At 69.0% G+C, this 224,423-nt stretch carries 216 protein-coding genes, 5 tRNA genes, 1 other RNA gene and 1 pseudogene (1 of these 223 running past the window's edge); 94 read left to right on the forward strand and 129 right to left on the reverse strand.

The genetic code is table 11. The annotated features are described in order from the left end of the window. From ACGFNP_RS09410 to ACGFNP_RS09425, 4 genes are all read right to left on the reverse strand, one after another. The coding region (locus ACGFNP_RS09410; RefSeq protein WP_393316669.1) for a condensation domain-containing protein at positions 1-1,967 on the reverse strand (1,967 nt) is incomplete at its 3' end. Further along, positions 1,964-4,930, reverse strand: a complete 2,967-nt coding sequence (locus tag ACGFNP_RS09415; RefSeq protein ID WP_393316672.1) for an amino acid adenylation domain-containing protein — start codon at positions 4,928-4,930, stop codon at positions 1,964-1,966. The genes ACGFNP_RS09415 and ACGFNP_RS09410, both read right to left, overlap by 4 nt. Further along, positions 4,902-6,029 (reverse strand): hypothetical protein, encoded by a 1,128-nt coding sequence (locus ACGFNP_RS09420; RefSeq protein WP_393316675.1) that lies wholly within the window; start codon positions 6,027-6,029, stop codon positions 4,902-4,904. Before ACGFNP_RS09420 ends, ACGFNP_RS09415 begins: the two co-directional genes overlap by 29 nt. A 47-nt stretch (positions 6,030-6,076) precedes the next feature. Further along, positions 6,077-7,990: an ABC transporter ATP-binding protein gene (locus ACGFNP_RS09425; protein WP_393316678.1), complete on the reverse strand. Its 1,914-nt coding sequence runs from the start codon at positions 7,988-7,990 to the stop codon at positions 6,077-6,079. 531 nt (positions 7,991-8,521) lie between these two features. On the opposite strand from ACGFNP_RS09425, the gene ACGFNP_RS09430 reads away from it, so the two are divergent. Then, a complete protein-coding gene (locus tag ACGFNP_RS09430; protein WP_358338323.1) occupies positions 8,522-9,097 on the forward strand; it encodes a flavin reductase family protein in 576 nt (191 codons plus the stop codon). A 7-nt stretch (positions 9,098-9,104) separates the two neighbouring features. On the opposite strand, the gene ACGFNP_RS09435 is transcribed toward ACGFNP_RS09430, so the two are convergent. The 9 genes from ACGFNP_RS09435 to dpgA are packed head-to-tail and all read right to left on the reverse strand — an operon-like array spanning position 9,105 to position 18,022. Continuing rightward, positions 9,105-10,418, reverse strand: coding sequence for a cation:proton antiporter (locus tag ACGFNP_RS09435; RefSeq protein ID WP_358338320.1), 1,314 nt, complete (start codon positions 10,416-10,418; stop codon positions 9,105-9,107). A 10-nt stretch (positions 10,419-10,428) separates the two neighbouring features. Then, the gene (gene vioD, locus ACGFNP_RS09440) at positions 10,429-11,547 is read right to left on the reverse strand and encodes a capreomycidine synthase (protein WP_358338317.1); all 1,119 of its coding nucleotides are present in this window, start codon (positions 11,545-11,547) and stop codon (positions 10,429-10,431) included. A gap of 3 nt (positions 11,548-11,550) precedes the next feature. Then, entirely contained in the window at positions 11,551-12,354 is an 804-nt protein-coding gene (locus ACGFNP_RS09445) for an alpha/beta fold hydrolase (protein ID WP_393316683.1), read from the reverse strand. A 1-nt stretch (position 12,355) separates the two neighbouring features. Next, the gene (locus ACGFNP_RS09450) at positions 12,356-12,577 is read right to left on the reverse strand and encodes an MbtH family NRPS accessory protein (protein WP_358338311.1); all 222 of its coding nucleotides are present in this window, start codon (positions 12,575-12,577) and stop codon (positions 12,356-12,358) included. A 28-nt stretch (positions 12,578-12,605) separates the two neighbouring features. After that, positions 12,606-14,189, reverse strand: a complete 1,584-nt coding sequence (locus ACGFNP_RS09455; protein ID WP_358338308.1) for an MBL fold metallo-hydrolase — start codon at positions 14,187-14,189, stop codon at positions 12,606-12,608. Positions 14,190-14,224: 35 nt separating this feature from the next. Beyond that, positions 14,225-15,019, reverse strand: coding sequence for an enoyl-CoA-hydratase DpgD (gene dpgD / locus ACGFNP_RS09460; protein ID WP_393316687.1), 795 nt, complete (start codon positions 15,017-15,019; stop codon positions 14,225-14,227). Then, positions 15,016-16,308 carry a (3,5-dihydroxyphenyl)acetyl-CoA 1,2-dioxygenase DpgC gene (dpgC, locus tag ACGFNP_RS09465; protein WP_393316690.1) on the reverse strand — a complete coding sequence of 431 codons (1,293 nt, stop codon included), beginning with the start codon at positions 16,306-16,308 and terminating at the stop codon, positions 15,016-15,018. Before dpgC ends, dpgD begins: the two co-directional genes overlap by 4 nt. After that, entirely contained in the window at positions 16,305-16,970 is a 666-nt protein-coding gene (gene dpgB / locus ACGFNP_RS09470; RefSeq protein ID WP_358338300.1) for an enoyl-CoA-hydratase DpgB, read from the reverse strand. The genes dpgC and dpgB overlap by 4 nt, the downstream gene beginning before the upstream one ends. After that, complete coding sequence (gene dpgA, locus ACGFNP_RS09475) at positions 16,967-18,022, reverse strand: 3,5-dihydroxyphenylacetyl-CoA synthase DpgA (RefSeq protein ID WP_393316693.1); 1,056 nt, start codon at positions 18,020-18,022, stop codon at positions 16,967-16,969. The genes dpgB and dpgA overlap by 4 nt, the downstream gene beginning before the upstream one ends. Positions 18,023-18,340: 318 nt before the next feature. On the opposite strand from dpgA, the gene ACGFNP_RS09480 reads away from it, so the two are divergent. Next, complete coding sequence (locus ACGFNP_RS09480) at positions 18,341-19,111, forward strand: AfsR/SARP family transcriptional regulator (RefSeq protein ID WP_358338294.1); 771 nt, start codon at positions 18,341-18,343, stop codon at positions 19,109-19,111. A 59-nt stretch (positions 19,112-19,170) separates the two neighbouring features. Here the strand turns inward: ACGFNP_RS09480 and ACGFNP_RS09485 are convergent, their stop codons facing one another. Together ACGFNP_RS09485 and ACGFNP_RS09490 are read right to left on the reverse strand one after the other, a co-directional pair. Continuing rightward, a complete protein-coding gene (locus tag ACGFNP_RS09485) occupies positions 19,171-20,256 on the reverse strand; it encodes a prephenate dehydrogenase (RefSeq protein ID WP_358338291.1) in 1,086 nt (361 codons plus the stop codon). Next, on the reverse strand, positions 20,253-21,629 hold the full coding sequence (locus ACGFNP_RS09490; RefSeq protein WP_393316698.1) for a PLP-dependent aminotransferase family protein: 1,377 nt from the start codon (positions 21,627-21,629) through the stop codon (positions 20,253-20,255). Before ACGFNP_RS09490 ends, ACGFNP_RS09485 begins: the two co-directional genes overlap by 4 nt. Positions 21,630-22,100: 471 nt before the next feature. On the opposite strand from ACGFNP_RS09490, the gene ACGFNP_RS09495 reads away from it, so the two are divergent. Next, entirely contained in the window at positions 22,101-23,666 is a 1,566-nt protein-coding gene (locus tag ACGFNP_RS09495) for a tryptophan halogenase family protein (protein WP_393316701.1), read from the forward strand. A 1-nt stretch (position 23,667) separates the two neighbouring features. Next, positions 23,668-24,612: a TauD/TfdA family dioxygenase gene (locus ACGFNP_RS09500; RefSeq protein ID WP_393316704.1), complete on the forward strand. Its 945-nt coding sequence runs from the start codon at positions 23,668-23,670 to the stop codon at positions 24,610-24,612. A 266-nt stretch (positions 24,613-24,878) separates the two neighbouring features. Here ACGFNP_RS09500 and ACGFNP_RS09505 read toward each other — a convergent pair. Further along, positions 24,879-24,964, reverse strand: a tRNA-OTHER gene (locus ACGFNP_RS09505). Between the two features lie 441 nt (positions 24,965-25,405). On the opposite strand from ACGFNP_RS09505, the gene proS reads away from it, so the two are divergent. The 3 genes from proS to ACGFNP_RS09520 all read left to right on the forward strand — a co-directional run bounded on the left by proS (position 25,406) and on the right by ACGFNP_RS09520 (position 28,897). Next, positions 25,406-26,848 (forward strand): proline--tRNA ligase, encoded by a 1,443-nt coding sequence (proS, locus tag ACGFNP_RS09510; protein ID WP_393316707.1) that lies wholly within the window; start codon positions 25,406-25,408, stop codon positions 26,846-26,848. A gap of 327 nt (positions 26,849-27,175) precedes the next feature. Beyond that, a complete protein-coding gene (locus tag ACGFNP_RS09515; protein WP_393316710.1) occupies positions 27,176-28,051 on the forward strand; it encodes a helix-turn-helix transcriptional regulator in 876 nt (291 codons plus the stop codon). 30 nt (positions 28,052-28,081) lie between these two features. Then, the gene (locus ACGFNP_RS09520; protein ID WP_393316713.1) at positions 28,082-28,897 is read left to right on the forward strand and encodes a protein phosphatase 2C domain-containing protein; all 816 of its coding nucleotides are present in this window, start codon (positions 28,082-28,084) and stop codon (positions 28,895-28,897) included. Positions 28,898-29,259: 362 nt separating this feature from the next. Here ACGFNP_RS09520 and ACGFNP_RS09525 read toward each other — a convergent pair whose 3' ends face one another. Next, positions 29,260-29,598 carry a hypothetical protein gene (locus tag ACGFNP_RS09525; protein WP_358338270.1) on the reverse strand — a complete coding sequence of 113 codons (339 nt, stop codon included), beginning with the start codon at positions 29,596-29,598 and terminating at the stop codon, positions 29,260-29,262. An 84-nt stretch (positions 29,599-29,682) separates the two neighbouring features. On the opposite strand from ACGFNP_RS09525, the gene ACGFNP_RS09530 reads away from it, so the two are divergent. Further along, a complete protein-coding gene (locus ACGFNP_RS09530; protein WP_358338267.1) occupies positions 29,683-30,273 on the forward strand; it encodes a TetR family transcriptional regulator in 591 nt (196 codons plus the stop codon). Between the two features lie 1,074 nt (positions 30,274-31,347). Continuing rightward, positions 31,348-31,503 (forward strand): hypothetical protein, encoded by a 156-nt coding sequence (locus tag ACGFNP_RS09535; protein ID WP_393316717.1) that lies wholly within the window; start codon positions 31,348-31,350, stop codon positions 31,501-31,503. Position 31,504: 1 nt separating this feature from the next. Here the strand turns inward: ACGFNP_RS09535 and ACGFNP_RS09540 are convergent, their stop codons facing one another. Further along, positions 31,505-31,804: a DUF6247 family protein gene (locus ACGFNP_RS09540; protein ID WP_393316720.1), complete on the reverse strand. Its 300-nt coding sequence runs from the start codon at positions 31,802-31,804 to the stop codon at positions 31,505-31,507. A 1,552-nt stretch (positions 31,805-33,356) separates the two neighbouring features. On the opposite strand from ACGFNP_RS09540, the gene ACGFNP_RS09545 reads away from it, so the two are divergent. Then, a complete protein-coding gene (locus tag ACGFNP_RS09545) occupies positions 33,357-34,202 on the forward strand; it encodes an aminoglycoside adenylyltransferase domain-containing protein (protein ID WP_393316723.1) in 846 nt (281 codons plus the stop codon). A gap of 271 nt (positions 34,203-34,473) precedes the next feature. Beyond that, entirely contained in the window at positions 34,474-34,734 is a 261-nt protein-coding gene (locus ACGFNP_RS09550) for a tyrosine-type recombinase/integrase (protein WP_358338256.1), read from the forward strand. Positions 34,735-34,790: 56 nt separating this feature from the next. On the opposite strand, the gene ACGFNP_RS09555 is transcribed toward ACGFNP_RS09550, so the two are convergent. The 5 genes from ACGFNP_RS09555 to ACGFNP_RS09575 form a co-directional block, all read right to left on the reverse strand. Continuing rightward, positions 34,791-34,866: transfer RNA gene (locus ACGFNP_RS09555), tRNA-Ala, on the reverse strand. Between the two features lie 14 nt (positions 34,867-34,880). Further along, complete coding sequence (locus ACGFNP_RS09560; RefSeq protein WP_358338253.1) at positions 34,881-35,609, reverse strand: HAD-IA family hydrolase; 729 nt, start codon at positions 35,607-35,609, stop codon at positions 34,881-34,883. A 16-nt stretch (positions 35,610-35,625) separates the two neighbouring features. After that, positions 35,626-35,745, reverse strand: coding sequence for a DLW-39 family protein (locus tag ACGFNP_RS09565; RefSeq protein WP_214635294.1), 120 nt, complete (start codon positions 35,743-35,745; stop codon positions 35,626-35,628). 192 nt (positions 35,746-35,937) lie between these two features. Then, positions 35,938-37,137: an MFS transporter gene (locus tag ACGFNP_RS09570; RefSeq protein ID WP_358338250.1), complete on the reverse strand. Its 1,200-nt coding sequence runs from the start codon at positions 37,135-37,137 to the stop codon at positions 35,938-35,940. Then, positions 37,137-37,586 carry a carboxymuconolactone decarboxylase family protein gene (locus tag ACGFNP_RS09575; protein WP_358338248.1) on the reverse strand — a complete coding sequence of 150 codons (450 nt, stop codon included), beginning with the start codon at positions 37,584-37,586 and terminating at the stop codon, positions 37,137-37,139. The genes ACGFNP_RS09570 and ACGFNP_RS09575 overlap by 1 nt, the downstream gene beginning before the upstream one ends. Positions 37,587-37,654: 68 nt before the next feature. On the opposite strand from ACGFNP_RS09575, the gene ACGFNP_RS09580 reads away from it, so the two are divergent. Then, positions 37,655-39,013, forward strand: coding sequence for a PLP-dependent aminotransferase family protein (locus tag ACGFNP_RS09580; protein ID WP_393316730.1), 1,359 nt, complete (start codon positions 37,655-37,657; stop codon positions 39,011-39,013). Here the strand turns inward: ACGFNP_RS09580 and ACGFNP_RS09585 are convergent. Next, positions 39,010-39,534 (reverse strand): universal stress protein, encoded by a 525-nt coding sequence (locus ACGFNP_RS09585; RefSeq protein WP_358338242.1) that lies wholly within the window; start codon positions 39,532-39,534, stop codon positions 39,010-39,012. The genes ACGFNP_RS09580 and ACGFNP_RS09585 overlap by 4 nt on opposite strands. A gap of 113 nt (positions 39,535-39,647) precedes the next feature. Between ACGFNP_RS09585 and ACGFNP_RS09590 the strand changes: the two genes are divergently transcribed. From ACGFNP_RS09590 to ACGFNP_RS09600, 3 genes are read left to right on the forward strand one after another with little or no spacing between them, the layout of a single operon-like run. Then, positions 39,648-42,914, forward strand: coding sequence for a BTAD domain-containing putative transcriptional regulator (locus ACGFNP_RS09590; RefSeq protein WP_393316733.1), 3,267 nt, complete (start codon positions 39,648-39,650; stop codon positions 42,912-42,914). A gap of 35 nt (positions 42,915-42,949) precedes the next feature. After that, positions 42,950-43,111 (forward strand): hypothetical protein, encoded by a 162-nt coding sequence (locus tag ACGFNP_RS09595; protein WP_214635288.1) that lies wholly within the window; start codon positions 42,950-42,952, stop codon positions 43,109-43,111. Between the two features lie 48 nt (positions 43,112-43,159). Further along, positions 43,160-45,751, forward strand: coding sequence for a LuxR C-terminal-related transcriptional regulator (locus ACGFNP_RS09600; RefSeq protein ID WP_393316736.1), 2,592 nt, complete (start codon positions 43,160-43,162; stop codon positions 45,749-45,751). Between the two features lie 38 nt (positions 45,752-45,789). On the opposite strand, the gene ACGFNP_RS09605 is transcribed toward ACGFNP_RS09600, so the two are convergent. Genes ACGFNP_RS09605 through ACGFNP_RS09615 form a run of 3 tightly spaced genes read right to left on the reverse strand, consistent with a single transcriptional unit; the run spans position 45,790 to position 47,565 of the window. Continuing rightward, positions 45,790-46,551 carry a hypothetical protein gene (locus ACGFNP_RS09605; protein WP_393316739.1) on the reverse strand — a complete coding sequence of 254 codons (762 nt, stop codon included), beginning with the start codon at positions 46,549-46,551 and terminating at the stop codon, positions 45,790-45,792. 43 nt (positions 46,552-46,594) lie between these two features. Continuing rightward, entirely contained in the window at positions 46,595-46,969 is a 375-nt protein-coding gene (locus ACGFNP_RS09610) for a VOC family protein (RefSeq protein WP_393316741.1), read from the reverse strand. Continuing rightward, on the reverse strand, positions 46,966-47,565 hold the full coding sequence (locus ACGFNP_RS09615) for a TetR/AcrR family transcriptional regulator (RefSeq protein WP_393316744.1): 600 nt from the start codon (positions 47,563-47,565) through the stop codon (positions 46,966-46,968). Before ACGFNP_RS09615 ends, ACGFNP_RS09610 begins: the two co-directional genes overlap by 4 nt. A 107-nt stretch (positions 47,566-47,672) precedes the next feature. Here ACGFNP_RS09615 and ACGFNP_RS09620 point away from each other — a divergent pair, with 107 nt between their 5' ends. From ACGFNP_RS09620 to ACGFNP_RS09630, 3 genes are all read left to right on the forward strand, one after another. Continuing rightward, on the forward strand, positions 47,673-48,215 hold the full coding sequence (locus tag ACGFNP_RS09620) for an MFS transporter (RefSeq protein WP_393316747.1): 543 nt from the start codon (positions 47,673-47,675) through the stop codon (positions 48,213-48,215). Positions 48,216-48,289: 74 nt separating this feature from the next. Beyond that, a complete protein-coding gene (locus tag ACGFNP_RS09625) occupies positions 48,290-48,814 on the forward strand; it encodes a copper chaperone PCu(A)C (protein ID WP_393316750.1) in 525 nt (174 codons plus the stop codon). Beyond that, positions 48,811-49,905 carry a Dyp-type peroxidase gene (locus tag ACGFNP_RS09630; RefSeq protein WP_393316753.1) on the forward strand — a complete coding sequence of 365 codons (1,095 nt, stop codon included), beginning with the start codon at positions 48,811-48,813 and terminating at the stop codon, positions 49,903-49,905. The genes ACGFNP_RS09625 and ACGFNP_RS09630 overlap by 4 nt, the downstream gene beginning before the upstream one ends. Here ACGFNP_RS09630 and ACGFNP_RS09635 read toward each other — a convergent pair. Continuing rightward, positions 49,898-50,392 carry an MSMEG_6728 family protein gene (locus tag ACGFNP_RS09635; RefSeq protein ID WP_393316756.1) on the reverse strand — a complete coding sequence of 165 codons (495 nt, stop codon included), beginning with the start codon at positions 50,390-50,392 and terminating at the stop codon, positions 49,898-49,900. The genes ACGFNP_RS09630 and ACGFNP_RS09635 overlap by 8 nt on opposite strands. 57 nt (positions 50,393-50,449) lie before the next feature. Between ACGFNP_RS09635 and ACGFNP_RS09640 the strand changes: the two genes are divergently transcribed. After that, positions 50,450-50,737 (forward strand): hypothetical protein, encoded by a 288-nt coding sequence (locus ACGFNP_RS09640; protein WP_393316759.1) that lies wholly within the window; start codon positions 50,450-50,452, stop codon positions 50,735-50,737. A 2-nt stretch (positions 50,738-50,739) separates the two neighbouring features. On the opposite strand, the gene ACGFNP_RS09645 is transcribed toward ACGFNP_RS09640, so the two are convergent. After that, positions 50,740-53,019, reverse strand: a complete 2,280-nt coding sequence (locus ACGFNP_RS09645; protein ID WP_393316762.1) for a hypothetical protein — start codon at positions 53,017-53,019, stop codon at positions 50,740-50,742. 182 nt (positions 53,020-53,201) lie between these two features. On the opposite strand from ACGFNP_RS09645, the gene ACGFNP_RS09650 reads away from it, so the two are divergent. Then, on the forward strand, positions 53,202-55,496 hold the full coding sequence (locus ACGFNP_RS09650; RefSeq protein WP_393316765.1) for a xanthine dehydrogenase family protein molybdopterin-binding subunit: 2,295 nt from the start codon (positions 53,202-53,204) through the stop codon (positions 55,494-55,496). Positions 55,497-55,544: 48 nt separating this feature from the next. Here the strand turns inward: ACGFNP_RS09650 and ACGFNP_RS09655 are convergent, their stop codons facing one another. Continuing rightward, positions 55,545-55,724 (reverse strand): hypothetical protein, encoded by a 180-nt coding sequence (locus ACGFNP_RS09655; protein ID WP_358338204.1) that lies wholly within the window; start codon positions 55,722-55,724, stop codon positions 55,545-55,547. Positions 55,725-55,727: 3 nt separating this feature from the next. Here ACGFNP_RS09655 and ACGFNP_RS09660 point away from each other — a divergent pair, with 3 nt between their 5' ends. Next, positions 55,728-56,504 carry an SGNH/GDSL hydrolase family protein gene (locus ACGFNP_RS09660; protein ID WP_393316768.1) on the forward strand — a complete coding sequence of 259 codons (777 nt, stop codon included), beginning with the start codon at positions 55,728-55,730 and terminating at the stop codon, positions 56,502-56,504. A gap of 107 nt (positions 56,505-56,611) precedes the next feature. Here the strand turns inward: ACGFNP_RS09660 and ACGFNP_RS09665 are convergent, their stop codons facing one another. From ACGFNP_RS09665 to ACGFNP_RS09690, 6 genes are all read right to left on the reverse strand, one after another. Further along, on the reverse strand, positions 56,612-59,371 hold the full coding sequence (locus tag ACGFNP_RS09665; RefSeq protein WP_393316771.1) for a DUF5682 family protein: 2,760 nt from the start codon (positions 59,369-59,371) through the stop codon (positions 56,612-56,614). Beyond that, on the reverse strand, positions 59,368-60,480 hold the full coding sequence (locus ACGFNP_RS09670) for an AAA family ATPase (protein ID WP_358338196.1): 1,113 nt from the start codon (positions 60,478-60,480) through the stop codon (positions 59,368-59,370). The genes ACGFNP_RS09665 and ACGFNP_RS09670 overlap by 4 nt, the downstream gene beginning before the upstream one ends. A gap of 11 nt (positions 60,481-60,491) precedes the next feature. Beyond that, the gene (locus tag ACGFNP_RS09675; protein WP_393316774.1) at positions 60,492-61,838 is read right to left on the reverse strand and encodes a VWA domain-containing protein; all 1,347 of its coding nucleotides are present in this window, start codon (positions 61,836-61,838) and stop codon (positions 60,492-60,494) included. Continuing rightward, positions 61,835-63,229 (reverse strand): hypothetical protein, encoded by a 1,395-nt coding sequence (locus ACGFNP_RS09680; protein ID WP_393316777.1) that lies wholly within the window; start codon positions 63,227-63,229, stop codon positions 61,835-61,837. Before ACGFNP_RS09680 ends, ACGFNP_RS09675 begins: the two co-directional genes overlap by 4 nt. Then, a complete protein-coding gene (locus tag ACGFNP_RS09685; RefSeq protein WP_393316780.1) occupies positions 63,229-63,720 on the reverse strand; it encodes a hypothetical protein in 492 nt (163 codons plus the stop codon). The genes ACGFNP_RS09680 and ACGFNP_RS09685 overlap by 1 nt, the downstream gene beginning before the upstream one ends. Positions 63,721-63,871: 151 nt before the next feature. Next, complete coding sequence (locus tag ACGFNP_RS09690) at positions 63,872-64,087, reverse strand: multicopper oxidase domain-containing protein (RefSeq protein WP_358338184.1); 216 nt, start codon at positions 64,085-64,087, stop codon at positions 63,872-63,874. 12 nt (positions 64,088-64,099) lie between these two features. Between ACGFNP_RS09690 and ACGFNP_RS09695 the strand changes: the two are divergent. Then, positions 64,100-64,465: pseudogene (locus tag ACGFNP_RS09695) on the forward strand (response regulator transcription factor); the annotation flags it as partial. After that, positions 64,459-64,734 (forward strand): DUF3303 domain-containing protein, encoded by a 276-nt coding sequence (locus ACGFNP_RS09700; protein ID WP_393316783.1) that lies wholly within the window; start codon positions 64,459-64,461, stop codon positions 64,732-64,734. The pseudogene ACGFNP_RS09695 and the gene ACGFNP_RS09700, both read left to right, overlap by 7 nt. Here the strand turns inward: ACGFNP_RS09700 and ACGFNP_RS09705 are convergent. From ACGFNP_RS09705 to ACGFNP_RS09745, 9 genes are all read right to left on the reverse strand, one after another. Continuing rightward, complete coding sequence (locus ACGFNP_RS09705; RefSeq protein WP_358338179.1) at positions 64,731-64,985, reverse strand: hypothetical protein; 255 nt, start codon at positions 64,983-64,985, stop codon at positions 64,731-64,733. The genes ACGFNP_RS09700 and ACGFNP_RS09705 overlap by 4 nt on opposite strands. A gap of 36 nt (positions 64,986-65,021) precedes the next feature. After that, positions 65,022-67,349: a penicillin acylase family protein gene (locus tag ACGFNP_RS09710; protein ID WP_393316786.1), complete on the reverse strand. Its 2,328-nt coding sequence runs from the start codon at positions 67,347-67,349 to the stop codon at positions 65,022-65,024. Between the two features lie 7 nt (positions 67,350-67,356). Continuing rightward, positions 67,357-69,579: an FtsX-like permease family protein gene (locus ACGFNP_RS09715; RefSeq protein WP_393316789.1), complete on the reverse strand. Its 2,223-nt coding sequence runs from the start codon at positions 69,577-69,579 to the stop codon at positions 67,357-67,359. Beyond that, complete coding sequence (locus tag ACGFNP_RS09720; protein ID WP_393316792.1) at positions 69,576-70,268, reverse strand: ABC transporter ATP-binding protein; 693 nt, start codon at positions 70,266-70,268, stop codon at positions 69,576-69,578. The genes ACGFNP_RS09715 and ACGFNP_RS09720 overlap by 4 nt, the downstream gene beginning before the upstream one ends. After that, the gene (locus ACGFNP_RS09725) at positions 70,265-70,792 is read right to left on the reverse strand and encodes a PadR family transcriptional regulator (protein ID WP_358338167.1); all 528 of its coding nucleotides are present in this window, start codon (positions 70,790-70,792) and stop codon (positions 70,265-70,267) included. Before ACGFNP_RS09725 ends, ACGFNP_RS09720 begins: the two co-directional genes overlap by 4 nt. A gap of 231 nt (positions 70,793-71,023) precedes the next feature. Then, complete coding sequence (locus ACGFNP_RS09730; protein WP_393316796.1) at positions 71,024-71,581, reverse strand: CGNR zinc finger domain-containing protein; 558 nt, start codon at positions 71,579-71,581, stop codon at positions 71,024-71,026. Between the two features lie 73 nt (positions 71,582-71,654). Continuing rightward, on the reverse strand, positions 71,655-72,845 hold the full coding sequence (locus ACGFNP_RS09735; protein ID WP_393316799.1) for a globin domain-containing protein: 1,191 nt from the start codon (positions 72,843-72,845) through the stop codon (positions 71,655-71,657). A 100-nt stretch (positions 72,846-72,945) separates the two neighbouring features. Next, complete coding sequence (locus ACGFNP_RS09740) at positions 72,946-73,383, reverse strand: RrF2 family transcriptional regulator (RefSeq protein ID WP_393316802.1); 438 nt, start codon at positions 73,381-73,383, stop codon at positions 72,946-72,948. Further along, complete coding sequence (locus tag ACGFNP_RS09745; protein ID WP_393316805.1) at positions 73,374-74,042, reverse strand: class I SAM-dependent methyltransferase; 669 nt, start codon at positions 74,040-74,042, stop codon at positions 73,374-73,376. The genes ACGFNP_RS09740 and ACGFNP_RS09745 overlap by 10 nt, the downstream gene beginning before the upstream one ends. Positions 74,043-74,146: 104 nt before the next feature. Here ACGFNP_RS09745 and ACGFNP_RS09750 point away from each other — a divergent pair, with 104 nt between their 5' ends. Then, a complete protein-coding gene (locus tag ACGFNP_RS09750; RefSeq protein WP_393316808.1) occupies positions 74,147-74,779 on the forward strand; it encodes a hypothetical protein in 633 nt (210 codons plus the stop codon). A 180-nt stretch (positions 74,780-74,959) separates the two neighbouring features. Here ACGFNP_RS09750 and ACGFNP_RS09755 read toward each other — a convergent pair whose 3' ends face one another. Continuing rightward, entirely contained in the window at positions 74,960-76,006 is a 1,047-nt protein-coding gene (locus ACGFNP_RS09755) for a ketoacyl-ACP synthase III family protein (RefSeq protein ID WP_358338155.1), read from the reverse strand. 315 nt (positions 76,007-76,321) lie between these two features. Here ACGFNP_RS09755 and ACGFNP_RS09760 point away from each other — a divergent pair, with 315 nt between their 5' ends. Together ACGFNP_RS09760 and ACGFNP_RS09765 are read left to right on the forward strand one after the other, a co-directional pair. Further along, positions 76,322-77,560 carry a multidrug effflux MFS transporter gene (locus ACGFNP_RS09760; protein ID WP_393316811.1) on the forward strand — a complete coding sequence of 413 codons (1,239 nt, stop codon included), beginning with the start codon at positions 76,322-76,324 and terminating at the stop codon, positions 77,558-77,560. Positions 77,561-77,877: 317 nt separating this feature from the next. Beyond that, positions 77,878-78,033, forward strand: coding sequence for a hypothetical protein (locus ACGFNP_RS09765; protein ID WP_393316814.1), 156 nt, complete (start codon positions 77,878-77,880; stop codon positions 78,031-78,033). Positions 78,034-78,213: 180 nt separating this feature from the next. On the opposite strand, the gene ACGFNP_RS09770 is transcribed toward ACGFNP_RS09765, so the two are convergent. Beyond that, positions 78,214-78,720 carry a hypothetical protein gene (locus ACGFNP_RS09770; RefSeq protein ID WP_393316817.1) on the reverse strand — a complete coding sequence of 169 codons (507 nt, stop codon included), beginning with the start codon at positions 78,718-78,720 and terminating at the stop codon, positions 78,214-78,216. Positions 78,721-79,139: 419 nt separating this feature from the next. Here ACGFNP_RS09770 and ACGFNP_RS09775 point away from each other — a divergent pair, with 419 nt between their 5' ends. Then, positions 79,140-79,298 carry a hypothetical protein gene (locus ACGFNP_RS09775; RefSeq protein WP_358338143.1) on the forward strand — a complete coding sequence of 53 codons (159 nt, stop codon included), beginning with the start codon at positions 79,140-79,142 and terminating at the stop codon, positions 79,296-79,298. Positions 79,299-79,349: 51 nt separating this feature from the next. Here the strand turns inward: ACGFNP_RS09775 and ACGFNP_RS09780 are convergent. The 9 genes from ACGFNP_RS09780 to dnaA form a co-directional block, all read right to left on the reverse strand. Further along, positions 79,350-79,426, reverse strand: a tRNA-Ile gene (locus ACGFNP_RS09780). 146 nt (positions 79,427-79,572) lie between these two features. Beyond that, positions 79,573-80,286, reverse strand: a complete 714-nt coding sequence (locus ACGFNP_RS09785; protein WP_358338140.1) for a DUF3566 domain-containing protein — start codon at positions 80,284-80,286, stop codon at positions 79,573-79,575. Positions 80,287-80,289: 3 nt separating this feature from the next. Further along, the gene (gene gyrA, locus ACGFNP_RS09790; protein WP_358338137.1) at positions 80,290-82,797 is read right to left on the reverse strand and encodes a DNA gyrase subunit A; all 2,508 of its coding nucleotides are present in this window, start codon (positions 82,795-82,797) and stop codon (positions 80,290-80,292) included. Between the two features lie 34 nt (positions 82,798-82,831). Continuing rightward, positions 82,832-84,775, reverse strand: a complete 1,944-nt coding sequence (gene gyrB, locus ACGFNP_RS09795) for a DNA topoisomerase (ATP-hydrolyzing) subunit B (protein ID WP_358338134.1) — start codon at positions 84,773-84,775, stop codon at positions 82,832-82,834. 321 nt (positions 84,776-85,096) lie between these two features. Then, complete coding sequence (locus tag ACGFNP_RS09800) at positions 85,097-85,594, reverse strand: DciA family protein (protein ID WP_358338131.1); 498 nt, start codon at positions 85,592-85,594, stop codon at positions 85,097-85,099. Next, positions 85,584-86,816, reverse strand: coding sequence for a DNA replication/repair protein RecF (recF, locus tag ACGFNP_RS09805; RefSeq protein ID WP_393316822.1), 1,233 nt, complete (start codon positions 86,814-86,816; stop codon positions 85,584-85,586). Before recF ends, ACGFNP_RS09800 begins: the two co-directional genes overlap by 11 nt. Positions 86,817-86,887: 71 nt before the next feature. Then, entirely contained in the window at positions 86,888-87,826 is a 939-nt protein-coding gene (gene gnd, locus ACGFNP_RS09810; protein ID WP_358338126.1) for a phosphogluconate dehydrogenase (NAD(+)-dependent, decarboxylating), read from the reverse strand. Between the two features lie 48 nt (positions 87,827-87,874). Further along, positions 87,875-89,014, reverse strand: coding sequence for a DNA polymerase III subunit beta (dnaN, locus tag ACGFNP_RS09815; protein ID WP_358338353.1), 1,140 nt, complete (start codon positions 89,012-89,014; stop codon positions 87,875-87,877). A gap of 522 nt (positions 89,015-89,536) precedes the next feature. After that, positions 89,537-91,108 carry a chromosomal replication initiator protein DnaA gene (gene dnaA / locus ACGFNP_RS09820; RefSeq protein WP_358338124.1) on the reverse strand — a complete coding sequence of 524 codons (1,572 nt, stop codon included), beginning with the start codon at positions 91,106-91,108 and terminating at the stop codon, positions 89,537-89,539. Positions 91,109-91,692: 584 nt separating this feature from the next. Here dnaA and rpmH point away from each other — a divergent pair. The 8 genes from rpmH to ACGFNP_RS09860 all read left to right on the forward strand — a co-directional run bounded on the left by rpmH (position 91,693) and on the right by ACGFNP_RS09860 (position 98,374). Continuing rightward, positions 91,693-91,830 (forward strand): 50S ribosomal protein L34, encoded by a 138-nt coding sequence (gene rpmH, locus ACGFNP_RS09825; protein ID WP_093172456.1) that lies wholly within the window; start codon positions 91,693-91,695, stop codon positions 91,828-91,830. 59 nt (positions 91,831-91,889) lie between these two features. Next, positions 91,890-92,255 carry a ribonuclease P protein component gene (rnpA, locus tag ACGFNP_RS09830; protein WP_358338121.1) on the forward strand — a complete coding sequence of 122 codons (366 nt, stop codon included), beginning with the start codon at positions 91,890-91,892 and terminating at the stop codon, positions 92,253-92,255. 17 nt (positions 92,256-92,272) lie between these two features. Next, complete coding sequence (yidD, locus tag ACGFNP_RS09835; protein WP_250905286.1) at positions 92,273-92,530, forward strand: membrane protein insertion efficiency factor YidD; 258 nt, start codon at positions 92,273-92,275, stop codon at positions 92,528-92,530. 4 nt (positions 92,531-92,534) lie between these two features. Continuing rightward, positions 92,535-93,491, forward strand: a complete 957-nt coding sequence (gene yidC, locus ACGFNP_RS09840) for a membrane protein insertase YidC (RefSeq protein ID WP_358338119.1) — start codon at positions 92,535-92,537, stop codon at positions 93,489-93,491. 20 nt (positions 93,492-93,511) lie between these two features. Further along, positions 93,512-94,000, forward strand: coding sequence for a R3H domain-containing nucleic acid-binding protein (locus tag ACGFNP_RS09845; protein ID WP_358338350.1), 489 nt, complete (start codon positions 93,512-93,514; stop codon positions 93,998-94,000). A 299-nt stretch (positions 94,001-94,299) separates the two neighbouring features. Then, positions 94,300-95,001: a 16S rRNA (guanine(527)-N(7))-methyltransferase RsmG gene (rsmG, locus tag ACGFNP_RS09850; protein ID WP_393316828.1), complete on the forward strand. Its 702-nt coding sequence runs from the start codon at positions 94,300-94,302 to the stop codon at positions 94,999-95,001. A gap of 137 nt (positions 95,002-95,138) precedes the next feature. After that, positions 95,139-96,074 (forward strand): ParA family protein, encoded by a 936-nt coding sequence (locus ACGFNP_RS09855; protein ID WP_358338116.1) that lies wholly within the window; start codon positions 95,139-95,141, stop codon positions 96,072-96,074. Positions 96,075-97,414: 1,340 nt separating this feature from the next. Beyond that, the gene (locus ACGFNP_RS09860; RefSeq protein ID WP_358338113.1) at positions 97,415-98,374 is read left to right on the forward strand and encodes a ParB/RepB/Spo0J family partition protein; all 960 of its coding nucleotides are present in this window, start codon (positions 97,415-97,417) and stop codon (positions 98,372-98,374) included. Positions 98,375-100,727: 2,353 nt separating this feature from the next. Here the strand turns inward: ACGFNP_RS09860 and ACGFNP_RS09865 are convergent. The 3 genes from ACGFNP_RS09865 to ACGFNP_RS09875 form a co-directional block, all read right to left on the reverse strand. Beyond that, on the reverse strand, positions 100,728-101,777 hold the full coding sequence (locus tag ACGFNP_RS09865; RefSeq protein WP_393316832.1) for a threonine aldolase family protein: 1,050 nt from the start codon (positions 101,775-101,777) through the stop codon (positions 100,728-100,730). Positions 101,778-102,227: 450 nt separating this feature from the next. Further along, complete coding sequence (locus ACGFNP_RS09870) at positions 102,228-103,184, reverse strand: D-alanine--D-alanine ligase (RefSeq protein WP_358338106.1); 957 nt, start codon at positions 103,182-103,184, stop codon at positions 102,228-102,230. A 157-nt stretch (positions 103,185-103,341) separates the two neighbouring features. Beyond that, positions 103,342-104,667, reverse strand: a complete 1,326-nt coding sequence (locus tag ACGFNP_RS09875; protein WP_393316836.1) for a PLP-dependent aminotransferase family protein — start codon at positions 104,665-104,667, stop codon at positions 103,342-103,344. A gap of 176 nt (positions 104,668-104,843) precedes the next feature. On the opposite strand from ACGFNP_RS09875, the gene ACGFNP_RS09880 reads away from it, so the two are divergent. After that, the gene (locus ACGFNP_RS09880) at positions 104,844-105,461 is read left to right on the forward strand and encodes a GNAT family N-acetyltransferase (protein ID WP_219535088.1); all 618 of its coding nucleotides are present in this window, start codon (positions 104,844-104,846) and stop codon (positions 105,459-105,461) included. An 82-nt stretch (positions 105,462-105,543) separates the two neighbouring features. Here ACGFNP_RS09880 and trxA read toward each other — a convergent pair whose 3' ends face one another. From trxA to ACGFNP_RS09920, 8 genes are all read right to left on the reverse strand, one after another. Next, the gene (trxA, locus tag ACGFNP_RS09885; protein WP_214635245.1) at positions 105,544-105,858 is read right to left on the reverse strand and encodes a thioredoxin; all 315 of its coding nucleotides are present in this window, start codon (positions 105,856-105,858) and stop codon (positions 105,544-105,546) included. 10 nt (positions 105,859-105,868) lie between these two features. After that, entirely contained in the window at positions 105,869-106,801 is a 933-nt protein-coding gene (gene trxB / locus ACGFNP_RS09890) for a thioredoxin-disulfide reductase (RefSeq protein WP_358338342.1), read from the reverse strand. Positions 106,802-106,955: 154 nt separating this feature from the next. Then, a complete protein-coding gene (locus ACGFNP_RS09895) occupies positions 106,956-107,831 on the reverse strand; it encodes a zf-HC2 domain-containing protein (protein ID WP_358338103.1) in 876 nt (291 codons plus the stop codon). Next, entirely contained in the window at positions 107,821-108,456 is a 636-nt protein-coding gene (gene sigM / locus ACGFNP_RS09900; protein ID WP_219535086.1) for an RNA polymerase sigma factor SigM, read from the reverse strand. The genes ACGFNP_RS09895 and sigM overlap by 11 nt, the downstream gene beginning before the upstream one ends. Positions 108,457-108,472: 16 nt before the next feature. Further along, entirely contained in the window at positions 108,473-109,978 is a 1,506-nt protein-coding gene (locus ACGFNP_RS09905; protein ID WP_393316841.1) for a protein kinase family protein, read from the reverse strand. A 165-nt stretch (positions 109,979-110,143) separates the two neighbouring features. Next, positions 110,144-111,757 carry a murein biosynthesis integral membrane protein MurJ gene (gene murJ / locus ACGFNP_RS09910; RefSeq protein ID WP_358338097.1) on the reverse strand — a complete coding sequence of 538 codons (1,614 nt, stop codon included), beginning with the start codon at positions 111,755-111,757 and terminating at the stop codon, positions 110,144-110,146. Further along, entirely contained in the window at positions 111,754-113,868 is a 2,115-nt protein-coding gene (locus ACGFNP_RS09915; protein WP_393316844.1) for a DUF6049 family protein, read from the reverse strand. Before ACGFNP_RS09915 ends, murJ begins: the two co-directional genes overlap by 4 nt. A 47-nt stretch (positions 113,869-113,915) precedes the next feature. Continuing rightward, positions 113,916-114,362 (reverse strand): YbaK/EbsC family protein, encoded by a 447-nt coding sequence (locus tag ACGFNP_RS09920; protein WP_393319638.1) that lies wholly within the window; start codon positions 114,360-114,362, stop codon positions 113,916-113,918. Positions 114,363-114,589: 227 nt separating this feature from the next. Between ACGFNP_RS09920 and ACGFNP_RS09925 the strand changes: the two genes are divergently transcribed. After that, positions 114,590-115,993: a CCA tRNA nucleotidyltransferase gene (locus ACGFNP_RS09925; RefSeq protein WP_358338091.1), complete on the forward strand. Its 1,404-nt coding sequence runs from the start codon at positions 114,590-114,592 to the stop codon at positions 115,991-115,993. A gap of 32 nt (positions 115,994-116,025) precedes the next feature. Here the strand turns inward: ACGFNP_RS09925 and ACGFNP_RS09930 are convergent, their stop codons facing one another. Continuing rightward, positions 116,026-117,315: an MFS transporter gene (locus ACGFNP_RS09930; protein ID WP_358338088.1), complete on the reverse strand. Its 1,290-nt coding sequence runs from the start codon at positions 117,313-117,315 to the stop codon at positions 116,026-116,028. Between the two features lie 91 nt (positions 117,316-117,406). Here ACGFNP_RS09930 and idi point away from each other — a divergent pair, with 91 nt between their 5' ends. Continuing rightward, on the forward strand, positions 117,407-118,015 hold the full coding sequence (idi, locus tag ACGFNP_RS09935; protein WP_393316848.1) for an isopentenyl-diphosphate Delta-isomerase: 609 nt from the start codon (positions 117,407-117,409) through the stop codon (positions 118,013-118,015). A gap of 27 nt (positions 118,016-118,042) precedes the next feature. Here the strand turns inward: idi and ACGFNP_RS09940 are convergent, their stop codons facing one another. Beyond that, positions 118,043-119,122, reverse strand: coding sequence for an inositol-3-phosphate synthase (locus tag ACGFNP_RS09940; protein ID WP_358338082.1), 1,080 nt, complete (start codon positions 119,120-119,122; stop codon positions 118,043-118,045). A 13-nt stretch (positions 119,123-119,135) separates the two neighbouring features. Next, positions 119,136-119,717 (reverse strand): PadR family transcriptional regulator, encoded by a 582-nt coding sequence (locus tag ACGFNP_RS09945; protein ID WP_358039755.1) that lies wholly within the window; start codon positions 119,715-119,717, stop codon positions 119,136-119,138. 133 nt (positions 119,718-119,850) lie between these two features. Between ACGFNP_RS09945 and ACGFNP_RS09950 the strand changes: the two genes are divergently transcribed. From ACGFNP_RS09950 to ACGFNP_RS09965, 4 genes are all read left to right on the forward strand, one after another. Further along, positions 119,851-120,216, forward strand: a complete 366-nt coding sequence (locus ACGFNP_RS09950) for a DUF5318 family protein (protein ID WP_393316853.1) — start codon at positions 119,851-119,853, stop codon at positions 120,214-120,216. 135 nt (positions 120,217-120,351) lie between these two features. Next, the gene (locus ACGFNP_RS09955; protein WP_393316856.1) at positions 120,352-122,994 is read left to right on the forward strand and encodes a transglycosylase domain-containing protein; all 2,643 of its coding nucleotides are present in this window, start codon (positions 120,352-120,354) and stop codon (positions 122,992-122,994) included. Beyond that, positions 122,991-124,310: a glycosyltransferase 87 family protein gene (locus ACGFNP_RS09960; protein WP_358338070.1), complete on the forward strand. Its 1,320-nt coding sequence runs from the start codon at positions 122,991-122,993 to the stop codon at positions 124,308-124,310. The genes ACGFNP_RS09955 and ACGFNP_RS09960 overlap by 4 nt, the downstream gene beginning before the upstream one ends. Positions 124,311-124,312: 2 nt before the next feature. Beyond that, the gene (locus ACGFNP_RS09965; protein WP_393316860.1) at positions 124,313-125,377 is read left to right on the forward strand and encodes a mannosyltransferase family protein; all 1,065 of its coding nucleotides are present in this window, start codon (positions 124,313-124,315) and stop codon (positions 125,375-125,377) included. 63 nt (positions 125,378-125,440) lie between these two features. Here the strand turns inward: ACGFNP_RS09965 and ACGFNP_RS09970 are convergent, their stop codons facing one another. Continuing rightward, positions 125,441-126,184: a deoxyribonuclease IV gene (locus ACGFNP_RS09970; RefSeq protein ID WP_393316863.1), complete on the reverse strand. Its 744-nt coding sequence runs from the start codon at positions 126,182-126,184 to the stop codon at positions 125,441-125,443. Between the two features lie 72 nt (positions 126,185-126,256). Here ACGFNP_RS09970 and ACGFNP_RS09975 point away from each other — a divergent pair, with 72 nt between their 5' ends. Further along, on the forward strand, positions 126,257-126,436 hold the full coding sequence (locus ACGFNP_RS09975) for a hypothetical protein (RefSeq protein WP_219535073.1): 180 nt from the start codon (positions 126,257-126,259) through the stop codon (positions 126,434-126,436). A 70-nt stretch (positions 126,437-126,506) separates the two neighbouring features. Here ACGFNP_RS09975 and ACGFNP_RS09980 read toward each other — a convergent pair whose 3' ends face one another. Then, positions 126,507-126,833, reverse strand: coding sequence for a hypothetical protein (locus ACGFNP_RS09980; protein ID WP_246653078.1), 327 nt, complete (start codon positions 126,831-126,833; stop codon positions 126,507-126,509). A gap of 177 nt (positions 126,834-127,010) precedes the next feature. Here ACGFNP_RS09980 and rpsF point away from each other — a divergent pair, with 177 nt between their 5' ends. The 7 genes from rpsF to ACGFNP_RS10015 all read left to right on the forward strand — a co-directional run bounded on the left by rpsF (position 127,011) and on the right by ACGFNP_RS10015 (position 131,341). Continuing rightward, the gene (gene rpsF / locus ACGFNP_RS09985) at positions 127,011-127,301 is read left to right on the forward strand and encodes a 30S ribosomal protein S6 (protein ID WP_026214314.1); all 291 of its coding nucleotides are present in this window, start codon (positions 127,011-127,013) and stop codon (positions 127,299-127,301) included. 88 nt (positions 127,302-127,389) lie between these two features. After that, positions 127,390-127,971, forward strand: coding sequence for a single-stranded DNA-binding protein (locus tag ACGFNP_RS09990; protein ID WP_393316867.1), 582 nt, complete (start codon positions 127,390-127,392; stop codon positions 127,969-127,971). 84 nt (positions 127,972-128,055) lie between these two features. After that, on the forward strand, positions 128,056-128,292 hold the full coding sequence (gene rpsR / locus ACGFNP_RS09995; RefSeq protein WP_020543048.1) for a 30S ribosomal protein S18: 237 nt from the start codon (positions 128,056-128,058) through the stop codon (positions 128,290-128,292). A gap of 14 nt (positions 128,293-128,306) precedes the next feature. Further along, positions 128,307-128,753 (forward strand): 50S ribosomal protein L9, encoded by a 447-nt coding sequence (gene rplI, locus ACGFNP_RS10000; protein WP_219535071.1) that lies wholly within the window; start codon positions 128,307-128,309, stop codon positions 128,751-128,753. 127 nt (positions 128,754-128,880) lie between these two features. After that, positions 128,881-129,756: an ABC transporter substrate-binding protein gene (locus tag ACGFNP_RS10005; RefSeq protein WP_358338057.1), complete on the forward strand. Its 876-nt coding sequence runs from the start codon at positions 128,881-128,883 to the stop codon at positions 129,754-129,756. Next, entirely contained in the window at positions 129,753-130,601 is an 849-nt protein-coding gene (locus tag ACGFNP_RS10010) for an amino acid ABC transporter permease (protein WP_393316871.1), read from the forward strand. The genes ACGFNP_RS10005 and ACGFNP_RS10010 overlap by 4 nt, the downstream gene beginning before the upstream one ends. Then, complete coding sequence (locus ACGFNP_RS10015; protein WP_358338051.1) at positions 130,598-131,341, forward strand: amino acid ABC transporter ATP-binding protein; 744 nt, start codon at positions 130,598-130,600, stop codon at positions 131,339-131,341. The genes ACGFNP_RS10010 and ACGFNP_RS10015 overlap by 4 nt, the downstream gene beginning before the upstream one ends. Positions 131,342-131,344: 3 nt before the next feature. Here ACGFNP_RS10015 and ACGFNP_RS10020 read toward each other — a convergent pair whose 3' ends face one another. Both ACGFNP_RS10020 and ACGFNP_RS10025 read right to left on the reverse strand, forming a co-directional pair. After that, the gene (locus tag ACGFNP_RS10020) at positions 131,345-132,817 is read right to left on the reverse strand and encodes an amino acid permease (protein WP_393316874.1); all 1,473 of its coding nucleotides are present in this window, start codon (positions 132,815-132,817) and stop codon (positions 131,345-131,347) included. 68 nt (positions 132,818-132,885) lie between these two features. Beyond that, positions 132,886-134,187 carry an MATE family efflux transporter gene (locus ACGFNP_RS10025; RefSeq protein WP_393316877.1) on the reverse strand — a complete coding sequence of 434 codons (1,302 nt, stop codon included), beginning with the start codon at positions 134,185-134,187 and terminating at the stop codon, positions 132,886-132,888. A 282-nt stretch (positions 134,188-134,469) separates the two neighbouring features. Between ACGFNP_RS10025 and ACGFNP_RS10030 the strand changes: the two genes are divergently transcribed. Beyond that, positions 134,470-137,847: a replicative DNA helicase gene (locus ACGFNP_RS10030; RefSeq protein ID WP_393316880.1), complete on the forward strand. Its 3,378-nt coding sequence runs from the start codon at positions 134,470-134,472 to the stop codon at positions 137,845-137,847. Here the strand turns inward: ACGFNP_RS10030 and ACGFNP_RS10035 are convergent. Then, entirely contained in the window at positions 137,844-139,028 is a 1,185-nt protein-coding gene (locus ACGFNP_RS10035; protein WP_393316883.1) for a sensor histidine kinase, read from the reverse strand. The genes ACGFNP_RS10030 and ACGFNP_RS10035 overlap by 4 nt on opposite strands. Continuing rightward, the gene (locus ACGFNP_RS10040) at positions 139,025-139,681 is read right to left on the reverse strand and encodes a response regulator transcription factor (RefSeq protein ID WP_358338032.1); all 657 of its coding nucleotides are present in this window, start codon (positions 139,679-139,681) and stop codon (positions 139,025-139,027) included. Before ACGFNP_RS10040 ends, ACGFNP_RS10035 begins: the two co-directional genes overlap by 4 nt. Positions 139,682-139,800: 119 nt before the next feature. On the opposite strand from ACGFNP_RS10040, the gene ACGFNP_RS10045 reads away from it, so the two are divergent. Both ACGFNP_RS10045 and ACGFNP_RS10050 read left to right on the forward strand, forming a co-directional pair. Further along, entirely contained in the window at positions 139,801-140,880 is a 1,080-nt protein-coding gene (locus ACGFNP_RS10045; RefSeq protein WP_393316886.1) for a serine hydrolase domain-containing protein, read from the forward strand. Positions 140,881-140,937: 57 nt separating this feature from the next. Further along, a complete protein-coding gene (locus tag ACGFNP_RS10050; RefSeq protein ID WP_393316889.1) occupies positions 140,938-142,380 on the forward strand; it encodes a S41 family peptidase in 1,443 nt (480 codons plus the stop codon). A gap of 27 nt (positions 142,381-142,407) precedes the next feature. Here the strand turns inward: ACGFNP_RS10050 and ACGFNP_RS10055 are convergent, their stop codons facing one another. The 3 genes from ACGFNP_RS10055 to ACGFNP_RS10065 all read right to left on the reverse strand — a co-directional run bounded on the left by ACGFNP_RS10055 (position 142,408) and on the right by ACGFNP_RS10065 (position 144,442). Further along, a complete protein-coding gene (locus tag ACGFNP_RS10055; protein ID WP_393316892.1) occupies positions 142,408-143,043 on the reverse strand; it encodes a hypothetical protein in 636 nt (211 codons plus the stop codon). Continuing rightward, on the reverse strand, positions 143,040-143,585 hold the full coding sequence (locus ACGFNP_RS10060; RefSeq protein WP_358338019.1) for an RNA polymerase sigma factor: 546 nt from the start codon (positions 143,583-143,585) through the stop codon (positions 143,040-143,042). The genes ACGFNP_RS10055 and ACGFNP_RS10060 overlap by 4 nt, the downstream gene beginning before the upstream one ends. A gap of 68 nt (positions 143,586-143,653) precedes the next feature. After that, positions 143,654-144,442 carry a phosphotransferase gene (locus ACGFNP_RS10065; RefSeq protein ID WP_358338016.1) on the reverse strand — a complete coding sequence of 263 codons (789 nt, stop codon included), beginning with the start codon at positions 144,440-144,442 and terminating at the stop codon, positions 143,654-143,656. A 134-nt stretch (positions 144,443-144,576) separates the two neighbouring features. Here ACGFNP_RS10065 and ACGFNP_RS10070 point away from each other — a divergent pair, with 134 nt between their 5' ends. Beyond that, positions 144,577-145,023: a universal stress protein gene (locus ACGFNP_RS10070; protein WP_358338013.1), complete on the forward strand. Its 447-nt coding sequence runs from the start codon at positions 144,577-144,579 to the stop codon at positions 145,021-145,023. A gap of 1 nt (position 145,024) precedes the next feature. Here ACGFNP_RS10070 and soxR read toward each other — a convergent pair whose 3' ends face one another. Genes soxR through ACGFNP_RS10085 form a run of 3 tightly spaced genes read right to left on the reverse strand, consistent with a single transcriptional unit; the run spans position 145,025 to position 146,717 of the window. Continuing rightward, complete coding sequence (soxR, locus tag ACGFNP_RS10075; RefSeq protein WP_358338010.1) at positions 145,025-145,540, reverse strand: redox-sensitive transcriptional activator SoxR; 516 nt, start codon at positions 145,538-145,540, stop codon at positions 145,025-145,027. Between the two features lie 4 nt (positions 145,541-145,544). Beyond that, positions 145,545-146,270, reverse strand: coding sequence for a metallophosphoesterase (locus ACGFNP_RS10080; protein ID WP_358338007.1), 726 nt, complete (start codon positions 146,268-146,270; stop codon positions 145,545-145,547). 9 nt (positions 146,271-146,279) lie between these two features. After that, complete coding sequence (locus tag ACGFNP_RS10085) at positions 146,280-146,717, reverse strand: Lrp/AsnC family transcriptional regulator (protein ID WP_358338004.1); 438 nt, start codon at positions 146,715-146,717, stop codon at positions 146,280-146,282. A 19-nt stretch (positions 146,718-146,736) separates the two neighbouring features. On the opposite strand from ACGFNP_RS10085, the gene ACGFNP_RS10090 reads away from it, so the two are divergent. Next, positions 146,737-147,666, forward strand: a complete 930-nt coding sequence (locus tag ACGFNP_RS10090) for an SMP-30/gluconolactonase/LRE family protein (protein ID WP_393316899.1) — start codon at positions 146,737-146,739, stop codon at positions 147,664-147,666. 2 nt (positions 147,667-147,668) lie between these two features. Here the strand turns inward: ACGFNP_RS10090 and ACGFNP_RS10095 are convergent, their stop codons facing one another. Together ACGFNP_RS10095 and ACGFNP_RS10100 are read right to left on the reverse strand one after the other, a co-directional pair. After that, positions 147,669-148,403 (reverse strand): ABC transporter permease, encoded by a 735-nt coding sequence (locus ACGFNP_RS10095; protein ID WP_358337999.1) that lies wholly within the window; start codon positions 148,401-148,403, stop codon positions 147,669-147,671. Beyond that, positions 148,400-149,305: an ABC transporter ATP-binding protein gene (locus tag ACGFNP_RS10100; protein ID WP_358337996.1), complete on the reverse strand. Its 906-nt coding sequence runs from the start codon at positions 149,303-149,305 to the stop codon at positions 148,400-148,402. The genes ACGFNP_RS10095 and ACGFNP_RS10100 overlap by 4 nt, the downstream gene beginning before the upstream one ends. Positions 149,306-149,414: 109 nt before the next feature. Here ACGFNP_RS10100 and ACGFNP_RS10105 point away from each other — a divergent pair, with 109 nt between their 5' ends. The 3 genes from ACGFNP_RS10105 to dnaN (ACGFNP_RS10115) all read left to right on the forward strand — a co-directional run bounded on the left by ACGFNP_RS10105 (position 149,415) and on the right by dnaN (ACGFNP_RS10115) (position 152,656). Then, on the forward strand, positions 149,415-150,848 hold the full coding sequence (locus ACGFNP_RS10105) for a histidine kinase (protein ID WP_393316903.1): 1,434 nt from the start codon (positions 149,415-149,417) through the stop codon (positions 150,846-150,848). Beyond that, complete coding sequence (locus ACGFNP_RS10110) at positions 150,845-151,495, forward strand: response regulator transcription factor (RefSeq protein WP_219535042.1); 651 nt, start codon at positions 150,845-150,847, stop codon at positions 151,493-151,495. The genes ACGFNP_RS10105 and ACGFNP_RS10110 overlap by 4 nt, the downstream gene beginning before the upstream one ends. Positions 151,496-151,558: 63 nt before the next feature. Continuing rightward, entirely contained in the window at positions 151,559-152,656 is a 1,098-nt protein-coding gene (gene dnaN, locus ACGFNP_RS10115) for a DNA polymerase III subunit beta (protein ID WP_358337990.1), read from the forward strand. A gap of 9 nt (positions 152,657-152,665) precedes the next feature. Here dnaN (ACGFNP_RS10115) and ACGFNP_RS10120 read toward each other — a convergent pair whose 3' ends face one another. From ACGFNP_RS10120 to upp, 5 genes are all read right to left on the reverse strand, one after another. Next, a complete protein-coding gene (locus ACGFNP_RS10120) occupies positions 152,666-153,343 on the reverse strand; it encodes a FadR/GntR family transcriptional regulator (RefSeq protein ID WP_219535040.1) in 678 nt (225 codons plus the stop codon). 97 nt (positions 153,344-153,440) lie between these two features. Then, positions 153,441-154,727 carry a helix-turn-helix domain-containing protein gene (locus tag ACGFNP_RS10125; protein ID WP_393316908.1) on the reverse strand — a complete coding sequence of 429 codons (1,287 nt, stop codon included), beginning with the start codon at positions 154,725-154,727 and terminating at the stop codon, positions 153,441-153,443. Positions 154,728-154,881: 154 nt separating this feature from the next. Continuing rightward, positions 154,882-155,412: a PH domain-containing protein gene (locus ACGFNP_RS10130; RefSeq protein WP_214635196.1), complete on the reverse strand. Its 531-nt coding sequence runs from the start codon at positions 155,410-155,412 to the stop codon at positions 154,882-154,884. Between the two features lie 251 nt (positions 155,413-155,663). Further along, positions 155,664-155,888, reverse strand: a complete 225-nt coding sequence (locus ACGFNP_RS10135) for a hypothetical protein (protein ID WP_358337984.1) — start codon at positions 155,886-155,888, stop codon at positions 155,664-155,666. Between the two features lie 127 nt (positions 155,889-156,015). Continuing rightward, positions 156,016-156,654 carry a uracil phosphoribosyltransferase gene (gene upp, locus ACGFNP_RS10140; protein WP_219535038.1) on the reverse strand — a complete coding sequence of 213 codons (639 nt, stop codon included), beginning with the start codon at positions 156,652-156,654 and terminating at the stop codon, positions 156,016-156,018. 140 nt (positions 156,655-156,794) lie between these two features. On the opposite strand from upp, the gene ACGFNP_RS10145 reads away from it, so the two are divergent. From ACGFNP_RS10145 to ACGFNP_RS10160, 4 genes are all read left to right on the forward strand, one after another. Further along, positions 156,795-157,304, forward strand: coding sequence for a tRNA adenosine deaminase-associated protein (locus ACGFNP_RS10145; protein ID WP_358337981.1), 510 nt, complete (start codon positions 156,795-156,797; stop codon positions 157,302-157,304). Between the two features lie 16 nt (positions 157,305-157,320). Beyond that, positions 157,321-157,797, forward strand: coding sequence for a tRNA adenosine deaminase-associated protein (locus tag ACGFNP_RS10150; RefSeq protein WP_214635192.1), 477 nt, complete (start codon positions 157,321-157,323; stop codon positions 157,795-157,797). Beyond that, on the forward strand, positions 157,794-158,249 hold the full coding sequence (gene tadA / locus ACGFNP_RS10155; protein ID WP_358337978.1) for a tRNA adenosine(34) deaminase TadA: 456 nt from the start codon (positions 157,794-157,796) through the stop codon (positions 158,247-158,249). The genes ACGFNP_RS10150 and tadA overlap by 4 nt, the downstream gene beginning before the upstream one ends. Before the next feature lie 10 nt (positions 158,250-158,259). Next, positions 158,260-158,349, forward strand: a tRNA-Ser gene (locus ACGFNP_RS10160). Positions 158,350-158,380: 31 nt separating this feature from the next. On the opposite strand, the gene ACGFNP_RS10165 is transcribed toward ACGFNP_RS10160, so the two are convergent. Genes ACGFNP_RS10165 through ACGFNP_RS10185 form a run of 5 tightly spaced genes read right to left on the reverse strand, consistent with a single transcriptional unit; the run spans position 158,381 to position 161,518 of the window. Then, on the reverse strand, positions 158,381-159,406 hold the full coding sequence (locus tag ACGFNP_RS10165) for an ABC transporter substrate-binding protein (protein WP_358337975.1): 1,026 nt from the start codon (positions 159,404-159,406) through the stop codon (positions 158,381-158,383). 13 nt (positions 159,407-159,419) lie between these two features. Next, complete coding sequence (locus ACGFNP_RS10170; RefSeq protein ID WP_393316915.1) at positions 159,420-159,833, reverse strand: TIGR03668 family PPOX class F420-dependent oxidoreductase; 414 nt, start codon at positions 159,831-159,833, stop codon at positions 159,420-159,422. A gap of 11 nt (positions 159,834-159,844) precedes the next feature. Next, positions 159,845-160,294 carry a VOC family protein gene (locus ACGFNP_RS10175; RefSeq protein WP_358337969.1) on the reverse strand — a complete coding sequence of 150 codons (450 nt, stop codon included), beginning with the start codon at positions 160,292-160,294 and terminating at the stop codon, positions 159,845-159,847. Between the two features lie 36 nt (positions 160,295-160,330). After that, positions 160,331-160,627, reverse strand: coding sequence for a type II toxin-antitoxin system VapB family antitoxin (locus ACGFNP_RS10180; RefSeq protein WP_219535026.1), 297 nt, complete (start codon positions 160,625-160,627; stop codon positions 160,331-160,333). Positions 160,628-160,675: 48 nt separating this feature from the next. Beyond that, positions 160,676-161,518 (reverse strand): neutral zinc metallopeptidase, encoded by an 843-nt coding sequence (locus tag ACGFNP_RS10185; RefSeq protein ID WP_358337965.1) that lies wholly within the window; start codon positions 161,516-161,518, stop codon positions 160,676-160,678. A gap of 142 nt (positions 161,519-161,660) precedes the next feature. Here ACGFNP_RS10185 and ACGFNP_RS10190 point away from each other — a divergent pair, with 142 nt between their 5' ends. The 3 genes from ACGFNP_RS10190 (at position 161,661) to ACGFNP_RS10200 (ending at position 163,914) form a co-directional block, all read left to right on the forward strand. Continuing rightward, on the forward strand, positions 161,661-162,290 hold the full coding sequence (locus ACGFNP_RS10190) for a LysE family translocator (RefSeq protein ID WP_358337962.1): 630 nt from the start codon (positions 161,661-161,663) through the stop codon (positions 162,288-162,290). Between the two features lie 98 nt (positions 162,291-162,388). Then, positions 162,389-163,012, forward strand: a complete 624-nt coding sequence (locus ACGFNP_RS10195) for an RNA polymerase sigma factor (RefSeq protein WP_393316920.1) — start codon at positions 162,389-162,391, stop codon at positions 163,010-163,012. Continuing rightward, positions 163,009-163,914 carry a CU044_5270 family protein gene (locus ACGFNP_RS10200; RefSeq protein ID WP_393316923.1) on the forward strand — a complete coding sequence of 302 codons (906 nt, stop codon included), beginning with the start codon at positions 163,009-163,011 and terminating at the stop codon, positions 163,912-163,914. Before ACGFNP_RS10195 ends, ACGFNP_RS10200 begins: the two co-directional genes overlap by 4 nt. Here ACGFNP_RS10200 and ACGFNP_RS10205 read toward each other — a convergent pair whose 3' ends face one another. The 5 genes from ACGFNP_RS10205 to ACGFNP_RS10225 form a co-directional block, all read right to left on the reverse strand. Beyond that, positions 163,915-164,673, reverse strand: coding sequence for a MauE/DoxX family redox-associated membrane protein (locus ACGFNP_RS10205; protein ID WP_358337953.1), 759 nt, complete (start codon positions 164,671-164,673; stop codon positions 163,915-163,917). Between the two features lie 9 nt (positions 164,674-164,682). Then, complete coding sequence (locus ACGFNP_RS10210; RefSeq protein ID WP_358337950.1) at positions 164,683-165,282, reverse strand: cell wall protein; 600 nt, start codon at positions 165,280-165,282, stop codon at positions 164,683-164,685. 10 nt (positions 165,283-165,292) lie between these two features. Continuing rightward, positions 165,293-165,745: a hypothetical protein gene (locus ACGFNP_RS10215; protein WP_358337947.1), complete on the reverse strand. Its 453-nt coding sequence runs from the start codon at positions 165,743-165,745 to the stop codon at positions 165,293-165,295. Positions 165,746-165,910: 165 nt separating this feature from the next. Next, entirely contained in the window at positions 165,911-166,576 is a 666-nt protein-coding gene (locus ACGFNP_RS10220; RefSeq protein WP_358337944.1) for a hypothetical protein, read from the reverse strand. A gap of 7 nt (positions 166,577-166,583) precedes the next feature. Beyond that, positions 166,584-167,165: a hypothetical protein gene (locus tag ACGFNP_RS10225; RefSeq protein WP_393316928.1), complete on the reverse strand. Its 582-nt coding sequence runs from the start codon at positions 167,163-167,165 to the stop codon at positions 166,584-166,586. Positions 167,166-167,440: 275 nt separating this feature from the next. Here ACGFNP_RS10225 and ACGFNP_RS10230 point away from each other — a divergent pair, with 275 nt between their 5' ends. Beyond that, positions 167,441-167,836, forward strand: a complete 396-nt coding sequence (locus ACGFNP_RS10230; RefSeq protein WP_393316931.1) for a YbaB/EbfC family nucleoid-associated protein — start codon at positions 167,441-167,443, stop codon at positions 167,834-167,836. 45 nt (positions 167,837-167,881) lie between these two features. Here ACGFNP_RS10230 and ACGFNP_RS10235 read toward each other — a convergent pair whose 3' ends face one another. From ACGFNP_RS10235 to ACGFNP_RS10245, 3 genes are all read right to left on the reverse strand, one after another. Continuing rightward, complete coding sequence (locus tag ACGFNP_RS10235) at positions 167,882-168,127, reverse strand: DUF6289 family protein (RefSeq protein WP_358337932.1); 246 nt, start codon at positions 168,125-168,127, stop codon at positions 167,882-167,884. A 74-nt stretch (positions 168,128-168,201) separates the two neighbouring features. Beyond that, entirely contained in the window at positions 168,202-168,435 is a 234-nt protein-coding gene (locus ACGFNP_RS10240; protein ID WP_358337929.1) for a DUF6289 family protein, read from the reverse strand. A gap of 610 nt (positions 168,436-169,045) precedes the next feature. Continuing rightward, positions 169,046-169,133, reverse strand: a tRNA-Ser gene (locus ACGFNP_RS10245). A 105-nt stretch (positions 169,134-169,238) separates the two neighbouring features. Between ACGFNP_RS10245 and ffs the strand changes: the two genes are divergently transcribed. Next, an RNA gene (ffs, locus tag ACGFNP_RS10250) (signal recognition particle sRNA small type) lies at positions 169,239-169,334 on the forward strand. Between the two features lie 31 nt (positions 169,335-169,365). Continuing rightward, a complete protein-coding gene (locus ACGFNP_RS10255) occupies positions 169,366-172,086 on the forward strand; it encodes a DNA polymerase III subunit gamma and tau (protein ID WP_393316935.1) in 2,721 nt (906 codons plus the stop codon). A 300-nt stretch (positions 172,087-172,386) separates the two neighbouring features. On the opposite strand, the gene ACGFNP_RS10260 is transcribed toward ACGFNP_RS10255, so the two are convergent. Continuing rightward, on the reverse strand, positions 172,387-173,526 hold the full coding sequence (locus ACGFNP_RS10260; RefSeq protein WP_393316938.1) for a GAF domain-containing protein: 1,140 nt from the start codon (positions 173,524-173,526) through the stop codon (positions 172,387-172,389). A 573-nt stretch (positions 173,527-174,099) separates the two neighbouring features. On the opposite strand from ACGFNP_RS10260, the gene ACGFNP_RS10265 reads away from it, so the two are divergent. From ACGFNP_RS10265 to ACGFNP_RS10285, 5 genes are all read left to right on the forward strand, one after another. Continuing rightward, the gene (locus ACGFNP_RS10265) at positions 174,100-174,450 is read left to right on the forward strand and encodes a YbaB/EbfC family nucleoid-associated protein (RefSeq protein ID WP_214635096.1); all 351 of its coding nucleotides are present in this window, start codon (positions 174,100-174,102) and stop codon (positions 174,448-174,450) included. Positions 174,451-174,453: 3 nt separating this feature from the next. Next, the gene (recR, locus tag ACGFNP_RS10270) at positions 174,454-175,053 is read left to right on the forward strand and encodes a recombination mediator RecR (RefSeq protein ID WP_358337920.1); all 600 of its coding nucleotides are present in this window, start codon (positions 174,454-174,456) and stop codon (positions 175,051-175,053) included. Next, positions 175,046-175,576, forward strand: coding sequence for a DUF5063 domain-containing protein (locus tag ACGFNP_RS10275; RefSeq protein ID WP_219535007.1), 531 nt, complete (start codon positions 175,046-175,048; stop codon positions 175,574-175,576). The genes recR and ACGFNP_RS10275 overlap by 8 nt, the downstream gene beginning before the upstream one ends. 84 nt (positions 175,577-175,660) lie before the next feature. Continuing rightward, the gene (locus ACGFNP_RS10280) at positions 175,661-176,935 is read left to right on the forward strand and encodes an aspartate kinase (RefSeq protein ID WP_358337917.1); all 1,275 of its coding nucleotides are present in this window, start codon (positions 175,661-175,663) and stop codon (positions 176,933-176,935) included. After that, positions 176,932-177,990, forward strand: a complete 1,059-nt coding sequence (locus tag ACGFNP_RS10285) for an aspartate-semialdehyde dehydrogenase (protein WP_393316943.1) — start codon at positions 176,932-176,934, stop codon at positions 177,988-177,990. Before ACGFNP_RS10280 ends, ACGFNP_RS10285 begins: the two co-directional genes overlap by 4 nt. A 284-nt stretch (positions 177,991-178,274) precedes the next feature. Here the strand turns inward: ACGFNP_RS10285 and ACGFNP_RS10290 are convergent, their stop codons facing one another. Beyond that, positions 178,275-179,138, reverse strand: a complete 864-nt coding sequence (locus ACGFNP_RS10290; protein WP_393316946.1) for a hypothetical protein — start codon at positions 179,136-179,138, stop codon at positions 178,275-178,277. Between the two features lie 500 nt (positions 179,139-179,638). On the opposite strand from ACGFNP_RS10290, the gene ACGFNP_RS10295 reads away from it, so the two are divergent. The 4 genes from ACGFNP_RS10295 (at position 179,639) to ACGFNP_RS10310 (ending at position 183,219) form a co-directional block, all read left to right on the forward strand. Continuing rightward, positions 179,639-180,307, forward strand: coding sequence for a TetR family transcriptional regulator (locus ACGFNP_RS10295; protein ID WP_358337908.1), 669 nt, complete (start codon positions 179,639-179,641; stop codon positions 180,305-180,307). 100 nt (positions 180,308-180,407) lie between these two features. Continuing rightward, positions 180,408-181,364: an LLM class F420-dependent oxidoreductase gene (locus ACGFNP_RS10300; protein WP_358338337.1), complete on the forward strand. Its 957-nt coding sequence runs from the start codon at positions 180,408-180,410 to the stop codon at positions 181,362-181,364. 14 nt (positions 181,365-181,378) lie between these two features. Then, complete coding sequence (locus ACGFNP_RS10305; RefSeq protein WP_393316950.1) at positions 181,379-182,797, forward strand: amidase; 1,419 nt, start codon at positions 181,379-181,381, stop codon at positions 182,795-182,797. 65 nt (positions 182,798-182,862) lie between these two features. After that, on the forward strand, positions 182,863-183,219 hold the full coding sequence (locus tag ACGFNP_RS10310) for a YkvA family protein (RefSeq protein ID WP_393316953.1): 357 nt from the start codon (positions 182,863-182,865) through the stop codon (positions 183,217-183,219). On the opposite strand, the gene ACGFNP_RS10315 is transcribed toward ACGFNP_RS10310, so the two are convergent. The 3 genes from ACGFNP_RS10315 to ACGFNP_RS10325 all read right to left on the reverse strand — a co-directional run bounded on the left by ACGFNP_RS10315 (position 183,216) and on the right by ACGFNP_RS10325 (position 186,120). Continuing rightward, complete coding sequence (locus ACGFNP_RS10315; RefSeq protein WP_358337901.1) at positions 183,216-184,412, reverse strand: amidohydrolase family protein; 1,197 nt, start codon at positions 184,410-184,412, stop codon at positions 183,216-183,218. The genes ACGFNP_RS10310 and ACGFNP_RS10315 overlap by 4 nt on opposite strands. A 162-nt stretch (positions 184,413-184,574) precedes the next feature. Continuing rightward, positions 184,575-185,324, reverse strand: coding sequence for a tyrosine-protein phosphatase (locus ACGFNP_RS10320; protein ID WP_393316957.1), 750 nt, complete (start codon positions 185,322-185,324; stop codon positions 184,575-184,577). 10 nt (positions 185,325-185,334) lie between these two features. After that, complete coding sequence (locus ACGFNP_RS10325) at positions 185,335-186,120, reverse strand: SURF1 family protein (RefSeq protein ID WP_393316960.1); 786 nt, start codon at positions 186,118-186,120, stop codon at positions 185,335-185,337. 165 nt (positions 186,121-186,285) lie between these two features. On the opposite strand from ACGFNP_RS10325, the gene ACGFNP_RS10330 reads away from it, so the two are divergent. Continuing rightward, complete coding sequence (locus ACGFNP_RS10330) at positions 186,286-186,933, forward strand: VC0807 family protein (RefSeq protein ID WP_393316963.1); 648 nt, start codon at positions 186,286-186,288, stop codon at positions 186,931-186,933. 4 nt (positions 186,934-186,937) lie between these two features. Here the strand turns inward: ACGFNP_RS10330 and ACGFNP_RS10335 are convergent, their stop codons facing one another. Then, positions 186,938-187,402: a helix-turn-helix domain-containing protein gene (locus ACGFNP_RS10335; protein WP_358337890.1), complete on the reverse strand. Its 465-nt coding sequence runs from the start codon at positions 187,400-187,402 to the stop codon at positions 186,938-186,940. A gap of 60 nt (positions 187,403-187,462) precedes the next feature. On the opposite strand from ACGFNP_RS10335, the gene ACGFNP_RS10340 reads away from it, so the two are divergent. Continuing rightward, positions 187,463-187,975: a GNAT family N-acetyltransferase gene (locus tag ACGFNP_RS10340; RefSeq protein ID WP_358337888.1), complete on the forward strand. Its 513-nt coding sequence runs from the start codon at positions 187,463-187,465 to the stop codon at positions 187,973-187,975. Next, positions 187,972-188,562, forward strand: coding sequence for a TetR/AcrR family transcriptional regulator (locus ACGFNP_RS10345; protein ID WP_358337885.1), 591 nt, complete (start codon positions 187,972-187,974; stop codon positions 188,560-188,562). Before ACGFNP_RS10340 ends, ACGFNP_RS10345 begins: the two co-directional genes overlap by 4 nt. Here ACGFNP_RS10345 and ACGFNP_RS10350 read toward each other — a convergent pair. Continuing rightward, positions 188,516-188,860, reverse strand: a complete 345-nt coding sequence (locus tag ACGFNP_RS10350) for a hypothetical protein (RefSeq protein ID WP_358337882.1) — start codon at positions 188,858-188,860, stop codon at positions 188,516-188,518. The two genes, ACGFNP_RS10345 and ACGFNP_RS10350, sit on opposite strands and share 47 nt — an antisense overlap. A 137-nt stretch (positions 188,861-188,997) precedes the next feature. On the opposite strand from ACGFNP_RS10350, the gene ACGFNP_RS10355 reads away from it, so the two are divergent. Further along, positions 188,998-190,407: a methyltransferase gene (locus ACGFNP_RS10355; protein WP_393316967.1), complete on the forward strand. Its 1,410-nt coding sequence runs from the start codon at positions 188,998-189,000 to the stop codon at positions 190,405-190,407. 283 nt (positions 190,408-190,690) lie between these two features. On the opposite strand, the gene ACGFNP_RS10360 is transcribed toward ACGFNP_RS10355, so the two are convergent. The 3 genes from ACGFNP_RS10360 to ACGFNP_RS10370 all read right to left on the reverse strand — a co-directional run bounded on the left by ACGFNP_RS10360 (position 190,691) and on the right by ACGFNP_RS10370 (position 196,027). Continuing rightward, entirely contained in the window at positions 190,691-193,708 is a 3,018-nt protein-coding gene (locus ACGFNP_RS10360) for a BTAD domain-containing putative transcriptional regulator (protein WP_393316970.1), read from the reverse strand. A gap of 246 nt (positions 193,709-193,954) precedes the next feature. Continuing rightward, a complete protein-coding gene (locus ACGFNP_RS10365) occupies positions 193,955-194,599 on the reverse strand; it encodes a GNAT family N-acetyltransferase (RefSeq protein WP_393316973.1) in 645 nt (214 codons plus the stop codon). A gap of 141 nt (positions 194,600-194,740) precedes the next feature. Next, positions 194,741-196,027 carry a pyridoxal phosphate-dependent aminotransferase gene (locus ACGFNP_RS10370; protein WP_358337870.1) on the reverse strand — a complete coding sequence of 429 codons (1,287 nt, stop codon included), beginning with the start codon at positions 196,025-196,027 and terminating at the stop codon, positions 194,741-194,743. 79 nt (positions 196,028-196,106) lie between these two features. On the opposite strand from ACGFNP_RS10370, the gene ACGFNP_RS10375 reads away from it, so the two are divergent. Together ACGFNP_RS10375 and ACGFNP_RS10380 are read left to right on the forward strand one after the other, a co-directional pair. Further along, the gene (locus ACGFNP_RS10375; protein WP_358337867.1) at positions 196,107-197,042 is read left to right on the forward strand and encodes a LysR family transcriptional regulator; all 936 of its coding nucleotides are present in this window, start codon (positions 196,107-196,109) and stop codon (positions 197,040-197,042) included. A 12-nt stretch (positions 197,043-197,054) separates the two neighbouring features. Continuing rightward, positions 197,055-197,726 carry a ribonuclease HII gene (locus tag ACGFNP_RS10380; RefSeq protein WP_358337864.1) on the forward strand — a complete coding sequence of 224 codons (672 nt, stop codon included), beginning with the start codon at positions 197,055-197,057 and terminating at the stop codon, positions 197,724-197,726. Positions 197,727-197,746: 20 nt separating this feature from the next. On the opposite strand, the gene ACGFNP_RS10385 is transcribed toward ACGFNP_RS10380, so the two are convergent. Further along, positions 197,747-198,052 (reverse strand): hypothetical protein, encoded by a 306-nt coding sequence (locus tag ACGFNP_RS10385; RefSeq protein WP_358337861.1) that lies wholly within the window; start codon positions 198,050-198,052, stop codon positions 197,747-197,749. Positions 198,053-198,131: 79 nt separating this feature from the next. On the opposite strand from ACGFNP_RS10385, the gene ACGFNP_RS10390 reads away from it, so the two are divergent. From ACGFNP_RS10390 to ACGFNP_RS10405, 4 genes are all read left to right on the forward strand, one after another. Then, complete coding sequence (locus ACGFNP_RS10390) at positions 198,132-198,518, forward strand: YbaB/EbfC family nucleoid-associated protein (RefSeq protein WP_358337858.1); 387 nt, start codon at positions 198,132-198,134, stop codon at positions 198,516-198,518. Positions 198,519-198,537: 19 nt separating this feature from the next. Beyond that, the gene (locus ACGFNP_RS10395) at positions 198,538-203,577 is read left to right on the forward strand and encodes a hypothetical protein (RefSeq protein ID WP_393316979.1); all 5,040 of its coding nucleotides are present in this window, start codon (positions 198,538-198,540) and stop codon (positions 203,575-203,577) included. After that, entirely contained in the window at positions 203,574-204,110 is a 537-nt protein-coding gene (locus ACGFNP_RS10400; RefSeq protein ID WP_393316982.1) for a hypothetical protein, read from the forward strand. Before ACGFNP_RS10395 ends, ACGFNP_RS10400 begins: the two co-directional genes overlap by 4 nt. 144 nt (positions 204,111-204,254) lie before the next feature. Beyond that, positions 204,255-205,235 (forward strand): LLM class flavin-dependent oxidoreductase, encoded by a 981-nt coding sequence (locus tag ACGFNP_RS10405; RefSeq protein WP_393316985.1) that lies wholly within the window; start codon positions 204,255-204,257, stop codon positions 205,233-205,235. Positions 205,236-205,329: 94 nt separating this feature from the next. On the opposite strand, the gene ACGFNP_RS10410 is transcribed toward ACGFNP_RS10405, so the two are convergent. Next, a complete protein-coding gene (locus tag ACGFNP_RS10410) occupies positions 205,330-206,301 on the reverse strand; it encodes a GNAT family N-acetyltransferase (protein WP_393316988.1) in 972 nt (323 codons plus the stop codon). A 48-nt stretch (positions 206,302-206,349) separates the two neighbouring features. On the opposite strand from ACGFNP_RS10410, the gene ACGFNP_RS10415 reads away from it, so the two are divergent. Beyond that, complete coding sequence (locus tag ACGFNP_RS10415; protein ID WP_358337843.1) at positions 206,350-206,949, forward strand: TetR family transcriptional regulator C-terminal domain-containing protein; 600 nt, start codon at positions 206,350-206,352, stop codon at positions 206,947-206,949. A gap of 290 nt (positions 206,950-207,239) precedes the next feature. Here the strand turns inward: ACGFNP_RS10415 and ACGFNP_RS10420 are convergent, their stop codons facing one another. Together ACGFNP_RS10420 and ACGFNP_RS10425 are read right to left on the reverse strand one after the other, a co-directional pair. After that, positions 207,240-207,470: a DUF397 domain-containing protein gene (locus ACGFNP_RS10420; protein ID WP_393316991.1), complete on the reverse strand. Its 231-nt coding sequence runs from the start codon at positions 207,468-207,470 to the stop codon at positions 207,240-207,242. Next, positions 207,452-208,168, reverse strand: coding sequence for a DUF5753 domain-containing protein (locus ACGFNP_RS10425; protein ID WP_393316994.1), 717 nt, complete (start codon positions 208,166-208,168; stop codon positions 207,452-207,454). Before ACGFNP_RS10425 ends, ACGFNP_RS10420 begins: the two co-directional genes overlap by 19 nt. A 26-nt stretch (positions 208,169-208,194) precedes the next feature. Between ACGFNP_RS10425 and ACGFNP_RS10430 the strand changes: the two genes are divergently transcribed. Further along, entirely contained in the window at positions 208,195-208,548 is a 354-nt protein-coding gene (locus ACGFNP_RS10430; RefSeq protein ID WP_393316997.1) for a hypothetical protein, read from the forward strand. Between the two features lie 244 nt (positions 208,549-208,792). Continuing rightward, the gene (gene folP, locus ACGFNP_RS10435) at positions 208,793-209,674 is read left to right on the forward strand and encodes a dihydropteroate synthase (protein ID WP_393317000.1); all 882 of its coding nucleotides are present in this window, start codon (positions 208,793-208,795) and stop codon (positions 209,672-209,674) included. Positions 209,675-209,750: 76 nt separating this feature from the next. Here folP and ACGFNP_RS10440 read toward each other — a convergent pair whose 3' ends face one another. Continuing rightward, entirely contained in the window at positions 209,751-210,137 is a 387-nt protein-coding gene (locus ACGFNP_RS10440) for an SCO5389 family protein (protein ID WP_358340904.1), read from the reverse strand. Positions 210,138-210,214: 77 nt separating this feature from the next. Then, complete coding sequence (locus ACGFNP_RS10445; RefSeq protein WP_393319642.1) at positions 210,215-211,156, reverse strand: ATP-binding protein; 942 nt, start codon at positions 211,154-211,156, stop codon at positions 210,215-210,217. 69 nt (positions 211,157-211,225) lie between these two features. Between ACGFNP_RS10445 and ACGFNP_RS10450 the strand changes: the two genes are divergently transcribed. Then, a complete protein-coding gene (locus ACGFNP_RS10450) occupies positions 211,226-211,765 on the forward strand; it encodes a tetratricopeptide repeat protein (RefSeq protein ID WP_393317004.1) in 540 nt (179 codons plus the stop codon). Here ACGFNP_RS10450 and ACGFNP_RS10455 read toward each other — a convergent pair. From ACGFNP_RS10455 to ACGFNP_RS10470, 4 genes are read right to left on the reverse strand one after another with little or no spacing between them, the layout of a single operon-like run. Beyond that, a complete protein-coding gene (locus tag ACGFNP_RS10455) occupies positions 211,735-212,130 on the reverse strand; it encodes an Rrf2 family transcriptional regulator (protein WP_358340908.1) in 396 nt (131 codons plus the stop codon). The genes ACGFNP_RS10450 and ACGFNP_RS10455 overlap by 31 nt on opposite strands. Beyond that, complete coding sequence (locus ACGFNP_RS10460; RefSeq protein ID WP_358340910.1) at positions 212,130-212,984, reverse strand: ABC transporter permease; 855 nt, start codon at positions 212,982-212,984, stop codon at positions 212,130-212,132. Before ACGFNP_RS10460 ends, ACGFNP_RS10455 begins: the two co-directional genes overlap by 1 nt. Positions 212,985-213,016: 32 nt before the next feature. Beyond that, positions 213,017-213,811 (reverse strand): ABC transporter ATP-binding protein, encoded by a 795-nt coding sequence (locus ACGFNP_RS10465; protein ID WP_358340912.1) that lies wholly within the window; start codon positions 213,809-213,811, stop codon positions 213,017-213,019. A gap of 5 nt (positions 213,812-213,816) precedes the next feature. Next, positions 213,817-214,848: an ABC transporter substrate-binding protein gene (locus ACGFNP_RS10470; protein ID WP_393317008.1), complete on the reverse strand. Its 1,032-nt coding sequence runs from the start codon at positions 214,846-214,848 to the stop codon at positions 213,817-213,819. A gap of 105 nt (positions 214,849-214,953) precedes the next feature. Here ACGFNP_RS10470 and ACGFNP_RS10475 point away from each other — a divergent pair, with 105 nt between their 5' ends. Further along, on the forward strand, positions 214,954-215,682 hold the full coding sequence (locus ACGFNP_RS10475) for a class I SAM-dependent methyltransferase (protein ID WP_358340916.1): 729 nt from the start codon (positions 214,954-214,956) through the stop codon (positions 215,680-215,682). Here ACGFNP_RS10475 and ACGFNP_RS10480 read toward each other — a convergent pair. Further along, on the reverse strand, positions 215,679-217,046 hold the full coding sequence (locus ACGFNP_RS10480; protein ID WP_393317011.1) for an LCP family protein: 1,368 nt from the start codon (positions 217,044-217,046) through the stop codon (positions 215,679-215,681). The genes ACGFNP_RS10475 and ACGFNP_RS10480 overlap by 4 nt on opposite strands. A 128-nt stretch (positions 217,047-217,174) precedes the next feature. Between ACGFNP_RS10480 and ACGFNP_RS10485 the strand changes: the two genes are divergently transcribed. Continuing rightward, on the forward strand, positions 217,175-218,044 hold the full coding sequence (locus ACGFNP_RS10485; protein ID WP_358340920.1) for a class I SAM-dependent methyltransferase: 870 nt from the start codon (positions 217,175-217,177) through the stop codon (positions 218,042-218,044). Here ACGFNP_RS10485 and ACGFNP_RS10490 read toward each other — a convergent pair. From ACGFNP_RS10490 to ACGFNP_RS10515, 6 genes are all read right to left on the reverse strand, one after another. Then, positions 217,999-218,883, reverse strand: coding sequence for an NAD-dependent epimerase/dehydratase family protein (locus ACGFNP_RS10490; RefSeq protein WP_393317014.1), 885 nt, complete (start codon positions 218,881-218,883; stop codon positions 217,999-218,001). The two genes, ACGFNP_RS10485 and ACGFNP_RS10490, sit on opposite strands and share 46 nt — an antisense overlap. Next, positions 218,880-219,998, reverse strand: a complete 1,119-nt coding sequence (locus tag ACGFNP_RS10495) for a cytochrome P450 (protein ID WP_393317017.1) — start codon at positions 219,996-219,998, stop codon at positions 218,880-218,882. Before ACGFNP_RS10495 ends, ACGFNP_RS10490 begins: the two co-directional genes overlap by 4 nt. Continuing rightward, the gene (locus ACGFNP_RS10500; RefSeq protein WP_393317020.1) at positions 219,995-220,945 is read right to left on the reverse strand and encodes a 3-oxoacyl-ACP synthase III family protein; all 951 of its coding nucleotides are present in this window, start codon (positions 220,943-220,945) and stop codon (positions 219,995-219,997) included. The genes ACGFNP_RS10495 and ACGFNP_RS10500 overlap by 4 nt, the downstream gene beginning before the upstream one ends. Before the next feature lie 58 nt (positions 220,946-221,003). Then, entirely contained in the window at positions 221,004-221,567 is a 564-nt protein-coding gene (locus tag ACGFNP_RS10505) for a hypothetical protein (RefSeq protein WP_393317023.1), read from the reverse strand. A gap of 51 nt (positions 221,568-221,618) precedes the next feature. Beyond that, the gene (locus ACGFNP_RS10510) at positions 221,619-222,290 is read right to left on the reverse strand and encodes a hypothetical protein (RefSeq protein WP_358340927.1); all 672 of its coding nucleotides are present in this window, start codon (positions 222,288-222,290) and stop codon (positions 221,619-221,621) included. 124 nt (positions 222,291-222,414) lie between these two features. Next, positions 222,415-223,563, reverse strand: a complete 1,149-nt coding sequence (locus ACGFNP_RS10515; RefSeq protein WP_393317026.1) for a hypothetical protein — start codon at positions 223,561-223,563, stop codon at positions 222,415-222,417. Positions 223,564-223,861: 298 nt separating this feature from the next. Between ACGFNP_RS10515 and ACGFNP_RS10520 the strand changes: the two genes are divergently transcribed. After that, positions 223,862-224,423 carry the 5' portion of a TetR/AcrR family transcriptional regulator gene (locus tag ACGFNP_RS10520; RefSeq protein ID WP_393317029.1) on the forward strand. 8 nt of this gene lie beyond the right edge of the window, so 562 of the gene's 570 nt are visible here — the first part of the coding sequence; the start codon lies at positions 223,862-223,864; its stop codon lies off the right edge, out of view.

Below are 224,423 nucleotides of genomic sequence, written 5' to 3' on the forward strand. Positions count from 1 at the left end.
TCCGACACCGCCGCATCGAACCCCGGCGAAGCGAACTGCAACACCCGCGACAACGCCGACACCCCGAACGCCTCACCCTGCGCCACCACCAGGTTGACCAGCCCCCGATGCGCCACCCGCACCCCCTTGGGACGACCAGTGGAGCCGGAGGTGTAGATCAGGTAAGCAGCCTGGTCCGGGGCAACCACCACCGAGGGGGCCGTGACCGGCAGAGCCTGCACGCTCGGCTCGTCTACCAGCAGTGTGCGGAGGCGGCCGGCAGGCAGGTCCTCCAGCAGCGCTTCCGTGGTCAGGAGGAGACCCGCCCCACTGTCGGACAGCAGATAAGCGATCCGGTCGGTGGGATAGCTGGGATCCAACGGCAGATAAGCGGCACCCGCCTTCCACACCGCCAAAACGGCCACAACAAGATCGACGCCACGCTCCAGACACAACGCCACCGTCGTCTCCGGCCCCACACCCAACTGGATCAGTCTGTGAGCCAACTGATTGGCCCGGACATCCAGCTCCCCATAACTGAGCTGCCCCTCCAGCTCGGCCACCGCGACCGCCCCAGGATCAGCGACCACCCGAGCCGCGACCAACTCATGCACACCCCCCACCTCAGGCAGCACCACCCCGGTCGCGTTGACCTCCCGCAGCAGCCGCAACTCAGCCGAGGTCAGAGCAGGCAGCTCCGACAACAACCGATCGGGCCCGGCCACCACGGCGTCCAGCACCATCCACAGGTGCCCGACCAGCCGCTCGATCGTCGCCTGGCCGAACCTGCCCAGGTCATAAGCCATGCTGACGCCGAGCTCCGCCCCCGGGAACACGGCCACGGTAAGCGGGAAGTTGTTCCGCTCCAGCGCGAAGTTCTCCGACATCAGCAACGAGCCGACCGCGCCATCGACCCCGGGATAGTTCTCGAACACGAACATGCTGGTGAACAGCGGCTGCCCCTTGGGCACCTCCGTCCACTCCTGGATGGCGGTCAGCGGCGTGTGCTCGAACCGGCGCGCCGCCACCATGTCCCGCTGCAGGTCACGCAGCCACGAAGTCACCGTCTCGTCTCGTGAGACCCGTACGCGGGCCGGGATCGAGTTCAGCAGCAGCCCGACCATCGACTCGACCCCGTCGAGGTGGTCGCCGCGGCCGGAGGTGGCCAGGCCGTAGACGATGTCGTCACTGCCGGAGTAGGCCGACATCACCAGTGACCAGGCGCCCTGCACCAGGGTGTTGAGGGTCAGGCGGTGGTGGCGGGCGAACGCGGTCAGCGCCGAGGTGGCCTCGCGCGAGAGGTACGCGCGGTGGGTGTGGTAGCCGTGGTCGCCGGTCGGCCTCTCCACGTGCAGGTTGGTCGCGGACTCCAGCCCAGCCAGGCGGTCCCGCCAGTACGTCTCGGTCTCCGCGAGGGCGAGGGCGTGGTCCTGTCCCGTCACCCAGGAGACGTGATCGCGGAACGGCCGCCGTACGGGCAGTTCGGGCTCCGCCCCCATGGCGAAGGCGTGGTAGGCGTCGAGGAACTCGTTGAGCACCAGCGGGATGCTCCAGCCGTCCAGCACGGCGTGATGGTGGCTCCACACCAGTTGGTGCCGGTCCTCCCCCAGGCGGATCAGCATGAGCCGTACCAGGGTGGGCTGCTCCAGGTCGACGCCGCAGGCCAGGTCGGCGGCCAGGAGATCGGCCAGCTCCGCCTCCTGGTCCAGGTCGGACCAGTCCAGCACGTCGAGCGGCAACGACACCGCGCGCGACACCACCCAGACGGGGTTGGGCAGCCCCTCCCACATCGCGGTCGCGCGGAGCAGCTGGTGCCGTTCGAACATCAACTCCCAGGCCCGCACGAACGCACCCATGTCGAGGTCGCCATCGAGCAGCAGCCCGTTCTGCAGCCAGTAGATCCCGGGATCCAGCTGCGAGTGGAACAGCATGCCCTGCTGCATGGCGGTCAGCGGGAAGATGTCCTCGATGGGACCGGGTGACGTCATGACCGACCTCCGAATGGGGAACCAATACGCTGCTGGATCAGGTCGAGCGCCGACTGGTCGAGCCCAGCCAGGGGGAAGTCCGAGGGGGTGTATCCGGTGCCGGGCCGCAGGAGGCAGCCGTCGACGAGCGTGGCGAGCAGCTCGGCGTGGCGGAACGCCAGGCGGTCGGCGCTCACGCGGTCGTCGTGGGACCAGGTCATTTCGAGCCGCCCGCCGGTCAGCCGGCAGTCGATCTCGATCGGATACGCGGGCGCCGGCCCCTGACTCTGGACCGGCTGGAACAGTCCGTCGGCCCGGTGGTCCTCGCCGAGGTAGCCGAGCGACACCTCGGCCGGCCGCGTGGTCGGGGCGGCCGCCCGTACGCGCTGCTTCACCTGCTTGAGCGCGTCACCGGGAGCGGCGGGAAGGTCGTCGATGCGCACCTGCCGCAGCGTGGACAGGCAGCCCACGGTGCGCGCCAGGTCGGCGTCGCGGTCGTGGCCGGCCACGTCGACGGTGACGGGACCGCCCGCCCACTCGCGCAGGACGGGGACCAGCGGCGCCAGCAGCACCTCGGCCATCCGGACGCCGTGGGTGGCCAGCACCTCCGGCAGCAGCCCGGTCCGCTCGGCGGACAGTTCCGTCCGTACGATGCGTACCCGATGGTGTGGTCTCCCGGGTACGAGCGTGGGGGTGGGCGCCGTCCGCTCGGCCCAAGCCAGGACTGACGTGGCCGTCGGCGCGAGCCGGACGGCTTCGCCGCGCTCCAGCTGGGTGCAGGCGGTTTCCAGGTCGTCGAGCAAGAGCTGCCAGGACACCGGGTCCACCGCGATCCGGTGCACGGCCAGCAGGAGCGATCCCCCGTCGATCAGCACGCCGCGCAGCAGCGGCCCGTGGACCGGGTCGATGGCCGCGCACGCCTTCGCCTCCGAGGCGGACCCGGGCCCGGCCGCCGTCAGCAGCTCAGGATCGTCGCCGGCCGGTACGCAAGTCATCGCCGTCGCGTCCGGGCCGGTGAGCCGCAGGCGAAGCCCCTCGTGGTGATCGACCAGGGCGGTGAGCGCCGCCCGCAGCGTCTCCTCCGCGACCGGCCGGCGCAGGCGCAGGAGCCGCGTCTGCACGTGCCGCCCCGGCTCGGCCAGCCCGTACGGCGACAGCGTGCGCAGGAACGCGGGCAGCGGCGCCTCTCGCGGACCGGCGGCGGCGCGAGCCGGCTCGGCGGCGGCGCGGGCCAGCTCGGCGACGGTCTGGTGCTCGAAGACCTGGGCCGAGGTCAGCGTCAGCCCGGCGAGGCGGGCCCTGGCCACCATCTGGATGCCGGTGATCGAATCGCCGCCCAGCTCGAAGAAGTTGTCGTGGACGCCGACGTCGTCCCGCCCGAGCAGCTCGCCCCAGATAACGGCGAGCAGCCCTTCCTCGCGCGTGCGGGGCCCGGTCTCGGGGGCGGGTGCGGGAAGCCCGGGGAGCGAGGCGCGACCGGGAGCGGGCAGCGCGGCGCGGTCGATCTTCCCGTTGGGGGTGAGCGGCAGCGCGGTCAGCAGCACGACGGCGGCCGGGACCAGGTAGTCCGGCAGCCGCGCGGCGGCGAACGCGCGCAGCTCCGCTTCCGTCAGTGGGAGTCCGGCCCTGGGCACGACGTAGGCGACCAGCCGCCGGACGCCCGGCTGGTCCTCCCTGGCCACCACGGTGACGCCGGCGACCGAGGGGTTGCGGGACAGGACGGCCTCGACCTCCCCCGGTTCGATGCGGAACCCGCGGATCTTGACCTGTTGGTCGGCACGGCCCAGGTAGCCGAGCGTGCCGTCGTCGTGTCGGCGGGCCAGATCGCCGCTGCGGTACATCCGGGCCCCGGCGGGACCGTGCGGGTCGGCGATGAAGCGTTCGGCGGTCAGCGCCGGCCGGTTCAGGTAGCCGCGGGCGAGGCCGGGGCCGGCCACGTACAGCTCGCCGTGCCCGGCGGGCCGCAACGCTTCGTCCAGGACGCGGACGCGCAGGTCGGGAAGGGCGGAGCCGATGGCGCCCGCGCCGGCCTCGGCCGCGCTCGTCCGGTCCAGGGCCAGGTGGGTGACGTGCACGGTGGTCTCGGTGATCCCGTACATGTTGACCAGGACGGTGTCGCGGCGCTCCAGCCCGGGATGGCCGGCGAACCACGCGTCCAGGCGCCCCAGGTCCAGCGCCTCCCCGCCGAAGATCACGTATCGCAGGGCGAGGGGGGCGGGGTCGTTCCGGTCGGCGTCCATCAGCGCGTAGAAGGCGGAAGGCGTCTGGTTGAGCACTGTGACGCGCTCGCGGGCCAGCAGGCGCAGGAAGTCGTCGGGCGAGCGCGAGGTCAGGTAGGGCACCACGACGAGCCGCCCGCCGTACAGCAGCGCTCCCCACAACTCCCAGACGGAGAAGTCGAAGGCGAACGAGTGGAACAGCGTCCAGACGTCGTCGGGTCCGAAGCCGAACAGCGGCTCGGTGGTGCTCATCAGCCGGATGACGTTGGCGTGCGACACCACCACGCCCTTCGGCCTGCCGGTGGAGCCGGAGGTGTAGATCACATACGCCGGGTGCGCCGCCGCCAGCGGAATCGCCCGGTCGGCGTCGGTCAGGTCGTGGCCGGGATAGCCGGCCAGGCCCGCGAACGTCTCGGCCGTGACCGTGCAGGCCGGGCGCGCGTCCCGCATCAGGTGCGCGATCCGGTCGGCCGGGTGGCCGGGTTCGATCGGCACGTACGCGGCCCCGGCCTTCAGCACCGCCAGGATCGCGACGACCAGGTCCGCACCGCGCGGGAGGGTGAGGGCGACGAACTCCTCCGGGCCGACGCCCTGGACGACCAGGTGCCGGGCCAGCCGGTTCGCCGCGCTGTTCAGCTCCGCGTACGTGAGATCCGTGCCCTCGGCACTGACGGCGACCGCGTCCGGGTACCGTGCCGCCACCGCCTCGAACGCGGCGGGAAGAGTGCGCGGGCCGTCATCGCCGGCCACCTGCTGTGCTGTCATCGGGGCCCCCGCCCTTCCACGGTTCGGTCCACTGCCGGGGGAGCTGGCGGGCCAGCCGGTGGAACCCGCCCGTCGTCACGACCGGGATCCGCGAGAACGGCCGCCCGGTGTCCGCCGCCACGGCGTCGAGTACGGTGATCAGATAGTTCGCGAGCCGGTCGGCCGCGGCTTCGTGGAACGCGTCGGTCCGGTAGCGGAACCGGCCGCCGAGCCGGTGGTCGCCGGCGTGGAGGACGAAGGCCAGGTCCACGTCGTCCGGGGTCGTGTCGGCGTAGGCCAAGGCGGCGCGCAGCCCGCGCGTCCACCGCCCGGCGCCGTGCCGCGACTCACCGGCGGTCGTGCTCTCGAACGCGAGATGGCAGGTGTCGGCCGCCGGGCTCGCGGTCAGGCCCGGCCGCACGCGGACCAGCACGTCCTCGAGCGAGGGTGTGCCGGTGAGGTCGAGTCGCAGGATCTGCCCACGCGCCGGGAGGCCCAGCGTCACGTGGTCCCACTCGCCGCACACCCCGATCAGCGCCGCGAACGTCGCCAGCACGAGCTCCGGCACGGTGGTTCGCAGCCGGTCGCCCGTCTCGCGCAGCGCCCGCCCGGTCTCGGCGGGGATGGCGAAGGCGTAGTTGGCCGCCGCCGAGCCGCCGGCGGTCGCACGTTCCGTCAGGGCACCGGGCACGACGGCCGCACGCTCCGCCGCCGCGTCGGGGACGCCGTCCCCCCGGTACAGCAGCGGCAGGCTCGGCAGCAGCGCGGCCAGCCCCCGGTCCAGGACCATGCTGAGCAGGTGGTCGTCCGCGCCGATGCGGACCAGCCAGCAGCGTGGCGCCGGTGGGGCGGCCGCGTCGAGGCCGGTCAGCGACTCCTCGGCGAGGATGGTGGCGACCACCTCGCCGGCCGCACGCGGGCCACGCGGCTCACCGCTCAGGTCGAGCACCGCGAAAGCAGGCTCACGCGGCGCGGCGAGCCGGGTCAGCGCCCCCTGCAGGGCCGCCACGTCCAGCCGCCCGGTGAGGCGCAGCGCGACGTGCGCCGCGACCGGCAGCGGTTGCGGGGTGAGCGGGGCCGGCGTATCCGGCCGGACCCGCTCGGATTGACCTAGTTTCACGGCAGACTCCAATCCGGGCGGGCCGCGTAGCCAGGAGATGAGGGGCCTCAGCCCGATTCGGAGGTGGAACCGGCCGTCATGATCTCCCCCAGCTTGTCGGTGGAGCGCTGTTCGGCGTCGTCCAGGAAGCCGCTCGCCTGCATCGTGAACAGCTCGGCGTAGAGGCCGTCGGCGGCCATGAGGGCGTTGTGCGTACCCTGCTCGATGATCTTTCCCTCGTTGAGCACGATGATCCGGTCGGCCGTGCGCACGGTGGAGAAGCGGTGGGAGATGAGCAGCACCGTCCGGTTCGCGTACAGGTCGCGGACGCTGTCGAACAGGGCCCGCTCGGCCCTGGCGTCCAGGGACGCGCTGGGCTCGTCGAGGATGACCAGCGGCGCGTTCCTGAAGAACGCCCTGGCCAGCGCGACCCGCTGCCACTGCCCGAGCGAGAGGTCCTGCCCCGCCCCGAACTGCGGCGAGAGGATCGTCTCGTAGCCGTCCGGGAGCGTGGCCAGGAAGGCGTCGGCCCCGGCGGCGCGGGCGGCCTCGCGGATGTCGTCCAGGTCCGCCTGCTTGTCGATCGATCCGAGGCGGATGTTCTCCTCGGCGGGCAGCGCGTACCTGACGAAGTCCTGGAAGAGCACGGCGACCGTCTCCCGCCAGGCGCGGGAGTCGATGTCGCGCAGCTCGGTGCCGTCGACCTGGATCGAGCCGCCCTGCGGGAAGTACAGGCCGGCCAGCAGCTTGGCCAGGGTGGTCTTGCCGGAGCCGTTCTCCCCGACCAGGGCGATGACCTCGCCGGCCCGGATGGAGAACGAGATGTCGTCGAGCGCGGCCCGCTCCGAGCCGCGATAGGTGAACCCGACGTTCGCCAGCTCGATCCGGTCGAACGGCCCGGCCATGGGCAGGCCGGCCCGCTCTCTGGCGAGACTGGTCTCCTCGGCGAGGAAGGCGTTCAGATCGCGGACCAGCGGAGCCGACTCGAAGAACTCGTTGGTGCCGGCGATCATGTCCTGCATGCGCTGGCTGAACAGCACGAGCACGCCGGCGACGGTGGCGGTCTGGGCGAGGGTCAGGACGCTCGACAGGTTCAGCAGGATGAGGACGCCTGCCGCGACCGCGACCACCGCGTTGCTGCCGATGGAGGCGATCAACGAGGAGCGGAAGCGCCGCTGCAGCGTCACGGCCAGGGCTTCCAGCCGCCGCTGGGTGATCGTCCGCCAGCGCTGGGCCAGGTGCTGCGCGGTGTTGAACGCGCGGATCTCCTTGGCGGGCTCGCGGGTGGTCAGCAGGCTGAACAGGTAGTTGCGGTTGCGGTCGGCGGGCGTGGTCTCCGTGACGAACTCGAAGAACTGCTCGCCACCGCGGATGCCGCCGATCCAGATCGGGATGATGACCGCCAGGACCACCAGGGCGATCCAGAGGTTCACGGTGAGCAGCGCGGCCCAGATGGACACCAGCGCGAACAGCGCCTGAGTAATCATGATCAGGCTGTCCACCATGCGGGCAGGACGCGTGATCGCGCTGGAGGCGGCGCGCTGCAGCCGGTCGTGGAAGCCGGAGTCGTCGAAGTCCCTGAGCTCGGCCAGGCACGAGACCTTGAGGATCTCGCCGCAGACGTAGATGCTCGTCTGCTCGGTCAGCAGCAGGCGCCGGTTGGTGATGAACGCCTGGGCCACCAGGATCACCACGTTCGCGACGAGGAAGAGGATGATGTCGCGGGCCAGGCCCGAGGCGTCGAGGCCGGAGTTGGCCTGGATGAGCTCGGTCAGCACCTGCTGGATCTGCACGATCACCACGAAGATGCCGACGCTCTGCACCAGATCGGCGATCATCACCACGAGGAACTGCCGCGGGCTGGACCTCCACACCAGCCGGACGGCGCCGGCCATCAGGCCGAGGACCTCGCTGACCGGCGGCCGCCTGGAGCGGCCGCGCTTCGTCGGAGGACCTTCATGACCGCCCTCACGCGAGTGCACAGGGCCGTCCCCGCGCCCTTTCATCGGTTCCTCGCGATTGTCGCGCAATGCATGGGGGAACCTCCGCATTGTCGATTTCTTCGACTGGCCGCACTCGCGCACCAGGGAGCCGCATAATCAGCTCTAAGCCACTACCTGAGGGATAGTACCCACAACGACCGCGGAAACAATAGGTCTCAGCCAATTTAAATTGCCGGTCGGCAGCATTACTGAACAGGCCCCTGATAAGCCCTGTAAAAGCGCTGGAGTATCGCTGGTGGAATCGTCCATTGAGACCAGTTGAGCTGGGCTTACAGTAAACGATAGCGGCGTTCTGGCGGAATGCTGGTGATCCGCTGTCAGGTCTTCCTGAAGCGGGTCGCGGTCTCTATGGTGGAAGTCTAGACAGCCGGACCACGCGCCGAGGTCATCCTTGTTTCGCATTACAGCGGAGCGGTCTCCGGCCATTATTGCAAGGCTCGCCCGGCTATCCGTTGATTGGCTGCGGCGACTGCCGGATGAGCCCGCGCCGGAAAGTCCGGAGAGAAGGTCATGGACTCTGTCGACGGTTTCCGACTCGGAATGCAGAGGCTGGTCAGCGGGGTGAGCGTCATCACCGGGCGCTCGGCAGAGGGCCGGCCCTACGGCATCACCGCCACCTCGGTCTTCTCCCTCACCGTGGATCCGCCCAGCCTGGCGGTCGGCGTCAACCGGCAGACCCGGTTGGGCGGCATCGTCCCGGAGCTGAAAACGTTCTCGGTCAGCATTCTCGGCGACGGGCAGCGCGACGTCGCCGAGGCGTTCGCCGGGCGGATTCCCGGCATCAAAGGCGTCGACCGCTTCACCTATGGCAGGTGGTCCGAGGACTCCTCCGGTGTGCCGATCCTGCTCGACGCCGCCGCCTGCTTCGCGTGCGAGGTGGACGGGATCATGGAGCGTTCGACCCACTTCCTGCTGATCGGGGTCGTCACCGCTGTCCACGTCTCACCTGGCGACATCGCCCCGCTGGTCTACTTTTCCCGCGAGTTCGTCGATGTCAGGCACGGTGCCGCCGCCCAGCCGCCGTTGGCCAGGGAGCTGCACCGGGCCAACGGCGCGAACGGACTACCACCGGTCGCGGAACGATGAGACCGCTTCACCTGGTGGCCATCGCCACCTCCCGCGCGTTCTCCTCCTCGGTGACGGGGATGCGGCGCACGGTGAAGCGCAGGAGCAGCGGCGCCATGAGCGAGGTCGCCACCGCTACCAGGATCACGATCGTGTACATCGCCGGGCTGAGGACGCCCAGCCGCAGGCCGGTCATCGCGATGACCACCTCGATCACGCCACGCGCGTTGAGCCCGGCCCCGAGGGCGAGCGACTCCCAGTGACCGAGCCGGGCCAACCGGGCGGCGCCGTACACTCCGGCGAACTTGCCGATCACGGCGACCGCCAGAACGGCGAGCGCGGCGAGCAGCACGCCGGGGTCGGCCAGCGCGGTGAGGTCCATCCGCAGGCCCGCGGTGGCGAAGAAGATCGGGGCCAGCACCGCGACGACGAACGTACGCAGCGGCGCCAGTCTCTTCCGATCCACCCAGCCCGACGAGCCGATCAGGACGCCGCCGAACATCGCGCCGACGATCGGCTCCAGACCGGCCGCCTGGGCCGCCGCACTGAACAGGACGATGACGGCCACCGCGGCCGCCAGCATCACCCCGGGCTCGGCCACGCGGGCTGACAGCCGCAGCACGCCGTTCACCAGCAGCCGCCCCACGGTGGCCGCGGTCAGCGCGGCCAGCAGCAACATCGCGGTCGACCGCGCGACCGTGGCCGGGTCCACGCCGCCGGTGGCCATCGCGGCCACCACTGACAGCAGGAGCCACCCGACGAAGTCGTCCACGGCGGCCGCGCTGATGATCAGCTGGCCGACATTGCGATGCAGTAGCCGCAGCTCCAGCAGCGTCTTGGCGATGACGGGGATGGCGCTGACGCACATCGCGACCCCGAGGAACCAGGCGAAGACCGTACGTCCGCCGGGAGCGCCGTCGGCCAGCAGTACGGCCGGCAGCAGGAACCCGGTCGCCACGCCGAGACCGAGCGGCACCAGCAGGCCACCGGCGCTCACCCAGGCCGCGGCGACGCCCTTGCGCCGGATCAGGCCCACGTCCATGCTCATTCCCGCCAGACCGACCAGCAGCAGCACGCCGATCTGACCCACGCCGTCTACCAGGTGCAGTTGCTCGGGCGAGGCGGGGAACACCCAGGCCGCCATCCCCGGCGCCACCTGCGCCAGGATCGACGGGCCGAGCAGCACGCCGGCGCACAGCTCGCCGGCCACGGCGGGCATGGACAGGCGGGTGGCCAGCCGCCCCAGCAGCAGGGCCGTGCCGAGCAGCAGGCCGATCTGCAGCAGGAACAGCAGCGACTGGTGGGCGGTGATCGGCGGGACGGGCCCGAGGGCGAGGATCATCCGACGGCCCTCAAGCTCTCGGCCAGGCCGTCAGCGCCGTGGTCAGTCTTTCCAGCCCGGTCACGAGCTCATCGGTGGAGCCGCCGAACCCCAGCCGGATGTGCCCGGGACCGCCGAAGCACGAGCCGGGGATCACCAGGACGCCGTGCCGCTGGAACAGCTCCTCGCAGAAGTCCCCGGTGTCCGCCATCCCCAGCAACCGGGGGAAAACCGACACACCGCCGTCCGGCAGCGTGAGCGAGACCAGCTCCGGTACGGAGGCGGCCCAGTCCCGGACGATCTCCCGGTTGACGCTCGCCTGCTTCAGCCGCGGCTCCACGAACGCGTCGGCGTGGCGCAGGACGCCCAGCGCCAGCAGCTCGACCAGCGGCGAGACGTGCAGGGTGGTGTAGTCCTTGATCCGCATGCAGTCCCTGAGCACCTCCGCCGGTCCCAAGGCCCAGCCGAACCGGAGCCCGGGCAGGCCGAACGCCTTGGAGAAGGTGCCGAATCCGATGCCCCGCTCGTACCGGGTGGAGATGTCGGGGAGGGGGGCCCGGTCGTAGGTGAGCTCGGCGAAGGCCGCGTCCCACAGCACGTACGCGCCCACCTCCCGGGCGCGTTCGACGAGGACGCGCATGTCGTCGTCGGTGACCGTGACGCCCGTGGGGTTCTGCGGGAAGTTCACCACGATCGCCCTGGTGCGCTCGTTGACCAGCCCGGCGAGGTCGTCCAGCGGCGGCCGGAAGCCCTGCGAGGCCTCCAGCCGCCACTCGCGCGCCGTACAGCCGAGCGCGGCGACGTAGTCGACGAGCAGGTGATAGCCGGGAGCGACCACGATCACCTCGTCGCCGGGCCGCAGTAGCGACATCATGACCAGCGAGATGGCCTCGCCCGACCCGCAGCTGGTCATCACCTTGTCCGGGTCGCCGTCGCCCCAGCGGCGGGCTATCTCGGCCCGGACCGCGGGCGTGCCGAGCGAGTAGCCGTCGTCGAGGACCAGCGCGTCGATCTCGTCGTGCCCCGTCCCGGTGATGGCGCGCACCTCGCCCATCGAGTACGAGTGCACGCCGCTGGAGCTGATGTCGATCTCGGCGGTGAAGTAGTAGTCACGCAGCCAGTCTTCGAGCGGCGCGGAGGGCAGTCTCATGGCTCAGTCCGTTCGTTTCAGGAATCCGAGGATCGCCTCGTTGACCTCGTCCGGCTGCTCCAGGCAGCCGAAGTGACCCGCGTCCTGGATCTCGACGTAGTCGCAGTCAGGGATCGCGGACGCCACCTCCGCGCACAGGTGCGGCGGGGTGACCACGTCGTCGGAGAACGCGATGACCCGGCAGGGCGCGGCCACGGTGCGCAGCGCCGCGCGCCGGTCGTCGGAGTTCTCGGCCCACAGCTGCCCCTGCGCCGCTTGCTTGCCGGAGGAGTGCTGGAAGGCGTCCAGCCAGAGCGAGACGACGGCGTCATCGTTCAGGCTGGCGGGCGAGAGCATCTGGGCGGCCGTCATGGCCGCCTCGTACTCGCCGGGCAGCTCCACGCCGCTGCCGGCCAGCGCCCGGTAGGCCCGCCGGTACGCGGCGCGCATGGTGTCCGAGCGTGCCGTGGTCGCGATGAACACCGCGCACCTGACCAGCTCGGGGTGGTGGATCGCCAGCTCCTGGGCGATCTGGCCGCCCAGCGAGAAACCGACGATGCGGCACGGGGCCGCACCAAGGGCCTCGATGAGGCCCTTGGTGTCGGCCACCATGTCAGCCATCGAATACTTCCCCGGCGGCACGTCGGATGGCGGGACGCCGCGGTTGTCGAAGGTGACGGCCTGGTATCCGGCTCGGGTGAGGGCCGGGGTCTGGTGCATCGTCCAGACCCGGCCCGCGGCGGCGGAACCCATGATCAGCAGTACGCGTTCCCCTTGGCCCCACCTGTCATAGGTGAGCCGGATGCCATTGGTGAAGACGTAGGGCACGCTATTTCCCGTCGAGCAATATACGCAGGCTCTTCGGGCGCATGTCGGTCCAGTTCTCCTCGATGTAGGCGTCGCACTCCTCCTTGGGAGCGAGCACGCCGGTCTCGTTCCAGCCGCCGGGGACCGGCAGGTCACCGGGCCACAGCGAGTACTGCTCCTCGTGGTTGATCAACACCTTGAAGCGGGCCTCGGGGTTCTCGAAGTCGAAGGTGGTGGTACGCATGGTCGTCTCCTTCACGGGGTTGACGGGTTTACCAACGCCACTCGTGCTGGTTGAGCAGGTGGCCGGCTCGGATGTCGCGCTCCTTGCACCACGACATGAACTGTTCGATCTGCTGGAGCTGGTAGGAGTCGTCGTTGTAGCTGGTGGCCATGACGTGGCCGAGCCAGCTCTCCTCCCCCATCGCGTAGATGTAGACCTCTTTCGCGCCCAGCTCGTTGACGATCGCGCCGGCCTGGGCCGCGTCGGAGCCCGACAGCTTGCGCGAGTCACTCATCCGCTTCGTCACCGGCTTGGTGAGCAGCGCCTGGTAGAGCCAGGTCAGCGGGGCGCCGTCGCACTCCATGCCGAGGAAGGCCAGGTCCGCGGTGCCGAGGTGGCTGGAGATGTAGCGGTAGAGGGTGGGGTCGACGCCCGAGGAGTCGGCGCCGACGAAGACGGACTTGCCGCCCAGCTCGATCCAGTACGTGGACTTGCTGCGGATGTCGAGGTCGGCGTGCTCGCCCAGGAACGGGGTCGAGACGACCCTGCCGCCGGGGAATGGGATCTCGTCGAACTCGTCCACCTCCAGCACCGGCAGGCCCAGATGCTCCAGGTAGAGGCCGAGCGAGGGGTCGCAGAGGTTGCCGCGCGAGGATCGTGGCACCACGACCGTGCCGACCCGACCCCGCAGCTGCATGAGCGTCTCCAGGACGATGTGGTCCTGGTGGCCATGCGTGATCAGCACGAGATCGATGTGGTCGGGCAGGTCACGGTAGGTGTAGCGGTCCGTCGCGTTGGTGTCGGCGCTGATGAACGGATCGGTGAGCACCGTGGCCTCGGACGTCTGGAGCGCCAGGCAGGCGTGCCCGAAGTAGCGGATCCGGCCGCCTTCCTCGATGTGCCGGTCAGGAGCCTGGCTGTAGTCGCTGGTCAGCAACGTGGCGAGCTGGGCGGCCTGGGCGTCGTCGAGTTCCAGGGCCTCCCGCAGGCTGCTCAGGCTGCGGGGCCGCAGCCGGGTGGAGAAGAGCTCCTCCAGCCCCTGATGGCGGAAGGGGATGCGCAGGTCGAGCACGTCCGGGCCGGGCAGCCGCGGCGTGCTCAGGATGAACGGCCGCTCGACGCCCGGCTCGATCGACAGCTGGACGGACTGCCGGTCCTCGATGTACGCCTTGCTCTTGTAGACCAGCGGCTCCAGGAAGTGCAGGGACGCCTGGTTGCTGGTGTCATAGGCGATCTCCACCAGGCCGGCCAGCTCCGCGGGCAACTTGGCGTAGAGGGGGGTCAGGTCGAACCCGGTCGCCCCTTGCCGCACGATGTCCTCGCCCTTCGCGATCGCCTCGGCGAAGGCGAACATGTCTGCGCTGTCCTTCTTGATGGTGTTGAGCAGGTCGCGGACCTCGTCCGCGCGCTCCTCGGGGATCCCGACGAAGTAGCCACCGCGTAACTCCGGGTTGGCGGTGGCCGCCACGTGCACGGGCGGCGACTGCAGGTAGGACTCCAGCAACGGGGCCTGCAGAAAGGCCAGATTCATCGACGCCTGAACCGGGGCCACCGTGTGCAGCCACGCGTAGAAGCGGTCCACCAGCGGCTCGATGATGACGTTGGGGCGGAGATACTGTGGCTCGTCGGCCATGAATGCTCCCTTTGAGGTTGCGCGTACTTTCGGTGTCATGAGCCGCGCCAGACTGGCTCACGTTTTTCGTTGAACGCTCGGGGGCCCTCCTGCGCGTCGTCGCTGTGCATGCGGCGGGTCTCCCACGTGTAGGGGGTGGTGAAGGCCTGCTCGATCGGCATGTCGAGCGAGCGGTGCACGGCCTCCTTGATCGCGCGTACGGAGAGCGGCGCGGCCCGGACCAGGTCGTCGGTCCACCCGGCGACGCACACGTCCAGCTCGGCCGCGGGGACGACGTCGTTGACCAGCCCGAGGTGCAGCGCCCGGTCGGCGGTGAGGCGGCGGCCGGTGAGCAGGTGGCCCATGGCGGTCTTGAGCGGCAGTTGCCTGGCGAGCCGGAACGCGCCGCCCGCGCCGGGCACCAGCCCCAGCCGCGCCTCCGGCAGCGCGAAGACCGCCTGGGTGGAGGCGACGACGATGTCGCAGGCCAGCGCCAGCTCGAACCCGCCGCCCAGCGCGTAGCCGTGCACGCGGGCGATGACCGGCTTGGACATGCCGAACCGCTCGGTCAGCCGGGGCCAGCCCGGCTGCCCCCGGCTGCCGAATGTGGTCGGCGGCGCGCCGGCCGCGCTCAGCCGGGCGCGCTCACGCAGGTCCTGCCCGACGGAGAAGGCCCGGTCCCCGGCGCCGGTCAGCACCGCGACCCGCACGTCGTCGTCGGCCTCGACGTCGTCCCAGACCTCGGCCAGCTCCTCGTGCATGCGCAGGTCCATCGCGTTCAGCACGGCGGGCCGGTCCAGCGTGACCCTGGCCACGTGGTCCTTCTTCTCATACGCCACCCGGGTGCTCACGGCACCCGCGCCCGGGTCTTCCGCTCGGCCTGGAACCGGCCGATCTTGCTGATCACGTCGTCGCTGTACAGGCGCTCGGCCTGGTACAGCGCGAACTCGGCCAGGTAGTGGCGGAAGGCGTCCGGCGGCTCCTCCGCCAGGTTCAGCATGTGCCGGTTCGGCACGACGGCCGGCCCGCTGAGCCGGTCCACCGCGCCGGCGATCACGGCGTCGAGGTCGCCGGGCTCGGCCACCTCGTCGATGAGGAACGCCGCGGCGGGTTCGGTCGCCCACACCCGCCGTCCGTGCAGGATGACCTGGCGAGCCAGTCGCGGCCCCATCGCCCGCGACAGGCGCAGGTTGGCCGCGCCCGGGATGATGCCCTCCTGCGCGGCGGGCAGGCTCACGTAGGCGTCGGACGCGGCGATGACCTGGTCGAACACGAGCAGCAGCTGGGCTCCGCCGCCGATGGCGAACCCGTCCACCACGGCCACCCAGGGCTTTTCGTGGCCGGCCGTGCCCCGCACCAGCTTGTTGATGTAGCCGAGCTCCCTGCGCAGCAGGAAGTCCACCAGCGAGATGTCGCCCGCGTGCAGCTTCTTGAGGTTGATGCCGGCGCTGAACACCCGCCGGCCTCGGTAGCGGGGGTGGTTCATCTCGCCGCCCCGCAGCACCCCGACGCGTACGGCGGGGTCCAGCAGCGCCAGGTCGACGGCGGTCTCCATGTCGTCGACCTGGCCGTCGTCCTCGGCGTTCAGGCAGTCCGCGCCGGTCATGGTCAGGTACGCGGCGCCGTCACGGCGTTCCACCCGCACCGAGCCGAGCTCCACCAGGCCGGTGCCGGTGAACTCGGGGAGGAGCCGCAGCGCGCGCTCCGTCGGCCGGAGCATCGCCTCCATCAGGTGTGCCCCGGCGACAGGCGAGCGCAGGACGGCACGCAGGAAGAGGCCCTGGTCGATCTCGTGCCCCTCCTTCTCCGCCTGCGGGCGGGCCCGCTCCGCGATCAGCTGCTCCGGCGTGGGCACCAGCCCAGGGAAGGCGGCCGCCGCGGCCTCGACCAGCTCGGCCAGGCGCGGCCACGCGGTGCGATCCGCGGTGAGCTCGGCGTATACCGCCTCCACGTGCGTCTCCAGGAACGCGGCACGCTCCCGCCGGGCGGCCGCCTTGGCCTCCGCCGCCGCGCCGCGCTGCTCGCCGGAGCGCTCGCCCGGGTCGGGAAGCGCTGCCAGCGCGGCCGCGGCCCGGGCCGCCGCCGCGGCCAGCGCCGTCCGGCCGACCGGCAACGGCGTCCGCACGGTGCCCGCCGTCATGGCGCCACCTCGGCGGCGGCCCGGCGCAGCACGCGGTCGCAGGCCGCCAGGTGGGTGCCGAGCGCGTCCTCGAAGCTCATCGTCTCCGCGTTGAGCAGGAGCTGGCGGCGGATGGCCAGCTCCTGGCCGGACACCACGTCCGCCAGCTCGGCCGTACGAGCCCGCGCCGCGTCCGGGTCGGCCACGATCTCGTCGATGAGGTGCAGCGACAGTGCCTCGGCCGTGGTGATGGGCATCCCGAACAGCACGCTCCGGCGCGCTCCGGCCGCTCCCGCCTGCTGCGCCATCCGGAAGGTCCCCATGCCCGGCCAGGCCGCCCCCGCCTGGAGCGGCATCAGAAAGCGGGTGTGCGGGGTGGCGATGCGGTAGTCGGTGGCCAGCAGCGCCTCGAAGGCCCGGCCGCCGCAGTCGCCCGAAGCGAGTGCGACGGTGGGCGCCGCCAGGCGTTCCAGCCGGCGCAGCGCCTGCTCCCACTTGTTCACCAGCGCGACCGTCAGTCCTTCCGCGCGGGGGTGCGCGGGGGTCCCGGAGACGTGGACGACGACGGGCCGCCCGCCCTCGTGGTCGTCGGCCCTGTCACAGAGCTCTCTCAGCTTGCCGATCGACTCCGGGGACACCGGCAGGGCACCGTCGATCCTGATGGAGAGCGCGTCGCCGGTCACCACTGGACCAGCGCCGTCTCGATGGTGGAGCCGGGGCCCATGGTCATCAGGACGCCGTAGTCGCCTGTTTCCGCCACTCTCTCCTCCTGCAGCCTTTCGTAAGAGAACAGGAAGGACGCGCTGGACACGTTTCCGTAGTCACGCAGCACTCCCGTGGTGTGCCGTACGTCGTACCGCGTCAGTCCGAGATTGACGGTCACCGCGTCGATGACCTTCTTGCCGCCGGAGTGCACGAGCCAGTGCCGGACGTCGCTGCGTCGCAGGCCGGCGGCGCGGAGCAGCCGGTCGACGACTTCCTCCGCGTTCATGCCGACCACGTAGGGGATGTCCGGGTCCAGGAAGAAGCTGAACTTGCCCGCGTCCTCGTCCCACTCGTAACGCATGGCGTCCAGCGCTTCGGTGATGATGCGGCTGGCGAAGCCGAGGATCCGCGGGCCGGGCACGGTGTTCTCCGAGGGCTCGGAGCGCAGCGCGACCGCCGCGGCGCCGTCGCCGAACAGGCTGTTGACCACCGCCGTGCGCATGGTCGAGTCGAAGACGTACGCCGCCGAGCACGCCTCCGCGCAGAGCACGATGGCCAGCTCGTCCGGGTGGGCCATCGACCAGCCGGTCGCCACGTTGAGCGCGTTGAGCCCGGCGTTGCACCCCATGCCCACGATGTCGGAGCGGCTGCAGTGCTGGTCCAGGCCGAGCTCGTTGATGAGCAGCGCGCTCAGGCCGGGCGTCAGGAAACCGGTCGAGGTCACGCAGCACAGATGCCGTACGTCGGAGATGTCGGCGCCGATGTTCTTCAGGCACGCCTGCAGGGCGCGGGCCCCCATGGCGACGGCCATGGTCTTGTGCTTGCTCAGCAGTTCGCCCTGCGACTCCTGCACCCGGCGGCCGTCGGCGCCGAGCGGAGGCAGGGTGAGGTGACGCCGCTGGATCGCGCTGTTGAGGAAGAGCGAGCGGATCCGGGGATCCGTGATCGCGAAGGCGTCGAGCACCTCTTCCTGCGAGTAGGCATCGGGGGACACCGCGGTGCCGACGCCGGCGATACGGACCTGAGGCATGGTGAGGACGGTGGTCATCGGTAGGTCCACCCCCACATGCGGGTCTTACTCCGCGGGGTGCTCTGCCATTCTGCTAATTCAAGTACCAATGGGGCTCACCTTTTCCCGAATCGCTTTCGGTGGCATCGGACTTTCAGGCACGAGAGGGTATTTATTTCCGTGCGGTTAATACGTTCCACGACCGGCTTCCCCAGGCCGAGGACGGGCTCTCATCAGGAGGTTTGACTTATCGTCAAACTGTTCTGTCCGTTGACGTGAATTGTCGGACAGAACTAGGATCGGCAATTGCGTCAGCATTGATCATGATGGGGGACAGGCATGAGCTTCTCTATTCTGGGATCTCTCGACGTCAAGCACCCTGGGGGCAGGATTCACATCACAGCGCCAAAACAGAAGATTGTTCTTTCCGCGTTACTCCTTGAAGCCGACAACGAAGTGTCAAGCGAGAGTTTGATCGATCACGTGTGGGACGGCCGGCCGCCGACAGCGGCGCAGACCACACTGCAGTCGTACGTGTATCGCCTCCGGCAGCTCCTCAGTCCGCTGCCCCAGGTCAACCTGCGGAACAGCACCTCGGGTTATACGATCGAGCTCGGCTCCTGCGTTCTCGACCTCCGCTTGTTCCACGACCGGATGGCCGAGGCGGGCGAGCACGCCAGGCAGGGCGACAAGACCGGCTCGGTGACGGCTCTCCGTAACGGCCTGTCCATCTGGCGGGGCAGCGCCCTGGCCGGGGTGCCGGGTGAGTTGCTGCGGCGGGAGGCCGCCCTGCTGGAGAACGAACGCATCGCGGCCTATGAGGAGCTCGCCAGCCTCGAACTCGAGCTCGGCAACCACCGGCGGATGATCCCCGACCTCCACAAGATCGTGACCGAGTACCCGTTCCACGAGGTCTTCACCGCGCAGCTCATGCTCGCCCTGTACCGCTCCGGCCGCCAGGCCGAGGCCCTGCAGGACTACGAGATCATCCGGCGAAAGCTCCGCGACGACCTCGGCATCGAGCCGGGGGCCGAGCTCAGGCACCTCCAGATGGCGATCCTCGAACGAGCTCCCGCCATGGAGGTCACCCTGATCCCGTGCACCCAGTGAGTGCCGGGGGAGCGCAGCGTTGATGTCCGTACCTCGTGAGTTCCGGGCGAGCGCAGCGTTCATGTCCGTACCTCCCAACCGTCCGCGTTGAGCCGCTGGGCGAGCAGGTTCGCCGACGCCTGAGTGACCAGCAGTCGGACCCTCCCGCTCGGCTCGTCCAGCGTGTGCTCGATGCGTACGTCCTCGATGTTGACCTCGACGTCTCCCGCCGAGGCCAGCACCCTGGCCAGCGCGCCGGGCTCGTCGGAGATGACGACGTCGACCTCCGCGTAGCTGGGCTCCGGGCCGTGGTGCTTGTGGGGAATCCGGGCGTGACCCCGCGTACCGCGCCGCAGGACCGACTCCAGCTCGACCGCCCCCCGGCGCCGATCCACCGGATCGGCGCCGGACAACCCGCGCAGCGCGGTGATGGTTCGCGCCAGATCACCCGCGTACAGTTGCAGCACGTCCGCCACCGCGTCCGCGTTGGCGTCGAGGATGTCGGCCCAGAGCTCCGGGTCGCCGCCGGCGATCCGAGTGACGTCCCTGAGCCCCTGGCCACAGATCCGCACCGCGTCCTCGGTGACGTCCTCCAGCAGACCGGCCATCAGCGCCGCCACGACATGGGGCGCGTGCGAGGCCAGCGCCACCGCCCGGTCGTGGTCGGCCATCCCCATCACTACGGGCACTCCCCCGCAGAGCGAGACCAGCTCCAGCGCCGTGTTGAGCACGTCCTGCTCGGTGTCCGCGGACGGCGTGAGGATCCAGTACCGCCGTTCGAACAGATCGACCCGGCCGGCCAGCGGCCCGGACCGTTCCCCGCCCGCCATCGGATGCCCGCCCACGTATCTGGCCAGGTCGCCGCCGGCGCCGGTGATCTCGCGCTGCGGGCGCGCCTTGACGCTCGCCACGTCGGTGTACGCGCGGGCGAGCCCTTGCCGCTGCCATCTGGCCAGCTCCCGCCCCATGTGCGCCGGGGGCATGGCCAGCACCGCCAGGTCCACGGGCCCGGCCGGCGGGCTCAGCGTGCCGGCACCGAGCGAGGCGGCCGTTCTTGCCGCCTGCTCGTCGGCGTCGCTCAGATGCACGGCCACCCCGCGACGACTCAGGGCCAGCGCCACCGAGGTCCCGATCAGCCCGGTGCCCACCACCGCCGCCGTCCTCACGAGGCCTCACTCGCCGAGGCGATGAACGCGGCCAGCCGCTCGATGCCCGACTCGATCTCGTCGTGGGTCAGGTAGCTGGTCGACAGCCGGATGCCCCGCTCGCCGCCGCCCTGGGGATAGAAGTAGCTCATCGGCGTCCAGATGACCCCGAAGTCCTGCGCGGACCTGGCCAGCGCCGCGTTGTCGACGCGGAAGGGCACCTTCACCGTCAGGAAGAATCCCCCGCTCGGCCGGTTCCAGCCGACCCCGAGCCTGGCCCGGCGAGCGGGCGGCAGGATCCGGTCCAGGCAGCGCAGCGTGGTCCGCAACGTGTCGTCGTAGTACTTCGCCGTCTCGTTGTTGAGGTCGGAGATCCGGCCCGCCGACTCCAGCAGCGCACCCGCGACGGCGGCCTGGCCCAGCGGCGAGGTGTTCACCGTCACCATGCTCTTGACCTTGGCCAGCTCGTCCGCCAGGAACCCGGAGCGGCCCGCGGCGTCCACGACCGTCTGGTCCGCCACGGCGAACCCGACCCTGGCCCCGGGAAAGACGGTCTTGGAGTACGACCCCAGGTGCACCACCCGGCGCCCCCGGTCGAGCGACTTCAGGGTCGGCAGCCGGATTGCCTGGCTCACCAGCCGGTACGGGCTGTCCTCCAGGATCAGCAGATCATGGCGGGCGGCCAGGTCGAGCAGCTCGTGCCGGGTCCGCAGCGGCATGGTCACGCCTGACGGGTTCGAGTGGTCCGGCGTCACGTAGATCGCCCGCGGCCGGTGCCCGGCGGCCAGCTCCACCGCGACCGCCGCCTCGACGTCGGCACACGACAGGCCGCCCTCGTGCTCGTTCACGCCGACCGGCTCAATGCACTCGTTCACGCCGACCGGCTCGATGCCGAGCAGCCGGGCCGCGCCGGTGATCCCCACGTAGGACGGGCTGGAGACCAGCAGGACGTCCTCGGGCCGGGAGAACAGCACGCGCAACGTCAGGAACATGGCCTCCTGGCAGCCGACCGTCACCACGATCGACTCGGCCAGCACGTCGATGCCCTCATCCGCGCGCAGGGAACCGGCGATCAGCTCGCGGATCCGTCCGGCGGTCGGGCCGTACTGGAACAGCGCTTCGCGGATGCGGGCCGGCGACTCGCCCTGCTGGGCCAGGTGATCGAGGTAGCGGCGGACGTAGGAGAAGATCTGCTCGACGTCGAAGAGCCCGTCGTACGGCCGGCCCGGCGCGAACGAGATGGCCTCCGGATAGCGGAGGGTGATCTCGTTGAGGAAGTTCATCGTGTCCATGACCGGGTCCGACACGCTGGGGTGCAGGTCCTCCCTCCGGAGGTCCGTCCCACCTCCGGACAAGGCGAGCGAGGACGCCCCGGCGGGCGTCCCCGAATTCATTGTCTCGTCCCGCATAACGTCCGTCCGTTCAGCGCGGAATATCGGTCACGAATTTTTCGCTGGATGCCTTTTTTCTGGCGGTCGTGTTTCAGCATGGTCACACGCGCCGACGGCTCCGGACAAGAGCCGGAGCCCGGGCGTCAGCGGGCCTCCACTGAAACACCATTGGCGCTTCGGAGGCGGGTCATTAACCCGCTACCGGCCACCGTTTCAGCTCCCAGCACCTGTTCAGAGCCCTGGCTCGATCCGCCGCCATCGCCGGCATTCCGCATCTTGCGCCCCGACGGCGCATTATCTATCGTCGCTATCGAACCGGTCGAAGTCCGCTCCCTGAATTGTCTGATATCCATTGTTGACGGCCGGGTGAGAGCTGGATTAGGTTCCCGTTCCGGGATTTTGAACGCCCTGAACGGTCATGCCCGTCCCGCAATGAAAGGGCCTGTCACGATGGATAATCGGATCAGGAATGTCGTGATCCTCGGAGGAGGCACGGCGGGCTGGATGACCGCGTCCTACCTGGGCAAGGCGCTGGGTGGCGACGTGACCGTCACGGTGCTGGAGGCGCCGTCCATCCCCCGCATCGGCGTGGGTGAGGCGACCGTGCCGAACCTGCAGCGCGTGCTCTTCGACTTCCTCGGCGTGCCCGAGGAGGAGTGGATGCGCGAGTGCAACGCCAGTTACAAGATGGGCATCAAGTTCGTCAACTGGCGCACCGGCGGCCGGGGCTCGGCTCAGCCGCGCGCCTTCGACGGCGGCAGCGACCACTTCTACCACCTGTTCGGGCTGCTGCCCAACCATCAGCAGCTGCCGCTGTCGCAGTACTGGGCGGCCAAGAAGCTGGCCGGCCAGACCGACGAGCCGTTCGCGTACGCGTGTTACCGCGAGCCCCCGGTCCTCGACGCCATGCTGGCCCCGCGCACCCTCGACGGCGAGCAGTGGACGAACTACGCCTGGCACTTCGACGCCAACCTGGTGGCCGCCTATCTGCGCGGCTTCGCGGTGAAGAAGCAGGGCGTGCAGCACGTCGAGGACGAGATGACCGACGTGCTCCTCGACGAGCGCGGTTACATCACCGGCCTCCGGACCAAGGGAGGGCTCACCCTCGAAGGGGACCTGTTCGTCGACTGCTCGGGATTCCGCGGCCTGCTGATCAACCAGGCGATGCGCGAGCCGTTCCTCGACATGAGCGATTTCCTGCTCAACGACCGCGCCGTGGCCACCCAGGTGCCCAACGACGACGAAGAGCTGGGCGTGGAGCCCTTCACCTCGTCGATCGCGATGTCGTCCGGGTGGACGTGGAAGATCCCGATGCTCGGCAGGTTCGGCAGCGGCTACGTCTACTCCAGCCGCTTCGCCGGCCAGGACGAGGCGACCCAGGAGTTCTGCGACCTCTGGAACCTCGACCCCGAGAAGGTGCCGCTCAACCACGTACGCTTCCGCGTCGGCCGCAACCGCCGCGCCTGGGTGCGCAACTGCGTGAGCATCGGTCTGTCGTCGTGCTTCCTGGAGCCGCTGGAGTCGACCGGCATCTACTTCATCACGGCCGCCATCTACCAGCTCGCCAAGCACTTCCCCGACAAGAACTTCGACCCGGTGCTGCTCGACCGGTTCAACCGCGAGATCGAGATCATGTTCGACGACTCGCGGGACTTCATCCAGGCCCACTTCTCCTTCTCGCCGCGCGACGACACGCCGTTCTGGAAGGCGAACAAGCAGCTCGCGCTGTCGCCGGACATCACCGAGAAGATCGCGATGTACCGGGCGGGACTCGCGGTCAACATGCCGGTGACCGACGAGAACACCTACTACAGCAACTTCGAGGCGGAGTTCCGGAACTTCTGGAACAACAGCAACTACTACTGCATCTTCGCCGGCCTCGGCTTCGACCCCGACCGCGCGCCATCGGTGCTCGCCCACCGTCCCGACATGCTGGCCAGCGCGGAGCCGATCTTCGCCGGGATCAAGGAACGGCAGCGGGAGCTGCTGGAGTCCCTGCCCACCACGTACGACTACCTGCGCCGGTTGCACGGGAAGTGACATGAAGACGACGTTGCTCGACGCCGACCGCGGGTTCCCGCTCCGTGTCGAACCCGACACCCCCACCGACCTGGCCGAGTTCGTGGCCGGGCATCGGGCCTGGCTCGGTGACCGGCTCGCCGAGCACGGTGCCGTGCTTCTGCGCGGCTTCGACGCCGCCTCTCCGGAGGTGTTCGCCGCGGCGGTGGCGGCGACGGAGAGCCGTCTCCTGAACTACGTGCACGGGAACTCCCCGCGGGAGAAGGTGTCCGGCGCCAACGTCTACACCTCGACCGAATACCCGGCCGAGCTGGACATCTCCCTGCACAACGAGCTGTCCTACGCCGGCCGGTGGCCGAGCCTGCTGTTCTTCCACTGCGTGGTGGCGCCGGAGAGCGGCGGGCAGACCCCGATCGCCGACAGCCGGGAGATCCTGCGCCGCATACCGGCCGAGGTGCGTCGGCGCTTCACCGACAAGGGGCTGCTGTACCAGCAGCGGCTCCACGGCGGCTCTGGTCTGGGCAGGTCGTGGCAGAGCACGTACGAGACCGAGGACCGCGCGGTCGTCGAGGATCATCTGCGAGCCTTCGAGGTGGACTTCTCCTGGACCGCCCGGGGCGCCCTGCACACCCGCCAGGTCCGGCCCGCCACGGTGGTCCATCCCGAGCTGGGCCAGGAGGTGTGGTTCAACCAGGCCGACCAGTGGCACTGGTCGGGCGCGGGTCCCGGGCTGGGTGAAGAGCTGCTCAGCCTGGTCGGGGAGGACGAGCTGCCCAGCTCGTGCCACTACGGCGACGGGTCCGCGCTCCAGGTCGAGGACCTGGACGACATCCGGCGAGCGGGCTGGGAGAGCGCGGTGAGCTTCGACTGGGTGCCCGGGGACCTGCTGATCCTCGACAACGTCCGGCTGGCCCACAGCCGCACCGCGTACAAGGGGTCGCGCCGCATCCTGCTGGCCATGACCTGACCGTTTCCGTTCGACGGCTGGAAACGCGCATGGGCCGCGTCGACCACCACCAGCTCACTACCGGGCTAGTTCTCGCGCGGCTCCCAAGCGGTTCAAGGGGCCCGCTCAAATCGAGCTTGCCGTGGACCGGCACGCCGGAGACGCCCTCCAGCAGGTGAGCCCGCTCCACCAGATCGCCGTCGGTCGGCGGAAACAATCGTTGGCCCAGTAGTGCGTGACCAGCCGCACGAACTCCCCGTCACATGATCAGTGGCGGGGTGTTTTGCTGGTGGAGCCTAGGAGATTCGAACTCCTGACTTCCTGCTTGCAAAGACGCATGCCGATCTTGCTCGGCCTGCGAAGACGCAGCTCCGCGCCCTGATCGCGTTCCCCGTGACTCCCCGCTGTTCCCCCTCATTTCCCGTCCCATCGGGCACGCGACGGGCACGCCGTCTTTAACGGACCTCTTCCTTATCAGGACCATCCCGGCCGCGATCAGAGGTCTGCAACCCCGTCTTGAGCGGCGCTGCAAGGGCGTGGACGTGAGTGGTCGTGTACCTCTGTTGCAGTACTGGTTGCAGTACGCGACCGCTGAGAGCCCCCTACTGCCCGAAGGAGAATCGGAGCTGAGCATTCACTCCATGCGGTTGCCCGTGTGCACTCATGAGCGTGTATGAGGCCAGGTGGATGTAGCGATTGATGTATTGGGCGTCACAGAACCTATGCCTGTCATCCGCCCCCGTCCCGTAGGGCACTGTCGCGAGGCCGTCCTTGACGGGCCACGAGGACATGCCATGAGCGATATTCTCCCTGCATGGGACGTGATGAACGTGGTGTGACTCCTCAGAATGAGGACTTCTCGGCCTGGTACAACGAGCTGGTTGCCAAGGCGCAGCTCGTTGACAGGGGACCAGCCAAGGGCACCATGGTCATCCGACCGTACGGTTACCGCCTGTGGGAACTCATCCAGGCGGAACTTGATCGCCGGATCAAGGACACCGGTCATGAGAATGCTTATTTCCCTCTGCTGATCCCAGAGAGCTACCTCCGGCGAGAGGCCGATCACGTCGAGGGGTTCTCGCCTGAACTCGCCGTTGTCACTCACGCTGGCGGTAAGGAGCTTGAAGAGCCGCTCGTCGTTCGGCCCACCTCAGAGACGATCATCGGTGAGATGATGGCCAAGTGGGTCTCATCCCATCGCGACCTTCCGCTCCTGCTGAATCAGTGGGCCAACGTCGTGCGCTGGGAATTGCGGCCCCGCATGTTCCTGCGCACGACGGAATTCCTCTGGCAAGAGGGTCACACAGCACACGCCGACGAGGCGGACGCGATGCGTGAGACGATGCTGGCGCTCGATCTCTACACAGAGGTTGCGCGGGACATCGCGGCGATCCCGGTAGTACCTGGCGAGAAGACAGCTGGGGAGCGATTCGCCGGCGCCGTCCGTACCTTCACCATCGAGGGCATGATGAGGGACGGAAAGGCGCTCCAAGCTGGAACCTCCCACTACATGGGCACGAATTTCGCCAAGGCCTTCGACATTCAGTACACCTCCGAAGCTGGTCGTCTCGAACTGTGTCACACCACCTCGTGGGGCATGTCGACGAGAATGATCGGCGGGGTCATCATGACCCACGGCGATGACAGGGGCTTGGTTCTCCCGCCCCGACTTGCCCCCTATCAAGTGGTAATCGTGCCGATTGGACGTGGCGATCAGGGCGCGCAGACCTTGGCGGCGGCGCTGGAGCTTGCGGGGCGACTTAAGGCGGCCGGTATTCGTACCCATGTCGATGATCGCGCACAGCTTTCGCCTGGGTTCCGGTTCAATGAATGGGAGCTGCGCGGCGCTCCTATCCGGCTGGAACTCGGTCCGCGTGATCTTGAGTCTGGCACTGTGGTGATGGCCAAGAGGCTCGGCGATGAGGGCAAACAGAGTATCTCGCTGTCTTCCGCGCCGGAGCTCATTCCTGGCGTACTGGAGGATTTCCAAGCCTTCCTTCTGCAGCGGGCCACCGAATACCGCGACAGTCACACCATGAGAGTGGACACCTGGGACTCCTTCGCGAAGGCCGTAGCGTCGGGATGGGCGTTGGTGTTGCACTGCGGCAGTCCCGCGTGTGAGGACGACATCAAGGCCAAGGTCGCAGCAACTCCGCGCTGTATTCCGCTCGACGGTATTCCAGAAACCGGATGGTGCGTGCATTGCGGTGAAGCATCTGCGTATGGCAAGCGTGTCATCTTTGGGCGGGCTTACTGATCACGGCTGCCACGATGCTCCGTGAGCCGGGGCTGAGGAACGAAGTCCCGGATCGGCGATCGCCCCCGACCCCGTACGCTGGCTGGCCACAGCCAGGCGATCGTAGTGCTGCATTTGGGCGGCGGCGCGTCCCTGGTCGGCGGGTGAGGCTTGGTGCGGCGGGCGCTGTGTACGGCGGGCGGCCCGCATTCCCGCCGCCGTTCGGGACCGGCGCCCACGCCGCACGCCCGGACGGCGGGCGGGCGGCGGCGCGGAGCGCCGTCGCCTTGATCCCTTTGAGAACAATTCGGCAGTGATCGGCGTATGGCCGGTGGTAGAACGGCCTGTGTGGAGGATCGGCGAGATCGGCTGAGGGCCCTGGGTGAGCTGCTGCGACGGCTGCGCAGGGATGCCGGGCTGACCGGCAAGGAACTCGCCGTGCGTGCTCAGGTCGCCCAACCGACGATCTCGCGGATAGAGACAGGTCAGCTCCTTCCGACCCCTGACACAGTGGAGCGCCTCTCTGCTGCGCTGGAGCTCGACGAGTCCGGGCGTACGGGGCTGGATGCCCTTCTCGTGCGGCTGCGTAATGAGGTGTCCCGGCTCAAGGGTGGGCTCGCGGAGCGAGAGACGGCGAACGCGGCTCGTTTCCGTTCGGCTCGTCGGGTGGTCGCGTTTCAGCCGGCGATGATCCCCGCACTGTTGCAGACGGCGGAGTATGCCCGACTGGCTCTGGCCATCGGCCGTGATGTCGATGAGGCGGATGCGGCCAAGGCTGCGGCGGTCCGGCTGGAAGCGCAAGCCGTGTTGTTCGACTCTGTGCGCGAGTTCTCGTTCCTGCTCACTGAGGGGGCGGTGCGCACCTGGCCCGGCTCCCCCGCGTTGATGATGGCGCAGCTCGACCGGCTCGCCCAGGTGTCCACCCTGTCTCAGGTTGGGCTCGGAGTAGTGCCGTGGACGGTGGAGGCACCGTGCTTCCCCCTGCATGGCTTCACGATCTTCGACGGCTCCACGAGCATCGTTGATAGTCTCACAGGTGACCTCACTCTGACCGATCCCGAGGAGATCGGGACGCATGTGGAGACCTTTGAGGCTTTCGGGTCGGTTGCTGTGTACGGCGAGGCGCTGCGGGCCTGCTCGCCGACATCGCCGGCGACTATCGGAGCTTGGAGTCCCGCTTCACGTGCCCGCGACCGGGGAACCTGTCAGGTCCGAACTGGCTAGCCTGCTGTATCGCCACGAAGAGGAGTAGCCGTGCGCGTCGGCTTCGCCACCGAAGCGGCTCCAGGCCGCGACAACGAAGACTATGCCGCCGCCACCCCCGATATCGCCGTCCTCCTGGACGGAGCGGGAACCCCACCAGGTTCCGAATCCGGCTGTACGCACGGCGTCGCCTGGTACTCACGGACACTGGGCTCCACCTTGGTCGCATCAATGACCCAAAGCGCCGAATCCTTGACCGACACGCTCGCAGACGGAATCAAGACCGTCGCCTCACTGCATGACAGCACGTGCGACCTGGCCCATCCGGGCACCCCCTCCGCCACCGTGATCATGCTCCGGTGCACGAGTGACGCCCTTGACTGGCTCGTCCTGGCCGACTCCACGCTCGTGCTCGACATCGGCGAGCCGGAACCCATGGTGATCACCGATGACCGCGAAGCCCACGTAGGCGCCCGCTACCGGGCAACCGTGGACGCCCTCGACTCCGGCAGCCCCGAACACATCGCAGCACACCGCGCCTACGTCGAGGGGATGCGCCACCACCGCAACCGCGACGGCGGATTCTGGGTCGCAGCCATCGATCCCCTAGCCGCCGAACAAGCCCTGGCCGGCACCATCCCCACGAGCCGCGTCCGGGCCGCAGCACTCCTCAGCGACGGCGCCACCCGCCTCATCGACCGCTTCGAGCTAGCAACCTGGCAGCAGGCCATAAACATCCTCGACAGGCAGGGACCTTCCGGCCTCATCCATGAGGTTCGCAAGGCCGAGCAGTCCGACCCGAACGGCTCCCGCTGGCCACGCGGCAAGACCTTCGACGACGCAACCGCCCTCTACTGCCGATTCTGAGCAGCCTCGCGCAGGGCGTGATCAATGATCCCGTGCAATACCCTCTCGCACGCCGAGGCCCATCCGTAGCTTCTAGGAAGATCGAAAACCCAGACATCTGACCTGGGAGCGGCAGAGCCAGCAGGCACTGTCCAGCTAACCCGAGAAACGGTCACGTGGAACGCGCAGGCGAAGCCTGCGCCTTCTCAAATAGACGTCTGAGCGAAGCGAAGTCCTCCAGGGGTCGGGGCTCCGGCCCCATTGGAAGAAGCGCCTGAGCGCCCCGATGGTCTGGGAGGCGGTCCTTCAGCTGGTAGCAGCTGGAGTTCGACTACAACGCCAACGCGATCGAATCGTCCATTGTGGAGTTCATGCGCGCTGTGTTAGCTGCTCTGTGTGCCCTGGCTCGCCTGCGTGGCCGGGTTGGGGCGGCCGGCGGCGGTGTTCAGCCAGAAGGCGCCGCGCAGGCCGTGGAAGATGGCCATGACATAGGTGCCGATGGCGATGGAGATGGCGGCGGTCAACGGGTGGCTGGGCATATCGGCCCAGAGTACGAAGAGACCGGTTAGCAGGATTCCGGTCGCGCCGGCGAGTGCGTTGCGTAGGGGCGAGTTGCCAAGCACGTTCGGGAACTCCTCACCGACGAGGCCCTTGATCAGGTGGGGTAGCGCGTTGGTGCCCATGAGGCCGGCGAGGAAGGAGAGCGCGATGGTCTGAAACATGATTCCCCTGGAGTTCGGTCTACAGTCGTTGACTGAAACCTAGCAGCGGTTCGAGCCTTGAGTCAACGCGTGTAGACTGAGCCGGTGGGTTCCGCACCTGTTTCCCGGGCTGAGCAGCGTCGCCGTACCCAGGATCGGATCATGGTGGCGGCGCGGAGGTTGTTCGCTGAGCATGGCTATGATCGGACGACGATTCGCGCGATCGCGGCCGAGGCGAAGACCGATCCCGGCCTGGTCATGAGGTACTTCGAGTCGAAAGAGAAGCTCTTCGCCCAGGTCGCCGTGGTTGACCAGCACGAACCCATTGGCGGAACCCCTGAGCAGGTCGCTGAGCTGCTGCTGGCGGCGCTGGGTGCGAAGGTCACGGCGGAGCCGGTCGGCGCGCTGGCGGCTGTTCGGTCGATGTTCACCCATCCGGAGGCCGCCAAGGAGGTGCGCGAGGCGATGCTCGCCGAGCAACGCCAGGCCGCCGAGACGGTACCAGGGGAGGATGCGGACCTGCGGGCGGGGTTGATCGGCGCGCTGACGTTGGGGACCGTCGTTGGGCGGTACCTGTTGGGCCTGGATGGGCTGCGGGACGCGCCACCGGAAAGGATCATCGCGTTGCTACGTCAGTCGTTCCACGCGATTGTTCATGGCGATCCGGAGCCCGATCCGACTGAGCGTTCCCACTGAGATCGATAGCCGGCATCGTAGGCAGGCGGTGCGCCGGCAGTAGGTCTGCGGGCGCCGCTGGTGAAGGTGCCGAGGAGACGCGCTTGCGATCAGTCCGAGACGTCGAGATGGACCGAGACGGCCTACCAGCTACGTCCTGATGCCACACGTGCAGGCAAAGATGCTCTTGCGAGAGAGGCTCTCAGGGACGCCGCGCCGCCAGGGGACACCTGGTCGGAGACTGTCCCCCAAGTGTCCCCCGGCCGTAGCGACGTTTCCGCAGTTCAGCCCATGTCCGGAGACACGGGGGACACGGGGGACACCAAGGGGGACTAATGGACAGGCTGTCCCTGCACGGAAGTGTCCCTGCTGTCCCCCGTGTCCCCGAGCGCGATTTGACCTGCGGTAACGCGCCCGGATCATCAGGGACATCCCAGGGACAGGGTGTCCCTGCTGTCCCTCGCCGGGACCCGTACGGCGGGGGGAAGGGGGCTGAAGGCGCTTCGCGCGTCTTCTGAGGCGCGCTCCGCGCGCGAAAAGCTGCTGTGAACACTCTCGGATGATCGCGGGGGTGAGGGTCGCGAGCCAGCCGCAACCGGTCGCGGTGGCGCGACCATTCCCGCGACCAATGAAACATGATCCGACCAGCCGAGATATCCGCAGGTCGCGGGTAGCGGCGACGGGCTAACGCGGCCCGAAACCGGCCGTATGGCACTGCCTGGCACCCTGCCGGCCGCGACCACGACCCCATGAACCGTCGATCGCCCCCGGCCACCTATCAGCCTCTGCACGTGGCCCGCCTCGGTCAACAGCACGACGTTCAGAGCGTTCTGGCGCGTACGCCTGCGGCAGGCAAGTGGCTGGATTAGTACCTGATCAAGAGCCTGGCCACCGACCCTCTCGACCACGACACCGACGACCGGGCCCGCCGAGAGCACGCGGCCCGCCTGGTCAAGGACCTGCGTGTCGAGCCGTGCTCGTCCACCTGCGACACAGAGGTCAGCCGGCCCAGAGGAGGTCGATGATGCGCAAGGTTCGGGTCTCCTCATCGAGAATGAACGTCATCATCCCTTGGCCGTTGTCTCCGAAGAAGGCGTGTCTCACCGCAGACTGGCCGGGACGCTCCGCGACCGCGTCCCACGGATCGCGGAGGAGCTCAAGAAGACGCTCCAGCAGCGGGCCGTCGCGGACCTCGTCGGGAAGACCCTTCAGCTCGTAGAGGGCGCGTCCGTGGAACCATCGAACTTGTAGCTCACACCCGGCCCTTCCACTCCGGCGGGGTGTAGCGAGTGAACATCTCCGTACGGTTCTGGAGAGCGTCCTGGACGGCCTCCTCGTACCCCGGGCGAGCGTAAGCAATGGCACGCAGGCGCCACTGACGCAATAGCGTCTGCACCTGCTTGAAGCGGGCCAAGTCGTGCACGGCCTCCAAAGCCTCGTCGTACTCAGCCCGGAACCGGGCACGGTGCGATGGCGGAAGCGCCTCGTAGATCGCGGCCGGATCCTCACCTGGATCACGGGGCGCAACGGGCTCCACAGGCTGAGCGGTCATACCGACCAACCTATCTTCCCGAGCATGAAAGCGCGCCATCATGCTCTCGCTCAGTCACCCCCGCTCACAGTAGGAGAAGACCAGATCTCCGTTGGCCGGCGGCACCCGATTCTCGGCGTGGAATCGGAGAGCTGACCGCTGGTGGCGCAGCGGCCACGTTGGTCATGCTTCGGTCGTTTGAACCGGGAGAGGGCTTCGGCCCGCGGGGGCTCGTTCTTGACGAAGAAGCCATCAGTTTTCTTAACAGAGCTGGAGCCGATCTATGGATCGACGAGTACGACTTATCGTAGGGCTGGCGATGGGAACGCTCGCACGGTAACGGGCGGGGCCTCAAGGTGCACGAACTGAGCGCCGAACCTCATCGCCCTCCACCGCCGATAAGGTGATCAGCCACGTTGTTCGGTAGGCCGGGGCTGAGGAACGAAGCCCTGGACCGTCGATCGCCCCCAGCCACCTACGGCGGCTGACCACAGACAGGCGATCGTAAGGGCGGTACAGACCGCCGACGGTTTTACAGGGCGTGACCGTTCCTATCGACTCCATGCATCCGACCTGCGGTGCCATCTTGCTAGGCCGTCACAAGCACCAAGATCATTGCACGCATATTGCACGGCCCCCGGACGCCTTCATGAGAGGCTGCGCCCTGTAACACCTTATGGTCCCTCGGGTTCGAGGGAGATCATCCCGCGCATATCCTGCAGGCGATCCGATACCTTGACGATGTGTCGAGCAGCGAGCGTCATCTGTCAGACAAGGAGCAAGCTGTCATTCTGGCACTTCTTGCGCAGGACTTTCCTGGCGCGGACGAGCTTCGGGCTCAAGTCCCTTCGGCAGTTGTCGCCGGGCATTGTGGATGCGGATGCGCGACGGTGGATCTTCGCCCAGGGAAAGGCCCTTGCGCACTCAACTCTCCGGTGCAAGACGGCGTGCTGATCTCCGCGCGCGTGCAGGAGCGCGACGATGGTGTCTTGCTCTTCGTCGAGGGAGGCCACCTGTCGTGCCTGGAGATCTACTCCATCGAAGACGAGCCAGCCCCACTCCCTCGGCCGGAAGATCTCATCGTTGATGCGCCAGGCTCCTGGTAGTGCATCCCGCAAGGAAGCGCGCCCGAAAGGTCAACCTATGGAGCGGCGGATTAAAAGAAGGCGCTTCGATCAAGCTCGGCGGCTCTGACCTCGGCGTTCGGTGTCCGTGGATGTTCGCTGAGTTCCGCCGGTGTTCGCCCTCTTGGCTGTACAGCCAGGGCACACTACCTGACCTTCTGTTTACAAGGTCCCCAAACGATCTTCAATGTCGTTCAGACGTGTTCGCCGGGCAGGTGGCTGGAGACTGCAACGTCCGTAGTAGTCCGCCAATGCTCGTGATCGTCCAGTCCGGTGGCTCCCAGGGTGGCTCCCACTTGAGAGCTCGTGATCCCCTCTGGTCGCTGACCGTACGGGCGCGCACATATATTGCACAGCGGGCCGCTGGCGCAGAACGCCCAGGACGCGAACGCAGAACCTGCGGATTAAAGTGTTGATACACCGAATCTCCGCGCCATAGGTTCCCTGGAGTGCTGAGCGATTTCCTTCATCCTGCCGACCGCGCCCAGTCGTGGGACGACTGCGACGCCGATGTCCGCGAGTATGTGACCGGCACGCCCGCGGCTGTCGGCATCCCACTTGTCGGCGCCTATCTGCACGGTTCCCTGGCAATGGGCTGCTTTTACCGCGCCAAAAGCGACCTGGACCTGCTCCTGGTCGTCGAGGAGCCGCTCAACGACCGGCAACGGGAGCACACCTCCCTCGCCCTGGCCATGCGAAGCGACCGGCGGCCGATCACTGGCGATCTCGAACTGTCCATCCTGACCCGCCGACAGGCGCGAGCAAACGAGCATCCGCGACCTTACGAGGTGCACTATTCCGCCGCGTGGACGGAGCGGATCCTGCTCGGCCAGATGGACTACAACGACCGGCATCAGGCCGATCCGGACCTGGCCGCGCACATCACCGTGACACGTAGCCGGGGCGTGACCCTGATCGGGGAGCCCCCGCAGGACGTCTTCGCGCCGGTGCCGGAGTCCGACTACAAGGCAGCCGTTCTCGAGGACCTGGCGTGGGCGCTCAAGGATGATCGCCTGCTGGAATCCCCCTATTACGGGGTGCTCAACGCGTGCCGCGTGATCGCGATGTTCGAAAGCCCCCCGGGAACCGTGCTGAGCAAGGAGGAGGGAGCCCTGTGGGCCCTGGAGGAACTACCCGAACGCCATCGGCCGATCGTGGAGCAGGCGCTCGCGTGCTATCGCAGCGCTCGACCGGTCTCACTTGAGGAACGGGAGACCGACGGCCATGCATGGAACGCCGACGCCCTGCGGGCATTCGCCGCCCACGCCCTACAGCACGCGGACAGGGCGGAGTGAGGGCCGTGCCGACACGTGGAAAACCCTCTCTTTCGTCTACGAGAAGCCGCGCGGTCATGCGTGCCTGGAGGTTTGAGCTTCCACTGCTCCTGGGGGTATTGCGATCGTCTTGGCGACAAGCGATCCTCGCTGCGCCCTCGCATAGCCCTCTGGCCGGATCATCCCGTCGCCGTCGTCCCACCCGTCAGGGAAGCGGGCCAAGGGCCTGGGGTGAAGGTGGAGCCCCCAACTGGAGGAACGACCTTCGCCCCAGGCCCTTGGCCCGCTGGGCTTGTCCTGGGGCGATGGCGACGGGGCGCTCAAGGAGATGGGGCTCGCCGGCCTGCACTTCCACGATCTTCGCCACACGGGCAACACGCTCGCCGCGCAGTCAGGGGCGAGCCTGGCCGATCTCAAAGCACGGATGGGGCACGACAGCGATCGGGCGGCGCTCATCTACCAGCACGCCACCAAGGACGCTGACCAGCGGATCGCGGATGCGCTCAGCGCTCGTGTCGAGGCCGAATGGAAGAGGATGGGCCAGGATGGCTAATGGTCCGTTAATAGCCCGAACACCCCGTCACAAGATCAGTGGCGGGGTGTTTTGCCTGGTGGAGCCTAGGAGATTCGAACTCCTGACTTCCTGCTTGCAAAGCAGGCGCTCTGCCAACTGAGCTAAGGCCCCTCGACGAAGATAGCTTACCGGTCCGCGACACCCATCTGCTGCCTGCTCAGGTCTTCGCTCAAGATCAAGCCAGGGAAGTCCGCGATCGAGTCCAAAATGTGCGTGGCGCCTCCCTTGAGCAGCCGCTCCCGGCTGTGTACCCCCGTCATCACCCCAGCCACAACAGAAGCACCCGCTCGACGACCACACAGCATGTCGCTTTCCGAGTCGCCGATGACCGCCACCTGTCGTACATCCTCGATGCCCAGGCGGAGTACGGCGTGCAGGACCATGTCGGGCCAGGGGCGGCCGCGGCCGCCGGCGTCTTCGGGGCAGATGGCGAGGTCGATCTTGTCGTGCCAGCCGAGCACGCTGAGGACGCGGCTCAGGGTGACGCGGCTGAAGCCGGTGATCAGGGCCAGGCGCACGCCGGAGCCGCGGAGTTTGTCGAGGACCTCGATGACGCCGGGCATGGGGACGAGACCTGCTCGGTCGAGCGCACCCTCGTACGAGCGCTCGAACGTCAGGTTCGCCGCCTGGGCCTGGGCCTCGTTGCCAGGGAAGATCCCTCGGAAGACATCGATCTTGGGGCAGCCCCGGGACCGGTGCACGTGCACCATGGCACGCGCGTACGCTCCGGTCCCGGGGACGATGCCTTGAGTGGCTATCGCTTCGGCGAAAGCACGCTCGACCATGGCGATGTCACCGACTGTTGTGCCGGCCAGGTCCAGGCACGCCAGCTTGATGGGGACGACGTCACTCATCGCCTCGCCAGGTCGATCAGTTCTCGCTGCCGGTGGCCTCGGTCCAGAGATCGAGCTCGGCGCGATCAGCCTGCACTTTGCGCCAGACCAGCAGCCCCCCAAGGGCGATCAGCGCCAGAACGACAAGCTTCTTCACGGTGTGACCCCACTTCTTCGACGGCCTCACCTGCCGGGGTGAGACCCAACGGTTGACATGCAGCCTAGCAAGGGATGGCTGCGGTCCTTGTGTTGTGCACGAACCAGATGTACCGGATGTGCAAAGAACGAGTGAACATACCCAGGTGGGGCCGGTTATACCCGTCCCATCTTGGACACTGTGTGGATCATGTCAAACCCGGTCAGGGGTACGCACACCGGGGGTTCGTGAAGCCCAGTTCACGGCCGGTCCCATCGCGGCGCCGGCCGCCACGAACACCCCGCCGACCAGCAGCCATCCCAGTGTCCCCCCGCCGATGACGAGCGTGGTGAGGACGACGGGCCCGAGCATCCTGGCCACCGCCACCCCGGTCCCGAAGAACCCCTGGTACTGCCCCTGCTTGTCAGCCGGAGCCAGCGCGAACCCGATCTCCCAGGCACCCGCCCCCAGCAGCATCTCGCCGTACACCTGGAGCCCGGCCGCGGCCAGCAGGATCAGCCCGGCGAGCCAGGCCGACGAGCCGATGGCCGACATCGCGAACACCGCGCAGGCCGCCAGCATGACCAGGCCCGCGTGCCGTACCGACCGGGACGCGTCGGCGAGGCCCCTTACCCGCCGCGCGAGGCGTACCTGGAACAGGAGCACGCTCACCGTGTTCACCAGGAGCAGAGCCGAGACGAGCCAGGTCGGTGCCGTGGTGCGCTGGACGATCCAGAGGGGGACGATCAGGCTGAGCAGCGGCATGTAGAAGAGCATGACCGCGTTGATCAGCGTGACCACCGCGTACGGCCGGTCCCTGAGCACGGCCAGCCTCGGTCCGGCGACGGCCGGGACGGGGGCGACGGCGGGCAGCCTCAGCAGCAGTACTGCGGCGGCCAGGAAGCTGACCGCGTCCACCGCGAACACCGCCAGATACGCCTCCCGAGTGCCGAAGTGCAGCGCCAGCCCGCCCAGAGCGGCGCCCACCGCGAGGCCGCCGTTGAGCGTGGACTGGAGCACGGCTCGGACCTCGGTGCGCTTGTCCGGTTCGATCAGTCCGGCGAGCAGTGCCTGCCGGGCCGCGGACAGGCCGGTCTGCGCGGTGCCGTACAGGCACGCGACCAGCGTGAACAGCGCGAACGACCGCACGAACAGGAACGACGCGACCGCGACGGCGGTCATCAGGGCGAGCAGGATGGCCACTCCGCGCGGCCCGCGCCGGTCGGCTAAATGTCCGAGCGGGACGCCCGCGACGGTGCCGACCGCCCAGCCCAGCGTGAGCCCGAAGCCGATCTCCGTCGCCGACAGACCGACGATCCTGGCGAAATAGAGCGCCGAGGTGACCAGGTAGGCGCCGTCGCCGATCGAGTTCGCCAACTGCGCCTGGGCGAGGAGCCGCCTGTGGAGTGTCATCAGCCCTTGTACGACTCAGGGGTCATGCGGGTGGCCACGCCCATCCGGTTCCAGGCGTTGATCGTGGCGACGGCCACCACGAGTGCGGCGAGTTCCTGGTCGTCGAACTGTTCGGCGGCCTGCTGCCAGATCTCGTCGGTGATGTCGTCGGTCGAGAGTCTGGTGGCGGCCTCGGTGAAGGCCAGGGCGGCCCGCTCCTTGTCGGTGAAGAAGGGAGCCTCCTGCCACACGGCCACGGCGTGCAGCCTGGCGTCGGACTCGCCCGCCTGCTTGGCGTCGCTGCTGTGCATGTCCACGCAGTAGACGCAGCCGTTGATCTGCGAAGCGCGTAGTCGTACCAGCTCCAGCAGGGGCGCGGGCAGCGTGCTGTGCTTGACGTACCGCTCCAGGCCGGCCATGGCTTTGTAGGCTTCTCCGGCGAGTTCGCCGAGATTCATGCGCTCTGTCATAACCCCAAATCTAGAGCCCACCTTGTCCCGACATAAGCTCCAATTTCCGGTTAAATGATTGGGCCAAGATGGATGTCCATATAAGTCTCCACGGCCGGGGTGACCTGGCCGCACAGGTCTACCGGCAACTGCTGGACGCGATCCTCGACGGCCGCCTCCGATCGGGCGAACGCCTGCCGCCGACCCGCGAGCTGGCCAAGCGGCTGGAGATCTCCCGGAACACGGTCGCGGTCGCGTACGACCGCCTGGTGGCCGACGGCTTCCTCATCGGCCGGGCGGGCGCGGGCACGTTCGTCTCCGCGGAGCGTGTACGCGCCAGGTCGGCACCCCAAGGCGTCGTACGCCCCCGCGCCCTCTGGCGCTCCATGCCCACCCAGCCACCGACCCCCACTCCCGAGTACGACTTCCGCGTGGGCATGCCCGACGCGCGCCTGTTCCCGATGGAGGCATGGCGCAGGCTGGTGGCCCGCGAGCTCCGCACCAGCCTCGCCGGATATGCCGACCCCTCCGGCCATGAAGGCCTAAGAGACGCTATTTCGCGACATATAGGCATCAGCCGCTCCGTACGAGCGAGCGCCGACGACGTCCTGATCACCAACGGCGCCCAGCAGGCGCTCGACCTCATCGGCCGGGTGCTCATCGATCCCGGCGCCTGCGTGGCGGTCGAGGAGCCAGGCTATCCGCCGGCGCGCCTGCTGTTCCGCTCGCAGGGCGCCCGGGTGGCCGGGGTCCCGGTGGACGGCGAGGGCATCGACGTGGCCGCCATCCCGAACGCCGCCCGGATGGTCTACGTCACCCCGTCCCACCAGTTCCCGCTCGGCACCCCGATGTCGCTGGCCCGCCGCGCCGCCCTGCTGGCCTGGGCCGAACGGCGGCGCGCGGTGATCGTCGAGGACGACTACGACAGCGAGTTCCGCTTCGGCGACCGGCCGCTGGAGCCGCTCCAGAGCCTGGACCGGGCGGGCCGGGTCATCTATGTCGGCTCGTTCTCCAAGACGCTGCTGCCCATGTTGCGGCTCGGTTTCCTGGTCGCCCCCGCCTCGCTCATGCCCGCCCTGCGCGCCGCCAGGCAACTGACCGACTGGCACGGCGAGCTGTCCGCGCAGGCCGCGCTGGCCCGCTTCATCGACGAGGGCCTGCTGGCCAGGCACATCAGGAAGGCCACCCGCGAGTACGCCGCCCGGCACGCCCTCATCGTCGACGCCCTCGCCGGCGACGACCGGCTGCGCCTGGTCCCCTCGGTCGCGGGCCTGCACCTCTGCGCCCGTTTCGCCCCAGGGGCGTCCGTACGGCCGTCGCCCCGGCTCGCCGTGGAACGGCTCGACGCCTACTGCGGCGAGACCCCCGCCCAGAACGGCCTGGTCCTGGGCTACGGCGCGATCCAGCAGTCCAAGATCCCAGAGGGCCTGAGCCTGCTGACAAGCTAGAAGTGCTTGCGGCTCCGGCTCCAGAACCGCCGCGTCCGCTCCCCCGGCAGCTGCGGCTCGTCCGGCGGCGTCGGCTGCCGGACGATCACCACGGTCGTCTTGGCGTGCCGCGCGCAGTACATGCTCGTCGAAGGCAGGAGCAACCGGCTCAACACCCCCCGCTTGCCCCGCCCGAGCACCAGCAGATCGCCCTCACGCGCCAGATCGACGAGGTGATAGCCGGGATCGCCGACCCGTCCGACCACCGCCGTGGTGAGGTCGGCGGGCAGCCCACCGGCCACGTCGTCGAACACCCCCGCGATCACCTCGTTGCACCGCGCCTCCTCCCCTGCCCTGATGGCGTGCTGCACGGGCAGCGCCTCGGGGAAGGGGTGCATGGGCGCCCGGCTCACGTGCACGGCGATCAGCGCCATCCGGTGCAGCCGTGCCGCCCCGATGGCCCATGCCAGCGCCCAACGCGAGGCCGGAGATTCGTCCACTCCCACGATCAGCCTCGCTCCGCCGGGCAGGTCCTGATCCACCGCGACCCTCCTCGAAGAAGTACTCGACCATAGTGCGCCTCCCCCCTGGTTACCGGGAGGTGGCACTTTGCGAACTCTGGAGTCGTTCGCGATCCCCGGCGTAGCATGCGTGGGTGGAACGTGGGTGGGTGCAACCCCGTCCCGCCCTCGACCGGCGGCTCGACGGGGCGCTGACGCACAGGCTCACCACTTTGGTGGCCACCACGGGCTACGGCAAGTCGATCGCCCTGACGAGTTGGAGCGAGGATGTCGGGGCGGTGCTCCACCGGCTCGGGCCCGCCGATCGCGACCTGACCACGCTGGCCGGCGCCCTGGTCGCGGCCCTGTCGGAGGCGGTTCCCGACCTGCCGGCCGAGCTCGCGGCCGCCGCCGAGTCCCCCCTCGGGCCCGACGCCGACGAGCTGTCCAGAGCGGCGGCGCTGGCGGGCGCGCTGGCCGAGGCGCTGGCCGGGCGGTTGCGACGGGGGCTCGCGCTGGTCTTCGACGGCATCGAGACGATCATCGGCGCGGCCGGCTCCGTACGCTATGTCGAGACGCTGATCCGGGCGGCCCCTCGCCATCTGCACGTGGTCACGGCCTCGCGGGCGCCGTTGCCGTTCCCCACGGCCCGGCTGCGCCAGGACCACGAGGTGCTCGACCTCGACGCGACCGACCTCGCGCTCACGATCGAGGAGACCACGGCCTGGGCGCGCGACCGGCTGGGCGAGCCGGGGGCCGCGATCGCCGCCACGCTGCATGACGCCTGCGGCGGCTGGCCGGCCGCCGTACGGGCCGCGCTCGACGCGCTGGCCCGCACCGATCCCGCCGCCTGGCCGGGCACCGCCGCGGGCCTGGCCGCCACCTCTGCCACGCTTGAGCGGCTCACGCTGTCCGCGTTCGACGACCTGCCCGCGACCATGCGCGAGCTGCTGCGGGCGGCGACTGTATTGCCGGTGCTCACCGACGACCTCGCCACCGCGCTGGGCGCCCCGCCCGACACGCTGGCCTCGCTGACCAGCCGGGGCCTTTTTCTGGAGGCGAGCCACGACGGGCACCGGCCGGCCGCGATCAGCGGACACGGGCCGGCCATCGCGCACGGACCGGCCCTGACCAGCGGCTACCGGTTAACGGCCACCAGCGCCCACGTACTGGCCGCGCACGCGCCGCTCGACCGGCACGAGGCGCACGACACGGCCGCCGTCGCCGCCCGCTGGTACGTCGAACACGACCAGCCCGAGCTGGCCCTGCGCGCCGCGGTGGCCACCCGGCACACCACGCTCGTCACCTCGCTGCTCGGCACGCACGGCCCGCACCTGGCCGAGCGCGGCGACGACGTGGTGGCGGCGCTCGGCCTGCTGCCGGAGCCGACCAGGCAGGCGCCCGCGATGCTCCGCCTGGCCGGCATCGCGGAGCAGAACCGCGGCGCCTGGAACCGGGCGCGGGACCTGCTCGCCCGCGCGGCGGCGACGTCGGTGTTCGACGCGTTCCTGGCCAGGCGGCTCGGCCTCATCGACCACCTGCGCGGCGACCTCGACTCGGCCATCGCCATCTACACCAAGGGCTTCGAGTACGGCCTGCCGCCCGCCGACGCGGCGATGTGCGCGGCCTCCACCGCGTCGGTGCTCTGGCTGAAGGGGGACCGGGCGGGCTGCGCCGAGCTGGCGGACCGGGCGCTGGAGCTGGCCAGTGCGCTGGGCGATCCGGGTGCCCTGGCCGCGGCCTGCACCGTGCAGGCCATGCTCGCCTCGCTCGACGGCGACCGGCGGGCCAACGACGCCTATTACCTGAGGGCACTGGAGTACGCCGAGCGGGCCGGGGACGTCGTCCAGCTCATCCGCATCCGGGCCAACCGCGCCTCCTGCCATCTCGACGAGGGCGCCTACGCCAGGGCGCTGGCGGAGGTCGAGATCGCGGCCAGGCTGTCGGATCTGGTGTCGTTCGCCCCGTACGCCGCGCTGAACATCGCCAACCGGGCCAAGGCGCTCATCGGCCTCGGCCGGCTGGAGGAGGCGGCGATCGACGCCGCGGACGCGGCTGCCAGGTGGGAGGCGATGGGGTCGCGGTTCGTCGGCTACGGGCTGATCCGGCTGGCCGACGTACAGGTGCTGCGTGGCGACCGCAGGTCGGCGATGGCCATCTATCGGCGGATCATCGCGGACGCCGGCGCGTCCGGCGAGGTCCAGGAGCTGTCCAACGCGCTGAACAAGCTGGCCGTGCTGCTCGCGGACGACGATCCCGACGAGGCGGCTCGCGTGGCCGCGCGGGCGCTGAAGCACGCGGAGGGCATCGCCGGGGTGAACGCCAGGCTGGTCGCGGCCCGCGTCGCGCTGGCCGCCAAGCGCTATGACGAGGCCAGGGCGCTGCTGGCCGAGGCCGAGCCGGTCGCCGTGCGGCGCAGGGACCACGCGGCCCAGGCCGCGATGGTGGAGCTGCGCGCCGCGCTCGACGGCGACTCCCTGCTGGCCGACGAGGCCGTACGCCGGTGGTCGGCGCTCGGCGATCCGGTCGGCCGGGCCAGGGCCGAGCTGATCAGGGCCGCGCTGGGCGACGCGGTGACCGGCAGGGAGGTCGCGTACCGGGTCAGGAGCCGCATGCACGCGATCGGCTGCCGGGCGCTCGATGCCAGGATCGACGCGCTGGTCGGCCGGTTCACGCCGGCGGCGGAGGCTCGGGTGCTGGTCGAGACCATGGGAACGTTCCGAGTGCTGCGTGGCGCGGTGCCCGTCGCGCGTACCGCCTGGCAGTCGCGCAAGGCCCGCGACCTGCTGAAGATCCTGGTCAGCCGCCGGGGCGCGGCGATCAGCAGGGAGCGGCTGGTGGAGATCCTCTGGCCGGACCAGGAGGGCGACTCGGTCGGGCTGAAGCGGCTGAACGTGATGGTGTCCACGCTGCGGGGCGTGCTCGATCCGGCTCATGTACGGCCCGCGGACGAGTTCGTCGTCTCCGACGAAGGTGCGCTGCGGCTCGATCTGGCGAACGTGGACGTCGACGTGGAGGGGTTCCTCGGCCTGGTTGGTGCGGCCGTACAGCTGGATCAGGCGGGGCGGCCGGTGGAGGCGCTGGCGCGGTGGGCGGAGGCCGAGGCGTCCTACGGGGGCGACTTCTGTGAGGAGGACCCGTACGCCGACTGGGCCGTGGGGCTGCGCGAGGAGGCCAGGCTGGCGTACGTGCAGGCGGCCGCCAGGCTCGCGACGGCGCGGGCGGCCGAGGGCAGGCACGACGAGGCGGCCCGCTACTGGCTGCGGCTGCTCGAACGCGACCGCTACGACGAGCGCGCCCACCTCGGGCTGGTGCGGGTGCTCGACTCGGCGGGGCGGCGCGGCGACGCGCGGCGGCGCTACGCCCTGTACGCCGAACGGATGCGTGAGCTGGAAGTGGAGCCCGCGCCCTACCCCACCTGAACCTGACCTGAACCGTTCGGCGAGATGGTGCCGAAATGAGGACGGTCATCGTACGGCTGGTCGAGCCGGAGCAGTCCGGCGGCCAGCTTCGCGGGCTGCTCGAAGAAGTCGGGGGCGAACCGGTGCCGTTCAGTGGGAGCGAGGCGGTGGTCGACCTGCTACTCTCCGCCGCCGGTCTGAAGCCAGATCAGCCCTGAACCTCCCGCGAACCTTCCTCACCACCATCAAGGGTGAGAGGAGGCACGATGAGCGAGCAGCTGGGGAGCGCATGGCCGTTCGTCGGGCGAGGGGGTCAGCTGGCGACCGTACGGGAGACTCTGCGGTCGAGAGCTGGCGTGATGATCGCCGGGGACGCGGGGGTAGGCAAGAGCAGGCTGGCGGCGCAGGCGCTGTCGGGTCTGAAGGGGTACGGGGTGGTCCGTGCGCTGGGCACGGAGACGGCGGCGGTGATCCCGTTCGGCGCGTTCGCGCACGCGCTGACCGGACCGCCCGGCAGCGGCGAGAACCTGCTGCGGTGGGCCGCGCGGCACCTGCGGATCAGCGCGGGGCGGGACGAGCTGCTGGTGAGCGTGGACGACGCGCACCGGCTCGATCCGGCGTCGGCGGCGCTGGTGCACCACCTGGCGGAGAGCGGCACCGCCAGGCTGCTGGTCACGGTGCGCAGCGGTGAGCCGCTGCCCGCGCCGGTCGCCGCGCTGTGGAAGGACGAGCTGCTCTGCCGGATCGAGCTGCCGCCCCTGACCGTGGCCGAGGTCGCGGAGGTGCTGACCGGGGCGCTCGGCGGGGAGGTGGCCGGGCCGACGGTCAGGCACCTGGCCAGGGTCAGCGAGGGGAACGTGCTCTACCTGCGCGAACTCGTACACGCCGGTCGCAGCGCCGGCTGCCTGACCGAGACCGACGGTCAGTGGCGCTGGCAGGGCGAGCTGTCGATGACCACCCGGCTGCGTGAGCTGGTCGACGCCAGGATCGGGCACCTCGACCAGGACGAGCGCGAGGTGCTGGAACTGGTGGCGTTCGGCGAGCCGCTCGGCACCGAGCTGCTGGTCTCGCTCACCTCGCCGAGCGCGACGGAGCGAGTGGAGGACCGCGGGCTGATCGTGGCCGTACGCGACGGGCAGCGGGAGCACCTGCGGCTCGGCCACCCCCTCTACGGCGAGGTGGTACGCGGCGGCTGCGGCACGCTGCGGACGCGGCGGCGGCTGCGGATGCTGGCCGAGGCGCTGGAGGCGAGCGGGCTGCGGCGGCGCGAGGACGTGCTGCGCGCGGCGGTGTGGCGGCTCGACAGCGGCTCTACGGCCGAGCCGGACATGCTGCTCGTCGCCGCCGGCCTGGCCTGGGCCAGGCAGGATCCCCGCCTGGCCGCCCGGTTGGCCAGGGCCGCGATGGAGGCGGGGGCGAGCGTGGCCGCGGTCGCGCTGCTCGGCCAGGCGCTCATGGTGCTGGGTGACGCCGACGCCGCGCTGACGGCGCTCCGGCAGACGGCGCGGGCGGTCGTCACCGAGAGCGAACGCGCGCAACACGCCATCAGCCTGGGCCTCAACCACGCCTGGGCGGGCGCCCTCGCCGAGGCGTGTCAGGTGCTCGGCGAGGCGGCGCGCACCCTCACCGACCCGGCCTGGCGGCAGGAGGCGTACATCTACCTCGGCGTGGCCGAGTTCTGGGCGGGCCGCACCACCAGAGCGGTCGAGTCGCTCGACCGGGCCCGCGCGTGCACGCCGATCACGGTACGCGGCGCGGCGCACGTGGCCGCGCTCGACGCCTGGTCCAGCGCCTACTCGGGCCGGAGCGAGCACACCCTCGCGGTCGTCGAGCAGGCCCTGGCCGGGGCGGACGGCTGGGGGGACGAGACGCCGCACGCGCTGCCGACGATGCTCGACGCGCGCTGCGCCGCCGAGACGTTCGCCGGGCGGCTGGACGCGGCGGAACGCACCGCCGACTACGGCATGGAGCTGGCCGTGGCCGAGCTGTCCGTCTCCGGCTTCGGGGCCTTTCGGGCGCTGGCCAGCAGGCTGCGGGGCGATGCGGAAGGCGCCGTACGCTGGAGCCGCGACGACGCCGCCGGGCTGCACGACCGCTCACCATACCGGGGTCGGTGCCTGGCCGAGCAGGCGCACGCTCTGGCGCTGCTGGGCAGGACTGCGGAGGCGCGCGAACTGCTGCCCGAGGCCGAGGAGCTCGCCTCCCGATGGGCGTTCACCCGCCATCCGACGCTGCAGGCCGCGGTGTGGGTGGCGGCGGGCTGCGGTGACCTGGACGGGGCGGTACGCCTGTGCCTGTCGGCGGCCGATGTCGCGGAGAAGCACGAGCAGTTCGGGCACCTGATGTTCGCACTGCACGATCTGGTGCGGCTCGGCGTTCCCGAGCTGGCCGCCGACCGGCTGCCAGCGCTGGCCGAACGGGTGGACGGGCCCCTCGTCGAGCTCCTGGCCAGGCACGCGCGGGCCACCCGCGACCCCGAGGAGCTGCGGGCGGTGGCGGCCGAGTTCGAGCGGCTCGGGATGATCCTGTACGCCGCCGAGGCCACCGCCCAGGAGTCCGCCGCCTACCGCGCTCTGGGCCGGGGCGCCCTGGCCAAGGGGGCGCAGACCAGGGCGTGGGCCCTGGCCAGGCGTTGCCCGGGGGTCTCGACGCCCGCGCTGGTGGAGCTGGCCACGCCCGAGCTGACGCCACGGCAGCGGGAGATCGTCCAGCTCGCGGCGGCCGGCCTGACCAACCGGCAGATCGCCGCCCGGCTCACGGTCTCCACCCGGACGGCCGCGAACCACCTGCAGGCCGTGTACGAGAAGCTCGGCGTCAACGACCGGGCGGAGGTGGGGCGGTTGCTGACGTCCCCTTAGACCGGTGCCCGATCCTTCCGGACCGGAGCCCAGTCGCTCTAGACCAGCGCCAGCAGGCCGTCGTGGAAGAGCGCGCGCTCGTGCTCGGTGATCGCGCCGTACGGCGCGGCGGCCCGCTGGTTGGTCTCCCGCTCGATCCGGTCGCGCAGGGGCCCCGGACCGAGCGCGACGACCTCGGCGGCGGTGAGACCGGCGGCCCGCCAGGCGGCAGCGTGCGCGTCAGCGCGGTGGTAGCGCAGCGCGGCGAGCCGGTTGAACAGCAGCACGCCCGCGGGTGTGCCCACCGGCTCGTACGGCGGCGCCATCGCGGCAAAAGCGCCACCGGGCTCACCATAAGCGTCGCCACTGGGCTCACCATTGGCGTCGCCACCAGGCTCGCGACCGTAAGCGGCACCGGCCGCGTCCACCACCCGTCCAGCCAGGTCGGCGAGCGTCTGGAGATCATGACCCGCCCAGATCCGCGCGGTGGTGGCGGCGTGCACGGCGTAGAGCCCGTCGATGAACGCCAGCGCCTCGGCCGTCGGCCGCAGCGCGCCGTCTCCGTCCTCCTCCAGCATGCCCCGCTCCAGGTGGTCCCGGATCTCGGCATCGAGCGAGGCCGCGTCACCGTACCGATAAATGCCGGCGAGCGAGCGCCGGGTCAGCGCGCGGACAGGGAGCGTGAAGCGCAGGTCGGTCAGGAAGCCGAGCGGCAGCCCCGCCACCTCCTTGCGGGCCGAGGCGTGCACGTTCACGTGGACCGCGTCGACGACGGGACCGATGGTCGCCGCATACTCCGACAGATCATGAAATTTCGGCATTGGGCGTCATTATGCCGGTGAGAACGCGGCAGTGTTCATCAACTCATTCGGGCGACATGACCTCGTAGAGGTTGCGGACCGCGTCGGTGAAGAACAGCCCGCGCGGGCAGAGCGGGTGGTCGATCCGCCCGTTGTCGGGGGTCGCGGGATGGTTCCCGTACGGCACACCGCGCTCCTGGATGCGGGCCAGGATCGCGTCGAACGTGGCGGGATCGACGTCGAAGGCCAGGTGATGCCCCTCGGGATTCTCAACAGCCATGTAGTCCAACGTGAGGGTCTCGCCGACCCGCACAGGGGCGAAGTGCCCGCGGGCCCCCGAAGGCGGCAGTCGCTCCAGCCCCATGATCTCGGCGAAGAAGTCGGCCTCCCTGTTGTTGTCGGCCGCGGGAACGATCGTGTGGTTGAGGGAAACAGTCACGCCGACTCCTCCTTGATGGCTCCGTGCAGGAACACCTCGACAAGCTGACTCGTGGACAGGACGGCCGGCCGGACGAACAGCAGGCCCAGGAAGACCTTGCCGACCGTCTCGGCGGGCAGTCGCAGCGACGCCTCATCCGGTTCGAGCAGGTCGGCGATCGCGTCGCCGATCAGCTGCATGGACGCCTCGCGGCTGCCCGGCTGCGGCTGCGGACGGACGCCCTGCTCGCCGCGCCGGTGACCGGTGGAGTGTAGGACGCCGGCCACGGTGCCCATGCGCGCCAGGTGGGCGGAGAGCGCGTCCGCCGCGTCGGCGAGCCGCTCGGCCAGCGGCTGGTCGAGCGGGATGGAGGCGATCTCCGTGACGGCGTGGTCGGGCCGCATCGCCTCGACCATGCAGGCGTCGAGCAGCTCGTCCTTGTCGGCGAACACCCGGAAGATGGTGGCCTCCCCGATGCCCGCCGCCCTGGCGATCTGGCTGGTGGTGACCGCGGTGCCGTACTCGGCCACCAGGGGGAGGGCGGCGGCGACGATCATCGCGCGGCGCTCCTCGGGGCTCATTCCCGGCGCCCTGCGCCGGACGGGTTTCTCACTCATACGAACCACAGTACGGAGTGAGTGCTCACTCCGTCAATAGCGGAGTGAGTATTCACTCCGATGCTTGATCGCGGGGCGGCCGATGGCCGTGGCATGATGTCCGCACTGTGACCCCCGGCCTGCCCTTCCGCCTCGTCCGCACCGCGGTGTTCGCCGTGGTGTGCCTCGGGCTGGGTGTGGCGGCGCACGCCCTCGGCGGTGGCACGGTCGGAGCCCCGGCCACGGGTGCCGCGCTGGGCCTGTCGTTGGCGGCGGCGTTCCCGCTGTCGGGGCGTGAGCGGACGGTGGGCACGATCCTGCCGCTGCTCGGCGGCCTCCAGGTGGTCCTGCACCTGGTGTTCTCGCTGGCCCACGCCGCCTCGCCGGTCGCGGCGACGGGCCACCTGCACTCGGGTCTGGTGCCGGGCCTCGGCATGCTGGTCGCGCACGGCTGGGCCGTCGGGCTGACCGCCCTGTGGCTGGCGCGCGGCGAGGCCGTGCTCTGGGGTCTGCTGCGCCGCCTGGCCGTGCGGCTGCTGATCATGCTGCCGTCCGTGGCCCGGGTCCCGTTCGCCGCTCCGTGTACGACGGAGCCGCCGGTCTTCCGCTCGGCCGTGCTGCGGCACATGGTCTCCGGGCGGGGTCCGCCGATGGTCGTCGAAACCAGCTGACCCCCCGTTTTCGACGACCACGCCCGGCGGGGCGCGCTTTCGCGTGCCGTACCGGGTGAAGAAAGGCCTTTTCCATGTTCTCTCGCCATGCCCTGCTGCTCACAGCCGCCGCCGTCGTCGCGCTCGCGGGCTGCGGCTCCCAGCAGGTGGCCGCCGCCCCGGCCACCCGGTCCCCCGCCGTCGCGGCCAAGCAGTCCCCTGCGCTGACCATCACCGATCCCTGGGTGAAGACCGCCAAGAAGGGGATGAGCGCCGCCTTCGGCACGCTGGTCAACAACACCGATGCCGAGGTGACGGTCGTCTCCGGCGCCTCGCCGCTGTCTCCGAAGATCGAGCTGCACGAGGTCGTGCAGTCCGGCGGCAAGATGATCATGCGGCCCAAGGAGGGCGGCTTCGTCATCCCCGCGCACGGCACGCACGAGCTGCGGCCCGGCGGCGACCACATCATGCTGATGAGCGTCGCCCAGGAAGTGCTGCCGGGTGCCAAGATCCCGTTCACGCTCACCGTCAAGGGCGGCGAGCCGCTGGAGTTCACCGCGATCGGCAAGGACTTCGCCGGCGGCAAGGAGGACTACCAGCCCGGTATGGGGCACAAGTGATCAGCCGCCGGGGTCTCATCGCCGGAGGCGCTCTGACGGCTGTCGGCGCCCTGACCGCGAGCCCCGCGCACGCCACCACCGTCGAGCCCTTCCACGGGATCCACCAGGCGGGGATCGCGACGCCGCCGCAGGCGTACGCCGTCTTCGTAGGCCTCGACCTGTTGCCGGACACCGGTAAGGAAGCCATCGTCCGGCTCCTCCAGTTGCTGACCGACGACGCGCGCCGCCTCACCCAGGGGCGGCCCGCGCTCGCCGACACCGAGCCGGAGCTGGCGGTGACGGCCGCCCGGCTGACGATCACGTTCGGCTTCGGCCCGGGGCTGTTCGCGGCGGCGAAGGTGGAGTCGCCGGTGGCTCCGCTGCCGACGTTCACGGTCGACAAGCTGGAGAAGCGGTGGAGCGGCGGCGACCTGCTGGTGCAGATCTGCGCGGATGACAGCGTCACCGTCGCCCACGCGCTCCGGGTGATCGTCAAGGACACCCGCTCGTTCACCGAGGTCCGCTGGGTACAGCGCGGCTTCCAGAGCGCCACCCGGCGCAATCTGATGGGCCAGGTCGACGGCACGATTCAGCCCGCCGACCTGGACCGGGCCGTATGGATCGGCCAGGGACCCGCGCGCGGCGGCACCACCCTGGTGCTGCGCCGCATCCGCATGAAGCTGGAGACATGGGACGCCGCCGACCGGGTGGCCAGAGAGTTCACGATCGGCCGCCGTCTCGACACGGGCGCCCCGCTGACCGGCCGGGCCGAACGCGACGAGCCGGACTACAGCCAGGTGAACCGGCTCGGCTTCCCGATCATCTCCGAGTACGCCCACATCAGGCGGGCCCACGTCACGGATCCGGGGCTGCGTATCCTGCGCCGTCCCTACAACTACGACGAGGGTCTCACTCCGGACGGCAAGTCGGACTCAGGGCTGCTGTTCGCCTCCTACCAGGCGGACATCGACCGCCAGTTCGTGCCCATCCAGCGGAACCTGGCCAAGGGCGACCTGCTGAACGAGTGGATCACGCCGATCGGCTCGGCCGTCTTCGCCATCCCGCCGGGCTGCGCACCCGAGGGCTGGATCGGGGACGGCCTGCTCAGCTGAACTCCCGGCCGGGCAGGCACGCGGGCGGCCGACCGGAGACGGGCCAGACGTAGGCCAGGTCGTCGGGCTCGTCACCGAACAGCGGCCGGTAGAAGCCGGGCGCCTTGCGCAGCAGGGCGGAGCGGTGGCTGAGGTGGAAGCCGGCGTCACCCAGCCACGGCGGCAGCTCGCCGTCCGCTTCCAGGCGTGCCTGGCGGCGGACGGCGGTGCCGCCGCAGTGTTCGGCGAACTCCCTCGCCAGGGTGCCGGCACAGGTGTCGGCGCGGCCGATGGCACACCACCGGCCGCACACGTCTAGCCCGTAACGCACCAGGGCCTCCTCGTAGCCCGCCCACATGCGCACGGCCGGGTGGTGCCGCCAGCCGTAGCCGGGGATCGTGAGGGCGCGCAGGATCTGCAGGGTCTCGACCCGCTGTTTACCCAGCCGCAGCGGGTCTAGGACCGCCGCGGTGCGCGCGAAGTCCGGATAAGGCAGGAACGTCTGCACAGCGCCTCATGCCCACCGGCTACCCAGGGCGGCTCGCGATCAACCTAGAGTGGAGCCGTGTTTCCTGACCTGATCAAGCAGCTCACCGAGTCGGACCTGCCACGCCACCACTGGCGCGGCGACGACGAGCGTGGTGGCATCTGGCTGTTCGAGACCGTCGAGGGCGACGGCGAGCACTGGGCGGTCCGGCAGGTCGAGATCGGTCCGGACCGCACCGCCCACCGCTACTGGTGGCGCCACCTGAACGACGAGCACGGCTTCCTCACCGAGCAGGCGGTGGAGATCTGGGACCTGACCGAGATCACCGGAGCCGCCTTCGAGGCCGTGTGGGAGGCCGCAGGGTGAGCTCATGCGGACGACGTGACCTCGTAGACCCAGCAGTGCCCAGCTCGGAATCTCAAGGCGGCGAACCGGCCTAGTTCGGAGGTCAGAGCCGGATATCTGTCGTCGACGAACAGCCAGCGGACCCCGTACGTGTCTCGCAGCCCACCGACCGTCTCCGTGCTGGGGTGGAGGAAGGCGGCGTCGTTGTCCGCCAGCCGTTTCGGGTCCAGAAACTCGATGGTGCCCATGGTAGGGCTGCCTATCAGGGCCGCCCGGCTGTTCGCGCCATTGATGTATCCCCAGCCCTCGACGAGGATCCTGCGTTCCGCGTACGCGGAGATCCAGAAGTGCCGGTTGTCGCACCCGCCCGCCGGCCTGCGGCAGTGCGCGTTGACCGCGACGAGATCATCAGGAGAGGAGTGATCTCTCAGCCAGCGCGCCGCGGTCACCCCGCCCTCCGCGACATGCAGCAGTTCGGGATCTCTCACCGGCGGCGCCTCCGCGATGCTCCACAGGGGAGCCAACCGCGGCGCGTATCCCGAGTACAGGCAGCAGCCCAGCGCGAAGACCGGCACCGCGCACCAGGTCCGGCCACGCCGTCCGGTCAGGACGAGCACCAGCGCGACGACAGCCGCCACCCCCGCCAGCAGCGCGTACGGGATCACCCGCTCGATCACGACGTTCCCGCCATGCGGCCGCGCGACGGCGACCCACGACTCGATGGCCCAGATCGCGACGGCCCCTGCCGTCAATGCGGGCAGAGCCACCGGCCATGGCCGCCTCTCGGGCAGCGTGGCGGCGAGACCCGTGGTGGCGAGGATCGTCAGGTACGGCGCGGCCGACCCGAGAAAGTACCCCTGGCTGAGCCCCGGATGCCCGAACACGCACACGGCGCCGACCCCCGCCATGCCGATGCCCGCCAGCAACACCACGGCTGGATCTGTCCGCCATCGCCGCCGGCGCAGCAACCCCACGGCACCGCCCCATACCACCACCCAGCTCACCAGGTAGATCGCCACCACGATCAGCAGCTCATCCCGCCTCTGGAGAAGTAGCCCGGCATCCCGGCCGAGCCTGTCCTCATGCCACCGCATGAGGTGAAAGGGCGCGAAGCGCAGCCCTTTGGTTTCCCCCTGGAACACCACAATCTGGGCGAAGGCCATGCACGCCAGGCAGAGACCCGTCAGCACCGCCGCGGCCCTGTGCACCTTGCGATGGACGATCAGGTGGACGGCGAGGACGAGCGCCACTCCCGCCAGGGCCAGCGGAAGGAACGTCGCCTTCCCCCCGACTTCCGCGAGCATCAGCACGAGCACCAGCACCCATCGCCCGTTCAGCCCGCCGGGGCGACGCACGAGGTCGACCAGCAGGAGCGCCAGAGGGACGAACAGGAGTGCGCCGAAAGTCTGCGTGGGACTCACCCATGGCAAGCCCGCGCCGCCAACGCTCGGCACCATCACGCCCGTCCAGGCGTAAGGGTCGGGCGCGGTCGCGAAGAACGTGATCACCGCTGCCGCTATGCCCGTCCACCACCGGCCGCTCAGCCGGTGGGCCAGCACGACGATGAGAACGGTGAAGACCGCGCCCATCGGCAGGGGCGACAGCCGGAACAGCAGCGTTTGGAGCTCCAGGCCGGTCGCCCAGCTGGTGGCCGCCAGGTCGGCGTAGGCGAACCAGTGGTCGTGAAGCGCCTCGCCGACCACGTTCGCGAACATCGCCGGGATGTGATGCTTGACGTCGCCTGCCATGGCCAGGTGGTAGGGGAGGTCGATATACGGAGCACCGTTGCCCGGCCAGCTCAGCCCATGGGTCCGGAAGAACGTGGCGGCGCCGTACAGGATCGCGAACCCGACCAGGCCCGCCATCGCCCACGACCATCCCACCGGCACCTTGTCCGAAGTGCCGCGAGCCGGCCAGTGCCGTCGCAACGTAGGCATCGCGGCGAACAGCAGGTAGGTCACCCCGACCCAGGCGAGGAACACCTGCGGCACGTCCAGCCAGCGCGCGGGGATGTAGGTCAGCACTTCCAGCGCGTAGCCCAGGGCCGTCCCCGCCGCCACGTCGGCGACCGGCGACCGCGGCGTGCCGGACAGGGCCCGCCACCACAGCATCCCGGGCAGCGTCACGCCGAGGAGGACGTAGGCGCTGAACACCCCGATCTCGGGCAGAGGCACCGCATAGGCGTTGAGGGTCACGACCGCCAGAAGGACGACGAACGCGACCGGTAGCCAGCCGGATCGGAGCAGCCGCCATCGGCGAGCGGGCACGGAAGGGACGACGGCCGGAGACCGGACCTCAAGCATGTGTCTCCTAGACGGAAGGTTGGTCACAGCCGCGTCGACCTTGTCAGATCCGCAAGGTGGGAGCAGGGCCCGTACGCATCGTTTGCCAAAGCAGCGCCATATCCGGACCATCTGGGAGGCTGCCCTGTGACCGCGTCCCGATGCTGATGGACCGGGCGCACGACCTCGCTCACAATCGGGCTATGGCTGATGGTTATGTGGGTGCCAGGACGCCCCGCCGCGAGGATGCGCGGCTGCTGACCGGGCGCGCCCGGTATATCGCGAATGTCCGGCTGCCCGGGATGGCGTACGCGATCGTCGTCCGCAGCCCCATCGCCCACGGACGGCTGGTGAGCTGCGGCGCCAAGGAGGCGTGGACGGTCGACGGGGTGCTCGACGTCATCACGCCGGGCGACGCGGCCGCGATCCGGCTGCCCTGCGTGACCATGAGCCCCGGCCAGCCCATCACCTCCTATCCGGCGCTCGACGAGGCGATCCGCTACGTGGGCCAGCCGCTCGCCGTGGTGGTCGCGCGGACGCCCGAGGCCGCCAGGGACGCGGCCGACCTGATCGACCTCGACTACGAGCCGCTACCCCCGGTGATCGGGATCGAGCGGGCGCTGGCCGGCGACGCCCCGCTGCTGTACCCCGACTGGGGCGGCAACGTGCTGACCGACTTCACCCTCGGCGACCAGGACTGCGAGGCGGCCATCGCGGGGGCCGCGCACGTGGTCGAGATGACGTGCGCGTTCGGCCGGGCCACACCATACCCGCTGGAGCCGCGCGGGATCGTCGCCGACTACGCCGACGGCGAGCTGACCGTGCGTACCTCGACGCAGGCTCCGCACCACGTACGCGAGCAGGCCGCGGACGCGCTCGGGCTCACGCACGACCGGGTACGCGTCGTGACCGGCGACGCGGGCGGCGGTTTCGGTGGGAAGGAGCACCTGTATCCGGACGAGGCTCTCATCTGCCTCGCCGCCATGCGCCTGGGCCGCCCGGTGAGCTGGACGGAGTCGCCCACCGACCGCCTCGCCTCGACCCTGCCGTCGCGGGCCGCCGTGCACCGCGCCCGCCTGGCGTTCGACGCGGACGGGCGCTTCGTCGCGCTGCACGCCGACGTCGTCGGCGACCTCGGCGGCCACCCGTCGAACGTCGGCATCTCACCGTTCGCGGTGACCGCCACGATGCTGCCCGGCCCCTACCGCTTCGACCGGGCCGGGGTACGGCTGCGCGCCGTCGTCACGACGACCACCCCGACCGGCTCCTACCGCGGCTTCGGCCAGCCCGAGGCCACCTGGACCAGGGAGCGGCTGATCGACGAGGCGGCCAGACGGCTCGGCGCCGACCCGGTGGAGCTGCGGCTGCGCAACATGCTCGGACCCGGCGAACTCCCCTGTACGTCGCGACTCGGGCAGTCGTACGACTCCGGCGACTACCCCCTCGCCCTGCGTACCCTGCGCGACCTGGTCGCTCCCCCGGCCCGCGACGACGGGCGCAGGCGCGGCGTGGGCTACTCCTGCCACGTGGAGGCCACCGGGCTCGGCTCGTCGATGGGCATGAAGGCCATGGGGATGCTGGCCGGAGGCTTCGAGACCGCGATCGTGCGGATGGAACAGGACGCCTCGGTCATCGTCTCGGCGGGCGTGTCGGGGGTCGGGCAGGGCATCGAGACGGCACTGTCCCAGATCGCGGCGGACCGGGTGGGGGTGCCGATCGACCGGGTACGCGTGGTGCTGGGCGACACCTCGGCCACCCCGTACTCCTCGATCGGGTCGATCGCCAGCCGCTCGCTCACGGTGGGCGGCGGCGCGCTGGCCCTGGCCGGGGACCGGCTGCGGGAGAAGATCGTGGCCCTGGCCGCCCACCGGCTCGAAGCGGCGCCGGCCGACCTGGAGATCGTGGACTCCGCCGTACGCGTCAAGGGGGATCCTCAGGTGTCGCTGACGCTGCGGGAGATCGCCACATCGGCGTGGCGCGGATGGGATCTGCCCGAGGGGGCCACCCCCGGGCTGGAGGAGCGGGTCTCCTACGATCCGGCCGACATGACGTACGCCTATGGGGCGCACGCGGCGGCGGTCGCGGTCGACCCGGAGACCGGAGCGGTCGAGGTGGAGGGCTACTGGGCCGTCAACGACTCGGGGGTGCTGGTCAACCCGGCGATCGTGGAGGGCCAGGTCCGGGGCGGGATCGCGCAGGGCATCGGCATGGCGCTGACGGAGGAGATCGTCTACACCGAGGAGGGGCAGCCGGTCTCCGAGTACCTGCTGCCGACCACACGTGAGGTCCCCGACATCCGGGTCGCGATGCTGGAGGTGCCCTCGCCGCGTACACCGGGCGGTATGAAAGGCGCCGGGGAGTCGGGGACGATCGGCCCGCCGGCGGCCATCGGCAACGCCATCGCCGCCGCCCTGCCGGAGATCGCCGGCCGCATCACCCAGACGCCGTTGACCCCGGCGGTCCTATGGGCTCTACTCTGTCAGGCTTCTCGGCCGTGAACTGAAGGACCGAGCTTGCAGCTCTTCGCCGTACATGGGGGGTACGGGTCAGGCCGCGTCGTCGGCAGCGTGACTCACTGCCCAGCTCGCAACGCCGCGGGTGGCGATGTTGCGAGCAGCGTTGACATCGGCGTGCTCAGCGAAGCCGCACGACTCGAACATGAATTTCAGCAGCGATTTCTCCCGGGCATAAACAGTAAATGCCCGGGGTTCCTCGATAGAGTGCACCGAGTGACCTACGCCCGATATGTCGCCCTCGGTGACAGCCAGACCGAGGGCCTCGGCGACGGCGACGACGTCCGGGGCCACCGCGGCTGGGCCGACCGGCTCGCCGAACACCTGGCCGCGGCGAACCCCGACGCTCTCTACGCCAATCTGGGCGTACGCGGGCGCCTGGCCGGGCAGATCCGCGACGAGCAGCTCGGCCCGGCGCTGAAGCTGCGACCCGACCTGGCCACGGTGATGGCCGGGATGAACGACCTTATCAGGCCCGGCTTCGACGCGGCCGCGGTCGCCTCGGCGCTGGAGGAGATGTTCGAGCAGCTCACGGCGTCAGGCGCGTGCGTGGTGACCGTGACCTTCCCCGACATCGGCAAGATCGCTCCGCTGGCCCGGCGGCTGCTCCCCCGCGTGATCGACCTCAACGCCCGGATCCGGGCCGCCGGCGCCCGCCACGGTGTCATCGTCGTCGACACCTTTCCGCACTCGTTCACCACCGACCCCAGGATGTGGACCAGCGACCGGCTGCACGCCAGCCCGCTGGGCCACGCCAGGATCGCCGCCGCCATCGCCCACGCGATCGGGCTGCCCGGCAGCGACGACACCTGGTCGGTCCCGCTCACACCGGTGCCCCGGCGCGCGGGCTGGCGGGTCGCGGGCGCGGAGGTGCGCTGGGTCGCAACCTTCGCCGGCCCGTGGATCTACCGTCGCCTACGCGGCCGCTCCTCAGGCGACGGCCGCGTCGCCAAACGCCCCGAACTCGGCCCGATCCCGCTGCCACCGCAGTAACCGACCGATCGGCCGGCGCCGCCGGTCGGTCGCTCGGTGCGGCCCTTTTGGTGCGGCCCTTTTGGTGCGGCCCTTTTGGTGCGGGCCGCCGGTCGGCGCGGCCGGGATCAGGCGTGGACGAGTAGCTCCGACACCGCGGCGGCGGTCTCGGGGTGGCGGGTCAGGAGGGCGCCTGCCTCGCCGGTGGACGGGCCTCCGGCGGGCTGTTGCCAGCCGCCGTCGCAACCGAGCAGCGCGGCCATGGCGTCGGTCGCGGCCGGATGTCCGGCCAGCAGGTCCGTCACCGGCCCCGCCGACGCGGGCACCGCCGCGCCTGACGTCGCCGCCTTCGGCGACCAGGGCGGCGTCCACTGGTCGAGCGCGGAGAGAGCGCCGGGGAACGTCCGGCCTGCCTCCCGTACCAGTACGGGCACCAGCTCCCCGGCCTGCTCCCGCAGAGTCGTGATCAGACCGGGCAGCCACGGCAACAGAACGGAGTCGGGCAACCGGCCGAAAGCCTTCGACATCAGCTCGACCACGAACGACGCCAGCGCGGGCGCCGGCTCCATCGCCTGCGCGAACCCGCTCATGTACTGCGGAAACGCCGGAACGACCAGGGGGTTGTCCAGCAGCTCGTCACAGCGCGCCCGCAGCTCGGCCAGCGGCAGCGTGCCGAGCAGGTACTGGGCGGCCCACAGCAGGGCCACCTTGGCCGGCTGCTCCGGGTGCGACTGCCGTACCGCGATCTCCAGCTGGGCCCGCTCGCAGCCCAGCGCCAGCGCCAGACTCTCCATGGTGAACAGGAAGCCGAGCATGGCCGACACCTGGCGCACCCCGGTGGCCTCGTCCACGAAGGCGGTCGGCAGCAGCGTGCAGTAATGCGCGAACCCCGCCGTGACGAACGCCTCGCACCAGGCCGGCAGCTCCGGCTCGGTCGCGCGGTAGTGGGCCAGCAGCCGCCTGATCCGGCGCAGCACTTCCGGCGCGTCGTCCACGGACCGCTCGGCGGCCAGCAGCTCCACGGCCCGGGCGCCGAGCTCGTCGGTGAACCGGCGGCTGCGCAGGTAGAGGATCGAGTCCTCGACGGCCGCGAGCGCTCCGGCCGCGGTCGTCTTGGGGTCGTACACGGCGCGCCGCAGCCGCTGTTCGAGCACCTGCTCGACCGTGACGCCCTCGTAGCCCAGCTCGATGATCGAGCGCTGGTGCTTGCCGATCGTCAGGTCCCAGCTCTCCTGGATCGCCCGCTCGCCCAGCCGCCGCGCGCCCATGATGGGCCGCACGGCGTCGTCGGGCAGCAGGTGGCGCAGGATCCACAGCAGGTCGGAGCAGGGCACTAGATCCGGGTCCGCCTTGAGGTCCATGAGCGCCCGCTGCACCGTGCGCTTGCTCAGGTCGAGTCCCAGCGGCTCCAGCCGGTCGAACACGTCCTGGGCCAGCGGCGGCATCGCGTGGTAGCCCACCTGGCCGATCCGGTCGCCGCCGAGCAGGATCTCGCACAGGCGGCGCACGTCCCGGCGCCCCGGCACGGTGTCCTTCTCGATGCACGTGACCGCGGCGTCCTGGAAGTCGTACGGCGTGGGACGACCCCGGTTGCGCAGGCCCGCGAGCAGGATGGCGGTCTCGAACACGGCGATGGCGTCGGCCGTGCTGGACTGGTAGCCGTTACGCCGGGCCAGCCGGACGATGTCGACGGACCAGCCGAGCAGTTCGGCCTCGTCGAGGCCGTCCAGGACCGGCGGTTTGGCCAGGAAGCCGGACAGCCGGTCAGTAACCGGTTCCGGCGCGGCCGGCGCGACCGGCTTCTTGCTCGCCTTCTTTTTACCGGCCTTCTGGCCCGCGATCTGGTACGGCTTGACGCCGCCGCGCTGCAACGCCTTGTCCCAGGTGGCCGCGGCGATCGAGATCGAGCCGGAGGCCAGGCCGAACTGGGCCTCGATGGCGGAGTTGCTCGACGGGATGAGCCCGTACAGCCAGCGCGTGGCCGTACGGGGGCTGATCTCGAAGGGCGCGTCCGACGCCAGCCCGAACTGCTCCACCCGGCTGGCCGCGTGGAACGCGCCGCAGACGTACAGGCACTCGGCCGGGTCGGCGCCCGTCGCGGCGAGGTGCTCGCGCATCCGCGTCCACATGTGGCGCTCGCGGTCCTCGTCACGGTCCGTCCGCTGGTCCCCTTCGGGGCGCAGGCGCCGGAACAGGCTGCCGATCAGGACCATGACCTGCCGGTACGACTCGTAGTCCGCGCCGGTCAGCGGCTGTTCGACGTACTGGTCCCACCACTCCGACCAGTGGCGGACCTTGCCGTGGTGCAGCAGGTGCTCTTCCAGCTCGGCGAAGCGGGGCCGCAGGTCGCCGATCTCGACGCCCACGGCGTCGCCGTGCAGGCCCACGTCCTCTCCGCCCTGCTTGGCCTCGGCCGGTTCGCGGGGCAGCCACTGGAAGACGTGGTCCGACGAGCGGTCCACCAGCACCAGCTCGACGCCCGGCGTTTCCAGCGCGTACGAGATCGCCTGGTATTCGGCCGACGCCTCCGTGATGGGCGCCACCACGCTGAGCGGCTCCCAGCTCGCCGGGAAGCCGTCGACGTCCGTGGCGAACGCCTGCAACGCCACCGGCAGGCGGCAGTTGCGCAGCTCGTCGAGCAGCGGCCGCAGGTCCTCGCACAGCTCCAGGTAGATGACCTTGGGCTGCTTCTCGCGCAGGCGCCGCACCATGGCCAGCGCCGAGGCCGGCGAGTGGTGGCACACCGGGAAGATCTCGAGTTCCTCGCTCAGCGCCCGGTCGACGTCGTCGACCAGGCCCGACAGGATCCCGGCCAGGGTGTCCGGCTCGCCGGCGAACGCGGCGGCGGCGTCCAGCAGCTGCTCGCGGAGTGCGCCGAACGGGCTCATGAGAGCGTCTTGATGGCCTGGCGGCCACCTTCGAGGAAGTCCGTCCACGGCCCGCCGTCCTTCTTGCTGCGGGGTTCGACGATGCCGTGCCAGTACTTGTTCAGGATGGCCAGGTCCTCCGGTTGGCGGCGGGCCAGCGAGCCCACCAGCGAGCCGCCGAGCGTCTCCGCCCGCAGCGTGCGGTCGCCGAAGAACTGGCTGTGCAGGATGGCGTCTTCGAGCACACCGATCTGCTCGGCCGTGGACAGCGCCGATTCGAGCTTGTCGTCGTCGCTCTTGGCCGACGCCGCCGCGGTCCGCAGGTCGGCGAAGCTCTGTAGCAGGATGTCGAGCAGCGTGGGCGGCAGCTCCAGCTCGATGCGGTGCCGGCGCAGCAGCTCCGTGGTGCGGAAGCGGACGATCTCCGCCTCGCTGGTCTTGCTGGTCACCATCGGGATGCGGACGAAGTTGAAGCGCCGCTTCAGCGCCGACGACAGGTCGTTGACGCCCCGGTCCCGGCTGTTGGCGGTGGCGATGATCGAGAAGCCTGGCTGGGCGAACACGATGTTGTCGTCGTCGAGCTCGGGGATGGAGACGTACTTCTCGGACAGGATGGAGATCAGGGCGTCCTGGACGTCACTGGTCGACCTGGTCAGCTCCTCGAAGCGGCCGATCACGCCCCGCTCCATCGCCGTCATGATGGGCGAGGGGATCATCGACTGGCGCGACTGCCCCTTGGCGATCACCATGGAGACGTTCCACGAGTACTTGATGTGGTCTTCCGTGGTGCCGGCCGTACCCTGGACGACCAGGGTGGAGTTGCGGCTGATCGCCGCCGAGAGCAGCTCGGCGAGCCAGCTCTTGCCGGTGCCCGGGTCGCCGATGAGCAGCAGGCCTCGGTCGGAGGCCAGCGTCACGATGCTGCGCTCGACGAAGCTGCGGTCACCGAACCACTTCTGCGGGATCTCCCGGTCGAGCCCGTCCGAGCGCTCGGAGCCGAGCACGAACAGGCGGACCATCCGGGGGCTGAGCCGCCACGAGAACGGCTTGGGGCCGTCGTCCACGGACTCCAGCCAGTCGAGCTCTTCGGCGTACTTGACCTCGGCGGGGGCACGCAGTATCTCGGTCATTCGCGGGTCTCCTAGGTGAGGAAGTTCTTGAGCTCGAGCACGAGCTTGCGGATGTGGCCAGAGATCACGGGGGTGCCCAGGTCCTTCAGCTTCTCGCGGAACCACTGGTCCACGCTGGCGTACCCCGAGCTGTTCACGGAGCCGACCGGGATGAACTTCACCCCTGACCGGTGCAGCGACGTGAAGTCGTCGATCAGCGACCGGTTGTCGTAGAAGTCGGAGATCCAGACCATCACGGTGTTGCGCGGGTCGACGATCTTCGGCCGGGCCAGGGCCATCGCGACGGTGCCGTCCGTGCCGCCGCCGAGCGTCGTCCGCAGCAGCACCTCGAACGGGTCCTTCACCCACGGCGTCAGGTCGAGCGCGCGGGTGTCGTACGCGATCAGGTGCACGTCCACCTTGGGCAGCCCGGCGAAGATCGACGCCAGGATGGTGCAGTTGACCATCGCGTCGACCATCGAGCCGGACTGGTCCACCACCACGATCAGCCGGGCCGGGGTGGTCCGCCTGGCCGTGTGCCGGTAGAACAGGCGGTCGACGTACAGCCGCTGGTCCTCCGGGCTCCAGTTGGTGAGGTTCTTCCAGATCGTCCGTTCGATGTCGAGGTTGCGGAACACCCGCTTCGGCGGCACCGACCGGTCGATCTTGCCGACGCTGGTCTTCTCGACCTGCGTACGCAGCACCTCGGCGACCTCGTCGACGAACCGGCGGATCAGCGCCTTGGCGTTGGCCAGCGCGACTCCGGAGAGGTTGTCCTTGTCGCGCAGGAGCTGCTCGATGAGCGACATGCTGGGGTTGAGCTGGGCGGCCAGGGAGGAGTTGGACAGCACCTCGCGCAGCCGCATGCGGCGGACCAGGTCGCCTTCCACATCGGCCAGGACCTTGTTCAGCTCGGCGTAGTCGATTCCGCGACCGCCACCGCCGGTGCCGAGCCCGCGGCCGGATCCCCCGTGCCCCTCGCCTTGTTCTCCCTCGCCCTGCCCGCCGCTGCGACCGAGTGCTTGCTTGAACCACCCGGCGTCCTTCTGCCAGGCGGCGAGCTGACCGGCCGAGACGTCACCCGTCCCGGTGGCGAAGACGCGGAGCAGGAGCTTGGAGATCAGGGCGGCCCTGCGTACCTGCTCGGCGGGGTCCTCGTTGCCCGAGTCGAGCAGGCTCTCGAACTCGGGACCCAGGTCGGGAAAGCGCTGGACCAGGTTGCCCACCGACACCGATGGGTCCAGCAGGGCCGTCGGCAGGCCGAGGTCGTCGACGATGGCCACGCTGGCCGACTCCAGGGCGGGCTGCTCCTCGGTGTTGAACACCCGGGCCAGCAGGCGCCAGTAGAGCACCTGGCGCCTGTTCTCGTGATCGGTCATTTCCGGAGCAACCGTCCCGCCCGCTCGCGCAGCACGGCCACCGCGTCGCCGTTCCTGGCCTCAGCCTTGGCGATCTTGGGATCCGTGGGACCCTGCGCCCAGTCACCGGTGTGCGCGGTGACCGGCAGCTTCTTGACCGTCCCCTGGACCGCGAGCGGCTGGAGCAGCCACCGGCCGGCGTCCCAGCGCACCAGCCCGATGCACGACTCGGAGCCGCGGACGATCTCGGGCGTGAGCGGGCCGCACGACGGCAGCCGGTCGGTGTCCACCGTGATCGTCATGCCGTCGAGGTCGAGCACCATCTCACCGCGCTTGGGCACGGTGTAGCCCTCGACCAGCACCGGCTCGGCGACGCGCACCGGGTGGCGCTCCAACGGCGGCGCCGCGGGGGCGAGCACGCTCCCCAATTGAACCCTCGCCGTGGTGAACGGGTCCGCGGGCTCCCCCGCCGTGGCCCGGTCGTCGTGCCACACCAGGTCGCCGCTGCCGAGCAGCGGCATGTCCTTGATGTCCAGGCTGCGGCGCTCCGCCAGTGCGTTGAGCAGCACCGGGACCCCCGTCAGCAGCCGCCACACGGCGGTGCCGACGATCGTGTCCACCTTGGTGGCGGCGACGCTCGTACGTACGAGGCGGCACTGACCGCCGTCGGCGGGCTCCAGGATCGCGTGGACCTGCGCCTGCACGGCGGTGGCGTGCTCGTGCACGTCCACGCCGAGCACCAGCAGCCGCCCGGAAACCGGCTCGCCGGAGCCCGCGGGCAGGCCACCCGCCTGTGTGAGCACCAGCGCCCGCGCCCACAGGTCGGCCCAACGCCGTGCGGGCACGATCTCCATCGTCGCGACCGGGCACGACGCGCGCAGCTCCGTCGCCAAGCCGTCGAGCAGCACGGCCAGCCGGCGCAGCCGCGGCTCCGCGAGCAGCGCCTCCATCGTCTGGTCGACGGCGGAGACGAGGTCGTGGTCGACACCCCGCCAGCCGGTGATCGCCAGCTCGTTGAGCCAGGAACGGCACGCACCGAGCAGGTTGTCGCTCTGCGCCGTCGAGTGCGGCTCTTCCCACGCGGCCCGCGTACGTCCCAGAGCGGTGTCGAGCCGTTCCAGCAGCGCGTCGTGGACGGCGCCGAGCAGCGCGGTGCGACCGGCGGCCAGCGCCGTGACGTGCTCTTCCGAGACCGAGCCCGCGGCGACCTTCCCCGCCGCCTCCGCCACCCGGTCGCCGAGCGGCGTGGCCGCCATCGCGCCGGCCAGGGCGGTCAGCGCCGAGGCGCGATCCTCGCCCAGCCGGGCGAAGCCGTTCGTCAGGGCCTCGTCGAAGCCCGTCACCAGGTCCAGCGCTTCGCCGACGCCCGGCAGGGGCTCGTCGATCAATCCCGCTAATTGCACGCTCAGCATCAGCCCACCGCCCCTGTGGCGGGGAACCAGTGCAGCTCGGCGATGGGCTCGGTGGTCACGGGCAACTCCAGGTAGGCCAGATGGCGCAGGAACCGGCTGAACACCGCGGCTCCCTGCGTGCGCTCGACACCACCCTGCAGGCAGTCCGCCAGCCTGTCGCCCTCGGCGAGCTCCACCCGCAGGTAGCCGGCGACCCGGTCGACGCCGTACTGCAGCACGGCTTCATCGACAAGGGACCGCAAGTGCTTGCACATGTAGCTGGACAGCCCGCCGCACGGCCGGTTGTTGTTGGTGCTGCAGTTGTAGGTATGGGTCCCGGCGGTGATCGACGAGACGTACACCCGCTCGATGTCGGAGCCGCTCGACACGACTCCCTGCAGCCGCCCGTCGGCCATCTCGACGAAGGGGACCTTCGCCAGCTTGCGCGGGCGTACGGGGGAAACCACCCGTGCCACGCTGCGTTGCTCCCACGCGGTTCGGTCCGCGGTCACGCCTCTTCGACCTCCAGTCCAGCGGCTCGCGGACGCCAGCCGGTGCGGCGGCACCTGTGCGAACGGCCGATCAGTGATCGCGTAATTTACCCCATTACCGGCGAAGCCCGGGTGTGTTTCGATCTACTGCGGAAGCGCCGTACGACAGTACTCAGATCACCTCGAAGTCGGTCATCATCGCCATGTCCTCGTGCTCAAGGTTGTGGCAGTGCATCAGGTAGCGCCCCCGGTAGCCCTCGAAACGGACCAGGACGTCCACCACCTCGTAGGGGTGCACGTCCACGGTGTCCTTCCAGCCCGCGTCGGTCGGCGCGGGGGGCCTGCCGTTGCGCGAGAGCACCTGAAAGGCGGCCAGGTGGAGATGCACCGGATGATGGAAGTCGCTGGCATCGAACCGGCCGACCTCCTGCAGTCGGTGCGCGTGGTGGCCCAGGGCGATGCGCTGCTCTCCCCCTCGGTCACCAGACGGCTGATCGAAGCGTACGTCTCCACCCCACCCAGACCGGTGCCGCGACCTGGCCTCGACCGGCTGACCGACCGGGAGCGCGAGGTCTTGTCCCTGGTCGCGACCGGGATGTCCAATGAGGAGATCGCCGCCCACCTGACGATCAGCCACGCCACGGCCAAGACCCACGTGAGCAGGACGATGACCAAACTGGGCGCTCGTGACCGCGCGCAGCTGGTCGTCCACGCCTACGAGTCCGGGCTGGTCACCCCAGGAGGCGAACCATGCTCTTCATGGTGATCGAACGATTCCGCGACAACGACATGATCCCGATCTACCGGGAGGTCCGTGACAGGGGCCGGCTGATGCCCGAGGGGCTGACCTACCTCAACAGCTGGATCGAGCCCGACTTCAGCCGCTGCTTCCAGCTCATGGAATGCGATGACCTGCGCCTCCTCCAGCAGTGGGTCCTGGAGTGGCGCGGCTCCGGCGCGACCTTCGAGATCGTCCCCGTCGTCACCAGCGAGGACACCCGCGACGTCGTGGCGCCCTATCTCGACCCGCCTTAAGAGGCTTCCTGGCCGAACGTGATCACGATGTACCGGCCGTTGGCGTAGCTGACCACCGGCCGCTGGAGCATGTCCCCCACCCGGCGAGCGACCCTCTGGAACAGCTCCACCATCTCCGGGGTGTCGGCGCTCACCCTGAACCGCCCGTCGCTAACGAGCGTGTCGGCGACGAGGGTCGTGAAATTCGCCTCTGCCCGGGCCTGCTCGTCCACGCTGAGCGGGGTGCGCTGGGGTACGGGGGGCTGGGTCATCGCGGAGTCTCCTCATGATCGCTGTCCTCCTAGTCTCTACCCCAGGTGAACCGCGGTGGTCCTCAGCCGCGGGTCGGCGGCGATCTCGGCCTCGGTGAAGCGCTCGGTGACCCACTGGCCGCGCGAGAACAGGACCGTCTGGTCGGTGTGGTGGGGCGAGGCGGGGTTGGCGGAGAGGGAGTAGGTGAGGACGGTGCGCGTACGGGGGCCGTCCGGGGTGAGCTCCACGGCCATCATGAAGCTGGACCCGGTGTCCACCTCCGGGTAGCGCCCGTCCGTGCCGAGCGCGGCGGCGCGCATGCGCACCCTGTCGAAACAGCCCTCTCCCTCGGTGCAGCCGGGAAGCGGGATCGAGGAGTAGCGCTGCGCCTGGCCCGGGGTGAGCGTCAGGGCGATGCGGTTGGTCTGGAAGAAGAGCACGGCATCGGCCAGCGACTCCCGCACCTCCGAGGCGTCGTGCTTGAGCCCCCGTGGGGTGGTCAGCGGATGTGCGGCATCGAACGGCACCCGCCACGGGCTGAAAACGGGCTCTCCCATCTTGTGGGGACCCATCAGCCGGGTGAAGAACTCGCGCCACAAGATCGCCCCTTGGCCGTCCAGGGTGGCGCGACCGTCCCACTTCCGCAGCGTCGCGCAGGCCTCGCGCACGTTCACCCGCTTACCGTCGGACGAGGTCAGCTCGGGGTGGGTACGGCACAGCGTCAGCAGGTCCGAACGCATGAGCTCGAAGCTGTAGTTGCGCTTGGTGCGCGCGGTGGCCTGCAGCGTTTCCAGGGTGAAGCCGGGCTCGCCGAGCCCGTCGGCGCCGGACAGCCGCTGGGCGATCATGTCCAGGCTGACGCGGGGACGCGGCTCCACGTCGGTGCGCGGCTCGCCCCATGCGTGCTGGTAGCCGGTCAGCGGCTTCGACGGGTTCGTCATCCAGAAGGTGTTGTTGGAGTTGGCCACGTAGTCGGCGCGGGTCAGCCTGGGCTGGTTGCCCGGCCCGAAGATGCCGGGCACGACGGCGTCGCGATCCTTGCCCCACAGGCACGCGGAGGTCGAGCCGTCCAGCACGTATGCGTCCAGCCCCGGAATGGGCGAGGGCTTGGCGCAGCGGCGCGCCTTCGCGTCGGTGACGTGGGGGACGATCGAGGCGTCGGCGAAGTAGGCGGTTCCGCCGATGTCGGTGGCGAGCGTATGGACGAACGCCAGGCCCTGATAGGTGCTCTGGGACGCGCGTAGCTGGGTGAGGTTCGTCGCTCTGGCCATCGCCAGCCATTCGTCGGCCGCGCGCAGATTGGCGGCGTTGGCATCGGCCAGCGCGTAGGCGACCTTGTCGGTCTGCCCGGCGGCGAGCACCGGGCCGTAGCGCGAGGTGTAGAGCGTGTGGCTGGTCATGGTGCCGTCCTGCAGAGCGACCTGCACCTCCTGGCGGCCCACCGGCTCCGCGTTGCCGTCCACCAGGTAGCTGGTCCGGTCGCCCGCCAACCGCAGCTGGTAGACGGTGAAGCGCTGGGCGTGCGAGACGGTGTGGGTCCAGGCCACGCTCGCGTTGTGCCCGATCTGGACGACCGGCGTGCCGTACAGACTGCCGCCGGAGACGTCGAGCACGCCGGGGATGGTGAGCTGTACCTGGTAGAAGCGGCGGATCCCGTTCCATGGGAAGTGCGGGTCGGCCAGCACCATGCCATGGCCGTCGCGGGTCGCCTGGCGGCCCAGCGCCCAGCCGTTGCTGCCCGCGGCAGGTCTCTTGTCCGGGCCGTCGGTCTCGGGCTCGTCGATCCCGGTGATGGCCTCCTTGAGCGCGGAGCTGCCGACCATGCGGTTGAGGTCGAGCAGGTTGTTCCAGATGTCCGTGGCGGTGACGTCGCCGACCCAGGCCTTGCCCCGGCAGGTGGGATCGGGCAGGTTCGCCACCCCGGTCTCCTGGAGGTAGCGGTTGTATCCCGCGACGTAGCCGTCGACCAGGCGGCGCAGCTCAGCGCTCGGCCCCACCGGCGCGGGCCGGGCCAGTAACCGCCGCACGACGCCCGAGTCCGCGACGCTCTTGTAGTAGACGTCGCTGGCGAGATTGTTGACCGGGCTGACCGGGTCGTCGGACATGGCCGCGGCGCCGAAGTGCCGGGATCGCTCGCCCCGCAGTGTCACCACCCACGAGGCCATGACGCACAGGTTGTCCTGCGCGAAGGCGTAGCCGTACCCGAATCCGAGGCCGCCGTAGTCCTTGGCGGAGATGTGCGGGATGCCGTACTCGGTGTGCCGGATGGTGGCGGAGTAGCGCGCGTCGCCGGCCGCGGCGGGCGCGCTGGTGCGCACGACCACCACGGTGGAGGCGAGCAGGACCAGCGCGATCAGCACGGCCAGTCGCGGTCTGAGCTTCATGGGGTTCCTATTCGAAGCGGGCGTTGTCTGGCGCGGTCAGCTGCCTGAGCAGCGGCATGCCCATGAGAATCACCAGCAGGGAGGCGGCGAGACCGCCGCCGACGGTCGCGAAGTAGGCAGGTCCGGGCATCGCCAGGGAGGCGCCCTTCATCGCGAGCTGGTCGATGAGCGGCTCGGCCACGCCGAACCCGGCGCCGGCGGCGAGCACGGCGGACAGGACGAGCGGCAGCGCGGACTCCAGCAGCACCACCCCGGCCAGCGTGCGGGTGGGGGTACCGGCCAGCCGCAGCAGGGTGAACGGCTGCCTGCGCTCCACCAGCCCGCCGCCGACCGCCACCACGAGGCTGCAGCCGCCGACGATCAGGGTCAGCGCGACGATGGCCAGCGCGACGTTCTCGCCCTGGGTGTACAGGGTCGCTCTGGCCTGGGCGACCTCGGCGAAGGTCATCGGGGCTTGGGCGGTGTGCGCCGCCAGCAGCGTGCGGATCCGCTCCACCGCCGCCGGGTCGGTCGTGCTGATCAGGATCGACTCCATGTCGAGGCCGGTGATGGCGGTGGAGACGGATTCACTGGCGGGCCCCGCGAGCGGAAGGATCTTGTCGATGGTGAGCGGGTTGTCGACGTTGACCACACGGTAGAAGGTTCCGGCCACGACCCGCGCGGTCGACGGGCACCTCCCGAGCACGGGGAAGCGGGCCAGGCTCGCGCATTCGACGACGGTCGTCGCGGGCGGTGAATCGTCAGCGGGCATGGGGATCTTCTCTTTGTCGGCCCTGGCGTAGATGGGCAGCACGTCCACGCCCGGGAAGCCGCGCAGGCGGGCGAGCAGGTCCGCCTGCACCCGCTGGGACAGGCCCGTGACGCCGGGCCGGGCGAACTGGGCGCGCAGCACGTGGTTCAGCGCGCCGCCGGCCACGGCCTGCTGGCCGGAGAGCACCGCGGGCACGAGGCCGGCGATCGCCGTGCCGATGAACACCGCCAGCACGAGCCCGCTCACCGCGCGGAAGGCGGCCTTGGGGTCCACGGCCATCCGCTGCGCGGCCAGCAGCGTCGCCGCGCTCCGGGTCAGCCCGGCGGCCAGGCGCGCGACCCGCATCGTCAGCCAGGGCCCGGCCAGGACCAGCCCGACCATGATCAAGGCAAGGCCCGCACCGGCCAGCAGGGCGTCGGGCTCCTTGACGTTTCGGAACACCGGCCCCGCGAACAGCCCCAGCCCGGCCAGCAGCGGGATCACCCGCCACGCCCGCGGCGGGGGCGGCGCGGCCTTCCTGGCCACACCGAGCGGTGAGATCCGCACCCGGCGCAGCGACCACAGCGCGGCGCACGCCGCGACGACCGGCACGCAGACGAGCACGGCCGCGTACTGCCAGGAGCGCGGGGCGATCAGGTCGGGGAAGAAGCGGGAACCGGTGATCCGCGCCCCGGCCAGCGCGGGCCGTACCACCTGGAAGAGCGCGAGGCCGGCCAGCGCGCCGAGCAGCGCGCCAAGGGCGGCGTCCACCGCGGCGAGCACGTTGACCTGCCGGGAGGTGGCTCCCACCAGCCGGATCGCCGCCAGGCGCGTCTCGCGCCGCGCGGCCGCCAGCCGGGTGGCGGTGCCCACCAGCACCAGCAGCGGGACGAACAGCCCGATGGCGGCGACGACGAACCCGAACTGGTAGATGTCGGCGTTGCCGTCGACCGCGAGCTCGGTGGCCACCGTGTCGACCTGCTGGGCGCCGGGCATCGCGGCGACCTGCCCCGGCATCAACCCCACCACGATGGCCAGCTCGTCGGGCCCGGACAGCGCGGCCTGGCCGATCAACCCGGCGCGCGTGCCGGGGAAGCGGTCGGCGAGCTGCTCGCGCGGCACCGAGTCCAGCAGTCTGGCCAGCGCGGGCGAGGCGTAGTACTGGCCGGGACCGGGCATGCGGGACAGACCCGGGATGACCGGCGCCCGGGTGCCGAGCGCGGCGGCATCCAGCCTTTTGATCAGCCGGCCGGCGTAGTAGTCCTCGTGGCGGTTCCACAGCGCGCCGTCGTTGGTGGCGTCCAGCGCCCAGCCATTGGGCGCGGAACCGCGCGTGCACTCCCAGCACAGGCGGTCATTGGTGGCCTGGAAGGCGTTGAAGAGCGACAGCGTGGCCAGCAGCACCGCGACGCCGACGGCCACTCCGGCGACGATCAGCGTCAGCCTGGCCGCCACCTCCCTGCCGCCGCGCAGCGACAACCGCAGTCCCAGCGAGATCATCGGACGATCCCGCTCGCGTACGGGTCGGTGACCCGGCCGTCGCGCACGACGACCTCCCGGTCGGCGCAGGCGGCCACCCGGGCGTCGTGGGTCACCACGATCACGGTGGTGCCTTCCTCGCGGGCCAGGCCCACCAGCAGCTCCATCACGAGCTCGCCGGTGAGCGAGTCGAGCGCGCCGGTCGGCTCGTCGGCGAAGACGACCTGCGGCCCGGTCACCAGCGCTCTGGCGATGGCCACCCGCTGTGCCTGCCCGCCGGACAGCTCCCCGGTGCGCCGGCCGCCCAGGTCGGCCAGCTCCAGCCGCTCCAGCCAGGAGGCGGCCCGCGCGTAGGCACGCTTGCGTCTGGTACGGCCGAGCAGCAGCGGCAGCGCCACGTTGTCGGTCACGGTCAGCTCCGGCACGAGCTGGCCGAACTGGAAGACGAAGCCGAAGGCGGTGCGCCGCAGCTCGCTACGGCGGCGGTCGTTCAGCGTGTCCAGCCGCCGCCCGTCGAACCACACCTCGCCGCTGTCCGGGGTGAAGATCCCGGCCAGGCAGTGCAGCAGCGTCGACTTGCCCGAACCGCTGGGTCCCATGACGGCCAGAACCTCGCCCGCGGTCACCGACAGGCTGGCCTCCCGCAGCGCGGGCGTGTTGCCGTAGGAGCGGCTGACCGCCTCGGCCCGCAGCAGCGCGTTGACGATCATCGGTCGCGCACCGCCTCCGCCAGCGCCCCCAGCCGGGCCTGGGTGACGTCGATCCACCGCAGGTCGGCCTCAAGGCGGAACAGGCCGTGATCGGCCAGGAGCGCGTCGACCAGGTTGCCCGCGCGCTTGATCTCGGTGAGTTCGCGCATGCGTCCCAGATGCGTCGCACGCTGGGCATCGAGGTAACCCGCCGCGTCGCGCCCCAGCATCAGCGCCAGCACGACCTTGGTGAACAGCACCGTGTGCAGGTACGGCTCGGCCGCGACCGGCTCGGCCAGCCACGCCTCGACCTCGTCCTTGCCCACGGGGGTGATGGCGTAGCGCTTGCGGTCGGGCCCGTCTCCCGGTTCGCTCTGACCGGCGGTGACCTTGCCGTCTCTGGCCAGGCGGCCGAGCGTGGAATAGACCTGGCCGAAGGGCAGGGGTTTGCCCCGGCTGAAGAAGGCGTCGTAGTCGCGTTTCAGGTCGTACCCGTGGCTCGGCTCCCGTTCCAGCAGGCCGAGCAGTGCGAGGGGGACACTCATGCCAAGCGACTATACCCCGAGAGTATATACGCCGGAGGTAATTAGTCCCCCTGCACCCACTCGGAGTGCTCTCTCTTCGCCCAGGCGAGCTCCACGAACCCTGTACGCATCCCACGCCGCGCCTGCGAATCCCGGTACGCCAGCCGGATGTGCCCGAACATCGAAAGTCACCTGTCAAGGCGGTGACGCCATCAGGCCTAGCGGAGCCGCAGTCGTCCAAAAGGGGCTCGACTATCGCGCGGTGGCCGCCCGCGTCTGGCGCTTACGGGCGCGGTAGGCCGCTGCCTTGATCTTGTTGCCGCACGACTCCATGCCGCACCACTCGCGGCGTCCCCCACGAGACCGATCGATGAAGATCTTGGTGCATTCGGGGTTGGCGCACTCCTTCATGAGCGGCACATCCGGCCCGGTGAGCAGTTCGATGGCGTGCCTCGCCACGGTGGACAGCGCCTGTGCCGGAGTCGCCTCGGTCCACCGGCCCTCGGCGGCGAGCTGCGGAATCGCGCACGGAGTGCGTGCCGCCTCGTTCACCAGCGCGAGCGCCCCGCCGTCGTACCCCTCGCCCGCGAGCCGGGCGGTGACCAGCGCGTAGATCGCCTCCCGTACCGTCACCGCCTGGGTGACGTCGTCCTCCTGGCAGGCGGTGACGGTGTCGACGATGCCGGACTCCACATACCAGGCGTCGAGCCGGGCAGGCGCGTCGAGCGTCTCGAAGGGCGCCGTACGCCGGGCGCGGAGCGTGCAGGCCAGGTCGAGGGCGGGGTTCCCGCACAGGAAAACATGTCTCACATCACCAGCTTGACGGGTGACTCTGATGCGTGCAATATTCGTCACCACTTGAACCAGTGACGACGCGCCAGGCTCAGGCGGCGGCCAGCCACAGGTCGGGGCCGAACACCTCGTAGTGAATGTCGCGCGGCGCGACTCCTGCCCCGATGAGCTGAGCACGTGCGTCACGCATGAACGGCAGCGGGCCGCACATGTAGACGACCGCGCCCTCAGGGATCTCGACGTCGGCCAGATCCATGCGGCCGGTGCGGGCGTTGCCGCAGCCACCGTCCTCGTACCAGAAGATCCGCTCGCCGGAGGGCAGCGCGTCGGCCAGTCTCTCCATGTCCTGACGGAGCGCGTGCTCGGCCTTGGCACGGTCGGCGTGCACGAGCAGGACCCGCCGCGAGGAGCCGGTCTGGGCCAGGTGCCGCAGCATCGCGGTGATGGGCGTGCAGCCGATGCCGGCGGAGACGAGCACGAGTGGCGCGTCGCCGTCGGCGAGCGACACGTCACCGAACGGCGCCGAGAGAGTGAGCTCGTCGCCTTCCTTGACAGTGGCGTGCAGCAGCGCGGAGACCTCCCCTTCGGGGGTGTCGCCGCCGCGCACCCGTTTGACGGTGATACTGCGGAGTCCGTCTTGGCCGCAACCCGACAGCGTGTACTGGCGCTGCTGGCGCACACCGTCGGGCATCAGCATCCGGACGCTGACGTACTGGCCGGGCCGCGCGGGCGGGGCGGGTTCGTCCCCCACGGGCCGCAGCACCAGCGACACCACGTCCGCCGTCTCCTCGCGCCGCTCGACGACCTGCCAGGACCTCCAGGTGCTGCCGTCACGCGCCCCCGCCTCGGCGTAGATCCGGGCCTCCAGGGAGATCAGGGCACCGGCCATCAGCCAGTAGACCTCGTCCCACGCCGCCGCGACCTGTGGGGTCACCGCGTCGCCGAGCACCTCCGCGATCGCGCCGAAGAGATACTTGTGCACGATGACGTACTGGTCATCGGTGACTCCGACCGCCGCGTGCTTGTGCGCGATGCGGGCGAGCAACGCGTCGGGGCGCACATCGGGGTGCTCCAGCAGCGCCCCGGCGAAGGCGGCGATCGAACCCGCCAGCGCCTTGCGCTGCTCGCCGCTGTGCTGGTTGCCGCGGTTGAACAGCCCATCGAGCAGCTCGGGCCGATCGGCGAACATCGTCTCGTAGAACCTCGCGGCGATCGTGTCGAGCGACGCACCGACGACGGGCAGGGTATCGCGGACGATCACGGCGGTTTCCGCGGACAGCATGTGAACCTCCTGGTCAAGGGCAGCCCAAGATCCGGCGCCAAGATAATATGAATCTTAAATGCATATTAAACGGCGTGCGGATTGCCCCCTCCACCGGGGGCTACTCAGGCGAGGTGAGAGACAGCAGCGTCGGGCCGGTCGGCGACGCCACCAGCGAAGCCACCGTGACCGTGTCGAGCGAGGCGTAGAAGGCCTCCTGCGCCTGGCGCAGCGCCGTACGCAGCAGGCAGGCCGCCCGCAGCGGACAGGGCGGGTCGTCCTCGCACCCCACTACGTCGCCGTCCGACTCCAGGCTGCGCACGACGGCGCCGACCGGCGCCCGGCGCCCCGCCTCGGTGATCTGCAACCCGCCGCCACGCCCGCGGCGGGTCTCCACGAGGCCCAGCTCACTCAGTCGCGCCACGGCCTTGGCCGCGTGGGTGTACGGCACGACGAGCATCTCGGCCACCTTACGGGTGGTCAGCAGCTCATCCTGGCGCGCCACAGCCAGCCGCATCACGACACGTAGCGAGATGTCGGTGAAGGCGGTCAGGCGCATGCCCATACGGTAGGCGCTTCGGGGCAGCGCTCGTGCACGCGAGGACGCAACGTCAGCGACTGAAATCTGAGTTCATCCGACCCTACGCCGTGGAAGTCCACGATCTCGAAGGAACGACTCGCGAACTCTTGAAGCTCCTCATCGGTGCGGAAGGCGAAGAACCGGGGAGGCTCGTGGTCATCCCCCTCAAAGGGACCTTCCCCATGCAAGGTGCCACCGCCGTAGACCCCAAGAAAAACCAGCCCACCAGGACGTAGAAGTGCGTGAATAGCGTCCAACACCGTCGGCAGATCGCCATTGGGCACATGCAGGAGACAATTCAGCGCGTACACCGCATCGAACGACTCCGGCGCGAAGTCGAGATGCAGAAAGTCCCTGACATGGGCTTCAATGCCTTTCTCTCGGCACAGATCCACCATCGCAGGCGACAGATCGACAGCGACCACATCCAGACCGTTGTCCTGGAAATATGCGCTGTCCTGGCCGGTTCCGGCACCGACCTCCAACAGCCGCCTTCCGCCGCTGTCCTGTACCCGGCTCAGGAACGCTGCCCGCTCCGCCAGCTTCCACGGCTGCTTGCCGCTGCCGTCACGACGCTTGGCGCTGCCGTCGTAGGCCGCTCGAAGGGAACCGATCACATCGTCGTAGCGCACGCCCATCCCGCCATGATGACGAGCATCTCGGCCACCTTACGAGTGGCCAGCAACTCACCCTGGCGCGCCACGGCCAGCCCACACCCCGTTTAGTAACTTATAGTAACCCTATGATTACAAATAGTAGCTTGGCTGAATGGCGAGATCCCCAGCGCCAGTCCCCCTCCACAAGCGGTGTGCGCCGCCAACCGAACCGGAGACGAGGCATCACCGCGGGCCTGACAGCCCTGGCGTTCATCACGGCCGCGGCCGCCCCCACACCAGCCTCGGCATCCGTCTCCTCGGCGCACCAGAGCGTGCTGGCCGCCACCTGCGATCCGCGCAGCGGCACGCGAGCCTTCTACTCCGCTGACGAGTCGGCGAAGGTCAACGGACGGATGTGTGTGGAGGTGCGGCAGCGCGCCGACGGCAGCCAGTACGTCCACGCCTACTTCGGCGCAGACATCTGGTACAAGTGGGGCGTGGGCTGGTATGCCGACTGCACAAGAAGCAACCCGTGCGTCGTGTTGGGTACGTTCCAGCTGCACAGGGAACACGAGACCACCCGCCTTTCCACCTTCAGCTCGCACACCGCCAAGATCCTGCACGGCAACAACGTCAACGCCACAGCGGACTTCGACGCATACCCCGGGCACTACAAGGTGACCGTTGCCGTAGAAAAGCGGATGGGCTACTGGGGCTCCCAAAGCGGAGACGCAAACGTTCGGGCAAACACCCTCGCAATCGAGGTCGACGTCCCCTAGAACAACGTCCGGCGCCGAAGCCCCCGGCAATACGAACAGCACGCCGGGGGCACGGCGGATTGTGACGTCCTCACACCTGATGGCCCGTGTAACGCGGGTTGGTGAGGATGACCCGGATGGCGTACTTCGACCGCCGAACATGTCCGCCGCCTCCCGCGCAGGCCGAACTCGATCGGCTGCTCAGCCGGGCCCGTCGGAGGCGTACTCCCCGGGGAGGTCGAGGATCCGCAGAACGGCGCAGGCCAAGGTCTTGCCGGCACCCACCCCGACGAGCAGCACGTAGTCGCCGGGAGCCAGCGCCCCGCTGGCCAGCAGGTGGTCGAGGGCGACGAACTGGTCACTGACCCCGAGGTGACCGATGCCGGCGCCATACTCCCAGGTGGTGTCGGCCAAGGTCAGCCCGAACCAACTCGCCCGCTCCTCCAAGTTGTCCCAGCGCCCGTGCGGGAACGCGACGCGCGCCACCTCGTCGAGCGTGATCCCCGCCTCCTTGAGCGTACGCTCGACCAGCCCGATCAACGTCGACTGGATCGCCAGCATGACGCCGGCACCGTCGCCGGCCACCAGCCGCTTGCGGAACGCACCATGACGGGCGGCGAAGTCCAGCGGCCGCCCCACGGTCGCGTCCGGCGGGAACATCGGCACGCCGCCGTCGTTGACCGACTCGGCCTCCGGCAGCACGACCACGTTGACCGACAGCACCTGCGCGAAGCCCGTATCCGTGGTGAGCAGCAGCGCGCACCCGGCGTCACCTACCACGTTGCCCTCGATCATGCGCCACCGATCGACCAGCGGAGTGCCGTGGTTGTCGGCGCCGACCAGCAGCGCGGTGCCGCCCGGCCGCAGATAGCCGCAGGCGAGCTGCAGCGCGCTGAACATCCCGCAACACCCCTGCCGCACCTCAACGGACAGGGCATCGCCGCCGACCAGGTGCTGCTGCAGGTAATACTGCGGCTGCCAGCCCTCCGGCCCCTGATGCCAGACGTCGGCGTACAGCATGAGATCCAGCTCGCGCGGCGACATCCCGCCCGAGCGCTCGAACGCGTGCCGGGCCGCACGGAGCGCGAGCTCCGGAGCCGGTACGTCACCGGCCACCGCCGCACCACCGAGGCGGAAATACTCCACCTCATCGGCCGGATAACGGCCCTCGGCGACAGCCGTCTCGATACTGACCACCGGCGGCAGATGAACGCCGATACTGCGCAGGTAAATGTCGGGTGTGCGCAACCGTCCTCCTTGCTGAAGCAGCGCGGCATGCCGCGGCGCGGGGCGTGGTGGAACGAATAACCCACTGCTAGGGAAAAGCGAGCCTGCTGGAAGAGCTGTCGGGTTGCCAAGCACAGACCGGCGATACGTACGGCAGGCCCTCGCAACCTGAACGTGACGGATGTGTCCGTGGGCGGTCGGGCCGATGCTAATGGAATGAATTATCCGTGACTAGTGGTGTCATTCTTCGCACGAACCATGCATAATCTTCACCGCCGTTGATCACCGGCGTACCGGAGTGGAGCCAGCGGCCGCAGGCCGGAAAGCAGCTCACCCATGTCCCAAAACCAGGCTCCGGCCACCGGTCAGAAGCGCACCGGCCGGCTCATCATCGTGCTCGCGGCCCTCACCGCGGTCGCTCCGCTGGCCATCGACATGTATGTGCCCGGCTTCCCCAGCCTGGCCAGATCCTTCGGCACCAGGGCCTCCTCGGTCCAGCTGTCCCTGACGGCCTTTCTCGTCGGGCTCGCCGCGGGGCAACTCCTCCTGGGCCCGGTCAGCGACGCGGTGGGCCGCCGCCGCGTCCTGCTGGTCGGCGCCGCGCTGTTCACGGTGCTGTCCCTGGCCTGCGCCGTCTCCCCCGGCATCGAGATCTTCGACGCGGCGCGGCTGCTGCAGGGGGTCGCCGGGGCGGCGGGCATGGTGGTCGCCCGAGCCGTGCTCACCGACCGCTTCCACGGCACCCCGGAGGCGGGTCGCCACTTCGCGACCCTGTCGGCGATCGTGTTCATGGCCCCGGTGGCCGCGCCGGTGCTCGGCGGGGCCATCCTCGACATCGGCTCCTGGCGCCTGGTCTTCACGGCGCTGGCGGGCTTCGGCGTCCTGCTGATCGCGGGGCTCCTCGCCTGGGTGCCGGAGAGCCTGCCCACCGACCGCAGGCGATCGGGCGGGGTGACCGGTGTGGTCAAGGCCATCACGATGCTCGCCGGGCGGCGCGCCCTCGTGGGGTACGTGCTCGCCTCGTCCTTCACCGGGGCCGCGCTCTTCACCTACATCGCCGGCTCGACGTTCGTCTTCCAGAACGTCTACGGCCTCTCGGCCGTGCGGTACAGCCTCGTCTTCGCCACCAACGCCCTCGGCATGCTGGCCTCAAGCGTCCTCTTCGGCCGCCTGTCCGCCCGCGTCCGGGTGGACACCCTGTTGGTCGCAGGACTGGCCGTGGCCGGCACCGGTACGGCGGCCCTGGTCGCGTCGCTGGTCACGACCGGCGGTTCCGTCGCCGCCACCTGGGCCTGCCTGTTCGTCACCGTCGCCGGCCTCGGCACCGCGCTGCCCGCCACCACGACCGTCGTCCAGTCACTCGGCCACGACGCTCCCGGAGCGGCCTCCGGCCTGCTCGGCGGCAGCCAGTTCATCCTCGGCGCGGCCGCCTCTCCCCTGTCGGGTCTCCTCGGCGACGGCACGGTCTCCATGGCCGTCATCATGCTGACCGCCTTCGGCCTCGCCGCGCTGTCCCTCTTCGTGGTACGCGGGGCTCGGGGGCGGACTCCCGGACCACGAGCGAGCACCCCTTGATCAGAAGCTCATGTTGATCGACGATGGCAAAGAGGATCTTCGCACGGGAGGGGTTGAACCTGTCGAAAAGCGACTTGCAAACCGCGCTGGAACAGGCGGTGCAGTTCGCCGGGTACACCAAGATAGCTGTCTACGGACTAGACGGAGGCCGTTAGTCCCAATGATTTCAGTGTCCAGCGCCCGAGGAGTTTAAAGCGATCGTTAGCGCGGTCAATGACGTTACCCTCCTGTGGAAGGACAACTATCTCTACCTTGAAGGCGTCGCGTACGAGTTGTCGTACAACGAGAACCTGTTGACATATACAGTCCCACAGTTCGTGGTCAGGGGTCTGAACGAAAGAGACAGTGACGGCGTTGGCTGTGCCCTGGTTGAGCAGGGCCTCATCATCGCGCTGTTCAACGCGGATACGTCGGACGACGAATACACGTACATCGAAATTTTGGCCGACCTTGTCGGCGCCCGGCGTAACTGACTGACGTGCGTGCGGCGACAGCCCGGAGTCCCGCGCGCGTCGGGACCGCCCCCCAGTCCGCACGCCCGGCACGCGCCGGCAGGCGCAGGGCCGGGATGCCGGGCCGGCGACTGGGGTGATGCACTCGACCGCGTCATGATTCGGCGGACGATCTCAGTCCGGCCGTGCACGTCAGCGGATTTACAGTTGGGGTGGTTGCTCCGCACCTGGTGTGGCTTGGGCGTCGTCTTCCTCCACCCGCACATAACCCACGGAGTGAACGGCCACACCCAAGATCGTGCCAACCAGGATCGCGATCCCGGCGATCGTCATGATGTGCCAGAAACCGGCGACCACCCCGACGTACCCGAGCCCGAGCGCAGCCTGCTGCGCCACCAGCACGAGAACGGAACTCGTCACGCGTCGACGATAGGTTTCATGCTGGTTCAACATGATAAGAGCTGACAAGAGCGGGATGGCCAAGGAGAAGGCGACCACGCAGATCTGGGCGGACAGATCAAGAGAAGCGGCTCCCGGGGTCAGGAACGGCTGCACCAAGACGACTCCGATACCGATCAAGCCGGCGTACATCAGGTTGTTCTGCCGGAGGGTCTCCTCCTGATGTGCTGCAGCCCGTTTCTTCCACCATTCCCCTTGTGCGGCAGCTTGCCGCCTCCACCACGCTTCGTCCGCTATGTTCTCGTCCATGGCGACCATTGTGCAGATGGTGCGTGCCTGCCTCCACCGGCCATTGCCCTGGCTCGGTGATGAACCGGCTAGCTTGCGGGTCCGACACCGGCCGTCTGACTTGTAACGGCGCGGCCACCCGGGCGGTGTGCGGCGCAAAGGTGTGAGGTGGGACGTATCCAGCGGCGGGCTCGAACGGCGGTAACCGTCCAGCGAGACCGCGTAGCAGCGCCCGGCCCGCGTGCCCAACTGACTGCGCTAGGGGGTCCAGCCCAAGGGCGCCAAACCGGACATCAGCGACCAGCCACCAGACCCGCACCGCTACGCCTGGAAGCCCGTCCCAGCCGGAGACGAGGCCCGCGTGACGACCAAGACCCTCTCGACGAAATCGATGGGCTGAAGTCCAAGTCACGACAGGGCGTCCCGGTCGCCAACCGGGCTTGGAAGGTGTCGCCGACGTACAGACCTTCCTGATCGGCACGCTCGCGATCGGGACGGTGCACGTCATGCAGAACGTCCTCAGCGCGGCACTCAAGCGAGCGATGCGCGAGGAGATCCTCGGCCATGACGGCATCTCGGTCAACGACCTGTTCAAGTAGGGCCGTTGCACCAAAGAAGCCCCGAAACTTGATCGCTTCGGGGCTTTCTGCTGGTGGGGCTACCAGGACTTGAACCTGGGACCTCTTCCTTATCAGGGAAGCGCTCTAACCGTCTGAGCTATAGCCCCGCGCACAACGAACGGTATCGCATCCCCACGAGGGAAGGCGAACCGGTTGTTCGGACGAGGAAAAGCTTACCGCCTCTCCCGCGTTGCTCGCGCCGCCCGCCGAAAGATCGGCGGCGGCGCGAGCTCAAAAGCCATAACCCGGAAAGCTACTCGGCCTCGCTGAACGTCACCTCGACGCCGCCCACCAGATCGGAGGCGACGTTGTAGATGACCGCCCCCAGCGTGGACAGCGCCGTGATGAGCACCACGTTCACCGCGCCGATGAGGGCGGTGTAACCGAGGATGCGGACCGGCTCGAACCAGGAGGCGATGTCGATCGGGATCGAGTTCTGCCCCTGCTCCCCCTTGCCGAGCTGGTTGACCAAGTCCACAAGGGAGTCAAACACCCCCAAGCCGGACAGCACGCCGTACAGCACGGCCACTGCCACGAAAAGCACCACGAAACAGACGAGGGAGACCACGAAGCTGAACTTCATGGCCGACCACGGCTCGACGCGACGCAGGACCAAATGGGCCTTACGGGGAAGACGGGCCCCCGCGGAGTTGGAGGACTTCTTCTTAGGCATCTCGACAAGCGGAGGGGCCTCGGAGGTGAGCGACGGACGGAGTCGGACCGTCTCGTTGCCCTCCGACTGCGGCTCCCCCCCTGGCGGACCCGTGATCGGCGCCGCGCCCTGTGAAGGCGCAGCACCTTGCGAAGGCCCCTGTGAAGGCGCGGGTCCCGGTGGAGGCGTGACTCCTTGCGGAGGCGTGGCCTTCTCGTCGACCGCGTCGAGGATCTCGGTTTCGTTGGGCTTCTTCGGCTGCTGGCCGTTGTCCCGGGCCGCCTTGGTCCTGGCGGAGCCACCCTGGGCGCTCATGACCTACTCTCCTCCCCCGTCTTCCTCACTCTCCACCGAAGTCTCCATCGACTCGGCGTTCCGGGCGAGGGCCACCACGCTGTCGCCTTCAGCGAGATTCATCAAACGCACTCCCATGGTCTGGCGGCCGGACTGCTTGATCTCGCCGGCACTCGTCCGGATCACCCCGCCGGCGGACGTGATCGCGAAGACCTCATCCTCTGGGTTGACCATGACTGCTCCGACCAGCTTGCCACGGGAACTGACGATTTTCGCAGTCAGCACGCCCCTACCGCCACGTCCTTGAACTGGATACTGCTCGACGGGTGTCCGCTTTGCGTACCCAGCCTTGGTCGCGATAAGCACATGTTGACCATCGGCAATTCTATTCATGGCGAGAAGTTCGTCACCCTCCAGGAACCTCATGCCGATAACGCCGCTCGTCGCCCGGCCCATCGGGCGCAGCGCCTCGTCGGAGGCGGTGAACCGGACGGACTGCGCGCCCTTGGAGACGAGCAGGAGATCGTCCTCCTCGGAGACCAGGCGGGCCCCGATGACCTCGTCGTCGTCGCGGATGTTGATCGCGATCAGACCGCCGGACCTGGGGGAGTCGTACTCGGACAGGCGGGTCTTCTTCACCAGGCCGCTGCGGGTGGCCAGGACGAGGTAGGGGGCGACGTCGTAGTCACGCAGGTCGAGGACCTCCATAACGGTCTCGTCGGGCTGCATTGCCAGCAGGTTCGCCAGGTGCATGCCCCGCGCGTCACGCGCGGCGTCGGGCAGTTCGTACGCTTTGACGCGGTAAACGCGGCCTTTGTTCGTGAAGAACAGCAACCAATGGTGGGTCGTCGTGACGAAGAAGTGGTCGACGATGTCGTCCTGGCGCAGTTGCGCGCCCCTGACGCCCTTGCCGCCGCGCTTCTGCGCCCGGTAAAGGTCGGTACGGGTGCGCTTGGCGTAGCCACCGCGGGTGATGGTGACGACGATCTCTTCCTCGGCGATGAGGTCTTCGATCGACATGTCGCCGTCGTACGCGACGATCTCGGTCTGCCGGTCGTTGCCGAAGCGGGCGACGATCTCGGCCAGTTCGTCACCGACGATCTGCCGCTGCCGCGGCTCCGAGCTCAGGATGTCCTGGTAGTCGGCGATCGCCGTCATCAGCGATTCGTACTCGTCCTGGATCGCCTGGCGCTCCAGCGCGGCGAGCTTGCGCAGCTGCATGTCGAGGATGGCCTGGGCCTGGATCTCGTCGATGTCCAGCAGCGTCATCAGGCCGCCCTGGGCCTCCGCGGCCGACGGCGAGCGCCTGATCAGCGCGATGACCTCGTCCATCCGGTCGAGCGCCTTGAGCAGCGCGCGCAGGATGTGGGCCCGCTCCTCGGCCTTGCGCAGGAGGTAGCGCGTCCGGCGGACGATGACCTCGATCTGGTGCGCCACGTAGTACGTGATGAACTGGTCGAGCCGCAGCGTACGCGGCACCCCGTCGACCAGGGCCAGCATGTTGGCGCCGAAGGTGTCCTGGAGCTGGGTGTGCTTGTACAGGTTGTTCAGGACGACCTTGGCGACGGCGTCGCGCTTGAGCACGATGACCAGCCGCTGGCCGACCCGCGACGACGACTCCTCGCGTACGTCGGCGATGCCGGTGACCTTGCCCTGCTTGACCAGCTCAGCGATCTTGTAGGAGAGGTTGTCCGGGTTGACCTGGTAGGGGAGTTCGGTGATGACGAGGGCTTGGCGGCCCTTGTTGTCCTCCTCGACCTCGACGACGGCTCGCATGGTGATCGAGCCACGGCCGGTGCGGTAGGCGTCCTCGATGCCCCGACGGCCGACGATCAGGGCCTTGGTCGGGAAGTCGGGGCCCTTCACCCGGGCGATGGCCGCCTCGAGCAGCTCCTCGTCGGTGGCCTCGGGGTTTTCCAGCGACCACTTGACGGCCTCGGCCACCTCGCGCAGGTTGTGCGGCGGGATGTTGGTCGCCATGCCGACCGCGATGCCACCCGAGCCGTTGACCAGCAGGTTGGGGAAACGCGCCGGGAGTACGACGGGCTCCTGCGAGCGGCCGTCGTAGTTGGGCTGGAAGTCGACGGTGTCCTTGTCGATGTCGCGCAGCATCTCCATGGCGATGGGCGCGAGCTTGCACTCGGTGTAGCGCATCGCCGCGGGCGCGTCGTTGCCCGGAGAGCCGAAGTTGCCCTGCCCGTCGACCAGCGGGTGGCGCAGCGACCAAGGCTGCGCCAGCCGGACGAGGGCGTCATAGATCGAGGTGTCGCCGTGGGGGTGGTAGGAACCCATGACGTCACCGACGACGCGCGAGCACTTGAAGTAACCGCGGTCGGGGCGGTAGCCGCCGTCGTACATCGCGTAGAGCACGCGGCGGTGCACCGGCTTGAGACCGTCACGCACGTCCGGCAGGGCACGCGAGACGATGACCGACATCGCGTAGTCCATGTAGCTGCGCTGCATCTCGGTCTGGATGTCGACCGGTTCGATGCGGTCCGAAGACGGTGGAGGCGGAGTGTTCACTTCCGTCACGTGTAAAGATCCTTTTCTACTGTACGGCCGAGCGCTACACGTCTAGGAAACGGACATCTCGCGCGTTGCGGATGATGAAGGCCCTGCGCGCCTCGACGTCCTCACCCATGAGCACGCTGAACATCTCGTCGGCCTGGGCGGCGTCGTCGAGCGTGGCCTGCAGGAGGATGCGACTGTCAGGGTTCATGGTGGTTTCCCACAGCTGGTTGGCGTTCATCTCGCCGAGACCCTTGAACCGCTGGACGCCGTCGTGGGCGCGGGGGTCGCGCTTGCCGCGGCTGATGCCGTCCTCGATGATCGCGTCGCGCTCGCGGTCGGAGTAGGCGTAGGAAGCGTCGTCGCCCTTGCGGTCCCACTTGATCTTGTACAGGGGCGGCTGCGACAGGTAGACGTGACCGCCCTCGATCAGCGGGCGCATGAACCTGAACAGCAGGGTCAGCAGCAGCGTGGTGATGTGCTGGCCGTCGACGTCGGCGTCGGCCATCAGGATCAGCTTGTTGTAGCGCAGCTTGCTGATGTCGAACTCGTCGTGCACGCCGGTGCCCATGGCCGTGATCAACGACAGGACCTCGGTGTTCTGCAGGACCTTGTCGACCCGGGCCTTCTCGACGTTGAGGATCTTGCCACGGATCGGCAGGATGGCCTGGAACCGGGAGTCGCGGCCGCCCTTGGCCGAGCCGCCGGCCGAGTTGCCCTCGACGATGAACAGCTCGCACTTGTCCGGGTCGTTCCACTGGCAGTCGGCCAGCTTGCCCGGCAGGCCGCTGCCCGACTCCAACAGCGACTTGCGCCGCGTCAGGTCGCGCGCCTGGCGAGCCGCGATGCGGGCCCTGGCGGCCTGCAGCGACTTGTTGATGATGTCCTTGGCCTCGCCGGGGTTGCGCTCGAACCAGGCGCGCAGATGGTCGTTGCAGGCCTTCTGGACGAACGACTTGGCCTCGGTGTTGCCGAGCTTCGTCTTGGTCTGCCCCTCGAACTGCGGGTCGGCCAGCTTGATCGAGACGATCGCGGTCAGGCCCTCGCGGACGTCCTCACCGGAGAGGTTGTCGTCCTTGCCCTCCTTGAGGAACTTCTGCTCGCGCGCGTATCGGTTGACGATCGACGTCAGCGCGGCGCGGAAGCCCTCTTCGTGGGTGCCGCCCTCCGCCGTGTTGATGGTGTTGGCGAAGGTGTAGACGGACTCGCTGTAGGAGTTGTTCCACTGCATGGCGATTTCGACGGAGACGCCCTCGCCATGCTCCTCGAAGTCGATGACCGACGCGTGCGCGGCCTCCTTCTTGGAGTTGAGGTGCGTCACGAAGTCGGACAGACCGCCCTGGTAGCAGTATTCGACCTTCACGGACTCGCCGTTGACGTGGTCGGGACGCTCGTCGCGCAGGACGATCGTGAGGCCCTTGTTGAGGAAGGCCATCTCCTGGAAGCGACGCGAGAGCGTCTCGAAGTTCCAGGTGGTGGTCTCGAAGATGTCCTCGTCGGCCCAGAACGTGATCGTGGTGCCGGTCTCGGTGGTCTCCCCGTCCATCGCCAGGGGCGCGGTCGGCTTGGAGTGCTCGTAGCGCTGCCGCCAGATGTGGCCGTTCTGCTTGACCTCCACCTCCAAGGCGGTGGACAGCGCGTTGACGACGGCCGAGCCGACACCGTGCAGGCCGCCGGAGACGGCGTACGACTTGCTGTCGAACTTGCCGCCGGCGTGCAGGGTCGTCAGTACGACCTCGACGGCGGAACGCTTCTCGACCGGGTGGATACCGGTCGGGATGCCACGGCCGTTGTCGATGACCCGCACGCCGTTGTCGGCGAGCAGTGTGACGTCGATGAGGTCGGCGTGGCCCGCGAGGGCCTCGTCCACCGCGTTGTCGACGATCTCGTAGACCAGGTGGTGCAGACCGCGCTCACCGGTCGAGCCGATATACATACCCGGGCGCTTGCGAACCGCCTCAAGCCCTTCGAGTACGGTGATTGAGCTAGCGTCGTAGGACAAGTGCCAAATCCTCCTGCCGCGGACACGCGGCTGGGGAGGCGACACTTGCCAAGCTAGCTGCCCCTGCCGTGCCCGTCACCGTCGTGAGTGCCCCGCTGCGATGGTCACCCGGGGGAATCGGCGCCGTATACGTGCCGGGGGTGACACGCAAACGGACGTGTCCGGAATCCAGTTTCATTCTACCGGCTCTGAGGGCCCAAGGTGGCATTGAACGCGCCTGTAACGGCCTGTCGCTCGATTTCCCCCGCTTCAAGCATCCCCCCACAGGAATGGGGGTCATCGCGTCTGCGGCTCTCTGATGGGTTTTCTCGCCGATATGGCTCAGCCGTACGTGTCGCCGGGACCCTTGCTGCCGGTCACTCTGAGGCCACCGGACGTGCGCGGTGCGTTCTGCGGGCCTCTGACCTTGACCTTCGTGACCGTCCCGTGCCCGAGCTCCTCGTTGAGCCGGCGTACGAGAGTGCGCGCGAGCAGGCGCACCTGGGTCGCCCACGCAGTGGAGTCGGCGATGATCAGCACCTCTCCGTCCTCGAACGAGTCCGGTTTGGTGTGTGCGGCCAGATCGGGACCGACGATGTCGGGCCACCGGCCGAACACCCCGCCGACGGCCGCCGACCGCTCCCAGCCCCGCTCGGCGAGCAGGTCCATGATCGCGCGTCCGAAAAGCTGTGGATCGCCGGCGTCCCTGCGCGGGCCCGCCTTGCGCCTGGGCTCGCGGCGGGGGAGTTGGCCGCGCTTGGCGGCGTCGGCCTTGGCCTGGGCGAGCTTCTCCCTGGCCATCGCGGCGCCCCTGGTGGTGGGGTTGTCTTCAACGGACACGCGTCACGCTCCCCTCGGCGACGTCGAACCTGGACCCGATCAGCTCGGCGGGCACGTCGTCGGCCACCGCCGCGGTGATGAGCACCTGCTCGGCGGGGGCGACGATCTCGGACAGACGGCGTCTGCGCTGGCTGTCGAGCTCGGCGAAGACGTCGTCGAGTATCAGCACCGGGTCGCCGCCGTCGGCGCGGAGCAGGTCGTAGGCGGCAAGGCGCAGCGCCAGGGCGAACGACCACGACTCCCCGTGGCTGGCGTAGCCGCGCGCGGGCAGCTCGCCGAGGCCGAGGATCAGGTCGTCGCGGTGCGGGCCGACGAGCGTGACACCCCGCTCCAGCTCTGCCGCGCGGACCTCCAATAGCCGCTCGCGGAGCCGTTGTTCAAGGGTTTTCCCCAAGTCTGTGGATAACGTCTGTGTATCGGAAGATCCCGTCTCACCGGGGATTTCGTCCTCAGCCGCGTCGCTGCCTGTGGACAAAGTGCTGCGATAGGCCAGGGTCGCGGGGGCGCTCGTGGGGGCGAGCGCTGCATAGGCTCCGGCGACCAGCGGGCGCAGCGCGTCGATGAGATCGAGCCGCGCCTGAAGGAGCTCCGCCCCGTGCCGCGCCAGATGCGCGTCCCAGACCTCCAGAGTGCTCAGGACGTCTCCGGCGCCCGCCGCCGAGAATCCGGTGTCACTCTCGGCCCTTCGGGCGCTCCTGGCCCCTCTGCGGGCCTGCGAGGCCGCACGGAGCAGCGCCCCTCGCTGCTTCAGCACGCGGTCGTAGTCGGCGCGTACGCCGGCGAACCGCGGAGTGCGGCTCACCAGCAGCTCGTCGAGGAAGCGCCGCCGCTCAGAGGGGTCGCCCTTGACCATCGACAGGTCCTCGGGGGCGAACAGCACCGTGCGCAGCAGGCCGATGACGTCACGCGGCCTGGACACGGGGGAGCGGTTGAGCCGCGCGCGGTTGGCCTTCCCCGGATTGATCTCCAGCTCGACCAGCGCCCGGCGGTCGTCCCGCTGGATGGCGCAGCGCACGATCGCCCTGCTCGCGCCCTGCCGTACGAGAGGCGCGTCGGAGGCCACCCGGTGGCTGGAGTGCGTCGCGACGTAGCCGAGGGCTTCGACCAGGTTGGTCTTGCCCTGGCCGTTGGGCCCGACGAACGCCGTGACGCCCGGCTCCAGGCCGAGCTCCACGGATGCGTAGGACCGGAAGTCGGTCAGCGACAGGTGGGCGACGTGCACCCCAAGAAGGTTAGTGCGCCGCGCCCGCCACTGGGGTCACCGGCTTGCGCCTGTGGAAAACCGGTGGGGGATCACCGGACCTTGGGCGGCGTCACATCGGCGCCGGGGGAGTCGGCGCCCATGCCCACCGAGCCCTCCGCCGAGGCGATCGCGTGGCCGCCGAACTGGTTGCGCAGCGCGGCGACGACCTTCATCGCGGGCGGGTCCTCCTGGCGCGAGGCGAACCTGGCGTACAGCGCGGCGGTGATCACCGGCAGCGGCACGGCGTGGTCCACCGCCGCCTGGACGGTCCACCGGCCCTCGCCGGAGTCCTGTGCGTAACCGCGCAGCTCCTCGAGGTGCTCGTCGCTGTCGAGCGCCCGAACCAGCAGGTCGAGCAGCCAGGAGCGGATCACGGTGCCGGTGCGCCAGCTGCTGAAGCAGCCCTTGACGTCCGTGACGATGTCGGAGGCTTCCAGGAGCTCCCAGCCCTCGGCGAAGGACTGCATCATGCCGTACTCGATGCCGTTGTGGACCATCTTGGCGAAGTGGCCCGCGCCGACCGCGCCCGCGTGGACGAAGCCGTCCTCGCCTTCCGGCTTGAGCGTCTCGAAGATCGGCATCATGTGCTGGACGACGCTCTCGTCGCCGCCGCACATCAGCGCGTAGCCGTTCTGCAGGCCCCAGACGCCACCGCTCACGCCGCAGTCGACGAAGCGGATGCCCTTCTCGGCCAGCTCGGCGGCGTGTTTCTGGTCATCCACATAGTGGGAATTACCGCCGTCGATGACGACGTCACCCTCGGAGAGGAGCTTGCCGAGCTCGTCGACCGTCTGCTGGGTGGGCGCGCCGGCCGGGACCATGACCCAGACCGCGCGCGGCGCCTCCAGCCTGTCGACCAGCTCTTTCAGGCTGCCGACGTCGCTGGCCTCCCGATGGTGGTCGTAGCCGACGACCTCGTGACCCCCGCGGCGCAGCCTTTCGGCCATGTTGCCGCCCATCCTGCCAAGTCCGACCATCCCGATCTGCATGATGTACCAACTCCCCTAGTCAGAGCTCCATAATCCCCGATGGGATTCTCAGCTCGACAGGCGGATCGGCATGATCAGGTAACGGTAGTCCGGGACCCCGCCGTCATCCACAGGCTTGCCGCCGGTGAGGATGGCCGGTTTGGTGGACGTGGTCATCTGCAGCCGGGCGACGTCGGAGTCGATCGCGCCCAGGCCCTCCAGCAGGAACTGGTGGTTGAAGGCGATGTTCATCTCCTCGCCCTCGTAGTCCACGGGCAGCGCCTCGACGGCCTGCGCCTCGTCGCCGCTGCCCGCCTCCAGCACGACCTCGCCGCTCTTGAACGCCAGGCGTACCGGCGTGTTGCGTTCGGCGACCAGCGCCACGCGCTTGACCGCCTCGACGAACGAGGCTGTGGACAAGTCGGCGCGCGCCGAGAACTCCGTCGGCAGCAGCGAACGGTACTTGGGGAACTCCGGGTCGAGCAGCCGCGTGGTGGTCCGCCGTCCGGCGCTGGAGAAGCCGATCATGCCCTCTCCGGTGCCGCCCGCCGCGCTGAGCGCGATCTCCACCTCGGCGCCGGTCGCGCCGAGCGCCTTGGCCGAGTCGGCGAGCGTCTTGCCGGGGATCATCGCGATCGCCGCGAAGTCGGGCTGGTCCGGCTGCCATTTCAGCTCGCGTACGGCCAGGCGGTAGCGGTCGGTCGCGGCGAGGGTGACGGTGTCGCCCTCGATCTCCATCCGTACGCCGGTGAGCATGGGCAGCGTGTCGTCCCGGCCGGCGGCGACGGCGACCTGGCCGACGGCGGAGGCGAAGACGTCGCTGCCCACCCGGCCGGCGGCCGGCGGCATGGCCGGGAGCGACGGGTAGTCCTCCACAGGCATGGTCAACAGGGTGAACCGGGCGCTGCCACAAGTGACGACCGCCTTGGCCCCCTCCACGACGAAGTCCACAGGCTGTGCGGGAAGCGCGCGGGTGATCTCGGCGAGCAGCTTGCCGGAGACCAGGGCGACGCCGGCCTCACCCGTGTGGAGTTCGAGCGTCACCTCGGCGGAGACCTCGTAGTCGAAGCCCGACAGCTTCAGCTGCTGGTCCTCGGTGACCTCCATGCGCATTCCGGCGAGGACGGGCACCGACGGCCGCGCGGGGAGGCTGCGTGCCGTCCATGCCACCGCCTCAGCGAGGACGTCTCGCTCGATTCGGAACATCACGGTCATCAGCCTCCTGATTTCGTCGTTGATTCAAGTGTCGCCTCTCCCGCACCTGAGTTCCGGGAGAACCCCTCTATGGGTCTTGAGTTTCTTAGTAAGAGAGATAGGTGGTCTTCACACTAGGGGGTGTGGATAGTGTGGACAACCAGTGTTTCCCCAGGTCAATGTGCGTGGCGTCATCCACTGAGGATGTGGGTGGAGCCTGGGGGTAACTTCGCCGCCTGGGGATGAACGTTCGTTGCCCACAGCTCGTCCCCAGATCATGGTGCGTTCATCCACCGGTTATCCACGAGGTTTCCACAGGTTGTCCACGGGGTAAACGGCCTCGCTGAGGACCCTCCAGAGACTGTGCACAGGCCGTCCACAAGTCATCAACAGGTTGTCCCCAAGTTGTCCTCAGGATGTCCCCAGATTTATCCCCAGGCTCTGCGCGGGATTTTTCTGGCGAAGATAGGACGTACGGCCGCCGCGTTCCGGCGTTTCCCCTGATCCACAGTGTTATCCACAGGCTGTGCATAACGGTCAGGCTCCGCGCGACGTCTGTTTGATGCGCATTGTTAGCTCGTTGACCTGGTTGTACATCGACCTGCGCTCCGCGATGAGCGAACGGATCTTGCGCTCGGCGTGCATGACGGTCGTGTGATCGCGGCCACCGAACTGCTGCCCGATCTTCGGCAGGGACAGCTCCGTCAGCTCCCGAACGAGGTACATGGCGATCTGCCGGGCGTTGACGAGCGCCCTGCTGCGCGAGCTGCCGCACAGGTCGTCGATGCTGATGCCGAAGTATTCAGCGGTCTTGGCCATGATCGTGGCGATCGTGATCTCACCCGCCCCGTCCGAGGTGATCAGGTCCTTCAGCACCACCTCGGCCAGCTGGAGGTCCACACCCTGCCTGTTGAGGCTGGCGAACGCGGTCACCCTGATCAGGGCGCCCTCCAGCTCGCGGATGTTGGTGGAGATGCGGCTGGCGATGTACTCCAGGACCTCGGGCGGCGCGGCCAGGCCCTCCTGGATGGCCTTCTTCCTGAGGATCGCGATGCGAGTCTCCAGCTCAGGGGGCTGGACGTCGGTGATCAGGCCCCACTCGAACCGGTTGCGCAGCCGGTCCTCCAGCGTGATCAGCTGCTTCGGCGCCCGGTCGCTGGAGATCACGATCTGCTTGTTGGCGTTGTGCAGGGTGTTGAACGTGTGGAAGAACTCCTCCTGCGTCTGCTCCTTGCCCTCCAGGAACTGGATGTCGTCCACGAGCAGGATGTCGATCGCCCGGTAGCGGCCGCGGAAGCCGTCGGCCTTGTGGTCGCGGATGCTGTTGATGAAGTCGTTGGTGAACTCCTCCGAGCTCACGTACCTCACCCGCGCGCCGTCGTACAGGCTCTGGGCGTAATGCCCGATCGCGTGCAGGAGGTGGGTCTTCCCCAGCCCGGAGTCACCGTAAATGAAGAGTGGGTTGTACGCCTTTGCGGGGGATTCGGCTACAGCCACCGCGGCCGCGTGGGCGAATCGGTTGCTGGCCCCGATGACGAATGTCTCGAAGGTGTACTTCTGGTTGAGCCGGGCGGGTTCGCTGGGCTTGTTGCTCTTCGCTTCCCAGCGGTTCTGCGTCGGCTCCGGCAGTTTCTCCACAGGGGACTGTGCCTGTTCAAAAGAGAACGTGGGCTGTGGATATTCGGTGGATATCTGGGCCGCGTCCGGCTGTGGAGAATAGAACTGCGGAGGCTCGGAAGCCTGGTAGTGCTGCACCGATGGGGGCTGTGCATAACGTGGCTGGTGGTCCGGGCCCTGGGGATAATTTTGAGCCACAGGCTGTGGATGAAGGTCCGGCATCGGCTGCTCTGGGGCCGTCGTGTCGATCATCACGGCCAGGCGCATGGCCCGGCCGAGCTCCTGGGAGAGCGCGTGGGCCACGAGATCGCGCAGCTTGCCCTCGATGAGGTCCTTCAGGAAGTCGTTGGGGACGCCCAGCACGATCGTGTCGTTGGCCAGGGCGATCGGGCGCACCATGGACAGCCAGGTGCGCTGCTGTATGGGGACGTTCTCGTTGAGGAAGTTGCTCAGGGCCCTCGCCCATACCGTGCCAAGGTCGACACTGTTCATGTGCGGTACCCCTCCTTCCTCTCGCGGCCCCCCGCGATCGATCGTCTACCGCTTGTCCGCTCCGGCCATCGGTCCGCCGCGGTCTGTTGCTGATCGAGCTGCTGGTTGATTCGCGCACGTACGTCTTGGTTGTCGGTGCGCCGTCGCCGGTTGTCCACCGCAGTCGGTTATCCACATGGAGCTCCCGCCCCGCGGGGCCGCCGGCGCCTTCGTCCACAGCCTGGTGCCCGTGCTGGACACCCAGATCATCCACAGGAGATCCACAGGTTGTGCACAGGCCTTGAGCGGCTCTGGAAGGGCCGACACTAGCCCTGTGCACAGCTGTGTTCAAGCGTTGTCCACAGCCTAGTGGTACCTGGACCCACATACTGTGGACGTGGCCGTGGCGGTGGAAAACCCGCATGTGGATAAGTGGATAACTCGTTGGGGCCGGTCGCCAGTTTGACCTGAGGCCTGCTTGCCCCGTAACGTGCCATGGTCGGCTTGTCACGCGACGGCTATTTCGCGTGCCCTCGCTCTCTTGGCAAGCCAGCCATGTGTGTATCAGCGCCCTTGCGGCGCACCTTCAAGCCTGGAGCCCACCCGTGAGCAAGCGTACTTTCCAGCCGAACAACCGTCGCCGCGCGAAGACCCACGGCTTCCGGCTGCGGATGCGCACCCGGGCCGGTCGCGCCATCCTGGCCGCTCGCCGCCGTAAGGGCCGCGAAACGCTGTCGGCCTGATCGACTCGCGTCCGATAGTCCGCCCGCCGGTGAAGTCCGCCGGCGGGCGATAGGCGTATATGGTGCTTTCCCGTCATTCCCGCATGCGACGCGGGGAGGAGTTCGAGGCGGCCGTCAAGCGTGGCAAGCGCGCGGGCCGTCCTACTCTTGTAGTGCATCTCGGCATTTCTGGGGATTCGACGCCTCTGGTTGGTTTCGTGGTGAGCCGAGCCGTCGGCGGCGCCACCGTCAGGAACAAGGTCAAGCGACGGCTCCGACACCTGATGCGGGACCGTCTCGACCGGCTCCCGCGAGGTAGCCTGCTGGTGGTACGCGCCAATCCACCGGCCGCGTCAGCGCGATACGAGCACCTAGCCGCCGAGCTCGATCTCGCGTTGGATCGTTTGCTCAGGCGGCGAGAGTCCGCGATGGATGGACACAGATGACCGAGCAGCCGCAAGGGATGCCGAGCCTCGCCGCTCGGGCGTTGATCATCCCGATCCGGTTCTACCGGGCCTTCATCGGTCCGATGCTCGGTCCGCGCTGTCGTTTCTATCCGTCGTGCAGTGCTTACGGGCTCGAAGCGATAGCCGTACATGGTGCATTGCGCGGCACATGGCTGACTGTCCGGCGCATCGGGCGGTGCCACCCATTCCATCCCGGAGGTATAGACCCGGTGCCCCCACGCCCGGTTCGGTCCCACGAAACGCAAGGGAGATAGCTCGGTGGAGCTGTCCTGGCTGAGCTGGCTCTATGAAGCCGTAGCCCATGTCATCATCTGGATCCATCAGGGATACAGCACATTCCTCAACCCGGACAGCGGGCTGACATGGGCCCTGACCATCATCACGCTGACCGTGTTCATGCGGGTCCTGATCTTCCCGCTCTTCCTGAAGCAGATGCGCTCGTCGCGCAAGATGCAGGAACTCGCCCCCAAGGTGGCGGAGCTCCGCAAGCGCTATAAGAACGACAAACAGCGCATGAACCAGGAAGTCATGGCGGTCTACCAGGGAGCGGGCGCCAATCCGCTCGGTGGCTGTCTGCCGGTGGTCGCGCAGTTCCCCATCTTCATCTCGATGTTCACCGTGCTGCGGGCCATGGCCGACGGCCGCCCGGTCTACGGCATGACGCAGCAGCTCGTCGACAGCGCCCGATCCGCGCACATCTTCGGCGCGCCGCTCCCGGCCAGCTTCTGGATGTCGCAGGCCCAGGTCGAAGGCTTCGGGGCCACCGTCGTCACGACGAAGATCGTGCTGGGTGTGTTCGTGGCGATCAGCTCGCTGACCACGTTCCTCACCGTCCGGCAGAGCGTCACGCGCTCCATGGCCCAGATGCCGGACAACCCCATGGCGCAGCAGCAGAAGATCCTGATGTACATCTCTCCGCTGTTCGCCTTCTTCAGCCTCAACTTCCCGCTGGGCCTGATCATGTACTGGGTCACCACGAACTTGTGGACGCTCGGCCAGCAGCACTGGTTCTACAGCCGGCACCCGATGCCGCAGTTCGACGCCAAGGGCAACCCGGTGCCGATTGAGCCGAAGGCCGGCCTGCTCGCCAAATTCCGCAAGACGACCGCCACTCCGGAAGAGGACGTGCCTCCCGCGCCGCCGGAGCCTAAGATCATTCGGCAGCAGCCCAGTCGCCAGTCCCGCAGCAAGCGCACCGGCAGCAAGAAGTCGTGAACACGAAGGAGAGGCCGGCCATGACCGAGGCCGAGCAGGAGAAGACTCCTGATCTCAACGCGCTCGAGCAGGAAGGCGAGATCGCGGCAGATTACGTCGAAGGCCTCCTGGATATCGCCGACATCGACGGCGACATCGACATGGACGTCGAAGGCGACCGCGCGATGGTCTCGGTCGTCGGCGTCAAGGGCAGCGGCCTTGTCGGGCCCGAGGGCGAGGTTCTGGAGGCGCTCCAGGAGCTGACCCGCCTGGCCGTCCACCGGCAGACGGGGGAGCGGTCCCGGCTGATGCTCGACGTCGCCGGCTACCGGGAGCGGCGGCGCACCGAGCTCACCAAGCTCGGCACCGAGATCGCCAACGAGGTCAAGGAGAAGGGGGAGCCCAAGGCGCTGCACGCCATGACCCCCTTCGAGCGCAAGATCGTCCACGACGCGGTGGCGGCCGCCGGGCTCCGGAGCGAGTCCGAGGGGGAGGAACCGCACCGGTACGTGGTGGTACTTCCGGCCTGACCCGCCTTCTTTCGCGCGTACGCTCGCTGACCGGCCGCCGTCCCCGCACTCGGGGGATGGCGGCCGGTCCGTGTATGGGGGTGCTGCTTTGGAGCGCTCCCATCACGTGCGGTCTTTTGGCGGGTCGGGCACCCCCGTACAAGTTGGAACTCGAGCCGCAGAGTGTGCTGAGTGTGGCGCGCGAACCTCATTCAGGCTGCCCCGCTAGTCTTCCAAAGTGATCGCACGCCTAGCCTTGGGTAGAGACCACCGCCCGGCGCGCCGCCCGCCCACAACCCCCAAGGAAGGGCCACCAACCAGTGACCGATGAGCTGCCGCCTCCGCCCGACGAAGCGCGTGAGCTGCCGTCTCCGCCCGCTGTGGCGCGAGACGTCTTCACGGGCGATGCCTGGGACCGCGCACAGGCGTTCGCCGAGCTCCTGGCCGGCCCCGGGGTGGTACGCGGGCTGCTGGGCCCGCGCGAGGTCTCACGGATCTGGGATCGCCACCTGCTCAACTGCGCCGTCGTGGCCGAGGCCGTCCCGCAGGAGGTGCGACTGGTCGACATCGGCTCGGGCGCCGGCTTGCCGGGCCTCGTGCTGGCGATCGTCCGGCCGGACATCACGGTGACCCTGCTGGAGCCGCTGCTTCGCCGTACCGTCTTCCTGGAGGAGTGCGTCAACGTGCTCAAACTGGACAACGTCGAGGTGTTGCGCGGCCGGGCGGAAGAATTGGCAGGCAAACGTGAGTTCGACGTCGCCAGCGCCCGCGCGGTCGCGCCACTTGACCGGCTGCTGAAGTGGGCCATGCCGCTCCTTCGCGAAGGCGGAGAGCTGATTGCCATGAAGGGGGAGCGCGCCGCAGAAGAACTTGCCGAGGCGGAGCCCCAATTGCGGGCCTGTGGGGCGAGGACGGCCGAGCTTGTAACCGTCGGGCGCGGTAAGGTCGAGCCGCCTGCAACATTGGTTCGGGTGGTAGCGGGTCGTGCGCCGGAGTCCGGTAGGCGGCGACAAAGGAGGTGACGGTCATGCCAATCGCGTCAAGCGGTCTTGGCTGGCCGGACAGCCCTCTGTCCGAGAGTCCCAGCGGGGTTGGCTGGCCCGAAATAGGCGTGTCGCGACAGCCAATTCCTGGCACTGGCCTGCCACTGGTTGAAAGGATGGCCAACGTGACCCAGACCCCCCTAAACCCCGGTGATTCGCCGTTGGTACGAGAGGCGCTCAGCTCAGTGGTTTCACGTGAAACATCTGCCACCCAAACGGCCGCCGCCCAGTCAGGCGAAGCGCCCGGGGGAGGCGACGGCGCCTGGCCCAGGCCGCCCAAGTGCCGGGTGATCGCGGTGGCGAACCAGAAGGGCGGCGTCGGCAAGACCACCACCTCGGTCAACATCGCCGCCGCACTCTCCATGCACGGTCAGCGCGTACTCGTCGTCGACCTCGACCCCCAGGGCAACGCCTCGACGGCGCTGGCCACCGAGCACCGTGGCGATGTTCCGGACGTCTATCAGGTGCTCGTCGACGACCTGCCGATGGCCGACATCGTCAAGGAAGTGCCGGAGATGCCGGGCCTTTACTGCGCGCCCGCCACCATCGACCTCGCCGGCGCCGAGATCGAGCTCGTCTCACTCGTCGCCCGGGAAGCCCGCCTCCGGCGAGCGCTGTCGGCCTTCGACGCGATCGAGCTCGACTACATCATCATCGACTGCCCGCCGTCGCTCGGCCTCCTGACCGTCAACGCCCTGGTCGCCGCCGAGGAGGTCATGATCCCCATCCAGTGCGAGTACTACGCGCTGGAGGGCCTGGGCCAGCTCCTTAGGAACGTCGACCTCATCAAGGCGCACCTGAACCCCACACTCAGCCTGTCGACGATCGTCCTCACCATGTACGACGGCCGCACCCGGCTTGCGTCCCAGGTCGCCGACGAGGTCCGCGCACACTTCGGAGAAACTGTCCTCAGCACGGTCATCCCACGCAGCGTCCGCCTCTCGGAGGCGCCCAGCTACGGTCAGTCGGTCATGACGTACGACCCCGGCTCCAGCGGCGCCATGGCCTACATGGACGCCGCCCGAGAAATAGCCCACCGCGCCATCGCCTGACCTTCCGTCGTGCCGTGCGGCTGATCTTGTACGGTCGGACGAACCTCGTACGACCGGGTGCGGCAGCCGACTCCACAGACCATGTCCACAGCTTGTTTCCGACTGCCGGGGCCTGCTGGCTGCTTCCGTGTACGGACCGCTCCCGAATGGCTCTTGCTCCTTCCCTGGACAGCCGTCACAAACTGTCCCCCGGCTCGTCTCTCACAGTCATGCTCCGAACCCGCCCCATAGCTTGTACTGAAAACGACCCACAGACTGACTGCTTCATCGCCACAGCCCCCTACGGACTGCCGCACAGACGACCCACGGACCGCCTTCCACGGAGCGCCTTCCACGGAGCGAGCGGACCTCGCCACGGAACGGCTTCGAGATCGCCTAACCGTCTAGCACAGGACGGCCTACGGTCCGCCTTCCGCGGATGGACCTCGGAGCGCCTCTACCGGCGGCGGCCCCACCGGCGGTCCTACCGATGTGTCGTCCTCGACGTGTCACCATCGGCGGCAGCTCGTTGCACCCTCGAACACCCATGCCCTCATCACACCTCGACCGCCCCCGCCCCCTACGTCACTTGATCTTCTACGTCGCCTGATCCTCGCCTACCCACGGCACTTCCTTCACCCACGACAATTCGGTGCGTCGAAGACACCCGGGTATCCCGGTCGGTCCTGGTTGCGCCCAGGCAGCCGCGTCCACGCTCTGGCCGACCTCCAGGATGCCCGCGGCACGTTCGTGAAGTGCACGCCATCGGCCTCGAGGTACTCGCGACGCCCTGGGGCGCGCACTGCACGCGTTTCGAGCGTGTGGCCAACTAGCGGGAGCGGTGCGGCACTCTCGTGGCACACGCACCCTCGTGGGGCGCCTCACCCGCTCGCGGCAAGGTGCCGACACGCCCAGGGAACGTATGGCGCTTCATGGAGTACAGCACGCGCACACGCGCGGAATCCCCGTCCCGGACCCGTCCCGTCCCGGACCCGTCCCGTCCCGGATCCGACCCGTCCCGGACCCGACCCGTCCCGGACCCGACCCGCCCGACCCGGACCCGACCCGCCCGACCCGTCCCGGACCCGACCCGCCCGCCCCGGACCGGGACCGACTCATCCTGCCCCGACCCCACATCACTTCAAGGCATGGCCGGGATCCTTTTGAACAGTCGTCTTCGCGGTCACACTTATTGTCGTGGACCTGCAGCGGGCAGGGCATGCCTGGTCGGATGTGTACGCGTGAGCATGTGGCGGTGTAATTCCGGAGGAACCGCGCGTGGCGAGCGGGCACCCCGTTGCGTTGACGACGGTAACCTCTCCTGGAGTGACCGGAATCGGCCCGGTGGATGAGGAGACGCAGTGAGTCAGCAGCGGCGGGGATTGGGCAAGGGGCTCGGGGCACTCATCCCGACCGGTCCCATCGTTGACGGCACGGGGACAACCGCCCCTGCGAATGGAGCGACGGGGGAGACCGGCCCGAGGCCAATCGCCGGAGCCTACTTCAGGGAGATCGCCCTCAGCGCGATCATTCCCAACCCGCGCCAGCCCCGTGACGTCTTCGACGACGACCGCCTCAAGGAATTGTCCGCATCCATCCGCGAAGTCGGCCTGCTCCAACCAATCGTCGTGCGCTCCGTGGGAGGAGGCCAGTACGAACTCATCATGGGAGAGCGCCGCTGGCGCGCCTGCCAACTGGCCGAGCTCGACCCGATCCCCGCGATCGTCCGCAACACCCAGGACGACGAACTCCTCAGAGACGCCCTGATCGAAAACCTCCAGCGCGAGCAACTCAACGCTTTGGAAGAAGCCGCCGCATACCAGCAGCTACTCGACGACTTCCGGGCGACGCACGAACAGCTCGCCCAGAAGGTCGGCCGCTCCCGTTCCCACATCACCAACACCCTGCGCCTGCTCAACCTCCCGCCTGAAGTCCAACTCCGCGTCGCCGCCGGCACCGTCAGCGCCGGCCATGCTCGCGCCCTCCTCAGCCTCGACAGCCCCGAAGAACAGATCCAACTGGCCAAGCGAATCGTCGCCGAACTCCTCTCGGTCAGGGCCGTCGAAGAGATCGTCTCCCTCGGCAGCTCGAAAGCCGCCCCCAAGGCCACCCGCGAACGCCAGCCCAACAAGCCGTCGGCACCCGGCCTCGTTCACCTCGCAGACCGCCTCTCCGACCACTTCGAGACCAAGGTGAAAGTCGACCTCGGCCGTCGGAAGGGACGCATCGTGGTGGAGTTCGCGACAATCGATGACCTGGAGCGCATCATCGGCACCATGGCCCCCGAGGCCGTCCGCGCCATGAAAGACACCGAAGACTGACCCCTGTTTCACGTGAAACCATCGGCCAGCAACTCCGCGCCACCTAGGGCCGTTCGCCAAATAGCCCGTGTTTCACGTGAAACACTCGCAGCATCCCCGCGCTCTCCGCCGACACTGCCGCGTCCCACAAGCACCACCACACCACCGCCACCGCCCACCTCTTTCCGCCGCCGCCCTTCTCTTCACACCACTCCGCGTTTAGGCGTCACGCCGCCTTCTCGGTATCGGACCGAACCACTGTCCGGACCGAACCACCGTCCGGACCGAACCGGCCGCACCGCCTCCCCTTTGTCTCTCCCATCGCTATCGCGCTTCCCGTGCCGCGCTTCCCGTGCCGCGCTTCCCGTGCCGCGCTTCCCGTGCCGCGGGCTAATCAGGACTGGGCGGAGTACTGCCTTCCGTGCGGCCCACCTTGCCCATGCCTCCCCCCTTCCGTCGAGGCTGCATTCCGCACAGGGACCCTGCGTTCTGCGCGGAGCTGGAACTCCTCCGCCGCGTCGCAGCGCACCATCGGTATTGCGCCGCCGGTATTGCGCCTCTGCGCCGCGCCTCTGCGCCGCGCCGTTCGTATTGCATCATTGGCATCGTGTGGCTCCGGCCGCGCCGCTCCTGCCCGTCACCAGTTCCCTGCTGCTTGCGCTGCCTGGCTCATGCTGTGCCTCGCTCCCCCCGTCTCTTCTCGATGTGCCTCGCATGCCAGATGTCCGCTCCGTCTCTAGGCCCACCTGTGTATGCGGCGCCTTCCAGCAGTCGTGCCTCATTCGCGCCAGTAGCCAGTCGCCAATGGGCAGCGCTGCGCGACGAACCACAAGGCCAGCCATGAACGGCGAACGGGGGAGGTTGCGAACATGGACGCTTCATCGCATGGCGGGTATCGCGGAACTCCGGGGAGGAGCGAGTGTGCGGGCCGCCGAGCTCGAAGGGGTGCGGCACGGAGCGGCAGTGGCTGAGTTCGCCGGGCTCGAGGCGTTACGTTTCCGAACGGGGTCGGCTTGGGTTGGCGAGGCAGGGCGCAGCGGGGCGGAACGGGATACGGCGGTCCGCGACGAGGCGAGACGAGGCGAGGCGAGGGTACGCCGGGACGCGACGAGGCCAGCAGGCGCGGAGGTGCGGAGGTGGAGGTGGAGGTGTGGGGCTACGGCGCGAGGAGGTGCGGCGCGAGGAGGTGCGGCGGGAGGCGGCGAGGCCAGCAGGCTCAGAGGCTCAGGGGTGCGGAGGCTCAGGGGTGCGGAGGCTCAGGGGTGCGGAGGTGCGGAGGTGCGGAGGTGCGGAGGTGCGGAGGTGCGGAGGTGCGGAGGTGCGGAGGTGCGGGGATGCGGCGGGGTGGGGGTACGGCGGGAGATGACGAGGCCAGCAGGCCCAGAGGCCCAGAGGCCCAGAGGCCCAGAGGCCCAGAGGTGCGGAGGCGCGTAGGTACGGATGTGCAGGGCGAGGAGGTGCGGCGCGCGGAGGTGCGGCGTGGCGTGACAAGGCGAAGGGGGCGTGACGTGACGGGGCGGGGGGCGTTGCGAAGGGAGTTTTGGGCGGAGGCTGCGGAGTGACTGAGTTGTGCGCAGGGCTCGAAGCGTGATTGCCCTGAACATGGCGGAGGTGAGCACGAAGGAGCGGGCGAGTCGTGCGTAGGGCATGAAGCCCTAACTGCCCCCGAACCTAGCGGGCTCAGAGTGGCGGAGCGTGGCTTGGCGGCGTGGGGCACGGGGGCAGGTGCGGGTGGGATGGGTGGCGGCGGGGTGTGGGGTGCTGGTCTGGTGTGGGGCGAGTGCGGTCATGCGGCACGGCTGCTCGCACGCCGCAGCCGCAGTGAGGACGACCGGTTTGTGTGGCCCAACTCCGGGCGGCCACTTGCCGTCAGGCCCTATGCGGGTGGGGACGTGGGGCATGGAAGGTGGCGGGGCAGGGTGTGGCGACGAGGTCGTGGGAGCGGGGGGCTCTGGTGGGCCTGGGCCTGACTCGGTGTCGCGAAAGTGTTGTGGGCTTCGGCGCATTCAGCGGAACCCCCACACTTTTCGGTCGTTCTCTGTGGCACGTAGTGCCGGGGCTCCAGAGAGGGTCGCCGGGTGCGCCCGCTCCCTTTTGGTGGCGTAGTTCGCGTGACGCGCATTGGTGGTGCGGTTCGCCATTACGTGGCTCAGTAAGGCGGATTGATGCTGCGGCTGGGTGGATGCTCTGTCGGGCGAGGAGGCGGCTGCCGCGAGCTTGTCGGGGTGGTGGGTGGTGGGTGGTTTCACGTGAAACAGGGGGTGTTGCGGGTTCGTTGGCTGGGGTCTGCGGCGATGTTTCACGTGAAACAGGGGAGTCAGGCGCCTGGCGGAGCGGATGAGTCGGGAGCTTTGGAGAACGGCCGGGCCGGGGGTCAGGGGATGACGAGGGATTTGCGGATGTCGTCGAGGAAGTCGTCTACGTGGTCCGGGGTGGTGTCGAAGGCGGTCATCCAGCGGACGGTGCCGGCAGCTTCGTCCCAGTGGTGGAACAGGTAGCGGTTAAGGAGGGCAGCGGTGGCTGCCTTGGGGAGGGTGGCGAAGACGGCGTTCGATTGGACGGGGTAGGCGATGGTGATGCCGGGGAGGTCGGTGATGCCGTTGGCGAGGCGGGTGGCCATTTGGTTGGCGTGGGTTGCGTTGTGGTGCCAGAGGTCGTCGGTGAGGAGGGCGGAGAGTTGGGCGGAGATGAAGCGCATCTTGGAAGCCAGTTGGAGGGACTGGCGGCGGAGGAAGGGGATGGCGTGGGCGAGGGAAGGGGAGAGGACTATCACCGCTTCAGCCGCTAGGGCGCCGTTCTTTGTGCCGCCGAAGCTGAAGATGTCTACGCCGACTTCCGTGGTGATCGCGCCGAGGGTGGTGTTCAGATGGGCGGCGGCATTGGCCAGTCTGGCGCCGTCCATGTGGAGGAGTAGGCCGGCGGTGTGTGCTGTGTCGGCGAGGGCGGCGATTTCTTCGGGGGAGTAGCAGGTGCCGAGTTCGGTGACTTGGGAGACGGAGACCACGCGCGGCTGGGGCTCGTGGTGGCTGCCCAAGGTGCTGAGGCGTGCGGTGATGTCCTGGGGGCGGAGCTTGCCGTCGGCTGTAGGAGTTGTCAGGAGCTTCGTGCCCAGTAGTCGCTCTGCCGCGCCTGTTTCGTGGGTGGCGATGTGGGCGGTGTCGGCGCAGACGATGGCGTCGTAGCGGCCGAGCATGGGGGCGAGGCCGACCATGTTGGCGCCGGCGCCGTTCAGGACGGCGAAGCCTTCCGCCTTGGGGCCGAAGAGGTCTTTGATGTGGTGCTCGAAGGTCGATGTCCAGCGATCGCCGCCGTAGGCGGGTGCGTCCCCGTGGTTCGCCGCGGTCATGGCTTCGAGGATGGTGGGGTGGACGCCTGCGTGGTTGTCGCTGGCGAAGCTCTTGGGGTAGGTCGAATCGGTCAGCACATGGTCAGGCTACTTTCAGGCGTTGGAGAGGGGAGGGGAGATCGCGCGGACGGCGCGGCGAGTGACCGAGGTGGCCAGGAGGGATCGGCCCGCTCGACGCTGGCCGCGCGGGGGTAAGGCGAGGTGGGGTTGGTGCGAAGGACGCGGAGCCGAGCAGGAGATCGACCCTGGAGGAGAAGGGGAGGCAGGGTCGCGTCTGGGCTTGAAGGCAGGGCAAGGTCTTCGCTCGGAGTGTAAAGGCGAGGCGGAGCGGGTTGCGCGGGGGAAGCAGGCCAGCGGGCGACCCAGCGCCAGCCGACGTGGAGAAGGCGGGTGAGGACGAATCGGGTACGGCCGCGGGAGCGCCTGAGCATGCGAAGGCGAGGTGAGGTGAGGACGGCGCTGGACGTACGAAAGACGTACGAAAAAGACGCATGAAGGGCAGCCAGGATCGGCGCCCGGCGGATGCGGTTAAGCCTGGAAGCGGGACGCCGCGTTCTGGAGGAGGACCCGGCAGAGGTCGCCAAGGTCCTGGCCCGCTGCCTCCGCAGCCATCGGCAGCAGGGACGTCTCCGTCATCCCGGGAGCCACGTTGACCTCCAGGAAGTGAGCCTCGTCTGAGGCGTCGACGATGAGGTCGGTGCGGGAGATGTCGCGGAGGCCCAGGGCGGTGTGCGCCGTCACGGCGGTTTCGGCGCAGGCGGCCGCTGCCTTGGCGGACAGGCGGGCGGGGGCGAAGAACTCGGTGTGGCCGGCGGTGTAGCGGGCCGCGTAATCGTAGACGCCCTCGTCCGGGACGATTTCGACGGCAGGCAGGGCGATCGGGCCGTTGCCCAGGTCGACCACCGAGACCGCCACTTCGACGCCCCCCACGTAACGCTCGATCAGCGCCGTGTCGCCGTACGCGAAACAGCCGACCATCGCGGCGGGGAGTTCTTCGGCGGTGCGGACGATCGAGGCGCCCAGGGCGGAACCGCCGCGGGCGGGCTTGACGAACAGGGGGAGGCCGAGATGCGACACGATGCGGCCCAGGACGGCCGTGGCACCGAGGTCGTGGAAGGTCTCCTTGGGCAGGGTGACCGACGCGGGGGTGCGCAGGCCGACCGAGCGCACGACGGCTTTGGCGGTGGGCTTGTCGAAGGCGACCCGGCACGCGTCGGGGTCGGCGCCGACGTAAGGGACGTTCAGGAGTTCGAGGATGGAACGGATGGCGCCGTCCTCGCCCGCGCCGCCGTGCAGCGTGACGAAGACCGCGTCCGGAGGATCGGCCAGGATGTACGGCACGAGGGACGCGTCAGTGTCGCGGGCCTCCACGTCGATGCCCACCGCCCGCAGCACCTCGCTCACCCGGCGACCGGAGCGCAGGGACACCTCCCGCTCATAGGAGAGTCCCCCGGCCAGCACGAGCACGTGGCCCAGATCGCTCATTAGTTCTCCTCCGCTGATCGCACACGCTGTCCAACCGTACCGGCGCTGGGGTGGAATGGTGTACAGCAGGTGCTTTCTACCGTGTGAGCAATGGAGGTTCCGGGCACATCGGTACACGCCAAGCCGGCGCCCGCTCCGGACGCCGGCCAAGAGAAGGTCAGGCCAAGTCAGGCCCGGGCGTGTCCACGCCGGCGTGTCCCCGAGTCGACCCCGTCCCGAACGTGTCCCGCAGCTGGATCTCCTGCTCGATCACTCCGGCCAGCCGCCGAACCCCTTCCCGAATCCGATCGGGCTCGGGGAAGCAGTAGGACAGCCGCATCTGCCGAGCCCCACTCCCATCGGAGAAGAACCCGGTCCCGGGCACGAACGCCACCCGCTCCGCCACGGCCCGCGGCAGGATGGCCTTCGAGTCCAGGCCTTCCGGCAGCGTCGCCCACACGAAGAAGCCCCCGGCCGGTCGGGTCCAGCTGACCTCGGGGGGCATGAGCGCCGAGAGCGCGTCGAGCAGCGCGTCGCGTCGCTCACGATAGAGCTCTTTGAACGTTTTGATCTGCTCCCGCCACGGCTGCGTGGCCAGGTACTGGCCCACGGCCAGCTGGGTGAAGGACGAGTGCGAGAGCACGGCCGACTCCATGGCCAGCACGAGCTTGTCGCGGATGGCGTGCGGCGCCAGCGCCCAGCCGACCCGGAACCCGGGGGCGAGCGTCTTGGAGAACGACCCGAGATAGACCACGCCGTCGGGATTGTCGGCCCGCAGCGCGCGCATCGGCTCGCCGTCGAAGCCGAGCAGCCCGTACGGATTGTCCTCGATGATCAGCACCCCGGCCCGCTGGCAGATGTCGAGCACCTGCTGCCGCCGCGCCATGTTCAGGGTGACGCCGGCCGGGTTCTGGAAGGTCGGGATCGTGTAGAGGAACTTGATCGGGGCACCCGCGGTCTCAAGCGCGTAGATGGTCTGCGCGAGAGATTCGGGAATGATGCCCTGATCGTCCATGGCGATATGAACCACTTTGGCCTGGTATGCGGCGAAAGTGCCGAGAGCGCCAACGTACGACGGGCCTTCGGCCAGCACCACATCACCCGGGTCGATGAAGATCCGGGTGATCAGATCAAGCGCTTGCTGCGAACCTACGGTGACGACCACGTCGTTCGCCCCGGCCTGGATCCCCTCCAGCCGCATCACATCGCAGATCTGCTCACGCAGGTGCGGATCGCCCTGCCCGGAGCCGTACTGCAGCGCGACGGTACCGCGCCTGGTGACCAGATCGGACACCAGCTCGCCGACCATGTCGAGAGGGAGGGCCGTGACGTACGGCATGCCGCCCGCGAGCGAGACCACCTCGGGCCGCGACGCGACGGCGAAAAGAGCTCGGATCTCGGAGGCGACCATCCCGGTAGCTCGCGCGGCGTACCGATCGACATAGGCGTCGATGCGCGACCCTTGGGTCGCGGGCGTCTGACCGTGATCAAGCTCTTCCGTCACGGTCCACCTCCTTGGTGTCATTTGTCGCTGAACTACCAGATTACGCCAGCCGGACATGTCGGCTGTGACCGGGCCTGACCGTGGTGCTAGCCGATAGCGGGACCGTCACTGGGCTACGATGCCAGGTGGGGACGCGTTTTTCGCGCGCTTTTCCGGGTCAACGATTGGGGCCGTAGTTGTCGCGTCGGCTGGTCAACATAACCCTGGATAATCTGGACGATCTGCCGCGCCGCTGTCGACGGTGCGTCTTCTGGGAGCTCGACCCGGTCAGCGGGGAGCGCGCGATCGATTCCGGTGATCCAGCGCTGGAGAAAGAGGCATGGCTCTCCGGCACGCTGCTCGAATGGGGCAGCTGCGGCAAGATCGTGTACGTCGACGGGGTGCCCGCCGGATTCGTCGTCTACAGCCCGCCGCTCTACACCCCCCGGTCGGTGGCCTTCCCCACCTCGCCGGTCAGCGCGGACGCGGTGCTGCTGATGACCGCGCACATCATTCCGGAGTTCTCGGGTGGCGGCCTGGGCCGGATGCTGATCCAGGGCGTGGCCAAGGACCTGACGCGCCGCGGGGTGAAGGCCATCGAGGCGTTCGGCGATCTCAAGTGGGAGGAGCCGAGCTGTGTGGTGCCGGCCGACTATCTGCTTTCCGTAGGTTTCAAGACGGTGCGCCCGCATCTGCGGTTCCCCCGGCTCCGGCTGGAGCTGAAGACCGCCGTCTCGTGGCGTGAGGACGTCGAGGTGGCCTTGGAGCGCCTGCTCGGCTCCATGAGCCCGGAAAGAGCCCTTCGCCCCGTCTGACGCCTTCTCAGCCGCTACAACAGACGGAAGCCCCCTGAGCGAATCTCGCCAGGGGGCTTCCGGTTGAAACGGTACGGGCGCGTCAGATGAGGCCCTCGAGCTCGCGCAGCAGCATGGCCTTCGGCTTGGCACCGATGATCTGCTTCACGACCTCTCCACCCTTGTAGACGTTCAGCGTGGGGATTTGGAGCACACCGTAATTGCGCGGGACATCCGGGTTCTCGTCGATGTTGAGCTTGACGATCTCCAGCTTGTCGCCGTGCTCCTTGGCGATCTCCTCGAGGATGGGCGATACCTGACGGCATGGGCCGCACCACTCGGCCCAGAAGTCGACGAGCACGGGCTTGTCGCTCTTGAGGACCTCGGCCTCAAAGGTGGCGTCGGTTACTGCCTTCACGGTGCGCTCCTTAGTTGTCGTTCGTGGCCAGCCAGCGCTCGGAGTCGAGAGACGCCGAGCAGCCGGTGCCGGCTGCGGTGATGGCCTGCCGGTAGATGTGGTCGACCACGTCACCCGCGGCGAAGACGCCGTCGATGTTGGTCTCCGTGGTGGGCGCGGACACCTTGACGTAGCCGTCGTCGTCGAGGTCGATCTGCCCCTTGACCAGCTCGGTGCGCGGGTCGTGGCCGATCGCGATGAACAACGCGTCGGTGGCCAGCTCGGATTCCTCGCCGGTCTTGAGGTTGCGCAGCTTGACGGCCTCGACCCGGTCGGTGCCGAGGACGTCGACGACCTCGCTGTCCCAGACGAAGCGGATCTTGTCATTCGCGAACGCCCGATCCTGCATGATCTTGCTGGCCCGCAGCTCGTCACGGCGGTGCACGACGGTGACCATGCGGCCGAAGCGGGTCAGGAACGTGGCCTCTTCCATCGCGGTGTCGCCGCCGCCGACGACCACGATGTCCTTGTTGCGGAAGAAGAAGCCGTCACACGTGGCACACCAGGAGACACCGCGACCGGACAGCCGCTTCTCGTTGGGCAGGCCGAGCTCGCGGTAGCCGGAGCCCATGGCCAGGATGACCGACTTGGCGTAGTAGGTCTCGCTGTGGGTCTTGATCACCTTGGGATTGGCCGCCAGGTCCACTTCGAGTACGTCGTCCGCGACCAGCTCGGCGCCGAACCGCTCAGCCTGCTTGCGCAGGTTGTCCATCAGGTCGGGGCCCATGATGCCGTCGGGGAAACCGGGGAAGTTCTCGACGTCGGTGGTGTTCATCAGGGCACCGCCCGCCGTGACCGAGCCCTCGAAGACCAGCGGCTTGAGCTCGGCACGCGCGGAGTAAACGGCCGCCGTGTATCCAGCGGGGCCGGATCCAATAATGATCACGTTACGCACGTCGCTCAACGCTCTCACGCCTTCCTCGTCTGCTCTTGCTTGTCGCCTCAACAGATCCTGGGCCGCCGTGATTCCCCGGCTCGTCATCAACGTACGCCCATAACGAAAGAGCCCGCCGAAGCGGGCTCTGACGTGGGAATCAAGTTACCAGCGGCTCATCAAGCTACCAACTGCCCACTGTGGGCTTGCGCAGGTTCTTGCAGTTGAACGGGTCGACGATGTCGATGCGGAGCGTCTTGGCCGACTTGTTCTTCCAGGAGGTCATGATGACGGCCTCCTGCCCGTTGTACTGCCCTTGGTCGACCGCGAAGACCTTGAGCTTCGTACGGTCGGCCACCCGGTTGACGCACTTGTCGACCGCATCGACGTCAGAGGAGCCGCCACCCACTATGGGAGCAGGCCCGAAAAAGTTTTCGAGTGGCTGCTTCAACTCCTGGTCGCTGTAGTTGTGCCCGCTGTCGGTCAGCGCGTACGCCTTGCCCGGCACAGCCACCTTGGTCGGCGACGGTGGGTCAACGGTCGCTCCCTGATGTCCGGCGACGACGGTGGCGCCACCCGAGAACAGGTTGGTCGAGATCACCGCGGTGCCCACCACAGCCGCCGTGGCAGCAGCGGCGACCGCGGGCATCGCCCACCGGCGTCGTCGTGCGGCCTTGCGCCCGGCCGGGACGATGGTGCCGTCGTCGGAGACCACTCCGAGGCGTACCGGCTCCGGCTGAGGGTCGTTTCCCGCCGCATCCCAGGGAGAGTCCCGCATGAGCTCATCCCAGTTGGGTGGTTCCGCCAGGCCGACACCCCCTCGCCCGGATCCCGCTTCGGCGGCCAGCGCCTTGTCGATGCGCAGTGCGACCCCCATCGGCATGGCCGGAGTCGGAGTCGCCGCGAGCACCTCGCGAACCGCTGCCAGGTCGGCCAGTAGCTCCCCACAGGGGTCGCATACCGCGAGATGCTCGCGGACCTGGCGGGCCGTGCCAGCGTCTAGGAGACCCTCGGCCAACTCGGCCAGGATTTCCAGATCGTAGTGCGTATCACCCGTCACGAAGTTCTGCTCCCTTCGCGGATGAGACGCGACTGAGGTCCGATCGGTTCCGCAGATGCGAAAGAATTGGGGCAAGTTTCGCGCGCCCCCGCGCGCACCGGCTCTTCACCGTCCCGCTGGGCACTTCGAGCACCTGAGCTGCGTCTTCGACCGAATAGCCCATCATGTCGACGAGCACCAGCGCGGCCCGCTGGTCTGTGGGAAGCATTTTCAGAGCGGCCGAAACCTCCATCGAAACCTCACGCTCACCCGTCTGATCGGGCATTGGCGTGTCACGCTCGGCGGCCTCGATGAGCTCGTCATCGGCGACCGGTCTGACAGATTTACGGCGCATCCGGTCAAGGCAGGCGTTGACCACGATCCGGTGCAGCCACGTGGTGACCGCGGCCTCGCCGCGGAACGTGCCCGCCTTCCGGTAGGCGGAGACGAAAGCGTCCTGCACGGCGTCGGCCGCCTCGTCGGGATCGCCCAGCGTGCGCAGGGCCACGGCCCACATGCGGTCACGGTGTCTCTTGACGATCTCGCTGAAGGCGTGAGGATCCCCATTGATGTGCGCGGTCAGCAGCTCGGCGTCGGTGACGGCGGGCCGCTCCGCGGATGAAGGTGTATCAGGTGGGGAGTTCACAAGAGGGATTCCTGGGTTATGCCGATCCGGGAGAATGCACCACTACTTCATAGATGGTGCCATGAAACTTGCCCGCATCTGCCGGAAGACGGGTAAACCAGATCAAAACGTACCGACCGCTTGCGGCTTGATCAGGCTTCAAGGTGATCTTCCCGGCCCCGTTCTTCTCCTTGGCGACGGTCTTCAGCGAGCCCAGCTCGGGCGCGTCGCCGACCTTCAGCTCGACGCTCGCACCGGACGCTTCGGCCAGCGTAGCCACCACGTCGCCGATCTGCATGGACTTGCCCATGTCGAGCAGCAGACCCACGCCGTCCTTGAGATTGCCCAGGTCGGCGCTGTTGTAATTTTCCGTCTTCCAGAGCGTGCTGGGCTTGCCGTCGATGGCGAGCGGTGCCATCTCGTTCTTCTCGTCCCGGTCGGCGAGCGGGTCGAAGCCTGTCGCCTTCTCTGGCTTCACGACGACCATCGGCTGCGCGGACGCGGAGGCCGAGGCGGTCGGGGAGGTCTCCGCCTGCGGGGCGTTCGGACTGCCCAGGCTGCGGCCGATCGTCCAGGCGCCGACGCCGACCGCGGCGATGACGAGCAGCACCACGACGGTCATCAGCACCCGGTTGAGCGTGCTGCCGCCACCCTGCGCGCGGGGCGGCATGGGCCGGGGCTGCGTGGGCAGCGGCGGGCGCCGCTCGGTCTCGATGCCTTCGGAGCGCGAGGCCGACTGCACCGCCGGCGTCGGGGGATAGGCGATCGGGATGGGCATGGGCCGGGCCACGTTGGCGAGGGCGTCGGCGATCTCGGACGGGCTGGTCAGCGCGGCGTGGCCCTTGCGGGACTCGGGAAGGCAGGCCCTGATGGTGACCGCGTCGAGGTATCCGGGTACTCCGGCCGTGACCTGGCGCGGCGAGCAGAAGTGCCCGTCGATCATCGGCGCCGTGGGCAGGCCGGTGTCCTCCTCGTCGCCCGGCCAGTGGCCGGACAGACCCGCGTAGAGCAGGCGGCCCAGGCCTTCGGCGTCGTCGAGGGCGGGCTGGTCGGTGGTGAGGCCGGACAGCGCCGCGTCGACCGCGACGCCGAGCACCTTGACCGTGTTGCCGGTCGTCCACACCAGGTGCTCGGGGCGCAGGCACAGGTGGTAGAGGTCGGACTCGTGGGCGTGGGTCAGCGCCTCGGCGGCCTCGGCGACCAGGCCGGCTGCCCGCTCCGGCTCCAGCGGGCCGGCCGCGAGCAGGTCGGACAGGGTGTCGCCGGTCACCCACTCGCTGACCACGTACGAATGGTCGTCGTGCTCGGCCGCGTCGAACACCTGGGTCAGACGCGGATCGGTGAGCCTGCTGGCGGCGCGGGCGGCAGTGACCACCTCGTGGACGCGGGGGAAGTCAGGGGAGAAGGTGTGAACCGCGACGGGTCGCGCGAGGATCTCGTCGATCGCCTTCCACAGGGTGGCTCCATCGGACTCGCTCACCCTGTCCTCAAGCCGGAAGCGTTCGGCGAGACGGGTGCCGGGTTCGACCGACGACGTGCTCACTGACTCACTCCGCTCGGCCGCTCGGGGGTGCACATGACTCGACTCACCTGCGTGGGGGTGTACCACGTAGGCACGCTATGCCGGGTGGATCCGCCCACGCCCCTCCTGCTTCCATTCGCGCGTGTCGGCACCATGCTAGTGCCGCGCTGGTTCCACCCGCGTTCTTTACCGGCCTACCCGCCCGGCAACCATCCCAACGATCGAGTTGATCTCCGGGATGCGCATGCGATGGGCGACGCCCAGGTACAGCAGCATGCCCAGCCCGCCGCCCACGGCCAGCGCGATCAGCGAGTTGAGGAAGGTAAGGCCGCCCAACACGTCCTGAACCGCCCAGACGCAGACCAGCGCCAGCACCGCGGTGGGCAGTGCCGACAGGTACATCCTGGTCAGAGCCATTCCGATCTTCCAGCCACCCAGCCCTCTGACACGACGAGCGGCGAGAATCCAGGCCCCACCCGCCCCGATCGTATAGGCGACGGCATAGGCGAAGGCCAATCCCATCACCGCGTAGCGAGCCGGCAGCAGGACGTTGAACAGTACCATCAGCAGCGCGTTGACCGCGGTCGTCGCCGCGCCGACGTAAACGGGCGTCCGGGTGTCGCCGAAGCTGTAGAAGACCCGCAGCAGCAACTGGAAGATCGAGAACGGCACCAGCGCCAGGCCGTAGACCTGCAGCACGTTGCCGATGTAGACGGCCGAGTCCGCCGAGGTGTTGCCATGGGCGTACAGCGGCACGGTGATCGCCGGGCCGAGCACCATCAGCAGCAGCGACACCGGGACCATCACCGAGCTGATGAGCCGCACGCTCGATCCGAACTCGGAGCGGACCTCGTCGAGCCGCCCCTCTTCCACCGCCCGGCTCATCTTGGGCAGCATGGCCGTGATCACCGAGACGCCGATGACGCCGTAGGGGAGCTGGAAGAGCTGGAAGGCCAGCGTGTACGGGCTGATGCCGTGACCCTGCACCGCGTCGCCCGCCGCGCTGGACAGGTTGGTGGTCAGCATGAAGCCGAGCTGAGTGACCACCACGTAGCCGATGGTCCAGATCCCCGCCCGGCCCATCTCGCCCAGCCGCGCGTTGCGCACGTCGAAACGCGGCACGAAGGAGAACCCGATCCGCTTGAGCGCGACGATCAGCACGGCGGCCTGCGCCACGATGCCCGCCGTGGTGCCCACGCCGAGCAGCGCGATCTGGCCGTTCGTGACCAGCGCGATGTCGCCGCCGGCCTTGCCGGCCACCACGAAGTAGAGCACCAGCACGCAGATGACCACGAGATTGTTGACCACCGGCGCCCACATGGGGGCCGCGTAGCGGTCACGCGTGTTGAGAATGGCCCCGGCGACCGCGCCGACGCCGAAGAAGGCCAGCTGCGGCAGGATGAACCTGGCCAGCAGCACCGCGACCTCGAACTTGCGGCTGCCGGGCTCCCAGTCGGTGGTGTAGAGGTCGATGAGCAGCGGGGCCGCCAGCACGGCCAGCACGGCGACGACCAGCAGCGCGACCGTGGCCAGCGTCATCAGTCGCTGCTCGTACGCCCGGCCGCCGTCGTAGTCGCGCTGCTGCGCCTTGACGATCATCGGCACCACGACGCTGCTGAGCACGCCGAGCAGCAGCAGGTCGAGGATGCTGTACGGGATGGCGTACGCGGCGTTGTAGGCGTCGCCCATCGCCAAGGTGCCGATCGCGGAGGCGAGCACCATCGTCCGCACGAATCCGGTGACCCTGGACACCATCGTGCCCGCCGCCATGATGGCGCTGGCCCGCAACATGCGGCTCATACGGTCTCACTTTCCCGGCTCTTGGCGGCCCGTGCGAGCCGTCGCTGCGATCGGCGCCGTAGCAACCGTGTCACGACGGCGGCGAGCATAACCGCCAGCGCCGCCCCGACGATCACCAGGGCGATCCCCGTGTAGCCGGTGGTGCGGATCGTCAGCTTGACGGGCTTGCCGTACGGCAAGCCGTTCCTGGTCACGAGTTGGACGCTCACCGTGGCGTCACCGCTGGTCGTCGCGCTCATCGGCACCTGGACGCCGCCGGTGTTGTCATTGGGGATCGTCAGCAGCTTCCTCGACGGCGAGGGGTCGATCTGGAGGAGCCCGGGGTTGTTGCTCTTCACGTCGATGTAGAGGGCGATCGTGTCACCGATCGCGTTCTTCACGCTGATGGGCACCTGGCCGTTGCTCCCGGCCAGCGTGCGCGGCCGATCGGGGTCGGCGCCGGTGATGGAGATCTTGTTCATCTCGGTCTGGATGGCCCCGTCAACCAGTCTGGTGGCCGAGCGGCCCGCGCGCGTGCTGTTGCGCCAGGACGCGGAGGTCAGCCTGAGCACCGCGGCGTCGAAGTCGGAGTGCGGCTTGGGCTCCGCGGTGATCTGAGCGGTGAGCTGCGCCTTCGCGGCGACGTCCTTGATCGGGCCGAGGTATTTCGCGCTGAGCTCTTCCTTGCGGTCCTGGTCGGTGTAGGTGAGCGCGCCCCTGGGCGTGGGCGTCTTGCTCGGCTTGATCGAGCTGAGCGGGGTCAGCGCCAGCCACGGCAGCCGGCTCGCGGTCTTGAGCAGGGTGTTGACCAGCGTCGGGCTCGGGTCCCAGCGCCGCGAGGGCGCGATGACCAGCGACCTGGGCTTCGTCTGGCCGGGTTCGGCGGCGATCATCGCGGTCTCGGCGATGAAGTGCTGCTTGTTCAGCACGACCGAGCTCGGCGCGGTGGAATCCGGCTCGAACGTGCGGGTGAGCTCCGCGTCGGCGACCAGCGCGGTGACCGGCCCCTGGACGCTGTCGAGCGTGCCGGCGGCGTCGGGCGTGACCGTGACCGGCGGCTGCGGCGGCAGGTTCGTGGAGTTGAGCAGCACCCGGTCGACCTTGGCGACGGAGAGCAGGTCGAGCGCGTCGGGATCGAGCACGCCCCCGACCGGCCAGTTCGTGGTCAGCGGCACGTCGCGCTTGAGCAACTCGGTGGCGATCTGCCTGCCCATCTCGATCGCCTTGCCGGTCTGGCCGTCCAGGCCCTGGTGGGCGAGCGCGGCGACGTCGGGATCGGCGTACGGGGTGGCCACGACCGGAGAGTCGGCCAGCGCGGTGCGCAGAGAGTCGAGCCACTTGGCGGCGTTGGGGTCGGCGGGCTGGTTCTTGCCCTTGAGCCGGTGCGGCTTGGACAGGGCCTGCGCGTCGTCGAGGAGCGCGGGGTCGAGGAACCAGGTGACGCTCTTGTGCGCGGTCGAGGCGATGCCCGCCAGTTGGGCGAGCCGGCCCTTGCCGGTCAGCTCCGCGCCCAGCTTGTCGTCGACGAAGTTGTCGTTCTCGGCGCGATGCGCCTGGTCGATGATGGGCAGCGCGATGGCCAGCCGGTTGGGCGGCAGCTTCTGCGGGGTCGGCGGCGCGTACGTCACGTACGTGCGCTGTACGGAGAACGGCACGCCGGCCCGGGACACTTCAATGGCAATGGGATAGACGCCGAACGACGTGAAACCGAGCTCCACGGGCGTCCGTGTGATCTCGAAGGTCCTGGACGCGCCCGCCTCCATGGCCGGGAGCAGCACGGCCGAGCTGAGCGCGACTTGCCCTGGCAGAGTCGCCGGGTTCGGGTCGGACTGGTAGGCGGTCATGGTGGCGCGGTCGGTGAACTTCTGCGCCGTGTACAGCAACCGGACGCTCAGCCCGGTCATCGTCTCGCCCATGTCGTTGCGGACCGTGCCAGTGATCTTTATTGGCGTGGTCAGGCTCGGCGGCGCGTCCGGCGTGATGGATGTGATCGAGAGCGCCATCTGCTGCCTGATCGCCTTCGCGGCGGTCGTGCCCGGCGTCTTCACGGCAGCCGTACTCGGCGTCGTCGCGACCGTAGGCGCGAGCAACGCGGCGGAGAGTACGGCGAGGAGCGTGGCCTTACGGATCACGCGTCCGCCCGAGCTGGAGTACGACGCACGCCCGCAATGGTACGGGTTCAGTGCCGCAGCGCGACCGCCTGGCGACTTCCTCTGGGTCGTGGGACACGCAGGTTCACCGTCTTGCCACGCAGGAGTGTCAGCAGGTCAAGGGCCCGGATGGTGAGGGCCGTGTGGCGCTCGCCGGTGGCCGTGAAGATCGCACCGGCGTCGGCGCGGAGACGGTCGTCCACTACCATGGCCAGGTCGTCGGGCAGCAGGAACGGGCTGACGAGCCCGGCCGCGTAGTCAGTGGCGGAGTTGACCAGGAAAGCCGGGGCGAGCCGCACTTTCCGCACACCGAGCGCGCCGCCCACGGCCCCGGGCTGCGGCGGATCGGAGACGGCGGAGACGACGGCGACGACGACCTCGCGGCCGATTCTCGTGGCGACCTCGAACACCGTGACCGCGACGCACCGCTCGGGCGCGGCGGAGACCGCATCAGGCAGCTCGTCCACGCAAGTCATAGGGCGCGGAAGGCGTACGATCTCATGATGGACCTGGTGTGCGAGGAGCCAGCGATGGATCGCGAGGGCGTCCTTCATAGAAGACCTCCTTGCCTGGTTCCATGGCCCCCGACGGTCCCCTGACCGACGGTAACCCCGACTGGATGTGGCTCGGGGGATATGTTCCGGAATCAAAGGACCTACCCAGCTTGTCCGACTCAAATCTGACCGAAAGCCAACAGCGGGCCATGAACGACCTGTTCCGCAAGATCGCTCCGGTGGCCGACGAGCTCGGCCGGTTGTTCGCCGCGAAGGGGCACGAGCTGGCCCTCGTCGGCGGCCCGGTGCGCGACCTCCTGCTCGGCCGCGTGGGCAACGATCTCGACCTCACCACCGACGCCCGGCCCGAACGGGTGCTCGAGCTGGTCAGGGACTGGGCCGACTCGGTCTGGACGATCGGCATCGACTTCGGCACGGTCGGCGTGCGCAAGGGTGGCTTGCTGCTGGAGATCACCACCTACCGCAGCGAGTCGTACGACCCCAAGTCCCGCAAGCCCGACGTCATGTACGGCGAGACGCTGGAGGCCGACCTGGAGCGGCGCGACTTCGCGGTCAACGCGATGGCCGTGCGGCTGCCAGGGCACGAGTTCGTCGACCCCTACGGCGGTCTGACCGACCTGGCGGCCAAGCTGCTGCGCACGCCGGGCACGCCGGAGCAGTCCTTCGACGACGACCCGCTGCGCATGCTGCGCGCCGCCAGGTTCGCCTCGCAGCTCGGTTTCACGGTCGACGCCAAGGCGATCGAGGCGATGACCGACATGGCGGAGCGCATCGAGATCGTCTCGGCCGAACGCATCCGCGACGAGCTCGACAAGCTGATCTGCGGCACCTACCCGCGCGAGGGCCTGCGCCTGCTGGTCGAGACCGGGCTGGCCGCGCACGTGCTGCCTGAGCTGCCCAAGCTGCGCCTGGAGATCGACGAGCACCACCGGCACAAGGATGTCTACGAGCACACGCTGACCGTCCTCGACCAGGCCATCGCCCAGGAGGATGACGGCAAGCCCGACCGGATCCTGCGCTGGGCCGCGCTCCTGCACGACATCGGCAAGCCCAAGACGCGGCGGCACGAGGCGGGCGGGCGGGTCTCCTTCCATCACCACGAGGTGGTCGGGGCGCAGATGACCAAGAAGCGCATGGCCGAGCTCAAGTTCCCCAAGGATGTGGTGGCCGACACCTCGCGGCTGGTGGAGCTGCACCTGCGCTTCCACGGCTACGGCACGGGCGAGTGGACCGACAGCGCGGTGCGCCGCTACGTGCGCGACGCCGGTCCACTGCTCGACCGGCTGCACAAGCTGACCAGGGCCGACTGCACGACCCGCAACAAGCGCAAGGCGAGCGCCCTGTCGCGTACGTACGACCAGTTGGAGGAGCGCATCGCCCGGCTCGCCGACGAGGAGGAGCTGGCCAAGATCCGCCCGGAGCTCGACGGCAACGAGATCCAGCGCATCCTCGGCGTCGGTCCCGGCCCGGTCGTCGGGCAGGCGTACAAGTTCCTGCTGGAGCTCCGGCTGGACAAGGGCATGGTCGGCAAGGAGACCGCCACCGAGGCGCTGCTGGAGTGGGCGCGGGAGACCGGCGCGGCGCCCGCTTGATCAGGCCGCGCGCCCCAGCGGCGCCCGCCTGATCAGCGGGAGGCCGCGGCGTGCGGCGTCGGGGTGATCATCCGGTAGATCAAGGCGCCTACCAGGTAACCGGCCGCGATGATCACCACGGCCGCGTACGACTTGCCGTTGCTGGGCAGGATCCCCGCCGACAGGGCCGCGGCCAGCACGTACATGCCGTTGAAGAGCATGTCGTAGATCGAGAAGGCGCGGCCCAGGTAGGCGTCCTCCACGTCACGCTGGACCGTGACGTCGGCGCAGATCTTGACGCTCTGCCCGGCGATGCCGAGCACGAACCCGGCGACCGGCAGGCTCCACGCCTGGAACGGCGCGACCAGCACCGCCGTGAGCACGCCGGCCGCGGCCAGCGCGATCGACACCCACCGCTCGATCGTGAACCGCTCGGTGGCATACGGCGTGATGATCACCGCGAGGAAGTAGCCGACACCCGAGGTGGCCACGACCAGGCTGATCCCGCGCAGCGCAACCTCGGAGTCGCCGCCGGAGAAGTAGTAGCGATAGAGGATGATGCCGAGCGCGGTCGCCATGCCGTACATGAACCGGTGCGTGGCCATCGCGCCCATCGTGGCGGCGGCCCTGCGATGGCTCACCAGGTGCTTGGCGCCGTCGACGAGGCCGACCAGCACGTTGCGCACGGCCTCGCGGGCCTGCGGACGCTGAGGGTCGAAGGAGGGGCCGAGCAGCGAGCGCTCCATGGTGCGGGCGATCAGCGCGCTGAGCCCGAAGACCGTGCCCGAGACGACCAGGAGCAGCGCCACGCCCAGGTCGCCGCTGCCGAAGATCTCGCGCAGCAGGAACCCCACGCCGGCGCCGACGAACGTCATGACCGTGCCCGAGGTGGGCGTGACCGCGTTGGCGGCCATCAGCCGCTCCTGCGGCACCACGTGCGGCAGCGACGCGCCGAGCGCGGCCAGGAAGAACCGGTTGACCGCGAGCACGCCGAGCGCGGCCCCGTAGAAGACCGGGTCGGGCACGCCGACGGCGACCAGCGCCGCCGCCACGAGCAGCAGCGCGCCGCGCACGAGCGGCGCGATGACGAGGATCTGCCGCCGCGACCACCGGTCGATGAAGACGCCGACGAACGGCCCCAGGATGCTGTACGGCAGCAGCAGCACGGCCAGCCCGGCGGCGACCTGCAGAGCCGTGGTCTGCGACTCCGGGCTGAAGAAGGCGAATCCAGCCACGCCGAACTGGAAGATCCCGTCGGAGAACTGGGACACCAGCCGCGTACCGAACAGCCGTTTGAAGTCCCGGCCCTTCAGGACCACACGAAGATCGGCGACGAAAGACACGCAGTCAGCCTACTTCCGCCCGATTCACAGGTTGGTACAGCAGGCATTCATTCGTATCCAGTGGCCATCATGATCACGTACGCTTCGTAGCGTGACGAAGGAAGAACAGGTGGTGTTGGTCGACAGCGAGGGCAACGCGATCGGCACCGCACCCAAGACCTCGGTGCACGGCCAGGAAACGCCGCTCCATCTGGCGTTCTCCAGCTATGTGTTCGACCAGGACAGTCGCGTGCTGCTCACCCGGCGTGCCACGCACAAGCTCACCTGGCCGGGCGTGTGGACCAACAGCTGCTGCGGCCACCCGCTGCCGGGCGAGCCCCTGGACCACGCGGTCATCCGCAGGCTCTCCTACGAGCTCGGCCTGACGGTCGACCGGGCGGACCTCATGCTGCCGACGTTCACCTATCGCGCGGTCATGCCCAACGGCATCGTCGAACACGAACTCTGCCCCGTCTACCGCGTGGTGGTGGACACCTCGGCCACCCCGAACCCGGAGGAGGTGGACGGAGTCCGCTGGATGCCCTGGAAGGAGTTCGCGGACGGCGTCCTGAGCACCCTGCTGGCGATCAGCCCGTGGTGCCGCGAACAGGTCCCCATGCTGAACGAACTGGGCACCAATCCCCTGGACTGGCGCCCGGCTCCACTGAAGGACCTGCCGCCGGCCGCCCGAAGTGCCGCTCAACCGGCCAACAGACAGTGAGGCGCCGCGCGGCGCCTCACCGGCGACCTATCTGTCCACCTCGCCGCGGATGAACTTCTCGACGTAGTCGCGTGCCTCGTCGTCGGAGTACTGGACCGGCGGCGACTTCATGAAGTACGAGGACGCGCTCAGGATCGGCCCTCCGATCCCACGGTCGAGCGCGATCTTGGCGGCCCGCACCGCGTCGATGATGATGCCCGCCGAGTTGGGCGAGTCCCACACCTCCAGCTTGTACTCCAGGCTGAGCGGCGTGTCACCGAACGAGCGCCCTTCCAGCCGTACATAGGCGAACTTCCGGTCGTCGAGCCACGGCACGTGGTCCGACGGGCCGATGTGCACGTCGGCCCTGGCCATCTCGTGCGGGATCTGCGACGTGACCGACTGCGTCTTGGAGATCTTCTTCGACTGGAGGCGCTTGCGCTCCAGCATGTTCATGAAGTCCATGTTGCCGCCGAAGTTGAGCTGGTACGTGCGCAGCAGCTCGACCCCGCGGTCCTCGAACAGCTTGGCCAGCACGCGGTGCGTGATGGTGGCGCCGACCTGCGACTTGATGTCGTCGCCGACGATCGGCACGCCGGCCTCGGTGAACTTCTCCGCCCATTCCGGGTCGGAGGCGATGAACACCGGCAGCGCGTTGACGAACGCCACCTTGGCGTCGAGCGCGCACTGGGCGTAGAAGCGGTCGGCCGCCTCGGAGCCCACCGGCAGGTAGGACACCAGGACGTCCACCTGGTTCTCGCGGAGCACCTGGACGACGTCGGCCGGCGACTCGTCGGACTCCTCGATGATCTCGCGGTAGTAGTCACCAAGGCCGTCGAAGGTATGGCCACGCTGGACGATGACCCCCGTCGGCGGCACGTCCATGATCTTGATCGTGTTGTTCTCGCTGGCCCCGATCGCCTCGGACAGGTCGCGGCCGACCTTCTTGGCGTCGACGTCGAACGCGGCGACGAACTCGACGTCGCCCACGTGGTAGTCGCCGAACTTCACGTGCATCAGGCCCGGCACCCGCATGTCCGGGTCAGCGTCCTTGTAATAGTGAACGCCCTGAACCAGCGACGACGCGCAGTTGCCAACACCGACAATGGCTACGCGAACCGAACCCATCGCACTCGCTCCCTTACTCATCAGTTGATCTCTCAGGGTTCTCCTCAGAGGAGCCCCGTCTTTCCGTCGCGATCAGCTCGTTCAGCCAGCGCACCTCGCGCTCGACCGATTCGAGACCGTGACGTTGCAGTTCGAGCGTGTAGCTGTCGAGGCGCTCCCTGGTGCGTGCCAGGGCGGTGCGCACGCTGTCGAGCCGTTCCTCCAGGCGGCTGCGGCGGCCTTCGAGGATCCTCAGCCGCACCTCCGCCTCCGTGTGCCTGAAGAACGCGAAGTGGACGCCGAAGCTCTCGTCCTCCCACGCGGACGGCCCCGCCTGCGTCAGCAGGTCCTGGAGCCGTTCCTTGCCCTCCGCGGTCAGCTTGTAGACGATCTTCGAACGGCCTCCGACGATCGTGGTGGGCGCCGGCTGCTCCTCCACGATGAAGCCCTGCTCCAACAGTGATCGCAGACAGGGGTAGAGCGACCCGTAGGAGAACGCGCGGAACATGCCCAGCAAGGCGTTGAGCCGTTTGCGCAGCTCATAGCCGTGGAGCGGCGTCTCGTGCAGCGACCCGAGCACGGCCAGCTCCAGCACTCTGCCCTGTCCGCTGGCCACTGGAACCGCCCCCTCTCACGTCGATGTATCGAGCCGATACATCCCGATGATACGTCGCGCCGCTATATCGCCGCAATTAACGACTTTGCCAAGCCGTTGGGATGATTCAGCAAAACGCCGTAGTCTGGCGCTCATGTGGTCACAGCGAAAGGTGGTGGATTGCGGCTTTCTGAAGCGAGCCGTGGTCGAACCCCAGCGCTCCGGGCGTACGTCTCCCGGAGCGGTCTGTGACGCACAGCCATACCTCCTTCGCGCGGCACGCCACCTCTGCCCGAGGTGCGAGAAGGAGAACGTCACCAACGAGACTTATGTCTACGGGGATTCGCTCAAGAGTCAGTCCGGTGCGGCAAAGATCGCGTCGCAACCCGTCGAGATGGCTCATGATTACGACGAGTTCCGGGTGTACGTCGTCGAGGTCTGCCAAGGTTGTTCCTGGAACCACCTGACGGCGTCGTTCGTCCTCGGCAACGGACCGCCGGATCTCGTCGGGCGACCGTAGAAGACCGAGGACGGCGAGGCACCCCACGCCCATCCGCCGTGCTATCCGACGACGTTGTGAGGACGTGTGAGTAACAGCAGCAATGAGGGGACGGGCCGGCCGGGAAGGCGCCGTCGCTCCAACTCATCCCGTTCTATGCCCCAAGAGACCTCGCCACAAACCGGCGAGGCGGGCTGGGGCGGACCGCCGCAGCGTCGTCCGGAAGCCGCCTACGAGCAGACCGGCGCGATGGCCGCCCAGCCATACCCCGGCCCGCAACAGCCGGGTCCACAGCAGCCGGGTCCACAGCAGCCGGGCCCACAGCAACCGGCCCCGCGCGCTCCCGAGCCCCGCGAGCCGGGACGGCGCCAGGCCGCACCACGTGAGCCGGGACGGCGCCAGAGCGGGCGTGACGGCGCGCCCCGTATGGGCGGCGACAACGACACCCGCGCCCGCAGCAACCAGGAGACCATGATCAGCGACGGCCCCAGGCGGGCCCGCGGTCGAGGTTCCGGCGGCCCTCAGGGGCCTGGCGGCCCCGGTGGTCCCGAGGGCCCGGAGCGGCCCGGGGACGAGCGGCCGAAGTGGCGCCGCTTCATCCCCAGCTGGAAGATCGTCATGGCCTCGATGACCGTCCTCGCGGCCGGCATCTTCGGCATGATCGCGGTGGCCTACGTCAACACCCCGGTGCCCGACGACAGCGACACGCAGGCCGACGCGACCGCACAGGGCAGCGCCGTCTACTACGCCGACGGCAAGACGCTCATCGCCAAGCTCGGCACACCCCGGAAGATCATCCGGTACGACCAGATGTCCGAGAAGCTCAGGGACGCCACGGTGGCCATCGAGAACGACACGTTCTACGAGGACTCCGGCATCTCCATCTCCGGCATGGCCCGCTCGCTGTGGATGACCGCGACGGGCCAGCAGTTGCAGGGCGCCTCGACGATCACCCAGCAGATGGCCCGCGGTTACTACGGCGGCCTCAGCTCGGAAGTCTCGATCAAGCGCAAGGTCAGCGAGATCTTCATCGCGGTCAAGCTCAACCAGACGAAGCGCAAAGAAGACATCCTCAAGACCTACCTCAACACCGTCAACTTCGGCCGGGCCTACGGCGTCGAGGCGGCAGCCGAGGCGTACTTCGGCAAGGGCAAGACGGCCAAGAACCTCACCCTGTCGCAGGCGGCCTACCTGGCCGCGCACATCCAGACGCCGAGCTGGGGCTCCGAGGACCCCGCGCTCAAATACCGCTGGCAGACCGTCCTGGACTACATGGCCAAGCAGTGGCCGGACAAGTACGCCGCGGAGGCGAAGACGGCGAAGTGGCCCAAGATCAGGAAGGCCAACGCCGACGACTCCATGGCGGGCATCAACGGCTACATGATCGAGGCGGTGAAGCGGGAGCTCGCGGCACGCGGCATCACCGAGGACGCCATCGAGAGCAGCGGCTACAAGATCGTCACCACCTTCGACAAGAAGCTCATGACGGCCGCCCAGACCGCGGTGCGCGACTCGACGAGGGGTATGTCGAAGGAGTTCCACACGAGCCTCGCCGCCGTGGACCCCAAGTACGGCCGCGTGGTGGCCTTCTACGGGGGCACCGACTATCTCAAGGACCCGTGGAACGAGCCGTTCGACTCCGCGAAGCAGGCCGCCTCCGCGTTCAAGCCCTACGTCCTGGCCGCCTGGCTGAAGGCCGGGAAATCGATCAACAGCTACGTGCCGGGCAACGTGACGGTGCCGAAGGAGCTACCTGGGCAGCAGCCCGGCGGATTCAAGAACAGCCACAGCGTGGGCGCCTCGATCGACGTGGTCAAGGCGACCGCGCAGTCGGTCAACACCGCCTACGTGTCGATGGCGTACGCGCTGCCCGACCAGCTCAAAGACGTCAAGAACCTCGTCGAGGCGGCCGGGTTCAGCAAGGCGCGCATGGAGAAGGACGTCGATGACCACGGCTACGGGTTCGCCATCGGCAGCGCACCGGTGACCGCCGTGGAGCAGGCGGCCGGCTACTCGATCTTCGCCAACGCCGGCAAGTACACCAAATATCACGTGGTGAAGCAGATCGAGCTGAACGGGCGGGTCGCCTACCCCGAGCAGAAGACCCCCAAGAACGTGATCAGTCCCGAGGCCGCCGCCGACGCGACGGTCGCCATGCAGGAGGTGCTGCGGAGCGGCACCGCTCGGGGCAAGGGCCTGGGCAACCGCCCGGCGGCGGGCAAGACCGGTACGAACAACGAGGAGAAGGAAGCCTGGTTCGTCGGTTACACCCCGCAGCTCTCTACGGCGGTCGGTATGTACCGTGAGGTGTGCAAGACGAAGAAGGGCAGGGTCGTCCAACCCATCAACTCGAACTGCCCCATCACCCCGAAGGGCCAGCCGCCATCCAAGAAGTACAACGAGAACAAGCCCTACACCAGTGCGTATGAGACGACGCTGCAATTCGAGGGTGCGGACACGCCCACGACGATCTGGCGCGCGTTCATGACCGCCGCGCTCGAGAACAAGCCGGTCGAGCAGTTCCCCACCAGGGCCGACATCGGGCAGCCGGACAACATCGTGCCCAGTCCCACGCCCACGCCCACACCCACCGACGACCCGCTTGAGGAAGAGGACCCCAACGCCAACTGCGGCGTCGTCCCGCCGTGCACCGACGACGACCAGATCATCACGGTCGACCCCAACGAGAACGGCACGCAGCAGCAGGACGACGGCGGCGGTTTCGACGGACGGGGCAGCCAGGGATCGAACCCGGTCGTGGTTCCCGGGCCGACGCCGACCAGACGCGAGGACTGGTGAAGTCGAGCACCGAGGTCCGCCCGCCGCTTGAGACGCGGGCCGTGCCGTACCTTCCCCTGGGGCTGTTCGCGGCCCTGGGGGCCACACTCGCCTACATCGTGCGGCTGCCGTGCCGCACGGGCGGGTGGAACGACCAGGTGTCCACGTACACCAACTTCTGCTACACCGACATCTACCCGCTCTACTTCGACCGGCAGCTGGCCACCCAGAACCCCTACTTCGCCGACGTGCCGTTCGACAAGCACGTCGAGTATCCGGTGGTCCTCGGCGAGGTCATGCAGGTGATCAGCTGGATCGCCCGCTGGCTGGAGCGCGACGTGGTCGCCCAGGCGGTCAAGTTCTACGACATCACCGTCGTCCTGCTCGGCGTCTGCCTGGTGGCCGGCGTCCTGCTGATGGCGGCGGTGGCCGGGCCGACGAGGCGGTGGGACGCGCTCTGGTACGCGCTCGCCCCCTCGGTCATCCTGGCCGCCTACATCAACTGGGACCTGGTCGCCGGCGCGCTGTCGATGGGCATGCTGCTGGCCTGGGCCCGGCAACGGCAGGTGCTGGCGGGCGTGCTGCTCGGCCTGGCGATCGCGACGAAGTTCTACCCGCTCATGTTCGTCGGCGCGCTCCTGCTGCTCACCATGCGCACCGGGCGCTGGCGGCCGTTCCTCGTCACGATGGCCGCGACCGCCGGGGCGTGGCTGGCGGTCAACCTGCCGTTCATGGTGCTGGCCTGGGACGGCTGGCGCCGGTTCTACGTCTTCTCCGAGGAACGCGGCGTCGACTGGGGCTCGCCCTGGCTGTTCTTCCAGAACAAGGGCTGGCCGATCCTGGGCGACACCGACGTCAGCAGGCTGGGCATGGTCTCGCTGGGCCTGCTCTGCCTGGGTATCGCGGTCCTCACGCTGGCCGCGCCGCGCCGGCCGCGGCTGGCGCAGATCTGCTTCCTCGCGCTGGCCGCGTTCATGATGACGAACAAGGTCTGGTCTCCGCAGTTCGTCCTGTGGCTGGTGCCCTTCGCGGTGCTGGCCAGGCCCAACTGGAAGCCGATCGGGCTCTGGCAGGTCGCCGAGATCTGGTATTTCTGCGCGATCTGGCTCTACTTGCTCTCCCAGTCTCCGGTCAGCCGTGCCGATCTGGGCATCGGCGACAACACCTACTTCACCGCCGTCTGGGGACGGATCATCGCCATCGCCATCATGATGGCGTTCGTGGTGCGTGACATTCTGCGTCCGGACAAGGACGTCGTACGGCAGGCAGGCATCGACGACCAGGCCGGCGGGGTTTTCAACGACGCGCCGGACCGGTTCACCCTGCGCTCCGCCTAGCCATGATCACCCGCTCGGTCGATCGCGACGCGGCGTTGCTCTGGCTCTCCTCGCGGGCCGGGCTGCTGGTCGCGACGTTATTCGGCGTCGCGCTGCACGACTACGTGGGCACGTGGAAGAAGTGGGACGCCGGGCTGTTCATCACGATCGCCGAGCATGGTTACGACGGCGAACCCGGCAAACCGCCCGACGCCGGGCTGCCCGCCTTCTTCCCCGGCATGCCGCTGGCGATGCGCGTGGTCCACCTGGTGGTGCCGGACTGGACCGCCTGCGGGTTGATCGTCTCACTGGCCGCCGGGTTGGTGGCCATGACGGCGCTGGCCAGGCTGACCGAGCTGGAGGGCGGCTCGGGATGGGCCGCCGTGGCCGGGCTGCTGCTGTTCCCGACGGCCGTCTTCCTGGCCGCCGGCTACAGCGAGGCGCTGTTCCTGGCGTTCGCGATCCCCGCCTGGCTGGCCGCCCGGCAGCGCCGCTGGCCGCTGGCCGTCGCGCTGGCCGCGGGCGCCTCCTGCGTACGCATCACGGGGCTGTTCCTGGCGCTCGCGTTGATCGTGGAGTTCGTCACCGGCAGGCAGCCCGTGCGGCAGGCGCCGTGGCTACTGGTCCCCTTCCTGCCCCTGGTGGCGTACTCGTTCTTCCACTACAGCCGCTCGGGCGACTGGCTCGCCTGGAAGCACGCCCAGGAGGCCGGCTGGGGACGGCAACTGGTGTGGCCGTGGGAGTCGTGGATCACCACGTGGGGCTCGGCCATGGGCGCGGGCGACTTCGCCGTCGCCTTCCGCATGGAGCTGGCAGGCGCGGTGGTGGCCGTGGCCGTGCTGGTCTGGCTGCTGGTGATGCGCAGGTGGAGCGAGCTGGTCTACACAGGCTTACAGGCGGGCGCGCTCATGACCTCGGCCTATTACCTGTCGATCCCGCGCTCGCTGCTGCTGTGGTTTCCCCTGTGGGTGGCGTTCGGCCGGCTGGTGGCCAAGCATCAGTGGGTGATCGTGGTGTACGCCCTGGTGTCGGGGCCGCTCATGCTGCTCGACGCGGTCCGCTTCCTGAGCGGCGCCTGGGCGGGCTGATCTTTCTACCCACTCTCTGGACTTGGTAATCCAGGGAAGTTATCCACAGGCTGTGTGTATTCGCTAGAGATTCTTCCTCAGGAAGGCGATGTCCTCGGCCTGCCCCTCGTCGGGCGTCTCCACGACGATGGGCGCCTGGGCCGCGCGGCAGACCGCCAGGATGAGCTCGGGGTCGATCTTCCCGTTGCCCAGGTTGGCGTGCCGGTCGGCACCGGAGTCGAACTCGTCGCGCGAGTCGTTGCAGTGCACCAGATCGATCCGGCCGGTGATCGCCTTGACCCGGTCGACCAGGTCGAGGAGCTCCTCGCCGCCCGCGTGCGCGTGGCAGGTGTCGAGGCAGAAGCCCACGTCGAAACCGTCGAGCGCGTCCCAGAGCCGGGCGATGCGGTCGAGCTTGCGGGCCATCGCGTTGTCGCCGCCCGCGGTGTTCTCGATCAGCACCGGGATCGGGCACTCCATGCGCTCGAACACCTTGCGCCAGTTGTCGAACCCGATCTGCGGGTCGTCGTTCTTGTTCAGGTGGCCGCCATGCACGATCAGGCCCTTGGCGCCGAGCCCGGCGGCCGCCTCCAGATGCTGCGCGAGCAGCTTGCGGCTCGGGATCCTGATGCGGTTGTTGGTGGTGGCCACATTGATCAGGTAGGGGGCGTGGATGTAGATGTCGACGCCCTCGACCGGCTCGGCGGGCAGCACGGGCTTCTTGTAGCCCTGCGGATCGCCCAGGAAGAACTGCACCACCTCGGCGCCGATCTCGGCGGCGTGGGCGGCGGGGTCGTCCTGACCTACGTGAGCTCCGATGCGCACCATGTCACGAGCCTATCCGTTTGGAGAAGGAGGCTCAGGGAAGTCGCCAGACGCCCCCTACGCGAGGAGAACGACATGACGCGCTGGCGCTGGCGCTCACTGATCTTCTTAATTTACGTGCTGATAGGCATCTACGTGGCCTGGGTCTACCACTACATCACCCCGGGCATCCTCAGGGACATCGCCGAGGCGCTGCTCGCGGTCTTCCTCTGGTTCCTGGTGCTGCTCGGCGTGGATCTGCATATCGGCAAGTGACCCGAGGCGCACGGTCCCGGCCCCGGCCGGGACCGTTTGTCATGGTGGGAGGCCATGGCAGGAGGACCGGTTACGGCAGGAACCCGCCGTGGGCGATGCCGAGCGCGACCCCGACGAACGACGCCACCAGCCCCATGATGTTGAGCGAGCGCTGCGGCGTGGTGACGGAGACGTACTGGGAGTAGAGCCCCATCCCAAAGCCGAGCGTGCCGAACCACGACGAGATCGGGTGCGCGGTGACGAAGAACGTCGAGACGAAAGCCACCAAACCGCAGAGGAAGGTGGCGATGGCCAGGATGTTCTCGGTCGGGTGCGGGACCCCGTCAGTGTTGAGTGTGAGTCTGAACCGCTGGCTCTCCGGAGGTTGAAGGATGTGCGGCACTGGTGTCACCCCCATGGTGTTCCTACAGGTCCTTCCCATCCATGCGCGGCTGGTAACCTGGTCAAGCTGCGTTGTGATGGGTGATCCATCAGCCCGAGCCGCCGAAAGGGGCGTCCGGGTCATGACGTCAGCGTCCTCCTGTCACGGCAGAGTGTCGTGACCGCAAAAGTCCAGAGGAGGTTGGAGTCCCGCATGCGTCGTTACGAAGTAATGGTCATTCTGGACCCTTCGCTCGATGAGCGCACTGTGGCGCCGTCCCTCGACCAGTTCCTCACCGTGGTCCGCAATGACGGCGGCACCGTGGAGAAGGTCGACGTCTGGGGCCGTCGTCGTCTTGCCTACGACATCGACAAGAAGTCGGAAGGCATCTACGCCGTCATCGACCTGTCCGCGGAGCCCGCGACGGTCAAGGAGCTCGACCGGCAGATGAACCTCAACGAGGGCATCCTGCGCACCAAGGTTCTCCGCCCCGACGTGCACTAAGCAGCCGTTGCCCGGCTTTTTGTCGGGCGGCAGCCGTACTCTGAGCCGTAACCCAAAGCGAAGGCGTGCAGGAAGGCGAGCGCTAGCCATGGCAGCAGGCGACACCGTAATCACCATCGTCGGCAATCTTGTCGATGACCCGGAGCTGCGCTTCACCCCCACGGGTCAAGCCGTGGCTCGATTCCGCATCGCTTCCACTCCGCGGTTCATGGACCGTCAGACCAACGAGTGGAAGGACGGCGAAAGCCTCTTTCTGACCTGCAACGTGTGGCGACAGGCGGCGGAGAACGCCGCCGAGAGCCTGCAGCGCGGCATGCGGGTCATCGTGCAGGGGCGGCTCAAGCAGCGGTCTTACGAGACCAAGGAAGGCGAGAAGCGCACGGTCTACGAGGTCGAGGTCGACGAGGTCGGCCCGTCTCTGCGCAACGCCACCGCCAAGGTCAACCGCACCACCCGTCAGGGTGGCGGCGGAGGCGGCGGCTTCGGCGGCGGCCCCGCTGACGACCCGTGGGCCTCCGCGTCGCCCGCTCCGCCCCAGGGCGGCGGCGGCTTCAGCGGTGGCGGCGGTGGTGGCGGCGGCTACCAGGGCGGCGGCCAGCAAGGCGGCGGCTCCGGCGGCTCCGGCGGCTTCGGCGGCGGCAACGACTTCAGCGACGAACCGCCTTTCTAAGTCTCAAGAAGACCGCAAGGTCCGTAAGTTCACCAGCCCGAGTCCATTCCCGCTTGACGGCGGGGCTCTGAAAGGAGCACCACGATGGCAAAGCCGGCACTGCGCAAGCCCAAGAAGAAGGTTTGCCTGTTCTGCCACGACAAGATCTCCTACGTCGACTACAAGGACACGGCGCTGCTGCGGAAGTTCATCTCCGACCGCGGCAAGATCCGTGCGCGCCGGGTGACGGGCAACTGCACCCAGCACCAGCGTGACGTGGCGACCGCGATCAAGAACGCCCGTGAGGTGGCACTGCTGCCCTACACGAGCACCGCGCGCTAGGGAGGACTGTCGATATGAAGCTCATCCTCACCAACGAGGTCTCCGGCCTCGGCACCCCTGGCGACGTCGTCGAGGTCAAGGACGGCTACGGCCGTAACTTCCTCATCCCGCGCGGCTACGCGATGCGCTGGACGCGTGGCGCCGAGAAGCAGATCGAGTCCATCAAGAAGGCTCGTGACGCTCGCGAGATCCGCGACCAGGGCACGGCCAAGGAGGTCGCCGGCCAGCTCGGCGCCCTTCGCGTCCGCCTGGTCACCCGCGCGGGCGACTCCGGCCGCCTGTTCGGGTCGATCACCACGGGTGACATCGCCGAGGCCGTCAAGGCCGCCGGCGGTCCCATCCTCGACCGCCGCCGCATCGAGATCGTCAACCCGATCAAGAGCGTCGGCTCGCACAAGGTCAGCGTCAAGCTGCACCCCGAGGTCTCGGCGTCGGTCGACGTCGAGGTCGTCGCCGGCTGACGACTCTCAGCTCCGCCGCTGCCCCCTCTCGCTTCCGAGAGGGGGCAGCGCTGTTATAAGCGCATGGTTCCCACCAGCGTAGGATTTGCTCGTTCTTCCCGCGTTCCTCACCCGGAGGCCCTCACCCATGGCCCGACCCTCGATGCTGCTGGCCTTCGGCGCGCTCGCGGCGGCGGCCGTCGCCTGCGCCCCCGTCGACACCCCGTCGAGCACCGCCTCGCTCAGCCCCACGGCGTCCGCAGCGTCCACCGCGTGTACCAAGGACCAGCTCAAGCTCGTCAACGCGGGCAAGCTGACGATCGGCACCGACAAGCCCGCCTTCGAGCCGTGGTTCAAGGACGACGACCCGAGCAACGGCCAGGGCTTCGAGAGCGCGGTGGCCTTCGCCGTCGCGGGTGAGCTCGGTTTCGACCGCAGCGAGGTGCAGTGGAGCACGGTCAAGTTCGACTCGGCCTTCGCACCGGGCGCCAAGCAGTTCGACTTCGACATCAACGAGGTCTCGATCACGCCCGACCGGGCCCAGGCGGTCGACTTCAGCCACGGCTACTACACGGTCAAGCAGGCCGTCGTGGCCATCGAGGACGGCAAGTTCGCCGCCGCGAAGAGCCTGGCCGAGCTCAAGGACGCCAAGATCGGCGTGCAGGTCGGCACCACCTCTCTCAACGCGGTCAAAGAGGTCATCAAGCCGGCCAATGACCCGAATGTCTACAACGACCAGATTGACGCCATCAACGCACTGAAGAACCAGCAGGTCGACGCGATCGTCGTGGACCTGCCCACGGCCTTCTACGTGACGGCCGCCCAGGTCGAGAAGTCGAAGATCGTCGGCCAGTTCAGCTCGACCGGCGGCACGCCCGAGGAGTTCGGCCTGGTCATGGAGAAGGGCAGCGCGCTCAAGCCGTGCGTTGACAAGGCCGTCGACGCGCTGAAGTCGAAGGGCGAGCTGGCCAAGATCGAGCAGCAGTGGCTCAGCGCGGCCGCGGGCGCGCCCGAGCTGAAGTGAGCGAGACCTCCGCGGGCTGGGCCAAGAGCGAGCGGCAGCGGGAACGGGAGCGGGTCCGCGGGTCGCGGGCCCGGCGCTCGGCCTCCATCGCCGGCGTCTCCACGGTCGTCTTCATCGTCCTGGTTGTGTCGGTGGTCACCAACTCGCCCGGCTGGCCACGGGTGCAGGCGTCGTTCTTCGATCCGGCGTGGTTCGTCAAGGCGCTGCCGAACGTCCTGTCCGGGTTCCTGCTCAACATCAAGATCTTCCTGATCGCCGAGCCGCTGATCCTGGTCGTCGGGGTGTTGGTGGCCCTGGCCAGGTCCGTCACAGCGCCCGCCTTCTTCCCGGTGCGGGCACTGGCCACGCTCTACACCGACATCTTCCGCGGTGTGCCGACGCTCCTGGTCATCTACCTGGTCGGCTACGGGCTGCCGGCGCTCAAGCTGCAGGGCGTGCCGACGGACCTGGCCACACTCGGCATCATCGGCCTGACGCTCTCGTACGGCGCTTACGTGGCCGAGGTGTTCCGCGCGGGCATCGAGTCGGTCCATCCCAGCCAGGTGGCGGCGGCCCGCTCGCTCGGCCTGAGCCACGGCAAGACCATGCGGTTCGTCGTGCTCCCGCAGGCCACGCGCAGGGTCGTCCCGCCGCTGCTCAACGACTTCATCTCGCTGCAGAAGGACACGGCGCTGGTGGCCACCATCGGGCCGCTGGAGGCGCTCAGGCAGGCGCAGATCATCGCGACCAGCAAGTTCAACTACACGCCTTACCTGGTGGCGTCGCTGCTGTTCATCCTGCTCACCATCCCGATGGCCCGGTTCACCGACCACCTGGCCGCGCGTACCCGAAGGAGGCGCGGATGAGCCTGCTGACCATCGACGGGGTGTGGAAGGAGTTCCGCGGCCACAGCGTGCTGCGCGGCATCGACCTGGAGGTGCGCCCGCACGAGGTGGTCAGCCTGATCGGCGCGTCAGGGTCGGGCAAGTCCACGCTGCTGCGCTGCGTCAACCTGCTGGAGACCGTCGACGACGGCGCCATCTACCTCGACGGGGAGGAGATCACCGATCCTCGGGTGGACGTCGACGACGTACGCAGGCGGCTGGGCATCGTGTTCCAGGCGTTCAACCTGTTCCCGCACATGACGGTGCTCGACAACATCACGCTCGCGCCCCGGCGGGTGCACGGTGTGGCGAAGGCCGAGGCGGAGGAGCAGGCCGGTGACCTGCTGGCCAGGTTCGGGCTGGCGGACAAGGCCCGCTCCTACCCCGACCAGCTCTCCGGCGGGCAGCAGCAGCGGGTGGCCATCGTCCGCGCGCTGGCCACCAAGCCCCGGCTGATGCTGCTCGACGAGGTCACTTCGGCGCTCGACCCGGTGCTGGTCGTGGAGGTGCTCCAGGTCATCAGGGAGCTCAAGGAGTCGGGCATGACGATGATCCTGGCGACCCATGAAATGGGCTTCTGTCGCGATATTTCCGACACGGTGTGCTTCTTGGAGGGCGGGGTCATGCTGGAGAAGGGACCGCCGGAGAAGATCTTCACCGCTCCTGAGCACGCTCACACCAGGGAGTTCCTGCGCGCGGTGCTCGACTCGGGGCGGCTCTAGGCTCTAACGCCGGTGGCGTCCCCGGGCGTGGTTCGCCAGCGTCTCGGGCGCGGCCAGCAGGCTGTGGCGCCGGCCGTACAAGAGATAGACGAGCAGGCCGAAGGCCATCCACAGGGCGAACCACACCCAGGTGAGCACCTGTAGGTTCACCAGCAGCCAGAGCGTCGCGAGCAGGGAGAGGGCGGGCAGGAGCGGCGAGAGCGGGACGCTGAAGCCGCGATCGAGGTGCGGCATCCTGCGCCGCATCACGATCACGCCCGCCGCGACGAACATGAACGCGAACAGCGTCCCGATCACCACGAGCTGCTGCAGCGTGAGCACCGGCACGAACTCGGCCAGCAGGATCGCCACCACCCCGATGAGCAGCGTCACCCGCGTGGGGGAGTGGTACCTGCGGCTGATCGTGGCCAGGCGGCGCGGGATCAGGCCGTCGCGGGCGATCGAGAACAGCACCCGCGTCTGCCCCACGATCAGCACCAGGATGACCGTCGTCAGCCCGAGCACCGCGCCGATGTCGATGATGTGCGCCATCCAGTCCACACCCACCCCGCGGAACGCGCTGGACAGCGGTGAGTCGCGGGAGATGCTGGTGTAGGGGATCATGCCGACCATGACCACGGCCACCGCGAGGTAGATGATCGTGGCGATCACCAGGCTGCGGATCATGCCCTTGGGTACGGCCCTGGACGCGTTCACGGTCTCCTCGGCGGCGGTGGCGAGGACGTCGAAGCCGATGTACGCGAACGCGATGGCCGACGCCGCCGCGAACACCCCGAACCAGCCGAACGCGTGGCTCTGCCCCACGACCAGGTCGAGCACGGTCGCCGCCGGAGTCGTCAGCGGCTTCGGCTCGGCGTAGAAGTCACCGAAGTTGGCCACTTTGACGTATCGCGCCCCGACGACGATGACCGCCCCGATGGCCAGCAGCTTGGCCGCCACCATCACCCACAACGCCCGCAGCCCGACCCGCGCGTTGACCGCCACGACTCCCGTGAGCACCACCAGGATGAGCAGCACGAACACGTCCTCGACCACGTTCTGGTACGGCAGGCGCACCCCGAACCCGGTGATCGCCCGGACCGAGATGATGGCCCAGGCCCTGGCCACCACGGCGGCGGCCAGCTCCAGCTCCAGGATCAGCGCCCAGCCGATGATCCACGCCCATACCTCGCCGAAGATGACGTAGGTGAAGGTGTAGGCGCTGCCCGAGGTAGGCATCGTGGACGACAACTCGGCGTAGCACAGGCAGGCCAGCAGGCAGGCGATCCCGGCGATCATGAACGACAGGATCACGCCGGGCCCCGCCATGGTGGCGGCCTGCTGGCCGGCGATGCTGAAGATGCCCGCGCCGATCATCACGCCGAGTCCGAGCACGACCAGGTCGGCCGGCCGGTAGAGCTCGGCGAGGCTGTGGCGCGCGCCGGTGCGTAACCCGGTTGCCGCGTCGGGCGGCAGGCGTCGGAGAATCGTGGACAAAGGCACACCCCGCTCGTGCGACTCGCCCACAGTGCCTCACCACACCCGCAACAGCAAGCACGGGACGATTACGCCCCGGTCACCAGCCATGCCGTGCCGACCGCGCGCCGCACCAGCGTGATCGAACGTGCGATCATCCACGCTCCGAGCGCGCACCAAAGTGCGACGATGCCGAATCCCGAGGCGAGGAAGGCACAGGGCAGGTACGCCAGCGTCGTCCACACGCCCGCCCACGCGAGGTAGCGCTGGTCACCCGCGCCGATCAGCACACCGTCGAGCACGAACACCACACCGCAGATCGGCTGGAACAGCGCCACCGGCCAGAGCACCGCCAGCAACTGCTCAGTGACCTGTGGATCGGCGTCGAACAGGCCGGGCAGCAGCGGCCTGGCCGCGACGACGAGCACGCCGAGCGCGAGCCCCGACCAGAGGCCCCATTGCACCATGCGCCTGGTCGCGGCCCTGGTGGCGGATACGTCGCCGGCGCCGAGCGTACGGCCCGTGATGGCCTGGCCGGCGATGGCGATGGCGTCCAGGGCGAAGGCCAGCAGTGTCCAGACCTGGGCGGCGATGGCGTACGCGGCCAGCGGGGCCTGGCCCAGCCTGGTGGCCGCCACGGTCGCCACGACCAGGACGACGCGCAGGCAGGCGGTCCTGATGAGCAGCGCGAAGCCGGCCGTACCCGCCTGCCTGACGCCCGCCAGGCCGGGGGTGAGGGGCGTGCCGAGCCGCAGCGCGCCTCTGGCCACCACGGCGAGGTAGACGGCGGCACCCAGCGTCTGGGCCAGCACGGTGCCCCAGGCCGAGCCCGCGATGCCCCAGTGCAGTCCGAGCACGAACCACGCGTTCAGCCCCGCGTTGAGTGCGAACGAGCCCACCGCGACGGCCAGCGGCGTGACCGTGTCCTGCAGGCCGCGCAGCACGCCCGTCCCGGCCAGCACGACGAGCATGCCGGGCGCGCCGAGCAGTGAGATGCGCAGGTACGTCACAGCCTGCCCGGCCTGCTCCGGGCTCGCCCCGAACAGGCCGACGATCCACGGGCTGAGCGGCCAGCAGACCGCGATGAGCGCGGCGCCGATGGCCAGCGCGAGCCAGATGCCGTCCACGCCGCTGCGCATCGCCCTCTTGTGGTTGCCCGCGCCGGTCTGACGGGCCACAGAAGCCGTCGTGCCGTACGCGAGGAAGACGCAGAGGTTCACCACCGTGGCCAGAACCGTGCCCGCGACGCCCAGAGCGCCCAGAGCGGTGGTGCCCAGCCCATGGCCGACGATGGCATAGTCGGCGAGCAGGAAGAGCGGCTCGGCGACCAGCGCGCCGAACGCGGGCACCGCCAGGCGCAGGATCTCCCGGTCCCGGGACGTAATGGGCATTTACCTATTATGGCCATTACACGGCGTGTCGAGCCAACTTTCTTTCCTCCACAGCCGGTGGACAATGTTTCACCAGGTCAGAGTGGGTGGTGTGGATTATGGACAGAGTTATCCACAGCTCCGTCCACAGTCCTTTAACACCCTGGGCGGGATAGTGCACAGCTTGACCACAGGGTTATCCACAGGCCGCGTTGCCGTCTCACCGAGAACCCGCGAAACTGTCAGACCGGTCGACTACAAGTGGGGGTGGTGCGACCGCCTGCAAGGTGTTGAGGGGGCGCGGTGAGCATTGACGAGGATGGCGGCGGAGGCCCGGGTTTCGAGCGCACGCCGCCCAGCAACATCGAGGCGGAGCAGTCGGTTCTGGGCGGCATGCTGCTGTCCAAGGATGCGATCGCCGACGTCGTGGAGCTCATCCGGTCCGACGACTTCTACCGGCCCGCGCATCAGATGATCTATGACGTCATCACCGACCTCTACGGTCGCGGTGAGCCGGCCGACGCGGTCACGGTCTTCGACGACCTGCAGAAGCGCGGCGAGATGGCCCGGGTGGGCGGCGCCGCCTACCTTCACACGCTGACGGCCGTCGTCCCCACCGCGGCCAACGCCGGCTACTACGCGAAGATCGTCCGCGAGCAGGCCATCCTCCGCCGCCTCATCGAGGCCGGCACCCGCATCGTCTCCTTCGGCTACGGCGGCCAGAACGAAGAGGTCGACGACCTGGTCGACCGCGCGCAGGCGGAGATCTACAAGGTCACCGAGCGGCGCACCTCCGAGGACTACGCGCCGCTGGCCGACATCATGCCGGGCGCCCTCGACGAGCTGGAGGCCATCGGCAGCCGCGGCGGCCAGATGGTCGGCGTGCCCACCGGCTTCCAGGACCTCGACCAGCTCACCAACGGCCTGCACCCGGGCCAGATGATCGTCGTCGCGGCCCGCCCGGCCATCGGCAAGGCGCTGGCGCTCGACACGCCGCTGCCCACGCCGACGGGCTGGACGACCATGGGCGAGATCGCGGTCGGCGAGCAGCTCATCGGGGCCGACGGCCGGCCGACCCTGGTGGTCGCGGCCACCGAGGTCATGCACGGCAGGCCGTGCTACGAGGTGGAGTTCAGCGACGGTACGGTGATCATCGCGGACGCCGGGCACCAGTGGTGGACGACGCGCGGTGTGACGACCACGGAGGAGATCTTCCGGGCCGACCGAGGGGCGGACCACGCGGTCGCGGTGTCGGCGGCATTCGCGCTCGATGAGCGGGATCTTCCTCTTCCGCCGTACGCGCTCGGTGTCCGACTCGGCGACGGCGACGGACACGGTCTGGGCGTCCTCGGAGAGAGCTCGGGTGTCCGCGAAGAGAGGCACATTCCCACTCCCTACCTGCGCGCGTCGGAGAGCCAGCGGCGTGACCTGCTGGCGGGCCTGCTCGACGCCGACGGGCGCGCCGGCGGAGACGGGCAGATCCAGTTCGCCGTGGCGGATCGACGGCTCGCTCATGACGTTCACGAGCTCATCCTGAGCCTCGGCTACAACGCCATCCTGCGCACCAAGCCGGATTCCGGCCACGTGATCGACTTCACCACGGGGGTTCGCTCCATCGTGGACGTGCGCCCGGTCCCCTCTCAGCCGGTCCGCTGCGTCGAGGTGGACAACGCCGATCACCTGTACCTCGCGGGCAACACGTGCATCCCCACCCACAACAGCACCTTGGGGCTGGACTTCGCCCGTTCCGCAGCGATCAAGCATGGGATGACCACCGTCATCTTCTCCCTGGAAATGTCGCGCAACGAGATCACGATGCGACTGCTGTCGGCCGAGGCCCGGGTCGCCCTGCACGCGATGCGCTCCGGCATGATGGGCGACGACGACTGGACCCGGCTGGCCCGGCGGATGAGCGAGGTGGCCGAGGCGCCGCTGTTCATCGACGACTCGCCCAACATGTCGATGATGGAGATCCGGGCCAAGTGCCGGCGCCTGAAACAGCGTAACGACCTGCGGTTCGTGGTCATCGACTACCTCCAGCTGATGAGCTCGCCGAAGAAGACCGAGAGCCGCCAGAACGAGGTCTCGGAGATCTCCCGTGCGATCAAGCTGCTGGCCAAGGAGCTAGAGGTGCCGGTCATCGCGATCTCCCAGCTCAACCGAGGCCCCGAGCAGCGTACGGACAAGCGGCCCGCGGTCAGCGACCTGCGCGAATCGGGATGCCTGACGGCTGACACCCGAGTCCTGCGAGCCGACACGGGGGCGGAGGCGCCATTGGGCGAGCTTCTGGAGTCCGGCGCACGCGACATCCCCGTGTGGTCCCTGGACGAGAACATGCGGCTCGTGCAGTGCACCATGACGCATGTCTTTCCCAGTGGCACGAAGGAGGTCTTCAAACTACGGCTGACGTCGGGTCGGGAGATCAAGGCGACGGCCAATCACCCCTTCATGACCTACGACGGCTGGCGCCCCTTGGGGGAGGTCGGCCCGGGTGCTCGCCTCGCCGTCCCGCGCCACGTCCCGCCCCCTCGGGACCTTCAGGAGTGGCCAGAAGAGGAAGTCATCCTGCTGGGGCACATGATCGGAGACGGTTCGTTCGTCAGGAGGCAGCCGATCCGGTACGCGAGCAAGGACGAGGCTTGCCTGGAAGCGGTCACGAAAGCGGCCACGCATTTCGGAGTCAGTGCGGTCCGGGACGAATACCCCGCCGCGCGGGTCACCACGCTCCGGCTCCCCGCCCCCTACCGGCTCACCCACGGCAAGCGCAACCCCATCGCCGCCTGGCTTGACGGTCTGGGGCTGTTCGGTCTCCGCAGCCACGAGAAGTTCATTCCGCAGGGGGTCTTCTCCCTGCCGAAGAAGCAGATCGCCCTGTTCCTCCGGCACCTGTGGGCGACCGACGGATGCGTCTGGTGGGACGAAAAGCGCGGCCAGTCGCGGGTCTACTACGCCTCGACGAGCCGCCGCCTGATCGATGACGTTGCGCGGCTGCTCCTTCGGTTCAATGTGATGACTCGCATCAAGACGACACAGAAGGGCGACCACCGGCCGGGGTTCCAGCTCCACGTCTACGGCTCGGACAACCAGCTCCGCTTCCTGGACGAGGTGGGCGTGCATGGCGAACGGGCGAAACAAGCCGCTCGCTGCATACCGGAACTTCGGGCGGCCAAGGGCAACACGAACCTCGACACGGTTCCGCGCGAAGTCTGGGACCGTGTCCGTGGCGCGCTGACAGAGAAGGGCATGACCCATCGGGCGTTCTCTGCCGAACTGGGCACCCAATTCTGCGGCAGCACCCTGTGGAAGCACGCACCCAGCCGGGAGCGCCTTGGCCGGGTGGCGGCGATTCTGGACGACGCTCAGATGGACATGCTGGCGACGAACGACGTCTTTTGGGACGAGGTCGCCTCGATCGAGAGCCTGGGCGAGCAGTCGGTCTATGACGCCACGGTGCTGGGCGCCCACAACTTCGTTGCCAACGGCATATCCGTTCACAACAGCATCGAGCAGGATGCGGACATGGTCATTTTGCTCCATCGCGAGGACGCGTACGAGCGTGAGTCGCCCAGGGCGGGTGAGGCGGACCTGATAGTTGCCAAGCATCGAAATGGTCCAACTGCCACCGTCACTGTCGCCTTCCAGGGACATTATTCGCGCTTTGTCGACATGGCTCAGCATTAGGGGTCGCTCCGCGATGTCGAACTTACGGCACATTTGTTCGCCATCTGCTCGGCGGTCATCCGCGGGAGGTCGACGGTGATGTCGAGGCCGCCCCCGATGCGGGCGGTAACCGCGATCCGTCCCCGGTGGGCGTGTGTGACCGCGCGCACGATCGACAGTCCCAGCCCCAGGCCGTCAGTACGGACGCGGGTCCCCTGCCCGTGCACGAACGGTTCCAGCAGCGTCTCGGCCTCCTCGGGCGGGATCTGTCGGCCGGTGTTGGAGATGCGCAGGATGGCGCGCCCGCCCGCCGTACTCGTCTCGACGACCAGGTGCCCACCCGCCCGGTTGTAGCGGACCGCGTTGTCGACCAGGTTGCCGATCATCCGTTCCAGCAGGACGGGTGCGCCGGTGACCGGTGCCGGCCGGAGTTCGGATCGTACGGTGACGCCGGCGGCTGCCGCCCGCGTTCCGGCGGCGTCGAGGGCGGCGGTCGCTACGGCGGCCAGGTCGACCGGTTCCCGCGCGCCGAGCCCGGCCTGGCTCCGAGCCAGCAGCAGCAGCCCGTCCAGGACGCGTTGCATGTGCTCGACGGCGCCGCGTACGTCGCCGGCCATCGTGAGCAGCTCGGCACGGCTGGGGTCTCCGTCCAGGGTGACGTCGATCGCCGTACGCGCGGTGGTCAGCGGTGTCCGCAGCTCGTGGGCGGCGTTGGCGGTGAACAGCCGCTGGCTGTCCAGGATCCGATCCCGCTCGGCCACGTCGCGCTGGATGCGGTCCAGCATCCCGTTGACCGTGCCCGCCAACGCTGACAGCTCGTCAGCGGGGGTGGTGACCGGGACCCGTTCGGTGAGGTTCTCGGCTGACAGCCGCCGGGCGGTGGAGGAGATCACGCGGATCGGCCGTAGCACCCGACCGGCCACCAGCCAGCTCAGTACGGCGGCCAGCCCGGTCACCACCACGAGCGCCAGAGCGGCCTGGGGCAGCAGCGCGGACAGGGTGTCGGCCTGCACCCGGTTGGCGAGGGCGGACAACCCGTCCTGCGGCGGCGTGTCCGGCGAGGGAGTGCCGATCGGGTCCAGATGCGTGAAGATCACGCGGCGCCGCATCAGCAGGTAGGTCAACCCGGTCAGCGCGGCACCGGCGGCCAGCACCAGGGCGGTCTGCAGCGACGCGAGCCGAGCCCGGGCGGTCAGTTTCACGGTCCGATCCGGTAGCCGGCGCCGGTGACGGTCTCGATCAGCGGCGGGTCGCCGAGCTTGCGGCGCAGCGTGCCGACGGTGATCCGGATCGCGTTGGTGAACGGGTCCGCGTACTCGTCCCACACCTTGTCCAGCAGGGTTTCCGCGCTGACCACGTCACCGTCGGCGGCCAGCAACTGCTGGAGCACACCGAACTCCTTGGGTGTCAGGCTCAGCAGCCGCCCGTCCCGCTCGGCGCTACGCCGGGCCGGATCCAGAGCCACACCGGCGGCGCGCAGCACCGGCGGGCGGGCCGGCGCGCTCCGCCGTACCAGGGCGTGGACCCGCGCGACCAGCTCGGAGAACGCGAACGGCTTGCCCAGGTAGTCGTCCGCGCCCAGCATCAGTCCGCCGACCCGGTCCTCGATGGCATCGGACGCGGTCAGCATCAGCACCCGCGACCTGCCCCGCTGGGCGAGCCGGCGGCACACCGCATCGCCGTGCACGACGGGCAGATCCCTGTCCAGGACCACCACGTCGTACGGCGTGATCTCGCACTTGTCCAGAGCCGTCTGCCCGTCGAGGGCGACGTCGACGGTGAAGCCGTGCTTGCGCAGCCCGGCTTCGATGTACCCGGCGAGGGGTTGCTCGTCTTCCACCAAGAGCACGCGCATCAGGGCAGTATCGCAACGCCCGCATATGGCACGGATATGGTCCGCCGATCGGCCACCGATCGGTGCCGGCCGGTAGATCTGGTCGCCCTTGAAGTCCCGTCAGGAAAGGGTGATCGACCATGAGGCGTGGCAGAGCAACCGGCATGGCCGGGCTGGCCTGCGCGGTGCTGGCGTTGAGCGTCCCAGCACCCGCGGCCGCCGCCGACCAGGTCAAGCTGGGAGATGTCCAGCAGGCGATAGAGACCGTGGCGAAGACCGACGGCGTGGTGGGGGCCATCGGACAGGTGTACGTCGACGGCAGGCGGGTGGGCCAGGGGACGGCGGGCTCACGCCTGCTCGGCGGCAAGGGTGGGCGCATCCCGGCGGATTCCCGTTACCGCATCGCGTCCCAGACCAAGCTCATGGAGGCCACGATCGTCCTGCAACTGGTCAAGGAGGGCAAGCTCGGCCTGGAAGACAAGCTCAGCGACGTCCTGCCCGACATGGCCAAGCACGACTATGTGGATCGGGCCGACGAGATCACCGTGCAGCAGCTGATCCGTCACACCTCCGGCATCCCCGACTTCATGGAGAGTGGGAAGTTCGACGTGTTCGACTTCACCACCGCCTACAAGCCGATCGACCTGGTGAAGGCCGCGCGTACCGTGCCTCGCAAGGGCGAGCCCGGGGAATACCTCTACTCCACCACCAACTACGTCCTCCTCGGCATGATCATCGAGAAGCTGACCGGCAACGATCGGGCCACCGAGTTCAAGCGGCGCCTGTTCACCCCGCTCGGCATGAAGGACACCTATCTGGCCACCAAGGTCTCCGACCAGATCAAGGGTCCGCACGGACACGGCTACTACCCCGATGCCAAGGGCAGGCCGCGCGACGTCGACCGGCTCAACGCCACCATCGGCGCCGAAGGAGCGATCTCCACCGCGCACGACGTCAGCGCCTTCTACAGCGCGCTCAACCAGGGCAAGCTGCTGCCGCCGGACATGCAACCGCCGCGGCCACGGCCCAGCCTGTGCGGCGGAACGGTCGCGGCGGCCGCGGGCGGCATGCCCGGGATCAACTCCATCACCTTCTCCACGACCGACGGCCGGGTTCAGTTCGCGGTGGCCGCCACATTGAAGATCGATAACGAGCAGGCCATGGCCGTCGGTGACGCCATCAACGAGGCCGCGGAAGCCGTCCTCTGCCCCGGCCAATAACCGGAGCCATCCGTGGACCGCGAGACCCGCCCAGCTGAGTGAAGGAGATCCATCAGCGTGAAACGTTCCCTCCTACCCGCGCTGGCCTGCACCGGCGTCCTGACGTTGGCGACGTCCGGCGCCGTGGCGGCCGTGCGGACTGAGCCGGTCGTACGGGCTGAGCCGGCCGTACGGACCATGGCCTCCACCTGCGACTCCAAGCCGGATCAGCCCGTCGCCACCGGCCTGAGCACCATCAAACAGGCGTACGACTGCATCTTCACCGCCTTCTACGGGCGCGAGCGACTCGACCACTGGGCGGTGCTCGCGACCGGGTTCGCCGGGCTCACCGAGGAGCTGAACCGCCGCGGCACCGACCGGCCCAACGCCACCATGCCGCCGTTGACCGGGAACCGCACGACCGACCTGAACGCATTCGCGGCCGGGTACGAGCGATTGGTGGCCACTCTGCCGGACGACGCCACACTGCGACAGGCCGTGGCCGGGGCGACGATCAAGGGCATGGTGGGCAGCCTGCACGACAATCACTCGCAGTGGCGCCGCCGAGCGCAACCGCCCGGTAAGCCGGGCGACGCCTATGGCCTCGGCTTCACCACCTCGCCCGGCTATTCGATCACGTACCGGGCGCCGCAGAAGGCGGTGGCTCCGCTGTTTGTCAACGCCGTGCAGGGCGGCCCGGCCGCCGCCGCCCGTATCCGTCCGGGCGAGATCGTGCAATCCGTCAACGGCGCGCCCGTCTTCGTGGACGGTGTCCTGTCCAGCGGTGCCATGAACCTGCTCAACCCCGAATACTCCGGTTCCCACCCGGACCCGGTACGGCTGGCGCTGCTCGACCCGTCCACCGGCCGAGTCAGGAAGACGACGCTGCGGCCGAAGCTGTTCACGCCCACGACGCGGCCCGTGACGGCCCGCCGGCTCGACGGCGACGTGGCCGCGATCAAGCTCACCAACTTCCAGCCCGGGACCGCCGACCAGGTCCTGGCCGCCATCGCCGGGCTGCGTGAGGGCAAGAAGCTACGTGGCCTCGTCCTCGATCTGCGCGGCACCAACGGCGGCTCGCCCGCCGAGGTCGTCAAGCTGCTCAGCGGCTTCGTACACGGCAAGGTGCACAGTTACGACTGCGCCCCGGACGACACGTGCACGCCCAACCGCACCGACGACACGGTCCCGCTGCTCGGCCTGCCCGTGGCCGTGCTCACCGACGGCATCTGCGCCTCGGCCTGCGACGCCTTCTCGGCCGCCGTCAAGGACCTCAAGGTCGGGCCGCTGATCGGGTCGCGTACGTCGGGCATGGTGTCGGGATCCGCCGGGATGTTCACGCTGGACGACGGGAGCCTCCTGACCCTGCCCGCGGCCTACCAGGTGGGCGCCAACCACGAACTGATCAACGGCATCGGCGTGGCGCCCGACCACTACCTGCCACTGACCGCGAAGGACCTGCGCAAGGGCCGCGACCCAGCGATGGCCAAGGCCCTGTCCCTGCTTCCGGCCGCCCGGTAGGAGCACTCCAGGCCAGGGCGGACGACGTCAGCCGCTGTTGGTGGTCGGGCCGGGCCCCTCGCCCGCCTTCTCGTCGGTGGACGGGCCGTCGTCGGTGGAGCCGGAGGTCGGGGGGAGGTTCAGCGGGGTCGCCTCGCAGGGCGCCACCGTCCCCTTGACCACCTCCAGCGAGGTCGCGATGGGCGGCTTGTCCGCCTGGTCGACGGAGACCGCCAGGACCAGCGTCTGATCGCCCACCACCTGCCCCTTGTCGATCCGGAACACGATCCCCGTCCCGTCCCTCCCGACTTTGATGCCGTTCTCGACCCGCCCGTAGCCGGCCCCGTGCTCGCCTCGGGGCTGCTTACAGGTCTGGCCCGCCGGCAGGTAGTCGACCACCGCCGCCACTCCCGCCGCAGCGAGCTTGGCCGCCAACTCGTCCGAGTCGCGGAACTCGTTGATCCGCACCTCGACCGACCCGTCCGCGCTCTTGGTCACAGCGAAGGCCGGTGCTCCGCCGTACACGTTCATGGCCACCACCGTGGCCGCCGCGACCCCCGCCACCGCGGCGGCCAGTCCCACGACACGGCGGCGTCGTGCCGGGGTCTCGACGACCATGTCCGCCTTCCTGGCGGCGATGTCGTCCTTGAGCGCACTGAGCAGGCGCTCCTCGAAGTTGCTCATGCCTGTCCCTCCACGTACACAGCCGATGGCGAAGCGATGTCTTCAAGGGCGCGTCTGGCCCGATGCAACCGGACTCGTGCGGTCACCCCGTTGATGCCCAAGGCCGCGGCGGCCTCCTTGACGGTGAGCTGATCGATCGCCACGAGCTCCAGTACGGCCCGTTCGCCCTCGGGCAGCTTGCCCATGGCCTCCAGGGCACGGCGCATCTGGCGCTCGGCGTCGATCCGTTCCTCCATCCGGTCGAGATCGTGGTCGTCCATCATTCGCCTGCCCGCGATGCGGCTGGTCGCCTTCGTCTCGCGGGCGTTGCGTCGATACTGGGCGGAGACGACGTTGCGTGCCACGCCGTACAACCAAGCGGTCTCGCTGCCCCGGCCGGGGCGGTAGGTGTGCCCGGAGTCCAGGACCGCCAGGAAGATGTCGGCAGTCAGATCGGCGGCCAGATGAGGATCGCTCACTCGGCGTACGACGAACCGCATGAGGCCATCGACATGGCGGCGATAAAAGGCTTCAAAGGCCTCGGGGTCTTCGTTGAGGCGCACAGGCCTCGCTCCCTTCGTCGTTCGCCCTTACATCTCTACTTGGACCGAAGGCCGCGAAGCGTTTCCGATCAGGTCGGCCGAAGGAGTTCGGCGACGTCGAGCCAGATGGTGACCTCGGCGGCGGTGAAGTGCCGGATCGCCCAGTCGACCATCCGCAGGCTCATGTGGGCCCAGCAGGCCGGCGCCACCTTCTCACTCACCAACCCATCGAGCAGGCGAGCCAGCTCCGGTGCCCGGTGCGTGAGGTCGAAGCGCAGCGTGACGAGGTCGAAGTCGGCGTCACCCCGCGTGGCGCCGTCCCAGTCGATCACCCCCGTGACCGCGCCCGATTCGTCGACCAGCACGTTCTCGGGGTGGAAGTCGGTGTGGACGAGGTCGTCGCCGTCCAGCTGCTCCGGGAGGGCGGCGCCGACCTCCTCCACCTGGTCGAGCAGGCGGCGCGTCCGGCTGTCGTACGTCCGCAGCGGCTCGTGCAGGCAGAAACCCGGCCCGTCGCCGCGCAGGAAGAGCGCCATCCCGGGCAGGTCCGTACGGCCGGCCAGCAGGCCACGGCAGCGCCGGTTGACGTCGAGCATCGACTCGATCGTGCGCGGGGAGGGCTGGTTCGGGGAAGAGCCGGGCAGCAGCTCCTGCACCACGATCGGCGGGCGTACCAGCTCGTAGCGCGGCGCCGGGACACCCGCCGCGCGGGCCACCTCCAGCAGCGCGCCCACGTCGGGCCCGTGAGTGAGCACCGACCGGTGGCCGTCGGGCCAGCGCACGTACGCGGCACCGACCTGGCCGCCGGGGCACGGGCCTTCATAGGTGAGCGGGACATCGAGCCGGCGCAGGACGCCGTCGATGTCGAGACGAGGCACGCGGGGAAATGGCACAAGAACCGATCCTCGCCAGTCCTCCAGGTGTGACACAACAGACAACGGCGCACGGAATCACGGCTGATCGTCCCGATGCTGCAACAAGGGAGTGAGCTTCAAGCGAAGGGAAGCACGCCATGACCATCCTCGTCGCCTACGACGGCTCGGCCGACTCGCGCGCCGCGATCGAGTTCGCGGCCAAGCACCTGGCCGCCGAGCCCACGCTCATCGTGACCGTGTGGGAGCCCCTGCTCGTGCAGATCAAGAGGTATCCACTGGCCGGTGCCGGGGTCGTCTCCGACTCCGGTGAGGAGTGGCGGATCCAGGCCGAGCAGTACGCCAAGGAAGGGGCCGAGCTGGCGACCGCCTCAGGGCTCGCGGACGTGACCTATCGGGCGGTGGCCGACAACGAGTCGATCTGGCGGACGATCGTGGACGTCGCGGACGAGGTCGACGCGTCGCTGGTCGTCACTGGATCACGAGGACTGGCCGGCGTGCGCTCCGTGCTGCTGGGCAGCGTCTCCAACCACGTGCTGCACCACGCCCACCGGCCGACCCTGATCGTCCCCCCGGCCAAGAAGTGATCTAGCAGACCTGCGAGGACTCCGTCTCGGCGGGGGCCGGGCAGCATTGCTGGGGCGGGGCGAGCCGCGTGTCGATGCGCCTGGCGCCCGGTCCCTCGCTGCCCAGCCGGTCGTGCGGGTTGGCCAGCGCGCACCGGTCGAGTGACAGGCACCCGCAGCCGATGCAGTCCGTGAGGTCGTCGCGGAGCCGCTGGAGCTGCTCGATCCGGTCGTCGAGCTCGCCGCGCCAGGTCGCCGACAGCCGCGCCCAGTCGTCACGGGTGGGCGTACGCTCCTCCGGCAGCTCGGCCAACGCGTCCTTGATGGTCCGCAGGGGGATGCCCAGCCGCTGCGACAGCCGGACGAACGCGACCCGGCGCAGCGTGTCACGCGTGTAGCGCCGCTGGTTGCCCGCGGTGCGGCGGCTCCCGATGAGCCCCTTGGCCTCGTAGAAGTGCAGCGCCGACACGGCCACGCCGCTGCGCTCGGCGAGCTGGCCGACCGTCAGCTCCTTGGAGTTCCATGCCACCTTGGTCATAACCTCAAGAATAGTTGAGGATTACCGGGCGGAAGTGGGTGACCAGCCGTTCGCCGTCGAAGATGTGCAGCGCGTAGGCGGGCGGCAGGTCGTACGAGACGGGGAACTCCGCGTCCGTCTCCACGCTGGTCAGGGCGGTCGAGATGACGCCGGGTGCGACGACCAGCGGCAGCCCGGCGAAGCGGGCCGACACGGCGGTGTGCGCGTGGCCGGTCAGCACCGCGGCCACGTTCGGGTGCCGTGACAGCAGGTCCGCCAGCCGTTCCGGCTCGCGCAACCGGATCTTGTCGACGTACGGGATGCCGAGCTCGATCGGCGGATGGTGCATCCCCACGAACGCCGGGACGTCAGGGCGCTCCGACAGCACCTCGTCGAGCCAGGCCAGCGTCTCGTCGGCCAGGTAGCCATGGGCGTGGCCGGGCACGCTCGAATCGGCCAGGGCGATCGTCACGTCGTCGAGCCTGAGCGCCTGGTTGGCGGGGCCGAGCAGCTTCTCGAACTCCGGCACCGCGTCATGGTTGCCCGGGCAGACGGCCAGCGGCAGCTCGCCGCGGAACAACTCGTCCGCGATCGCGTACTCCTCCGGCAGCGCGTGGTCCGCGATGTCGCCCGTGACCAGGACGGCGTCGAGCCGCAGCGTACGCAGGTGCCGCATGACCTGCCGTGCGCGCTCGACACTCTCGTCGGAGCCCCCGATGTGCACGTCGCTGATCTGCGCAAAAATCGCCATCTGAGCACTTTATTCCACATGCATGGGCCGTTCGAAGAACGTCTCCAGCACGACGACCGTCTGGGTCCCGGTCACGCCGTCGACCTCGAACACCTGCCGCAGGACCTGCTGTAATTCCCGGGTGTCGGCCGTACGGACCTTGAGCAGGACCGAGGCGGGCCCGGCGATGACGTGCGCCTCCTCGACCGGCGCGATCGCCGCCAGCCGCGCGGCGGCGTCGCCCATCCAGGCGCCCCCGTCGACCAGCACGTACGCCACCACGTCCCGGCCGAGCGCCACCGGATCCACCTCGATCGTGGTGCGCTTGATCACGCCACGCTCCCGCAGCTTGCGCACCCGCTCGTGCGCCGCCCCGCCCGACAGGCCCACGGCCGTGCCGAGAGCCGCGTACGACCGTGTGGCGTCCTCCTGAAGCAGGCCGATCAGCATCTTGTCGATCTCGTCCATGACAGTATGCTATTCGACTATGGAGCAAATTTACCGAACCCCATCCAGCACGATCCCCACGGAGTTCGAGGTGCTGGACGAGCGCTTCGCCGCGATCGGCGGCGACGACCTGGTCGAGCGGATCTACACGGGCACCCGCTGGGCCGAGGGGCCGGTCTACTTCCCGGCGGGCCGCTTCCTGGTGTGGAGCGACATCCCCAACGACCGGATGCTGCGCTGGGACGAGATGACCGGCGTCGTGGGCCCGTTCCGGCAGCCCGCCGGCTACGTCAACGGCAACACGCTCGACGGCCAGGGCCGCCTGATCTCGTGCGAGCACGGCGCGCGCCGGGTCACCCGCACCGAGGCCGACGGCTCGATCACCGTGATCGCCGACCGCTGGCAGGGCAAGCGCCTCAACAGCCCGAACGACGCGGTGGTCCGCTCCGACGGCTCCATCTGGTTCACCGACCCCGCTTACGGCATCGACAGCGACTACGAGGGCCACCGGGCCGATCCCGAGATCGACGGTTGTCACGTCTACCGCGTCGATCCGGTGACGGGCGAGGTGGCCCGGGTGGCCGACGACTTCGACCGGCCCAACGGCCTGGCCTTCTCGCTGGACGAGTCCCGCCTCTACATCGCCGACACCCGCCGCAGGCACGTACGCCTGTTCGATGTGCACGACAACGGCACGCTCTCGGGCGGGAAGGTCTTCGCGCAGGGGACAGACGGCGACACCTTCGACGGGATGCGACTGGACGACACTGGCCGCGTGTGGGCGGCGGCGGGCAAGGCGGTGCTCTGCTACGACCCCGACGGGACGCTGATCGGCCGGCTCCACTTGCCCGACTCCGTCGCCAACCTGGTGTTCGGCGGGCTCAAGCGCAACCGGCTGTTCATCGCGGCCTCGACCTCGCTCTACTCGGTGATGCTGAACGTCACCGGCGCCCGCCCCGTCTGGTCCTAGTACTACTCCCAGCGGAACAACCGAATCGCGACCCCGCCGAAGACCAGCAGCCCGGCGGCCATGACGATGAGGTGCAGCGGCTGCGGCGCGTGGCCCGCCCAGGTGTCGCGCAGCGCCTGGGCGAACGGCCCGGCCACCGAATAGTCGCTCACCGCGCGCAGCGCGTCCGGCATGGCCTCGCGCGGGATCCACATGCCCGCCACGAACATCAGCGGGAACATCACCACCGACCCGATCCCCGGCGCCGACCTGCCCGTAGGCGCGATCGAGGAGATCACCAGTCCCAGGGCCAGCAGCGCGGCCGAGCCGAGCAGGAAGACCAGCACGAAACCGGGGAGCTGCTTGGGCATCGCGGCGCCGAGCACCACGTACCCGAGCACCACCAGCAGGAAGACCGACACGGTACCGACGACCAGGTTGATGAGGAGCTGTGCGGCCAGCAGCCGCCCCGGTGCCACGGGCGTCGTCGACATCCGCCGGAGCACCCCCTGCTCGCGATAGGTGACGAGGACGGCGGGCAGCACCGAACAGGCGAGCGTCAGCATCGCCAGCAAGGTCATCTGCGCCGGCAGCTGGGTGTCGATGTACCGCTGCCCGCCCATCGCCGGATCGGGCTTGCCCAGGTCGGGGAGGCTGCCGAGCCCCAGCAGCAGGGCGAGCGGCAGGCCGATGGTGAAGATCATGTTGGGCCACTGCCGCAGGTGCAGCTTGGTCTCGACGAGGAGGATCTTCCTCATGACAGCTTCCTTCCGGTCAGTGCGAGGAACGCGTCGTCGAGGGTGGCCTGTTCGATGCGCAGGTCACCGGGGACGATCTGGTGGTTGGCGAGCGTCAGCATGACGGCGGAGGCGAGCTCGCCGGTGCCGGTCACCACGACCTGCTGTCCGCTCCTGGCGACCTCGGTCACCTCGGGCAGAGCCAGCAGGAGGTCGTCGGAGAAGGGTCCGGTCGGCCGGAATCGCAGCCGCTGCGCGCCTCCGACCTGGGCGATCAGCCCCGCCGGTGAGTCGGTGGCGACGACCCGGCCCGCGTCGATGAGCGCGACGCGGTCGCAGAGCCGCTCGGCCTCCTCCATGAAGTGGGTGACGAGCACGATCGTCACGCCGGAGTCGCGTACCTGCTCGACCAGCTCCCAGGTGTCCCTGCGGGCCTGCGGGTCGAGCCCGGTGGTGAGCTCGTCGAGCACCGCGACGCGCGGCCTGCCCACCAGCGCCAGCGCGACGGACAGGCGCTGCCGCTGGCCGCCGGAGAGTTTGCCGAAGTGCGTGCCCCGCTTGTCGCCGAGCCCGACGCGGTCGAGCAGCTCGGACCAGTCAGCCGGATCCGGGTAGAAGGAGGCGTAGAGGTCCATGGCCTCCCACACCTTGATCTTTTCCGGCAGCGCGGCGCTCTGCAACTGCGCGCCCAGCACCCGGCGCAGCGCGTCCCTGTCCTGCTGGGGGTCGATCCCGGTCACGCGTACGGTGCCACGATCGGGAGTGCGTAACCCCGCGACGCACTCGACGGTCGTGGTCTTGCCGGCGCCGTTCGGGCCGAGGATGCCGAAGATCTCGCCATCCGACACCTCGAACGACACGTCGTCCACCGCCACATGGTCGGGATACCGCTTGTGGAGGTTCCTGACCTCGATGATTTTCATGCCTTCGACGCTAGGAATCCCGGCTCGCGCGGGGAATCGGGCTGGGTACCCGGTGAAGGTGTACCTAGGTGCAATGTGCGGGAAGCTCCGGCTCGCGCACACTGGAGGCATGTTGAGAAGGTACGGCCAGGCCGCGGTGCTGCTGGCGCTGATCCTCGTCGAGGTGCCCGCCGCCGTCGCCTCCTTCACCATGCTCGTCCTGGCCTTCGGTCTCGGCGTGGTCCCTCTTCTCCCGCTGCAGGTCCGGCTCGTCAGACGGCTGGCGGAGCACACGAGAGGGCTGCTCGGGGAGTGGACGGGGACCCGGATCGACTCGCCGTACCTGCCCAAGCCGCCGCCTCCGCAGCGGCAGGCCGACGGGATGTACCGGTCGAACCGCACGCTGTACAAGTCGCCGCGGGTGCCGGCCTGGAACGACCGGTGGAAATGGATGGTCACCGATCCGGCGACCTGGCGCGACTGCGTCTGGCTGCTGCTGGACCCGGTGATCAAGCTGACTCTGCTGCCGATGTTCCTGCTGCTGCCCGACCGCGGGCTGCGCCTCTACGCCCTGTGGAGCGAGCTGGTCCTGTCCGCGACCGCCGCGAGCCGCCTGGCCGGACAGGTCAACCACCTGCAGCGCGTACGCAACCTCGCCGCCGACACGCAGGCCGCCGAGATGCGCAGGATCGAACGCGACCTGCACGACGGCACGCAGGCCAGGCTGGTGGCGATCGGCATGACGCTCGGGGCCGTCGAGCAGCTCGTCGACACCGACCCGGCCGCGGCCAAGGCGCTGCTGAGCAAGGCCAAGGAGGCGTCCTCGGAGACGCTGACCGAGCTGCGCACGGTCATCCGCGGCATCCACCCGCCGGTCCTGGCCGAACGCGGGCTGGGCGACGCCGTCCGAGCCCTGGCCATCGACAGCCCGTTACGGGTGAGCGTGGACGTCGACCTGGCGCACCGGCCGGAGCCGCCGGTGGAGGCCGCCGCCTACTTCGCGGTCAGCGAGCTGCTCTCCAACGCCGCCAGGCACGGCGGCGCCGCCACGGCCACGATCGACATCAGCAGTAACGGCCCCGACCTGCGGATCTCCGTGACCGACGACGGCATGGGCGGCGCCGACCCGAGCAAGGGCACCGGCCTGATGGGCATCGAGCGGCGGCTCGCTGCCTTCGACGGGGTGCTGGCCCTGAGCAGCCCGCCCGGCGGGCCGACCACGGTGACCATGCACATGCCCAGGGTTCTGCCGCAGCACTGGGCGGGCAGCCTGCCCAAGCTGCCGCGCTGGAAGGCCGCCGTGGTGGCCACGCTCTGGCTGACGTCCTGGTGCCCGCTGTTCCCGCAAGGCATCGTGGCGGGCATCTTCAAGGTCTTCGGCATCGAGGAGAAGTCGTGGTTCCTCGCGCTGTACCTGCCCGAGCCGTGGCAGTGGCCGGCCATCCTGTTCATGATCACACTGGGCGCCGCCATGTACCTGACGGCCGCACTGCTTCCGGCCTGCCACAACAAGGAGCGCTGGCTGGCCGAGGCGACACCCCGCCGTCTATGGTTCAGCCGATGAACCGCGTTCTCATCGCCGAAGACCTCTACCTGCTCAGGGACGGCCTGGTTCACCTGCTCCAGGCGCACGGCTTCACGGTCGTGGCCGCCGTGGAGAGCGGGCCCGAGCTGCTCAAGGGCCTGATCGAGCTGCGCCCCGACGTCTCGATCGTGGACGTACGGCTGCCGCCCACCTTCACCGACGAGGGCCTGCAGGCCGCGCTGGCGGCCCGCAAGCAGGTGCCCGGGCTGCCGATCCTGGTGCTGTCGCAGCACGTCGAGCAGCTGTACGCGCGCGAACTGCTGGCCGACGGATCGGGCGCGATCGGTTATCTGCTCAAGGACCGGGTGTTCAACGCCGAGCAGTTCATCGACGCCGTTCGCCGGGTCGCCGAAGGCGGCACCGCGATGGACCCCGAGGTGATCGCCAAGCTGCTGGCCAGCAACGCACGCAACGAACCGCTGGCCGCCCTCACGCCACGCGAGCGGGAGGTGCTGGAGGCGATGGCCGAAGGGCGGTCCAACGCCGCCATCTCCCAGCGGCTCTACCTCAGCGAGAGCGCGGTGGCCAAGCACACGGCCGGCATCTTCGCCAAGCTGGGTCTGGGGCCCTCCGATGACGACAACCGCCGCGTCCTGGCGGTGCTCGCCTACCTCAACAGCAGATAGTCCGCATTGTCGGTGACACCGGCTACCTTTCATAGGAGGCAGCGACACGAAAGGGTGGGTCAGGTGAAGATCCGGGTAAACCGCGATGTTCTGGCGGACGCGGTGGCATGGGCCGCCAGGGTCCTGCCAAGTCGCCCTGTGGTGCCCGTGCTCTCCGGCTTGCTGCTGGGGGCCGATGAGGAGTTGAGCCTGTCCGCGTTCGACTACGACGTCTCGGCGCAGGCCAGGATCGAGGCCGACGTGGCCGAGGAAGGCCAGGTGCTCATTCCCGGCCGCCTGCTGGCGGAGATCAGCCGCAGCCTGCCCGCCGAGGACGTCGAGATCGTCACCGAAGGGCAAGAGGCGGTCCTGACCTGCGGCAGCGCCGAGTTCGGCCTGATCACGATGCCCGTCGAAGACTTCCCGACCATGCCCACGATGCCGCCGAGCATCGGCGCCATCGGCGGTGGCGTCTTCGCCTCGGCCGTGAGCCAGGTCGCGCCCGCGGCCAGCCGCGACGACACGCTGCCGATGCTCACCGGCATCAGGGTCGACATCGAGGGCGAGTCGCTGACGATGGCGGCCACCGACCGCTACCGCATCGCGGCCCGCGACCTCACCTGGCGCCCGGTGGCGCCCGACGTCGCCATGTCCGCCATGGTGCCCGCTCGCGTGCTGGTCGACGTGGCCAAGACGCTGCGCGGGGGCGAGGTGGCGATGGCGCTGGGCGACGGCGTCGCGGGCTTCGAGAGCGTCGGCCGCAGCACCACGGTCCGCCTGCTCGACGAGCAGTTCATCGACTACCGCACCAGGCTGACCGCCGACTGGTCGATCAGGGCCGATGTGCCGGTGACGGCGTTCGTCAACGCCATCAAGCGGGTGGCGCTGGTGGCCGAGCGCAACACCGCGATCCGGCTGTCGTTCAGCCAGGGCCACGTCCGCATCCAGGCCGGCGGCGGCGACATCGGCCGCGGCTCCGAGGTGGTCGAGTGCGAGCTGCGCGGCGACGACATCCAGATCGCCTTCCAGTCGCAGTTCCTCCTCGACGGCCTGACCGGCATCGACACCGACCTGGCCCGCATCAACATGGAGTCACCGACCAGGGCCGCGCTCATCCAGGACGTTCCGGGTGACGCGCAGCCCAGCTTCCGCTATTTGGTGATGTCGCTGCGGCTCGGCTGAGCCGCTGGATCATTCACCTTCGGTGAGCGCGATGAGAATGTGCTCCATGCAGGCGTGGCCGGCGCGCTCGGCGGCGGTGGCGTCGCCCGAGGAGATGGCCCGCGCGATGGCGTCGTGGGGAATGTAGCTCTTGTTCAGCGACGTGCCCGCGGCCGTGATGCTGGCCCGCAGCGCCGCCGAGAAGTCCTCATAGAGGTCGATCAGCACGAGGTTGTGCGTGGCGTGCGCCACCGACATGTGGAACGCCAGGTCGGCCTCGACGAAGGCGTCCGGGTCGTCCAGCTCCCAGGCGCGGTCTCGCTCGGCGAGCGCGGCCTCGATGCGCACGATGTCCTCGTCGGTGCGCCTGGTGGCGGCCAGGCGGGCCGACTCGACCTCCAGCGCGCGCCGCACTTCAAGGATCTCCAGCTGCTCCGCCTGGCGCAGGCGCCTGAGCATCGCGCCGGAGAGCTCGCTCGTGGCTCGGACATAGGTCCCGTCGCCCTGGCGGCACTCCAGCAGCCCGGCGTGGGTGAGCGCGCGTACGGCCTCGCGTACGGTGTTGCGCCCCACCCCGAGCTGCTCAGCGAGCACCGTCTCGGTAGGAATCTTGCCGTTCATCTGCCACAACCCTGAGGTGATCTGCTCCTTGAGTTGATCAATCACCTGGTCGACGAGCGAAGCTCGCTGAGCCGTACGCAGACTCACAGTCCGCCTCCTCCGGGGTGCCAGTCATCCCATGAGTCAATGACTGGTAGACCCTAATTATTCCAGACTCAAAAACCAAATCTGGAGCTCCCGGAGGCTAACGGGACACAGAAGCGTCGATCTTCACCCCTGCCAGTGCGGAATGGACGCCGGCTGCTTCCAGCGCCTTGCGATAGGCGCGGGTCTGCTGTGCCTTGTCTCCTGATTTGCCGTAAAGGTCGCCCAGCTCTCGCCAGCAGCGTGCGGCCTGCCTGTCAGAGCCGAACACTGGATGGTTGAGCGTGTCGAGCAATCGCTGGGCTTCGCCCAGGTGCCTCGCCGTGTCGGCGTTGAGCGCGAGCGCGACGGTGGCGAGCACCAGGTGGGCCTCGGCCGGTGCCGTGCCCGGGGCGTCGTGCACCAGGTCGAGCGCCGACGTGGCCAGCTCTCCTGCCCGCACGGCGTCCTGCGCACGCAGCTTGACCCTGGCGTGCGCGATGAGGCTCTCGCCGTGCTCCTGCGTGCTGCCCGCGGTGCTCGCGAACGCGCGAGTCGCCGCCTCGGCCCACAGGTCGGCCTCGGCGAGCGGCGACGAGTCGAGACTGGCCCAGTGCATGGCCGCCCGGGCCAACTGGAGCGCCAGCCTGGCGGGCCGGCCTGCCATGATCGCGTCGTCGGCCAGCCGTACGGCCAGCGCGGAGTCCTCGCCACCGGCCGCGGCGACGCTCGCCTGCCAGAGGGTGTGGATCTCAGCGGAACGGTCCACAATGTCAGGCACGCCGCCGGCGTCGAGCACCCGCCGGACATAGTCGAGCTCGGGGGAGTCGCCCTCGCGTCCGGTGCGCGCCTCAACCAGTGCGGCAGCCAGATCGATGGCGATCTCGCCTTGCGTGATCGCCAGCCGCTCCGCCTGCTCCAGCGCGTGCGCGGCCAGGTCTCGAGCCCGCAGACGGTCGCCCGCCCGCTGGTAGCAGCGGCTCAGCGCCACGGCGAGCGGCAGGTCGGCCAGGCGCTCGGGATGCGCCGCCGCCTCCCTGCGCAGTCGCTCGAACGCCTCGACCGCCTGGCCGAGCCGTCCCTGTGCCTCGAGGGCGCGCGCCCTGCCGAAGCGGGCGTGCGCGGTCAGCAGCGCGTTTTCCTCGTCGGATGCCTTCACGATCTCAGTGAAGCGGTCGGCCGCGACGATGGGGTCGCCGTGCTGTAGCTCCAGCTCCGCGTGGCGGAGGCCGAGCTCGGTATCGATGCGCTGCCGAGGCTCGATCCCATGCAGGAGGAACTCGGTGGTGCACCCCAGGCGCTCGGCCAGGAGTCTTGCTACAACCGGAGTCGGTGTCCGCTTGCCCGACTCGATGAGCGAGACATAACTGTCAGATAGGTCGGGTCCGGCCAGTTGGGCCTGAGACATCCGCCTGTTTAGCCGCAGTCCTCGGACGCGGTCACCGATGGTTCCCTGACTCGGCATCTCATCTCTCAAGGCGGGGAAGGGTCAACACTCCGCAATGATTGCATGAAGTCCCGCAATCGGGTATCCCCACGTGAAGAATTCCCCGAGCCAAGGATTAATCGTCGCTGTCGTCCTTGCTGGGGAAAAGCATCTGGCAGACCTCGAGGTACAAGGTCTCCGGATACGGAATGTACTCGACTGTTGACAGTGCCTGATCCTGACCAGCGGATTCGAGGATGAACTCACCGTAGCCGAGCATGCGCCCAAGCAGAGATCGCTGGAAGCTCATGTCGGTGACCTTGCCCAAAGGCATCATCGCGACTTTGCGGGTGATGAGGCCTGTGGTGAGCAACATCCGCTTTGAGGTAACCACAAAGTAGTCAACCGACCACTCCGCGACTTTCCATACAAAACGGATCAACAGCAGCAGCCAGAGCCACCACACGACAACGAGGGCCGTGCTGCTCCCCTCGCCGCCGAAAATCTTGCTGAGCAGCCCGGCGACGATCAGGCCGCCGAAGACCTCGGCGACCGGGCGAAGCAGCACGGCTGGGTGACGCCGTACCATGATGACCTGTTGTTCGTGGGGGAGAAGGTAACGGTTGACCGACGCCGGAGCAGAGTCCCCGTGGGTCACAAGTCTCATGAGAGAACGTTCACGAATTGAGCCAGTGAGTCGGCTCCGTTGATCATGGTGTCGAACGCCCCTCTGACCGCCTCAGCGGCGTCGGTTGGTCGCGCGAACAGGTAGTACGCCACAAAAGCGATACCCCCGTATGTGAAGACCTTTTTGACCTGCACTGTCGCCTCCGTACCACTACCTTCTACACCCGCCGTATACATTACCCACCCCAATGCCGGGGTAAAGGTAACTTTGCGGGTTAGTTTTGATCTTGCTTAGCCACGTTCGCTGGCCACCAGAGCCAGGACGTGAAGGTGCTTGCGCGCGATCCGCTCGACGAGACTCGGATGGGCATAGCCCGTGACCTCCAGCGCGCCGTAGTGCGCCGCCTCGACGCAGCGCGTTACGGTGACCGCGGAGTGGATGCCGGCGAACTCCTCGCGGAGTGCCGTCTCCACGTCCGCGTACGGACTTGACTCCGACTCGGTGTGCTCACTCACGAGAACACCTCGGTAATCGGAAAATCGCTCATCGTGCTCCCCCCACGCGCGTGCGGAAGTTGCCTTCCTCTCACTCCATACCCACGTGACAACAGTATGTAACGAAGCGAGTACGCAACGTGGCAGGTCAGACAACTCCGTAGAGTCGATCTCCCGCGTCGCCCAGCCCTGGAACGATGTAACCGTTCTCGTTCAGCCGCTCGTCGAGGGCGGCGGTCACGACGCGGATCGGCTTGCCGGAGTTGGCGAACACCTTGTCCATGTACGCCAGCCCCTCGGGCGCCGCGAGCAGGCAGATCGCCGTGACGTCGACGGCCCCACGGTCGAACAGGAACCGCACGGCCGCGGCGAGCGTGCCGCCGGTGGCCAGCATGGGGTCGACCACGTAGCACTGGCGCCCGGAAAGGTCGTCGGGCAGCCGGGTGGCGTAGGTCTCGGCCTGCAGCGTCGACTCGTTGCGGATCATGCCGAGGAAGCCGACCTCGGCCGTGGGCAGCAGCCTGGTCATGCCGTCGAGCATGCCGAGACCCGCCCGCAGGATCGGCACGACCAGCGGGGACGGCTTGGCCATCCGTACCCCGTGAGCATCGGCGACCGGGGTCTGCACGGTCACGTCGATGACCCGGACATCGCGGGTCGCCTCATACGCCAGCAGGGTCACCAGCTCGTCCGCCAGCCGGCGGAACGTCGGCGAGTCCGTCCGGACATCACGTAGCGTGGTGAGCTTGTGTGCTACGAGAGGATGGTCGACGACGAGGGTTTCCATAAGGGACAACGCTATCTTGTGTGCAACGAACCGGCACGTCGCGTCATCGGTTTTGATCACAATTTGGTCGGAGCGGCACACGGGGGGTGGTCGGGTCTGGAACGATTGGAGGCCGAAGTGGCCACGTCGTGGGGTGGACGATGACAGAAGAAGATGCGCTCGACTTCGCCATCGTGGTCTATCGCGAGGATGAATGCTGGGACGCCGGGCTGCTGCCGGTCGCGCTGACGTCCGATCTGCACGGTCTGATCAAGGCTCTGCGCCAGCAGCCGAGCGAGAGTGGCACGATTGGCCTGGTCGCCGTGGGGGACGAGTTCTTCGTGGCGCTGCGGGTTCTCGGTGATCGCGTCGATGTCTTCCTCTCCGACATCGCCGCGTCCTGGGACTTCCCGCTGGCCGAGCAGGTTCTCGACTACCTCGACGTGCCGATCCCCGACGAGGAGGAACTCGACGAGATCCTCCAGGACGAGGAGACGGTGCTCCCCGCAGGCGATCTGTCGATCTTCGCGGACCTGGGACTCGACGAGATGGAGCTGGGCATACTCTCCGGCGACATCGAACTCCTCCCGGAGGACGTGCTGTCCAGCATCGCCGCGCGGCTCGGTTTCTCCGAGCCGTTCGAGCGGGCCATCGAATCGGTCTTCGGCTGACCCCTGGAGCATGGACATGGCGTCCAACACCTTTTCCGCGGCCTTCGTCAAGATCCCCGGCGGCTGGAGCGGCGCCGAGGTCGATCTCGGCGACGCCGAGATCGTCGACGACTTCGGCGACGCGGTGACCGAGGCCCTCGGCCTGTCCGGTGACGAGCTCGCCCTGCTCTGCGTCGAGGTGGAGGACGAGTGGTTCGCCATCGTCCGCTACCGCGGTGACGAGGAGCCGCGGGTGTTCCTCTCCGACGCGCACGCGATCCTTTCTGACACGCTCGGCGAGCTGTTCGCGGAGTTCGCCGGGGTGGCCCCCGACAAGGAGAGCAACGGGCTGGGCGTCAAGCCGGCCGGCGACTTCGAACTCCTGAGCGACCTGGGCGTGAGCTCGGAGGAGCTGCTGGAGCTGAGCATGGAAGAGGGCGTGCTGCCCGCCGACATCCTCTCCGTGATCGCCGAGCGGCTGTCCTTCGCCGACGAGCTCGACCGGTTGCGGTGAACCACGCCGACGCGATGCGCCTGGCCTTGGCCGAGGCCGTCGCGGCCGGCGCCCGCGGCGAGGTCCCCGTCGGCGCGGTCGTCCTCGGCCCGCTGGGCGAGGTGCTCGCCTCCGCCGGCAACTCCCGCGAGGCTTCCTCCGATCCGACCGCCCACGCGGAGGTCGTGGCCCTGCGGCAGGCCGCCCGGGCGCTCGGACGGTGGCGGCTGGAGGGCTGCACGCTGGTGGTCACGCTGGAGCCGTGCACGATGTGCGCGGGCGCCGCGGTGCTGGCCCGGGTCGATCGCGTCGTGTACGGGGCCGTCGACGAGAAGGGCGGGGCCGTGGGGTCACTGTGGGACGTGGTCCGGGACCGCAGGCTCAACCACCGGCCCGAGGTCGTCATGGGGGTGCTGGGTGAGGAGTGCGCTGCCGTACTAAAGGGGTTCTTCGGCACTCGGCGGATCCGGTAAGCTCGTCGACGGTGGTGTCGCCTAGTGGCCGAGGGCGCACGCCTCGAAAGCGTGTGATGGGGCAACTCATCCGTGGGTTCAAATCCCACCACCACCGCCACATATTTGGGCCTCTGACCTGTTTGATCGGGTCAGAGGCCTTTTGTTATGGCTGGACCTTCGGTGTCCCACCTGATGAGGGCCACCCGGTGTCCGACTTGAGCTCCGGTGCGGGGATCCACCTTGAAGGCCCCGAACAGGGTGGTGGTCTCCAACGACGTGGCGGCGGACCAGAGCGCCTCACGTGCCGTACTGCCGGCTTGGCGGGCGCAATGTGTCGCGATGGCCGCGGCGGCGACGGCTTGCGCGGCCGGATAGTCCGGGAGCGAACCGGCGCGCTCCCGGTACGCGGTCAGGAAGTCGTCCTCGGTCATGGACAGCTCGACGCGGTCGCCTCCGCCGGGGAACCACTGCCCGACGCCGTAGACGCCCACAGGGTCGCCGATGGCCGCGCCGAAGTCGCGGACGCCCGCGGCTACTGCGCAGACGGTCTGCGGAGGCGTCGGTAGTGATCTGGCCGACGTGACCGTTTCCACGTCTTCCTCGAAGGAGCCGGCGCAGAACAGGCTCCACGCCTCCGGCGACGGCAACGTGCGGATGTCGGTCGGCCCGAGGCGGGCGGTGCGGATGTTGAGGGAATGCGCCATGTGCTCGGCTCCGTCGGCCACCTGTCGGCCGAAGCTGCCCTTGCCCTGAAGGATCCGGAGCGGGTGTGGGTCACGCCGGGCGGCGAGGTGCCGGATGAAGGGGTCCGCGTAGCGGCTCGCGGGCGTGAGCACGGAGACCACGTGACCGGGGTGAGCTGTCTCGACGTCGTCGCCTGCTCCGCCGTGGTTCCAGATCAGGCGGTCCATGGCCGCGGCGATGGTGCCCGCTCTTCGCGTGAGCAGCGTGGAGTAGGGGCCGAGCAGGAGGTCGCACTCCGCCGCCAACCTGGGGAGGAGGGTCTCCACCCGCTCGGGGTCGCTGCCGTCGTCCTCGATGAGGAGGTCGACCGCGTCGGCCGTGGATCGCCAGATGTCCAGGGCGAGCCGGGCCTGGCCGCCGAAGCGCGCGTACTCGCCGGACAGCGACAGGCAGGCGCCGAGACGAAGCCGGTTCCCGTATGGCGCTGCCACGCTGTCCCCTCGCTTACTCGTTGTGGGCCCAGCCGCTCCACCGCTCGACGGTGATCACCACCACCGGGCCCTCAGGTCGCCGCTCCGCGTACTGTTCGTAGCGTTCGGCCAGCCGGTCGAGCCAGTGCCGGCGGGTGGTGTCGTCTTGGGCGATCGCCGCGGTGCCATCGGCTCGGGCCCACCACAGGTGCCGCCAGTCGTCGGAGTAGTGGTCGGCCAGGACGCACACGTGGTCGTTGGCCGCGATGTTGCGGAGCCTGCGGAGGTCGGTGGCGCGCTTCGGTTTGTGATCCACGGCGAACACGATCACGTCGTCCTCGACGGCGAAGACGATGGGCACCAGGTGCGGCACCCCTTGCCCGTCCACGGTGGCCAGCGTGGCGCTGCGTGCCGCCAGGAACTTCGATCGGGCCGTGGCCTCGTCCATCGAACCAACTCTCAGACGACGTCGAACTCGTTGCCCTCCGGATCCGTCATGGCCACCGCGTAATGGTCCATCCCGGGCTCCGAGAGCACGCGCACGACGGAGGCGCCCGCGCGGACCAGCCGCTCCACTTCGGCGTCGACGCGGGCTCTGCGGGTCGCCAGCGGAACCTCCTCCCGCTTGCCGCCCACCTTGATGTCGAGGTGAAAGCGGTTTTTCACCACCTTGCCCTCTGGGACCTGCTGGAACCAGATCCGCGGGCCCGCGCCCTCCGGGTCGACGATGCTGTCGGCACAGTCTCCGTCGCCGAGCTCCTCTTCGGGCACGCCGATGCTCTGCCAGTAGTCTCGCCAGGTGTCGAAGTGGCCCGGCGGCTCCTCCAGCTCGTAACCCAAGCCGTCGGCCCAGAAGCGCGCCAGCCGATCAGGGTCGGCGCAGTCGATCACCAGCTGAAAAAAGACCATGGAGGCATCCTGCCCGAGAAGGCTGACATTTCTTTCTCAGCTGGGCATCTCCAGGACCCTGGCGTGCAGGATCGATCTCTGGTGCAGGGCCGCCCGGAGAGCCCGGTGCAACCCGTCCTCCAGATAGAGCTCGCCCTGCCACTGCACCACGTGCGGGAAGAGGTCGCCGTAGAACGTGGAGTCGGCGGCGAGCAGGGAATGCAGGTCCAGCATGGCCTTCGTGGTGATCAACGAGTCGAGCCGGACCTGCCGTGGGGGGATCTGCGCCCATTCTCTGGGGGTCAGACCATGGTCGGGATAAGGGCGTCCGTCACCGACGAGCTTAAAGATCACCCCAACGATTTTAGGAGAGAATCCGATTACTCGTGTTGTTCGGGGCTGTTATAGAAGATCAGATTGCGCGCATTGGGCTGGGTCGCCGGTCTTGTAACCGCGATTCAGCGCGTTGACGCGTTGCTCCGAGCTGCCGTGCGTGAACGACTCCGGGTCGATCCTGCCCTGGGTGCGCTGCTGGATCCGGTCGTCGCCGACCGCCGCCGCCGCGTCGAGCGCCTCGGCGAACTCCGACGTGGTGAACGGCTTGTCGTAGAAGCCGGTGTCGACCGCGTGCTTGGCCCACACCCCCGCGTAGCAGTCGGCCTGCAGTTCCGTCGCCACCGAGTTGCCTTCGGAGAGCGCGCCCAGCAGGTCCTGGACGTGGTGGCCGTACTCGTGGGCGATCACATACGCCTGCGCAAAGGGCCCGCCTTTGGCGCCGAACTGGCTCTGCAACTGGTTGAAGAAGCTCAGGTCGAGGTAGACGCGCTGGTCGCCGGGGCAATAGAAGGGACCGACCGCTGAGCTGGCCGCGCCGCAGGGGGTACGCAGGCTGCCGGAGTAAAGGACCGTCTTCGAGGGGCGATAGTCGGAAATCTGCGTCTTCCAGTAGTCCTGGATGCTGTTGACCACACCCACGACCCGGCACTTCTCCGACTGGTCGGCGTCCTTGCCGGTCCGGCACTGTTGCGACAGATTCGAGGACGGCTGCCGCTGGGCGGGCTGGCTGTTGTCACCGCCGCCTAGGTTGTTCAGGACGAAGACCAGGACGAGCACGATCAGGCTGACGATCCCGCCCCCGCCGATGACCACGCCGCCCGGGAACCCGCCGCCACCACCACCGCCGCCACTGCCGCCAACGTCCTCCACCTGTGAGGCATCGAGGTTGGCATCGTCCCTGAAGTCCATCGCTGAGGTCCCTTCTCGGGTGCTGCTCGGATGACAGCTTCCCGAATGGGGCCCTTAGATGCCACCGGTGAGCCCGTCGCGCCGCCTGCCGTACGAAGACCGCGGAGAGAATGTCCGCTAATGTGCCCATATGACGGGCGGAATGCTGGGAATCGCACTGGTGTCGCTGGGTATGGTCCTCACCCCGGGGCCGAACATGATCTACCTGGTGTCACGCTCCATCACCCAGGGCCGCCGGGCCGGCCTGATCTCCCTCATCGGGGTGGCGCTCGGCTTCACCGTCTATCTGACGGCCACCTGCCTGGGCCTGACGGCGATCTTCGCGTACGTGCCGGCCGCCTACACCGTGCTCAAGCTGGCCGGCGCCGCCTACCTGCTCTGGCTGGCCTGGAACGCCGTCAAGCCCGGCGGCACCTCCGCCTTCGAGCCGCGCGAGCTCGAGATCGAGCCGCCGCGCAAGCTCTTCGCCATGGGCCTGCTCACCTGCCTGCTGAACCCGAAGATCGCGATCCTGTACCTCTCGCTGCTGCCGCAGTTCATCGACCCCGCCATGGGACACGTGCTGCTGCAGAGCCTCGCGCTCGGGTCGGTCCAGATCTTCATCGGAACCCTGGTCAACGCCCTGATCGCCGTGTCGGCGGGCACGCTGGCGGCCTTCCTGGCCCGCCGCCCGCTCTGGCTGCGGATCCAGCGCTACTTCATGGGCACCGTGCTCGCCGGCATCGCCGTCCACCTGGTCGCCGATCGCTCCAAGGCCCTCGTACCGGCATAGGCACGACGCCTCTGATCGGGTCGGGGCGAAATTTCGGGAACCGCGCGGCCTCTCGGCGGTAATTACTCGTGTCATGACAGACACCCGAGAGGCACGAGATGCGACACGAGAGCCGGACGGACGCACCGCCCTGGCCCGCGGCCGTGGAGACGGCCGACGATGCCGCGGTGATCGCCCGATCCCGGCATGAGCCCGAACACTTCACCACGTTGTTCACCCGCCACGCCCCGGCGCTCAAGCGCTATGTCATCAGGCGATTGGGCCCGGATCCGGCCGAGGACATCGTCGCGGAGACGTTCGCGCGGGCCTTCCAGCACCGGGAGACGTACGACCTGGCCCGCGACGACGCGCGGCCATGGCTGTACGGCATCGCCACGAACCTCATCGGGCGGCACCGGCGTCACGAGATCAGCCAGTATCGGGCTCTGAGCCGCACGGGGGCGGACTCGGTGACCGAATCGTTCACCGACGAGGTCGACCAGCGGGTGGCCGCGGACGGTGCGCGACGCCGTCTGGCCGGCGCTCTGGCCGGGCTTCCTCGGGGGCACCGTGACGCGTTGCTGCTGGTGACGTGGGCGGAGCTCACGTACGAGCAGGCTGCTCACGCGCTGGGCGTTCCGGTGGGGACGGTGCGTTCGCGGGTCAATCGGGCTCGAAGCAAGCTACGGCGGGTGCTCGGTGGCATCGACCCAACCGACGCGGACGAAGGAATGAACCGTTGAACGAGCTCGAACTCCTCAACAGGCTGCGCGACGAGGTCCCGGCGCGGCCCGACGTGCGGGCGGAGGAACGCCGGCTGCTCGCCGAGATCCGGGGCGGCTCCCCGGTACCGCGAAAGCGGCCGGCGCTCCGCCCGCGCTGGGGCCTGGCCCTGGTCGCGTGTGGCGTGGCCGCCGCCGCGGTGGTCGTGAGCCAACTCGGCGGAGCCGAGCGGCCGGTCAAGGTACGGCCGGCCGACCCGGTCGGCCTGCTGGAGAACGCGGCCCTCGTCGCCGCGCGTACCAAGGCCGTCGAGATCCGCTCCGACCAGTGGTTCTACATCAAAGAGTCCCAGCACATGCCTGGTGGTGGTGGCCTCCCTGGCTTCGAGCACTGGAGCCGGATGGACGGGCAGAAGGACGCCGTACGGACGAGGGGCAAGCTGAGGCTCGGGAACGGAGAGAAGGGGCCGACGAACCCGGGCAAGACCGCACAGGAAGTGGAGGCTCTGCCGACCGATCCCGACCAGCTGCTCGCGCACTTCCGCGGGCTCAAGGAGGAGCGGACTCCCCTGTCCATCTGCCAGCCCAACTGTCCGGAAGGCACGCTCCCGGACGTCAACGCCTTCGGGGCGATCGGGTGGTATCTGAAGTTCGGGCCCGTGATCCCGCCGGAGAAGGCGGCGGCGATGTACCGGGCCCTGGCGAAGATCCCGAACGTCACCGTCCAGGAGAACGTCTCGGACGGTGACGGTCGCCAGGGCATCGGCGTCGTCCTGGATCTGGGCGCGGCAGGCAAAGGCACGTACATCCTCGACCCGGAGGACTATCACTACATGGGGATAAAGGTCGAGCAGGACGGCGAGACCGCCTCCATGTCCGTACTGGGCTCCGGGATCGTCGACCAGCCCGGCCAGACGCCCTGATCAGGTGAGCGCGACGCGGACGGCCGAGGGGTCGACTCCGGACAGGGGGATGGCGAAGACGGCCGTCCGCTCGCGCGCCCCGTACACCACGAACCGCAGGCCGTCCTCGTCCCACACGTCCTGGACGTCCGAGGTGAGCTGCGCGGACGCCGAGCAGTAGGCGGGGCTGAGGTAGAGCAGGTGCAGCGAGACCTCCAGCGGGATCTCCTCCGGCGAACGTACGGCGAGCGGCCGGCGGAGCTGGACGAGCAGTTGGCGCAGCGGGCGCAGCCAGTAGCGGTCCAGCTCAGCCGACAGGCCGAGCAGGGCGATGATCTCCGCCAGGCCCAGCGTCATGAGCGGGGGATCCAGCGGGTACGGCCGTGCCCAGATCGCCGCGACGCCCGCGACGCACAGGAGCCCCGCGCGGGCGAAGGCGCGCCAGTTCACGGGATGGGAGTGCGCGCCCAGGCAGCCGCAGGACGCGGTGGGCGCGGTCGCGTACGAATAGGTGAGATAGGCGAGGAATCCTGTGGAGAGCACGGCGGCGGCCGCGCCCTCCTCAGGGGAGACCGGAGGCAGCAGCAGTGCGGCCGCCACCGCGAGCTCCACCACGCCGACGAGCCGGAGCGTGGGGACCGCGCGCGCCGAGCCGACCAGCCGGGCCAGTGCGGTCCGCCCGGCTTCCGCCCGCATTCGACGGCTGAACAGTTTCATCAGGGCCGCCCAGACGAGGAAGAGGGCGATCACGTACGGCTGAAGCGCGGCGATCCCGTGCATCTGTCGCTCCTAGTGAGGGGAGAAGACGGTGGCGATGTCGACCTCGTTCGTGTCCGGCCGCCACGCGCCCAGGATCTGTACGTGCTGGCTCACCCGCAGCATCGAGAGGTCCGAGGACGCCGGTGACTCGGAATGGATGGCGACCGACTTGCCGGGTACGACGTGGCAGAGGACCTCTTGGCCGTTGTGGTCGAGGTGGAGCTTGTCGCTGGTGATGTTCTTGATGTGGCCTTTGATGTTGACGATGTTGAGCCACACCGCCTCGGCGGCGAGCACTCCGTCGGGCATCCGCACGCCCCGGGCGTACAGGCCGTCACCCGGCTTGGCCTGGTCGAAGGGGACCGGCCCCAGCTTCCAGAGGCTCGTGCCGTCCACGACCCTGATGTTGTGGAACACCATGTTCGAGCCCAGGACGAGGAGCGTGTTGTCCTTGATGGAGCGGATCCGGCCCTCGGCGAAGTTGGGGTCGGGGGCGCCGGGCTCGACCTCCTGCACCTTGGCCGAGGCGAACGCCGCCTCAGGGCCGAGCGAACCCAGCGCGGTCGCGGCGACCACGCTGGCACCGCCACCGAGCAGGGCGGACTTGAGCATTTGCCGTCTGCTGGTCATCGTCAGCTCCCTAGGGCGTCGAGATCTCGCACGGTCGCAGGCCGGTGGAGAGGCTGGCGATCTTGCTGTAGGCGGCCGGGGTGAGGTCGATGATGCGGTCGCCGGCGCAGGTCGCGCCGCAACAGCTCTTCTCACCGCAGAACAGGTCCGTCTGCGGACCGCAGTCGGCGATGGCGGTGACGACGCTGGAACCGCTGCACAGTCCCGTGATCTTGTGCTGGAACCCGCAGGTCCGCCGGGAGAGGTTGAAGCCGCAGGTGTCGGGGTGGGTGATCGCCCAGCAGGCGTCGGAGGTGTTGGGCCAGGCGTGCTGGAGGCTTCCCGAGTTGCAGGTGCCACAGGCTCCCTTGCCGGTGGTGCTGCATGGTCCCCAGGCTGTGCCGCAGCAGAACCAGGAGACCTCTCCTCGGACGGCGGCGAGTAAGTCGATGGGTGGGGGGTCAGTGGGCTGGCTGCGCGCCATGCGCGTCCTCCTTGGGGTTGGCTCCGGACGGTCCCCCGATGAGGTCGTGAAACTTTCCAACTTGATCCATCAAAACATGTAAGAATTTTTCGTCAATGCCCAAATGCCTCCACCGGTACGGCGGGCAGGCATCGGCGAGCAGCCGAGGCGGGCTGTTTGCCCCTGCTACCGCCTCAGTCGCTCCAGGGCGAACGAGCGGATCTCTTCGGTCTCCGTGTCGGCGGCGCGCTCCAGAAGCGTCGAGTCCTCGCCGCCCCTTCCGGACAGGCGGGCCGCCGCCGCTGCCGCGAACAGGCGCGTGGTCAGGTCGTCGGCTTCGAGCCGCTCGATGATCTCGCGGGGGGCCGCCTGCTCGGATTCCTGGCTGATCAGCCATTCCGTCAGAGTTCTGATGTGGCCCGGCGGTAGATGTGGCACTCCTGCCGCCAGTTGATCGACCGTCGCGACGGCCAGGAAACGGAGTACTTTCCAGCGCACGGCAGGTTCAGGGTCCTGGCTCAGGTTCAGGGTTCGCGCGATCACCGGTCCGTCGGTGGCGTTCGTCACCACGACCTCGACGGCGAAGAATCTTACATAGAGGAGTGGGTGGCCGAGGAGTGCCGGAATTTCCGTCATCATGGGGGCGGCGCGCTCGCCCAGCTCCGAGAGCAGCCAGGCTCCCGTCCTCACGGACGCGTTGTCGTCGCTGTGTAGGAGTCTGCCGAGGTTCTCGACGGGATAGCCCGCGTACAGCTCGTCCAGCAGGTCATTGGCCGCGGGGCCGACGACGGCGTCGTTGCCGGGGTGCGTACGAATGCGTTCTATCAGGTCGTCCCCTGGCTGCCTGTCCATGGATCTCTCACCAATCATTCAGATCGTCTTTGAGCTTTTCCAGGGCTTCCCGTTCTCGGCGCATTCTTTCCTGGTGACCGGCGTCGGAGAAGCCGAGCCAGGCTTCTTCTTCCTCTCTTGCCTTGACGCTGTCCTCCAGGTCTTTTTCACCCTCCGCTTCTCGCTTTCCGTCATCCCGGCTGTGCTGTCGGGCACGTTGCCGTGAAATTTGCCGGTGCTGTCCTTCTTGCCCCAACTTATATTCGTGCGTAAGGCGGTCCCGTTCTCGTACGGGCTCAACCGGCCGCCCGGCCCGGCCAGCGCGGGGCTGCCGAGGCCGCCTCGTGGGCTGACCGCCCTTCCGCCGAGTTCCTCGATGCAGCCCGCCGCCGTTGCGCTGCCAGTTCTCCGCCAGCGCCGTCGCTGATCGTCCTTCGTAGCCGTAGGTCGCCCGCCCCATGGTGGAGTCGGCGTTCTCGGACAGTGTGGTCAGGTTCGGGACGGTGTCGCTCACGGCTCTCGCGTCCGTCACCACCTTGTCGGGATCGACGTCGAGGACGTTGACGCCGATCAACTGGGCCAGTTCCTCGATGAGGGGCGGCGTGTCCATACCTATGCCGTGATCCCTGCCGCCGGGATGACGCTCGCGGCGTCGGCGTCTCTCATCGTGGCGGCCGTGTCCCCCAAGCCGCTTCCGTGGTGTCGAGCACGGCGCCATGGGCGGACAGCGTGCGCACCCCGGCCTGAACGCATTCCGCGAACGCGCAGTGACTGTCAGCCTGGCGGACATTTCGAGGAAATTGTAAATGCTCGCTCCCGCCAGGCCACGGCTGGAAGGCTTTCCGCACCAGACGTGATTGTGGGGGCCGCGTGCGAGCGTCGTCCATGCAGGAAGACCGTGAATACCTGGACCACCTGCTGCCGCGGGCGGAGGACGCTATCCGCGGTCTACGTGACGCTCATGCCCGGCTCGGGCGGATCACCGGTGCGGGTGAGGGGGCCGAAGGGCTGGTCCGTGCGGTGGCCGATGGGCGAGGAAGAGCACGGGAACTCGTTCTCGCGCCGCGTAGCAAGCGACTGGACGCCGAGGCTCTCGCCCGGGAAGTCGGCGAGGCGATCCTGAGCGCTCAGCGGGACGCCGAACGCCAGGCCCAGGCGATCACGGACGAGGTCGACGCGAAGCTCGCGGCACTGCCCAAGGCGCTCGACGCGGAGTTCGTGCAGGAACGGATCGAGCAGGTGTCCCGCGAGATCGACGCCGCGACCGACGTCGCGATGTGAAATCCGGCGGGGGCGCCGGTGCGCCACCCCGCCGGATGCCTTCGCTCAGCCGCAGACGGACGAGGTCCAGACGCTGTAGCGGGTGACGATGCCCCAGGTCGAGACCTCACCGTCGCAGAATTCTGTCTTGGCTCCAACCACGTTGTTGTGAGTGGCGTCGGAGTAGTACGCGGTGTTGCACATGTAGCCTGCCGGGCACCTGAAACCCTGCGTGCCGGCTTGCGCGGTGGCCGGTACGACAGCGAGCGCGGCGGCGGCCAGGACTGTGGCGGCCAGTGCGCGACGGATCATGAACGGTCCTTTCTGAGCACGAAGACGACGTGGAGCTTCAGCAGATCGGTGGGGAAGAACTGCCCGGGTTCCGCTCAGCAGGGGCTCCAGTAGAGGTCCACATAGATGCTGCGCGTGCCCCAGACGTACAACGTGCCGTCGCAGGCTTCGTCCCTCAGGCCGATCTCGGTGGTGTGGGCGGAGTCGGAGTAGTACGTGGTGATGCAGTGGTAGTTGATCGGGCAGGCTTGGGCCTGCGCGGGGGCGGTGGGGAGGGCGACGAGGGCAGTGGCGGCCACGGCTGTGGCGACCAGTGCGCGACGGATCATGACTCGTCCTTCCTGAGCACGAAACGGTGTGGGACTCCCCTCCTGGCAGGAGGCGACCCAACCCATGATCAAAATGATCTGTCCCGTCCGCATGAAACGCAATACTTACTAACATGTATGACGATCTGTAGAAAGACTGGTGCATTCGCGGAACGCGTTATGGCGTGTTGTTATTATCGGACCATTGATGATGCGTATCGGCGTGCTCGCCTGGCGTTATGTCCGCTGTTCGGGCCAGCCGTACCTGCGCTGTCCCGATAATTCGGACGCACCTCAAGCCGGTTTTTGATCTACGGATCGGGTAAGGTCGCCAGCCGGTCATCGCGCGCAGAAAATTTTCCGGAGATATACGGCAGGGATACAGGGGTTGCATAGATATTCATGCCGAAATTCGCGGCGGAATGCGGGGCGGAAATCTCGCTCGTTGAGCTGTGCGCGGCCGGACCAAGGCTCGGCACCTGTGTCAGGCTCTGGCCCGCGGCCGGGGTCGCGCGGATCAGGCGGGGAGGTCTGGCGGCCCTGCGCGAGGCTCGGCGTGCCCAGACGGGCGTCAACTGAGGTCCGAACGCCAGAAGGGGTGTGCCGTGATCACGGCACACCCCTTCTGGACTGGCGGAGGATAGGAGATTTGAACTCCTGAAGGGTTGCCCCTTACACGCTTTCCAAGCGTGCGCCCTCGGCCACTAGGCGAATCCTCCGCCGAGTAGCTTACCGGACTCCGGTACGTGCCGAGACCACGATTTACGTGTGGCGAGGCCTCGGTTCAGCTGCAGCGAGCACTGCCGGATGTGGCTAGACTGTCCAAGGACCCCTCGCGCGGCGTCATCCTGTGAACCTCCCCAGGGCCGGAAGGCAGCAAGGATAAGCGGGCTCTGGCGGGTGTGCGGGGGGTCTCTTCGTTGGGAGCCCCCTCGCAGGCGGGATGGTCGCATGAGCCTTGCGCTTTATCGCAGGTACCGACCTGGGACCTTCGCTGAGGTCAAGGGTCAGGAGCACGTCACAGATCCGCTCCGGCAGGCACTGCGTACGGGCCGTATCAACCACGCATACCTCTTCAGCGGGCCGCGCGGCTGCGGCAAGACCTCCAGCGCCCGCATCCTGGCGCGTTCGCTCAACTGCGAGAAGGGGCCCACCCCTGATCCGTGCGGTGTCTGCGAGTCGTGTGTCGCGCTCGCCCCCACCGGGCCGGGCCACCTCGACGTCATCGAGATCGACGCCGCCTCCCACGGTGGTGTGGACGACGCGCGTGACCTGCGCGAACGAGCCTTCTTCGCGCCCGTCTCCGCGCGCTACAAGATCTACATCATCGACGAGGCGCACATGGTGACCCGAGAGGGTTTCAACGCGCTGCTCAAGCTCGTCGAGGAGCCTCCGCCGCACCTGAAGTTCATTTTCGCGACTACCGAGCCGGAAAAGGTCATCGGCACCATCAAGTCGCGTACCCACCACTATCCATTCCGGCTGATGCCGCCCGCGACGCTGCGTGCGCTGCTCGAAGAGATTCTCCTCGCGGAGGACGTGCCGTTCGAGCCGACCGCCCTGCCGCTCGTCGTACGCGCCGGCGCCGGATCCGCGCGTGACTCGCTGTCCATCCTCGATCAGCTGCTCGCGGGGGCCGAGGAAGACGGCATCACCTACGCCAAGGCCGTCTCGCTGCTCGGCTACACCGACGGTGACCTGCTCGACGAGGTCGTCGGCGCGTTCGCCACCCGTGACGGGGCGCAGGTCTTCCACACCGTCAACCGGGTGATCGAGGGTGGCCACGATCCCCGGCGGTTCGCCGCCGACCTGCTCGAACGCTTCCGCGACCTGGTGATCCTGGCGAACGTCCCCGAGGCGGTCACGAGCGGCCTGCTCGACCGCCCGGCCGACGAGCTGGATCGCCTCGTCCAGCAGGCGGCCTCGATGGGGCCGGCCGAGCTCACGCGGGCCGCCGAGATCTTCAACACCGGCCTCACCGAGATGCGCGGCGCGACCTCGCCGCGGCTCCTGCTCGAGTTGATGTGCGCTCGCGTCCTGCTGCCCGGTGCTTCGCAGGGCGAGGACGCCCTGCTCGCCCGCCTCGAACGCCTCGAACGTGGCGGCGCCGTCGCCCAGATGGCCGCCCGGGCCGCGGGCACGGTCCGCACGGCGGCGGACTCCGGTCCGCCGTCCATGCCGCAACCGGGGGCTGCGTCCGCGCAGGGTGGCGCTTCTCACGTGGCCGGGGGCTCCTACGCGGCCGGCGCCGCGCAGGTTGGTGGTGCCGGGCATCCTGGTAGTGGCGGTCCGCAGGCGGGCAACGCCGCGTACGCCGGTGATGCCGCACACGCGGGGAGTGCCGCGTACGTCGGCGGTGCCCCGCAGGCGGGGAGTGGACCGCAGGCTGGGGCAGGCGTGCAGGCCGACGGTCCGGGAGCGGGTGGTTCGGCCGGGAGTGCTTCCACGAGCGCGGGTTCCCAGGCGGGCAGTGCCGACGACTGGCCGGAGCCGGCACGTCCCGGTCGGCCCGCGCAGTCAGCCGACGGGGCTCAGGGTGCGGCGTCGCATGGCGTTGGGTCGCAGGCGCCGTCGTCGCAAGCCGCCGCGTCTCAGGGGCAGTCGGCTCCAGGGCAATCGTCCTACGGTCAGGGGTCCCAGGCTCAAGGCTCGTCGGCTCAGGGCGGAGCGGCTCATGGCGGCGGCGGGGCCGCGGCGGGTGGTGCTGGGGCGGTTCAGCAGCAGTGGCCCGCCGTGCTGGCCGCGCTCAAGCAGCGCAGCATCGTCGTCTGGGCCAACGTGAGCACCAACGCCCAGGTGGTCGGCATCGAGGGCAACCTGGTCACGCTCGGCTTCGGCCAGGTCGGCGCGATGAAGAACTTCACCGGTGGCGGCAAGGACGCCGTGGTGGCCAGCGCGCTGGGCGACGTGTTCGGCGGCACCTGGCGGGTCGAGGCGGTCGTGGGCGGTTCCCCGGTCCCTCAGGGCTTCGGCGGCCCGCGGCCGGGCTCTCCCTCAAGTCCTCAGCCGGGCTCGCACTCAGGTCCCCAGCCGGGTTCTCATTCGGGTCCTCAGCCGGGCTCGCACCCAGGCCAGCAGGATTCGTCGGGCGCTTCCCGGTACAACCAGCCAGGCTCCGGTGCGGCCCCGCAGACCACCGCCCAGGGCGGGCAGCCTTCGTCGGGGCACGGCCGTACTCGTTCGCATGGCTCGTCGGACGACGATTCCGGCTCCCAGGAGGCGAGCCAACCCCCCGGACCCGCCGACCAGGCGGCCCAGGGCGGTGGCCGCCAGACGACGGACGAGTCCTGGCCGGACGCCCCTGACGACCCGAGCCCCGGCTCTCCGCCCACCCCGGACCCCACTCAAGCGACTTCCGGGGCCCGGCCTCCTCAGGGACGCGTCGGCTCGGGCGCTCCTGGAGGAACCCCTCCGGCCGGGGGTGGCTCGCCCGGGGCCGGTCTGGCTGCCGCACGGTCGGCCGCGATGGCAGCCGCCCAAGCGGGGCCCAGAGCCCCCGCGCCCCGTCAGGGAGGCTCCGCTGCCTGGCCGGACGCGGTCCCGGAACGCCGGAAAGGCCCGGAGGCCGACGAGGTCGACCCGCTGAACGACGCCGACGCGGACGTGAACGAGCTGTCCGGCATGGCACTCCTCCAGAGCCAGCTCGGCGCCCAGGTGATCGGCGAAATCTGACCACACCTGATAGGCGGCACCGATGCAGGGGGCCGTCTTCCGCGCTGGCCGGGCGAAGAGCTGACGGGCGAAGAGCTGACGGGCGAACGTCTTCCCATGCTGGGCTGTGCGAGGGCCTGACGGCAGGAGCGTCCCCGCGCCGCGCCGGGCCGGGTGAAGAGCTGGTGGGCGAGGGTCTTCCCGCGCGGGGCCGTACGAGGAGCTGACGGCAGGAGCGTCCCTGGCCGTGCGAGGAGCTGACAAGGGAGCGTCCGGTACTTGGTCGTGCGAGGAGTCGATCTGGGAGGCGGGTGGGCAGGGTCAGGCGCGGAGGCGGGCGCGGGCGGCGGCGGCGCGGTGGTCGGTGGCGGGGAGGGCGGTGGCGAGGCGTTGCAGGACTTCGAAGTCCTCTCGGCCTTCGGACGTCTGCGCGTACGCCCACAGGTCGTCGGGTGAGCCGCGCAGTAGCAGGCAGGTACGTACCTGGACCTCGAGTTCGTCACGTTCGCGGCGGATCTCGGGGGATTCTGAGCGGGGCAGCAGGGGGCCGGTGTAGGCGCGTGCCAGTGACGTTTGGTCCGAGCTGGCCAGGAGGTGTCTGAGCTCCAGGAAGTCGGCTTCGATGGGCGCGGTCAGGCGGTACGGGCGGGCGCCGATCGTGTCGCCGAGTTCGGCGCGGAGGCGGTGGATCTCGACCCGGATCGTCCCCGGGTTGCCGTCGTCGCCGTACAGGTGGAAAGAGAGTTGTTCGGCGGTGAGGCCGCTGGGGTGGAGTGCCAGGAGGGCGAGGATCTCCGTGTGCCGGAGGGAGAGGGGCAGGTGGCGCTCGCCCACCAGGGCCGTCGGCGAGTCTTCGCCGAGGAAGCCGTGGAGACGGAGGCGGGTGGGGGCGGGGGTGGATGGCGGGGGCGCGGTGCGCAGGAGGTAGCCGTCGGAGAAGGGTTCTAGGAGGACGAACCGGCCGTCTCGGAGGATCATGCGCTCGCCGGGGGCGGGTAGCGGGACTCGTTCGCCGAGTGTGCCCAGGGGGTCTCCGGAGATGACGCGGCCCGTCGGTGAGAGCAGGATGCCGGGGCGGCCGCCCAGCGCCTCGTAGCGGCGGCGCAGGCGCTCGTCGCGTTCGTGCATGCGCAGGGCGAGTTGGGTCTCGGCGAGCTTGGCGGTGGCGCAGACCAGCGCGACCGCGGCCGGGTGGGGAGAGCGCGCCGGATCGGTGATGTCGACGCAGCCGAGTACCTGGTCGGTGTCGGGGTCGATGATCGGGGCGGCGCTGCATGACTGGACGTGCAGCATGCGCATGAGTTGTTCGTCCGGGTAGACCCGCACCGGTGGGCGGGTGGCCGGTGCGGTGGCCATACTCCCGGTGCTCCCAGTGGTGCCGGTGGTGCCGGTCTGGTCGGGGGCGTGGGTCGCGTCTGGCTTGCCGTCACGTCCCAGGACCCTGCCGTTGGTGTCGGTCACGACCACGATATGGGCGGATTCATCGGCTATGTGGGCGAGTAAGGGGAGCAGGGGCTGCAACGGGTGTGACTCGGGTGCTTCGTGGTTGTCGGAGATCTCGCGAGGGAGGGCGCTCCCCGCGTCCGGGGACCGCTGCCAGGAGGCAGGGGGTAGTCCGCGCGCTTCCTCGGGCGCGGCCTTCCGCGTAACCGCCGCTTCGTGCGCCCCGCGAGACCGGCGGGAGTACGCGTCTGGATGGGTGCGACGCATCAGACACTCCAAGTAGTCAATCACTTACGGTGAGCATCCGCTTCGAGGTTGGCGGGCGCAACCGGTTCGGTGGGATTGTAAAGGGGGATTGCAAAGGGTGATTGAATCAACGCAACGTGTGTGCAACGTTGTCGCGGCTAGCGTGCGGCAACGCGTCGGCGTGGTGCGGCCGCTCCGGCCGGCGTGTTGGCCGGGTCTCGGACACTGGAGGGGGGCCGGGATCCGGCCAAGGCGAAACACAGGCATCCCTCCAGTACATGACGAGGCCCAAACACCGTAGGCTCGTGGCAGTCAAGAACGCGGAGCCACGAGGAGCGCACGACGGTGAACCCAGGGGATGTCAACCTGCAGCAGCTGCTGGAGCAGGCACAGCTCATGCAGCAGCAGCTTGTGAGCGCCCAGCAGGAGCTCAACGACGCGCAGATCGAGGGCTCGGCCGGCGGCGGCATGGTCACGGCCGTTGTCAACGGCTCGGGAGAGCTGCTCGAACTGAAGATCGACCCAAGCGTGATCGACGCCGACGACCCGCAGGACACGGCCGACACGATCGCCGATCTGGTGATCGCCGCGGTCCGTGACGCGGTGCGCGCGGCGGCCGACCTGCAGCAGGAGAAACTGGGCCCGCTGGCCCAGGGACTCGGCGGCGGCGGTCTCGGACAGTTGCCAGGGTTCTAGGCCATGTACGAGGGGGTCGTCCAGAACCTGATCGACGAGCTCGGCATGCTGCCCGGCGTCGGTCCCAAGAGCGCGCAGCGGATCGCGTTCCACCTGCTGGCGGCCGACCCGGCCGATGTGAAGCGGCTGGCCCACGCGCTGCTTGAGGTCAAGGAGAAGGTCAGGTTCTGCCGGGTGTGCGGCAACGTGGCCGCCGAGGAGGAGTGCCGCATCTGCCGCGACTCGCGCCGGGACACTCATGTGATCTGCGTGGTCGAGGAGTCGAAGGACGTCGTCGCGATCGAGAAGACGCGCGAGTTCCGCGGGACCTATCACGTGCTCGGCGGCGCGATCAGCCCGATCGACGGCATCGGCCCCGACGATCTGCGCATCCGTGAGCTCATGACGCGCCTGGCCGACGGCCGGGTCACGGAGCTCATCCTCGCCACGGACCCCAATCTCGAGGGGGAGGCGACGGCTACCTACCTTGCCCGTCTGGTCAAGCCGATGGGTCTGAAAGTGACACGACTGGCCAGCGGTCTGCCTGTGGGCGGTGACCTCGAGTACGCCGACGAGGTGACCTTGGGCCGCGCATTCGAAGGACGGAGGCTGCTGGATGTCTGACCAGTGGAGCGCGCTGGCGGAGGAGATAGCCGGCCACGCGCAGAACTATGTGGATGGCCTGACCAGGGTCGCCAGCGGCGAGGGCGGTGACGCCATCTGGTCGCTGTTGCTGGTCGAAGTGGCGCAGGTGAGCCTGGCGGGCGCCAAGCTCGGCGCCAACGAGGATGTGATCCTCTCGGGCAACTACGAACCGCCGCTGAGCGCGGATCCCGACATCGACGGCGTGCGTACCGCGTTGTCGGAGTTGCTGGAGGCGGTCGACGACTATGCCGAGGTGTTCGACCCTTACAAGGACACGGGTGTCACGCCGTACCGGCTCTCCGATGATCTGACGGCGGTCGCGGCCGACCTCATCCACGGTCTGCGCCACTTCCAGGCGGGGCGGCCGCATGAGGCGTTGTGGTGGTGGCAATACTCCTACTTCAACACTTGGGGCAACCACGCGGGCGCGGCCATGCGCGCACTTCAGGCGCTGGCGGCCCACTCGCGGCTCGACGTGGCGGAGGAAACCACGACGGTGTGATCATCCACATAGTGGTATGAACCATTCGGCCCATGAGAGGCCCCCAGTAGACTGGCAGCTCACAGTCCGAACCGGGAGACTCTCGTGGCGCTCGTTGTGCAAAAGTACGGTGGTTCATCCGTCGCCGACGCGTCCTGCATCAAGCGGGTCGCGCAGCGGATCGTGGCGACGAAAAAAGCCGGCAACGACGTTGTTGTGATCGTTTCCGCGATGGGCGACACGACGGACGAGCTGCTCGACCTGGCGGAGCAGGTGTCGCCGCTGCCTCCGGGCCGCGAGCTCGACATGCTGCTGACCTCCGGCGAGCGCATCTCGATGGCTCTGCTGGCGATGGCGATCGCCAACCTGGGGCACGAGGCCCGCTCGTTCACCGGCTCGCAGGCGGGTGTGATCACCGACTCCACGCACGGCAAGGCGCGCATCATCGACGTGACGCCGAGCCGCATCCGTGAGGCGCTGGACCGAGGGCACATCGCGATCGTGGCCGGGTTCCAGGGCGTCTCGCAGGACACCAAGGACATCACCACACTGGGCCGCGGCGGGTCCGACACGACCGCCGTGGCGCTGGCCGCCGCGCTGGCCGCGGATGTCTGCGAGATCTACACCGACGTCGACGGCATCTTCACCGCCGACCCCCGCATCGTGCGCGCGGCACAGCAGATCCCCAAGATCTCCTATGACGAGATGATGGAGATGGCCGCCTGCGGTGCGAAGATCCTGCATCTGCGCTGCGTCGAGTACGCTCGGCGCTTCCATGTGCCGATCCACGTACGCAGTTCGTTCAGCACCAAAGAAGGCACCTGGGTCGTTTCCGATCCTTACACCGAAGGAACCGAGATGGAGCAGCCGATCATCTCCGGCGTCGCGCACGACCGGAGCGAGGCCAAGATCACCGTTGTCGGGGTGCCCGACAAGGTCGGCGAGGCTGCCGCGATCTTCAAAACTCTGGCGGACGCCGGGATCAACATTGACATGATCGTGCAGAACGTCTCGGCCGCGGCCACGGGTCGCACCGACATCTCCTTCACGCTGCCCACGACCGACAGCTCGACGGCGCTGACGGCGTTGAAGAGGATCCAGGGCGACATCGCCTACGAGTCGCTGCTCTTCGACGACCAGATCGGGAAGGTGTCGCTGATCGGGGCGGGCATGCGCTCGCACCCGGGCGTCACGGCGACGTTCTTCGCGGCCCTCGCCGACGCGGGGGTCAACATCGAGATGATCTCCACCTCGGAGATCCGCATCTCGGTGATCGTCGAGCAGGACGGTGTCGACACGGCCGTGGCGGCCGCCCACCGGGCCTTCGATCTCGACGCGGACCAGGTCTCAGCAGTGGTGTACGGAGGTTCAGGACGATGAGCAGGCCCAATCTGGCGTTGATCGGCGCGACCGGGGCCGTCGGCACCGTCATGCGCGACCTGGTCACCAACCGCGCCGACATCTGGGGCGAAGTACGCCTCGTCGCCTCCCCGCGCTCGGCGGGCAAGCTGCTCAAGGTGCGCGGCGAGGATGTCGTCGTGCAGGCGCTGGCGCCTGAGGTGTTCGACGGCATCGACATCGCCATCTTCGACGTGCCCGACGAGGTGTCGGCCGTGTGGGTGCCGATCGCGGCCGAGCGTGGCGCCATCGCGATCGACAAGTCGGGCACGTTCCGCATGGAGCCCGACGTCCCGCTGGTCGTGCCGGAGGTCAACCCGCTCGACGCCCGCGTGCGGCCGCGCAACATCATCTCGACGCCCAACTGCACCACGCTGTCGATGATGGCGGCCATGGGCGCGCTGCACGCCGAATACACGCTCACGGAGCTCGTCGTCGCCTCCTACCAGGCCGTCTCCGGCGCGGGCGTGGCGGGTTCGGCGCGGCTGTACGACGAGGTCGAGGCGCTCGCCGGTGACCGGTCGATCGGCCAGGTCGCGGGTGACGTGCGCAAGGTGCTGGCCAACAGGCTGCCCGAGGAGTCGCCGTTCCCTGCGCCGATCGCGTTCAACGTGGTGCCGTGGGCGGGCTCGTACAAGGAGGGTGGCTGGGCGTCCGAGGAGCTCAAGCTGCGCAACGAGTCGCGCAAGATCCTCGGCATCCCCGACCTGAAGGTCTCGGCGACCTGCGTCCGGGTGCCGGTGATCACCACGCATTCGCTGGCGGTGCACGCGCGGTTCGAGCGTGAGATCACGGTGGCGGACGCGCACCGGGTGCTGGAGGCGGCGCCGACGGTGGTGCTGATGGACGACCCGGCCAACGGGGTGTACCCGACGCCGGTGGATGTCGTGGGCACCGACCCGACGTACGTCGGGCGGGTCCGTCAGGCGGTGGACTTCCCGAACACGCTGGATCTGTTCGTCTGCGGCGACAACCTGCGCAAGGGGGCGGCCCTGAACGCCGCCGAGATCGCCGAGCTGGTGGCTTCCGAGCTGTAGCCGAGCTGTAGCTGTCCAGAGCTCTGTATGCGGCGCGTCGCACGTTCCCGTGCGACGCGTCGCTGCTTTTCCCGCTACGGGCGGGTTTGTGCGGGCTCTGTTCTTGAGAACCAGTCTTTTTTACGGCACGGCACGGTGGGCCGCCATCCGCCGACGTGGGCGGACGTCTGTCCAGGGGGACGCTTGCCAGGTGGGCGGACGCGCCGCCGTTACGCCGCGGACGCCGGCCGGTGTCGTGGCCGGTTCGTTGGCCACCTGGTAAGCGGCTGAGGCCGTCGGCCCTGTCACCGGAACAGGATGTCCCAGTGGTCTATCTCGTCGGCGAAGACCGTGCCCGAGGGCGAGCGGTAGAGGGCGGCGCCGTCGCCGCGGGTGCCAGATTTTTCGTTCTTTTTGGTGATGTATCGGTCGATGCATGAGTTGTGCGTGATGTCGAGCTTGTAGCCCTTGCTGTGGCTGTAGCGGCCCGGGGCGTGGCCCGTTTCCGTACCACCGGTGACCATGATGGGGCAGCCGCTCTGGCGCTTGAGCTCGATCATCCGTGTGATGGTCGAGGTGCGGACCTCTTCCAGGGAGGTGCAGTGGAACAGGTTCCGGTTCGTGCAGTGGCCCGAGGACTTCGTCCGCAGGCCCTCGTCCCGGAGCCAGTCGGCGGCGAGCGCGTGAGACAGGTGCACGGTCGCGGCCCTCGGCTTGACGCGGGTGAGGTCCACCCCGGCGGTCTTCTGGGCGGTCCGCAGAGGCTTGCCGACGGTGCCGAGCTTCCGCGTGGTGGCCGTGACCGGCTTTCGCTGGGTGGCCGTGTCGGTCTTTCGAGGGGTAGTCGTATCGGTCTTTCGCGTGGTTTTTCCGGGTTTTCGCATGGTTTCTGGGTCGAGTTTTAGCCTGGCGGCGATGCCGGCGTAGCGCACGGAGGGCTTCGCCGCGGCTGTGAGCGGCTCGGCCGGTGCGTCGGGTCGCTGGGCGACGAGTGCGAGGCTCTGTGACTCCGTCGGCGGGTTCGTCATGTCCCGGTGGCGAACGGCCGCCTCCGGGCCGCGTACGAGCGTCTCCGGCGTGCTCACAGCCGTCTCCGGTGCGTTCACGACCGTCTTCGGGCCGTCCTTGTCCGTGACGGGGCCGAACGCGATCGGCACCGGGTCGCTCACGGTCGGCTCCGACTCGCGGCCGACCGTCGCCCGGCCGACCGTCGCCCGGCCGGGCGCGGACCTGTCAGGGTCGCGTCCGATGGGCTTCTGGCCGTGGGCGGAGAGGCCCCCGTCGTTCCGGGCGGGATTCGGGCCGAAATCGGCCGGATCCCCCGAAGGGTGCCAGCGGCGCGCCTCGATCGTCCCCCCGATGTGGTAGGACCGAGTGATCGGTGATGGTGTCTGCCGCTGCCCCCGGTCGGGAGCTTGCGATGCGGCGGAAGCGGCCGACGCCAGCGCGATTATGGAGATCTCAATGTTGAGGAATACGACCGCTAGTAGCCGTACTGTTCCACGTATCCACATGTCGATGCCTTTTCGCGGAATAGCCCTTCCGCCAGAAACATCAATCCCATGGTTCGCACGAGCTAACCCCTGTCGCACCGGCATTTTTGCCGTGAGGTGGGGATCACCGTGATCCTTCCTGACCTAACGCACTACTACCACGTAAAGTGACGAACGTGTCCGAAGCCCGAAACCGAGGATCGGAGAGCACCCGGGAAGTCATCGTCGAGACGGCTTTGCGGCTGTTCCGGGAGCGCGGCTTCGATGCGACGACGATGCGGGCCATCGCGGCCGAGGCCGGTGTATCCGTCGGTAACGCCTACTACTACTTCGAGAGCAAGGAGGCGTTGATACAGGCGTACTACGACCGCGCCCAGGCCGAGCACGAGGCGGCCTGCCGTGACCTGCTGGCCACGGAGTCGTCGTTCGCCGCCAGGCTGAGTGGGGTGTTGCGGGAGTGGGTGCGGGTCTCGGAGCCGTATCACGAGTTCGCGGTGAAGTTCTTCAAGCACGCCGCCGAGCCCACGAACCCGCTGAGCCCGTTCAGCGCCCAGTCCTCGCCGGCCCGTGAGGCGGGGATCGCGATCTACCGGCAGGTGGTCGAGGGGGCGCGTGACCGCATGAACTCCGAGCTGCGCGAAGAGCTGCCGGAGCTGCTGTGGCTGCTGTCGATGGGCATGGTGCTGTTCTGGGTGCACGACACCTCTCCCGGCTGTGTCCGTACCCATCGCCTGATCGACGTGACGGTGCCGCTGGTGGACCGGCTCGTCGGCCTGTCGCACCTGCCGGGGCTGCGGGGGATCACGAAGGACTTCATCGCGGCGGTCCACGAGCTGCGCGCCTGACGGGGGCGCAGTCCGGAACGGCAGGGCAGAGACGACATACCGCCCGGTTGGTATGGTCGCCCTGTTGAAGCCTGAACCGCCCGGCAAGCTGGAGGCCGCGATGACTCAGAACTGGGGCATGACGATCCCGTTCAACGACCGTTCACTGGCGGACTCGCAGGAGCTGATCGCGGAGCTGCCCGGCTTGGGCTACACCGACGCGTGGTCGGCCGAGGTCAACGGTGTCGACGGGTTCGTGCCGCTGGCCATGGCCGCGCAGTGGGCGCCGGGGATCCGGCTCGGCAGCGCGATCGTGCCGGTGTTCACGCGCGGCCCGGCGCTGCTCGCGATGCAGGCCGCCACGCTGGCCGACCTGGCGCCCGGCCGGTTCGTGCTCGGCATCGGCTCCTCCTCCCCGGCGATCGTGGAGCGGTGGAACGCGGTCGAGTTCGCCAAGCCGTACGCGCGTACCCGCGACACCCTGCGCTTCCTCAAGGCGGCGCTGACGGGCGAGAAGGTGTCGGAGCGGTACGAGACGTTCGAGATCAAGGGGTTCAAGCTGGAGCGGGCGCCGAAGATCCCGCCGAAGGTCGTGCTGGCGGCGCTGCGGCCCCGGATGCTGCGCCTGGCCGCCGAGGAGGCGGACGGCGCGATCACCAACTGGCTCTCGCCCGACGACGTGCGGAAGGTACGGGCCGAGATCGGCGACACCGAGCTGATCGCCCGCCTGTTCGTCTGCGTGAGCGAGGACACCGACAAGGTACGCGCGCTGGCCCGCTGGATGCTCGCCGCCTACCTCACCGTGCCGGCCTACGCCGCCTTCCACGACTGGCTCGGCCGGGGCGAGGTGCTGCGGCCGATGCACGAGGCGTGGGCGGCCGGCGACCGGCAGGCCGCGCTGAAGTCGATCCCGGACGAGGTGGTCGACGCGCTGGTCATCCACGGCGACGCGGCGACCTGCCGGGCCAGGATCCAGGAGTACGTGGACAACGGCCTCGACACACCCGTGCTCGCGCCCATCCCGGGCGGCGAGGTGACCATCACGCAGGCTGTCCGCGACCTGGCCCCCACGGCCTGACCCAGGAGGATGCGGTGGACGACGTACTGAGGTGGGACGCGACGGAGCAGGCCAGGGCCGTCCGCGACGGGCGGGTGTCCCCGCGCGAGCTGGTCGAGGCGGCGATCGCCAAGATCGAGGCGCACGACGGCGAACTCAACGCGGTGGTCAGCCGGCGGTTCGAGCGGGCACTGGCCGAGCTCGACGCCATCCCCGCCGGCGCGCCGTTCCGCGGCGTGCCGATCCTGCTGAAGGACCTGGGCTGGCCCCAGGCGGGCGAGCCGTACAGCGCGGGTTCGCGGACGCTCGACGGCGTCGTGGTCAAGGAGGACGGGCACGGCACGGCCAGGTTGCGGGCCGCGGGGTTCGTGGTGCTGGGGCGTACCAACACTCCCGAGTTCGGCAGCACGATCACCACCGAGCCCGTCGCGTTCGGGCCCACGCGGAACCCGTACGACCCGGACTACTCCGCGGGCGGATCGAGCGGCGGGTCGGCGGCGGCGGTCGCGGCCGGGATGGTCGCGCTCGCCACGGCCAGCGACGGCGGCGGCTCGATCCGCATCCCCGCGTCCCTGTGCGGGCTGGTGGGGCTCAAACCGACGCGCGGGCGCTCCAGTGTGGGACCGGCAGCCGGAGAGGGCTGGAGCGGCTTCTCGTGCCAGGGATTCGTCAGCAGGAGCGTGCGCGACACCGCGGCGGCGCTCGACCTCGTGTCCGGCTACGTGCAGGGTGACCCCTACGACGCCCCCCGCCTGCCGAGGCCGCTCGCCGAGGAGGTGGGCGAGGATCCGGGACGGCTGCGCGTCGGCTTCGTCTCCACGCACCCCAGAGGCGACGTGCCGGCGGCGCCCGAGCTGACCGAGGCGGTCGACGTGGCCGCCGCCCTGCTGGAGGCGCTCGGCCACGACGTGGCCCCCGGCTGGCCCGAGGCGCTCGGTGACCACGGCTTCCCCGCCCGCTTCGGCGCGATCGTGTCGGACAACCTGGCCGCGGAGATCGAGAACGTCGGCGTCTGGCGCGGCAAGCCGGTCGAGCTGGACGAGCTGGAGCCGCGCAACGCCGCCATGGTCGGCGCCGGGCGCGGGCACAGCGCCGCCGACCACATCCTGGCCACCCAGTGGATCGACGGCTTCCGCCGGCGGATGGCCGCGTGGTGGAGTTCGGGGTACGACCTGCTGCTGATGCCGTCTCTCGGCGTCGAGCCGTTCCCGCTCGGGTGGATCCCGCCGGACGACCTCAGCACCGCGTTCGGCAGGACCGCGCACGCCGTCGCCTACACCGCGCCGGTCAACGCCACGGGCCAGCCCTCGATCTCGCTGCCGCTGCACAGGACCGCTTCGGGCCTGCCGGTGGGCGTCCAGCTGGTGGCCGCGGCCGGACGGGAGGACCTGTTGGTCAGGGTCGCGGCGCAGATCGAGGCCGCCCGGCCGTTCGAGCACGCCGCCGTACGCTGATCTCCGGGAACTCGGCCCCCACGATGACGCGTTATGTCGTGAGAGGCCAGGGTATGGAGAGCGACATGATGGCTAAGGCAGGACGGGCTGCAGCGGCCTGGCGTACGTATCGCGAAGTGAGCAAGCCCGGCACGCCGGGCTTGATAGTCAGGTTACGAGCGATCCCGCGGATGATCGGCGCCGTGATGCGCGGCCAGTACGCGGGCATGGGCAAGAGCAAGCTGGCCCTGATGGGGTTCGGCGTGGTCTACATGATCTCGCCGATCGACCTGGTGCCGGACTTCCTCGTGCTCGTCGGAGTCGTGGACGACTTCGGGGTCTTCCTCTGGCTGCTCTCCTCGCTGCTCGGCGAGAGCGGGCGCTACGTGGACTGGGAGCGCGAGGTCATCCAGGGAAGGGTCCAGGGCAAGCTCGACGGTTAGATCTCCTCCATCCGGAGCCAGGCACGTGACGGCAGCGGGTGGCCGAACAGCCGGGCCGCGTTGCCGTAGGCGACCCTGGCGATGTCGGCGGGCGGGAGCGTGCCGAGGTTCTGGGCCACCGCCTGCTGGGTGTCGGGCCAGGTCGAGTCGGAGTGCGGGTAGCCGCTCTCCTGCAGCACGTGGTCGAGCCCGACCGCCAGGCGCACTCCCGACAGGGCCTGGTCGTTGAGGGTGCCGAAGTAGAAGTTGCGGCGCAGCACCTCGCTGGGCTTGAGGCCGCCGTCCCACTGCGCCTCGCCCGCCACGGGGTGGTCGAGCGCGTAGTCGGCCCGCGCGGCCAGCATCGGCAGCCAGGCCACGCCGCCCTCGACGATGAGGATGCGCAGGTTGGGGAAGCGCAGCGGGAGCCCCGACCAGAGCCAGTCGGCGCAGGCGAACATCGCGCTGGTCGGCATCAGCGTGGTGATCGCCTCGATGGGCGTGTCGGGCGAGGGCACCGGCGACCAGCTGGAGCCCCCGGTGTGCAGGCAGACGACGGTCCCGGTCTCCTCGCACGCGGCGAAGAACGGGTCCCAGTGGCCGCTGTGGATCGACGGCAGCCGCAGGCGGGTCGGGAACTCGGGGAAGATCACGGCCTTGAAGCCACGGGCCGCGTTGGCCCTGATCTCCTTGGCGGCGAGGTCGGGGTCGGGCAGCCAGGGCAGTTGCAGGCCGATCATGCGCTCGGGGTAGGTGCCCGCCCAGACGTCGATGTGCCAGTCGTTCCACGCCTTGACCAGGGCCAGGCCGAGCTCCTGGTCGCGGGTCCTGGCGAACGGCATGCCCGCCTGGCCGGCCAGCATGCCGGGGAAGCAGAGCGCCGCCCAGATGCCGGCCAGGTCCATGTCGTCGATGCGGGCCTCGATGTCGTGGCAACCGGGACGCATGTGCTCGAACCTGACCGGATCGAGCGTCCACTGCTCGCGTGGCAGGCCGGCGCCCACATCCAGGCCGGCGCACGGGTATGTGGCGCCCGCGTACCGCCAGACTTGGTGACCGCCCTCCGTCTCCACGACCTTGGGCGCGACCTCGGCGTATTTCTCCGCGAGCCGGCCCTCGAAGAGGTCTGGCGGCTCGATCAGGTGATCGTCGGCGGAGATGATCACATAGTCGCGCCGCCTCGGATCCGGGTCGGGTAGCAGCGGCGTAGTCACGCAGGTAACCGTACGACGGCCGCATAACGTCGAACAAGCTGCGACGTCTCCGTTGGGTATCCACTCGGCCCGAGGACCCGGGATCGCCGGGAGGGGGATGTGGCGACCCCGGGCCATGAGGTCCGCTTTGCGAGGCTGCTGCCCTGCGAACCCCGATGCCGCCTACCCTGCGGAGATCGGATCAGTCCCGGAGAGAAGACTCTTCTGGAGTTCTACGATGGTCCCCGCTCCGACCTGCAGGACGTCGGTGCAGTACTTCCCGACCGAGCCGTGCCGGGCGGCCAGATCGGCGAGGAACAACCGCATCGCCTCGGCCGGCGCCACTCCGAAACCGGGCCACCGGGCGACGTTCGGATTCCTGCGCTGCCAGCTCGCGATGAAACGCTCGGTGGCCAGGCCCGTCAGCGCGTAGTCGTCGATGATGTCCTCGTCGGCCACGCCAACGAGACTCAGGATGAGCGCGGTGAGCAGGCCGGTGCGGTCCTTGCCCGCCGCGCAGTGCACGACGACGGGCGCGCTGCCGGACCGGGAGATCGTCTCGATGGCCGTGCGGAGGTTGCGCACGCCGTCCTCGGTCACTTCGAGGTAGCGGTCGGCGAGGTAGCGCGCGACGTCCAGCCGGTCGTCGTAGGCGGTGAGGTCCCAGCGGCGGCCCTCGATGGGCAGGTTGCGGTAGTCGAGCCCGTCGGACTCGGGCACCCGGCCGTTCTTCTCCACCTCGAAGGGGTGACGCAGGTCGATGACGGTCCGCACATTGAGGGTCTGGAACGTGACGAGATCGTCTCCTGCCAGCCAGCCAAGAGAGTCGGCCCGATAAAGCCGCTGCCACCGGACGGTCCGCCCGTCCCTCGCGGGATACCCACCTACGTCACGGAAATTGTGGATATTGGCGAACTCAATGTGGCGGATCACCCGATCTACCTTAAGTGCTGGGCGCGCCGACTTCCTGGACCGGCGCGTCCTCCTCGGCCTTCCTGTCAGCCACTTCGCGCCGGATGAGCAGGAACCAGCCGCCGACGGCCACGCCGATGAACAGCCACCACTGCACGCCGTACGCGAGGTTGAGGCCGCCTCCGGCGCCCACGTCGGGTGCGGGCACCGGCACGGGCGCGGCCGCCGACTCCGGCTGCTGCTTCATCAGGTCCACATAACCGCCCACGAGCTGGTACGGGAGCGCCTTGCCTATTTTTCCGGTGTCGATCAGCAACACCTGGCCGGCCGGCAGACCGGCGCGGTCCTTGATCCCGGCCGTCTCCTCGGTCTCGCTGAGACGTAGCCTTCCGGTGACAGTTACCTGACCTGTCGGCGGCGGAGGCACCTCGGGGGGCGCGTCGGCGGTGGCCCCGGCCTTCACCCATCCCCGGTTGACGAGCACGGCCTTGCCAGGACCGGTGACCAGCGGGGTCAGCACGTAGAAGCCCAGCTGGCCCTCCTGGGGCCGTCTGCGCACCACCAGCGCGTGAGCCGCGTCATAGCTCCCCGACGCCGTGACCGCTCTGAACCGGTCCGACTCCTTCAGCCCCTGGCTCACCAGGCTCTCGACGGGCACGGGATCGGCCGCCAGGTTCGCGGTGACCTGTGTGCTGTTGGCGGAGCGCTCCTCGAACCGTCCGAACTGCCACCGGCCCAGAAACACGAAGGCCGGGATCACCAGCAGCACCACGATGTGGAGCGCGATCCAGCGGGGCGTGAGCAGGAACCGGTACACCCCTCAAGCCTAGGCACCCAGGCCGATGCTCCTTCACCTGGCTCGGTCCGCCGGAAAGTGACCTAATCGCAATCTGGTCGAAACTCTTACCGAAAGCCACTTCATCGCGTACGGTCGGGATTCGTCCCCTGAGCTCCCCTCTCCAGAGAGCGCCTCAAAAGCTATATGACCGTGCTTGCCGCGCCGTCCGATGCGCCCGCGTTCGAGCTGCCCCGGTTCGGCCGTATGGTGCGCCATGCCGTGCCCCGCGTGCTCGAGGGCATGATCCTGCCCGTCGCCGTCTTCTACGTCGGGATGATCCTTTCCGGGATCACCGGCGGGATCGTGGTGGCCGTGGCCTGGGTGTACGCGGGGGTGGTCTGGCGGCTGGCCAGGCGCCGGGCGGTGCCGGGGGCGGTGCTGCTGGCCGCGGGCACGGTCACCGTCAGGGCGGTGCTGGCCCTGCTGTCCGGGAGCGCGGTGATCTTCTTCCTGCAGCCGACCCTGGGCGTCTTCTGCGCCAGTGCCGGGTTCCTGGCGACGGCCCGGGTACGCAGGCCGCTGGCGCAGCGGGTGGCGGAGGATCTCGTGCCGCTGCCGGAGCACGTGATCGAGCGGCCGGTGATGCGGCGCTTCTTCGCCAGGCAGTCGCTCGTGTGGGGATGCGCGCAGCTCGGCAACGCCTCGCTCAGCCTCTGGCTGCTGCTCAGCCAGACGATCCAGACGTACCTGATCGTGCGCACCACGGCCGTCGCGGTGCTGCTGTCGGGGGCGGCGCTTCTGACGCTGATCGACTTCCGGCTCTGCCTGCGCGCCCTCCAGCGCGACGCCTGAGGGGCTACGCGGTCTTCAGTTCGGCGCCCGAGCCGGGCAGGGCCGTCACCTCGCGGGGCCCCGCGACCTCGTGGCCCTCGGCGCAGCGGAAGTGCTGCTCGATGAGTCCCCCGCAGTCGCGGTGGGTCAGCACCACGGGTGGGCCGTCGTCGGCCAGGTATTTGTCGCCCCACTGCATGAGCGCCACGAGCAGGGGATAGAGGTCGAGCCCCTTCTCGGTGAGCCGGTATTCGTCGCGCTGGCGCTGGCCGGGCTCGCGATAGGGCTCCTTGCGCAGCAAGCCCTCGTCGACCAGCCGCGTCAGCCGCGCGCTGAGCACCTGCCGCGGCGCGCCGGTGGCCACCTGCATGTCGGCGAACCTGCGTACGCCGCGGAACGCCTCGCGCAGCACGAGGAAGGTCCACTTCTCGCCAACGATGTCCAGGGTGCGCTCGATGGAGCAGTTGTTCACCTGGAAAGCCAACTTCATGCGTCACATCATACCTGAGTTCAATTGACAGACCCAGGCGAAGAAGAGGAAGCTGAGTCCATGTTCGGAACTCAGATCCGGCCCGCCCGGCCCGACGACGACGAGCGGATCCGGCGCTTCCTCACCCGGTTGTCGCTGCACACCCAGAGCCTGCGGTTCTTCACCGGGCTCAGTACCCCGGCCGCCAGCCTGGTGCGTGTGCTCATCGCCGTGGACGAGCGCAGGGACGCCCTGGTCGCCACCCTGGAGGGCGAGATCATCGGCCACGCCATGAGCTACCGGGGCGGTGCAACGGACATCGAGATCGCCGTCGTGGTCGCCGACGAGTGGCAGGGCAAGGGGCTCGGGCCGCACCTGATCAACACGCTGCTGTTCAGGGCCGCGGTGCGGGGGGCGAAGACGGTCGGCATGGACGTGCTGGGCGAGAACAGGCGGGTGCTCCGGATGATCCGCAGGCTCTGGCCCGACGCCCAGATGAAGGTGACTTCCGGGTCGGTCGCGGTGACCGCTATGATCCAACAGGCGGGGGTATTTGCGGAACAAGGTTCTGGTGCTACACCATTGACAGTGTGAAGAGTGCCAAGAACGGACGCGACGGGCGCACCCGCATCATCGAAGGTGCCCTGCGCCGATTCAGCCAGGACGGGGTGTCGGCCACCACGCTGGCCAGCCTCCGCGAGGAGAGCGGTGTAAGCGTCGGCAGCTTCTACCACCACTTCGCCAGCAAGGAACACGTATTCGGCGTCCTGTACGCCGAGATCCTCGCCGCCTACCAGGCGGCCTTCCTCACCGAACTGGTCAACCACCAGGAGGCCCGCGACGGCATCGAGGCCGTCGTCGCCCTCCACATGCGCTGGGCCGGCGAGCACCCGGAGCGGGCGAGGCTGCTGGTCAGCGAGCGCCCGCCGCGGAAGACCGAGCCGGGCGGCGCCGAGGTGGCGGAGGCCAGGCGGGCCTTCTTCCGTCAGGTGTCCGACTGGTGGCGGCCGCACATGAAGAACGGCCAGCTCCAGGTCGTGCACCCCACCATGTGCTACGTGCTGTGGCTCGGACCGGCGCAGGAGATGTGCCGACTGTGGTTCGCCGGTGCCCACACGCCGACGGAGGAAGAGATCAAAGGCCTCGGTGAGGCCGCCTGGCAGAGCCTGCGCCAGCGCTAGAGACCGCCCTGATCCGGGACGGCACCCGCCAGCAGGCAGCGTCGAGCGAGATGTCGAGCCGCAGGTCGCCACGCTGCCTGCGCAGTCCCGGCACGCGCACCCGGGCGTGCACGTCGAACCGGCCCCGGCAGGGGTAGCCGAATCCCAGCTCTCCTGGCAGCACGCGCAGGTCGTCGCGGTTGCCGCAGTTGGGGCAGGTCCACGAGACGAGGTCGAGCCCGCGGTTGTAGTCGGAGCAGGCGCGGAAGTAGTCGTCGGGCCAGAAACGGGACTCGCAGGCCAGGCAAGGGATCTGCATGGATCCGCTCCTCTTCGAACGTGGGTCTCCTTAGAGGTATCGTTCGCCGCTTGCAAACGGCTTGGATGTTTCGGTAACAGTATGATTACTGTAGGTATCGGATCATGCGCGGGATTCTGCGGTGAAAGGATGGCCTCGTGGAACGACTGCGCGATCACCTCCTCGAGACCGGCTACACGATTGACGGCGTCCGCGACCGGCTGGGGGCCATGGCGGCCTCGGCCCTGTCCCGCGAGGAGCTGGTCCCGGCTCTGCGCGCCACGGCCGGCGACGACCCGCTGGCCGCCCTGATCCGGCTCTGGTGGCTCGGTGCCGACGTCCCGGCCGCGCGGTTCCCGGCCACGGTTCTCGAAGACGCCTGCGAATCGGGCCTGGTCGCCGCCGACGGTGACCGCGTACGGGCCACCGTGCATCTCCAGCCCTGGGAGACCGGCGGCTACGTCGTCTCCGACCGCAAGGTGCGGCCCGGAGATCCGGCCCTGCGCCCCGACCACGTGGTGGGGGCGGGCGGCGCCTCGGCCAACCTGGCCCAGCTCGTCACCCGCCGCCCGGTCCATCGGGCCCTCGACCTCGGTACGGGCTGCGGCGTGCAGGTGCTGCACCTGGCGGACCGCGTCGATGAGATCGTGGCCACCGACCTCAACCCGCGCGCGTTGGAGCTGGCCCGGCTGAGCTGGCGGCTGTCCGGGATCGACGGCGTGGACGCCCGCACCGGCTCTCTGTTCGAGCCGGTCGAGGGGGAGCTGTTCGACCTCGTCGTCTCCAACCCGCCGTTCGTCATCTCACCCGGCGGCGAGCTGACCTATCGCGAAACGGGCGCCGACGGCGACGCGTTCTGCCGCGACCTCGTACGGCAGACGCCCCGCTTCCTCAATCCGGGCGGCCAGGCCCACTTCCTGGCCAACTGGCTGCACGTCGAGGACGAGGACTGGCGCGACCGCGTCGGCGGCTGGCTCGGCGAGACCGGCTGCGACGCCTGGGTGGTCCAGCGGGACGTGCAGGACCCGGCCGAATACGTCGAGCTGTGGCTGAGGGACGCCGCCGTGCAGGGCACCCCCGGCTACACCGCGCACTACGACCGCTGGCTGGCCTGGTTCGAGGAGCACAAGGTGCGGGGCATCGGCTTCGGCTGGATCACCATGCGCAACGCGGGCACCCTGGACCCGGTGGTCCGCGTGGAGCAGCTCACCCATCAGGTCACGCTGCCCGTCGGCGACTACGTCGACGGCGTGCTCGACTCCATCGCGACCGCCCACCGGGTGCGCTTCCTCGACTCGGCGCACCTGCGGACCGTGGCGGGCCTGCTGGACGAGCGCGTCGGCCTGCCCGGCGCGGAAGACCCCATGCGCATCGTGCTGCGCCAGACGGACGGCCTGCGCCGCAGCAGGGAGGTCGGCACCGTCGAGGCGGCCCTGGCGGGCGTCTGCGACGGCGACCTCGCGCTCGGCCCGCTGCTCAACGTCATCGCCGAGCTGGTCGGCGACGGCGAGATCCTGCACCCCGACGCCATCCGGCCGCTGATCGCCGAGGGTTATTTCCTGCTTTGATCGCCCGTTGATCGGATGTTGACCGCCCGGGTGGAGGCTTCTCACCAAGACACGAGCCCGGGGGGTTCGAGGCTCGTGTCGGGTCCGGCCGGTCGTCGATGTGAGGCGGCTAGCCGTTACGCGGAGCATCCGGAAAACCGGGCCCCCTAGCGACGCGTGACGGTCAGATGACCGGCCGGGCTAGCAATCGCGGCACTGTATGGATCACGGGGGCTCCGTGACTCCCAAAGGGACAGCCTTGATCAACCATGTGTGGATGACACGTCTGGACGACGAGCTGTACTCAGAGCTCGACGACGGGCTCGACAACGGGATCAGCATCACCGACAGCGGGATCGACGACCGGGGTGTCGCCGAGGCGGGCCCTGAGGTCCTCCGCCTCAGGAGCGCCGAGCATCGAGAAGATCTCGAAGGCCTGCCGTAGGCAGTCCAGGCTCCTCGTGGCGCTGCCCATGCCCTTGAGCGCCTCTCCGAGCACCATCAGTGAGAGTGCCTCGCCATAGGGATGGCCGATCTCCCTCGACACCACCAGGGCCTGCTCGGCATGCCGTACGGCATCGGGGTAGCGCCCCGCGGCGATGAACGTCTCGGCGAGCCGCGAGCAGACCCGCTGCTCCCACACGCGCTGCTTGCTGGCGCGGAAGAAGGCCAGGCACTCGGCGTGGTGGTGGACGGCCTCGGCGATGCGGCCCACCCGCGACAGGACGATGCCCAGGTGGTAGCGGGCGCGGGCGGTGCCGGCGCCGCTGCCGATCTCGGTGAAGATGGCCAGGCCCTTCTCCGCCGCGGCGATCGCGTCCTCAGGGCGGCCGAGGCCGAGGTGGTCGCGGGCCGAGTAGCTGAGCACGAGCGCCTCGCCGGCCGGTACGCCGTTCTCGCGGTACCAGCGCATGGCCGAGTCGAACCAGGTCAGCGCCTCGGCGTGGCGGCGCTGCCGGCCCACGACGACGGCCAGCGCGTTCATCACCTCACCGGTGACGACCTTCTCCCCGCGCTCGACCGACAGCTCGTGCACGATCCTGAACTGCTCCTCGGCCTGCCTGAGCCGGTTGCTGGCGAACAGCACGCGGCCGAGCACGTAGCGGGCGCGCAGCTCGCTGCCGGTGTCGCCGATGCGCTTGGCGGTGGCCAGCACGGCCCGCGTGCCCTGGTCGAACTCGCGGGTGTGGGTGCCGGACTCCAGCAGCGGCTCCATGGCCACCAGCAGGTCGCCGGCGGGCAGCAGCGGCTCCGGGGCGCGGGCGGTGGCGGCGGCCTGGTTGATCGCGGCGAACAGCGAGTCGCCCTCGGCGACCAGCCAGGCGACGGCCTCGCCGACGGAGTTGAACGACAGCCCGCTGCCGTCCACCTGGAGGTTGTCCGCGATCATGCTGCCCTCGTAGGCCAGCCGGTGCGCCGACTGGGCGGAGGCCAGGTAGAACCCGAGCAGCCGGCGCAGCGCCATAGTGCGGGCCTGCGGCCGTTCGGTCTTCTCCAGCGTCCGGCGGGCGAACAGCTTGAGCAGGTCGTGGAAGCGGTAGCGGCCCGGCGCGGGCGCCTCCAGCAGGCTGGCGTCGACCAGCGACTCCAGCAGGTCCTCGGTGTCGAACACGCTCGCCGACAGCACGGCCGCCGCCGCTCCGACCGAGATGTCGGGCCCATTGGGCAGCGACAGCAGCCGGAACGCGCGGGACTGGGCGGTGTCCAGATGCCCGTAGCCGAGCGCGAACGTGGCCTCGACCGCGAGGTTGCCCACGCGCATCTCATCCAGGCGGCGCTGCTCGTCGGCCAGCCGGGGCACCAGCGACGCGACCGTCCACGAGGGCCGCGCGGCCAGCCTGGCCGCCACGATCCGTACGGCCAGCGGCAGGAACCCGCAGGCGGCGACCACGTCCATGGCGGCGTCACGCTCGGCCGCCACCCGCGCGGCCCCGGCCACCGAGGCGAACAGCGTCAGCGCCTCGTCCGGCTCCATCACATCCAGGTCGAACAGCCGGGCAGAGGGCAGGTCGGCCAGCTTGTGGCGGCTGGTGACGATGGCCGCGCAGCCCGGCGAGCCCGGCAGCAGCGGGCTGACCTGCTCGGCGTCGTGGGCGTTGTCGAGCAGCACGAGGATGCGCCGCTCGGCGAGCAGCGACCGGAAGAGCGCCGACCGCTCGGCCAGGCGCTCGGGGATGACGTCGGACGGGACGCCCAGCGCGCGCAGGAAGGCGCCCAGGGCCGATTCGGGGCCGGTCGCCTCGTCGGTGTAGCCGCGCAGGTCGGCGTAGAGCTGGCCGTCGGGGAACAGGTCGCCGGCGGCGTGCGCCACGTGCACGGCCAGGGTGGTCTTGCCCACCCCGCCGATCCCGCAGATCGCGGCCACCGGCACGCCCTCGGCGGCCGACTGCGAGGCCAGCAGCGTACGCAGCCGCCCGGCGATCTCCATACGCCCGGTGAAGTCGTTCACGGCGGCGGGCAGCTGTGCGGGACGCGGCAGGTGGAGCGTCGGCTCCTCCTCTTCCCGCGGCCCCTCCTCCTCGGCCACCTCGGCGACGGTCAGCGTGGGGTCGGCGGCCAGGATGCGCTGGTGCAGCGTGGTCAGCTCGGGGCCGGGCTCGATGCCCAGCTCCTCGATCAGCGCCTCGCGCGTCTCGGTGAAGACGGCCAGCGCGTCGCCCTGCCGGCCGCATCGGTAGTAGGCCAGCATGAGCTGGGCGCGCAGGCGCTCACGCAGCGGGTGCTCGGCGGTCAGCGCGATCAGCTCGGAGACGACCGCGGCGTGCTCGCCCAGCTCCAGGTCCAGGTCCATGAGCGTCTCGACCACGCTGATCCGGCGCTCGACCAGCCGGTCGCGCTGATGCTCGGCGTACGGCCCGACGGCTCCGGCCAGCGGCTCGCCCTCGAACAGCGACAGCGCGGCCCGCAGAGCCTGGGCGGCCTCACGTGGCTTGCCGGCCCGGCGCGCGACCTCGGCCTCGTGGGTGACGCGCTCGAACCGGGTCAGGTCAAGGGATCCTTCGGGCAGTCGCAGCGCGTACCCGCGGCCGACGGAGGTCAGCAGCTCGGGTCGCGAGCGGGCGGCCCTGCCGGGCTCCAGGACAGTGCGCAGCCGGGAGACGTACGTACGCAGGGCGCCGAGGGCGCGCGGCGGCGCTTCCTCGCCCCAGACCGCGTCGATCATCTCGGTCGGAGTCACCGCACGACCCTCCCGCAGGAGCAGCATGGCGAGAATGGAACGCTGCAGTGGAGTGCCCAGGTCGACTTCCTTGCCATCGCGCCACGCGCGGACGGGACCGAGCACGGCGAACCTCAGCTCGCCTTCGAAGCTCTGACCAGCCATGTCGCCTGTCTCCAACGCAATGGAAAGATTTGTTACCAAATGATAGGTCCATCCTTGCCCAACACATAGGCATCCGCCCATTCGTTAACCGAAGCGTTGATCGGTCGTTAATCGAGCGTTGAGTCGGGCGATGGATCCTGAGAGTCAGCAGCGACATGGCCCCAATTACACGGGGGCGGCCATGACCCTGGCATATATACGCAAGACACAGGCCCCGCCGTACGGCGGGGCCTTGGCGGACGGTGCTTATGCTGCTTCGGCGAGGCCGAGCCTCTGGGCCAGACGTTCTCGAATCCCGGGCCATTCAGAGTTCAGGATCGAGTAGAACGCCGTATCTCGGACGGTGTCATCGGCGCCCCTGCATTCCGCCCGGCGTATCCCGTCGAAATGCGCGCCCAAGGCGGCTATGGCGGCCAGCGACCTGTTGTTGCGGACGTCTGACTTGAGCGTGATGCGGTGGACGTTCCACGTCTCGAAGGCGTGCGAGAGCATCAGGAACTTGCTCTCCCGGTTCGCACCCGTGCCCTGGGCGGACGCGCCCAGCCAGGTGTATCCGATGTCGGCCACGGACGGGACCTCGCCCACCGCGCCCCGCGTACCCGGCGGCCAGGGCATGGGGCCCTGCCAGTACTCCAGGTGCATAAGACGGGTGGCACCGACGACTCGGTCGGTGTGTAGCCACCGGACGGCGAAGGGCAGCGTGCGGCCCTCCGCCTGCTCAGCCAGCGCGGCCTCCACATAGGAGACCATCTCGTCCCGGCTGGCCGGGACACGGGTGAAGGCATACGTGGAGCGGTCTTCACTCGCCGTGGCGACGAGGTCGTCGATCACCGCGAGGCTGAGAGGTTCCAGGCGCACGAGGCGCCCGGACAGGGTGACAAGAGCGGGCATGAGCACATGATGGAGGCTGCTTGGTATGCCGGAGAACAGCTCTCGTCCAGCATTCTTTGCAGCTTGTTGCAACCCGGGTGTTTATGCAGCTCAGCGGGCCGATTGCGGGGTCACCGCACCGGCCCGTGGACAAAGTTTCGCCTAACTGTGACATGGCGTCGGCACGAGCGCCGGGTGCAGTTCACGCACCGGGCTCAGCCGTCGCAGCGAGAGCTCCGTCAAGCCCATCGACAGCAGGTCGAGATTGGCCGCGATCCACGGGAGTTGGAGTGGATCTTGGCTGTTCAGCGCGGCCAGGCGCTCCTCCGACGTGTCGCCGTAGAGCAGGCTCACCGCGACCCGCACCCGCGCGGCGCTGGGATCGTCGCCGAACGCGTGGCCGGGCAGCACGCCGATGCCGTGGTCGTCGAGCAGGACGCGGGTGATCTCGGCCGAACCGCCGAGCCGCAGGTGGCTCAGGTCCGGATAGAGATAGAACCCGCCCTGGGGAGTGGGCACCGAGGCGCCGATCCCCACGAACCTGTCCCGCACCGCGTGGGCGAGCGTTCCGTGCAGCCTCCGGCTCCGCACGATGCGCTCGACCAGCTCGGGCGGGTCGGTGAAGGCGTAGGCGGCGGCCTCCTGCACGGGGGCGGCCGGGGCGGACCAGATCTCGCTCGCCACCGCGAGCAGCCGGGCGCGCATGCCGTACGCCTCGTCGGGCAGCCTGGCCACGCCGATCCGCCAGCCACCCAGCGCCAGGCTCTTGCTGAGCCCGGTGGTGACGACCGTGCGCTCGGGCGCCAGGTCGGCGGGCGAGGTGAACGGGAGCAGCGGGTCGTGCAGCAGGTCCCGGTAGATCTCGTCGGAGATGATGTACAGGTCGAGCTCGCGGGCGACCTCCACCAGCCGCTGGATGGTCTCCGACGAGGCGAGGCGCCCGGTCGGGTTGTCGGGCAGCGTCACGAGCACCGAGCTGACGGTCCTGCCCTGGGCGCGAGCGTGCAGCACGGCCGAGGTCACCAGCTCCGGATCAGGTACGCCGCCCTGTCCCGCCGGGGGCGGAACCAGGATCGGGCGGGCGCCGACCAGGTCGGCCTGCGCGGCGTAGCTGACCCAGCTGGGCATGGGCAGGACGATGTCGCCGCCGATGGCCAGCAGCACGCCGTACAGCAGGGACTTGCTGCCGGGTCCGCAGACGATCAGTTCGGGGTCGGTGGGAAGTCCCCGTCGTGTCCAGTAGCCCGCCGCCGCGCTCCGCAGGTCGGCCGCTCCCGCGACCGGCCCGTAGCCGTTGCGTTCGGATGCGGCGACCAGCTTGTCGCGCAGCGCCGGGTGGACGGGCAGGCCGGCCTCACCGAAGGCGAGGTGCAGCACCCGTTGCCCGGCGCGTCGTCTTCGGTCGATCTCTTCGTTGGCCGCCAGCGTGGCGGAGAGGGTAACCGTCATGGTTGTCACGTTCCCAGCGTGGTTTGATGAAGGCATCAGCACAAGCGAGGCTTTTTGTGGGTAGGCGTAAGGAAGTCCGATGCTCGAATTACGGCGTTTGGTGTTGATCTGCGAGTTTGCCCGTCGGGGCAGCATCGCGGCGACCGCCGAGTCGCTCGGGTACAGTCCCTCGGCCGTGTCCCAGCAGTTGGTCGCCCTCGAACGTGAGACCGGAACCGCGCTGATCGACCGGACCGCGCGCAGCGCCGAGCTGACCGACGCGGGCCGCCGCCTGGTGACCCACGCCGAGCGCATCCTGTCCATGGTCGAGGAGGCCGAATCCGACCTTTCGGCCCACGCGGCCTCGCCGTCCGGCCGGGTGGTGCTGACCGCCTTCCCCACGGCCGCGGTCGCGTTCGCGCCCGCGCTCGCCCGCTCGCTGCGTCGTTACACCGAGCTGACGCTCAGGCTCGGGCAGAGCCGTTCGGGTCGGGGCATGCGGGAGGTGCAGTCGGGCGAGGTCGACATCGCGCTCGTGGACGACTGGTACGGGCGGGTCGGCGACAACGACAGCCTGCGGGTGTTCCCGCTGCTGTACGACCCGCTGGTGCTGGTGGTGCCGCGCAAGCACCGGTTGGCCGACCCCGAGGTGCCCCTGGACCTGCGCGAGCTGCGTGACGAGCCGTGGATGGCCACCCCGGACGGTGAGCCGTCGCGCCTCGCGGTCGACCGGCTCTTCGTGGACGTGGGCGGCACCAGGCCGACGCCGTGGGAGTTCGAGGGGCTGGGCACGATCCTGTCCCTGGTCGCCAAGGGCATCGGGATCGCCGCCGTGCCCGCGCTCGCGCTGGCCGCCGGCGTCCGCGGCATCGCGGTCCGCCAGTTCGCCGGCAACCCGGTGGGCCGCGAGGTGCTGGCCGTCGCGCGTGGCTCCAGCGTCCATCGCCCTTCGGTGTCGGTGACCCTGCGGGCCATCCACGTCGCGGCGCGCTATCTCGCCGCCGATCTGGATCCGGTACGCCTCGCGGAGCGATAACGTCTGGTGCCCATGGCGCCCTCGTACGACATCGAGCACCTGCTGCTCGCCCAGCGCAGCACGACCACGGTCGCGGGCCTCGACGAAGTGGGCCGGGGCGCCTGGGCCGGCCCCGTGACGGTGTGCGCCGTCATCACCGACCTGTCGGATCCGCCGGCCGGCCTGACGGACTCCAAGCAGCTGTCGGCCGTCAAGCGCGGGACGGTGGCCGCCGCGCTGGAGTCGTGGGCGGTCGGCATCGGCTTCGGCGACGCCACCCACACCGAGGTCGACGAGCTCGGCATGACGGAGGCCCTGCGCCGCGCCGCCCGCCGCGCCCTGGCCGCCCTCCCGCTGCGGCCCGACGCGCTGATCCTCGACGGCTCGCACGACTACATCGGCGCTCCGTGGCCGGTACGCCTTGAGGTCAAGGGCGACTCGGCCAGCATCTCGGTGGCGGCCGCCTCGGTCCTGGCCAAGGTACGGCGCGACGCCTACATGGGGACGATCGGCTGCGCGGAGTACGGCTTCGCGGACAACGCCGGCTATCCGTCACCGGTCCACCAGGAGGCGCTGGCCCGCCTGGGGCCCACGGAGCACCATCGGTTGTCGTGGTCCTACCTGGACGACCTGCCGCGCTGGCGGCACCTCAAACGGCACCGGGATCCGGCGGTGGGTGAGGGCCAGGCGACCCTCTTCGGTTAGCCGGCGATCGGCCGGGACGCTCAGCCGTTGGCGTCGTTGGCGTCGTTGGTGGAGCGGTAGGTGGCGGCGGCGCTGCCGAGGCGCTCCTCCTCACGCTGGGCGGCCTGGGTGAGGAGCTTGAGGGCGGTGCCGATCGCTTCCAGCCGCTGCCCGTTCGCCTGCCAGTACGCGCGCGCGTAGTCGTCGTCGCCGAGCGCCTTGCGGGCCGCCTCCTTGTGCGTCTCGTACCGGTCTTCCACGCCCCGCAGTCTGTCCGCGAGATCGCTCATCGCCCCCGCCAGCCCTTTGATCCGGCTAGCGCTGTAGCTGGCGCCGTCGAGTTCCATCCGGCCGCACCCTCCCTGACTCACCGACTTGATCGATAGTATGCGAGCGTCCTGATGGCTTCGTGGGGTTGATGCGACGATGAGTGATTCATGGGATTTGCTCCGACAACTCGTCCAGGAAGTCGATCGGCAGACCGAACAGGTCAAGGAGATGCACCGCAAGGTGCGCGACCTGACGGGCTCCGCGCAGTCCGACGACGGGATGGTCACCGTCACCGTCGGACCCCGGGGTGAGCTGCGGGCCGTCGACCTCGATCCCCGCGTGTACCGCGAGCGGACGCCCACCGAGCTGGCAGCGTGCGTCGTCGAGCAGGCCGCCATCGCCACTCACAAGGTCTCCGCGGAGCTCAGGACCCTGGCCGGGCCGATGGTCGCCGAGGACGTCCCGTTCGAGGATCTGTTCGGCGAGGGCACGAGCTTCGAGTCGTTCCTACCAGGCGCCGACCGGCGCGGGCCGGGCGCGTGACGGTCCGGGAAGCCGGCTGATGGGGTTGGATCTGGGGTTGGTCCCCGAGCTGGTCAGGCATCTGGCGTTGCCGCTGACGGCCGGCGCGTTCCCGGAGGCCGTTCCGGACGCGCTGGTGCGGGAGGCCGAGGCGCTGGAGGCGCTGGCCGACGAGCTGGCCGCCATCCGCGTCGAGGACGCCGAGCCGGTGCTGCGCTACCTGAAGGGCTCGGAGTGGGACGGCGCCGCCAAGGACGCGTTCCAGCGGGTCCTGAAGCTGCTCGCCGGTGACGGGCAGACGGCGCCTCAGCTGGCGAACCTGGAGGGTGACGCGCTGCTGAAGTGGGTGGAAGAGGCCATCCGCCAGGAGGCCCGGCGGCTGCGCGACCACGCGGAGGACATGGAGCACACCCAATGGATGCAGTACGCGGCGCTGGCGCTGCTCGCGCTGGCCATCGCCCGGCTGCTGGTGTGGGTGTACCTGTACGGGCCGTCGGTGCTGAAGCTGATCCAGGTGCGCACGCTGATGACCCGGATGTCGATCCAGGCGCTCAAGTGGCGGCTGCTGATGAACATGCTGGGCTTCGCCGCGGTGATGGGCGGCCTGGACCTGGCCGTGCAGACGGCGCAGCTCCTCTTCGGCAACCGGGACAAGCTCGACCTCGACTCGTTGCTGCTGTCCCTGGGCAACGGGGCGCTGACCGGCCTGGTGTTCACCGGGGTCGACTTCGGGCTGTCGCGCCTGGCCACCCGGGAGCTGGTGTTCATCGTGTCGCGGGCCGAGCTGGGGGTGCGCGACCAGATCGCGGCCATGGCGCAGAGCGTCTACGGGCGGGCGCTGGTCGGCGGCGTGTCGGGCACCGTGGGATCGATACCCGGGCTGGCCCTCAGCGACCAGCTCGACCCGGCGCACCTGTTCTACTCCTTCGTGGCGGGCGCGGCCGGAGGCCTCGACATCCCGCAGAGCGCCCGGACCCACTACATGCCCATGCCGGCCGGCGAGCTCACGGCCGGGCCGGTCCCGTCGGGCCATTCCCCGTCTGCTCCTTCCCTGTCCGGTCATCCCCCGCCCGCCCCTCCTCCGTCGGGCCACATCGCATTACTGGGGGCCGGCGACACGCCGGACCTGGTGCACGGCGCCGAGCCGGTCGCGGGCGGGCGGTCCACCGGCACGGACCTGTCCTCCGCCCGGCACCCCGCCGGTCCGGACCCGCTCCCCGGCGGGCACCCCGCCGGCCCGGAGCACGATCTGACGCACAGTCAGGGGCGCGGCCCGGGCGGAGAGGCCGCAGGGGTCAGAACCGCGGACGGCTCCGAGCCGCGGCGGGTCGTCGAGCCGACCCAGGTGGTGCTGAGCGGTGAGAGACCCCAGGCTCCGGGCGGGCCGGAGCAGCGGATCGGCCCGAGGGACGCGCGTCCGGCCGGGGACGCCCAGGCGATCGGCCGGGTCGCTCGCCCGGCGCTCGGTCCAGCAGACGGACTGGCGGTCCACCAGGTGTCCGGTGCGGCAACGGGCCAGACGGCACACCCGGCGCCTGGCCAGGCGGTCCACCAGGTGTCCGGTGTGGCGGACGGGGCGGGTCACCTGCTCCCCGGTCCGGTGAGCGGCCACATAGTCCATGCGGGGGACGGCTCGGCCGAGGGCGCGGTCGTGAACGGCGGCCGTGCGGCGCCCGCGGCGGTGACGCACGGCCAGGCGGGCGTGCTGGGCCATGTATCCGGCGCGTCGAACGCCACGCCAGGGCACCCGCAGCCCCTCTACGACCTCCCGCTCCGCACGCCGTACGTGCCGCCCACCCCGCCACCGCCTGACCCGGACGCGCAGGACGGCCTCCCCTATCAGGCGGACTCACAGCAGGACGCCGACCACAGGGCGCAATCCCCGGACGCCCACCACAGGACGCAGCCCCAGGACGCCGGCCACAGGGCGCAGCCCGAAAACGCCGACCGCGCCGCCGGACGGGTGGGCGACGGGCAGGAGGGCGTCCCCGGACGTACCGGTGACAGGCACGGCGCGGTCGGCCCCCGGACCGGCCAGGCCCAGGACGGGCCTGTCGTCCCCATCGGCACGGCACCGCCCGCTCCCCGCCCCGGTGCCAGCGGGGAGACCGCTCCCGGAGGCGGCGCCCGCGACACCCCGCCCGGAGGCGTCCGCGAGGCCCCACCCGCCCGCACCGGCGACCAGCGCACCACGCCGCCAGCCGGTGACCGGCACACCGAGCCCCACTCCGCTGCGGGCGGCCAGCGCACCACGCCTCCGGCCCGCGCCTCCGACGCCCATGACGGGGCCCCCGCACCGCGCGAGGGCGCGCCCGCCGGAGCTCACCACGCAGACGGCGACGGCACGGGCAGGGGCCGCATCGACCAGCTCATCAACCGGGACGGCACACCCCCGCCGCCCCTGGATCCCGACGTGACCTCCTTGGGCCGCCGCGTCGCGGGCAGGCTGCGGATCGAGGTGCCGGACGAGGCGTTCGCCCATACCTTGGGGACGATGGCCCGCACCGTGACCGCCACCATGCAAGACCCCACCATGAGAGACATGATCACCAGCGTCCACAAGCTGTCGCGTACCGTGGGCCTGCCTGGCGCCTTCGACGGGCTGGTACGCGTCTTCGACGAGGCGCAGCGGCAAGGGTTCGATCCCGCAGGGGCGACGGACAGGTCGGACCTGGTCGATCGGCTGGAGCTGTACCGGCAGACGGACCCCATGCTTTTTCCCGGCCTGTGGCTCGCCAACGGGGAGCTCGCGCGCCCCTCTCTCCCGATCGCGCGGGCGTTCGGCCGGATGGACCTGGCGATCGGCACCACCAACGGCACCACCCGCGAGATCAGGGTCAACCAGCTTCGCAGCCTCACGTTCGAGCTGGACCTCGGGCTCCACTCGCTTGATCACGTAGGGCGCCTGTTCCTGGACGCCGAGGCGAGGGGCGTGGACGTCCAGGGCGTGGCAGGGCGGCACGACCTGGTGCGCGAGTTGGAGCGGGCCCGGGAGATCGACTCCGAGCTGTGGGACGGGCTGCGGATCGCGGACGAGTACGCCATCGCCGGGCTCGGCGACCCGGCCGCGCGGGCGATGAGCCGTACCGACCGGGCGCTCCGCTCGGTCGGGCCCGATGGTCGGCTGCGTAACCTGGCGGCCGAGGCGGGATTCTCGCACGCGCTCCGGACGTTCTCCGAGATGCTCGTGGAGGTGGACACGCACGGTGCCCTCCCGGAACGGCCGGCGACCCACGCGGAGCTCGTGGAGAGCCTCACGCGGCACCGCGAACGCGACATGGACGGCTGGGACGTGCGTGTCATGGACGAGCGATTCCCCGCCGCGTGCCTGGACCCGGCGAAGGCCGCGCTCCTGGGCCGGATGGACCGCGTCATCGTCGGCGACGGTGCGCCGCGTCCCCCGTTGGACCCTCTGCTCGGACTGTCGCGCGAACTGGGCCTCGGTGACCGGATCGGTCGTCTCGTTCACGTGGCCGAGCGCGCGCAGCGACTCGGCTTCGACCCGGTAGGCGCTCCTGACCGGGCGGCGCTGGTGGAGGCGCTACGGGGATACATGGACACCACTCCGGACACCTGGGCAAGGCTGCGGGTGTCCGACCGGTACGGGACCAGGCTCGGCGAGCCCGCAACGAATGCACTGGCGTGCATGGACCGGATCGTGGGCTCGCAGGGCGACGCCCCGGCGTGGGTCCTCGATCCCCTGCGGAAGCTGGCGGGCGACCTCGGCCTGGAGCACTCGGTCGAGCGGCTGGCCCACGTGTTCAGGGGGGCAGAGGAGCGCGGGCTGGACCCGGCCGGCGCCGCCGACCGGGCCGACCTCGCCCACCGGCTGAACTCCTATTACCGGGCGCCGGCGGCGGAGCCGTACCGCTGCACGCCGACCTTGATGCGCCTGGCGGAGGAGGCGCTCACAGACCAGCTCCGCCAGGCGGCCGCCCGTGACGCTGCCGCATCCGGCGCGTCGACGGTGAGGGCCCGCGACCTCGTCTCCGACCTGGAGGCGGAGCACGCTCGTGCGCTGGAGGCCCGCGCCCGCGCCTGGGACGGCCGGCCCCGCGAGCCGGAGGTCTCCTATCGGTGGAACCCCGAGGCGTTCGACCGCGACCTCGCGGAGGCGTTCGCGCGGGCGGAGCGCGGCGAGCCGGTCGTGCCCTACCTGACCGAGGACGCCACCGGCGGACTGGCCGCGCCCGGGACCGGGCTCAAGTTCGGCCGGGAGATCGAGTACGACCTGCCCGAGTCGCTCAAGCCGCACCAGGACGCGATCAACCAGGCCATCGCCCGCGACCTGTACGACGCGGGGCTGACTCGGGATCCGTGGACACACCCGTACCACACCGGCCACGACGGCGGCTACTACGAGGGCGACAACGGCTGGCGGCTGGAACAGGACGTATCGGTCGCCGGAGAGCTCGTCTCACCACCGCTGTACGACACGCCGCGCACGTGGGAAGGCATCCAGCTCGTGTGCGAGATCATCAAGTCGCACGGCGGCGTGGCGACGGGGAGCACGGGGGGCCACATCCACGTGGACACTTCCGTGTTCGACCATATCCCCGCCTTCTACCAGCGGCTGCTGAGGCTGGTGAACAGAAACTACTTCGACACGTTCCTACGGCTGATGACGAACCCAGAGCAGGGCCACCACCGGGGGCTCGTCTACTGTAAGCCCAACATGTTGGACTCCGCCGGGTACGTCACACTGGACGAGCTGGTGAGCTCGCAATTCGAGCGCGAATCCGTGATCAACGTGCAATCGGTCGAGGGCGGCCGGACGGACCACACGGAGGTCCGCCTCCCCGACGGCTCGTTGGACCCCGGCGTCATCCAGACGCAGATCAAACTGGCGCTGGGAACGGTGGGGCTGGCGCTGCGGCTCGGCGACGACCAGTTCCCGCTCAACCACGACGTCAAGGATGTCGCCGGCAACCATACTGAGCACCGCAGGCGCCTGGACTACTCGTCCTATCTGGAGCTGGCCGACCACCTCTACCACCGGGCGGCCGACAAGGCGCAGCTCACGGCCCTGTTCGCGATCACCCGATGGAACGAGAAGCCGAAAGATCCCTGGTGGCGATGAGTGAAGCGAACCGCGCGGCGGTCGTCATCCGCAACACCTCGGCGGCGGACCGGCCGCCCGCCATGCCTGTCAAGGGCGACGGCTCGTTGTACCGGTACGAGATGATTTTCTCCGGCGGCGGCTCGCGGGCGTACGCGGACGAGCCGGACGCGCTGGTCGGCGCGCTCAGGCCCGGCTACGACGCGCTCGGCACTCCGGAGGAGCGACGCGAGGCGCGCGCGCGGATCGCGCTGGACGCCCAGGTCAGGGCGCAGGCGGAGCTGGCCGCGGCCGGGCCGCTGGAGGAGTGCACGCCCGAGGAGCGGGCCGTGCTGCTGAGCGGCAGGCACGTGCCGCCGGCTCCCGAGGAGTGGGCCGCGCCCGTGCCGCTGGTGCTGGTCACGTCGTTCTACGAGCCGGCCGGGTCGCTGCCCCGGCCGCGCGGCCCCGAGGAGCTTCAGGTATGGCTGGACCCGGCGGACGACTGGACGCTCCTGACCAGCCTGCACGCCGCCGGGACGATCCGGGTCGCGATGCTCCAGGACTCCCCCTAGCGCCTGTCCGGAGTTGAGATCAGAGGGATTCGCCTGCGCTCTGGGCTTGCTGGCGGCACCTCAAACGGCACCGGGATCCGGCGGTGGGCGAGGGTCAGGCGAGCCTCTTCGATTAGTCCCGCTTGGTGAGCCATCATCGGTGGGGTGCGAATCGGGATATTTCTTATCGTGGCCCGATTTCCGGACCAGAGATCAGAGCAGGTGCTGGAGAACGCCCTCGACCTCATCGTGGCGGCCGAGGCGGCCGGGTTCGCCGATGCCTGGATCGCCGAGCACCATTTCATGACCTACGGCGTCTGCCCTTCGGCCACCACACTGGCCGCCGTGGCGATCGGCCGGACCACTCGCATCGGTCTCGGCACCGCTGTCAGCGTCCTGTCCACCCAGCATCCGGTCGCGCTGGCCGAGCAGACGGCCATGCTGCACCACCTGTCGGGCGGCCGGTTCACGCTGGGCGTTGGCAGGGGCGGTCCGTGGGTGGACCTGGAGGTGTTCGGCACCGGGCTGGAGCGCTTCGAGCGAGGCTTCGAGGAGTCGCTGGACGTGCTGCTGGCCGCGCTCTCGGGGGAGCGGGTGTCGGCGGCGGGGGAGTTCTTCAGCTTCCGTGAAGTCCCGCTGGTCCCACCGGCCCGGCTGCGCCCGGTCCTGGCCTGCACCTCACCGCCGACCGTGGCACTGGCCGCGAAACGTGACCTGCCGATGCTGCTCGGGATGCACATCGACGACGAGCAGAAGAAGTCGATGATCGCCATGTACGAGTCTTACGGGGGCGCCACCCAAACTCACATGGCGGCGGCCGTCGCCCATGTGGCGAACTCCACCGCCCAAGCCAGAAGCGATTTAACGGAGTCCCTGCCTCGCTGGCTGCGGCCCGGCCTCGCCGGCTATGTACCGATAGACAACAGAGAACCGCCATCACGGGATATTTCGGCATACGTAGATTTCCTGACACGCGTCCACCCGGTCGGCTCGCCGGATCGATGCGTGGAGTCCATCATGCGCACCTCTGAAGCGACGGGAATTCAGCACCTCATCCTGATGGTCGAGGGGATGGGCGACCACCGGCGCACCTTGGAGAACATCCATCGCCTGGGGGCAGAGGTGTTGCCGCAGATCACCGGCTGAGCGGAAGATGGCCGGGGCCGGTCAAAGGCGAGCCGATGGCCGTTCTGGGTGGATGGCGGCAGGCCGCTGTCGCGTCCGTCATAAACGCAGCAGGTCATGGCACGTCATCCCAGGCCATCGAGCTCATCCTCCAGCCGGAGGGCGTCCGTACGAACTGGGTGGTCTTGCGGCCGAAGCCCTCGAACCACTCTCCGTTGAGGAAACCGGACTTGCCGTACTCGCTGAACCGGTGCGCGATCGCCCCGAAGATCTCGGTCCGCTCGGCCACCTCCCATTCGGAGAACTCGGTCAACGTCCCGTCGGTCAGCATCTTCTCCCGAGGCTCGATGAACGCCTCGAGGTCGTAGATCACGGGCTCGGCCCCGACGTTCTTGATGATCGTTCCTTCTGGAATGAACACCTCACGGATGACGTCGAGGTTCGGCCGACGCCCGCCGGTGTTGGTGAACGCGCTGAGGAAGGCGCGCATCAGCTGGTCGAGCTCGGGCTCGACGTTGGTGCCCCTTCTATCCGGTTGGACGGATTGCGGCCATTCGGCGGCGAGCACGGACCAGACCTGCTTGTCGTGCCGGAGCCCGTCGGCGCCCGGGACGGATTGCCGCAACGTGCCGTCGAGGCTCATACCCAGTCGCTTGGCCACGTTGATGCTGCGCACGTTGCCGGACAAGGTGCGCCACTCGGCGCGGCTCAACCCACGTACCCCGAAAGCCCAGTCGATCATCGTACGGACCGCCTGGGTGATCAGACCGTGCCCCTCCGCTGCGGGCTCGAGCCAGCAGCCGATCTCGCATACCCCGAGGGCGGGGTCGAAGGTGACGAACATGGTGCCGCCGACGAGGGTGCCGTCGAGCCAGATGCCGTACAGGCGCTGCCGGTCGGCGGCCTGGCCGTCGGCGTAGCGCTGGAGCACCACCCGCGCGGCGTCGAGATCGCCCGCGACGAAGCTCGTGCCCACCCAGGGGGCGATGTGCGTGCGGGCACGGTCCAGGTGGGCGAAGAACTCTTGGGCATGATGCGGCTCGAGCGCACGCAGCTCGGCTTTGCCACGCAGCGGGGTGGCGAACATGGAACCCCCATTCACATAACGGATGTTTTGCGAACGTATCCTGTCGGCATGCCACGCCACAAGGGAGATCACGACGCCCGCCGCCGCGACGTGTCAGCGGCCGTGTGGCATGTGCTGGCCACGTACGGGTTCGGCGGCCTGACCCTGCGCGCGGTCGCCGCCGAGATGGGCGCGACGACCGGACTGCTCACGCACTACTTTCCGAGCAAGAAGGACCTGGTCGCGCATGCGTTGACGTTGCTGGACGAGCACCGTGCGGCACGGCCGAGACGTACCGCGCCCGAAGGGCTCGCCGCCCTGCGCGCGGTGCTGATGGATATCCTTCCGCTGACGAGGCAGACAGCCGCGGACAATCGGATCTGGGTCGGCTCGTGGGACGCCGCGATGGCGGACCCGGACCTCGCGGCTGGGCACGCGGCCCGCTATGCGCGATCACGCGAACGGATCCGCCACCATGTGGAGGCGGCGCAGCGCCTGGGGGAGCTGCCGCCGTCGGATCCGGACGATCTCGCGGTGGCGATCCAGTCCTTCGCGCTCGGCCTCATCGTGCAGGCGCTGTTCGACGCGGAGGAATTCCCGCCTCAGCGGCAGATCCGCCTCCTCGACGGCTACCTGGCCACGCTCGCCACCACAGCGGGGGATCTGTAAGCCGCCTGTGTCGCGGATCACTTCGGCCTCATGTTCACGGACAGATGGGCAACTTGCGACCAGGACCTGTACGTAGCCGGCCTCGACCGCGCACAACGGGCCGGCACGGGCAGAGCAGCAGCCGGCAGGGAGAAGCCAGCGTCGATTTTGATCGTGCCCCGGACACGGCGCGGCGTCCGCCGTGCCGTCGCTCCATCAGATGCGCGCTTGCGTTCGACTCTGGGCCGGGTCGCGCGGTAGCGGGCCAGCCAATCGGGAGCGGAAGATGAGAGGCGCGCTACCGGGGGCAGTCAGCCCAGCTGGTCGAATTCGCCGTCTTTGACGCCGCCCAAGAAGGCTCTCCATTCACCGGGTGTGAAGGTGAGTGCGGGGCCACCACGGTCCTTGCTGTCGCGGACAGCGACGATTCCGGGGATGTTGCTTGCGACCTCGACGCACTGGCCGCCGTTTGAGCCGGACCGGGAACTCTTCCGCCAGACGGCCCCGGACAAGTCAATGTCGCTCAGGTCTGCTGCTTCCATTGGTGCCGCGCTTTCTTGATTATTTTTAGAGACGGACCGGGGCGGAGCGCCTCTGTGCGTAGTTTGTCATGGATGTCCCAGGTCAGAGTAACGAGTTTATGATCTGCAGAGACTTCCGCCTTTGCCGCGGAGTCTACTGAGACAGCGGTCGGGGTGTCGGAAAGCTCGGCAATCATGAATGCGGACATCAGGCCTGTCGTGCAAGTGGTGTCATAGGGGACGATCTGTATCGTGACGTTGGGGAGTTCCGCAGCGGTGAGCAGGTAATCAAGCTGCTCCTCCATAACCCTGGCGCCATCGATGGGGCGACGAAGCACCCACTCGTCCAGGAGCACGAGCAAGGTGGGCGACTTGTCTCGTAGGAGGATGCCCCTACGCCGCATACGGGCATCAACCTTGTCTTGTATGTCTTGCTCAGAAACGAATAGGCCACCGCGAAAGACGGCTCGCGCGTATGCCTCCGTCTGGAGGATGCCGGGAATCTGGAGAGGGTCCCAACTTCGGAGCACACGTGCGTAGGGCTCGATTTCCTCTGTCCAACGGATGTACCAGTCGGGGCCGGTGGGAGGGGTGATATTGCGGCATAGGCGTTTGCCCAGCCGGACTTGTGTCATGTCAACCTCTTTGCGAACGCGGGCGAGCTCCTTGCCGAAGCGCTGAACTGCTGTTAGGCGCGGGTCAAGATCGTTGACCGCCACCGTGGACCTGATGGGATGATGCCGAAGTGGCGCGCTTTGAGCCGTTCGTGGAGGAACTGCTAGATTTTCTGCTGAAGCGGCTGGATGAGGCGGGGTTTGAGCGACTCGTCGTCCATGAGCCCCGGCGAATGTGCGCCCCATATATCTTCTCGGGCGGCGGCCGTGTGGAGCAGCGAGGACTGTGGTTCACGGGGTGCTGCGCCTGCTCGCAGATGCCCCAAGGAGGGTTCGGCAGCGATATCAACGTCGAAGCATGGCCGTGCCTGCATGTTCGGTCCCTGACGCTGCAGTTCGTCGACGACCCGAACTACTGCCAGGGATGGAGGCCAGAAAATGCGCTGTTCGCTTCGGGGAGGCTCATCCACTCGGACGACGTCTAGCCAGTGGGTGTTCCTCCTCCCGTCCACGACGCGAAGGTTGTCCTGGTAAGCCTGATGTCGGCTCGGCGAGCCGGACTTCCAGGTCTCGGGTTTCCACGTGCCGTCTTCCTGCTGCCACGTGTGCCACGCAGCGGAGTCGTAGCCGAGATAGAAGGCCTCCAGGCGGCTGACTCGTTGTCTTCATTGGCGGCAGCGGGCTAGCCTTTGCAAAGATCGAGACCAGAGAAAATAAAGAAGGAAAGCCGTGAAAGTGTATTACCCGGAATTGATCGCACCGCAGCGGATGGTCGGCAGGCGGGAGTTTGATTTTTCCAAGCATGTAGTGGTCATGGCGATCGTGAATCGTACGCCCAATTCAGGCTTGGATCCGCGGACATCGATCGAACTTGGCGATGCGGTGGCGACGGCGGAGCGTGCTTTAGGAGAGGGAGCGGAGTGGATTGACATCGGAGGTAGGTCTTTCCGCGCTGATCAACCGCCTCTTACGGCACAAGAGGAGATGGAGCGGATCACGCCTGTGATCAGCAGTATTCGTGAGATCACGGATGCGGTGATCTCGGTAGACACGCACCTGGTCGAGGTCGCACGTGCGGCACGGACAGCGGGGGCGGATGTACTGAATGACACCAACGGGTTGCGGAGTCCGGGAATAGCGGAGTTCGTGGCTGAGTCGGGCATGAGTGTGGTGATCTCGCATAGCTTGGCGGGGCCGCATAGTGCGGTGTCCCGTCCTAGCTATGAGGATGTGACGGCGGAAGTGGCGGCGTTTCTGCGTGAGCGCGTGGCGTACGCGTTGGACTGCGGCGTGCAGCCGGAAAAGATTTTCATCGACCCTGGTCACGACTTGAACAAGAACACCAGCGACTCGCTGGAGCTGACCAGGAAACTCGCAGAAATAACGGCAATAGGGTTTCCCACCGTGGTGGCGGTGAGCAACAAGCATTTCATCAGAGAGTCGCTGAACGTTGAGCGGGGAGCAGCGGAGCTAAAAGAGGGAACAATCGCGGCTAACACGATGTGCATATATCAGGGTGCGCGCATTGTGCGCGTACATGACGTGGAAGCAAACGTTGCCGCGATGAGAAACGTAGAAGCGCTGCTAAGCCTGGAGGATGCCGGCGCATAACAGAGCGCCAATCCAAACTGCGGCGGGCACAGATGGGCGTGGCGGGCCGGGAGGAACCGGCCCGCCACAAGGGGAATCAGCAGTCCACCAGCTCGGGTTTCTGGTTGAGGATCTGTGCGCGTGGAGTGACGAACTCGCGCAACGCGGCGGAGGCCGTCGGAGCGAACACCGCCACCCGATGGCAGTTCTGGAAGGCCAGGCGGACGCCGAAGTGGCGCTCCAAGGCGCCCCGCATCGAGTCGCTGGCCAGGCAGCGCAGGAGCTGGCCGCGGGCCTCCTCGTCCGGTGGGGGCACCTGGTTGTCGGCGAAGTCGGCGCCGGTCCTGTCGCGGTGCTGGACCAGCTCGCTGATCACCGACCAGGCGTACGGCAGAGAGTCGCGGACGCAGGCGATGAACGCCGCGTCGTCGACCTCGCCCGTTCTGGCCTGATCGAGTAGATCGTTCGGAACGGTCAGCGACATGCTGTCTCCTCTCAACGGGGATTGATTCGAACGCTAGGTGGGCTCGGCGGAGGCTTCCAGACGACCGGAGGGGACAGTCATGTGGTCGGGCAGCCGCCATAGACGAACTCCGGGTCGATCTGGTCCGCCAGGTCGAGGCCGGTCTTGGCGTTGGCCCAGGAGCGGGCGTTGCGCAGGTGGAACTCCTCGGCCTGGCGGCCGAAGCGGGCCCAGTCCTTGGTCTGCGCGTCCAGGTGCTTGAGCAGCATGGCCAGCGCGTCGGTGTTGGCGGGCTCCAGGTCGTCGAGGGCGAAGCGCTGGCCCTGCTCCATGGCGCGGACGGCGGAGGAGTGGTCCATCCAGGTGAGCAGGTCGTCGCCCACCTGGTCGTGCAGGAAGTCGACGTCGGACTGGCCGTGCACCTTGTTGCCGATCACGGCGAGCGGCACGTCGTGGTCGGCGGCGTAGTCGCGGTATTGCCGGTAGACGCTGACGCCCTGCCTGGTCGGCTCCGCGACGAGGAACGTCAGGTCGAAGCGGGTGAACAGGCCCGAGGCGAACGAGTCGGCCCCGGCCGTCATGTCGACCACCACGTATTCGCCCGGACCGTCCACCAGGTGGTTGAGCAGCAGCTCGACGGCTCCGACCTTGGAGTGGTAGCAGGCCACGCCCAGGTCGTCCGCGCTGAAGGGGCCGGTCGCCATCAGCCGCATGCCCTCGCTCGTGGTGACCGCGAACTCGCTGGTCGCCAGATCCTTGAAGCTCAGCAGTCGGGAGCCGCGGCCCGGCGGGGTCGTCTTGACCATGGCCTGGGCCGACGGGATGCGCGGGTTGTCGCCGCGCAGCAGCTCCTTGATCTCGGTGAGCCGGGAGCCCAGCGGCTCCGGCGGCTCCTCGACGCCGAGCACCAGGGCCAGGTGCTGGTTGATGTCGGCGTCCACGGCCACCACCGGACCGCCCTGGCTCGCCACGTATCTCGCGAACAGCGCCGACATCGTCGTCTTGCCGCTGCCGCCTTTCCCGACGAACGCCACCCTCACGAGCACCCTCCCGATGATTATGAAAACCGTTACCGTTTCAGGTCACGCTCATCATGGCACACTGAGCGCGTGCGTGACGAGGAATTGGCGCCGGCCGTGGGGCTGCGCGAGGAATTGGCGCTGGCAGTGGGGCTGCGCGAGGAGTTGGCACGGGCCGTGGGGCTGCGTGAGGCGGGGGAGCGGGACGAGGCCCGCGAGCTTCTGGTCGCGCTGGCGGCGCGGCATCCCGAGGACGCCGAGGTGGCCTATCAGGCCGCGTGGGTGCACGACGCGCTTGGCCTGGAGGCGGAGGCGGTGCCGTTCTACGTACGCGCGCTGGCGGGTGACGGGCTGAGCGCCGAGGACCGGCTGGGCGCCTTCCTCGGGCTGGGCAGCACCTACCGGGTGCTGGGGCGGGTCGCGGAGTCGCTGAAGACGTTCGAGCGCGGGCTGGCGGAGTTCCCCGGCGACGCGGGGCTGCGGACGTTCAACGCCATGGCGCTCTACAACGCGGGCCGGGCGCGCGAGGCCGTCAGCTCGTTGCTCGCGGTCGTCGCCGAGTCAGACCGGGCGGGTGGCTATGCCAGGGCCATCTCCTACTACGCCGAGAACTTGGACGAGACGATCTGAGCGAAGGTGACTTCGGTCAGCAGCCGCTCCTCGTGCTCGCGCAGTGCGCTCCAGACGTCGGCCAAGGGCCCCGCGACACCGGGATAGCCACCGTGCGCGGGATATTCGGGTTTACCCTCGATGACCGCGATCACGTCGGCGAGCGTGATGTCCTCCGCCGGGCGCGCCAGCCAGTAGCCGCCGTCGGGGCCGCGCAGGCTGTGGATGAGCCCGGCCCGTCTGAGCTGCAGCAGGATGTTGTCGAGGAAGCGGCGCGGGATGTTCTGGGCCACGGCGATGCGTTCGGCCGGCACCGGCCCCGGCGGTGCCGCCGCTAATTCGCTGACCGCCCGCAGCGCGTAATCGGTTCGCGCGGAGACCCGCATCACACCGGATTGAGACCCCAGCGCCGCCGCAAGGCGCTGTCGGCCGCCTCGAACAACATGTCGATCACTATACCGATCACCAGGATCACGATCATCGTGCCGATCAGTCCCGGCGAGTCGGACAGTTCCCGCGAGATCGCCAGTTGCTCCCCGAGTGACGACTGATAGGCGATGATCACCAGCAGCTCACCGGCCATCAGCGAGCGCCAGGCGAACGCCCAGCCCTGCTTCAACCCCGCCAGGAACGACGGCAGCGACGCGGGCAGGATCACATGCCGGTAGAGCTGCAACCGCCGGAACCCGAGCACGTGCCCGGCCCGCAGGAGCAGCGGCGGCGTGTAGTCGACGCCGGTGATCAGGCCGTTGGCGATCGACGGCGCGGCGCCCAGGATCACCACGAACGTGATGGCGCTCTCGGTCAGCCCGAACAGCAGGATCGCGAACGGGAACCAGGCGATCGACGGCATGGTCTGCAGGCCGGTGATCAGCGCGCCGAAGGCGGCCCGCAGCACCTTCACCCGCGACACGGCCGCACCGACGACCAGTCCGACGAGCACGGCCAGCGCGAAGCCGGTGACGGCCCGGCGCATGGTGGTCCCCACGGCCTGGTAGAACTCGGGGTCGCCGAGGCGGTGCCCGAGGTCCTGGAACGTGGTGATCGGCCCGGCGAAGACGTACTCGGGCCAGCGACCGCTCAGCACGACCAGCTGCCAGGCGACCAGCACCAGCGCGATCGCGGTCAGCATCGGCCAGACCCGCGCCCAGACCCGGGACGCTATCCCGGCCCGCTGGTCACTGGCCAGCTCCAGCGCGTCCAGCCCGGCGATCTGCCGCGCGTGCGTGTCAACGGCCATCGTTCGCCTCTCTGCGTCGAAAAGCTGAGCTTTCAGTGGCCATGGCGCATGACCTCTTCCTTCAGCCGGTCGGTGATCTTCGCGGCCAGCCCGGCGACCTCGGCGGAGTCGGTGCGGCGGGGCCGGGCGAGCTCGACGGGGAACTCCTCGACCACCTTGCCGGGTCGGCTGCTGAGCAGCACGACCTTGTCGCCGAGCCGTACGGCCTCACGGACGTTGTGCGTGACGAACAGGACGGACAGCGCCCGCTCCCGCCAGATGCGTTCGAGCTCGTCGTGCAGCAGGTCACGGGTCATCGCGTCGAGCGCCCCGAACGGCTCGTCCATCAGCAGCACCGCGCCGTCCTCCAAAGAGGACGAGGACGCGGAGGACTGGGCGAGCGCGCGGGCCAGGGCGACGCGCTGGCGCATGCCGCCGGACAGCTCGTGCGGGCGCTTCTTCCCGAATCCGCCCAGGTGCACGAGGTCGAGGAACTCCGCCGCCCTGCTCCGACGGTCGTGCTTGGACAGGCCCTCAGCGCGGAAGGCCATCTCGACGTTGGCCGAGACCGTGAGCCACGGGAACAGCGCCGGCTCCTGGAACATCATCGCGACCTGCCGCCCGACCGTGGAGATCTCCCCCTGCGTCGGCTTGTCGAGCCCGGCGACCAGCGAGAGCAGCGTGCTCTTGCCGCAGCCGGAGGCACCCAGGAGGCAGACGAACTCGCCGGGCCGTACCGACAGCGAGACCTTGTCGAGGGCGAGCAGCCCGTTGCCGCCGTGACCGTAGACCTTGGAGACGGCCTCCAGCCGGACCGCCGTCGTGCGATCGACCACCTGCGTCGTCATGTGCGTCACCTGTCCGAAATCGACTGCTGGCCCTGCGCGGCCAGCACCTCGTTGAGGGGCTTCAGGTTGTAGATGCCGTTCAGGTCCACCGGCTTGAGCAGTCCGACCTTGACGGCATGGTCCGCGCTGCCGGTGAGTGAGGAGGCGATGGGGTCGTTCGTGAACGTGATGTTCTTGAACGCGCTCGCCAGCACCTCGGGCTTGAGCGGCTTCTGGGTGAGCTTCTGGATCGCGGTGTTGACGGTCTGCGCGGCCGCGGCGGGGTCGTCGTTGAGGTACTTGGTGGCCTCGACGTGCCCTTCGAGCAGCTTCTTGAGCAGGTCGGGGTTGGCCTTGGCCCAGTCCTGCCGGACGATCAGGTGGGTGATCACGAACTGCTTGTTCGGCCACAGGTCACGCTCGTCCTGCAGGATCTTGCCCTTGCTCTCGATGACCAGGCGGCTGGCGAACGGCTCGGGCACCCAGGCGCCGTCGATGTCGCCGGTCGCGAAGGTCTGCAGCGTCTGCGCGTTCTCCTGGGGCACGATGTGAACGTCGCCGCCGCCCTTGGTGTCGGTCTTGAGCCCCTTGCTCTCCAGCCAGTAGCGCAGTGCCACGTCCTGGGTGTTGCCGAGCTGCGGCGTGGCGATCTTCTTGCCCTTGAGGTCGGCGGGGGAGTTGATCCCGGGCTTGACGACCAGGTAGACGCCGCCGGACGCGGCGCCCGCGACGATGTTGATGGCCTTGCCCTTGGACTTCTCCCAGGCGTTGATCGCTGGGTTCGGGCCGATATAGGTGGCGTCGATGGCGCCGGAGAAGACCGCCTCGATCGCGGCTGGGCCGGCGTTGAACGTGCTGGTCTTCACCGGTACGCCGAGGTGCTTGGCGAAGAAGCCCTTCTCGACGCCGACGAGGGCGGTGGCGTGGGTGATGTTCGGGAAGTAGCCGAGGCGCAGTTCCTTCGCCGCGCCAGTGGGAGACGCGCTGCTCCCGCAGGCCGCCGCGAGCGCGGTGAGTGCGGTTGCGGCCAGAGCGGCTAGCACCCTGCGAGCGTTCATGCTCTACTCCCTATTTCCTACTTAATAAGTCGGCTATGTGCATATGAAACCCTCCGAATCCCTACACGTCAAGTTGGTATAGGGGGATAACTAGGATCTGTCCATATGGAGAGACAGCTGATCAGCCACCTCGCGCACGCCGACCACCCGATCGCCTCCCCGATCAGCGAGGCGAACCTGACCCGGCTGCTGCGCCGGGCCAAGCTGCCGAGCGGCGCGCGGATCCTGGACCTGGGCTGCGGTGAGGCGTTCTGGAGCGTCCGGCTTCTGGAGCTGTACGGCGACGCCACGGCCGACGGTGTGGACCTGTCCGACGCGGGCTTTGCCAACGCCCGCCGGACGGCGGCCGAGGCCGGGGTGGCGGACCGGCTGACCCTGCATCACGGCTCCGCGACGGGCTTCACCTCGGCCGAGCCGTACGATCTGGTGCTCTGCGTCGGTGCCACGCACGCGTTCGGCGGGCTTACGCCGTCGATGGAGGCGATCGGCGGACTGCTCGCTCCCGGTGGGCTGGCTCTGGTGGGCGAGGGGTTCTGGGAGCGGCCGCCGAGCAGGGAGGTCGAGGCGGAGATCGGCGAGTACGCGGACCTGCCGGGCACCGTGGCACAGGCCGAGTCGGGCGGCTACCGCACCGTGTACGCCCACGTCAGCGAGCGGGGGGAGTGGTACGACTACGAGTGGTCGTGGACCGGGTCGCTCATCGATTGGGCGCTGCGGCACCCCGGCGACGACGGCGACGCCGCGATGGCCGCAGCGCTGGAGCACCGGAAGATGTGGCTCGACGGGTACCGTGACCTGCTCGGGTTCGTGACGCTGCTGCTCAGGCGCGGTTAACGGCAGGCGGAGTCGAGGGCGATCGGGGTCTCGGGGCTCGGCGTCCCCGGGGTGGCCTGCGGGGGCGTGGTGCTCGGGCCGTGGTCGGCCAGGGCCTTGGTGACCTCGCGCCGGATCAGGCTCCAGTCGGGATAGACCGTGTTGATCAACGGCGGTACGAAGCTCAGGCTCTTGATCTTGTTGGCCTTCACCCGCTGCGCCAGCTCGACCAGGTCGGGCAGCACGTTCTGCGGGATGTCGGTGGAGATGGCGCGCTTCGTCGCCACGGCCAGCTTCTCGAAGCTGTTCAGCACGGTGACCGGGTCGGCCTGCTTGGCGACGGCGTTGAGCAGGCACTTCTGGCGGCCCATGCGTACGTAGTCGTCGCTGTCGGTACGCGAGCGGCCGAACCAGAGGGCGTCCGCGCCGGAGAGCTTGCGGGTGCCGGGGCGCAACAGGCCCTCGCGGTACTTGCCGTAGACGATCGGCTGCTTGATGGTGACCGTCACGCCGCCCATCGCATCGATGATCTGCGCGAAGCCCTTCATGTCGACCATGGTGTAGTAGGTGATCGGGATGCCGAGGATGCCGCTGATCGTCTTCTTGAGCAGGGTCGGGCCGCGCTGCCCCTTGCGTATGCCTGGCTCCATCTCGGGATAGTCCTCGGCGTACTGGAACACCTCGTTGAGCAGGCCGGGAGTCTCCGGGCCCGCGCCGGTGAAGCCGTCCGGGAAGCGCTCTCTGGGCGGACCTTCCGGCAGGCGCACCCGCTGCAGGTTGCGCGGCAGGCCGAGCAGGATCGTCGCGCCGGTGGCGACGTCGACGCTGGCCACGGTCATGCTGTCGGTACGCACCCCGGGCCGGCCGGGGGCGGCGTCGGCGCCGAGGAGCAGGAGGTTGATCCGCTTCGCGCCGTCCCATGGATCCTGGGACACGACAGGGGAGACGTTCGCGGTGAACAAGCTGTTGACCACATCACGCGACACGTAGGTCACGCGGGCCGCGTAGACGGCCGGGGTCAGGATGAGCGCGCACAGGGCGATGGTCAGCGCGCTGGTCACCGCGCGGCCCACGCGGTTCACGGGCGCGGGCCGGACCAGCATGTACGACCAGATGACCACCCCAGTCCAGATGATCGCGATCGTGGCGATCATGATCGAGAAGGCGGTGAGCCAGGCGGGCTGGACGGCCAGCGGGAGCAGCTTGCTGCCGAACACGGTGATCACGGTGAGGATCATGGCGAGCATCAGCACGTGCGCCGCCATGAGGGCGAGGCCGGTCTTCCGGCGGTCGGCGGCCAGGTGGGCCACCCCCCACAGCAGGGTCGACGCGAGGGTGAGGATGATGCTGAAGCCAAGCCCAAAACCCCGTGTTCTCACTGTCATCCCTGGTAAGCCCCCCCTGTTCTACGAATTGCTCTCAAGGCTAGTAACGAGTTGCACGCGGGGTATTTGCGGAAAAGGCAGTGTCACGGCAAGTTTCGGTGAAGTCCATCTTGCGATATAACGTGAGTGTGAAGCGCGGTAGCTATGGATTCGACGCGCCATGGGCCCTTGCCGGACTCTTCTTCGGGGCAGTGGTGCTGCTGGTGCTGGCAGCGGTCTCGTTCGTCTCCGATGTTCCGGCGGCGGCGATCGCGTTCCTGCTCGGCGCGGTCTACACGCTGGCCAGCGCGGCCAGCTACCTCTACACGACCCGCCGGGGGAAGTTCGCCGTCTGGGGCGAGGAGCTCGGCCGGATCGAGGGCGACGAGCAGGTTCTCGACCTCGGCTGCGGGCGCGGGATGGTGCTGCTGCTCGCGGCCCAGCGGCTGCGCGAGGGCCGGGCCACCGGCATCGACCTGTGGCGCGGCGTAGATCAGTCGGGCAACGCCGAGGGCGTCACCAGGGCCAACGCCGAGGCCGAAGGGGTGTCGGATCGGGTCGAGCTGGTCACGGGTGACATGCGTGAGCTGCCGTTCGACGACGGCCGGTTCGACGTGATCGTGTCCAGCCTGGCCATCCACAACATCCCGACCGTGGAAGGACGTGAGCAGGCCGTCAAGGAGGCGCATCGGGTGCTGCGTCCGGGCGGGCTGATGCTGATCGCCGATTTCCAGCACACGCCCCAGTACGAGACCGTGCTGCGTGAGCTCGGCGTGGTCGACGTGCGCAGACGTGACCTGGGGTGGCGGTTCTGGTACGGCGGGCCGTGGTTCAAGTCGGAGATGGTGGAGGCGCGCAAGCCGAGCCCGAACGGCGGCGAGGCACGCACGGTCGGCGCCAAGGCGGTCGCCGCCGGCGAGGCGCCTCCGGCCGGTGACGAGGCGCTCCCAGATGGCGGGCGGCCTCGTGGGCCTCACCAGGACGCGGCGCCTGCGAAAGATGTCGGCGAGGGCGCGTAACCGAGTCGGTCGCGGGCCGCGCTGATGTCCAGGGTGCGCTCGACAGCCAGGTGGCCGACGGCGTAGCGGGTCAGGCGCGGCTGGCGGGTGAGCGTCTCGGAGATCGCCGCCAGGCCGTGGGCGAGCCGTCGGGGCAGATAGAGCGGGGTCGCGTCGATGCCTTTCTCCTGCAGTACGGCACGGAGCGCGTCGTCCAGGACCACCGGCTCGGCGTCGGTGACGTTGTAGGTGCCGAGAGGGCCCGTGACAGCCAGCAGGCAGGCCTGGGCGAGGTTGGCCACCGAGGTCAGGCTGACGCGCTGCCGCCCGTCGCCGACCGCGACCAGCCTGCGGCCCCTGACCGCCCGCAGCACCCGGGGGAGCAGCGTGGTATCGCCGGGACCGTAGACGGCGTGCGGGCGCAGGATCACCGCACGCCCCTCGACCAGCCGCTCGGCGGCCGCCTTGGACGCGCCGTACGCGTTGACGTACCGGCTCACCGGGGCCTCGTGCTCGCGGGCCATGACCGTCGGCCGTCGCGGGTCGTAAACGCTGGCCGTGCTGACGTGCACGAACCGGGCGCGGGGGAAGGCCGTCAGGGCGTTCTGGGTCCCGTCGAGGTTGGCCCGCCAGATCCCGGCCGGCGGGCCCCAGTCGGTGACGCTCCCCGCGCAGTGGATCAGCGCGTCGAGGTCGAGGTCCGGGCGGTCGCGGCCGGTCAGGTCCCAGATGAGGTACGGCACGCCGGGGATCTCCGTGGGCCGGCGCCCGAAGCCGTACACCTGCCAGCCCCTGGCCACGGCCGCCCGGCAGACCGCGCCACCCACGAAACCGGACGCCCCGGTGACCCCGACTCTCATGCGGCCCTGATCAGCAGCCGCTCGTAGGTCGGGATGAGCACGCCCCTGGCGGCCCGTCGCGTCACCACCCTGACCGGGCGGGCGAGCACGACCCGGGCCACCGCGCGGATCTCGGCCAGCGCCAGCGGGTAGCCGATGCAGAAGTGCGGCCCGGCGCCGAACCACAGGCGGCGCAGCTCGGGCGGATGCGGCCGGGACGGATCGAACGGTCCGTACGCGCGGGCGCAGTTGTGCGTGACGATCACCACGCGGTCGCCGGGCCTGGCCAGGACCCCGCCCAGGCGTACGGGCTCGGCGACGGAACGCAGCATCACCGGGGTCGGCGTGGTGACCCGCATCGCCTCCTCGATCGCCAGATCCAGGTCGGCGCCGAAGGCGTCGTGGTCGTGCAGCAACGCGACCAGCCGGGGCACGAACGTGGCGACCGTCTCCGTGCCGGTGAGGAAGAACGCCCCGGCCGCCCCACGGGCCTCCGCCGCCGACAGCCCGAGCTCGCGCATCCGGCCCATCACTGTGGCGGGATCCCCCGCGTCGTAGGCGGCCTGCGCGATGTCGCCGATCCCGTCGAGCACCTCGCGGGCCACCCTGAGCTGGCGGGCGTTCAGGCCCCTGGTGCGCAGCGAGACCATCGACACCACCCGCTCCCCGTCGGCGAACAGCCGCCTGGCCCTGGCCGCCGGCACGTCGCCGAGGCCGACGACCCGGCAGATCACCGCTCCGGCCAGCAGGCGCATCTCGTCCACCAGGTCTACCGTGTCGCCGTTCGCCAGTCGTACGCGGAGGTCGTCCAGTGGGCCGGCGAGCACGTCGGCGACCAGCGTGGCGACGGACGACGGCGTGAACAGCGGGGCCAGCTTGGCGCGGAGTGCCGTGTGCGGGTCGCCCTCCATGTTGAGCAGCACCGACGGGCCGAGCACGGGCGTCCACAGGTCACCAGGCGAGCCGGGGCCGTCCTTCCGGAAGCGGCCGTCCATGAGCACGCGCCGGGCCAGTGCCGCGTCGTTGACCACCACACCAAGGCCCGGCACCCGCACCACCGCGCCCAGCCGGGCCAGCAGGCGCATCAGCGGGTAGGCGAAGGGGTGGGCGGCGAGGTAGAGGCGGGTGTCGTTCACAGGTCCGCCAGCATGACACCAAGGCTGATGCCGCCGCCGAGGCCAAGCAGTGCCACGCGGTCGCCCGCGCGGGCGTGCGCGAGTTGGAGCGGGAGTGTGGCCGATGCGCAGTTGCCGTGGTCGGGCAGCGTGATCACCAGCCGGTCCTCGGGGAGGTCCAGCGCCTGCGACAGGACCTTCAGGTACGGCAACGCCACCTGGTGCACCGCGATCACGGCGAAGTCGTCCCAGGTCAGGCCGGTGCGTTTCAGGGCGTTGAGGAAGAGGTCGGGGCCGATGAGCTCGAACGCCTCCTTCAGCCTGCGGCCGTCGCCACGGAAGTAGGAGTATTCGGGGTCGCGCGGATGCATGGAGCCGCCGCCAGGAAGGGTGCCGATAGCCCACGCCCTACTATCAGCCGAAAAATCGCGATAAAAGATGCCGCGCGTGGGGTCGGCCTCCACGAGCACCGCCGCGCCCGCGTCCGACAGCGTGTACCCCGCGAACGCGTCCACGAACTGCGCCCGATCCCTGACCCGCCAGCGGATCGCCCGCGAGGGCGTCTCGCCCGAGCACACCAGCACCCTGCGGTACGACCCGGAGACGATCAGTCCCTCGGCCACCTGGATCCCGTTGAGCAGGCTGTTACAGGCGTTCTTGACGTCGAACACCGGGCACGACAGGCCGAGCTTGGCGGCCACGATGTGCGCGGTCGCGGGCTCGACCAGGTCCTGCGAGGCCGAGGCGAAGATCAGCAGATCGACGTCGGTCGCCAGCTCCTTGGCGGCCTCGACGGCCAGGTCCGAGGCCTGCTGATCGTCGGAGGCCACATGGCGGCGCCTGATGCCGGTCATCCGCTCGACGATGCCGCGCGGGGGGCGGTAGCCCTGGATGCGTCGCTCGACCTCGTCGCTGGTCAGCGTGCCTGCGGGGAGGTACATGGAAATCCTGGTGATGCGGGCCTTCATCTGCCGAAACCTAGCGGGTCGCCCTTGCAGAACGTTTGCCAGCCGCTCACCGAGGTGCCTATAGGTGATGTGGAGCGGGCCGCATGACGCGCAGCACCTGCGTGCTGTCGGCGAGATAAAGGTGCGGCACGTCCACGAACACCCGCATCGGACCGGTGCCCAGCCCCAGCCGTCCCGCCATCCCGGCCTGGACGTCCGCGAGCGGCAGGTAGTTCAGGTAGCTGGTGAAGGCGTTCTGTGACCGGAACGTCGCGGTCATGACCAGCGCGTCCTCCCTGATCCTGAAGGCCAGCCCGATCAGGCAGGGGACCGAGTCGTAGGGTTCGCCCGGGGTGGTCAGCGAGATCCAGGCGCTCTTGCTGTACGGCTTGGCCCGCAGCAGGTCGGCCGCCCATTGGAGCTGGCCCTTGATCCTGGCGCCGTAGCTGTACTTGAACGGCGGCACGATCGTGTCCTGGCTGAACTTCCTGCGGTACAGCGCCAGCCGGTCCGTGTCGCCGTACCTCTCGATGATGGGGTCGTTCCCACTCGTGACCGCGATCTCGAACAGTACGGACGGCGCCTCGATGACGGGACCTCGGTCATCGTCGGCGAGCGCCCCCGCCGTCCAGACATGGCGCATCAGCCATATCCACGCCTCCCCACACGACGCCCAAAGTGTCGGGCCGGGCATTCAGGTCTCCTGATTCGGGAATTCGTAGGGATTGTGCGGGAGCCGGCGCCGCCTGCTGACGTTGCAGCGCACGTAGTAAACGGAGTAATGGACGAGAGCCACCAGCGTGATACTGCTCAGCAGCATGAGCAGGTTCGGATCCTGCCCGCCGAGGCCGCTGACACCCACGGTCAGGTACGTCGAATTGACGATCGCCAGCATCATCACGTTGATCCCCGGCCAGGCCAGAGGCGCGTACGTCTCGGGAAAGCGCGGATCGACCGGCAGGTTCGGCGACCAGTTGAGCTCGTCCTTGAGCCGGCCCGCGTACAGGAGCCGGAAGTTGTTGATCGCTCTGGCCGTCCTGGCGTGCGCGTTGACCGCCTCGATGAGCCGCAGGAACGGCAGCACGCTGAGCAGGCCGAACGCCGCCACCAGGGCGAACAGGTACCACGGCACCCGGTGCCACTCCGTCAGGTCCTGCGGGTCGACGACCTTCGCGCTGGTGAGCGCGATCGCGGCCAGGAACGGTCCGGACAAGAGGCTCATCGCGAGCCTCGTCATCTTCAGACGTTCTTCCTTGGCGGCCAGGTGGACCGCGTATACGCCGCTGAAGTCGATCGCGGCGAGTTGGAGGAAGTGGTTTGACTCCAGCCTTGACTCCGGAGCCATGCGTGGGGGTGTCTTCCGCATGATCGTGCTCCTGTGGGACCAGCTTCCCCAAGTATGAGCACACCGTTCCCGGATTTGACAGGATTTCTACCAATCATTCCAACAAATCGGTATGGGCAGTCTGCTGATCTTTAAGCGAACTAGATCATTTGGGGAGGCAGCTGATCCAAAGGGCCGGGTAAGCCAGCGGGCGAAACAACGGTGTCATCACCTCTGGGGGATAGACCTTGTACAAGCACGCCATCACCGCTCTAGCGCTGACCGCCTCCGGCCTGCTGCTGGGCGCAGGGCCCGCGGTTGCCGACGACGAGTTCGACAGCAGCGGCTTCACCTTCTTCCCGATCAGTGCGGTCGGGACGGAAGACTTCAAGGCAACGGGCCACTTCTTCTTCGCCGACGCGAACAGCGTCCGCTCCGGCAGTTTCAGCATCAGCCGCTCCAGTGTGAGCAGCATCAGCCGATCCAGCGTGAGCAGCGTCCGCTCGGCCGGCACCCTCGCCGCGCCCTCTGCCTGCCAGGCGGCGACGGCCGTCCGTCCGGCCACCGTCTGTCCTGACGCCTGGACCGCTGCCCGCCCGGAGGCCCTGACGGCCGTCCGCCCAGAGGCCCCGGCTTCTCCCTGCTCCGCCGCCGCCCCGACGATCGTCCGCCCGATCGCCCAGGTCTCCGCCTGCCCGGCGGCCACGGCCGCTGTCCGTCCCTCGGCCACGGCGGTTGTCCGTCCCTCGGCCACAGTGCTTGTCCGTCCTGCGACCACGGTGATGGTCCACTCGACGATTTCGGCGTTTGTCCATCCGACGCTCACGGCGGTCATCAGCCCCACGGTGACAGCGGCTGTCCGTCCCTCGGCAATGGTGGATGTCCGTCCGACGGTGACGGCGGCTGTCCGTCCGACGGTGACGGCGGCTGTCCGTCCGACGGTGACGGCGGCTGTCCGTCCGACGGTGACGGCGGCTGTCAATCCGACGGCCACGGTGGCCGTCCGTCCGACAGCCACGGTCGCTGTCCACCCGACAACCACGGTGGCTGTCCGTCCGAGGGTGACGGCTGTCCGCCCGGCGGTCGCGACCGCTGCCTGCCCGTCCGCTTCGATGGCGTCGGCCCCGACCGCGGCTTGCCCGGCTCTGGCCGCATCGACCGCCGTCCGGCCGGTGGCCCCGGCCGCTGCCTGCCCGTCCGCTTCGATGGCGGCGGCTCCGGTGGCGGCGGCTCCGGCTGCGGCCTGTCCGGTCGAGTCGACCGTTGTCCGCCCGGCCGAGCCGAAGATTGACTGCATCGACCCCACGACCGCCAAGGTCGGCAGCCTCGAACAGCGCACGCCGTCTCAGACCTACACCTGGGGCAGCGGCCGACGAGGGTCCGTCCACGCGCGCGGCGCCTGGAACGTCTGGTGGCAGCGCGGATCCGTCCCCGCCTACGCACACGGATGACGTACGGGAGGTAACAACGGGTTCGGCCCCGTCATCCGCCTGAAGCCTGAAGCCGTCCGCTCGCCGCCATGCGGGCGGACGGCTCGACGGCGTTCGACCCGGCCATCCGGCTATCCTGCTATCCGGTGCACTGCTCCGAATGCCAGCCTGGAGGCGAGCCGAATGGCGGACACGATGCGCGCGGACGGCCGCCGCAACTACGACCGGCTGCTCGACGAGGCCCGCGCCGCGTTCGCCGAGCACGGCACCGACGTCTCCCTGCGCGACGTCGCCCGCCGCGCGGGGGTCGGCATCGGCACGCTGTACCGCCACTTCCCCACCCGCGAGGCGCTCATCGAGGCCGCCATGCGTCACGGCCTCGACGCTCTCTGCGCGCGGGCCGACGAGCTCATCGACACCGAGCCGGCCGGCGAGGCGCTGGCCGCGTGGCTGCTCGCCTTCGCCACCGGCTCGACCCGTTATCAGGGCCTGCCCGCGTCGATCCTGGACGCTCTCGGCGACGAGACCTCCGAGCTGTACCGCTCCTGCCACGCCATGCGCGCCGCCGCCACCCGGCTGCTCCAGCGGGCCCAGCAGGCCGGCCAGGTACGGTCCGACCTCGCCGTCGACGATCTGCTGGCGCTGGTGGTCGGGGTCGCCTGGGCGGGCCAGCACGCCCGTGACGGAGCGGGCCTGACCAGCCGCCTGCTCGGCCTGATCAGAACCGGCATCGAGACCTCCGGCG

Source organism: Nonomuraea sp. NPDC049269, assembly GCF_043197155.1.
Lineage (GTDB): Bacteria > Actinomycetota > Actinomycetes > Streptosporangiales > Streptosporangiaceae > Nonomuraea.

What these genes read in the sequence shown, in the direction of transcription:
- ACGFNP_RS10100 (WP_358337996.1), bottom strand. Translation starts at nt 149,305, where the DNA reads ATGAAAATCATCGAGGTCAGGAACCTCCACAAGCGGTATCCCGACCAT.
- ACGFNP_RS09990 (WP_393316867.1), top strand. Translation starts at nt 127,390, where the DNA reads ATGGCAGCAGGCGACACCGTAATCACCATCGTCGGCAATCTTGTCGAT.
- ACGFNP_RS09770 (WP_393316817.1), bottom strand. Translation starts at nt 78,720, where the DNA reads ATGGACGAGAACATAGCGGACGAAGCGTGGTGGAGGCGGCAAGCTGCC.
- ACGFNP_RS10285 (WP_393316943.1), top strand. Translation starts at nt 176,932, where the DNA reads ATGAGCAGGCCCAATCTGGCGTTGATCGGCGCGACCGGGGCCGTCGGC.
- ACGFNP_RS10225 (WP_393316928.1), bottom strand. Translation starts at nt 167,165, where the DNA reads ATGGACACGCCGCCCCTCATCGAGGAACTGGCCCAGTTGATCGGCGTC.
- ACGFNP_RS10085 (WP_358338004.1), bottom strand. Translation starts at nt 146,717, where the DNA reads ATGGACGAGATCGACAAGATGCTGATCGGCCTGCTTCAGGAGGACGCC.
- ACGFNP_RS10195 (WP_393316920.1), top strand. Translation starts at nt 162,389, where the DNA reads ATGCGACACGAGAGCCGGACGGACGCACCGCCCTGGCCCGCGGCCGTG.
- ACGFNP_RS09605 (WP_393316739.1), bottom strand. Translation starts at nt 46,551, where the DNA reads ATGCCGAAATTTCATGATCTGTCGGAGTATGCGGCGACCATCGGTCCC.
- ACGFNP_RS10475 (WP_358340916.1), top strand. Translation starts at nt 214,954, where the DNA reads ATGGAGAGACAGCTGATCAGCCACCTCGCGCACGCCGACCACCCGATC.
- ACGFNP_RS09645 (WP_393316762.1), bottom strand. Translation starts at nt 53,019, where the DNA reads ATGCTTGAGGTCCGGTCTCCGGCCGTCGTCCCTTCCGTGCCCGCTCGC.
- ACGFNP_RS10110 (WP_219535042.1), top strand. Translation starts at nt 150,845, where the DNA reads ATGAACCGCGTTCTCATCGCCGAAGACCTCTACCTGCTCAGGGACGGC.
- ACGFNP_RS10015 (WP_358338051.1), top strand. Translation starts at nt 130,598, where the DNA reads ATGAGCCTGCTGACCATCGACGGGGTGTGGAAGGAGTTCCGCGGCCAC.
- ACGFNP_RS09705 (WP_358338179.1), bottom strand. Translation starts at nt 64,985, where the DNA reads ATGACCCAGCCCCCCGTACCCCAGCGCACCCCGCTCAGCGTGGACGAG.
- ACGFNP_RS10025 (WP_393316877.1), bottom strand. Translation starts at nt 134,187, where the DNA reads ATGCCCATTACGTCCCGGGACCGGGAGATCCTGCGCCTGGCGGTGCCC.
- ACGFNP_RS10130 (WP_214635196.1), bottom strand. Translation starts at nt 155,412, where the DNA reads ATGAGACTTGTGACCCACGGGGACTCTGCTCCGGCGTCGGTCAACCGT.
- ACGFNP_RS10275 (WP_219535007.1), top strand. Translation starts at nt 175,046, where the DNA reads ATGTCTGACCAGTGGAGCGCGCTGGCGGAGGAGATAGCCGGCCACGCG.
- ACGFNP_RS09785 (WP_358338140.1), bottom strand. Translation starts at nt 80,286, where the DNA reads ATGAGCGCCCAGGGTGGCTCCGCCAGGACCAAGGCGGCCCGGGACAAC.
- yidD (WP_250905286.1), top strand. Translation starts at nt 92,273, where the DNA reads ATGCCGAGCCTCGCCGCTCGGGCGTTGATCATCCCGATCCGGTTCTAC.
- ACGFNP_RS10055 (WP_393316892.1), bottom strand. Translation starts at nt 143,043, where the DNA reads ATGAGCAACTTCGAGGAGCGCCTGCTCAGTGCGCTCAAGGACGACATC.
- ACGFNP_RS09740 (WP_393316802.1), bottom strand. Translation starts at nt 73,383, where the DNA reads ATGCGCCTGACCGCCTTCACCGACATCTCGCTACGTGTCGTGATGCGG.
- ACGFNP_RS09665 (WP_393316771.1), bottom strand. Translation starts at nt 59,371, where the DNA reads ATGAGCCCGTTCGGCGCACTCCGCGAGCAGCTGCTGGACGCCGCCGCC.
- ACGFNP_RS10490 (WP_393317014.1), bottom strand. Translation starts at nt 218,883, where the DNA reads ATGAGAGTCGGGGTCACCGGGGCGTCCGGTTTCGTGGGTGGCGCGGTC.
- ACGFNP_RS10335 (WP_358337890.1), bottom strand. Translation starts at nt 187,402, where the DNA reads ATGAAGTTGGCTTTCCAGGTGAACAACTGCTCCATCGAGCGCACCCTG.
- ACGFNP_RS09700 (WP_393316783.1), top strand. Translation starts at nt 64,459, where the DNA reads ATGGTGATCGAACGATTCCGCGACAACGACATGATCCCGATCTACCGG.
- proS (WP_393316707.1), top strand. Translation starts at nt 25,406, where the DNA reads ATGGGACGTGATGAACGTGGTGTGACTCCTCAGAATGAGGACTTCTCG.
- ACGFNP_RS10210 (WP_358337950.1), bottom strand. Translation starts at nt 165,282, where the DNA reads ATGACCAGCAGACGGCAAATGCTCAAGTCCGCCCTGCTCGGTGGCGGT.
- ACGFNP_RS10390 (WP_358337858.1), top strand. Translation starts at nt 198,132, where the DNA reads ATGAGTGATTCATGGGATTTGCTCCGACAACTCGTCCAGGAAGTCGAT.
- ACGFNP_RS10040 (WP_358338032.1), bottom strand. Translation starts at nt 139,681, where the DNA reads ATGCGCGTGCTCTTGGTGGAAGACGAGCAACCCCTCGCCGGGTACATC.
- ACGFNP_RS10310 (WP_393316953.1), top strand. Translation starts at nt 182,863, where the DNA reads ATGATGGCTAAGGCAGGACGGGCTGCAGCGGCCTGGCGTACGTATCGC.
- ACGFNP_RS10470 (WP_393317008.1), bottom strand. Translation starts at nt 214,848, where the DNA reads ATGAACGCTCGCAGGGTGCTAGCCGCTCTGGCCGCAACCGCACTCACC.
- ACGFNP_RS10240 (WP_358337929.1), bottom strand. Translation starts at nt 168,435, where the DNA reads ATGATCCGTCGCGCACTGGTCGCCACAGCCGTGGCCGCCACTGCCCTC.
- ACGFNP_RS09615 (WP_393316744.1), bottom strand. Translation starts at nt 47,565, where the DNA reads ATGAGTGAGAAACCCGTCCGGCGCAGGGCGCCGGGAATGAGCCCCGAG.
- ACGFNP_RS09580 (WP_393316730.1), top strand. Translation starts at nt 37,655, where the DNA reads ATGGATGTCCATATAAGTCTCCACGGCCGGGGTGACCTGGCCGCACAG.
- ACGFNP_RS10300 (WP_358338337.1), top strand. Translation starts at nt 180,408, where the DNA reads ATGACTCAGAACTGGGGCATGACGATCCCGTTCAACGACCGTTCACTG.
- ACGFNP_RS09750 (WP_393316808.1), top strand. Translation starts at nt 74,147, where the DNA reads ATGATTACAAATAGTAGCTTGGCTGAATGGCGAGATCCCCAGCGCCAG.
- ACGFNP_RS09735 (WP_393316799.1), bottom strand. Translation starts at nt 72,845, where the DNA reads ATGCTGTCCGCGGAAACCGCCGTGATCGTCCGCGATACCCTGCCCGTC.
- ACGFNP_RS09570 (WP_358338250.1), bottom strand. Translation starts at nt 37,137, where the DNA reads ATGACACTCCACAGGCGGCTCCTCGCCCAGGCGCAGTTGGCGAACTCG.
- ACGFNP_RS10170 (WP_393316915.1), bottom strand. Translation starts at nt 159,833, where the DNA reads ATGGACGAGGCCACGGCCCGATCGAAGTTCCTGGCGGCACGCAGCGCC.
- ACGFNP_RS09455 (WP_358338308.1), bottom strand. Translation starts at nt 14,189, where the DNA reads ATGGCCGACGAGCCACAGTATCTCCGCCCCAACGTCATCATCGAGCCG.
- ACGFNP_RS09575 (WP_358338248.1), bottom strand. Translation starts at nt 37,586, where the DNA reads ATGACAGAGCGCATGAATCTCGGCGAACTCGCCGGAGAAGCCTACAAA.
- ACGFNP_RS09540 (WP_393316720.1), bottom strand. Translation starts at nt 31,804, where the DNA reads ATGACCGCTCAGCCTGTGGAGCCCGTTGCGCCCCGTGATCCAGGTGAG.
- ACGFNP_RS09450 (WP_358338311.1), bottom strand. Translation starts at nt 12,577, where the DNA reads ATGCGTACCACCACCTTCGACTTCGAGAACCCCGAGGCCCGCTTCAAG.
- ACGFNP_RS10145 (WP_358337981.1), top strand. Translation starts at nt 156,795, where the DNA reads ATGACAGAAGAAGATGCGCTCGACTTCGCCATCGTGGTCTATCGCGAG.
- ACGFNP_RS09955 (WP_393316856.1), top strand. Translation starts at nt 120,352, where the DNA reads ATGCCCCAAGAGACCTCGCCACAAACCGGCGAGGCGGGCTGGGGCGGA.
- ACGFNP_RS09975 (WP_219535073.1), top strand. Translation starts at nt 126,257, where the DNA reads ATGACGCGCTGGCGCTGGCGCTCACTGATCTTCTTAATTTACGTGCTG.
- ACGFNP_RS09760 (WP_393316811.1), top strand. Translation starts at nt 76,322, where the DNA reads ATGTCCCAAAACCAGGCTCCGGCCACCGGTCAGAAGCGCACCGGCCGG.
- ACGFNP_RS10510 (WP_358340927.1), bottom strand. Translation starts at nt 222,290, where the DNA reads ATGCGGAAGACACCCCCACGCATGGCTCCGGAGTCAAGGCTGGAGTCA.
- recR (WP_358337920.1), top strand. Translation starts at nt 174,454, where the DNA reads ATGTACGAGGGGGTCGTCCAGAACCTGATCGACGAGCTCGGCATGCTG.
- ACGFNP_RS10440 (WP_358340904.1), bottom strand. Translation starts at nt 210,137, where the DNA reads ATGTCGCTGACCGTTCCGAACGATCTACTCGATCAGGCCAGAACGGGC.
- gnd (WP_358338126.1), bottom strand. Translation starts at nt 87,826, where the DNA reads ATGCAGATCGGGATGGTCGGACTTGGCAGGATGGGCGGCAACATGGCC.
- ACGFNP_RS10205 (WP_358337953.1), bottom strand. Translation starts at nt 164,673, where the DNA reads ATGCACGGGATCGCCGCGCTTCAGCCGTACGTGATCGCCCTCTTCCTC.
- ACGFNP_RS10235 (WP_358337932.1), bottom strand. Translation starts at nt 168,127, where the DNA reads ATGATCCGTCGCGCACTGGCCGCCACAGTCCTGGCCGCCGCCGCGCTC.
- ACGFNP_RS10350 (WP_358337882.1), bottom strand. Translation starts at nt 188,860, where the DNA reads ATGCAGATCCCTTGCCTGGCCTGCGAGTCCCGTTTCTGGCCCGACGAC.
- ACGFNP_RS10090 (WP_393316899.1), top strand. Translation starts at nt 146,737, where the DNA reads ATGGAGCAAATTTACCGAACCCCATCCAGCACGATCCCCACGGAGTTC.
- murJ (WP_358338097.1), bottom strand. Translation starts at nt 111,757, where the DNA reads ATGAGCCGCATGTTGCGGGCCAGCGCCATCATGGCGGCGGGCACGATG.
- ACGFNP_RS09490 (WP_393316698.1), bottom strand. Translation starts at nt 21,629, where the DNA reads ATGAATTCGGGGACGCCCGCCGGGGCGTCCTCGCTCGCCTTGTCCGGA.
- ACGFNP_RS10220 (WP_358337944.1), bottom strand. Translation starts at nt 166,576, where the DNA reads ATGGACAGGCAGCCAGGGGACGACCTGATAGAACGCATTCGTACGCAC.
- ACGFNP_RS09950 (WP_393316853.1), top strand. Translation starts at nt 119,851, where the DNA reads ATGTGGTCACAGCGAAAGGTGGTGGATTGCGGCTTTCTGAAGCGAGCC.
- upp (WP_219535038.1), bottom strand. Translation starts at nt 156,654, where the DNA reads ATGGAAACCCTCGTCGTCGACCATCCTCTCGTAGCACACAAGCTCACC.
- ACGFNP_RS10005 (WP_358338057.1), top strand. Translation starts at nt 128,881, where the DNA reads ATGGCCCGACCCTCGATGCTGCTGGCCTTCGGCGCGCTCGCGGCGGCG.
- ACGFNP_RS09600 (WP_393316736.1), top strand. Translation starts at nt 43,160, where the DNA reads ATGAGCGAGCAGCTGGGGAGCGCATGGCCGTTCGTCGGGCGAGGGGGT.
- ACGFNP_RS10360 (WP_393316970.1), bottom strand. Translation starts at nt 193,708, where the DNA reads ATGGCTGGTCAGAGCTTCGAAGGCGAGCTGAGGTTCGCCGTGCTCGGT.
- ACGFNP_RS10410 (WP_393316988.1), bottom strand. Translation starts at nt 206,301, where the DNA reads ATGTTCGCCACCCCGCTGCGTGGCAAAGCCGAGCTGCGTGCGCTCGAG.
- vioD (WP_358338317.1), bottom strand. Translation starts at nt 11,547, where the DNA reads ATGAGACTGCCCTCCGCGCCGCTCGAAGACTGGCTGCGTGACTACTAC.
- ACGFNP_RS09965 (WP_393316860.1), top strand. Translation starts at nt 124,313, where the DNA reads ATGATCACCCGCTCGGTCGATCGCGACGCGGCGTTGCTCTGGCTCTCC.
- ACGFNP_RS09670 (WP_358338196.1), bottom strand. Translation starts at nt 60,480, where the DNA reads ATGACCGAGATACTGCGTGCCCCCGCCGAGGTCAAGTACGCCGAAGAG.
- ACGFNP_RS10230 (WP_393316931.1), top strand. Translation starts at nt 167,441, where the DNA reads ATGCAGGAAGACCGTGAATACCTGGACCACCTGCTGCCGCGGGCGGAG.
- ACGFNP_RS09595 (WP_214635288.1), top strand. Translation starts at nt 42,950, where the DNA reads ATGAGGACGGTCATCGTACGGCTGGTCGAGCCGGAGCAGTCCGGCGGC.
- ACGFNP_RS10460 (WP_358340910.1), bottom strand. Translation starts at nt 212,984, where the DNA reads ATGGCCGTTGACACGCACGCGCGGCAGATCGCCGGGCTGGACGCGCTG.
- ACGFNP_RS10500 (WP_393317020.1), bottom strand. Translation starts at nt 220,945, where the DNA reads ATGAAGGCCCGCATCACCAGGATTTCCATGTACCTCCCCGCAGGCACG.
- ACGFNP_RS10150 (WP_214635192.1), top strand. Translation starts at nt 157,321, where the DNA reads ATGGCGTCCAACACCTTTTCCGCGGCCTTCGTCAAGATCCCCGGCGGC.
- ACGFNP_RS10125 (WP_393316908.1), bottom strand. Translation starts at nt 154,727, where the DNA reads ATGTCTCAGGCCCAACTGGCCGGACCCGACCTATCTGACAGTTATGTC.
- ACGFNP_RS09870 (WP_358338106.1), bottom strand. Translation starts at nt 103,184, where the DNA reads ATGAGCGATCTGGGCCACGTGCTCGTGCTGGCCGGGGGACTCTCCTAT.
- ACGFNP_RS09940 (WP_358338082.1), bottom strand. Translation starts at nt 119,122, where the DNA reads ATGGGTTCGGTTCGCGTAGCCATTGTCGGTGTTGGCAACTGCGCGTCG.
- ACGFNP_RS10080 (WP_358338007.1), bottom strand. Translation starts at nt 146,270, where the DNA reads ATGGCGATTTTTGCGCAGATCAGCGACGTGCACATCGGGGGCTCCGAC.
- ACGFNP_RS10380 (WP_358337864.1), top strand. Translation starts at nt 197,055, where the DNA reads ATGGCGCCCTCGTACGACATCGAGCACCTGCTGCTCGCCCAGCGCAGC.
- ACGFNP_RS09720 (WP_393316792.1), bottom strand. Translation starts at nt 70,268, where the DNA reads ATGATCGTCAACGCGCTGCTGCGGGCCGAGGCGGTCAGCCGCTCCTAC.
- ACGFNP_RS09920 (WP_393319638.1), bottom strand. Translation starts at nt 114,362, where the DNA reads ATGACTTGCGTGGACGAGCTGCCTGATGCGGTCTCCGCCGCGCCCGAG.
- ACGFNP_RS09925 (WP_358338091.1), top strand. Translation starts at nt 114,590, where the DNA reads ATGAACGACCTGTTCCGCAAGATCGCTCCGGTGGCCGACGAGCTCGGC.
- ACGFNP_RS10185 (WP_358337965.1), bottom strand. Translation starts at nt 161,518, where the DNA reads ATGGACTTCAGGGACGATGCCAACCTCGATGCCTCACAGGTGGAGGAC.
- ACGFNP_RS09745 (WP_393316805.1), bottom strand. Translation starts at nt 74,042, where the DNA reads ATGGGCGTGCGCTACGACGATGTGATCGGTTCCCTTCGAGCGGCCTAC.
- ACGFNP_RS10385 (WP_358337861.1), bottom strand. Translation starts at nt 198,052, where the DNA reads ATGGAACTCGACGGCGCCAGCTACAGCGCTAGCCGGATCAAAGGGCTG.
- dnaA (WP_358338124.1), bottom strand. Translation starts at nt 91,108, where the DNA reads ATGAACAGTGTCGACCTTGGCACGGTATGGGCGAGGGCCCTGAGCAAC.
- ACGFNP_RS10105 (WP_393316903.1), top strand. Translation starts at nt 149,415, where the DNA reads ATGTTGAGAAGGTACGGCCAGGCCGCGGTGCTGCTGGCGCTGATCCTC.
- ACGFNP_RS10045 (WP_393316886.1), top strand. Translation starts at nt 139,801, where the DNA reads ATGAGGCGTGGCAGAGCAACCGGCATGGCCGGGCTGGCCTGCGCGGTG.
- soxR (WP_358338010.1), bottom strand. Translation starts at nt 145,540, where the DNA reads ATGACCAAGGTGGCATGGAACTCCAAGGAGCTGACGGTCGGCCAGCTC.
- ACGFNP_RS10415 (WP_358337843.1), top strand. Translation starts at nt 206,350, where the DNA reads ATGCCACGCCACAAGGGAGATCACGACGCCCGCCGCCGCGACGTGTCA.
- ACGFNP_RS10395 (WP_393316979.1), top strand. Translation starts at nt 198,538, where the DNA reads ATGGGGTTGGATCTGGGGTTGGTCCCCGAGCTGGTCAGGCATCTGGCG.
- rnpA (WP_358338121.1), top strand. Translation starts at nt 91,890, where the DNA reads ATGGTGCTTTCCCGTCATTCCCGCATGCGACGCGGGGAGGAGTTCGAG.
- ACGFNP_RS09680 (WP_393316777.1), bottom strand. Translation starts at nt 63,229, where the DNA reads ATGCTGAGCGTGCAATTAGCGGGATTGATCGACGAGCCCCTGCCGGGC.
- ACGFNP_RS10455 (WP_358340908.1), bottom strand. Translation starts at nt 212,130, where the DNA reads ATGCGGGTCTCCGCGCGAACCGATTACGCGCTGCGGGCGGTCAGCGAA.
- ACGFNP_RS09970 (WP_393316863.1), bottom strand. Translation starts at nt 126,184, where the DNA reads ATGGTGCGCATCGGAGCTCACGTAGGTCAGGACGACCCCGCCGCCCAC.
- ACGFNP_RS10465 (WP_358340912.1), bottom strand. Translation starts at nt 213,811, where the DNA reads ATGACGACGCAGGTGGTCGATCGCACGACGGCGGTCCGGCTGGAGGCC.
- ACGFNP_RS10420 (WP_393316991.1), bottom strand. Translation starts at nt 207,470, where the DNA reads ATGGAAGCAGCAGACCTGAGCGACATTGACTTGTCCGGGGCCGTCTGG.
- ACGFNP_RS10375 (WP_358337867.1), top strand. Translation starts at nt 196,107, where the DNA reads ATGCTCGAATTACGGCGTTTGGTGTTGATCTGCGAGTTTGCCCGTCGG.
- rpsR (WP_020543048.1), top strand. Translation starts at nt 128,056, where the DNA reads ATGGCAAAGCCGGCACTGCGCAAGCCCAAGAAGAAGGTTTGCCTGTTC.
- ACGFNP_RS10070 (WP_358338013.1), top strand. Translation starts at nt 144,577, where the DNA reads ATGACCATCCTCGTCGCCTACGACGGCTCGGCCGACTCGCGCGCCGCG.
- ACGFNP_RS09625 (WP_393316750.1), top strand. Translation starts at nt 48,290, where the DNA reads ATGTTCTCTCGCCATGCCCTGCTGCTCACAGCCGCCGCCGTCGTCGCG.
- ACGFNP_RS10330 (WP_393316963.1), top strand. Translation starts at nt 186,286, where the DNA reads ATGACCGTGCTTGCCGCGCCGTCCGATGCGCCCGCGTTCGAGCTGCCC.
- ACGFNP_RS10095 (WP_358337999.1), bottom strand. Translation starts at nt 148,403, where the DNA reads ATGAGGAAGATCCTCCTCGTCGAGACCAAGCTGCACCTGCGGCAGTGG.
- ACGFNP_RS09560 (WP_358338253.1), bottom strand. Translation starts at nt 35,609, where the DNA reads ATGAGTGACGTCGTCCCCATCAAGCTGGCGTGCCTGGACCTGGCCGGC.
- ACGFNP_RS09845 (WP_358338350.1), top strand. Translation starts at nt 93,512, where the DNA reads ATGACCGAGGCCGAGCAGGAGAAGACTCCTGATCTCAACGCGCTCGAG.
- ACGFNP_RS10175 (WP_358337969.1), bottom strand. Translation starts at nt 160,294, where the DNA reads ATGGTCTTTTTTCAGCTGGTGATCGACTGCGCCGACCCTGATCGGCTG.
- ACGFNP_RS09500 (WP_393316704.1), top strand. Translation starts at nt 23,668, where the DNA reads ATGAAGACGACGTTGCTCGACGCCGACCGCGGGTTCCCGCTCCGTGTC.
- ACGFNP_RS09725 (WP_358338167.1), bottom strand. Translation starts at nt 70,792, where the DNA reads ATGAGTGTCCCCCTCGCACTGCTCGGCCTGCTGGAACGGGAGCCGAGC.
- ACGFNP_RS10505 (WP_393317023.1), bottom strand. Translation starts at nt 221,567, where the DNA reads ATGCGCCATGTCTGGACGGCGGGGGCGCTCGCCGACGATGACCGAGGT.
- ACGFNP_RS09415 (WP_393316672.1), bottom strand. Translation starts at nt 4,930, where the DNA reads ATGACAGCACAGCAGGTGGCCGGCGATGACGGCCCGCGCACTCTTCCC.
- ACGFNP_RS09710 (WP_393316786.1), bottom strand. Translation starts at nt 67,349, where the DNA reads ATGAAGCTCAGACCGCGACTGGCCGTGCTGATCGCGCTGGTCCTGCTC.
- ACGFNP_RS10190 (WP_358337962.1), top strand. Translation starts at nt 161,661, where the DNA reads ATGCTGGGAATCGCACTGGTGTCGCTGGGTATGGTCCTCACCCCGGGG.
- ACGFNP_RS10255 (WP_393316935.1), top strand. Translation starts at nt 169,366, where the DNA reads ATGAGCCTTGCGCTTTATCGCAGGTACCGACCTGGGACCTTCGCTGAG.
- ACGFNP_RS09430 (WP_358338323.1), top strand. Translation starts at nt 8,522, where the DNA reads ATGGACTCTGTCGACGGTTTCCGACTCGGAATGCAGAGGCTGGTCAGC.
- ACGFNP_RS10370 (WP_358337870.1), bottom strand. Translation starts at nt 196,027, where the DNA reads ATGACGGTTACCCTCTCCGCCACGCTGGCGGCCAACGAAGAGATCGAC.
- rplI (WP_219535071.1), top strand. Translation starts at nt 128,307, where the DNA reads ATGAAGCTCATCCTCACCAACGAGGTCTCCGGCCTCGGCACCCCTGGC.
- ACGFNP_RS09435 (WP_358338320.1), bottom strand. Translation starts at nt 10,418, where the DNA reads ATGATCCTCGCCCTCGGGCCCGTCCCGCCGATCACCGCCCACCAGTCG.
- dpgC (WP_393316690.1), bottom strand. Translation starts at nt 16,308, where the DNA reads ATGACGGCGGGCACCGTGCGGACGCCGTTGCCGGTCGGCCGGACGGCG.
- ACGFNP_RS10365 (WP_393316973.1), bottom strand. Translation starts at nt 194,599, where the DNA reads ATGCCCGCTCTTGTCACCCTGTCCGGGCGCCTCGTGCGCCTGGAACCT.
- ACGFNP_RS09650 (WP_393316765.1), top strand. Translation starts at nt 53,202, where the DNA reads ATGGCTGATGGTTATGTGGGTGCCAGGACGCCCCGCCGCGAGGATGCG.
- dpgA (WP_393316693.1), bottom strand. Translation starts at nt 18,022, where the DNA reads ATGCCTCAGGTCCGTATCGCCGGCGTCGGCACCGCGGTGTCCCCCGAT.
- ACGFNP_RS09525 (WP_358338270.1), bottom strand. Translation starts at nt 29,598, where the DNA reads ATGTTTCAGACCATCGCGCTCTCCTTCCTCGCCGGCCTCATGGGCACC.
- ACGFNP_RS09715 (WP_393316789.1), bottom strand. Translation starts at nt 69,579, where the DNA reads ATGATCTCGCTGGGACTGCGGTTGTCGCTGCGCGGCGGCAGGGAGGTG.
- ACGFNP_RS10480 (WP_393317011.1), bottom strand. Translation starts at nt 217,046, where the DNA reads ATGACAGTGAGAACACGGGGTTTTGGGCTTGGCTTCAGCATCATCCTC.
- ACGFNP_RS09675 (WP_393316774.1), bottom strand. Translation starts at nt 61,838, where the DNA reads ATGACCGATCACGAGAACAGGCGCCAGGTGCTCTACTGGCGCCTGCTG.
- rpsF (WP_026214314.1), top strand. Translation starts at nt 127,011, where the DNA reads ATGCGTCGTTACGAAGTAATGGTCATTCTGGACCCTTCGCTCGATGAG.
- ACGFNP_RS10215 (WP_358337947.1), bottom strand. Translation starts at nt 165,745, where the DNA reads ATGGCGCGCAGCCAGCCCACTGACCCCCCACCCATCGACTTACTCGCC.
- ACGFNP_RS09980 (WP_246653078.1), bottom strand. Translation starts at nt 126,833, where the DNA reads ATGGGGGTGACACCAGTGCCGCACATCCTTCAACCTCCGGAGAGCCAG.
- ACGFNP_RS10400 (WP_393316982.1), top strand. Translation starts at nt 203,574, where the DNA reads ATGAGTGAAGCGAACCGCGCGGCGGTCGTCATCCGCAACACCTCGGCG.
- ACGFNP_RS10340 (WP_358337888.1), top strand. Translation starts at nt 187,463, where the DNA reads ATGTTCGGAACTCAGATCCGGCCCGCCCGGCCCGACGACGACGAGCGG.
- ACGFNP_RS09855 (WP_358338116.1), top strand. Translation starts at nt 95,139, where the DNA reads ATGGCCAACGTGACCCAGACCCCCCTAAACCCCGGTGATTCGCCGTTG.
- ACGFNP_RS09480 (WP_358338294.1), top strand. Translation starts at nt 18,341, where the DNA reads ATGAGCTTCTCTATTCTGGGATCTCTCGACGTCAAGCACCCTGGGGGC.